Source organism: Micromonospora citrea (assembly GCF_900090315.1).
In the GTDB taxonomy this organism is placed as follows: Bacteria; Actinomycetota; Actinomycetes; order Mycobacteriales; family Micromonosporaceae; genus Micromonospora; species Micromonospora citrea.
In genome coordinates, this window is record NZ_FMHZ01000002.1 from 3866035 (window position 1) to 4090110 (window position 224076).

Genomic DNA, 224076 nt, shown 5'->3' on the forward strand with positions numbered 1-224076 from the left:
CCGCACATGCCGTAGTTGCCGGCGCCGTAGGAGGCGCCCAGGTTGACCGTCAGGTGCGGCACCGTCGAGTTCGACACCGCGTTGATCATGAGGGCGCCGTGCTTGATGATGCCGCGCTGCTCGTACTCGGTGCCGACCATGTAGCCGGTGGTGTTCTGGAGGAAGACCAGCGGGGTGTCGGCGGCGTTGGCGAGCTGGATGAACTGGGCCGCCTTCTGCGCCTCCTCGCTGAACAGCACGCCCCGCGCGTTGGCCAGCACCCCGACGGGATAGCCGTGCAGCTCGCCCCAGCCGGTCACCAGGGCGGTGCCGTAGGCCGGCTTGAACTCGTCGAAGTCGCTGCCGTCGAGCACCCGGGCCAGCACCTCGCGCGGGTCGAACGGTACCTTCAGGTCGGCGCTGGCGATGCCGAGCAGCTCCTCGGGGTCGTACTTCGGGGGCGCCGGGAACGGGTTGCGCGGCGCCGGGCCCTGCTTGCGCCAGTTCAGTCGGCGTACGCACTGCCGCGCCAGCCGGATGCCGTCGCGCTCGTCGGAGGCGAGGAAGTCGGCCAGGCCCGAGGTCGTGGCGTGCATGGCCGCCCCGCCGAGGGACTCGTCGTCGGTGACCTCGCCGGTGGCCATCCGCACCAGCGGCGGCCCGGCCAGGTAGACCTGCGACCGGTCCCGGATCATGATCACGTGGTCGGACATCCCCGGCACGTACGCGCCCCCGGCGGTGGCGTTGCCGAAGACCACGCTGACCGTGGGGATCTTCGCGGCCGAGAGCCGGGTCAGGTCGCGGAACACCCGCCCGCCCGGGATGAAGATCTCCGCCTGGGTGGGCAGGTCCGCGCCCGCCGACTCGACCAGGTTCACCATCGGCAGCCGGTTGGCCAGGGCGATCTCGCCCGCCCGGCGGGTCTTTGCCAGCGACCACGGGTTCACGGCGCCGCCGCGTACCGTCGGGTCGTTGGCGACGACCAGGCACTCGACGCCCTCGACGACGCCGATGCCGGTCACCACGCTCGCCCCGACGGGGAAGTCGGTGCCGTACGCCGCCACCGGCGACAGCTCCAGGAACGGGCTGTCCGGGTCGAGCAGCAGCTCGATCCGCTCCCGGGGCAGCAGCTTGCCCCGCCCGTGGTGGCGGGCCACGTACTTCTCGCCGCCGCCGGCCCTGGCCTGGTCGAGCGCCGCCTCCAGCTCGACGAGGCGTTCCAGCAGCGCCTCCCGGTTCGCCCGGTAAGCCGGTGCGGACGGGTCGATCGCGCTCCGCAGAGTCGTCACAGCCCGATGCCCTTCGCGATGATCTCGTTCATGATCTCGGTGGTGCCGCCGCCGATGCCGAGGATCCGCGCGTCCCGGTAGTGCCGTTCCACCTCGGCGTCGCGCAGGTAGCCGTAGCCGCCGTGCAGCTGGAGCGCCTGGTCGACCACCTCGGCGCAGGCGGCCACGGCGACGTTCTTCGCCATCGCCACCTCGGTCACCACCGGCTCGCCGGCCGCCACCCGCGCCGCCACCTGGTGCACGTACGCGCGGGCCGCCTCGGCGCGGGTGTGCATCTCGGCGAGCCGGTGCCGGACGAGCTGGCGGCTCGCCAGGGGACGGCCGAACGTGGACCGGTCCCGGCACCAGCGCATCGCCAGCTCCACGCAGCGCTGCGCGGTCGCGTACGCGCTCGTGGCGAGGGAGAGCCGTTCCGCGGCGAAGTTCTGCGTGATCGCCAGGAAGCCGGTGTCCTCGGGGCCGATCCGGTTGGCCACCGGCACCCGCACGTCCACGAAGGAGAGCTCGGCGGTGTCCGAGCAGTGCCAGCCGAGCTTCTCCAGCCGCCGCCCGACGGTGAACCCCGGCGTGCCCTTGTCGATCACCAGCAGGGTGAGCGAGCCGCTGCCCGGGAAGTCGGTGCAGACGGCGGTGGTCACGAAGTCCGCCCGGACGCCGCTGGTGATGTAGGTCTTCGACCCGTTGACGACGTAGTGGTCGCCGTCCCGGCGGGCGGTGGTGCGGATGCCGGCCACGTCCGAGCCGCCGTCGGGCTCGGTGATCGCCAGCGCGCCGATCATCGTGCCGGCCAGGGTCGGCCGGACGTACCGGTCGACCAGCTCCGCGTCGCCCGAGGCGACGATGTGCGGGAGCGCGATGCCGTGCGTGAAGAGCGCCGCGATCAGCCCGGACGAGCCGCCCGACCGGATGATCTCCTCGGTGACGACGATCGAGTCGAGCAGGTCGCCGCCGCTGCCGCCGACCGACTCCGGGAAGCCGATGCCCAGCAGGCCGAGCTTGGCGGCGGTGGCGTGCAGGTCGCGGGGGACCTCGCCGGCCCGCTCCCAGTCGTCCAGGTGCGGCAGCGCCTCGCGGGTGACGAAGGCCCGGGTCAGCTCCCGCAGCTGGCGCCGTTCCGGCGTGTCCACTATGGTCATCGGCCCTCCTCGGGCGTCGGGTGGCGGGCCGGGTCGGCCGGGCCGGGGGACAGCTCCGCCGGCAGGTCGACGATCCGGGAGCGGAGCAGCTCCCCGAGCGCCTTGGCCTGCGGGTCGAAGCGGGTGGAGGCGGCCACGCCCTGCCCGAGCAGCCCCCGGACGACGAAGTTGACCGCCCGCAGGTTCGGCAGCTCGTACCGCTCCACGGTCAGCGGGGCGGTCTCGGGCAGCAGCTCGCGCAGCCGGGCCACGGTGAGCCAGTCGCGCAGCCACGACCACGTCGCGTCGGTGCGGGCCCAGACGCCGAGGTTGGCGTCGCCGCCCTTGTCGCCGGAGCGGGCCCCGACCAGCTCGCCGAGCGGCGCGCGCCGGGTCGGGCGGTCGGGCGCCCCGGGCCGGGCCGGGCCGGCCCCGCCTCGGGCACCGGCAGCCGCGTCGGCGGCCCCGGCCGGGCCGGCGGCCCCGGGCGGTGTGTCGGGCGGGCCGGCTGCGGCCGAACCGTCGGGCGGGCCGACGGCCGGTGTGTCGGGCGGGCCGGCTGCGATCGATCCGTCGGTGCGGGCCGGCGGCGGGATCGGCACCCGCTTCCCGGATGGCAGCACCGCGACGTGCGGCACGGCGTCCTGCGGCACGGCGTCGGCGGTGAACACCCCGTAGGGCGTCGCGTCGCCGGGCAGGGTCGTCAGCGTGCAGCCCGGGTAGGAGGCCAGGGCCAGCTCCACCGCGGCCGCCGAGAAGGCCCGCCCGGCCCGCGCCCTGTCGCCGTCGCGCAGGTGTACGTGCAGCAGGGCGCTCGCCGCCTCGGTGTCGCCGGTGTCGGGGTGGTCGGTACGGGCCAGGGTGAACTCCAGCCCTTCCCCGCCGACCGCCTCCTCGATCTGGCCCCGCACCAGGGCCGCCTTGGCGGGGATGTCGAGCCCGCAGAGCACGAAGGTCATGGAGTTGCGGAAGCCGCCGAGGTTGTTGACGCCGACCTTGAGGGTGCCGGGCGGCGGGGTGCCCCGCACGCCGCTCACCCGTACCCGGTCGGGCCCGTCGGCGCTCAGCGCGACCGTGTCGAGCCGGGTCACCACGTCCGGCCCCAGGTAGGCAGGCCCGCCGACCTCGTAGAGGAGCTGGGCGGTGACCGTCTCGACCGTGACCGCGCCGCCGGTGCCGGGAGGCTTGGTGATCACGCAGGAGCCGTCCCGGTGCAGCTCGGCGATCGGGAACCCGGGGCGGTTGCCGCCGTCGGGCAGCTCCGTGAAGAAGCTGAAGTTGCCCCCGGTCACCTGCGCCCCGCACTCGACGAGGTGGCCGGCGACGGTCGCCCCGGCCAGCGCGTCCAGGTCGTCGCGTCCCCAGCCGAACCGCGCGACGGCCGGCCCGACCACCAGGGACGCGTCGGTGACCCGGCCGGTGACCACCACGTCCGCGCCGCCGTCCAGGCAGGCGGCGATGCCGTACGCGCCCAGGTAGGCGTTCGCGGTCAGCGCGTCCGGACGGGGCAGGGCGTCGCCCTCGACGTACCCGACGCGCACGGTCAGGCCGAGCCGCTCGGCGAGCGCCCCGATCGCGGCGGCCAGCCCGGCCGGGTTCAGCCCGCCGGCGTTGGTCACGATCCGCACGCCCCGGTCCAGCGCGGTGCCGAGGCAGCCCTCCAGTTGACGCAGGAACGTCCTGGCGTAGCCGAGGGAGGGGTCGCGCAGCCGGTCCCGGCCGAGGATCAGCATGGTCAGCTCGGCCAGGTAGTCCCCGGTCAGCACGTCGAGCTCGCCGCCGTCCAGCATCTCCTGCCAGGCGGTGTGGCGGTCGCCGTAGAAGCCGGAGGCGTTGCCCACCCGGAGCACGTCGCTCATGCCGGCACCCCGTTGGCGGCCGCGGGCGGGCGGCCGGTGCCGGGTGGGCCGGCGAAGGCCTGCGCGACGTCCAGCCACTCGTCGGCGACCGGGCCGGTGGCCGACAGGGCCAGGTCGGCGCGGTGCCGCCGCTGGGTTACCAGCAGGCAGAAGTCGAGCGCGGGGCCGGTGACCAGGTCGGTGGCGTCGGCCGGCCCGTACGCCCAGGTGCCGCCGCCGGGCGCGGCCAGCTCGACCCGCACGGGTGCCGTCGGCACCGGCCTGCCGTGGGCGGCGAAGCTGTGGCCGAGGGTACGGAAGCCCAGGTGCGCGACGTGCCGGAGCCGTGCCGTGGCGGGGCGGACGAGCCCGAGCGCGTCGGCCACGTCCGCGCCGTGCGCCCAGGTTTCCATGATCCGGGCGGTGGCCATCGACGCGGGCGACATCCGGGTGCCGAACCAGGGCAGCTTTTCGCCCTCGGGCACGTCCGCCAGGGCGGCGGCGAGCGCGGCCCGCCCGACACGCCAGCGGGGCAGCAGCTCGGCCGGCGGCGCGAGGAACTCCTCCGCACCCGCGTCGACGAGCCGGGCCGGATCGGGGGCGGCGACGACGGAGGCGAAGAACGCCTCGGGGTCGGTGGCGGCGAGCAGCGCCACCCGGTCGGTCCAGGCGAGGTGTGCGACCTGGTGCGCGACGCTCCAACCGGGTGCCGGGGTGGGGCGCGCCCAGTCGTCGGTCGGCAGGTCGCGCACGAGTCCGTCCAGGTGCTCGGACTCGTCGGCCAGATCCGCGAGCAGGTCCTTGAGGTCGACCATGGTGCCTCCGGTGCGGGTCGGGCCGGCCGGGCCGGTCAGGGGCGGCGGTCAGGGCGCGAGCAGGGTGGAGAGCTGGCGTTTCCAGGTGGTGAGCAGGGCGGCGCGGCGGGTCGAGTCGTCGTTGAGCAGGTTGGCCACGCCGAGGCCGCGCAGCAGGTCGAGGGTGGCCTGCACCGCCTCGCGTACGCCCGGCCGGCGCTCGTCCACGTCGAGCAGCGCGACGGTGAGCCGGTGCATCTCGCGGCCGACCCGGGCCTCCAGGGGCAGCAGGGCCTCGCGCAGCTCCCGGTCGGTCCGCGCGGCGACCCACAGCTCGAGGGCGGCGACGAAGAGCGGGCCGGTGAACGAGGTGGCGAGCAGGTCGATCACCCGGTCGAGCCGCTGCGGGCCGGGCGGCAGCGCCTCGGCCTCGGTGCGCAACTCCTCGGCCCGCCGTTCGGTGAGGTGCGTGACGGCGGCGGTGACCAGCGCGGCCTTGGTGGGGTAGTGGTGCAGCTGGGCGCCGCGCGAGACGCCGGCCCGGGCCGCGACGACGGTGGTGGTGGTGCCCGCCCAGCCGTGCTCGACCAGGCACTCGACGGTCGCCTCCAGCAGCCGGGCCTTGGTGGCGCGGCTGCGTTCCTGCTGAGGGACGCGGATCGATGCGGGCACGGGGACAGCGTGCCGCCCGGGAAACAAACAGTCAAGACTGACTTTTTCTGGGGTCGGCAGTGGATGGTCGCTGCCCGCGTGGACCCGCTGCCTTTCGGGGGGCCTGCCCGCGCGGACCCGCTGCCTTTCGAGGGCCTGCCCGCGCGGATCCGCTGCCTTCCGGCGCAGCTGGATGGCCTGTCGGCTGCTGTGGAACTGATGTCGTAAACGATTCACCCCCGACCGCGCCGGCCGCACGACCTCGACCTCGACCTCGACCAAGGGCTGGGCCGAAGAGCGAGACGGCTGTCGTCGTTCGACGGTGCCGCCGGATCAGGTGGGCGGCCAGGAGCTGCGCCGACCGCCCTCGCGTCGGCCGCGACCTCCCGGATCCGACCGTGACGCGGCGCGCTCGCCGGTGATGTCGTAGACGACTCAGCTCGACAGGGCGTGCGGGGTATCCCGCCCGGCCGTCCTCAGCGGCCGTCGCGCGGGGCGAACACCGCGAGCGCCGTGGCGTCGCTGTGCCGGGAGCGCAGGTATTCGTCCGCCCACTCGGCGGCGTCGGGGTAGCCCGACTCGGCGGCCACCCGGGCGCAGGCGGCGTCCACGTCGAAGTGGGTACGCCGCAGGTGCACCCCGGGCCCGAGGAGCGCCCAGTAGGCACCCGGCCCGCCGTAGGGCATCCCGACGCTGCCCGGGTTGACGACCAGCCGCCGGTCGGCCAACCGGGTGAACGGCATGTGGGTGTGCCCGCAGACCACGGTCCCGACATCGGCCGGCACCTCGGCGAGCACCTCCGCCCAGCGTTCCATCCGGGAGTCGACGAGCACGACCTCCTCGTCGTCGCGAGGAGTGGCGTGGCAGAACAGCACCGGACCGAGGCCGGCGACCTCCAGGGTCACCGTCAGCGGCAACGCCGCCAGCCGCTCCAGGTGGTCGACGCGGAGCCGCTCGGCGGCCCAGTTCGACACGTCGATCGGGGACTTACGGCCGGCGCGGGACTCCACCAGCTCGCGGTCGGCGTTGCCACGCACCCAGCAGACCCGGTCGCCGAGGCCGGCGAGCAGGTCCAGCACCTCGACCGGCTGCGGGCCGGCCGCGATGTCGCCGGTGAGCACGATCAGGTCGGCGGCGGCGACGTCCGGCTCGGCCAGCACGGCCTCCAGCGCGGGCAGCACCCCGTGGATGTCGGAGAGAACGGCGACGCGGTCCAGCATCGTTCCACCCTGACCGCCGGGCGGGGCCGGAGTCCAGCGATTCTGCCCCGGGCAGACGGCCCCGCGTCAGACGCAGCCCGCGACGGAGGGCCGCGTCAGACGCAGCCCGCGCTGGAGGGCCGCGTCAGACGCACACCGCGCTGGAGGACGGCGTCAGACGCAGCCCGCCCGAGGACCGCGTCAGACGCGGGCGCGGCGGGCCAGGCGCTCCGGGTCCAGGATGATGATGCTCTTGCCGTCCAGGCGCAGCCAGCCGCGCGAGGCGAAGTCGGCGAGCGCCTTGTTGACGGTCTCCCGGGAGGCGCCGACGAGCTGGGCGATCTCCTCCTGGGTGAGGTCGTGGGTCACTCGCAGCACGCCGCCGTCGCGGGTGCCGAAGCGGCCGGCCATCTGGAGCAGGTTCTTCGCGACGCGACCGGGCACGTCGGTGAAGATCAGGTCGGCCAGCGAGTCGTTCGTCCGGCGGAGCCTGCGGGCCAGCACCCGGAGCAGCTGCTCGGCGATCTCCGGCCGGTTGTTCAGCCACGGGCGGAGGGCCTGCTTGCGCAGCCGCACCAGGCGGGTGTCGGTGACCGCCGTGGCCGTCGCCGTGCGCGGGCCGGGGTCGAAGAGCGACAGCTCGCCCACCATGTCCGACGGGCCCATCACCGCGATCAGGTTCTGCCGGCCGTCGGCCGCCCGCCGGCCCACCTTGATCTTGCCGGACAGCAGGATGTAGAGACTGTCGCCGGGCTCGCCCTCGTTGAAGACGATCTCGCCCTTGCGGACCTCGAGCGTCTCCATCTCCTTGGCGAGCGCCTCGGCAGCCTCCGGGTCGACGCCCTGGAAGATCCCGCTGCGGGCCAGTACCTCGTCCATCGCGCACCTCCACCTGCGCGTGCCGTCTTCTCGGCCGGGTCCGCCGTCCGCTGATCCCTCGCGCGTCGCCAGTCTAGGCGCACGTGAGCTGGAATCAGAGGTGCACCCCTGGAATCTTGATCGTTGGGTGTAACCCCAGCGACGTGATCGAGCAGTAAGATCGCGCGCTCGCCGGGTGCCGGCGGGTCGGCGGACGACGGGTCGTAGGGTCACCCCTGTGCTGAGCGAACCCGTGCTGGCCGCCCGTCGGGAGGACGGTCGGGACGTCCCGCTGCTCGTCTGGCGCGCCGACCGGCCGCTGCGCGCGGTCAGTTCCGCGCCGCTGGGCGGCGGGCTCGGCGCCCGGCACTGGGTCGTCAACGCCACCGTACCCATGACGTACGACCGGGACGACCCCGCCGACCACCTGGCCGGGCTGGCCGACGGGCTCGACCTCGACGGGCCCGGGGTGGGCCTGCTGACCGGGGTCGACGTGGCCGAGGTGGTCGCGCGGGCGGACACCGGCGTGCGCGTCTGGGCCACCGTCGGCCTGGGCACCCCGATCCGGGCGGCGGAGCCCGGCCGGGCGGTGCTCGCCCAGCGGGTCGGCACGGTCAACATCGTCGTGTACGTCCCGGCGCGGCTCGGCGACGCCGCCCTGGTCAACGCGGTGGCCACCGCCACCGAGGCGAAGGCGCAGGCGATCGCCGAGCTGGGCCTGCCGGGCACCGGCACCCCGACGGACGCGGTCGCCGTGCTCTGCCCGGTCGACGGCCCGGAGTCGGCGTACGGCGGACCCCGCTCGACCTGGGGCGCTCCGCTGGCCCGGGCCGTGCACGCCGCGGTGACGGCCGGCGGGCGCGGCACCGTCGTTCCGTGGTCCGAACGACCGGCCGGCTGAACATTCGTCCGAATGGCCCTCGTTTCGTCGATGCGTACCCGATAGGGTCGCGCTCGATGTACGCTGCCGCCTTCCTTCCGCCCCGCCGCCTCGCGCTCGCCCTGGGCGCGTTGCTCGCCGTCCTGCTCGCCGCCGGCTGCGGCGACCCCGGCTCCGGGGGCGACCCGGTCTGGGAGACCGGCAAGGGCGGTGGCGGCACCGGCACCGGCGCCCCGGCCCGGTCCGGCGAGCCGAGCTCGCCCGCCGAGCAGGCGATCTCGCTCTCCGCCACCGGCGACATCATCATGGGCAACGCGCCGAACCGGCTGCCCGCCAAGGGCGGGAAGGGCTTCTTCGACTCCGTCGAGAAGGCGCTCGCCGCCGACCTGGTGATGGGCAACCTGGAGGAGCCGCTCACCGTCGACACCGGCACCGGCAAGTGCGGCCCGAACTCCACCCGCTGCTTCCAGTTCCGCGCCCCGCCGGACTACGCGGCGCACCTGCGCGACGCCGGCTTCGACCTGCTCAACCAGGCCAACAACCACGGCTACGACTTCGGCCCGAAGGGCTACGAGAACACCCAGAAGGCCCTGGAGAAGTACGACCTCGCGCACACCGGGGCGCCCGACCAGATCACCGTGGTCGACGTCAAGGGGGTCAAGGTCGCGGTGGCCGGCTTCTCGTCGTACGTCTGGTCCAACAGCCTCGTCGACATCGCCGCGGCGAAGAAGGTGATCACCAAGGCCGCCGGCATGGCCGACGTCGTCGTCGTGCAGGTGCACATGGGCGGCGAGGGGGCCGACAAGACGCGGGTGCGTCCCGGCACCGAGATGTTCCTCGGCGAGAACCGGGGCGACCCGGTCAAGTTCTCCAAGGCGATGATCGACGCCGGCGCCGACCTGATCGTCGGGCACGGCCCGCACGTGCTGCGCGGCATGGAGTTCTACAAGGGCCGGCTGATCGCGTACAGCCTGGGCAACTTCGCGGGCGGGGGCAACTCGCTGAGCAACGCCGGCCGGCTCGGCTGGGGCGGGGTGCTCAAGGTGTCGCTGAAGCCGGACGGCAGCTGGGCCGGGGGCTCGTTCGTCTCGACGTACATGAACTCCGCCGGCAAGCCGACCATGGACGGCGACGACCGCGGCCTGGGCCTCGTGAAGCAGCTCAGCAGGAGCGACTTCCCGGAGACCGGTGCCCGGTTCGACGACTCCGGCGCGATCAGCCCGCCGCAGGGCGGCTGACCGCACGGGGCGCGGCGCGTGGCCCCGGCGGACGGTCACCCCGGCGACGTAGGCTGGCCGGCGTGACCATCAGCTCCGCCCGCCCCGCCGAGACCGACCTCGGGCGTACGCGCCGTGCCCGACGGATCGGCCGGGTGCTCACCGAGACCCACCCCGACGCGCACTGTGAGCTCGATCACTCCAGCCCGCTGGAGCTGGCCGTCGCGACGATCCTCTCCGCGCAGTGCACGGACAAGAAGGTCAACGAGGTCACCCCGAAGCTCTTCGCCCGCTACCCGACCGCCGCCGACTACGCCGGGGCCGACCGGGCGGAGCTGGAGGAGCTGATCCGGCCCACCGGCTTCTACCGCAACAAGACCGACTCGCTGATCAAGCTCGGCCAGGCCCTCGTCGACCGGTACGACGGCCGGGTCCCCGGCAAGCTCGCCGACCTGGTGACGCTGCCCGGCATCGGCCGCAAGACCGCCAACGTCATCCTCGGCAACGCCTTCGACGTGCCCGGCATCACCGTCGACACTCACTTCGGGCGGCTGGTGCAGCGCTGGCAGCTGACCGCCGAGACCGACCCGGTGAAGGTCGAGCACGCGATCGGGGCGCTCTTCCCCCGGCGCGACTGGACGATGCTGTCGCACCGGGTCATCTTCCACGGCCGGCGGGTCTGCCACGCCCGCAAGCCCGCCTGCGGCGCGTGCACGCTGGCGAAGCTCTGCCCGTCGTACGGCACCGGGCCGACCGAGCCGGCGGCGGCTGCCAAGCTGCTCAAGGGCCCCCGGGCCCGGGACCTGGCGGTGGCGGCCGGCGTCGATCCCGAGCTGGTGCCGGTCCAGGCCATCGTGGCGGAGGCGCCGTGAACCGGCGCACCGCCCCGGCCCGCGCCGCCGGCCACCGCCCCCGTCGTCGCCGGGCCGGCCTCGCCGTCCTGCTCGTACCCGTGCTGCTCGCCGCCGCCGGGTGCACCGCCGCCGGCACCGAGGAGGAGAGCGGCCCGTCCGGCCGGCAGGAGGCCGCCGCCAACCGGCCGTCGCCCTTTCAGGACTGCGCGGCGCTCGGCACGCCGCCCGCCGCCGCGGCGCCGGTCGACCTGCCGGCCGCACCCGCGGGCGCGGCGGAGCTGCCCGAGCTGACCCTGGACTGCTTCACCGGCGGCACTCCCGTCGCCCTGCGGGACGTGCGCGGCCCGGCGGTGGTCAACGTCTGGGCCTCCTGGTGCCCGCCCTGCCGGGGGGAGCTGCCCGCCTTCCAGCGGCTCAGCGAGCGGGCCGCCGGCCAACTGCGGGTGGTCGGGGTGAACAGCGGGGACAGCCGCGAGGGCGCCCAGGCGATCGGGGAGGACTTCGGGGTCCGCTTCCCGGTGCTGGTCGACCGGGGTGAGCGGCTGAAGCAGGAGTTGCGGCGCAAGGCCATCCCACTGACGGTCTTCGTCGACGGGCAGGGCCGCGTCCGGCACATCGACTCCTCCGGCCAGCTCGACGACGCCCGCCTGGCGGCGCTGGTCCGGCAGCACCTCGGCCTGGCGGTGCCGGCGTGAGCCATCGGGCGGACGCGGTGGGGCGCGGGGGCGCCGACGTGAGCCGGAGCGCGCCGGGCTGGCTCGACCCGCTGCTGTCCCGGCTCGGCGACGCCCGCGCCGAGGACTTCACCCGGCTCAGGACGCCTGAGAGCGGCGGGCGGGAGAGCGCCGTGCTGGTGCTGCTCGGCGAGGAGCCCGGCGTCGGGCCGGACGTGTTGATCCTCCAGCGGGCCGCCGTCCTGCGCAACCACGCCGGTGAGCCGGCCTTCCCCGGCGGCGCGGCCGACCCGGAGGACGCCGACGCCCCGGCCACCGCGCTGCGCGAGGCCAACGAGGAGGTCGGGCTCGACCCGACCAGCGTCACCGTCCTCGCCGAGCTGCCGAAGCTCTGGATCCCGGTCAGCGACTTCGTGGTCACCCCCGTGCTCGGCTGGTGGCACACGCCGCACCCGGTGCACCCCCGGGAACCGGCCGAGGTGGCGCACGTGGTCCGGTTGCCGGTCACCGAGCTGGTCGACCCGGAGAACCGGCTGCGCGTACGCCATCCGAGCGGCTGGATCGGCCCGGCGTTCTCGGCGCGCGGGATGCTGGTCTGGGGCTTCACCGCCGGGGTCCTGGCCACCCTGCTGGAGCTGGGCGGATGGGCCCGGCCGTGGCCGCGCGACCGGGTCGTCGACCTGCCGCCGCGGGGGGCCAGCCCGGCACCGTCGGCCGGCACCGACGCGGTCGACGAGACCCCGGTGCGCTGAACGGGCGGTCACCTTCCGCACGCGATGGTCATCCCGCGGGCCCCGTGCCCGTACGCTTGACCCGTGTCCGCCGTGGATCTCGTACTGCTGCTGCTCATGCTCGTGTTCGCGATCAGCGGATACCGCCAGGGCTTCGTCATCGGGGTGCTGTCGTTCTCCGGCTTCTTCCTGGGCGCGCTGGTGGGTCTCCAGGTCGGGCCGCTGCTGGCGCAGCAGTTCGTCGAGAGCGGCACCCGGGTGCTGATCTCCCTGGTGGCGGTCTTCGGGCTGGCGGTGGTCGGCCAGGCGCTAGCCGGCTGGCTCGGCTCCCACCTGCGAAAGACGATCACCAGCGACGTGGGCCGGCGGGCCGACGACATCGGCGGGGCGTTCGTTTCGCTCTTCGCCGTGCTGCTGGTCGCCTGGCTCGTCGCGGTGCCGCTCGGCTCGTCGTCGCTGCCCTGGCTGGCCTCCTCGGTGCGCAACAGCGCCCTGCTCACGGTGGTCGACCGGGTCCTGCCGGACCAGGCCCAGCGGCTCTCCACGGCGCTGCGGGACACCGTCGACACCAACGGCTTCCCCGACGTCTTCGGTGACCTGGCGCCCACCCGGGCCCGCCAGGTGTCCCCGCCCGACCCGGCGCTGGCCGGCTCGCAGGTGGTGGTGAACAGCCAGCGCTCGGTGGTCAAGGTGCTCGGCTCCGCGCCGAGCTGCTCGCGCCGGATCGAGGGCTCCGGCTTCGTCTACGCCGACGACCGGGTGATGACCAACGCGCACGTCGTCGCCGGCACCCGCTCCACCGTCGTCGAACTCAACGGCGACCGGTACGAGAGCAAGGTGGTCGTGTACGACCCCGACCGGGACCTGGCCGTGCTGCACGTGCCCGGGCTGCCCGGCCCGTCGATGCGCTTCGCCGCCGGCAACGCGGGCAGCGGCGCGGACGCCATCGTGCTGGGCTTCCCGCTCGACGGGCCGTACAACGCCCAGTCGGCGCGGATCCGGGACGTCGACCGGATCACCGGCCCCGACATCTACTCCGCCGGCAACGTGACCCGGGAGATCTACACGATCCGGGCGCTCGTGCAGAGCGGCAACTCCGGCGGCCCGCTGGTGTCGTCCAACGGGTTGGTGCTCGGGGTGATCTTCGCGGCCGCGGCCGACGACCCGAACACCGGGTTCGCGGTGACCGCGGCCGAGGCCCGCCCGGTCGCCCTGGCGGGCGCCGAGCGCACCCGCGCCGTCGGCACCGGCGAGTGCACCTGAGGCGACGACGGGGCGCGGCAGGCACCCTGACGGACGACGACCGAATCACTCGGCCGGGTCGTGGGGCGGTGTCCCCGGTCGGCCGGCGTCCGCTGGTCTTGCCCGGTCGACGCCCGCGCCCTGGCCCCACCCGGCCTCGACGGCGGCCCGCTGCCCGTGGTGCTGCGCCGGCTCCGTCGAGGCCGTCGGTGGCGTGGGCCGGCCGGGCGGGGCGGCCCGCCAGACGGTGAGGGCGGCGGCCGTCGCGGCCACCACGGCCACGCCGAGCAGCCAGCCGGCCAGCACGTCACTGGTCCAGTGCACGCCCAGCGCGACCCGGCTGAAGCCGGTGACCAGGGCGAGCAGCAGCGCCGCCGCGGGCACCACGCGACGCGCGACCGGCCCCGCGTGCGGGAGGAACACCACCAGCAGCACCCCGGCGGCCAGGGCGGCGTTGAGCGCGTGCCCCGACGGGAAGGCCAGGCCGGGCGCCTGGGCCACCGGGTCGGGCAGGTCGGGGCGCTGCCGGCCGAAGAGCAGCTTGAGCAGCGGGCTCAGCAGGCCGCCCACCGCCATGGTGACGGCCACCCAGACCGCCAGCTGCCGGGCGCCCCGCCGGACCAGCCAGACGACCAGGAGCAGCGCGCCGACCCGTAGCGGCATCGGGGCGAACACGTCGGTCCAGAGGCTCATCAGGCGTACCCACGCCGGGTGGTCGGCGGCGTAGCCGACCAGCACCTCGGTCACCGCCAGGTCCAGCCGGCGCAGCGGGGGCCAGTCCCGCCCGACCAGGATCGCGAGCAGGGCGAACGGGACCACCAGGAACGCGGCACCCACGGCCAGGGTCAGCCGCAGGCCCCGGGAGTGGTCCGGGTGCAGGCGGCGGCTGCGCCAGGAGGCTGGTGGCGGCGGGGCGAGGCTACGCGGGCCGGGCGTGCTCATGACAGGAGTTCTACCCGGGACAGGGCCCGGTCAGACCCCGTTCGGCGTTCGGCGGCCCGGTCGGCGGTCGCCCGCCCCGGCGGCCGGGCGGCGCGCGGCGGCCAGCGGGGTCCACTGGCGGAACCTGCGCACCATCAGCGCCGCCCCGGTGAGCAGGGCGACGAAGAGCGCGGCCCCGGTCCAGAGCCGTTCCGGCGTGGTCTCCTCGTGGGCTCCGGCCGGCTGCGCCTCCCACCGGGTCTGCCGGCGCGGCGCGGCAAGGCCGAGCGGGTCGCCCCCGGCCCCCGCGACGTCGGCCTGCGCCGAGCCGGGCGCCGGGCCGAAGCCGACCACACCTGGCGAGGTCTGGTCGTCGAGCGGGTTGCGGCCCACCGGGCTCACCTCGGCGTCGAGCGCGGCGACCGGATCGACCATGCCGTACCCGAAGCGGTCGTCCCGGCCGGTCGGGCCGATGTCGCGGGCGGTGGTCAGCAGCCGGTTCACCACGTCGCCGGCGGACATCTGCGGGTAGCGGGCGCGCACCAGCGCGGCGGTGGCGGCGACCAGGGGCGCGGCGAAGCTGGTGCCCTGCACCCGCCAGTAGCCCCCGGGGCGGGCGCCGACCAGCCCGGTGGCGGGGGCGGTGAGCACCGTGGCCCGCCCGGTGATCGACCCCGACCAGAGGTCGTCGCCGTCGCGGTCCAGCCCGGCGACCGCGATCACGCCCGGCTCCCGGGCCGGGTACCAGACCTTGGAGCTGGTCGAGGCGGCCACGTTGCCGGTGCAGGCGACCACCACGACGTCCCGGGCGAAGGCGTAGTCGAGCGCGGCGGCCAGGGCGGCGCTGTCGCCGCTCCCGCCGAGGGACAGGTTGATCACGCGGGCGCCGTTGTCCACGGCCCAGCGGACCCCCTTGGCGACGATCATGGCGTCGTCGTAGCGGTTCTCGGCGTCGAGGACGCGGACCGGCAGGATCCGGGCGTCCGGGGCGAGGCCCACGGCACCGCGGTCGTCGTCGTTGCGGCCGGCGATCAGCCCCGCGACGGTCGTGCCGTGGCCGACCGGGTCGGCGGCGTCTGCGGACTCCCCGGGCGCCACCAGGTCGAGGCCGGGCAGCACCCGGCCGGCCAGGTCGGGATGGGTGGCGTCCACCCCCGAGTCGATCACCGCGACGGTGACCCCGCGGCCGGTCGAGCTGCGCCAGGCAGTCCTCGCCTGCAACAGGTCGAGCTGCCACTGCTCGTCGCGGACCTGGTCGGGGCGGCTCTTCGCGTCGGGCGCGAGCGGCACCGGCACGGCGGCGACCTGCGCGGCGTCGCCGTGCGCGGCGGTGCGGGCCTCGGCGGGGAGCGGCCCGGCGGCGTCGGCCGGGGCGACCGGACCGGCGACCTGCGCGGCGGTGCGGGCCTCGGCGGGGAGCGGCCCGGCGGCGTCGGCCGGGGCGACCGGACCGGCGACCGACGCGACGGTGGCCGCCAGGCCGAGCAACGCGCGCCCGGCGATCCGCCGACCCGCCGACGGGCAGCAGTGCCGCACCCTGGTCACATCCTCAGGCCGTTCTTCGCACACGCAAACATGACGATCGGAGATTACCGGTTCGCGGGCCCCTGGCGGGGCGATCCGGGGACACCCGTCACGGAGGCGGCAGATACGCCAGCTGGACCAGGCGTACGCCCTCGCGTCGGGTGACCAGCCGCCCGCGCCCCGGTGGCAGCGGTCCGGGCCGGACCGGGCCGACCAGCGCCCCCTCCTCCGGGCTGCCAGCCATCACCAGCCCGGCGGTGGACAGCTCGCGGAGACGCTGCACGATCGGCTCGTACTGGGCCCGGCCGGCGCCGCCGGAACGCCGGGCGAGCACCAGGTGCAGCCCGACGTCGCGGGCGTGCGGCAGGTGCTCCTCCAGGGCGCGCAACGGGTTGGACGGCCCGCTGGCGACCAGGTCGTAGTCGTCGACCAGCACGAACAGCTCCGGCCCGGACCACCACGACCGCTGCCGCAGTTGGCCGGGCGTGACGTCCGGCCCCGGTATCCGCCCCGCCATGTAGCCGGCGGCCGACTCGATCAGGTCGGTGGTGTGCGCCGCCGCGGAGCCGTACCCGATCAGGTGTGGCGACGCCGACTCGGTCAGGTCCACCAGGCTGCGGCGGTAGTCGACCAGGATGACCCGGGCCTGCTCGGGGGTGAACCGGGTCATGATCGAGGTGGCCAGCGCGCGCAGGAACGACGACTTCCCGCACTCGGCGTCGCCGAAGACCACGAAGTGCGGCTCGGTGGCGAAGTCGAGCACCACGGGGCGCAGGTCCGCCTCGGCGATCCCCACCGGGATGTGCAGGCCGGTGGCCGCCGTCAGGTCCAGTTCGGCGTACGGGAGCACCGGCGGCAGCAGCCGCACCGGGGGCGCGACCGGGCCGGTCCAGTTGCCGGCGACCTGCTTGACCAGGTCGGTCGGGTCCCCGCCGGCGAGCTGCGGCAGCGCGGTGAGGAAGTGCAGGCTCTCCGCCGTGACGCCCCGGCCGGGGGTCTTCTCCGGCACGTTCGTCGCCGCCCGGCGGGCCACCAGCGAGTCGGACGGGTCGCCGAGGCGCAGCTCCAGCCGGGAACCGAAGAGGTCCCGGATCGCCGGCCGGAAGTCCAGCCAGCGCACCGCCGTCGCCACCACGTGCACCCCGTACGACAGGCCACGGGTGGCGAGGTCGGTGATCAGCGGCTCCAGGTCGTCGTACTCGCCGCGCAGCGTGGCCCAGCCGTCCACCACCAGGAACACGTCGCCGAACGGGTCCGCGGCTGGCTGGTCCGTGCCGGCCAGCGCGGCCCGGCGCTGCCGCCAGGCGGCCATCGACTCCACGCCCAGCTCGGCGAAGCGGCGTTCCCGGTCGACCAGCAGCGTGGCGATCTCGCCGATCGTACGCCGGACGGCCGTCGGGTCGGCGCGGCCGGCGACCCCGCCGACGTGCGGCAGGTCGCGCAGCGCGGCCAGCCCGCCGCCGCCGAAGTCGAGGCAGTAGACCTGCACCTCGGCCGGGGTGTGGGTGAGCGCCAGGGCACAGATCAGCGTGCGCAGCGCCGTCGACTTGCCGCTCTGCGGGCCGCCGACCACCGCCACGTGCCCGGCGGCGCCGTCCAGCGCCAGCCAGAGCAGGTCGCGGCGCTGCTCGAAGGGCTTGTCGACCACCGCCACCGGCACCTGCAACGCGCCGTGCAGGTCGGGGTTGCCGAAGGCGAGGCCGCGCTTCGGGTCGGCGGCGACCGGCCCCAGCAGCTCGTCCAGCGCCGGCGGCCGGCCGAGCGGGGGGAGCCAGACCTGGTGCGCGGGCGGCCCCTGGCCGGCCAGCCGGTCCACCATCAGCTCCAGCAGGCTCTCCGTGCCGCCCTCGTCGGCCGCGGCGGGCAGGGCGGGCGGCCCGACCGGCTCCGGCTTGGGCACGAGGTGCGTGGAGAAGGCGAGCAGGCGCGGGGCCCCGACGCCCCCCGCGCCGGCCGCCGCGCCGCGCCGGCGCAGCGCCCCGGAGACGTACGCGGCCTTGAACCGCACCAGCGGTTCGGTGCCGAAGCGCAGGTATCCGTGGCCGGGGGAGCGGGGCAGCTCGTGGGCGTCCGGCACCCCGAGCACCGTCCGCGACTCCAGCGCCGAGAAGGTGCGCAACCCGATCCGGTACGACAGGTGGGTGTCGAGTCCGCGTAGCCGGCCCTCTTCCAACCGCTGGCTCGCCAGCAGCAGGTGCACGCCCAGCGACCGGCCCAGCCGGCCGATCTGCACGAAGAGGTCGATGAAGTCGGGCTTGGCCGAGAGCAGCTCGGAGAACTCGTCGCAGATCAGCAGCAGCGACGGCAGCGGGGCGAGGGGCGTGCCGGCGGCGCGGGCCCGCTCGTAGTCGCGCAGGCTGGCGAAGTTGCCGGCCCGGCGCAGCAGCTCCTGGCGGCGGACCAGCTCGCCGTTGATGGCGTCGACCATCCGGTCGACCAGCGGCAGCGCGTCGGCCAGGTTGGTGATCACCGCGGCGGTGTGCGGCAGCCGGTCGAAGGAGGCGAAGGTCGCGCCGCCCTTGAAGTCGATCAGTACGAAGTTGAGCTGCTCGGAGCTGTGCGTGGCGGCCAGCCCGAGCACCAGCGTGCGCAGCAGCTCCGACTTGCCGGAGCCGGTGGCCCCGATCAGCAGGCCGTGCGGCCCCATCCCGTCCTGCGCCGACTCCTTCAGGTCCAGCTCGATGGCGCCGCCGTCGGCGCCCACCCCGATCGGCACCCGCAGCCGGTCCCGCGCGGAGCGCGGCGCCCACCCCTGCTCGGCGGTGAAGCCCTCCGGGTCGCCGAGCCCGAGCAGCTCGGGCAGGCCAGGCTCGGCGCCGGGCGGGCCGTCCGGACCGCGTACGGCGGTGGCCAGCCGCAGCGGGGCCAGCCGCCGGGCGATCGCCTCGGCGTCGACCGGGTCGAGCTGGTCCGCCGTGCCGACCTCGGCGTGCCCCTCGGCCGAGTGGGAGTGCAGCCGGCCGTGGCGCAGCTCCAGCAGCAGCGCGAACCGGTCCAGCAGGCGCGGCGGCGGGGTGTCCAGGTCGATGACCGTCACGGCGTCGATGCCGCCGTCCCCGGTCAGGTCGGTGGCCCCGGTCAGGTCGCCCCCGTCGAGCACCACCACCACGTGGGGGCCGTCGGTCGCCGGCCCGGCCGGGCTGAACCGGGACCGGGTGGCCAGCACCTCGTCGAGGAGTTGTTCCAGCTCGGTCGCGGCGCTGGTGACCAGCCGGACGGGGCCGAGGGCGTCGGTGCGGGTGGGGTGGTGGGCGTGCGGCAGCCACTTGACCCACTCCCAGGCGGCCCGCCGCTCCGGCCCGGCGCAGACCGCGACGAGCAGCTCGTCCGGGGCGTGGAAGACCGCGAGCTGGGCGAGCATCGCCCGGGCCAGCGCCTGGCTGGCCGGTCCGTCGCCGATGGGGTCGCGCACGAAGACCCGGGCGAAGCTGCGCAGCGAGAGCGCCACCGGCAGGTCCGGCACCACGGAGTACGCGTCCAGGAACCGGCGCAGCGCGCCCGCCGTCATCGGCTCCAGCTCCTCCAGCGGACGGGTGACCGGGGGAACCAGCGGGGTCGCCAGGGTCTGCGGGCCGACGGCGACCCGGACCACCGCGAAGTCGGGATCGGTGGGGCGTCGCTCCCAGACCCGGTGGCTGTCGACTGTCGACCAGAGCCGGCCGGGATCCGGGTGCCGGTAGTAGAGCCCGGCGCGCTGCTGCCCGGCGGTGTGCCGGACGCGGCGCCGCAGCGCCGTCAGGTGCCGCAGATAGTCCCGCCGGGCGGCCATCATCTCGGACTTCTTCGGGGTGCCGGAGGCGCTGCCCCACGAGGTGACCAGCATGGCCAGCGAGGAGAGCCCGAACATCCCGCCGACCACGTACGAGTAGGCGCCGCCGCCCCGGCCGAACATCATCGCCATCGCCACCGTGCCGCCGAGCATGGGCAGCACCATGAGCAGCTGCTGCCAGCGCCCGCCGGTGACGGCGGGGGTCTCCGGGGGCGCGTCCACCGGCAGCTCCCCGACCGGGATCTCCGGCGCCGGGCGCCGAGGCGGCCGCTTGATGACGACAGTGGACACTCGACCCTCCTGACAGCGCTCGGTAACCCGAGCCTGGCTCATGGTAGGTAAAGTCCTGTCGTCCGCGCAGCCACCAACCCCGCGCGATATGGAGATCAGTCGATGACGATCGGGCTGGCCCGGGTCACCATCAGCGCCCCCCAGCGGCGGGTCGACGTCGCGCTGCCCGAGCAGGTGCCGCTGGCCGAGCTGCTGCCGGAGGTGCTGCGGCACGCCGGTGAGGGGCTCGCCGACGACGGCGAACGGCACGGCGGCTGGGTGCTGCGGCGCACCGACGGCGCGGTCCTGGCCACCGCCCAGGCGCTGCTGCCGCAGGGCGTCCGCGACGGGGAGGTGCTGCACCTGGTGCCGGCCCGCGCGCAGTGGCCCGAGCTGGAGTACGACGACGTGGTGGAGGCGATCGCGGACGGGGCGCGGCGGCGCGGCGGCGCGTGGTCGCCGACCGCCACCCGGGCCGCCGCCCTGGCCGGCGCCGCCGTGCCGCTGGCCGTCGGGCTGCTCGCCGTTACGGCCGGCGGGCCGGGGCAGCGGGCCGGCTGGCCGGCCGCCGCCGTGGTGGCGCTGCTGCTCACCCTCGCCGGGGTCGTGGCGTCCCGCGCCCACGGGGACGCCACGACCGGCGCGACGCTCGGCGGATACGCCCTGCCGTACGCGGCGGCGGCGGGCGCCCTGGCGGTCGGCTCCGGCGACCCGGTCGGGCCGGTGCCCGGGCTGCGCTGGGTGGGCGCCCCCGAGCTGCTGGCCGGCTCGGTGACGCTGCTGCTGGTGTCGGTGCTCGGGCTGGCCGGCGTCGCCACCCGGCTACGGGTCTTCGTGGCCGGCGCCACCGTCGGGGTGGTCGGCGCGCTCACGGCGCTCCTGGCGCTGCCGTTCGACCCGGCCGGCACGGCGGCGGTGCTGCTCTGCGTGCTGGTCTTCGCCGTGGGGGCGATCCCGCTGCTGGCGATCCGGCTCGGGAAGGTGCCGTTGCCCCCGATCACGCTGCCGACCGGCGAGCCGGGTGGCGCCGACCGCGCCCGGAACCTGCCCGACCGGGACCGCGTCTACGCGGCGGTGGCCCGCACCGAGGAGTCGCTCACCGGGATGCTGCTCGGGCACGCCGTGCTGGCGGTCGGCGCCGCGCTGGTGCTCGGCCTCGCCGGCGGGACCGCCGGCCGGCTGCTGGTGGCGGTCGCCGCGACCGTGCTGCTGCTGCGCTCCCGGCTGTTCGTGGCGCTGCGCCACCGGGTGCCGACGGTGGCCGCCGGCCTCGCCGGGTACGCCGTCCTCGGCGCGGTCCTCGTGGACGGCTCCGGCCCGGCCGGCCGGCTCACGCTGGTCGTCGGCGGGCTGGTGCTGGCCCTCGTGGCGGTGGTCGCCGGCACCATGTACGCCCGCCGGCCGGTCTCCCCGTACGTCGGCCGGGTCGCCGACCTGGCCGACACCGCCCTCGTGGTCTCCGTGGTGCCGGTCGCCTGCGCGGTGCTCGACCTGTACGAACGGGCCCGGGGGCTGCTCGGCTGAGCAGCCCCCGGGCCCGTTCGACGTCGGTGCCGGTTCAGTGCGTGGACTCGCCGCGCTCCTCGGCCTCCTTGGCGCGCCGGTACGACGCCGCGATCTCCGCCTCGGCCTCCTGCCGGCCGACCCAGGTGGCGCCCTCGACCGACTTGCCCGGCTCCAGGTCCTTGTAGACCTCGAAGAAGTGCTGGATCTCCAGCCGGTCGAACTCGCCGAGGTGGTGGATGTCGCGCAGGTGCTCCTGGCGCGGGTCCTCGTAGGGCACGCAGAGGACCTTGTCGTCGCCGCCCTTCTCGTCCGTCATCCGGAACATGCCGATGGTGCGGCACCGGATCAGGCAGCCGGGGAAGGTCGGCTCGGGGACCAGCACGAGCGCGTCCAGCGGGTCGCCGTCCTCGCCCAGGGTGCCCTCGATGAAGCCGTAGTCCGCCGGGTACTGCGTGGAGGTGAAGAGCGTGCGGTCCAGCCGGATCCGGCCGGTCGCGTGGTCGACCTCGTACTTGTTGCGGTGGCCCTTGGGGATCTCAACCGTCACGTCGAAATCCATCTGCACGCTCCCTCGTTTGCCCACGCTGGCTAACGGAACCAGCGGCACGCCGCTCCCGCAGGGGTGAATGGCCCCTCGCCGGCTCCGGCCGCCGCATAGTGTTCGGACCGAAGTAGTGTCACCCAAGCAGTTTTCACGGGGGGAGGAGGGGGTCGTGGGGAGGGAAGATTCACACTACCGCCCGGAGGCCGGCACTGGACGAGGTACCGGACGACCTGCTCCGGGCGGTGCCGCCGGGCGCTTCCGGGTGCCTGACGCCCACCCACCCCGCACGCCCGCGGCGGCCGGCGACCCCGGCCACGGGTACGGCTCGCCCCCCGACCGCTCCGCCGCCCACCGGGACGCCCCGCCGCCCTGGCGCCCGCCGACCGCCGCCGGCCACGCCGCGCCGCCCGGCAACGGCGGCCACCCCGGCTTCGGGCCCGGCCACGGGTCGGCGCCCGGCCACGGCGGCCACCCCGGCTTCGGGCCCGGCAGCGGCGGCGAACCCGGGTTCGGGCCCGGCGCCGGCGGCCACCCCGGGTACGGGCCCGGCGCCGGCGGCCACCCCGGGTACGGGCCCGGCCCCGGCGGTCCGGGCGTGCCGGGCCACGGCGGTCCGGCCCCCGCCGGCCAGGCGCCGCGCCCCGAGGCGACCGACCTCTGGGCCGCTGCCGCGGCGCGCCCCGCCGGCGGGCCGCCCGACCTGGGCGCTCCGCCCCCGGCCGCACCCCCCGAGCCCGGCCCGCGCCGCCGCCGCGTCCTGCCCATCGCGCTGGCCGCGGCGCTCGTGCTCGTACTGGCCCTCGTCGGGGTCGCCGTGGTCCGGCCGGGACCGGTCGCCGACTGGCTGGGCGACGAGCCGGCCGACCGGAAGACCGCGCAGGCGGCGGAGCCGGCGCCCGTGGCGGTGCTGGCGGGCGCGGACCCGAACGCCCCACGGCCCACCCCCGAGGGTGTACGCGCCGCGCTCGAACCGTTGTTGGGGCAGGAGATCCTCGGCAGCCGGGTGAACATCTCGGTGGTCGACGTCGACACCGGCGACCCCCTCTACACGCGGGGCGGAGACGACCCCACCGTGCCCGCCTCGGTGACCAAACTGGTGACCGCGGTGACGGTGCTGGCGGCGCGCGGCCCCACGTACCGCATCCCGACCCGGGCGGTCGCCGGCGCGAGTCCCGGTGAGGTGGTGATCGTCGGCGGCGGCGACCCGACCCTGGCGGTCGACAAGCAGGGCTTCTACCCGGGGGCCGCGCGCCTGGACGACCTGGCCGCCCAGGTGCGCAAGGCGCTCGGCGGCACGAAGCCGACGAAGGTGACCGTAGACGGCTCGCTCTACTCGGGGCCGGTCCACGAGCCGGGCTGGGACCCCGACATCCCCACCGGAGGCTACGGCAGCGCGATCACCGCGCTGATGACCGACGCCGCCCGCACCGACGTGCCGCGCGCCAAGCGCGACGACGCGAACGGCAACCACGCGGCCCAGCGGGCCCGGGAGCCGGACCTCGCGGCGGGCCGCTCGTTCGCCCGGCTGCTGGGCGTGCCGACCGACGCGGTGAAGCGCGGCAAGGCTCCCGCCGCGGCCGACGCCACGGGGGGCGCGCCCGGGCCGGGCGCCGAGCTGGGCAAGGTGGAGTCGCTGCCGCTGAACCGGATGGTCGACGTCATGATCAGCGACAGCGACAACATCGTCGCCGAGGCACTGGCCCGGCAGGTGGCGCTGGCCCGCAACCAGCCGGCCTCGTTCGAGGGCGGTGCCGCCGCCATGGACGCGGTGGTCGCCGAGCTCGGGCTGCCGGCCGACGAGATCGACCTCGCCGACGCCAGCGGGCTCTCCCGGGACAACCGGATCAGCCCGTCCCTGCTGACCGACCTGATCGTCCTCGCCGGCAACGGCAGCCGACCGGAACTCGCCGTCATGTTCGGCGGCCTGCCGGTGGCCGGCTGGTCCGGCACCCTGGCCGACCGGTACGACACCGCGGCGAAGGCCGGCGCCGGTGTGGTGCGCGCGAAGACGGGCACCCTGACCGGGGTGCACGCCCTCGCCGGCGTGGTCACCACCGCCGACGGCCGGCTGCTCAGCTTCGCCGTGCTCACCGACCGGGTGCCGCCCGTCGACAGCGACCTCCCCCGCCGGGCCCTCGACCGGGTCGTCGCCGCGCTGGCCGCCTGCGGCTGCCGCTGACCCGCTCGTCGCCCGGCCGGCCGGGCACCGACCGCTGCCGGAAAGGGCGGCTCGGCTGCCCCGCCAGCGGCCCGCCCCGCCGGGCGTCGACGGCTCCGGCCGGGAACGGGCCGCTCCCGCGCGCCCGGCCGGGGTGTCCCGGCGCGGGTACGGTGGGTGCATGGCGCAGTTCGTGGACTGGGATCTGGCCGCCGCTACCGCGGGGGCGCTGGGCAAGTCTGGCCCCCGGGTGTCGTACGCCGAGGCCACCGACGTGGTCAGTGACCTGCGGCGCTTGACCGACGAGGCGGCGGGGCACGTCGCGGACTACACGGGCCTGCGCTCGCAGGTGGCGCACCCGCCGGTGCGGGTGGTGGACCGGCGCGACTGGGCGGCCACCAACATCGCCGGGCTGCGCGAGGTGATCACCCCGCTGGTCGGCCGGCTCACCAGGGACAAGCAGCCCGGCCCGCTCACCGAGGCGATCGGCTCCCGGGTGACCGGCGTGCAGGCCGGCACCGTCCTGGCCTACCTCTCCGGCCGGGTGCTCGGCCAGTACGAGGTGTTCTCCGCCGACCCGGGGCAGTTGCTGCTGGTCGCGCCGAACATCGTCGAGGTGGAGCGGAAGCTGGAGGCCGATCCCCGCGACTTCCGGCTCTGGGTGTGCCTGCACGAGGTGACCCACCGCACCCAGTTCACCGCCGTGCCCTGGATGCGGGCCTACTTCCTCAGCGAGGTGCAGGCCTTCGTGGACGCGTCGTCGAGCGGCGGCGAGCACCTGCTGGAGCGGCTGCGGCGCGGCGTGGCCACCCTCTCCGACGCGATCAAGGACCCGGAGAGCCGCACCAGCGTGCTGGACATCGTGCAGACCCCGGCGCAGCGGGCCGTGCTGGACCGGCTCACCGCGCTGATGACCCTGCTGGAGGGGCACGCCGAGTTCGTGATGGACGGCGTCGGCCCCGACGTGATTCCCAGCGTCGAGCGGATCCGGGCCTCCTTCAACCGGCGCCGGGAGGCCGGCAACCCGCTGGAGAAGGCCATCCGCCGGCTGCTCGGCGTCGAGGTCAAGATGCGCCAGTACGCCGAGGGGCGCAAGTTCGTGCACGGGGTGGTGGACCGCGTCGGCATGGACGGCTTCAACAGGATCTTCGGTTCGCCGCTGACCCTGCCCCGCCTGGAGGAACTCGGCGACCCGGACGCCTGGGTGGCCCGGGTGCACGGGCCGGTCGGCCCGGCGCAGGCCGTCGGCTGACGGCAGGCCCGTGCCCGCGCTCGCTCCACCGGTGGCCGCGATCCGGGTGGCGGTCCGCCGCGCCCTGGCCGACCTGTCCCCCGGCGGCCCGGTGCTGGTCGCCTGCTCGGGCGGCGCGGACTCCCTCGCGCTGGCCGCCGCCACCGCGTTCGTGGCGCCCCGGCTGGGTCGCGCCGCCGGCCTGGTGACGGTCGACCACGGGCTCCAGGAGGGCTCGGCGCGGCGAGCCGCGGCGGTGGTGGCATGGGCCCGCGAGGCCGGTCTGGCGCCGGTCGAGTCGGTCCGGGTCGACGTGACCGGGCGGCCGGGCGGGCCCGAGGCGGCCGCCCGCGAGGCGCGCTACCGGGCGCTCGCCGACGTGGCCGGCCGGTGCGGGGCGGCGGCGCTGCTCACCGGGCACACCCGCGACGACCAGGCGGAGACCGTGCTGCTCGCCCTCGCCCGGGGCGCCGGCCCGCGTGGCCTGGCCGGCATGCCCGCCCGGCGGGACCTTGACGGGGTGCCGCTGCTGCGCCCGCTGCTGGAGATCGGCCGGGAGCAGACCCGCACGGCCTGCGCGGTGCTGGGGCTGAGTCCCTGGGACGACCCGCACAACACCGACGCCTCGTACGCCCGGGCCCGGGTCCGGTCCGACGTGCTGCCCGCGCTGGTCCGCGCGCTCGGGCCGGGTGTGCTGGACAACCTGGCCCGGACGGCCCGGCTGGTCGCGGCGGACAACGCCGTCCTCGACGAGCTGGCCGTCGCCGCGCTGGCCGACGTCCGGCATCCCGACGGCGGGCTGGCGGTGCCGGCGCTGGCCGCCCTGTCGCCCGCGGTGCGCGGCCGGGTGCTGCACGCCTGGGCCCGGGAGCTGGGCGCCCCGCCGGCCGCCCTGTCGCACCGGCACGTGACCGCGCTGGACACCCTGGTCACCGCCTGGCGGGGACAGGGGGCCGCGCACCTGCCCGGCGGGCTGCGGGTGGTCCGCCGCGACGGCCGCCTCGCCACCGTCGTTCCCCACTGACCGTCCCCGGGCCCGCCCGGTCCCCACTGACCGTCCCCGGGCCCGCCCGGTCCCCGACGTCGGAGCGCGGGGACGCGGCGGCCGCCTCCCGGCACCGGAGCGCGGGGCCGCGGCGGCCGCCTCCGGGGGCGCGGGAGCCGCCGGGAGGCGGTAGACATGGCGGATGGCGTACCCCCGACAGCCGCTCTTCGCGCCGCACGGCGCGGTGGCGACGAGCCAGCCGCTGGCCGCGGCGGCCGGCCTGGCGGTGCTGCGACGCGGCGGCAACGCCGTCGACGCCGCGCTGGCCACCGCGATCACCCTCACCGTGGTGCAGCCCCCGTCCAACGACATCGGCGGCGACCTGTTCGCGATCGTCTGGGACGGCGAGCGGCTGCACGGCCTCAACGCCTCCGGCCGGTCCCCGGCGGCGCTCACCCGCGAGCGGGTGCTCGCCGCGACCGGCGGGCGCGGCGCGGCCCCGGTCGAGGCGCTCGGCGGGGCGCAGTCGGCGGGGCCGGCGATGCCCGCGCGGGGTTGGCTGCCGGTGACCGTGCCCGGCGCGCCGGCCGGCTGGCGGGACCTGCACGACCGGTTCGGCTCGTTGCCCTTCGCGGAGCTCTTCGCCGACGCGGTCGGGTACGCCGAGCACGGCCATCCCGTCTCCACCGGCGTGGCGGCGACCTGGTCCCGCGCGATGGCCGGGCACGCCGGTCTGACCGGCGAGGAGTACGCCGAGTTCGGCCGGGTGTTCGCGCCCGGCGGCCGGGCGCCCCGGGCGGGGGAGCGGTGGCGCAACCCGGACGCGGCGCGGACCCTGCGGCGGATCGCGGAGACCGGCGCGGAGGACTTCTACTCCGGCGGCATCGCCGAGGCCCTCGACGCGCACTCGGCCCGCACCGGCGGCCTCCTCACCGGCGACGACCTGGCCCGGCACACCTCCACCTGGGTGACCCCGGTGTCCGCGCGCTACCGGGACCACGAGGTGTGGGAGCTGCCGCCCAACGGGCAGGGCCTGGCGGCGCTGCTGGCCCTGCACATCCTGGACGGGTCTGATCTGGCGGCGCTGCCCCTCGCCGAGCGGCTGCACCGGCAGATCGAGGCGGTGAAGCTCGGCTTCGCCGACGCGCACGCCCACGTCGCCGACCCGGAGCGGGTGCCGGTGCCGACGGAGGCGCTGCTCTCACCCGGGTACGCCGCGTCCCGGCGGGCGCTGATCACCGGCCGGGCCGGGGTGCCGACCGCCGGCGACCCGGAGCGCGGGGGCACCGTCTACCTGTGCACCGCCGACCCCGGCGGCATGATGGTCAGCCTGATCCAGTCGACCTACCTGGCCTTCGGCTCGCACGTGGTGCTGCCCGGGCACGGCTTCGCCCTGCAGAACCGGGGGCTGGGGTTCCGTCTCGACCCGGCGCACCCGAACGCCGTCGGGCCGGGGCGGCGGCCGTTCCACACGATCATCCCGGGCTTCCTGACCCGGGACGGCCGGCCCGTCGGGCCGTTCGGCGTGATGGGCGGCCACATGCAGCCGCAGGGGCACGTGCAGCTCGTCTCCGCGACCCTCGACGGCGGGCTCGACCCGCAGGCCGCGCTGGACGCGCCGCGCTGGTACTGGCACGCCGGGCGGTCGGTGCTGGTGGAGCCGGAACTGGTCGGCACCGCCGAGGGCCGGTCCGCGGTCGCCGAGCTGCGGGCCCGGGGTCACGAGGTCGCCGTCGCGGCGGAGCCGGCGGTCTTCGGGTACGGGCAGGCGATCTGGCGGCTGCCGGAGGGTGGATACGTCGGCGGCTCCGAGTCCCGGGTCGACGGCGGCATGGGCGGCTGGTGACCGGGCAGCGGTCCCGGCGGGGCCGTCGCCGGGACCGGCGGCGGCTCGTGGCGGCCGGGCGGCGGGCCGGCGGCCGGTATCGGCGGTCCTGGGCTGGCCGGGGGTGGTTGGTGGCGGGCCGGCGGCGGGTCCTGGATGGGCCGGCGGTGGGCCGGGCGGCGGCGGGGCGGGCCGGTGGTGGGCCGGTGACGGGCGTCAGGCCCCGACACGGTCGCGGAACGTGGTCCGGTAGGTCTGCGGCGTGGCGCCGACCCGGCGGACGAAGTGGTGCCGCAGCGCCGCCGCGTCGCCGAAGCCGGCCCGGTCGGCGACGGCCTCCACGCTGAGCCGGGTCTCCTCCAGCAGCCGGCGGGCCAGCAGCACCCGCTGGTTGGTCAGCCATTGGTGCGGCGTGGTGCCCGTCTCGGCCCGGAACCGCCGGGCGAAGGTGCGCGGGGCCATGCCGGCCCGCTCGGCCAGCTCGTCGACGGTCACCGGCCGGTCGAGGTGCCCCATCAGCCACTCCAGCACCGGCGTAAGGGTGGGCGCCTCGGGGGTCTCCGGGATGGGCGCCTCGACGTACTGGGACTGCCCGCCGTCGCGGTGTGGGGGGACGACCATCCGCCGGGCCAGCCGGGTGGCCGTCGCCGAGCCGTGCTCCTGGCGGACCAGGTGCAGGCAGGCGTCGATGCCGGCCGCCGTGCCGGCGCTGGTGAGCAGGCGGTCGTCCTGCACGTAGAGCGAGTTGCACCGGACCTTCGCGGTGGGGTGGCGGCGCTGCAGTTCGTCGGCGTACCGCCAGTGGGTGGTGCACTCCCGGCCGTCGAGCAGCCCGGCCTCGCCCAGCAGGAACGCCCCGGAGCAGACGCTCAACACGTACGCCCCCCGGTCGGCGGCCCGGCGCAGCGCATCGAGCACCCGGGCCGGGGTGGTGCCGCTCAGCCCGTGTGCCGGCACGGCGACCAGGTCCGCGTCCTCGATGTGGCCGAGGTCGCCGTGCGGGATCAGGTGGAAGCCCGACGTGGTGCGTACCGGACCGCCGTCGGGGCTGCACACGTGGAACTCGTAGCCCGGGAATCCGTCGGCGGTGCGGTCCAGGCCGAACACCTCGGCGACGACGCCCAGCTCGAACGTCGCGACCCCGTCCATGACGATGACCGCGACGGATCGGAGCATGTGACGAGGGTAACCGCACTGGTGGCAGAAAATCGAGGGGTGGTGGCATTTCTGCCACTGTCCGGTCAGGGGCACCCGGCGCAGACTGGTGTCAGTCCGGTGCGCACCGGCGGCGAAACCGACAGCAATCACGCGAAAGCGAGCGCCGCCATGGAGTTCTTGTTCGTCCTGCTTCTCGTCCTCGTCCTCGCCGTCGCCTCGGCCGCCGGGCTCACGGCCGACAGTCGTGACTCCGCCGACTGGAAGGCGACCGACGACGGCCACCGCTGGCGGTCACCTACCAGCTGAGGCGATTGGCCGACTTCGCGGAGTTCATCCCGGGCGGGACCGCTCCGAAAGGGGCGGCCCGGCCGACGGAGGCCATCGGGCGTACGGCAGGCTAGGAGTCATGGCTGACGGCTCCTGGTACGACGCCGACATCGACCACGTGATCATCTCCGAGGCGCAGATCCGCGAGAAGACCGCGGAACTCGCCAAGCAGGTCTCGGCGGACTACGCCGACGTCGATGACGGGCTCCTGCTGGTCTGCGTGCTCAAGGGCGCGGTGATGTTCATGGCCGACTTCGCCCGGGCGCTGGGCCGCAACGGGCCGCCCGCCGAACTGGAGTTCATGGCCGTCTCCTCCTACGGCCAGGGCACGACCTCCTCCGGCGTGGTCCGCATCCTCAAGGACCTGGACCGGGACATCGCCGGCCGGCACGTGGTCGTGGTCGAGGACATCGTCGACTCCGGCCTGACCCTCTCCTGGCTGCTGCGCTACCTGGAGTCCCGCTCGGCGGCCAGCGTCGAGGTCGTCGCGCTGTTCCGCAAGCCGGACGCCGTCAAGGTGCCGGTGCCGGTCAAGTACGTCGGCTTCGACATCCCCACCGAGTTCGTCGTCGGCTACGGCCTCGACTTCGGCGAGCGCTACCGCGAGCTGCCGTACGTCGGCGTGCTCAAGCCCGAGGTCTACGCCCGGGCCTGAGCAGCTCTCGCATCGGCGTCCATCGAGCGGACGTTCAGCGGGCTCTCAGTCAGTCGGACTACGGTATAGGCCGGTGGCGTGGAGGCACTCTCCACGCCCGACCCCTCGAACCGCGGGACCGGGCGGTCGGGTGGCCGGGCGCGGGGCTCCCGTCACGTCGGCTGGACCCGGTTCGCCCGACGCCGCAGGTGCCGGGCTCGCGAGCTCGCCGGGCGCGCACACGATGTTCCGTTCGTGCGCGGCTGCGGGGCTCGCAAGCTCACTCCTCGCGCGCACGGTGTACCGTCGAATGACCGCGGCGCGGCAGTTTCCGCGCCTCGGGGTCGAGCCGGCCCGCAAGGCGGCTCCGGCCGCCGCCACAGGCGGCGACACCATCAGACGGTCAGGACGTCGATCAGGAGGATGCGGGCGCCTCGGCGCTCGACAACAGCATGGAACGTACGCGTTTCTTCCGCCGACCGGTGGTCTGGATCATCCTGGTCATCCTCGGCGCCGTTGTGCTCAGTCAACTGTTCACCGCTGGTCCCAGCTACCACCGGGTGGACACTTCCGTTGCGCTCGACCAGCTCAACACCGCCAAGATCAAGAAGGTCATCTTCCAGGACAAGGAGCAGACGCTCCAGCTCGACCTGGCCGAGAAGACCAAGTTCGGTGACACCACCACCGACCGGATCGAGGCGCAGTTCCCCTACGAGGTCGGCGACGAGGTCTGGAACGAGGTCCTCGAGGCCAAGGCGAACAACCGGGTCACCGGCCCGGCCGACGCCAAGGTGTCGTCCGACAGCATCTGGGTGAGCCTGCTGGTCAACCTGCTTCCGATCGCCCTGCTGGTGCTCCTGCTGCTCTTCTTCATGTCGCAGATGCAGGGCGGCGGCTCCCGGGTGCTCAACTTCGGCAAGTCCAAGGCGAAGATGATCACCAAGGACACGCCGAAGACCACGTTCGCGGACGTGGCCGGCGCCGAGGAGGCCGTCGAGGAGCTGCACGAGATCAAGGACTTCCTGCAGAACCCGGCGAAGTACCAGGCGCTGGGCGCCAAGATCCCGAAGGGCGTACTGCTCTTCGGCCCGCCCGGAACCGGCAAGACGCTGCTGGCCCGCGCGGTCGCCGGCGAGGCCGGGGTGCCGTTCTACTCGATCTCCGGCTCGGACTTCGTCGAGATGTTCGTCGGTGTCGGCGCCAGCCGGGTCCGTGACCTCTTCGAGCAGGCCAAGGCGAACGCCCCGGCGATCGTCTTCGTCGACGAGATCGACGCCGTCGGCCGGCACCGTGGCGCCGGCATGGGCGGCGGCCACGACGAGCGCGAGCAGACCCTGAACCAGCTGCTCGTCGAGATGGACGGCTTCGACACCAAGGGCGGGGTCATCCTGATCGCCGCCACCAACCGGCCGGACATCCTCGACCCGGCGCTGCTGCGCCCGGGCCGCTTCGACCGGCAGATCCCGGTGGACGCCCCCGACATGGAGGGCCGCAAGGCGATCCTGCGGGTGCACGCCAAGGGCAAGCCGTTCACCCCCGACGTCGACCTCGACTCGGTGGCCCGGCGCACCCCGGGCTTCAGCGGCGCCGACCTGGCCAACGTGATCAACGAGGCCGCCCTGCTCACCGCCCGTAAGGACCAGCGGGCGATCACCAACGACTCCCTCGAGGAGTCGATCGACCGGGTGATCGCCGGCCCGCAGCGCCGCACCCGGGTGATGAGCGACCAGGAGAAGAAGATCACCGCGTACCACGAGGGTGGGCACGCGCTGGTCGCCTGGGCGCTGCCGCACGCCGCGCCGGTGCACAAGGTGACGATCCTGTCCCGCGGCCGCTCGCTGGGCCACACCCTGGTGCTCCCCACCGAAGACAAGTACACCCAGACCCGGGCCGAGATGGTCGACACCCTGGCGTACGCGCTGGGTGGGCGGGCCGCCGAGGAACTCGTCTTCCACGAGCCGACCACCGGGGCCGGCAACGACATCGAGAAGGCCACCCAGCTGGCCCGCGCGATGATCACCCAGTACGGCATGAGCTCCAAGCTCGGCGCGATCAAGTACGGCACCAGCGGCGACGAGCCGTTCCTCGGCCGCAACATGGGCCACGAGCGGGACTACTCCGACGCCGTCGCCGCCGAGATCGACGGCGAGATGCGGGCGCTGATCGAGCTGGCGCACGACGAGGCCTGGGAGATCCTGGTGGAATACCGGGACGTCCTGGACAACATCGTGCTGGAGCTGATGGAGAAGGAGACCCTCTCCACCGCCGACATGGCCCGGATCTGCGCCCGGGTGGCCAAGCGGCCGCCGATGGCGCCGTACAACGGCTTCGGCAAGCGTCAGCCCTCCACCGAACCGCCGGTGCTCACGCCGGCGGAGAAGGAGGCGCTGAAGGTGCAGGCGCAGGCCGACGGCGCCCAGGCGACGGTCGGCGGCACCACGTCGAGCAGCTCCTCGAACAACTCGGACGGTACGCACTGAGCACCGACGACGCGACGGCCAGCTCCCGGGACGACCGAGGGCTGGCCGTCTCCGCGACCGAGCCCGACGGCGACGACGCCCTCGACTACGTGGCCGCGCGCCTGATCAGCGGCAAGCTCACCGGTGGGCCCGTCGAGGAGACCGTGGACCTCGGGCGGATCGAGAAGGCGGTCCGCGAGATCCTCGTCGCCGTCGGGGAGGATCCCGACCGCGACGGTCTCCAGCAGACCCCGGCCCGGGTGGCCCGCGCCTACGCCGAGCTCTTCGCCGGCCTGCGGGTCGACCCGGCCCAGGTGCTCAGCACCACCTTCGAGGCCAACCACCAGGAGTTGGTGCTCGTCCGCGACATCGACGTGATGAGCCTGTGCGAGCACCACCTGCTGCCGTTCCGGGGCAGCGCCCACATCGGCTACATCCCCGGGCCGGACGGCCGGATCACCGGCCTGTCCAAGCTGGCCCGGCTGGTCGAGGTCTTCGCCCGCCGACCCCAGGTCCAGGAGCGGCTCACCTCGCAGATCGCCGACCTGCTGATGGAGCGGCTCGCGCCGCGCGGCGTGGTGGTGGTGCTCGAGTGCGAGCACATGTGCATGGCGATGCGCGGCATCCAGAAGTCGGGTGCCCAGACGATCACCTCTGCCGTGCGGGGCACCCTCCAGAACGACGCCAAGTCGCGCGCCGAGGCGATGGCGCTGATCATCCCCCGCTGACCGACGACCGACCGGCCGGTCGATCCGCACCCGGGTCGGCCGGCCGTCGCGTGTCGGGACACCGGCCCGCCGCCGCGGCCGTGCGAGCCAACGCGGCCGTTCCGGTCAGCCGGCGAGCATCGCGAGCAGCAGGCCCGCGCTGGCCAGCACCGCCGGGACCAGGCACACCAGCGCGCCGAGCCGGGCCGTGCGGTCCACGCGGCCACCCTCCGGCGGCGGAAAGAGCCGGCCGACGCCGAGCCAGCCCGCCGCGAACGCCACCGCCGGCATCGGCAGCCCGAGCAGCAGCGCCACCACGGTCGCCGCCCCGGAGCCGGTCGCCACGAACAGCGCCACCTGGACCAGCGGCACCAGCAGCGCCAGCGGCCCGTACACCAGCAGGTTGCGCGGGCGCGCCGGCCAGGCGGCCAGGCGGGGCAGGCCGCGCGCGGTCAGCGCGGCGTCGGCGGCGTCCGCGCGACCCCGGGCGGCGCGGAGCGCGGTCAGCACCGCGGCCGGCCCGCCCGCCATCGACCGGGCCGCCTCCGTCAGCTCCGGCGGCGTCGGGACCAGCGAGATCGGCGGTACGCCCCGCTCGCGCAGCCGGGTCTCCTGCGACGCCAGCCGGGCGCGGACGGCCGTCAGCTCCTCCCGGGCCGCCTGCACCGACCGGGCCTGCTCGCCGGCGGCGGTCGCCGCGTCCCGACGTACCCCGTCGAGCTGCCGGGCCGCGGCGAGGTACTCGGTCCACGCGGCGGCCACCGGATCCCCGCCAGCGACGGCGCCCGACGGCGTCGCGGTCCCGGGCCGGGTCGGCGCCGCCTCGGCGGCCGGACGCTGGCGTCCCGGGCCGGCCTGCACCGCCCTGCTCCGTGCCCCGCCGCGGGTCATGCCGGCTCTCCCTCGTCGGCGAAAGGAACCAGCACGACACCCCGCTCGCCGGGCGAGTCCCAGAGCACCGCCCGGCCGGGCCGGGGCCGCCACTCGACCGGCCGGCCGAAGACCGACGCGAGCTGCGCGCCGGGCAGATCCACCACGGCCACCGCCGCGAGCTTGTCCACCTCACCGTCGGGCTCCAGCAGCGCCGCGAACGACGGCGCCGTGCGCCAGCGGCCGAGCAGGTGCCGGCCGGCGGCCGGGCCCTCGCGCAGCAGCGCGCGCAGCCGTTCCGGGGGCAACTGCTCCGGTGACGGCACGTCCAGGCCGAAGACCACCAGGTAGGCGGGACCGGCGTCGTCCACGGCGGCGAGCAGGCCGGCGGCGTCCACCGTCTCGACCGGGTGCCGCCCGGCCAGCTCGGCGGCCAACGCGTCGACCAGCGGCCGGCAGTCGTCGTCCGGCGCGGCGAGCACGAAGCGGGCGCTCCCCGGCGGGTGGTGGGCGGCCGTGCTGCGCGCCGCAGTGGCCAGGAGCCGGGCCGCCTCCGGGCCGGGGCCGAGCACGGCCAGGTTGCGCCCCGGGGCCGGCCCCAGCGGCACCGCGACAGTGGTCCGGGGCACGTCCATCGCCCGGCCCAGCAGGGCGGCGGGACCGGGCGCCCGCCCGGCCAGCGCGGCCCGGTGCCGGGGGTCGTTGCGCAGCAGCGGACGGGCGTAGCCGGCGAAGACCACCGGCGGGACGGCCCCCTCCGGACGGGCCGACCAGAGCCGGTGCCGCAGCTCCGCCACGGTGTCCGGATGGTCCTGCGGGTCGGGGAAGCGCACCATCCGCTCGTGCCCCCGGATCGCGCCCCGGGGTCCGCCGAGCCCGCCCGCCGTGTTCACCACGGCACTGCCCACCGGCAGCCCGGCGGCCGAATCGTTCGTCGGCTCCAGCACCGCGCCCCCGCCGGGCAGCGCCACCCGCACCGGGAACTGCCCCAGCACCGAGTCGCGGTCCGTACGCGAACCCAACCCCAGGTCCCCCTCGCCGGCCAGCACCAGGTGCACCCCGTACGCGCGCCCGGTGCGGGCCAGCGCGTCCAGCCGGGCGGCGACGTCCGCGGCGAGCCGGTCGCGCTCGGCGAACAGCAGCGGGAGATTGTCCAGCACGCAGACGATCCGGGGCATGGCCCGGTGCTGCCGCAGCTCGGCGAAGCGCTGCCCGCCCGCCCGGCTGCCGGCCTCCTCCCGGCGGCGCACCTCCGCCGTCAGTTCGTCGAGCAGGCTCAGCACGTACTCCCGGTCGGCCGCCAGCGCGGCGGCCCGGACCTGCGGGATCCACGAGCGGTCCCGCTCGGTCTGCAGGAACTCCACGAAGGACTCGGCGTCGGCGAGGTCCACCAGGTAGAGGGCCAGCTCGTCGGGGCCGTACCGGGCCACCAGACCGAGCAGCGCCGTGGTGAGGAACGTGGACCGGCCCGCACCGGAGCGGCCGCTCACCAGCCAGTGCGGCGTCAGCTCCGTGAACCCCAGCGACACCGGCCGCCCGCCCGCGTCGCCGACGGTGGTCGCGAGCCCGTCGACGGCGGTCGCCGCCCACAGCTCCTCGCCGGGCGGCGGCAGCAGATCGGTCAGGGCAAGCCGGGAACCCGCCTCCACCTGCGCGGCCAACCGGCGACAGACCGCGTCGACGAGCTCGGCCGGCGGATCCGCCTCGATGAAGACCGGGGAGTTCAGCCCGCCCGGAGGCTCGGCCCCGGGGCCCGCGAACGACCCGCCCGGCGGATCACCCAGCAGCGCGTACGCGTTGCGGATCGCCAGCGTCGTCGCCTGCGGCAGCGGCGCCCGGTCGGCGTACGGGCCCGCCGGGGGCCAGCCGGCCACCACGAGGTGCAGCCCGGCGGAGCGGCCGTGCTCGGCCAGCGCCTCGACCCGGGCCAGGTCGGTGGGGCCCGTCTGCTCCGGCAGCGCGGCGAACACCAGCAGCAGCGTCCGGTCGTGCCGGCGGCGCCCGCTCGCCCCCGGGGCCACCCACTGCTCCGCCTCGGTGAGCACGGCCCGCAGGCCCGCGACGTCCACCGCCGGGGGCGGCAGCAGACCCGCGTCCGCCAGCGCCGCGAACGGCGCCAGCGCCTCACCCGTGGCGTCCACCGCGCGCACCAGCAGCGCCCCGGCCGGGGTCGCCGCCAACACCCGCAGCAGTACGGCCCGGAGCAGCCCCGCCACCCGCGGATCCCGGGCGTCGACATCCACCGCGAGATGCCCGGTGCCGACAAGCGGCACCAACGCGGGGAAGCGCGCGTCGTCCAGCGGCGCCGCCGTGCCGAGCCGGACGAACGGGGGCGGCCCCTCGCCGGCCGGTGCGGTCGCGGCGACCGTCTCCAGGTCGGCGCCAGCCCAGCCCGGGGCGAGCACCGCCGCCGCCGACCGGAGCCGGTCGGCCAGCTCGTACTGCCGGTGCTGGTCGGCGGGGACGGGACGGGTGTCGTCGAGGATGCCGGCGGCCGCGGACGCGGTGGCGGCGGCCCGCCGGTGCAGGGCGGCGGCGCGGTTCGTACGTGCCTTCGGACCCGTCACCGCGTCCACCCCCTCTGTCCGAGGCTGGCAACCCCTCCCCGCGCAGAGACGGTAACCCAGTCGGAGCAGCTCGTCCGGGATGTGCGGCGGCGCTGCGCCGGTGTTGTCGTGGATCTCACCAATGGGGAGTGGTCCGTCACGATCCGCTGCATCTGGGGCATTGGGTCTCCGGGCCCCAGCCGCTAGCCTCAGAGGGTGGAATCAGTGCAGCCCCCCGCCGGTTCCCAGGTCTCCCGCGTACCGGCGCAACGGCCCCCCTCCGACCACCTCGCGCCGCCCTCGGCGGTCCCGGCGCCGGAGCGGCCGAAGCGGCGCACGCGCACTGTCCTGACGGTCGTGGCGAGCGTCCTCGCCGCACTCGTCCTCGGCGGCGTCGCCGCCGGCTACGTCCTATACAACCGGGCCGCCGCACCCGATCGCAGTTCTCCTGACGTCGCCGTGGTCAGCTACCTGCAGGCCGCGCTCGTTTCGCGCGACCAGAATCGCGCGCTGCTCTACACATGCGACGGTCACCTTAGCGCGATCGACGAGCTGCGAGTTCAGATCGAACGGCGCGAGCAGGAACTGGGTTCCAGTTTCTCCGTCAACATCGAACGTGTCGTCGTTTCCATGAACGGTTCATCGGCAGCCACCGTTACGGCAGTAATCCGCCGTACCGCTTCGATCGATGGGGTACAGCAGAGCCTTACCGACCCCTGGCGCTTCGAGGTGCAGGACAGGGATGGCTGGCGAGTCTGTTCCGGAGTGCAAGCAACCTGAGCCCTGCGGTCACTCGACCCAGAGCAGGTGGACCGGAATCTCCAGGGTGGTCGGTGACTGGCCCCGCCAGGCCCAGCGGTACCACTCCACCTCGGGCGTCACCCGCACGCAGATGTCGCCGTCGGCGCCCGAGTAGGTCTCGGTGACCGCCCGCAGGTCCCGGTGCTCGACCGACTCCGAGACGTGCACCACCCTGCGGCCCGTCACGGCGTCCGCCTCGAAGACGGGGGTCGGCGCGCGGTGCGCCGGGGCGTCCAGGGAGACGAGGCGGATGCCCGCCTCCCGGTCGACCGGCCCGTCCGGCCGGCGGGCACCCACCGTCTCCACCCAGACCCGCTCGACCGGCACCAGCGGGGCGAAGACCTCCACCTGGTCGGACTCCGCCCGGTACCACTCGTGCTCGGGGATGACCGGCACGTAGGTGCGGCTGCCCTGCACCACCCGCTCGTCGGCCCGCAGGTCGCCGCGCCAGCCCAGCCCGGGCAGGCCGACCAGCACCCGCCTTCCGCGTAGCTCGACCCGGTCGGTGGCCGGCACGATCGCTATCGGCCGGGGTGGCCGGGGGGCCCAGTCGGGCTGGTCGGCGAACGGATCGGGAACCGGTTCGTTCATGACCCCGAGCGTCTCATTCGGAGCCCTTGAGCGGGGCGCCCCGCGACCGCATGAACGGCACCGGGTCGATCGCGCCCCGGCTGCTGCGATCCTCGTCCTCGTGCACCTCGAAGTGCAGGTGCGGGCCGGACGAGTTGCCGCTGCTGCCCACCTCGCCGATGACCTCTCCGGCTTTGACGGTCTGGCCGACGGAGACCCGGGGCTTGCTCACCATGTGGCAGTAGCGGGTGATGAAACCGCCGGCGTGCAGGACGTCGACGAACCAGCCGCAGCCGCCCTTGTCGGGCCAGCCGTCGGCGTTGCAGCTGAGCCGTCCGCGATTGTCGGGGTCGCAGCGGGCGACCAGGACGCGTCCGGTGGCCGCGACCCGGATCAGGGTGCCCTTCGGGGCGGCGATGTCGACCCCGTTGTGCCCAGGCCGGCTCGTCGTGCGGAAGCCCGACCCCACGCCGCCCGGTACGGGGGCCGTCCAACCCGAGGCGGCGATCTCACCGCCGGCGGCCCGGTCGCACGCCTGCTTCCCGGCGACCAGCACGGTCCGGGCCGCCCCGCCGGCCAGGGCGTTGACGATCTGCGAGGCGACTTCCTCGTGCTTGGCGTAGGCGTCCGGGAAGGCGCTGATCTGCACGGCCTGGGCCGCCCGCGTAAGGGGCCTCCGCTCCCAGCCGGGCACCTTGAGCAGCTTTTCGTAGAACTTCCGGGCCGCGTACTCGGGCGTCATGCGCTGCGCGACGGTGCCCCAGCTCGCCCGCTGTTGGAAGAGGCCGACGGAGTCGTGATCGGCTCCGACGCCCTCGTTGGGCAGGTCCCCCGACTCGGCGACGGTCCGGTTTGCAAGGTTGAGGAGACGGGACTCCTGCATCGCGGTCGCCACGGCGATCACCCAGCCGCGCGGCGGCACCTTCATCTCCTGCCCCACCTTGATGATCCGGGCGGCGTTGCGGAGTTGGCGCTCACCGTACTGGGACATTCGGGGCATGCTGCCCCGAATGTCGACCCGGAAGTCCTCCGTGCAGTCCAGGCTCGTCGACGTCACCCGCTCGTCGGCGTCGCCGCCCAACTCCGTCAGGAAGAAGGCGCCGGCGCCGCCGGTGCAGCACAACAGGGCGAACGTCGCGGTCAGCGCGGCGGCCAGCGCGCCGAGCCGGAGCTGTCGAGGGCGGGGTCGGGTCTCGTCGTTCACTGCTGCTCCCAGTCCACCGCGTCCACCAGCCACCGCCCGTCGGGCGCCACCAGTTCGAGGCGGAGCCGTCCCGTGTCGAGCGGGACCAGCACCTCGACGAAGTTCTCGGTCCGGGGTTGGAGCGTCGCCTCACCGGCCACCCGCGAGGCCGGCACTCCCGACGGGTCGGCGCCCGCCAACTTCTCGGTCAGCGCCGGGGTCGACAGCGGACGCAACCCCTCCTGCCACTGGTCCGCCGTGACACCCGGCCTGCCCAGCCACGCGGCGACGAAGCGCTCGGCGGTCTCCTGTGGGGTGGGTTCGCCCGGACGGGTGACCGGGGACGGGGGAGCGCCCGTCGAGAAGGCCCCGTCGTCACCGGCGGTCGGGGCGACGGTGGTGATGGGACGGCTCGGACGGTTGCTGAGGCCGTCCGTGGGGTCACCGGGGCCGGAGACCAGCCGGGCTGCCCCGATGACCCCGAACACCACGACGGCGAGGCCGAGCGCGATGCCCAGCCGGGACCGGAGCACCCGGGTAACGAGGAATTCGACCGCCCGACGCACCGCACTCACCGTGCCTCGGAGCGGATCCGCGGAGCGGGCCGTTCCGGCTCACGCTCGGCGGAGCCCGGACGGTAGATGACGAACGACGGGTTCTCGTCGGGCACGTCCGGCTCCGTCCAGGTGGCCGACTGTCGGCGGCGAGGGCGAGGCGCGACGGGACGCGAGGTCTCCCGCTCCGCGGTCTCCGGAGCGTCAGCGGCCTGCTCGCGGCCGTCGGGTCGCTGCCGTTCCTGGCCGTCGCCGGTGGGGGCGTGCGAGGGATCCTCCCGCCGGGCCTCGGGCCGCAGGGTGCTCCTCTCCGCCACGACCGCACGGCGCCGGCCCATCGCCGGCTCGGCCGTGCCGCCGGGTTCCGCGACGTCGAGCCGGGCGGCGGTGCGCATGTCCCGGAAGAAGCGCCGGTGCCACGAGCCGGCCGAGCTGACGGCCTCGCTGCTGTCCTTGCCGCCGAGTTGGGTGATCCGCCGGTAGGGGCGCAGGAGCAGCCAGCCGACCACGCCGCAGAGCCAGACCAGCACCACCTGGAGCCAGCCGGGAAGCGTCGGCGTGCTCATGATCAGGTCGACCGCGAAGAGGTAGATGGCGGCGCCCGTGCCGAAGATGGCGATGTTGAACACGGCGGCGACCACCGCGTTCCCCAGCCGGCGCAGCCCCGCGCTGGCCGGCCGCAGCAGGCCCACGGTGCCGAGGATCGGCGCGGCGATCACCGCCCAGCGGAAGATCAGGAAGCCCAGCAGCACCAACAGCGAGGCGGTCAGGTCGAACATCGCGAAGAGCACGGCGGCGAGCACCGCGATGAACCCGGCTCCGACCCGGTCCATGTCCCGGACACCCTGGAGGTACTCGTACGCCTCCGGATCCTCCTCCTTGATCTGCTCCGCAACCTTCATCCATTGCTGCTGCTTCGCCTCGATCGTGGTCTGACGCGTCGCCGGATTCGCGCGAATCGACTGTATTTCCCCCCACGTCAGCGATCGTGCGTCGTACAGCGCCGGACCGTACTTCTTCGCGGTCTCACTGTCGGCTGATCCCAGAATTCCTCGAAGCCAATTCCGGTACAGCATCGACTCAGTGGCGGTATCGCTGGCCCGGACGGCGGGGGGACGCTTGTCCTCGCAGCGACTGGGGTCGGGATCGATGCACCGACCCGGCGCAGGCTCCTTTGCCTGCGGACCGACGGCGTCGTGCACCACGCCGAGTGTCGTGACGAGGGTGCCGTCGGCGATGTTCGCCGACTTGACCGGCCACGCGGCCAGGGCGGTCACCGCCACCATCACCAGCAGCGCCCAGCCCGCCGTGGTCATCGCGTTGCTCATGTCCGACTGGCGGGATCGCCATAGCAGGTAGAGACCGACCACGCAGAGCGTGACGATGCCGAAGACGCTGAACACCTTCTGGTAGACAGCCTTGGTCGCCTGGTCCACCAGCGGGTCCGCCCAGCCCCACATCGACCGTGGATCCCATGCGCGCTCCCGCAGTGCATTCGACGCACCGATGACTGCAGTAGCCACCATGAATTCGCCGTTGGCGACAGTGGTGGTGAACTTGTAGTCCGGATGCAGCACTGTTGACGCGCAGCCGATGTCGTAGGTGGTGTAGCTGTAGCCGGCGTATCCGTAGAGGCTGTATCGGCCGGTGACGCCGCCGGACGCGGACTGCGGTGGTGAGCTGGCGAACCACCCTGCCAGACCTGCGTCAGGTGCGCCGGGTGTCGGCGGTTCAAGGCATTCCGCCCGTGCTGCCGACACGTCCTTGAGCTTGGCGACGCAGGCGCGGAAGTCGGCCTGCCACTCCTGCGTCGTGCAGAGGTCGGCTGCCGCCCGGGTCGTCAGCGGCGCCGCTGAGGCCGGCGCCGCGCCGAGGGCCGGCCAGCCGATCGTGGCCCCGGCGAGTACGCCGAGCGTGAGCAGGAACGCCGCCAGCCGTGCCCGGGCCCGCGCCATGTCACGCCTCCAGGTCCGGCAGGAGGGCCGGCAGCACCCCGGCGGCCGCGGCGATCGCGGCGGGGGTGGTGTCGAGGTGCTCCAGAAGCCCGTCGACGTACGAGACGTCGACCCTGACCTTCTGCACCCGACCGTCGACGTCCCGCATGACGAACTCGCGGAAGCCGAGCCGGGCGGCCGACGTCGCGTCCGCCGCCGACAGCGAGGCGAGGGTGGCCTCGTAGCCGTCGTTGACCGGGACCCGCAGCAGCCGCAGGGCCTCGGAGGCGATCTCGGCATCCTCGGCGATCCGGCCGACGAAGACCGTGGAGACCAGGTTCTGCACGTCGAGACCGAGGATGTCGCGCGGGTTCTGCGAGGCCACCAGCGCGGCGAGGTTCCACTTGCGGGAGTCGCGGGCGAGCCGGACCAGGAAGGATCGCCCGGAGCGCCAGCCCTCCATGAAGTGCGCCTCGTCCAGGCCGACGAGTTTGCGGGACGACATCGACCCGCCGTAGCAGCGGCGTACGGCCAGCCGGTGCGCGGTGTGCAGCATCGGCAGGGCGAGCGCCTCCTCGGCCGACCAGTACTCCCGCTCGATCTTCAGGTCGGGCAGCCGCAGCCCGGCCATGGTGATCACGGTGAGGGCCGCGTCCGCACCGAGCAGCCCTTCGGGCGGCCGGCCGAAGAAGAGCATCGCCAGCGGCATCTCGGCGGTGTCCAGCAGGAGGTTGGCCAGTTCCTTGCCGGCGTCGTCGTCGAGCTGGCTGAGGCAGGCGACCACGTCGTCCAGGGTGGAGGTCTCCTCCGCCGGCACCTGGCGTACGGCGTGCCGGAACAGGGTGGCGGTGGAGGCCTCGCGGGCCACCTGCGGCGGCACCAGCATCATGCAGATGTCCTGCACGAGCATTCGCCGCTCGGCGCGGGCGTTGGAGACGGCGATCTCGAACTCCCGGTCGCCCGCCGCCCCGCTGCCGAACTCGCTGCGCAGCGGCGTCGGGATCAGCGAGTACGGGGCCAGGGTGCCGTGCTCGGAGCCGGTCAGGTTCAGCACCCGCGCGTACGGCCGCAGCTCGGGCATGGCGCAGAGCCGGGCGAGCGGGCCGGACGGGTCGAGCAGTGTCACCTGGACACCGCGCCGGGCTGCCAGGTAGCCGAGGGCGCCGAGCAGGGTGGACTTGCCGCCGCCCGGTTCGGCGACGAAGACGGCGAGCCCGGAGCGTTCGCGTACTTCCATGGGGAAGTGCAGGTCGAGGAAGACCGGGCGGCGGCAGGTGCCCGCGGTGCGCCCGATCAGGTCGCCGCGCCGGTCGCCGACGGTGGAGGCCGCCTGCGGGAGCGCGGCGGCGAGCAGGTTGACCGGCATCCGCCGGACGTAGCCGGTGTTGGCGATCGGCTCCCCCGGGATGAACTCGCGGGCCAGCCAGTCCTGGTTCTTCGGGTGTTGCAGCGAGATGCGCAGCTCGCGGGAGTAGAGCTGGATGAGCCGCCGGGCTCGCTCCAGGCACTCCTCGCGGGTCCGGCCGCCGACGGCGATGCGGTGCCAGCCGTGCGCCCGGGCGGAGTCCACCGGCAGGCCGGTGGTCATCTCGTCGCCGATCACCAGGGCCCGCTTGGCCAGCCGCTCCAGCTCCGGCGGTGCGTCGATGCCGTGCTCGGCGTAGTCGAGCTGCTGGGAGCGGATCATCCGCAGCCGGTGCTCCAGGTTCCGGAAGGAGTCGCCGGAGCCGAGGATGTCGACCCGGGTCGAGATCTCCATCGGCCAGGGCAGCCGCTCGTGGAAGTGCAGCCAGGGCTCGTGCCGTTCGGGGATCTCCAGCGGTTCCATCCGGCCCACCGCCAGCACGGCGACGTGCCGCTCCTCGCCGGTCATCCGGTTGACCAGCTTGACCGTCGAGCCGTACGGGGTGCGGTAGCGCTCGACCTGCTCGGTGAGTGCGAGCAGGTCGCCGCGTTCCCACCGCCCGTCGGTGATCGGGGAGAGCCGGCCGGGCGGCGCCATGCAGAGCGCCACCGAGCGGTAGAGCAGCCACTCCAGCTCCTGCGCGGTGACCCGCCGCCCGCGCATGCCGAACGCCCCGAGCACCTCGTCGAACTGCTCGACGGTGCGCCCGAGCTTGCGGCGCTCGCCCTCGGCCACGCCGCGGCCGAAGGTGCGCAGCAGCCGCTCGGTCAGCGAGTCGCCGAGGGACCGGCGGGCGAACGTGACACCGAGGTAGGTCTGCCCCTCGGCGTGGTTGACCGAGAGCAGGTGCCGCTGCGCGGCCACCAGGTGATCGGCCCAGCCGGCGGTGCCCGGGACGTCGGGCAGCGGGGCGGGGGTGTGCGCGTCGATGGTGCGGGCCCACTCGTCGGCCGGGAAGGGCCGGGTGGTGCGCCGCAGGTGCAGCCGGAAGCCGGCCAGGCCGGCGTACTGCTCCGAGATCGCCGAGAGCAACGCCTCCCGTTCCGCGTCCGGCCGGAACGCCCAGCGCACCTCCGGGAGCCAGTACCAGGCGGTGACGGTGTTGGGGGTGAAGGTCAGGTGGCCCGCGATCTCGGTGATGGCCAGCTCGACCGACGGGTCGCGGTCGCCGAACTTGATCTTCGGTGGCTTGACCCGGACCGGCTTGGCCGGCTGGTTGCGCCGGCCGGCGGAGCGCTGCCGCGGCGGCGCCACCTCCCGGTCGGCGCGCTCCGGCAGCCGCTCGCCGGCCCGCCGGGACGGCTGTTCCGCCGGCGCCGGGGCGAGCGGCGCGGACGGGGGCGGCGCCGGTGGGGGCGGCGCGGCGGCCGTCTCCTCCGCCTGTGGGCGGAGCGTCGGCAGCCGGTCGCCGGCCTGCTGCGGCACCCGCGCCGATCGCGCCGGCGGCTCGTAGGCGACGGCGGGCGGCTCGTGCGCGAGGGTCGGCGGCTCGTACGGTCCGGTCGGCGGCTCGTACGCCTCCGACGGCGGCGGCTCGACGGCGGGCGCCCGGTCGACCGGGCCGGCGGGACGGCGGGCGGGCGGCGCGTCGGCGGGGCCCGACGGGGCCGGCTGCTGCGGGATGGCCCGCTGCTCCCGCCCGGCGATCCGCTGCGGCGTGGCCGGCCGGGTCGCGCCGGGTCGGGTGCCACCGAACAGGTCGAGGAAGGGCGAGTCGATGTCGGCGCTGTCCGTGGGCGGGGCGGGGTCGGCCGGTGGCGTGCGCCGTTGCGCCGGGCGGGGCGCCTGGAAGACCCCGACCCCACCGTGCCCGGGGGCGGTCACCAGGGCCGGGTCGAGGACGACCTCGTCCCGCTCCGGCTCGTCCGCGTAGTCGAACGAACGCGCACGGTTACCGTTCGGGGCGGCCGAACGCCCGGCCGGGGAGCCCGGCGTGGAAGAGCGACTCATGCGACCGCCTCACCCGCGTCGTTCGACTGCCTGATCGGCGTACGCCCGGTCATGCCAGTTCCTCCCGGATCCTGATCCGGCTGCCGACCAGGCGGGGATCCCGCTGCTCGGCGGCCGGCTCCCGGGTGCGTCGCCAGTCGGTCAGCGCGGTGCGGATCACCATGCGCGCCGGCCGGTCCGGATCGACGTACCGGAAGATGAACGAGGTGGTCACGATGGCGAGCGCGATCTCCCAGGCGGGGAAGAGCTCGACCTGGAACGTGAACAGCCAGTGGATGAACATGTAGAGGGGGACGAGCAGCATGAACAGCCCGTACTGGGCGTAGGGCAGGTGGACCGGAAGGGTGTAGCCGGGCGGCCCGAGGTAGACCAGGCGGGCCCGGTAGATGTCGTCGTCGGTGCGCAGCCGCATCTCGTGCCCGCGCCTATTCGAAGATCAGGTCGATCAGGTAGTCGCCGATGAAGAAGAGCGTGGCGGCTCCGGCGATGAAGGCGAGCCCGACGATCGCGATGGCCGAGCTGGTCAGCACCTTGGAGATCTCGCCCCGGCTGGCCCGGCCGATGAAGATGACGCCCAGCACGGCCAGCAGGATCGGGGCGATCTTGCTGGCGAAGAACGTGACGACGCCCTCGGTGTCGATGCCCTTCGGCGCCGGCTCGGCGAGTGGAGTCGACGCCAGGGTGGAGAGCGTGTGGGCGGCGGCAGACGTCACCGTCTCCATCAGCTCGATGGCGATCACTGGAACCTCCCCAAGTCGCGGCCGGCGGTGCCGCGGTGGTGCAGTAGGTGTGCCTTGCGGGAACGATGGTCACCGGGCGTAGCGTCGGCGACCCTGCGTTCGTTACTCACCACGGAGGGTGGTGAGCTTTGGGCGGATTTTCCCGCTTCGGCCCTCCCTCCGGGCTTCGCCATCTCGATGCCGGGCAATTCCAAAGCGTACGGGCACCCACTCTTTGCGACAAGCCGCGAAGAGTCTGCCCGATCCGGCCCGGACGCCCGATCGTACACCCGTTCGAATGCGCATGTCACCGCCCTCGACCCGGCCCGCCCGGGGCGCTCCGGCCGACCGGTACCGTCTAGTCGTGACCGATCTGGTACGGGCCGCGGCCCCGGTGGTGATGGGCGTCCTCAACGTCACGCCCGACTCCTTCTCCGACGGCGGACGGTACGCCGACCTCGACGCCGCCGTCGGACACGGCGTGCGCCTGCTGGCCGAGGGCGCGCACCTCGTGGACGTCGGGGGCGAGTCCACCCGGCCGGGTTCCGACCGGGTCGACGCGGAGACCGAGACGGCCCGGGTGCTGCCGGTCGTGCGGGAGCTGGCCGCCGCCGGGGTGCCGGTCAGCGTCGACACCACCCGCGCGCGGGTCGCCGAGGCGGCCCTCGCCGTCGGCGCGGGCGTGGTCAACGACGTCTCCGGTGGCCTCGCCGACCCTGACATGGCCCGGGTGGTCCGGGACGCCGGCTGCCCCTGGGTGCTCATGCACTGGCGCGGCCACGCCCGCGAGATGGGCGAGCTGGCCCGCTACGGCGACGTGGTCGCCGACGTCCGCGCCGAGCTGGGCCGGCGCGTCGACGACGCGCTGCGGGCCGGCGTCGCCGCCGACCGGATCGTCATCGACCCGGGGCTCGGCTTCGCCAAGACGGCCGCGCACAACTGGGAGCTGAGCGCCCGCCTGCCCGAGCTGCTGGACCTCGGTTTCCCGCTGCTCTTCGCGTCCAGCCGCAAGGCCTACCTGGGCCGGTTGCTGGCGGGGCCCGACGGCGACCCCCGGCCGACGGACGGCCGGGACGTGGCCACCGTCGCCACCAGCCTGCTCGCGGTGGCGGCCGGCGCCTGGGGCGTCCGCGTGCACGACGTCCGCGCCACCGTCGACGCCCTCGCCGTCTGGCGGGCCACCGGCGCGCCCCGCCTGGCGTACGCGAGCACCGGCGCGGCCCCGGCGGACCGCGCCGTCGACGACGGAGGAGACCGATGACCGACCGCATCGAGCTGACCGGCCTGCGGGCGCACGGCCGGCACGGGGTGTACGACTTCGAACGCGCCCAGGGGCAGGACTTCGTCGTCGACGCCGTGCTGGAGATGGACCTCGCCCCGGCGGCGCGCTCCGACGAGGTGGGCGACACCGTCCACTACGGCGAACTGGCCGAGCGGCTGGTGGCGGTGGTGACCGGCGAGCCGGTCAACCTGATCGAGACGCTCGCCGACCGGCTGCTGGCCGTCTGCCTGGCCGACCCCAGGGTGGCGGCCGCCACAGTCACCGTGCACAAGCCGGAGGCGCCCGTCCCGCACGCCTTCACCGACGTGGCCGTCACCATGACCCGGCGGCGGGACCGGTGACCCGCGCCGTCCTCTCCCTCGGCAGCAACCTCGGCGACCGGCTGGCCCACCTGCGCTCGGCCGTGTCGGGGTTCGGCGACGACGTGCTCCTGGTCTCCGGCGTCTACGAGACTCCACCGTGGGGGGACGCGGACCAGCCCGCGTACCTCAACGCGGTGCTGCTCGCCGAGGATCCGGCCGCGACGCCGCGCGACTGGCTGGAGCGGGCCCGGGCGGCGGAGCGGGCCGCCGGGCGGACCCGCGACCCGGGGCGGCGCTTCGGGCCGCGCACCCTGGACGTCGACGTCATCGCCGTCTGGGCCGACGACGAGCCGGTGCTCAGCGACGACCCGGAGCTGACGCTGCCGCACCCCCGCGCGCACCTGCGGGCCTTCGTGCTGCGGCCGTGGATCGACATCCAGCCGTACGGCCGGCTGCCCGGGCACGGCTGGCTGACCGACCTGCTCAACACCGGTCCCGCCGCCGCCGACGCGCTGGATCTGCGCCCCCGGCCGGATCTGACGATAGAGTCGACGGCATGACCCAGTGGAGCCGGCCGGCATGACGCAGGCGCGATCCCCACGCCCGGGCGGGACGGGTCCCGACCGGTCCCGGATGGGCCCCACCCGGATCTCCACCCTGGTGGTGGCCGGCCTCGCCGCCGCCGCGGTGGCCTGGCTGCTGATCAGCACCCTCTACTACGACTACCTGCCCGACCTGCCGTGGCTGCCGGTGGTCACGCTGGCGGCGCTCGCCGTGCTGGAGGCGTACGCCGCGGTCAACACCCGGGGGCGGATCGAGCGCCGGCCGGGCCGCGACCCGGTCAACCCGCTGCTGGTCGCCCGCTTCGTGGTGCTGGCCAAGGCGTCATCGCTGGCCGGTGCCATCTTCGCCGGCTTCTACGGCGGGCTGACCGGATGGCTCTTCGTCGAGCAGACGGAGGCCGCGATGGACGACCGGCCGATCGCCGGCGCCGGTCTGCTCGCCGGGCTGGCCCTGGTGGCGGCGGCGCTCTGGCTGGAGCGCTCCTGCCGGGTGCCCGAGCAGGAGGACGACGAGGACCGCGAGCCCGGCGACCGGGACAACCGCCCCGGCGCACGCTGACGCGGGGGGTTACGCCCGGCCCCGCACGCGGGTACGGTGCCTGCGACCGGAGAGCAACGGCCGCCCTCGGCCCGCCCGCGCGTCGGACCTGGACGAGCGGCCACGTGGGAGGCGGCCGTCATGGGGCACGACGAACCGGGGCGCGACCCGTCCGCCGAGCCCTCGTCCGGCATCCCCGCCTCCGTACTGGACAACGCCTTCGACGACCCGGCGCACGGGGAGCCCGGCCGGGACCGGTTCGCCGTGCACCTCGTCTGGGAGTCGCTGCTCCTCGTCGCCCTCGCCGCCGGGACGTTCCTGCTCTGGCGGGAGCACCCGGACGCGCTGCGCGGGGACGGGCTGCGCTCGCTGCTGCTCGACGCGGTCGTGCTCGGGCTGCTGGCGCTGGCCGCCGGGCTGAGCCTGCGCACCGCCGCGGTCAACCTCGCGGTCGGCCCGGTGGCGGTCGCCGCCGCCCTGCACGTGGCCGAGCAGGGCGACCGGGGCGTCACGGCGGCCGCCGGGCCGGCCCTCGCGGTCGCCGCGCTGGGCGGGCTCGCCCTGGCGCTGGTCGTGGTGGTGCTGCACGTTCCCGGCTGGGCCGCCAGCCTCGCCGGCGCGGCGGGGGTGATCGTGTACGTCGAGCAGCGCTCCGCGCCGGTCCTGCCGCAGGGCGACTACGACCCCGGGCGCGGCGCGCCGCACCTCTTCGCCGGGTTCGCGGCCGTCGCCGTGCTCGGCGGGATGTTCGCGGCGGTGCGGGCCGTACGCCGGCTGGTCGGCCGGTTCCGCCCGGTCGTCGACCCGGCCCGCCGCCGTGGTGTGGTCGCGGCGGTGGTCACCTCGGGCGCGCTCGTCGGCTCCACCGTGCTGGCCGCGCTCGCCGGCATGCTCGCCGCCTCCCGCGGCACCGGGCCGGTCGTTCCCGAGGCCGGGCTGGACTGGACGGTGCTGGCCGTGGGCGTGGCGCTGCTCGCCGGCACCAGCGCGTACGGCCGGCGGGGCGGGGTGTTCGGCACCCTGCTGGCGGTCTGCCTGGTCGCGGTCCTCGTCGAGTACGCGCAGGCGCGGGGCTGGACGGTGAGCCGCTGGGCGTTCGGCGCGGCGGCGTTCGGCGTGGGGCTGCTGGTGACCCGCCTGGTCGAGGCGTACGGCAGGCCGGCGGCCGGGGCGGCGGCGGAGCCGGTCCCGGTCGGGGACGGCCGGATCGGCACGAGCTGGACGGCGTCCCGGCCCGACCCGGTCGGCGACTGGCCGCCGGCCCTGCCGGCGCAGTCCACCGGGAACCCGGTCGACCCGTGGAGCGTGCCGCGGTGGGACGCGGAGCCCCGCCGGTGGGACAACGACGACCGGTGACCCGGCAGGGTCGGACGACCCGGCACGGCGGGTGATCCGGCGCGGTCGGACGACCCGGCGCGGCCGGTGATCCGGCGCGGCCGGTGGCCCGGCCCCTGGCCCCGCACGGCCGGTGATCCGGCGTGGCCCACGACCCCGCACGGCCGGTGACCCGGCCCGGCCCCCGGGCCCCGCACGGCCGGTGTCGGGTGACGGTGCGGTGCCGCGTCCACCCGGCCGGGAGTGATCTCGCCGGTTAGGCTCGGCGGCATGACCGACACACCATCGACCTCCGCGGGCCCCTCGTTCGAGGAACTCGACGCGCTGTCCACTGAGGAGCTGCGGGAGCGCGCCTTCGCGGTCGCCCGGGAGCGCCGCGACGTGGGCTTCTTCTGGTCGGTGCTGCGGCACCTGCCGAACGCGGACGAGGCCGCGGCCCTCGACGGCGCGCCCAACTCGGTCGGGCCGACCATCGACGAGGCCGCCGCGCTGTGGCGGGAGCTGACCGGCCACGGCTACGAGGAGTCCGCGCCGCTGCTGCGGGCAGCCTTCATCGACTACCTGATGAAGCACCCGCGGAAGTGACGGCGGCCGGCGGCCCCGGGCAGGTTTGCCCCCCGCGGTCCGCCGGGAACTGATCGGATCATGGCGCTCTCGAACCCGCCGCGTACCGGCGGCCGCTACGGAACTGCGGCGGGCACGGGAGCGCTCGCCGCGCTCCTGCTGGTCGCCGTCTGCGGCAGCCCGGCGTACGTCGGCTGGGCAGCGGGCACCGACCCCAACTCCGCCGGCGGTTGGTTCCTGCAGTTGCTCTCCTGGCCGGCCTGGCGCTTCGACGGCGACGGGGCGGCCGGCGGGCTGGTGGCCGGGAACCTGCGGGCCGTCCTGCTGGTGATCCTGGCGGTGGTCTTCCTCTACGTACTGCCGGCCTCGCAGGTGGCGCGGGTGCAGGGGTCGGCCAGCCAGTTCTTCTCCGGCTGGGCCGCTTACGTCCTGGCCAGCGGGTTCGCCTCGCTGATCGCCGCCTTCCTCGGCCCCGACCCCGCGCTGCTCGTGGCGCTCCAGTCGGCCGGCGCCGGCGCGACGTACGGCTTTCTGTCCGGCTGGATCATCGGCACGGCCAGCCTCGGCGGGCGCGCCTGACGATCCGCCCCGGCCTCAGAGGCCCGGCCGGCCGAGTTCGAGCAGCCGCGTCCGGCTGAGCACGCCCACCGGCCGCCCCTCGTCGGTCACCACCACCCGGTCCGCGGCCGAGGTCAGCAGCGCCCCCAGCGCGTCGTACGCCGAACCGCCCAGCGGCACCGTCGGCAGGTCGACCACGCCGCTCTCGGGCAACGGTTCGACGGCCGCGGCGGTGAGCGGGGTGACCGCCAGCCGGCGGATGCCCCGGTCGGCGCCGACGAACTCGCGGACGAAGGGCGTGGCCGGCGCGCCGAGCACGGCGGCCGGCGTGTCGTACTGCTCCAGGCGACCGCCCTCGGAGAGCACGGCGATCCGGTCGCCCAGCCGGACCGCCTCGTCGAGGTCGTGGGTGACCAGCACGATCGTCTTGCGCACCTCGGCCTGGAGCCGGAGGAACTCCTCCTGCAGCCGCGTCCGGGCGATCGGGTCGACGGCCGAGAACGGCTCGTCCATCAGCAGCACCACCGGGTCGGCGGCCAGCGCCCGGGCCACCCCGACCCGTTGCCGCTGCCCGCCGGAGAGCTCGTGCGGGTAGCGGCGGCCGAACGTGGCCGGGTCGAGCCCCACCAGCTCCAGCAGCTCGTCGACGCGGCGGCGGCTGCGCTCACGGGGCCAGCCGAGCAGCCGGGGCACGGTGGCGACGTTGGCGCTGACCGTCTGGTGCGGGAAGAGCCCGACGTTCTGGATCACGTAGCCGATCCGGCGGCGCAGCCGGACCGGGTCCACGCGGGTGACGTCCTCGCCGTCGAGCAGGATCCGCCCGCCGGTCGGCTCGATGAGCCGGTTGACCATCCGGAGCACCGTGGACTTGCCGCAGCCCGACGGCCCGATGAGCACCACCAGCTCGCCGGCGGCGATGTCCAGGCTCAGCTCGCGTACGGCCTCGGTGCCGTCGGGATAGCGCTTGTGGATCCCCTCCAGCGCGATCGACGCCGCGCGGGGCTCGTCGTGACCCGTGGTTGCCGGGGTAACGTCCACACATGTCCTTCCGCCTGAGCTACCGGGCCGACCCGGGTAACCCGTGGTTTTCCTGGCAGTACGTGCGGGACAACTCTGACACGATCCTCGCCGCCGTGCGGGAGCACACCTCGCTGACCGTGCGCGCGGTGCTGATCGCCGCCCTGATCGCCCTGCCGCTGGCCGTGGCCGCGTACTGGTTCCGCCCGCTGGCGGGGCCGGTGCTGGCCCTCACCGGGGTGCTCTACACGGTGCCGTCGCTGGCGCTGTTCGCGTTCATCGCGCCCTACCTGGGCATCGGCGCGGTGACGGTGCTCACCGTGGTGGTCCTCTACGCGCTGCTGGTGATCGTCCGCAACGCCGTCGCCGGGCTCAACCAGGTGCCTCCCGAGGTCCGCGAGGCGGCGGAGGGGATGGGGTACGGCCGCTGGGGCCGGCTGTTCCGGGTGGAGCTGCCGCTGGCGCTGCCGGGCATCCTCACCGGGCTGCGGCTGGCCACGGTGTCCACCGTGGCCCTGGTGACCGTGGGCGTCGTGATCGGGCGGGGCGGCCTCGGGCAGTTGATCTTCGCCGGCTTCCAGAACAACTTCTACAAGGCGCAGATCATGACGGGGACGCTGCTCTGCGTCCTGCTCGCGCTGGTGCTCGACCTGGTCCTGGCCGGCGTGGGCCGGCTGCTCACCCCCTGGCTGCGGAGAAGGTCGGCATGAGCGCGACGGCGGCGGTGCGGCGGAGCCGCGTGGTGGCGATCGTGGGGCGGGCCCGGTGAACCCGGTCGAGGCGGCGCTGGTCTGGCTCAACGATCCGCTGAACTGGACCAACCCGGGCGGGATCCTGGACCGGCTCGGCGAGCATCTGTCGATGTCGGCGCTGGCGGTGGCGCTGGGCTGCCTGGTCGCCTGGCCGGTCGGGCTCTGGCTCGGGCACACGGGTCGCGGCGGCGGCCTGGTGGTGCTGGTGTCGAACGTCACGCTCGCCGTGCCGACGTTGGCCCTGCTCACCATCCTGCCGCTGACCTTCCTCGGCTTCGGCCGGCCGTCGGTGGTGGTCGCGCTGGCCGTCTTCGCGGTGCCGCCGCTGCTGGCCAACGCGTACACGGGGGTGCGGCAGGTCGACCCCGAGGCGCGCGACGCGGCCCGCGGGATGGGTTTCTCCGGGTGGCAGCTGCTGCGCCGGGTCGAGCTGCCGCTGGCGGTGCCGTACCTGGCCGCCGGGCTGCGTACGGCCGCGGTGCAGGTGGTGGCGACCGCCGCGCTGGCCTCCTTCGTCAACGGCGGCGGCCTCGGCCAGATCATCCGTGCCGGCTTCGGGCTGGACATCGCCGCCGGCGGCGGTCAGATCCTCGCGGGCGGCGTGCTCGTGGCCGGGCTGGCCGTCCTGGTCGAGCTGGTGCTGGCGCTGGTCGAGCGGCTGGTCACCCCGCGCCCGCTGCGGGCCGACCGCCGTCGGGCCCGGCGGCGGGCGGCGGACGCCCTGGCCGGCGGCTGAGCGCGTCGACCACGGCGCCCGGCCCGGTGGCTGACCGCGTCCGACCCCGGCCCTGCCGGGGCGGAGGACGTCGCGTCGGATGAGCGCCGACGGCGGACGGCTGACCGCGGGTGACGATCCGGTGACAAAGCCCTCCTCGGGTTGTCGGACCCGCGTGGAGGATGTTGGGTGGGAGATCACGGGCGACCGGAATCGGCTTCGCCCCTCGGCCACAGCGGGCGACCGGAGAGCGGATCGCCCGTCGGACACGCGGCCGGCCCGTAGGGCCGCGCCGGGACACGGAAGGCGGGCACTGATGCGCGCACGTACACGCCTGGCGGTCGCTGCGGTGGGAGCCCTCGCCGCGGCGGGGATGCTGACCGGCTGCGGTGACGCCGGCTCCTCCGGCACGGACGCCCCGGAGTCGGCGGCCACGGGGGCCACGGGGGCCGGCTGCGCCCCGGTCGCCGGTGACCAGCTCGTCGTCCTCGACGACGACAAGAAGCTCCAGAACACCGACAACGTCATCCCGGCGGTCAACGCCAAGGCGGCCAACCCGCAGCTGATCGCGGCGCTCGACAAGGTGTCGGCGGTGCTCGACACGCCGAAGCTGATCCAGCTCAACAAGGCCGTCGACGTGGACCGCAAGACGGCGCGGAAGGCGGCCGAGGAGTTCGCCGCGGCCAACGACGTCACCGCCGGCATCGCCAAGGGGCCCGGCGGGCAGATCGTGATCGGCGCGGCCAACTTCACCGAGAACGAGATCCTCGCCGAGCTCTACCGGATCGCGCTGACCGCCGCCGGCTACGAGGCCAAGGTGCAGCAGATCGGCAACCGCGAGCTCTACGAGCCGGCCCTGGAGAAGGGCGACATCCAGGTGGTCCCGGAGTATGCGGCGACCCTGGCCGAGTTCCTCAACACCAAGGCCAACGGCAAGGACGCCGCGCCGGTGTCCTCGCCGGATCTGGACAAGACCGTCGCCGCGCTCAAGGCGGCCGGCGACAAGGCGGGCATCGTCTTCGGCGCGCCGGCCGCGGCGCAGGACCAGAACGCCTTCGCGGTGACCAGGGCGTTCGCCGACAAGTACGGCGTCCGCACGCTTTCCGAACTGGCCGCGAAGTGCTCGGGCCAGGCCACCGTGCTGGCCGGGCCGCCGGAGTGCCCGCAGCGGCCGAAGTGCCAGGCCGGGCTGATCCAGGTCTACAACTTCAAGGCCGGCTCGTTCAGCTCGCTCGACCAGGGCGGCCCGCAGACCAAGAACGCCCTGAAGACCGGCGCCGCGAGCGTGGGCCTGGTGTTCTCCTCGGACGGCGCGCTGGCCACCGGCTGACCTCTCGGACGGCGCTCCGGGCCCCCGGCTGACCTCGGGCCGGTCGCCCGGAGCCCGCCCTGTTCCGGCCAGCCTGGGAACGCTCCAGCCGTTCCCAGGCGCGGGAACTCTCGGTAGGCTGCGGACCCATGCCAGCCCCGGTCGCCCCCGCCGACAAGCGCAATCCGTCGCTACTCACCGTGCTCTTCTGGATCGGAGTCGCGCTGGCGCCGGTGGCGGCGCTGATCCTGCTCGTCGCCGACGGCAACGGTCCGCTGCGCTTCGCCGCGGTGCTCGCCATCCTGGCCGTGGTCCTGATCGGCCTGTCGATCGCGTTGCGCGCCGACGGCGCGCCGCCGGCCCGGACCGAGGAACTGCTGGAGGAGATCGCGCAGCTCCGCCGCGAGCTGCGCGGGGAGATCGTGGCGGCCGCCCAGCGCGGCAACCAGGCGCTCGACCAGGCCCAGCGGGCCCAGGAGGCGGTCGCGGCGCTGCGCCGGCGCCTGGACGCCACCAGCGCCGCGCTGGCCGGGGTCGACGACCAGGCCGGTGCCGGCCCGGCCCGGGCCGCCGCCGAGGACGGGTTCTCCCACCGGGAGCGGGCGCCGGGCCAGGACGAGGTGGCGCCCCACTGGGGGCGGGCCGACCGGGACGACGAGGAGCCCGCCCGCCGGCCCCAGCCCGTGCCGCGCGCCGATCGGCCGGCGGCCGCCCAGGCCGGCGGGTACGGCGGGGACCGGCCGGCCGCCGGGGCGCCGAGCGCGGACCGCCCCGCCGGCGGCTCGGCAGGCGTGTACGGGGCGGCCCGCCCGGCGGAGCCCGAGGGCCAGTCCGCCGCCCGCCCGCTGGGCGTGGTGCGGCACACCGAGACGGTGCACGTCACCACCCGGCACACCATCGTGGACGGTGCCGCGTCCGTGCCCGGCGACCCCGGCACGCGCTACGGGACCGGGTACGCGGGACGCTGGTCGCCGGCGCCGGAGGAACGGTCGTGGGCCGGCGGTTCGGACGAGCGTCCCGGCACCGGCCAGGCGGACGACCGGTCGTGGGCGGACCACGGCGACCCGGACGACCGGCCCCGCCGCGACGACGATCCCTCGTGGGCGGCGCCCGGCGCGCCCCGGGACGACCGGGACTGGTCGCGCGACGGGCGCGAGTGGTCCGGCCAGGGCGACGACCGCGGGTGGTCGGAGCGGCGGAACGGGGGCGGCCAGCGGCCGGGGCACGGGCAGCAGTGGGACGCCAGGAGCCGGGACGGCGTGGGCGCATCGGCGGCCTGGGCCCGACCGGCCGAGCAGCCCGGGCCGGGCCGTGGGCACCAGCCCGACGAGGCGGGGCCGGAGGGCGGTGAGTACTGGTCGGAGCTGCGCGCCGGCGACCGGTGGGCGGCCGTGCGGGACGACGACCGGGGCCGGGAACTGCGGGTCGGGGAGCGGCGTGCCGAGATGCACGCGGACGCCACCGGCACCGAGTACCGCGTCGCGGACCGGTGGGCGACGGTCCGCCGGGACGAGCCGCGCCGGGGCCGGGCGGACGACGGTTGGCGGGGCGGCTGGGCGGAGCCCGAGGCGGCGCCGGCCCTGCCGGCCGGCGGGGTGCCGGTGCCCGAGGAGTGGCGTCCGCCGCGCCAGCGGGGCCAGCAGCCCGAGCCGCACCGCGTCCACCAGCCGGAGCCCGAGCCGCAGCGGTACGGCCGCCGGCAGGAGGAGCGCTACGGCTATCCGCCGCAGGACGACGTGCCCCGCGCGGGCGGCGCCCGCTCAGCCGACCGCTGGCGCTGACCGACCCGACCCGGCGAGCGGCCGACCCGCGACAGGGGGTCGGCCGTCGGACCAGGGCGGCCGACCCGCGACCAGGGCCTGCCGCTCAGGCCGCCCGACCGACGACCAGCGCCCCGGGGGCCGGGTCACTTGTCGATGTCGCCGACCACGAAGAACATCGAGCCCAGGATGGCGATCAGATCCGACACCAGGCAGCCGGGGAGCAGGGTGGCCAGCGCCTGCACGTTCGCGTACGACGCGGTGCGCAGCTTGAGCCGCCAGGGTGTCTTCTCGCCCCGCGAGACCAGGTAGTAGCCGTTGATGCCGAGCGGGTTCTCGGTCCAGGCGTAGGTGTGTCCCTCGGGCGCCTTGAGCACCTTCGGCAGCCGGGTGTTGACCGGCCCGGTGAGCCGGTCCACCCGGTCCAGGCACTGCTCGGCGAGGTCGAGCGAGGCGTACACCTGGTCGAGCAGCACCTCGAAGCGGGCGTGGCAGTCCCCGGTGGAGCGGGTCACCACCGGCACGTCGAGCTGGTCGTAGGCCAGGTAGGGCTCGTCGCGGCGCAGGTCCAGGTCGAGGCCGGAGGCGCGGGCGACCGGACCGGACGCGCCGAACGCGGCGGCGTCCGCCGCGGAGAGCACCCCGACGCCGACCGTGCGGGCCAGGAAGATCTCGTTGCGCCGGATCAGGTTGTCCAGGTCCGGCATCCGCCGGCGTACCTCGGCGATGGCGGCCCGCGCCCGGCCGGTCCAGCCGGACGGCACCTCCTCCTTGAGCCCGCCGACCCGGTTGAACATGTAGTGGATCCGGCCGCCGGAGACCTCCTCCATGACGGCCTGGATGGTCTCCCGCTCGCGGAAGGCGTAGAACACCGGCGTGATCGCGCCGATCTCCAGCGGATAGGAGCCGAGGAACATCAGGTGGTTGAGCACCCGGTTCAGCTCGGCCAGCGCCATCCGCAGCCAGGTGGCGCGCTCCGGCACCTCCATGCCCATCAGCCGCTCCACGGCGAGCACCACGCCCAGCTCGTTGGAGAACGCCGAGAGCCAGTCGTGCCGGTTCGCCAGCACGATGATCTGCCGGTAGTCGCGGACCTCGAACAGCTTCTCCGCGCCCCGGTGCATGTAGCCGACGATCGGCTCGCAGGCCACCACCCGCTCGCCGTCGAGCACGAGCTTCAGCCGGAGCACGCCGTGGGTGGAGGGGTGCTGCGGCCCGATGTTGAGCACCATGTCGGTGCCGAGCTGCTCCCCGCCGGCCCCGGTGCCGACGGTCAGCTCGCGGAGGTCGCCGGCGTCCGTGGTCATGACCGTCATCGTGCCATGAACCGCTCGGGGTCGACGCCGACCGGTTGCCGCAGCCACCAGTGCCCGCCGAGCCCGGCCGGGTCGGTCAGCTCCGCCACCGCCGACGCGGCGGCGAGCGCCCGCACGTACCCGGCCGGGTCTCCGGCGGCCAGGCTCAGCGGCGGTCGCCCGCCGTCGGCCCCGAGCGCCCGCAGCGCCTCCCGCTGCGACCCCAGGTCGTACGCGCACCGGGCGACCCGCTCACCGGCGGAGGCGACCGAGTCGACGGCGACGTGCGCGGTGACGTCGCGGCTCCCGTCCGGCACCGGCGGCACCTGCCGCCCGCCCCGGTACCCGGTCAGGCTCCCGTCGACCGGCCGGTCGTCCCTCAGGTGCCCGTAGTCCACGGCCAACGCCAGCCCCCGGTCGACGTGGCCCACGGCGTCCGCCCACGCCTCGTCTCGGGTCCGGCCGATCTCTGCTCTGGCTGCTGTGGGGGGTTCCGGGCGGCCCGACCCGCTCCGGGCGGTCAGGATCGGTCCCTCCGCGGGTCGGGCCGCCCGAACCCCCGACCCGGTCGGGCCGATCCCGTCCGCGCCCGCACCCGGTGCCGGCCACCAGCGGGCCAGCCAGTCCGCGTCGGCGGGGTCGACCGGGTCACCGACGGTCTCGGCGCCGGTGGCCGGGTCGACCAGCAGGTAGCGCCAGCCTTCGGCGGTGTGCACCGCCACGTCGAGCGGCACGTTGTCCAGCCACTCGGTGGCCACCAGCAGTCCGGTGATGCCGTCGGGGATCTCGTCGAGCCAGTCGATCCCGTCGGGCAGGTCGGCGGGCCGGGGCGCCTTCTCGACGGCGGTGAGGCGTACCCGATGGGCGAGCGCGACCGGCGCGGGCGGGACGGGACCGGCGGACGACGGGCCGGACGGGGCCGGGGGCCGGGCGGCGGCCGGGGGAGTCGGGGTTGCCGGGGAGCCCGTCCGCGGAGGGATCAAACCTGACCGCCCGGAGCGGGCGGGCTCCCCGGCGACCCCCACCGCGGCGGAGAGCGCGCGCAGCAACTCACCCCGACCCGCTCCCACGTCCACCACGTCCAGCCGGGCCGGGTGGCCGAGCGCGGCGTCGACCTGCTCGACGAGCCGCAGCATCGCGGCGGCGAAGGCGGGGGACGCGTGCACGCTGGTGCGGAAGTGACCGGCCGGGCCGGGGCCGGAGACGAAGAACCCGCCGGGCCCGTAGAGCGCCCGGTCCATGGCGTCCCGCCAGGGCAGCAGGTCCCCCGGCCGGGCATCGTCGACCACGACCCGCTCCGTCACAGGCGGCACTGTAGCCGCGACCGGCCGCCCGTGCCGCCGGAGCGCCCCGGCGCACCGGCCGGTGAACGTTTTCACAGACCCTTGTTCCGGCTCCGTGACCCCGGCGCATACTTGCGATCGACCGGTACCCCCTTCCGAGGACTGGATCGTTGCCATGAGCGCACCGCTGCGCCCGCGCGCGGCCGCCCCGCGTGCGGCTGACGTACCGTCGAGCGGCGCCGCATCCGGCGCCCCGCTCTCCTTCCCCCGTACCCTGACCGTCGGTGTCGTCGGTGCCGGCCGGGTCGGTGCCGTGCTGGGCGCCGCGCTCGCCGCCGCCGGCCACCGGGTGGTCGCCACCACGGACGGCTCCGGCGCCTCGCGCGCCCGGACGGCGCTGCTGCTGCCCCGGGTGTCCCGCCGCTCCGCCGCCGACGTCGCCCGCGCGGCCACCGACCTGCTGCTGGTCGCCGTGCCGGACGACGCGCTCGCCGGGGTGGTCGCCGGCCTGGCCGACGGCGGCGCGCTGCGCCCCGGCCAGGTGGTCGCCCACGTCTCGGGCGCGCACGGGCTGGCCGTGCTCGCCCCCGCCGTCGCGGCGGGCGCCCGCCCGCTCGCCCTGCACCCCGCGATGACCTTCACCGGTACGCCGGACGACCTGGCCCGACTGGCCGGCATCTCGTACGGGGTGACGGCTCCGGCGGAGCTGCGCCCCCTGGCCGCCCGGCTGGTCGCCGACCTCGGCGGCGTGCCGGAGTGGATCGGCGAGGCGGACCGGCCGCTCTACCACGCGGCTCTGGCGCACGGCGCCAACCACCTGGTGACCCTGGTCAACGAGGCGGCCGACCGGCTGCGCGACGCCGGGGTGGCGCAGCCGGAGAAGGTGCTCGCCCCGCTGCTGCGGGCCGCCCTGGAGAACGCCCTGCGCCTGGGCGACGACGCGCTGACCGGCCCGGTGTCCCGGGGCGACGCGGGCACGGTGGAGCGCCACCTGGCCCGGCTCGCCGCGACCGCGCCCGAGTCGGTCGCGCCCTACCTGGCCCTGGCCCGCCGTACGGCCGACCGGGCCATCGCCGCGGGCCGGTTGCGGCCGGTCGACGCGGAGTCGCTGCTCGGCGTGCTGGCCGGGATCCGACGGGAGGTGGCGGCGTGACCGGGCCGACGGTGGACGGAGGGGGACAGGTGACGGAACTGGTGCACACCCGCGAGGAGTTGGCCGCGGCGCGCGACGGGCTCAAGGGCACCGTCGGCGTCGTGATGACCATGGGCGCGCTGCACTCGGGGCACGAGACGCTGCTGCGGGCGGCCCGGGAGCGGGCCGACCACGTGCTCGTCACGATCTTCGTCAACCCGCTCCAGTTCGGGCCGAACGAGGACTTCGACCGCTATCCGCGCACCCTCGACGCCGACCTGGAGATCTGCCGTCGGGCCGGCGCGGACGTGGTCTTCGCCCCGTCGGTGGCCGACATGTACCCGGACGGCCAGCCCCGGGTGCGGGTGAACCCGGGCCCGCTGGGGGAGGACCTGGAGGGGCAGAGCCGCCCCGGGTTCTTCCACGGGGTGCTGACGGTGGTGCTGAAGCTGCTCCAGCTCACCCGCCCCGACCTGACGTTCTTCGGCGAGAAGGACTACCAGCAGCTCACCCTCGTGCGGCGGATGGCCAGGGACCTCGACGTGCCGGTCGAGGTGGTCGGCGTGCCCACCGTGCGGGAGCCGGACGGGCTGGCCCTGTCCAGCCGCAACCGCTACCTCTCCCCGGTCGAGCGGGAGGCCGCGCTGAGCCTGTCCGCGGCGCTGCGGGCCGGCGCCGAGGCCGCCGACGCGGGCGCTGACGCGGGGGCCGTGCTCGCCGCCGCGCACGCCGCCTTCGGTGCCGGTACGCCGGGCGCGCGGCTCGACTACCTGGTGCTCACCGACCCCGACCTGGAGCCGGGGCCGGTGTCCGGCCCGGCGCGGCTGCTCGTCGCCGCCTGGGTGGGCGGCACCCGGCTGATCGACAACGCGGCGATCCGGCTCGCCCCCCGCTCCTGACCCGCCCCCCACCACGTTCCCGCGAAAGGGCACCCCGATGCTGCGCACCATGCTCAAGTCGAAGATCCACCGGGCCACGGTGACCCAGGCCGACCTGCACTACGTCGGCTCGGTGACCGTCGACGAGGACCTGCTCGACGCCGCCGACCTGATCCCGGGCGAGCAGGTGGCGATCGTCGACATCACCAACGGAGCCCGGCTGGAGACGTACGTGATCCCCGGCGAGCGGGGCAGCGGCGTGATCGGCATCAACGGTGCCGCCGCCCACCTCGTGCACCCGGGCGACCTGGTCATCCTCATCTCGTACGGGCAGATGGACGACGCCGAGGCCCGGGCGTACCGGCCGCGGGTGGTGCACGTCGACGCCGACAACCGGGTCGTCGAGCTGAACACCGACCCCACCACCGCCGCCCCCGGCACCGCCGGCGCCCCCGTCCCCAACCCCCTCGCCGCCGCCCTCTGACACACCCTTCCTCCCCGCCCCATCCCTCCGCGATCTTGCACTTTCGGCCCGCGTCTCGCGCCGACAGTCCCTTCTGTCGAGGCAGGAAGTGCAAGATCGCGGAGGGGAGGGCGGCGGTGGGGGTGTGCGCGGTCTGTCACAGCGCGGGGGCGGTGGGTAGTCTGGTGGCCCGTCGGAGAGACGCGGTGGCTGGGGGAGGCCGCGATGCGCCGTTCGATGACCACCCTTCTCGCGGCCGTCACCACGGCTGTTCTCCTGGCCGGCTGCGCCGGCTCCGCCGGGCTGGACGGTGACCTCGTCGACGACTGGGCCGCGATGCCCGCGCCCGGCCCGTTCACCCCGGCCGCCGGCGTCTGCCAGACCGCCGACTTCGCCGACGTGGTGACCCTCGCGGCGTACGCGCCGGTGGACTGCGCGGCGCCGCACCGGATCGAGACCGTGCACGTCGGCGCCTTCCCGGCCGGGCGGACCACCCCACCGGCGGGCGGCTCGGCGGAGCTGCGGGGCGCGTTCGCCGACTGCGACGCCCGCGCCACCGGGCACGTCGGCGACGACTGGCGGGCCGGCCGGCTCCGGCTGGCGGTGGCGCTGCCCTCCGGGGCCGGCTGGGCGGCGGGCTCCCGGTGGTACCGCTGCGACCTGGCCGAGGTGAGCACCGTCGAGGCCGCCGCCACGGTGGTGACCCGCTCCGGCAGCCTGCGGGACGCCCTGCGGGGGCCGTCGCCGCTGCGGCTGGGCTGCCAGCGGACGCGGGCCGACGGCGGGGCGGTGCGGGCCCTGCTCCCGGTCGACTGCGCCACCCGGCACGACGCCGAGTTCGTCGGGGTGTGGCGGGCGCCCGACCGTCCGTACCCCACCCGGGCCGCCGACTGGGCCCCGCTCTACGCCGGCTGCCGTTCGGTGCTCGGCCGCTACGTCGGGGTGCCGGACGACGCGGACCTGCGCTTCCGCAGCGGGGTGGTGGTGCGCCCGCCCGGCGCCGGGCGGTGGCGCGTCGGCGACCGCGGGGTCCGCTGCTACCTCTGGCTCGACGACCGTACGGTGACCGGGTCGCTCCGGGGCGCCGGCCCGGCCGCGCTCCCCGTCCGCACCGAATAGCCCGCCGGTCGGGACGCGATGGCCCAAACCACTCGTCCCGCCCCCGCCGCCCCCCGCGAGGGCCCTTCGGGTTGACTGTGGGCATGGACCTTCCGACCGTCGACCTGCCGGCCCTGCCCCGACTGCTGGCCGCTCCCGCGCCCGGCTGGGTGGAGACCACGGACGTGATCGTGGTGGGCTCCGGGGTGGCGGGGCTGACCGCCGCGCTGCACCTGCGCGAGACGGGCCTGCACGTCACGGTGGTCACGAAGGTCGACATCGACGAGGGCTCGACCCGCTGGGCACAGGGCGGCATCGCCGCCGTGCTCGACCCGCACGACACCCCGGCCGCGCACGCCTCGGACACCGAGATCGCCGGCGTCGGGCTCTGCGACCCGGCGGCGGTACGGGTACTGGTCGAGGAGGGGCCGACCCGGCTGCGCGAGCTGATGCGGATCGGTGCGGAGTTCGACCGCAACCCGGACGGCTCGCTGATGCTCACCCGCGAGGGCGGCCACCGGGCGGACCGGATCGTGCACGCCGGCGGCGACGCCACCGGGGCCGAGGTGCAGCGGGCCCTGCACGCCGCCGTCCGGCGCGACCCGTGGATCCGGCTGGTCGAGCACGCCCTGGTGCTGGACCTGCTGCGCGCCCCCGGGGACGGCCCGGACGGCCTCGGCCCGGCCTGCGGCATCACCCTGCACGTGCTCGGCGAGGGCAGCGAGGACGGCGTGGGCGCCATCCTGGCCCGGGCGGTCGTCCTGGCCACCGGCGGGATGGGCCAGATCTACGCGGCGACGACCAACCCGGCCGTGTCGACAGGCGACGGGGTGGCGCTGGCGATGCGGGCCGGCGCGGCGGTCACCGACGTGGAGTTCGTCCAGTTCCATCCGACCGCGCTGATCACCCCGGCCGGTGCCGGCGTCCCGGGCGCCGGGCACGCCCAGCAGCCGCTGGTCTCCGAGGCGCTGCGCGGCGAGGGCGCGCACCTGGTCGACGGCGACGGCAAGCGGTTCATGGTCGGGCAGCACGAGCTGGCCGAGCTGGCGCCCCGGGACGTGGTGGCCAAGGGCATCCACCGGGTGCTGCTGGCCACCGGCGCGGACCACGTCTTCCTCGACGCCCGGCACCTGGGCGGCGACTTCCTGGCCCGGCGGTTCCCGACCATCGTCGCGTCCTGCCTGGCCATCGGGGTGGACCCGGCGACCGACCTGATCCCGGTCGCGCCGGCCGCGCACTACGCCTCCGGCGGCGTCCGCACCGACCTGCGCGGCCGCACCTCCATCCCCGGGCTGTACGCGTGCGGCGAGGTCGCCTGCACCGGCGTGCACGGCGCGAACCGGCTGGCCAGCAACTCGCTGCTGGAGGGGCTGGTCTTCTCCCGGCGGATCGCCGAGGACGTCGCGGCCGGCCTGCCCGAACAGGCCCAGCCGGCGTCGACCGGTGCCTGGGTCGGCGGCGAGGGCTGGGTGGTGCCGGCCGAGGCGACGCCGACGCTGCAACGGGCGATGACCCGGGGCGCGGGCGTGCTCCGCTCGGCCGACACCCTCGCCGCGACCGCCGAGGTGCTCACCGGGCTCGGCGCGGGCCGGGGCCGGCCCCGGACGGCCGACTGGGAGGCCACGAACCTGATCACCGTGGCGTCGGCGCTGGTCGCCGCCGCGTACGCCCGCCGGGAGACCCGGGGCTGCCACTGGCGGGAGGACTTCCCGACGGCCGACGAGCGGTGGCACGGCCACCTCGTCGGCGCGGTCGGGGCGCAGGGCCGGTTGACGTCTCAGTGGGAGGAAGTCCGATGACGGAGTCGACGGAACGGGCGTTGCGGGACGCCGGCCTGGATCCGGCGCAGGTGCGGCGGGTGATCGAGGACGCGCTCGCGGAGGACCTGGGTCCCGACTTCCTGGACGTCACGAGCGTCGCCACCATCCCGGCCGGCCAGACCGACACCGCCGACCTGGTGGCCCGCGCCGACGGGGTGGTCGCCGGGCTGGCCGTGGCGGCGGCCGTCTTCGAGCTGGTCGGCGAGGCGACCGGCGCGGGCCGTACGGTCGAGGTGTCGGTGGTGGCCCACGACGGCGCGCGGGTGGCGCGCGGCGACGTGCTGGCCACGGTGACGGGCCCGACCCGGCTGCTGCTGACCGCCGAGCGGACCGCGCTCAACCTGCTCTGCCGGATGTCCGGGGTGGCCACCCACACCCGGGCCTGGGCGGACGCCCTGGCCGGCACGAAGGCGATGGTGCTCGACACCCGCAAGACCACCCCGGGCCTGCGCGCCCTGGAGAAGTACGCGGTCCGCGCCGGCGGTGGCACGAACAAGCGGATGGGCCTGCACGACGTCGCAATGATCAAGGACAACCACAAGCTGGCGGCGGGCGGCATCACGGCGGCCTTCCGCCGGGTCCGGGAGACCTTCCCCGACGTGCCGGTGCAGGTCGAGGTCGACACCGTCGCCGAGGCCGTGGAGGCGGTCGAGGCCGGGGCGGACTTCCTGCTGCTGGACAACATGACCCCGGAGATGCTGACCGAGGTGGTCGCCTCGGTGGGGGACCGGGCGGAGCTGGAGGCGACCGGCGGGCTGACCCTCGACGTCGCGGCACGGTACGCGGCGACGGGCGTCGACTTCCTGTCGGTGGGCGCGCTGACGCACTCCTCGCCGATCCTCGACATCGCCATGGACCTGCGCACCGAGTGAACCGGCGGCGCGTCGTTGTCTAGGCTGCGGGGCGTGCTGCTCTGCATCGACATCGGAAACACCAACACCGTGCTGGCGACCTTCGACGGCGACAAGCTGGTGCACTCCTGGCGGATCAAGACCGATGCGCGCTCGACGGCCGACGAGCTGGGCCTGAAGTTCCGGGGCCTGCTCGCCGGGGACGCGGTCGAGATCACCGGCGTGGCGGCCTGCTCCACGGTGCCGGCCGCCCTGCGTTCCCTGCGCACCATGCTGTCCCGCTACTACGCGGACCTGCCGAGCGTGATCGTCGAGCCGGGGGTGCGCACCGGCGTGCAGCTCGCCATCGACAACCCCAAGGAGGTGGGCGCCGACCGGGTGGTCAACACCCTGGCGGCGTACACCCTCTACGGCGGGCCGTCGATCGTGGTGGACTTCGGCACCACCACCAACTTCGACGTGATCAGCGGGCGGGGCGAGTTCCTCGGCGGCGCCTTCGCCCCCGGCATCGAGATCAGCTTCGACGCGCTCGCCGCCCGGGCCGCCCAGCTGCGCAAGGTGGAGGCGACCAGGCCCCGCTCGGTGATCGGCAAGAACACCGTCGAGTGCCTCCAGTCCGGCCTCTACTTCGGCTTCGCCGGCCAGGTGGACCGGATCGTCGAGCGGATGATCGAGGAGATCGGCGAGGTGCGGGCCGTCATCGCCACCGGCGGCCTCGCCGGCCTGGTGATCAACGAGTGCCGCACGATCACCCACCACGAGCCGATGATCACCCTGATCGGCCTGCGGATGGTCTACGACCGCAACGTCTGAGCGTGGGGTTCCGGGCGAGCCTGGCCGGCCCCGGGCGGTCGGGCTCGATCCCTCCACCGGCCGGTGCCCGGACGCCCTCCGTGGCTCAGTGCCGCCGGGCGCGGAAGACGAACGTGCGGTAGGGGAGTTCGACGGACTCCCGACCGGCCAGGTCGGGGTGGCTCGTGAAGAGCTCGCCGAGTTCCCGGTCGATCCGGTCCTGTTCGTCGACGGACGCGGTCAGCCAGTAGGAGCGGGTGTGCAGCATCGCGACCACCTCGTCGGGGGTGAGTGTCGTGGTGTGGGCGAATTCCCCCAGCTCCGTCGGCTCGAAGGCGGCGCCGAAGTCGCCGTACTTCTCCACCACGCTGCCGGCGTTGTCGCCGAGGTGGGCGATCCGGCTCAACTCGGCCACCCAGTCGACGCGCTCGTCCCGGGTGTTCCAGATCGGGGCGAACGTTCCGCCGGGCCGGAGCAGCCGGGCGATCTCGGCGTGCGCCCGCTCCCGGTCGAACCAGTGGTACGCCTGCCCGGCGAGCACCGCGTCGACCGTGCCGTCGGGCACCGGCACCGCCTCGGCGCTGCCGGCCTGGGCAGTCGTGCCCGGGGTGGCGACCTCCAGTTGGGCGCGCATCGCGGGGTCCGGCTCCACGGGCACCACCTGGTGGCCGAGGGCCAGCACACCCCGGGTGAGAATGCCGGTGCCGGCGCCCAGGTCGACGACGCGGGCGGGCGTCTCCAGCCCGGCGAGCGCCCACCGCAGGGCCGCCTCCGGATAGCGGGGTCGAAACCGGTCGTACTCGCGCGCCGCGGCCCCGAACGACAGGGCGGGAGTGGGGTCGGTCATGGCCGGCAGGTTATCCCGTAACGGCCTCCTGGCACCTTGAGTACGCTCGGGGCCTGACCCCGCCCGAAATCTCCTTCTGAGGAAGCGTGCCGTGACCGAGCAGACTCCCGTGCCAGTCGACCCCGCCGACGACCTTCCCGAGCAGATGAAGGTCCGCCGGGAGAAGCGGGACCGGATGCTCGCCGAGGGCGTCGAGGCGTACCCGGTCGGATTCCCGCGGACCAGCACGCTGGCCGAGATCCGCGAGAAGTACGCCGAGCTGCCCACCGACACCGCCACCGGCGACCGGGTCTCGGTCACCGGCCGGGTGATCTTCGTACGCAACACCGGCAAGCTCTGCTTCGCCACGCTCCGGGACGGCGACGGCACCGAACTGCAGGCCATGCTCTCCCTGGACCGCGTCGGCGCCGACCGGCTGGACGCCTGGAAGCGCCTGGTCGACCTCGGCGACCACGTCGGCGTGACCGGCGAGGTGATCACCAGCCGGCGCGGCGAGCTGTCCGTGCTGGCCGAGGAGTGGGCGGTCACCGCGAAGGCGCTGCGCCCGCTGCCGGTGGCGCACAAGCCGCTGAGCGAGGAGGCGCGGGTCCGCCAGCGGTACGTCGACCTGATCGTCCGGCCGCAGGCCCGCCAGATGGTGCGCACCCGGGCGGCGGCCGTCCGCAGCCTGCGCGACTCGCTGCACGAGCGGGACTTCGTCGAGGTGGAGACCCCGATGCTGCAGTTGCTGCACGGCGGCGCGGCGGCGCGGCCATTCGTGACCCACAGCAACGCGCTGAACACCGATCTGTATCTGCGAATCGCGCCGGAACTGTTTCTCAAGCGGGCCGTCGTCGGGGGCGTCGACCGGGTCTTCGAGATCAACCGCAACTTCCGTAATGAGGGCATCGACTCCTCGCACTCGCCCGAGTTCGCGATGCTGGAGGCATACCAGGCGTACGGCGACTACGACACGATGGCGGAGCTGACCCGTAATCTGGTGCAGCGGGCCGCGATCGCGGTCGGCGGGTCGACCGTGGTCACCCACGCCGACGGCCGGGAGTTCGATCTGGGCGGGGAGTGGCGCTCGGTGACCCTCTTCGGAGTGCTTTCCGAGGCGCTCGGCGAGGAAGTCACGGTACGCACCGAGCGCGCCCGCCTCGTCGAGTACGCCGACAAGGTCGGATTGGCTGTCGACCCGAAGTGGGGCGCGGGCAAGCTCGCCGAGGAACTGTTCGAGGAACTGGTCGTCCCCGGCCTCCAGGCGCCCACCTTCGTACGCGACTACCCGGAGGAGACCAGCCCGCTCACCCGGGCCCACCGCAGCGAGCCGGGGCTGGCCGAGAAGTGGGACCTCTACGTGCTCGGATTCGAGCTGGGGACCGCGTACTCCGAGCTGGTGGACCCGGTGGTGCAGCGGGAGCGGCTGCTGGCCCAGGCGCAGCTCGCGGCCCGGGGCGACGACGAGGCCATGCGGCTGGACGAGGACTTTCTCCGGGCGATGGAGTACGGAATGCCGCCGGCCGGGGGTATGGGAATGGGAATCGATCGGCTCTTGATGGCGCTGACGGGCCTCGGAATTCGGGAAACCATCCTCTTCCCCCTGGTGCGTCCCGAGTAGTCGGGCACTCGCGCGGGGTCGTTACCGCATCCTATTGACGCGACAAGCGTCGTACAGGTTATTGTGCTCTCAGTTTGCAGGAGGCACCCTGCTCGAAAGGAATGTGGGACGTGGCCAAGCAGATCATTCATAAGCTGGTCGATGACCTGGACGGCGGGGACGCTGACGAGACCGTCAAGTTCGCGCTCGACGGCGTTCAGTACGAGATCGACCTGTCGAGCTCGAACGCCGAGAAATTGCGTGACGTATTCGCTCCGTACATCGCCCACGGCACCAAGGTGGGTCGGGGCGGCGTTGTCGTGGGCGGGCGGGCCGCGCGCGGCCGGGGCGGCGCGACCGCCGACCGCGAGCAGAACAAGGCGATCCGGGCCTGGGCCAAGAAGGCCGGCAAGGACATCTCCGACCGCGGGCGGATTCCGCAGGAGATCGTCGACGAGTACCACTCCAAGGCCGGTCACTGACCCGACCGCCGACGGGCGACAGACGCCGGGCCGGAGCGCGACTCCGGGCCGGCGTCGCCGTATCCGCCGGTGCTCGGCCGCCGGGGCGGCGGGCCGTGTCCGCGCGGCGGTCGGCTCCTGGGGCCGGCGGGGCCCGTGTCCGTCGGTGCTCGGCTCCGGGTCGGCGGGGCCGTATCGGCCTGGTGGTGTGCCGGACCGGGAAGAATTCCGTGCCGGTGATGGTTGTCCACAGCCGGTGGAGAGTCTGTCCACAGCCTGTGGATGGCTGCACGGGCGGCCCGGATCGGGGCTGCTTCGACTCCGGCACCGGCCCGCGGACGCGGTCCGGGCGGTGGCGGAATTTCGCTCTGCGCGTACAGGCGGGGGTCGCGGAACACCCCCTGAGCGCGGACGGTTGAGTAAAACGACGCGTACGCGGCCTCCGGCGGGGACACACGACCTCAGCGGAGTCGGTCTGCGGCGATAGAGTAATGAGGCACGGACGCCCGTCCCGGACGTCCGCGCACCGGCCCCGCCGAGATCTGACATCAAGGCGCACGGCACGTGAGGAGCACGAGGGCATGTTCGAGCGGTTCACCGACCGAGCGCGACGGGTTGTCGTCCTGGCCCAGGAAGAGGCCCGGATGCTCAACCACAACTACATCGGTACGGAGCACATCCTGTTGGGCCTGATCCATGAGGGTGAGGGTGTCGCGGCGAAGGCTCTGGAGAGTCTCGGCATCTCGCTTGAGGGTGTGCGGCAGCAGGTCGAGGAGATCATCGGCCAGGGTCAGCAGGCGCCGAGCGGGCACATTCCGTTCACGCCGCGGGCGAAGAAGGTGTTGGAGCTGTCGCTGCGTGAGGCGTTGCAGCTCGGGCACAACTACATCGGCACGGAGCACATTCTGCTCGGTTTGATCCGTGAGGGTGAGGGCGTCGCCGCGCAGGTGCTGGTGAAGCTGGGGGCGGATCTGAATCGGGTCCGTCAGCAGGTGATCCAGTTGCTGTCGGGTTATCAGGGTAAGGAGCCGGCCGCGGCGGGTGCGGCGCCGGGTGAGGCCGCGCCGTCGACGAGTCTGGTGCTGGACCAGTTCGGCCGGAACCTGACCCAGGCCGCGCGTGAGGGCAAGCTCGACCCGGTGATCGGGCGGGAGAAGGAGATCGAGCGGGTCATGCAGGTGCTGTCCCGCCGTACGAAGAACAACCCGGTCCTGATCGGTGAGCCCGGTGTCGGTAAGACCGCCGTGGTGGAGGGGCTGTCTCAGAAGATCATCAAGGGTGAGGTGCCCGAGACGCTGAAGGACAAGCAGCTCTACACGCTTGACCTGGGTGCCCTGGTGGCTGGTTCGCGTTACCGCGGTGACTTCGAGGAGCGTCTGAAGAAGGTGCTCAAGGAGATCCGCACGCGGGGTGACATCATCTTGTTCATCGACGAGATCCACACCCTGGTGGGTGCGGGTGCGGCGGAGGGCGCGATCGACGCGGCGAGCATCCTCAAGCCGATGCTGGCCCGTGGTGAGCTGCAGACCATCGGCGCGACGACTCTGGATGAGTACCGCAAGCACCTGGAGAAGGACGCGGCGTTGGAGCGTCGGTTCCAGCCGATCCAGGTGGGTGAGCCGTCGCTGGCCCACACCATCGAGATTTTGAAGGGTCTGCGCGACCGCTACGAGGCGCACCACCGCGTCTCCATCACCGACGCCGCCCTGGTGGCGGCCGCGACGCTGGCCGACCGGTACATCTCCGACCGGTTCCTGCCGGACAAGGCGATCGACCTGATCGACGAGGCGGGTGCGCGGATGCGGATCCGTCGGATGACGGCGCCGCCGGACCTGCGGGACTTCGACGAGCGGATCGCGCAGGTGCGTCGGGACAAGGAGTCCGCGATCGACGCGCAGGACTTCGAGCGCGCCGCGCAGTTGCGTGACACGGAGAAGCAGTTGCTCGGTCAGAAGGCGCAGCGGGAGAAGGAGTGGAAGGCCGGCGACCTGGACGTCGTCAGTGAGGTCGACGACGAGCAGATCGCGGAGGTGCTCGGCAACTGGACCGGTATTCCGGTCTACAAGTTGACCGAGGAGGAGACCTCGCGTCTGCTGCGCATGGAGGACGAGCTGCACAAGCGCGTCATCGGGCAGGAGGACGCGGTCAAGGCGGTGTCGAAGGCGATCCGGCGTACGCGTGCGGGGTTGAAGGACCCGAAGCGTCCGTCGGGGTCGTTCATCTTCGCCGGCCCGTCGGGTGTCGGTAAGACCGAGCTGTCCAAGGCCCTGGCGGAGTTCCTGTTCGGGTCCGAGGACGCGCTGATCCAGTTGGACATGTCGGAGTTCCACGACCGGTACACGGTGTCCCGGCTGGTGGGTGCCCCTCCCGGCTACGTCGGCTATGACGAGGGTGGTCAGCTGACGGAGAAGGTGCGGCGTCGGCCGTTCTCGGTGGTGTTGTTCGACGAGATCGAGAAGGCTCACCCGGATGTGTTCAACACGTTGTTGCAGATCCTGGAGGACGGTCGGCTGACCGATGGTCAGGGTCGGATCGTGGACTTCAAGAACACGGTGATCATCCTGACCACGAACCTGGGCACCCGCGACGTGGCGAAGGCGGTGTCGCTGGGCTTCCAGGCCTCGGAGGACTCGGAGTCGAACTACGACCGGATGAAGCAGAAGGTCAACGACGAGCTCAAGCAGCACTTCCGGCCGGAGTTCCTGAACCGTATCGATGACACGATCGTGTTCCATCAGCTGCGGCAGAACGAGATCCTGTCGATCGTGGACATCATGATCGCGCGGATCGAGACGCAGTTGCGGAACAAGGACATGGGTCTGGAGCTGACCGACAACGCCAAGAAGTACCTGGCCACGAAGGGCTTCGACCCGGTCCTCGGTGCCCGTCCGCTGCGTCGCACGATCCAGCGTGACATCGAGGACAACCTGTCCGAGCGGATCCTGTTCAACGAACTGACCCCCGGCCAGATCGTCGTCGTCGACTGCGAAGGCGACCCCAACAACACCGACAAGTCCAAGCTCGTCTTCAAGGGCGCGGACCGTCCGGCCAGCGTGCCGGACGCCGTCCCGGCCGACCTCGGCGGCACCGCCGCCGCGGGGGCGGACGAGTAAGGCAGCACAGCACTGAACCGACGGCCCGGTGGCGAACAGCCACCGGGCCGTCGATTTGCGCCGGGCATGTGCGGCTTGCGTCGTCCGTCACGGACCGGCTGTCCTCCGCTTGATCGCCGGGCTGGCTGTCGGCTTTGCGCCGGGCTGCTGCTCCGCCTCGTGCTGGATCGTCGGCTTCCACGTCCATCTCCTCTCCTCGCACGACCGCGGAGTGCGCACGTGCCCACTGCAGCGGCGTGGGATCGTTGGTTGGTCGCACCCACCTGTCGAGCTGATGTCGTAGACGATTCACGCTCGGCAACGACTCGTTCGGGTACCACGTCATCGGATACGTCTTTGTCGCACACAGGGGCGAAACACCGGGTGATGTCGTAAACGACTCAGCTCGACAGGGCGCACAGCACGAACCCGTCCCCGCGGGCCTCGCCAGGCAGTTCAGCCGACGGGCCACCCTCCACGAGACAGCACTGATCCCCGGAGGCCCACCACGCAGGTCGACGACGGTGCGCCCTGCACGAGCCGGAGGCGTCCCAGGGACACCGCCAGCTGCGGCGGCCGCCGCAGAGGCGCGGTTGCACGCCCATGCCCCTCACGGCCCTCGTGCCCCTCACGGCTTTCATGAACCGATGTCGGCCGCCGAGACCGGCACCGTCCGTCGAACCGGTGCCCGCACTCACGCCGGCGCCCGGCCACCCGTGTGTCGGGGCCAAGGGCCACCTGGGCTGTCTGTCCGGTTTCGGCGGCGGTGAGGGCGGCCCGGAGCGGGGCAAGAGGCAGACCGGCGAGGCAAGGGCGGGACGGGCGGGGCGACAGGCCAGCCCGGCGAGGCGACAGGCCAGCCCGGCGGGGCGACAGGCCAGCCCGGCGGGGCGACAGGCCAGCCCGGCCGGGCGGGGCGACAGGCCAGCCCGGCGGGGCGACAGGCCAGCCCGGCGGGGCGACAGGCCAGCCCGGCGGGGCGAGGGCGGTGCCGGCCTTGGCCGGGTGTCCGGTTCGTGGCGTTCTGTGGTGGTGGGGGTCACCGGCCCGGCGGGCATCGCCCGCCGACGCGGGGCGTTGTAACCACCGCGAGCGCGTGACCCCCCGGCCCTCGGGCCGAGACGGCGGCCGGGCCGAGGCGGCGGCCGGAATGCCGGCCGGAGCCACGTCGTTACATCCCCCGGACCCAGGGACACCGCCGGCTGCGGCGGCCGCCGGAAACACCCGGCCCGCCCCCACCGGTTACCTCCCCCGGGAGCCCCGCGCCCCACCCCGCACCGCAAGGGGCGCACCCTGCATTTTCTGGCGTGACCTTTCCCGACCCGCGACACGACCCACCCCCCGGGCGTGTCACGTACCCCCGATCGAAAGGTGACCTCACCATGCGTACCGACATCCTGCGCAAGACCGCCCTGACCGCTGCCGGCCTCGCCTTCACCGGCGGCGCCATCGCCGGCCCCGTCACCGCCGCCCACGCCACCACCACCGAGAACAAGCCCGCCACCGTCAGCCAGGACCGCAACAACGGCGAGCGGGAACTCGGCGTCCGCTACGAGGCCCAGCCGAACTTCTACTACTGCGGCCCCGCCGCCGCCCGCAACGCCCTCAGCGTCCAGGGCAAGGACATCGACGTCGACGGCATGGCCAAACTGATGGGCACCACCGAAGCCGGCACCAACTCCATCAACGACATCACCCCCGTCCTGAACAAGGAAACCGGTAAGGACGCCTACCAGTCCGTCGAGATCCGCGAGGCCACCGCCGACGACAAGCAGACCCACAAGCTGCGCACCGACATCGTCACCGCCATCGACGAAGGCCACGCCGTCGTCGCCAACATCGCCGGCACCGCCACCGACACCGACGGCACCACCCACTCCTTCGAAGGCGGCCACTACATCAGCGTCGTCGGCTACCGCGACAACGGCAACACCGTCACCATCGCCGACTCCGCCGACCCCAACCAGGCCTCCTACCGGATGAGCATCGACAACCTCGCCGACTGGATCGCCACCCGCGGCTACACCGCCTGACACCAACACGATGCAAAGGGCCGGCCCCCACCCCGGGAGCCGGCCCTTTGCGTCGTGTCCGGCAGGCGCAGCCCGACAGGCGGTCAGGCGACCGTGACCGGGAAGCGGTGGCAGGCGCAGCCGGACAGGCGGGTCAGACGATCGGGACCGGCGGGCCGTCGCCGACGAGGCGGAACGACGACTCGCCCACCGGCTCCACGAGGCCGTCCCGCACCAGCCCGCCGAGCGCTCGGGCGCGCTGCACCTCGTCGGCCCACACCTGGTCGAGACGCTGGTGTGGCACCGGGCCGGTCGCCTCCCGCAGCACGCCGAGCAGCAGCCCGCGTACCTGGCGGTCGGTGCCCGCGTACCGCTGGGGGCGGCGGGACGGGCCGGCGGGCGCCTCCTTGCCGGACGCCCGCCACGCGCAGACCGACTCGACGGGGCAGCTTCCGCAGCGGGGTGACCGGGCGGTGCAGACAACCGCCCCCAGCTCCATGAAGGCGGCGCTGGCCAGCGCGGCGGCGGCCGGGTCGGCGGGGAGCAGTTCCTCGGTGGCGACCAGGTCGGCCGGGCGGGTCGCCGGGCCGGCGTCCGGTTCGCCGGCGACAGCCCGGCAGACCACCCGCCGTACGTTGGTGTCGACCACCGGGTGTCGCTGGCCGTACGCGAACGCGGCCACCGCCCTGGCCGTGTACGTCCCGACGCCCGGCAGGGCCAGCAGCTGGTCCAGCCGGGCCGGGACCCGGCCGCCGTGCCGCTCGACGATCGCGACGGCGCACTCCCGCAGCCGTACGGCCCGACGGGGGTAGCCGAGCCGTCCCCACATCCGGATCGCCTCCGCTGGGCTGTCCGCCGCCAGCGCGGCCGGATCGGGCCAGCGGGCCAGCCACGCCTCCCAGGCGGGCAGCACCCGCACGACGGGCGTCTGCTGCAGCATGACCTCGCTGACCAGGATCGCCCACGCGCCCACGTCGGGCTTCCGCCACGGCAGGTCGCGGGCGTTCTCCTCGTACCACCGGCTGACCACGGCGGCGAAAGTGGGTTCAGACATCGCGCCGCCGATGATGTCACGGGGCGGGGCGCCGACGCGGCGCGGGCGGCGGGCCTCCGGCGCTGCCGTACCCGTCCCGCTGGCTGGGCGACCTGGGCGGGGGCGCTGCGGCGGCGCTCGGCGGATCGGGCAGAATGCCCGGATGAACGAGCTCGCGATCACCGTCATCGGCCGGGACCGGCCGGGCATCGTGGCCGACGTCGCCGAGGTGCTCGCCCGGCTCGGCGCGAACCTCACCGACAGCACGATGACCCGGCTGCGGGGGCACTTCGCGATGACCCTGGTCTGCGTGGGCCCGGCGGCCGCCGACGTCGAGGCCGCGCTGGCGCCGCTCTCCGCCGGCGGCCAGCTCCTGGCGACCGTACGCGAGGTCACCGCGGACGGCGAGACGGCCCCGGCGGGCGAGCCGTACGTCATGGCGGTGCACGGCGCGGACCGGATGGGCATCGTGGCGGCGATGACCCGCGTGCTCGCCGACGCCGGCGGCAACGTCACCGACCTGAGCACCCGGCTCACCGGCTCGCTCTACGTGGTGGTCGCCGAGGTGGAGTTGCCGCCCGGCACGGCCGACGGGGTGGCCGGACGCCTCGCGTCGACCGCCGCCGACCTGGGCGTCGGGGTGAGTCTCCGGCCGGCCGATCCGGACGTGCTGTGACCGGCGACGAGCGGACACCGGAGGCCGGGGCGTACGCGGGCCTCGGCGACTGGACCCCGGAGTCGCTGGACGTGCCGGGGGTGGTGCGGCCGGTGGTGTCCGCCCCCGACCAGGTGCTCAGCCGGCCCGGTGGCGAGGTCGACCCGACCGCCGAGGAGACCGTACGCCTGGCGGCCGACCTGGTCGCCACCATGCAGGTGTCGCCGGGCTGCGTCGGGCTGGCCGCCCCGCAGGTCGGTGTGGGCGCGCAGGTCTTCGCGGTCGACGTGACCGGCCACCCGAAGGCGCTCACCGTGCACGGCACCTTCGTGCTGTGCAACGCGCGCGTCGTCGAGGCGAGCCGGTGGAAGGTGGCCCGGGAGGGCTGCATGTCGGTGCCCGACCTGACCGGCGACGTCAAGCGGGCGAGCCGGCTGGTGGTGGAGGGCGTACTGCCCGGCAGCGGCAGGCCCGTCCGGCTGGTGACCGACGGGTTCGAGGCGCGGGCGCTGCAACACGAGATCGACCACTGCGCCGGGCTGCTCTTCCTGGACCGGGTGGCCGGCGCCCACGCCATCTACCAGCGCAAGGTTTATCTCTGACCGGCGGCCCGGTGTCGCGGCCGACGGACGGCTGACCGTCGGTTGTGGAGGGAGGGGAGCGGTGAGCTGTCGCCGACTCGGCGCGTCGCGCCGGGCTGCCGCGTCCCGCGCCGCTACGGTGGGGGCATCATGCGTCTGACGGTCGGCCCCCTGCCACCCGCCGTTTACTGGCGGCGTCGCGCCGTCGTGCTCGGAGCGGGGCTTCTCTTCCTCATTGTCCTGCTCTATTCGTGCACCGGCACGGACCGGAACGCCGGCAGGAGCGGCGACGCGCAGCCCTCCGCGGGCGCGCAGTCGCCCGGCGCGACACCGGGGTCCACCGGTCCGGTGCTGAGCCCGCAGACCGGGGCGCCCTCGCCGGGCGCGTCGGGCGGACCGGGCGGCGCCGACGCCTCGGGCGGGCCGACCACCACCGACACGCCGCCGGCCGCGCCGGTCGTGCCGGCCGCCGACGACGGCGCCTGCACGGATGCCGAGATCACCGTGACCCCCGTGGCCCTGCCCGCGTCGGTGGTCCGCGGGGCCGTGGTCGACCTCCAGTTGAAGGTCAAGAACCGGTCGGAGCGGACGTGCAGCCGCGACGTCGGCGCCGACGCGCAGGAGCTGTTCATCAAGTCGGGGGCCGAAAAAATCTGGTCGTCGGACACCTGCGGCACGGGCAAGGGCTCCGACGTGCAGTCCTTCACCCCGGGCTTCGAGCGCTCCTACCAGGTGGGCTGGAACGGCCGCGACAGCAGCAAGTGCGCCAACGGCGTCGCGGCGGGCCCGAACCCGCCGCCCGGCAGCTACCAGGTCTTCGCCCGGGTGGGCACCAAGCTCAGCGAGCCGGTGAAGCTGACCGTCACCGACGGCTGAGCGGCCCACCGTCAGACGTAGCGCTCCAGGATGGAAGCCTCGGCGAGTCGGGACAGCCCCTCCCGGACGCCACGGGCCCGGGCGTCGCCCACTCCCTCGACGGCCTGGAGGTCCTCGACCGTGGCGCCGAGCAGGCGCTGGAGGCTGCCGAAGTGCACGACGAGGCGGTCGACCACCGTCACCGGCAGCCGGGGCACCTTGGCCAGCAGCCGGAAGCCGCGCGGGCTGACCGCCGCGTCCAGCGCGTCGGAGGCGGCCGGGTAGCCGATCGCCTTGGCGACGGAGACCAGGTCGATCAGCTCGGTCGCGCCGAGCAGGTCCAGCTCGACCAGCGCCTCGTCGAGGGTGCGGGACTTCCGGCCCGCCGGGAGGTAGTCCCGGATGACCAGGGTGCGGTCGGCGTCGACGCCGGCCATCAGCTCGTCGAGCTGGAGGGCCAGCAGGCGGCCGTCGGTGCCCAGCTCCACCACGTAGCCGGCGATCTCGTCGGCGATCCGGCGGACCATCTCCAGCCGCTGCACCACCGCGACCGCGTCCCGTACGGTGACCAGGTCCTCGATCTCCAGGGCGGAGAGGGTGCCGGAGACCTCGTCCAGCCGGAGCTTGTAGCGCTCCAGGGTGGCGAGCGCCTGGTTGGCGCGGGACAGGATCGCCGCCGAGTCGTCCAGGACGTGCCGCTGGCCGTTGACGTAGAGGCTGATGATCCGCATGGACTGGCTCACCGAGATCACCGGATAGCCGGTCTGCCGGGCGACCCGCTCGGCGGTGCGGTGGCGGGTGCCGGACTCCTCGGTCGGGATGCTCGGGTCGGGCATCAGGTGCACGGCCGCCCGGACGATCCGGGTGCCGTCGCTGGAGAGCACCACCGCACCGTCCATCTTGCACAGCTCGCGGACCCGGGTGGCGGAGAACTCGACGTCGAGCGGGAACCCGCCGGTGCAGAGCCCTTCGACGACCTTGTCGTAGCCGAGGACGATCAGGGCGCCCGTCCGGCCGCGCAGGATCCGCTCGAGGCCGTCGCGCAGGGCGGTGCCCGGGGCCATCAGAGCCAGGTTTGCCCGCAGCGGATCGCCGGCGCCCCCCGCGGCGCCGGTCACGTTCACGCTGATCGGGCGCGCGGGGGAGCCCACGGCGCCGGTGCGGGCGTGGGGTGTCGCGCCGGCGGGCTTGGTGGTGTCGCGGTCGATCGGCACGGGCACAGTCTACGGACTGCCCTGCGGTGGGTGCTGTCGTGGTTACTGTGATGTGTCGCGATGCCCCGGCTCGCCCGGAGCGTCGGCCGCCCGCCCGGCTGTCCGCTATCGCCCGGACGGTCCCGTCGGCGGCGCACCGTCGGTCACTCCGCGGACGCGCGGGCGACGGCCTGGAGCGCCGAGCGCACGTCCGTGACCTCGATCACCTGCATGCCGCCGGGGGTGACGCCGGTGCTGTCGGGGCCGCAGCCGGTCGGCACCAGCGCGAGCCGGAAGCCCAGCCGCGCCGCCTCGGCCAGCCGGCGGGGCACCGCGCCCACGCGGCGCACCTCGCCGGTCAGCCCGACCTCGCCGATCGCCACCAGGTGCGGCGCGATGGCCAGGTTGAGCCCGCCCGAGGCGACGGCGAGGGCCACGGCCAGGTCGGCCGCCGGCTCCACCACCCGGATGCCGCCGACGGTGGCCGCGAAGACCTCCCGGTCGTGCAGGGTCAGCCGCTCGGTGCGCCGCTGGAGCACGGCCAGCACCATCGCGAGGCGGGCCGAGTCGAGCCCGGAGACCGTGCGCCGGGGCGAGCCGGCGACCGTCGCGCCGATCAGCGCCTGCACCTCGGTGACCAGCGCCCGGCGGCCCTCCATCGCCACGGTGACGCACGTGCCGGGCACCGGCTCGGAATAGCGGGTCAGGAAGAGCCCGGACGGGTCGGCCAGGCTGCTGATGCCGCCCTCGTGCATCTCGAAGCAGCCCACCTCGTCGGCGGCGCCGAACCGGTTCTTGACGCCGCGCACCATGCGCAGCGAGGAGTGCTTGTCGCCCTCGAAGTGCAGCACCACGTCGACCAGGTGCTCCAGCACCCGGGGGCCGGCGACCTGGCCGTCCTTGGTGACGTGGCCGACCAGCACGGTGGCGATGCCGCGCTCCTTGGCGACCGCGACGAGCGCGGCGGTGACCGCCCGCACCTGGGTCACCCCGCCCGACACCCCCTCGGCGTTGGTGGTGGAGATGGTCTGCACCGAGTCGAGCACCAGCAGGCCGGGCTTGACCGCGTCGAGGTGGCCGAGCACCGCGGCGAGGTCGCTCTCGGCGGCGAGGTAGAGCTGGTCGTGCAGGGTGCCCATCCGCTCGGCGCGCAGCCGGACCTGGCTGACCGACTCCTCGCCGCTGACCACCAGCGAGGGGCTGCCGGCCCCGGCGGCCCACTGCTGGGCCACGTCGAGCAGCAGGGTGGACTTGCCGACGCCCGGCTCCCCGGCGAGCAGCACCACCGCGCCCGGGACCAGCCCACCGCCGAGGACCCGGTCGAGCTCGCTGACCCCGGTGGGCCGGGCCCGCGCCGGGGCGGCGCTGATGGTGGCGATCGGCCGGGCCGGCTCGGCCGGCATGCGGGAACTGACCACCTTTCCCGAGACGGTCGGGCCGGTCACGGTGCACTCGACCACCGAGCCCCACTCGCCGCACTCGGGGCAGCGCCCGACCCACTTCGGCGGCTGGTGCCCGCAGGCGTCGCACTCGTAGGCCGGCCGGGGCTCGCGGCTGGACGCCCGGCCGCGACCGCCGGCGGCGCCGGCGCGCGGGGACGTCGATCGGGAGGTGGTCACACGGGGACGTTAGTCCCCGGGTACGACGAAGACACCGCCGGCGTGGTGGTCGCCACGCCGGCGGTGTCGTCGAAGTCGGGAGCGGAGGTCAGTGGCCGCCGCCGTGGCCGCCCTCTTCCTCCTGGCCCTCGTAGCCGCCCAGGCGCTCGACGATCTGCGACGGGGGCGCGGCGGGGGTGAGCGGCACGGCGACCGGCGCCGGGCCGGTGACCGTGACGCCGTTGCCGAAGTCGAAGGTCAGGAAGACGTTCTGCCCGGAGCGCAGCGACTCGTTCAGGCCGATGAGCTGGAGGACGCGGTCCGCCTGGGTGTTGAGCTGCACGTAGCTCAGCGGCGCGATCTCGATCCGGGCCGGCTCGCCGGCCGGCGCCGCCGGGCTCTCCGTGGCCGACGGGCTGGCCGTGGCGCTCGGGCTGCCGGAGGCGTCGGGGCTCTCCGGGGCGTCCGGGCTGGGCGACTCCGACGCCGGGGCGGACGGGGTGGCCGACGGCGACCCGGTCGGCGACGCCGACGGGCTGGTCGCGGCGCCGGTTCCGGTGATCACGACCTCGCGGGCGCTGTCGGTGGTCACGGTCACGGTGACCGGCTGCTCCGAGTCGTTGTAGATCACGGCGTTGAGGATGGCGTTGGCGCCGGCCTTGTATCCCTCCGTGCCCGGGAACTCGACCAGCAGGCCGCGCACGGCGTAGTCGCCGTTGCGGGCCGACAGGTTGACGCCCTGGACCGACGGCTCCTTGTTGGCGGTCTCGGAGACCTGGCCGGCGCCGCAGCCGGACAGCAGCAGCCCGGTCGTCGCCGCCATCCCGGACAGCAGCAGGGCCGCCCGCCGGGAACCCCTGATCGAGCGCGTCACGTCGGTCCTCCTCGTCACGATCCCACCCGGTGCTCACGCCGGGCACGGTGGCCATGCCCGCGCAGACCGCGCTCCAGGGTAGTTGGGCCTGATCCGCCGCCGCACGCCGACCCGGGGATGCCACTCCCGGGGGTGGGTTCAGACCAGCCGGCCGCTCGTGACGAGCAGGACCACGTCGATGAGGGCGATCAGCATGACGGCCCGGAACGCGGCCACCGGCCGGCCCCCGGCCCGGGCGGTGGCGCGCCCGCCGTACCAGCTCAGGGGCGGCACCACGACGGCCGCCGCGACCGCGGCGACGCCGGCTCCCGACGGGCGCCCCGGCGGCCCGAGGACCAGCGTGGCGGTCGCCGCGAGCAGGAGGCCCGCGGCGGCGGCGCGGCTGCCGGTCGGGCCGAGCCGGTGCGGCAGCCCGCGCACCCCCGTCCGGGCGTCGTCGGCCAGGTCGGGCAGGACGTTGGCGAAGTGCGCACCGGCCCCGAGGCAGGCTGCGGCGGCGACCAGCCAGACCGGCGGGGCGGGCGCCCCGGGCAGCGCCAGCACGACGAAGGCGGGCAGCGACCCGAAGGAGACCGCGTAGGGCAGCACCGACACCGGGGTCGACTTCAGCGGCCAGTCGTAGAGCAGCGCGGAGACCAGCCCGAGGGTGGCGCAGAGCGCGGCCGTCGGGTTGGTGGCCAGCGCCAGCACGGGGGTGGCGAGCGCGGCCACCGCCGCGGCCAGGGCCGTGCCGCGCCGGCTCACCGCGCCGGTGGCGACCGGTTTGTCGGTACGCCCCACGGTGGCGTCCCGGTCGGCGTCGAGCGCGTCGTTGGCCCAGCCGACGGCGAGCTGGCTGGCCGCCACGGTGAGTGCCACGGCGAGGACGCCGGCGGGCCGGTGCCCGGCGCCCCACGCGAGCAGCGCCGCCACCGTGGTGACGGCGGCGGCCGGTTCCGGGTGACTCGCCCTGACCAGCCCTAGCACCGTTGACGACATGAGGGAAGTCTGGTCGTTACCGGGCAGTCGTGCCACGCTCGGTCCATGCGAGACGCGGGCCGCACCCTGCCGCGCAACGATCCGCGCCAGTACGACGACCTGGCCGGCGAGTGGTGGCGTCCGGACGGCGTCTTCGCGATGCTGCACTGGCTGGCCGAGGCCCGCGCGGCGCTGGTGCCGCCGGCGTCCCGCCCCGGCGCCCTCCTGGTCGACCTCGGCTGCGGCGCCGGGCTGCTCGCCCCGCACCTGGCCGGCAAGGGCTACCGGCACGTCGGCGTCGACCTCACCCGGTCGGCCCTGGCGCAGGCCGCCGCGCACGGGGTGACCCCCGTCAACGGCGACGCCACCGCCGTGCCGCTGGCGGACGGCTGCGCCGACGTGGTGGCCGCGGGCGAGATCCTGGAGCACGTGCCGGACTGGCGGCGCGCGGTGGCCGAGGCGTGCCGACTGCTCCGGCCCGGTGGCCTGCTCGTCCTGGACACGCTGAACGACACGGCGCTGAGCCGGTTGCTGGCCGTCCACGTCGCCGAGCGGCTGCCCACCGTGCCGAGGGGCATCCACGACCCACGGTTGTTCGTGGACGCCGGGGCGCTGGTCGCCGAGTGTGCCCGGCACGGGGTCGAGCTGCGCCTGCGGGGCGTCCGGCCGGGCGTGCCCGGCCTGCTCGGCTGGCTGGCCCGCCGGGCCCTGGCCGCCGCCCGCCCCCACCGCCCGACCGCCGTCCGTCCGCGTGCGACGAACGGCGACCGTCCCGGTGCGACGGACGTCGGCCGTCCCGGTGCGACGGAGGCCGACCGTCCCGGTGCGACGGACGCCGACCGTCCCCGCGCGACGGGCACCGGCTCTTTCGGTGCGGCGGGGGTCGACGGACGGCGCGCCCGCACCGACGGGCGTCGGGGCGCGACGGCGGGCCGGCGTCCGACGCCACGGATCGTGCCGACCTGGTCGACCGCAGTGCTCTACCAGGGGCGTGGCACGCGGAGCGGATAGCGAGGCCGGTCGCGGGGTAGGGACAGGCCGAGAAGGGGGCTGTATGACGCAGCACGCGCTGGAGGCGGCTCGCCGCCTGGCACCGAGGCTGGCCGCCCGGGCGGCCGAGCACGACCGGGACGGCTCGTTCCCGGTCGAGGACTTCCGGGACCTGCGGGAGGCCGGGCTCTTCGGCCTGATGGTCCCCACCGAGCTGGGCGGGACGGGCGCCACGTTCGCCGAGTACGCGGCGGTCGCCACCGAGCTGGCCCGGGGCAACGGGGCGACCGCCCTGGTGTTCAACATGCACGCCTCGGTCACCGGCGCGCTCGGCGCGGTCACCGAGGAGCTTGCCGAGGCGCTCGGCGTGCCCGAGGAGGCGCTGGCCGCCCGGGACCGGCTCCTGACCGCCGCCGCCCAGGGCTCCTGGTACGCGGTGGCGATGAGCGAGCGCGGCGCGGGTGCCCGACTGTCCCAGCTCAGCACCGTCTACGAGCCGGTGGACGGCGGTTGGCACCTCAAGGGCAGCAAGACGTTCTGCTCCGGGGCCGGGCACGCCGACGGCTACCTCGTGGCCGCCCGCAGCGCCGCCGACCAGTCGGTGGTCTCCCAGTTCCTGGTGCCGGCCGGGGCGGGCCTGACCGTGGAGCCCACCTGGGACTCGCTGGGCATGCGGGCGACCTCGTCGCACGACCTGCACCTGGACGTGACCGTCCCGGCCGACCGCCTGCTCGGCGGCGTGGAGGGGCTGGCCCTGGTGGTCGCCCAGCTCATGCCGCACTGGCTGGTCGCCAGCTACGCCGCCGTCTACGTGGGGGTGGCCCGGGCGGCGATCGACGCGGCGGCCGAGCACCTCAACGCCCGCAACCTCGCCGGCCTGCCGGCCGTCCGGTCCCGCCTCGGCCGGGCCGACGCGGCCGTGGCGGCGGCGCACCTGACGGTCGCGGAGGCCGCCCGACGGGTCGACGAGGCGCCGGGGGACGCGGAGACCAACCGCTGGGTGTGGCGGGCGAAGCTGCTGGCCGGCACGACCGCGGCGGAGGTCGCGGCGTCGGTGCTGGAGGCCGCCGGCACGTCAGCCACCCGGCGGGGCCATCCGTTGGAACGGCTCTACCGGGACGCCCGCTGCGGCTCGCTGCACCCGGCGACCTCGGACGTCTGCGCCGACTGGCTCGGCATCGCGGCGCTGGGCGGCGACCCGGACCGCGACGGATCGGTCCCTCGTTGGTGAACCTGAGGAGTTCGCCGGGGTCGTGGACGGGAGCACCCCCGGCGCGGGGGACGACGGCGGCCTCTCCGGGGGCGGGGTGGGCCGCCCGCTGCGTTGAGCCGAACGAGAGGTGGGCGTCGTGGCCGTACCGGTGATCGCGGGGCTGGGGACGGCGCACCCGCCGTCGGCCAGGCAGGACGAGTTGTGGGACGGCTTCTTCTCGAAGCACTTCACCGGCAGCACCCGGGCGCTCGCCGAGCGGATCTTCGCCCACTCGGGGGTGTCCCGCCGGCAGGCCGCGGTCAACCCGCTGCTGGAGGACGTCTCGGACTGGCCGACCGAGCGGCGGATGCGCCGCTACCTGGTCGAGGCGCTGCCGCTGGGCAAGGAGGCGGTGGGCCGGGCATTGACCGCCGCCGGCCTGTCCGCCGGGGACGTCGGGCTCTTCGTGGTCTGCTCGTGCACCGGGTACGCCACCCCGGGGCTGGACATCCTGCTCGCCCGGGACCTGGGCATGGCCCCGGACACCCAGCGCATGTTCGTCGGCCACATGGGCTGCTACGCGGCCCTGCCGGGGCTGGGCGCGGCGGGCGACTTCGTCACCGCCCGGGGGCGGCCGGCGCTGCTGCTCTGCGCGGAGCTGACCAGCCTGCACATCCAGCCCTCCGGGGCCCGGGTGGACACCCAGCAGATCGTCTCCCACGCGCTCTTCTCGGACGCCGCGGTCGCCGCCGTGCTCGTCCCCGGCGGCCGGGGGTACGCGCTGCGCGAGGTCGCCGCCGTCACGGACACCTCGACCGCCGACCACATGACCTGGGACGTCACCGACACCGGCTTCCGGATGGGGCTGTCGCCGAAGGTGCCGCAGGTGCTCTCCCGGCACGTCCGGACCCTGGTCGACGACCTGGTGGGCCGGCACGGCGCGACGCCGTCCGGGGTGGACGGCTGGGCGGTGCATCCGGGCGGCCCGCGCATCCTCAACGTGGTCGAACGGGAGCTGGCGCTGCCGCCGGAGGGGCTGGCGGCGTCCCGGGCGACGCTGGACGAGCACGGCAACTGCTCGTCGCCGACGGTGCTGCTGATCCTCGACCGGCTACGCCGGGCCGCGTCGCCGCCGGGGCGGGTGGTCATGCTGGCGTTCGGGCCCGGCCTCACCCTCTACGCCGCGCTGCTCGAACGGCGGGACTGACGGCGACACCACGGGCGCCCCGAGGTTACCCTCTGGTAATGGACGCCGAGGCGGCAGGCCGGCCGGGACGCGTGCCGGGCGCCGGTGAGCACGGGACTCCCGTCGGAGCCGACGACCGGTGGCGCACCGCTGTGCTGGCCGTGGCGGCGCTCGCCGCGCTCGCCGGCGGTGGCTGGTGGTGGCAGTCGGAGGCGCCGCCCGTCGGGCCGGTGGTGACCGGGCCGAGCGCCTCGCCGGGGCCCCGGTCGGGGCTCGCCGTGCCGGCCCAGTCCGAGCGGGGCGCCACCTTCCGGGTGGACCCGGGCACCGGCGCCGCGTTCCGGGTGGACGTGGTGCCGGGGGGACCGGATCCGCGCTCCCTGATGGAGGGTCGGCTCGACGAGGCGGCGCGGCGCGGCGGCCTGGGCAGCCTCCCCGGCGCCGTCTGGACGAGCCGCGCCCGGCTCGACGGCACGCAGGGGCACGTCCGGCAGGCGTTCGCCGAGGAGGGCGCCCGCCACCTGCTCCGGTACCGGTGCCTCGGCCCCGGCGAGCTGCTGCTGGTGGTGGACGGGGCGCGGGCGGCCGACCCGATCACGAGCGCCTGCGACGGTTCGGTCACCTCGACGGAGATCACCGGCTCCGGCGGGCCGTTCCGGGTCTCGCTGACCAGCGCCAACGCCGAGCCGCTCCGGGTCGAGGCGCAGCTCGTCGCCGCGCCCTGACGCCCCCGGAGGGCTGGCGAGGGGCCGGCGGCGTGGTGGAGCGGCTCAGGCGGCGAGGCCGGCCAGCTCGGTGCGGTAGTCCTCGGCGGAGCGGATCTCCGGCACCACCGTGACCAGCACGCCGGCCCGGTCCACCAGCAGCGCGGTGGCGGCGCCGGGCCGGGGCGGCAGGTGCAGGAACGCGCGCAGCCCGCCCGCCGGGTCGGCCAACGGGCGCAGGACGGTCCCGACGGGTGCGGGCGGGGCGGTCGCCGGCCGCTTTCCGGCGACCGTGACGACGGTGACCCCGGTCGGCGCCAGGGCGGCGGCGGTGGCCACGTCGTCCGGGCAGGGGCACCCGTCGACCAGGATGATCACCGCCGGCAGCAGCCCGCGCAGCGGCACGGGCGCCTGCCCCGCGTCGACGAGGTCCAGCGCGGGCAGCGGCCGACCGGCGAGCCCGGCCGGCGGGGTGGCCGGCGCGGGGGCGGGCTCCGGCGTGGTCCGGCCGGCGCGGGGCCAGGTCACCGTCACCAGGCTCGCGACCGTGGCCAGCACCGCCACCAGCAGGACCAGCAGGGGCAGGGCGAGCGGCGACCGGGCGGCCGGCCGGCGGCCACGGGGCGGGGTCGCCGCACGCAGCTCGCGGCGGATCTGCTCGGCCTCGGCCGCGAGGGCGGAGGCGTCGTCCGGCACGACCACCCGGCCCCACTCCGGCGGCAGGTCGGGCAGTCCGGGGCCGTCTGCGTCGGGCTTGCCCATCGGACCCCCAGGACGAACTCGGTGAGCGGACAGCGGCTCGACCTCCAGCGTCCCGCACGGGGCCGCGTACCGCTACACCTGGGCGCGCACGCGGGCGGCCGGCTACCATGGGAGGAGCGCATAGCCCTTGATCTCGACGTTCGCGTCACCCGCGCCGGGCCGTCATCCACTGGTCACGGAGCGTGTTCAAACCATTGGTTTGGCGGCCTGTCAAGCTGAAGAAATACCTCTCACAGGGCCCCTGAGCTGCGCCAACGGTCAGGACAGCGGTGAGACATCGGTGCCTGAGCGTGTTACCCTAGACACAGCGAAAGGGGTTTCGAACCTATGGTTTTCAGTGTCGGCGAGACCGTTGTTTACCCCCACCACGGGGCCGCACTCATCGAGGCAATCGAGACTCGGGTCATCAAGGGCGAGCCTAAGCAATACCTCGTCCTGAGGGTCGCGCAGGGTGACCTGACGGTCCGGGTGCCCGCCGAGAACGCCGAGATCGTGGGTGTGCGCGAGGTGGTCGGCGAAGAGGGCCTCGGCAAGGTCTTCGACGTGCTCCGTGCACCGCACACCGAGGAGCCGACCAACTGGTCGCGGCGTTACAAGGCGAATCTGGAGAAGCTGGCCTCGGGCAACCCGCTGAAGGTCGCCGAGGTCGTGCGCGACCTGTGGCGCCGGGAGCGGGAGCGGGGCCTTTCCGCGGGTGAGAAGCGCATGCTCGCCAAGGCCCGCGACATTCTCGTCGGCGAGGTCGCGCTGGCCGAGAAGAGCACCAAGGACGAGGCGGAGACGCTGCTCGACAAGGTCCTCACCGAGGCCTAGTCCCCACAGCATCGTCGTACCCGATTCGTAGCGAACAAACCACCGAGGACCGCGACGTGACCGCGCAGCTCAATCCGCGCGGTGACGTCGCGGTCCTCGTGCCTGCGGCCGGTGCCGGCGTACGGCTCGGCCCCGGTCGACCGAAGGCGTTGCGGCTGCTCGGCGGGGAGCCCCTGCTGGTGCACGCCGTTCGTCGGCTCGCCGCCGCGCCGTCGGTGCACACCATCGTCGTGGCGGCCCCGGCCGCCGAGGTCGAGGCGGTGCGGGACCTGCTCGCCCCGGTCGCCCCGGTGACCGTGGTGCCGGGCGGCGCGGAGCGGCAGGCGTCGGTGGCCGCGGCCCTCGCCGCGGTGCCCGCCGGCCCGGAGATCGTCCTCGTGCACGACGCCGCCCGGGCGCTGACCCCGCCCGAGCTGGTGGAGTCCGTCGCGGCGGCCGTCCGCGCCGGGCACGACGCGGTGATCCCGGTGCTGCCCGTGGTCGACACGATCAAGGAGGTCGGCGCCGACGAGGTCGTCCTCGGCACCGTCGACCGTTCCGCCCTGCGCGCGGTGCAGACCCCGCAGGGCTTCCGCCGGGCGGTGCTGACGGCCGCGCACGCCGCCGCCGGCGACCCGCTCACCGACGACGCGGGCCTGGTCGAGAAGCAGGGCGTCCCGGTGTCCTGCGTGCCCGGCTCGGAGTACGCGCTGAAGGTCACCCGCCCGTTCGACCTGGCGTTGGCCGAGCACCTGCTCGCCACCGGCGCCTGACGCGTACCCTCTTCGCATGATCGTTCCCCGGGTGGCCATCGGCACCGACGTGCACGCCTTCGAGGCGGGCCGGCCGTGCTGGGTGGCCGGCCTGCACTGGCCCGACCAGGACGGCCTGGCCGGGCACTCGGACGCCGACGTGGCGGCGCACGCCGCCTGCAACGCGCTGCTCTCGGCGGCCGGCCTCGGCGACCTGGGCGCCAACTTCGGCGTGGGCCAGCCCGAGTGGGCCGGGGCGTCGGGCGTCGCCCTGCTCACCGAGAGCGCCCGCCGGGTGCGGGCCGCCGGCTTCGCGATCGGCAACGTGTCCGTGCAGGTGATCGGCAACCGGCCCAAGATCGGCCCACGCCGCGAGGAGGCCCAGCGGGTGCTCTCCGAGGCGGTCGGCGCGCCGGTGACCGTCTCCGCGGCCACCACCGACGGCCTCGGCTTCCCCGGGCGCGGCGAGGGCCTCACCGGCATCGCGGTGGCCCTGGTCTACGAGGCTCCGGCCGCCTAGGCTCGCCGCGATGTCCAGCGACGCCACCTCCGACCGCTCCGCCTTCGACGGCTACGTGCAGCGTGCGCAGCTCCTCGCCGAACTTGGCCGCTACGACGAGGCCGCGGGGGAGCTGGCGTACGCCGTCGCGCTCGAACCGGCCAGCGCCGCGGCGCTGACCATGCTGTCCCGGGTGCACCTCGCGGCCGGCCGGCCGACGGAGGCGCGGACCGCCGCCGACGCCGCGGTCGCCGCCGCCCCGGATGCGGTGCCGGCGCTGCTCGCCCGCGCCCTCGCCCTGATCGACCTCGAGGAGTACGCCGAGGCGGCCCGCACCGCCGACCGGATCCTGACGCTGGGGCCCGACGACGCGTACGCCCAGCGCAGTGCCGCGGCGGTCCTGGCCAGCTCGCGCAACGGGCAGCCGGCGCTGAACGCGGCCTGGCGCGGGGTCGAGCTGGCGCCCGAGGAGCCGGAGGCGCATCTGGTGCTGGGCCTGGTCGCGGCCAACATGCGGCTTTTCGACCTGGCCGAGCGGGCCTACCGCGAGGCGCTGCGGCTGGATCCGCAGCTCGCCGAGGTCCGGCACGACATCGGGGTGCTGCGGCTGGAGCAGCGGCGCTGGAGCGAGGCGCTGGAGCACCTGGCCGAGGCCGCCGCGATGAGCCCGGGCCGGGTGGACTCCGGCCGGACCATCTCCGTCGGCGTACGCGAGCTCGTGCTCTACGGCGCGGGCTGGACGATGATCGCCGCCGTCGTGATCGCCTGCATGGCACCGGGGAGCGAGGGCCTGTCCCGAGTGGCGGCGGCGTTCGCGGCGCTCGGCGGCGCGCTGGTGGTCTGGCGGTTCGCTGCCAAGCTGCCCGGCCTGACCCGGACGATCCTGCCCAGCCTGCTCCGCTCCGACCGGATGCTCGCCCTCGCCGTCTACGCGGCCGCCGGCGCGCCCCTGCTGATCCTGCTCTACGCCCTGGTCGGCACGCCGTGGCCGCTGGTCCTCGCCATCGCCACCGCCGCCGCGGCCGAGTTCGCCGTCTTCACCCGTACCCGGTTCTGAGCCCCGTCGGGGCGGGGAGGCGGCGTGGTCGCCGTGGGAGGGCTCCGGCGCGTCGAAGGCGGTACCACCGTGTCGGGCGCCTCTTCGAGGGCCCGCAGTCCGGTCGTCTGTCCGCTGACGGCGGGGCCTCCATGTGCTGATCCTAAATTTATGCTTGACATGTTTATAGGTCGGTCATAAGTTTAGGTCATGCCGAGGCGCCGTCGCGCCGCTCCGGGCCGTCGAAGGGAGATCGCTCATGACCGTGACCGATTCGGTGGGTGCGTACCTCAGGGAGATCGGCCGGACCCCGCTGCTCACCGCCGAGCAGGAGGTGGAGCTGGGCGCGCGGATCGAGGCCGGGACGCTCGCCCAGCACCGCCTGGACGCCGATCCGGGCGGGCTGACCGTGGACGAGCGGATCGCCTGCGAGCGGCTGGCCGCCGACGGCCGGCGTGCCCGGCAGCACATGATCGAGGCCAACCTCCGCCTGGTCGTCTCGATCGCCCGGCGATACGTCCGCGAGGGCGGGCTGCCGCTGCCGGACCTGGTCCAGGAGGGCGTCATCGGAATGATGCGCGCGGTCGAGAAGTTCGACCACCGGCGCGGCCTGAAGTTCTCCACCTACGCCACCTGGTGGATCAAGCAGGCGCTCGGTCGCGCGCTGGCCGACCAGAGCCGCACGATTCGGGTGCCCGCGCACATGGTCGAGCTGATCAACCGGGTGCACCGGGTTCGCCGCACCCTGCTCCGGGACCTCGGCGAGGAGCCGACCGCCGCGCGGATCGCGGCCGAACTCGACCTGGCCCCCGAGAAGGTCGAGCAGGCGCTGCGGTACGACCGGAAGCCGGTCTCCCTGCACGCCCCCGTCGGCGAGGACGGTGCGCAACTCGGTGACTTCCTCACCGACGACGCACCGGATCCGGCCGCCCAGGTCGCCGCCGGTTTCCTGCCCTCCTATCTGGACACCGCGCTGTCCGCGCTCACCGAGCGGGAGGCGACGGTCATCGCCCAGCGGTACGGCCTCGCCGACGCGGAGCCGCGCACCCTGGACGAGATCGGCCGGGTGCTCGGCCTGACCCGGGAACGGATCCGCCAGATCGAGGCCAAGGCGATGTCCAAGCTCCGCCACCCGGCCCGCACCCGCGTCCTGGCCGACCTCCTGGCGGCTTGAGCAGGGGCAGGGCAGCCTGACCTCAGGCGCGACGCGCCCAGGTCCAGGCGTAGGCGTCGTCCTCGCACGCCTGGGCGGCGTCGCAGAGGTCGAGCGGGCGGAAGGTGTCGACCATGACCGCCAGCTCGTCGAAGAAGTCCGCGCCGATGGAACGCTCGGCGGCGCCCGGCTGGGGGCCGTGGGTGAACCCGGACGGGTGCAGCGAGATCGAGCCCTGCTCGATGCCCGAGCCGCGCCGCGCCTCGTAGTTGCCGCCGGTGTAGAAGAGCATCTCGTCGGAGTCGACGTTGTGGTGGTTGTAGGGCACCGGGATGGCGTCCGGATGGTAGTCGACCTTGCGTGGCACGAACGAGCAGATCACGAAGTTGGGGCCCTGGAAGGTCTGGTGCACGGGCGGCGGCTGGTGGATCCGGCCGGTGATCGGCTCGAAGTCGTGGATGGAGAACGCCCACGGGTACATGTGGCCGTCCCAGCCGACCACGTCGAACGGGTGGTGGGCGTACACGTACCGGGTCCATCCGCGACGGTGCCGGACCAGTACCTCGACGTCGGTGTCGTCCACCAGCAGCGGCGCGTCCGGCCCCCGGACGTCCCGCTCGCAGTAGGGCGAGTGCTCCAGGAACTGGCCGCGTACCGAGAGGTAGCGCTTGGGCGGGCCGATGTGCCCGGCGGCCTCGACCGCGAGCAGCCGGGTGGGCGCGTCGCCGGTGGGCACCAGCCGGTGGATCGTCGAGGTGGGGATGACGACGTAGTCGCCGGCCACCGCGTCGAGCACGCCGAACGTCGACTCCACCCGCAGGGTGCCCGACTCGACGTAGAGGCAGTGGTCGCCGGTGGCGTCGCGGAACAGCGGGGACGGCCGGTCCGCCAGCACGTACGCGATCCGCACGTCGTCGTTGGCGAGCAGGTACTGCCGGCCGAGCACCGGGTCGGCGCCGACGCCGTCGAGCTTGTGGGTGCGCAGGTGCCGGGGCTTGAGCGGCAGGTTGGGCACCCGGGTGAACGCCGGCGGGGTGAACTCCTCGGCCGCCACGATCGCGGTCGGCGCGTGCCGGTGGTAGAGCAGGGACGAGTCGGAGGAGAAGCCCTCCTGGCCCATCAGCTCCTCGGCGTAGAGGCTGCCGTCGGGCTGACGGAACTGGGTGTGGCGCTTGCGGGGCACCTCGCCGACGCTGCGGTAGTACGGCATCTCGCCTCCCGGTTCGTCCCGTTCACCGATCCAACGGCGTCCGATAATCGGACGCTGTTGTCCGTTCCTTGTAGCGTCCCGTACATTCTTGTCTCGTGTCAACGCAGGTGCCCGCGCTTCTCGACGGCCTCGTCGACGACGCCGCCGTCTTCCCGCCCGGCAGCGCGCCGCTGCCCGACGCCGTCGCCGCGCACCGGCGGCACCGCGCCTCCTGGTACGCGAACCTCGTCGGCCCCCTCCTGGTCCCCGCGACGCGGCTGGCCGAGCTGGCCGACCTGCTCGACGCCGGGGAACGGATCGAGGTCGGCGTCATCGGGGACGTGCCGGTCGCGCGGCTCGACGAGGCGCGGACGGTGGCCGACCCGCGCATCCGCGTCCGGCAGGTCGAGGCGGCCGTCGCCAAGCGCGGCGAGGACCCGCTGCCGGGCCTGACCGAGCTGGTCGGGCTGACGCGCCGCGCGAATCCGCCCGGGGCCGGCGGTGGGCTGACCGTCTACGCCGAGGTGCCGCTGACCTTCGGGCTGATGGGCGCGCTGGACGCGCTCGCCGCCGCGCGCGCCGAGGGGCTGCCGGTCGCGGCGAAGTTCCGCACCGGCGGGCTTGCCGCCGAGCTCTTCCCGACCCCGGCCGAGCTGGCCGCGGTGATCTGCGCCTGCCGGGACCGGGGCCTGCCCTTCAAGCTGACCGCCGGGCTGCACCAGGCGGTGCGGCACCTCGACCCGGAGACCGGCTTCACCCACCACGGCTTCGCCAACGTGCTGGCCGCGACGCTGGCCGCCGCCGAGGGTGCCGCGGTCCAGCCGGTCGCCGAGCTGCTCACCGCGACCGACCCGCGCCCGCTGGTGCAGCTCGTCGAGGGCCACCTGGCCGCGCCGCGCCCGCTGTGGGTCGGCTACGGCTCGTGCAGCATCCTGGAACCACTTACCGATCTGATCCGGCTGGGGCTGGTGAACGGGGGCTTCGACGCATGAGCGGGCGGCAGCGAACGAATGGTCTCCGCGGGCCGGTGGCGCCCCGGGGCGGCGCGGAACGCGACGGAGGGCAGGCATGAGCTGGGTGACGGGTGCCGACGGTTCGCCGTACGGGGTGACCAACCTGCCGTACGGGGTCTTCCGCCACGCCGAGGGCGAGCCGCGGGTCGGCGTACGCATCGCGGACTTCGTGCTCGACCTGGGCGGCGCGGAGGCGGCCGGCCTGGTGCTGGCCGCCGGAGCGCTGGGCCGGCCCACCCTGAACGACTTCATGGCCCTCGGCCGTCCGCAGTGGACGGCGGTGCGGCAGCGGGTGACCGAGCTGCTCACCGACGCCGCCCACCGGCCGGCGGTGGAGCCGCTGCTGGTGCCGCTGGCCGAGGCGCGGATGCAGTTGCCGTTCGAGGTCGCCGACTACGTCGACTTCTACTCGTCCGAGCACCACGCGGCCAACGTCGGGCAGATCTTCCGCCCCGGCCAGCCGCCGCTGCTGCCCAACTGGAAGCACCTGCCGATCGGCTACCACGGCCGCGCCGGCACGGTGGTCGTCTCCGGCACCCCCGTGGTGCGGCCCAGCGGGCAGCGGGCCACCCCGCAGGGTCCGGTGACCGGCCCGTCCGTACGCCTCGACATCGAGGCGGAGGTCGGCTTCGTGGTCGGCGTGCCCAGCGCGCTGGGCGACCGCGTCGTGGTCGACGACTTCGCCGACCACGTGTTCGGCGTGGTGCTGGTCAACGACTGGTCGGCGCGGGACATCCAGGCGTGGGAGTACCAGCCGCTCGGCCCGTTCCTGGGCAAGTCCTTCGCGACGTCGGTGTCCGCCTGGGTGACCCCGCTGGACGCGCTCGGCGACGCCTTCGTCCCCGCGCCCGAGCAGGACCCCCCGGTCGCCGACTACCTGCGCGACGTGCCGCACCTCGGGCTGGACCTGCGCCTGTCGGTGGAGTGGAACGGCGAGCGGGTCAGCGAGCCGCCGTTCGCCACCATGTACTGGACCCCGGCCCAGCAGCTGGCCCACCTCACCGTCAACGGCGCGTCGCTGCGCACCGGCGACCTCTACGCCTCGGGCACCGTCTCCGGGCCGGAGCGGGGGCAGGTCGGCTCGTTCCTGGAGCTCACCTGGGGCGGGTCCGAGCCGGTGAAGTTCGCCGGGGGCGAGACCCGCACGTTCCTGGAGGACGGCGACACGGTGACGATCACCGCCACCGCGCCCGGGCCGGACGGCACCACCATCGCCCTGGGCGAGGTGACGGGGACGATCCGCCCCGCGCGCTGACGCCGCCCGTCGGGTCCCGCCGGACCGTTCGTACGCGACGGACCCCGGTCGCACAGATGGTGCGACCGGGGTCCGTCGTTGCCCCGTTGATCGTCGCGGATTCCGTCGCCAGCCGCGCCGGGACCGAGCCGGACGCCCCCTTTCCGGCGTCGGTCCCGGTCGTCGGCCGGCGTCCCGACGACAGGAAGGGTGACGACGATGAACGATCTGCCGGGTGCGGTCTGGCGCACCAGCAGCCGCTCCAACGACCAGGGTCTCTGTGTGGAGGTGGCGGACAACCTGGTCGACGTCCTCGGCGTGGTGGGCGTACGCGACTCCAAGGACCAGGCGGGCCCCACGCTGGCGGTCAGCCCGCCGGGCTGGGCGGCCTTCGTCGGCGCGATCCGGGCCGGTCAGTTCGGCCGCTGACCGGGGCACGGCCCACGATTCGGGGCCTCCGGGCGGTGGAAATTCCGCTCCGGGGGCCCCGACGGGCGCTCACCCGGCGTACCGTCGACGCCACGGGAGGTGGCATGTCGACGGTGGCGGTCACGGAGTTCGTGGAGGCGCACGACGCCGACCTCTGGCGGCTGCTGACCGACCTGACCGCCCGCACCCGGCGCTCCACCGGCCCGGTGGAGGTGCTCACCCCCGGCGGCTTCGGTCCGGGCACCGCCTGGCGGGAGACCCGGTCCCAGCCCGACGGCACCGCGCTGGTCGAGGAGTTCGTCGTCGTCGAGGCCGAGGCGCCCCGGCGGCTGGTGCTCGCCTCTCGCGGCGCCGGGGTGGACTACCGGATCACCTGGACGTTGCGCCCCGTCGAGCGGCGTCGCCGCGGCTGCACGGCCGTCACCGTCGAGCAGGAGTCGGTGCCGACCGCACCCTACGGGCGGGTGGTCGCGCTGCTCTTCGGCGGGCTGGCCGCCCGCGCGGTCGAGCGCGCGCTGCGACAGGACCTCGCCGACCTGGCCGCCGCAGCCGTCACCGGCACCGCCGAGGCGGCCTGAGGCGCGACACCGAGCCCCGGCCGCGACGGCCACCGCCGGGCGGGCCGGAGGCGCGACGCCGGGTCAGCCGAGACGGCCGCCGCCCGGGCGGGCCGGAGGCGCGACTTCGCGGTGCCCGTCGTCGTCGTGGCGCAGGGGGGCCGGGTCTGCCGAGACGGCCGCCGCCCGGGCGGTGCCTGAGGGTGCGACGCCGAGCCCGGTCGAAACGGAGCCGACGGCAGCGCCGGGGCGGCCCGAGGGCCTGACAGGGCTCCGTGCGGCCCCGCTGGGTAGGGTGCCGGGCGGAGGTGCGCATGGGGTTCCCGAAGGGCCGGCGGCGGATCGTGGTGGCGGTCGCGGCGCTGATCGCCGCCGTCGCCGTCGCCGCGACGGTCTACCGGGTGCTCGCCCCCGCCGAGGTCAGCACGCCCGCGCGCGGGGCGTACCCGCCGGCCGCCGATCCCGCCCCCGGCGTCGTGGGCCGGCTCCCGGTCGCTCCGCTGATCGTGGACGGCCGGCTGCGGGTCTACGCCGCCCACCGTCAGGTCTACGCGGACCGGCCGGTCGACGGCCGGCACCGGACCACGCCCTACTGGTCGTACCGGCGGTGGCCGGCGGAACTGGACTCGGTGGTGGCGAGCGGGACGACGGTGGTCACCCGATGGTCGGACGGGCGGCTGGTGGCGCTGGACGCGCGTACCGGCCGGGTGGCCTGGGACGCGGACGGGCCGGAGCCGGCCGGCGACCGCGCGGTCCGGCGCACCGGGGCGGCCACGGTCTGGGAGCCCCGAGGGCTGTTCGTCGCCCGGGCACCCGACGGTCGGCAGGTCGTGGCGGCGGCCGGGGCGCAGTGGCTGCGTGCCGTGGATTTGGCCGACGGCCGTGAGCTGTGGCGGTCGGACACGACCCTGTCGGTGCCGCCCGGCGACGGCTCAGACCGGGCCGGCGGCTGCCGAGTCGTCGTCGGCACGACCGGCGAGGGCCGGTTCATGACCGTCGACTCCTGCGCGGGACCGGCGGTGGTGGAGTTCCGCGACGCCGTGACCGGCGAGGTGGGCCTCCGCTGGCGGCCGCCCGGTGCCGGCGACCGACTGGTGGCGACCCCCGTGGGCTGCGGAAACGGCCGGACCGGGTGCACCGGCCTGCGGACGGCCGCGCCGGGCGACGACGCGGGCCGGGGCTGGCTGCTCGGTGCCGGTGAGCCGGTCGCCGCGCCGGCCCTGGACCGGCCGGACGCCGAACTCGTCGGCGGGACGGCCGTGGCGGTGGTCGACGGGGTGCCGGTCGGCCGCTCGGCGCGTACGGGCGCGGAGCTGTGGCGCCGTCCCGACCTGCCGGGGGCGCGGCTGCTCGCCGTCCAGCCCGACCGGGTGCACCTGTTGACGGAGACGAACGACCTGGTGACGCTGGACCCGGCCACGGGCGCGCAGCGGTCCTTCTTCGCGCTCAACGCGGGCTCCGACGGGATCGGCTGGGCGCCCGGCGCGGCGTACGCGGCGGGCGGGTTCGTGGCCGTCGAGCGCCTGCGCAAGCCGGTCGACCCGACCGGCGACGACCAGCGCTACTACCTGACCTCGGAGCCGGTGATCCTGGCCGCGACCTGAAACGCCGACTCGTCGAGATGCTCGCAAATCGGACATAAGTTACTTATAGTCCCACTGTGCGTCTCCTGGCAGCCCTGTTGGGCGCGATCCTGATCCTCGTCACCGCGTCGCCGGCCGACGCCGCGCCGTCCCACCGGACGCTCCGGCCCGCCCCGACCGAGGGCCTTGCCGGGGCCGGCGCGGGGCTCACCGGCGGCACCCGGACCGGCTGACGGGACCGGGGCCGGAGCACGCCGACCGACCCGACGGATCGTCCGTCGGGTCCGGCAGCCGGCGACGGTCGGTTGAGGCGGCCGGTCCGGTCCGCGAGGGGATGGCGGACCGGACCGGCACCCGACCTCAGGCCAGGGCGGCCTCGGCGGCGGCGAGGAAGGCGTCGTTCTCGGCCGGGGTGCCGATGGTGACCCGGACCCCGTCGCCGGGGAACGGCCGGACGATCACACCCCGGGCCTCGCACGCCTTGCCGAACTCCACCGCCCGGTCGCCCAGCGGCAGCCAGACGAAGTTGGCCTGGCTGGTCGGCACGTCGGGGACGAGCTTGCGCAGCGCCTCGGTCACCCGGTCGCGCTCGGCGACGACGAGGGCGCACCGCCGCTCGACCTCGTCGGCCTGGGCGAGCGCGGCGAGCGCGCCCGCCTGCGCCGCCATGCTGGTGGAGAACGGCGTGACGACCTTGCGTACGGCCGCCGCCACCGCCGGCTGGGCGACCAGGAAGCCGATCCGCAGGCCGGCCAGGCCCCAGGCCTTGGAGAGCGTGCGCAGCACGACCACGTTCGGCCGGTCGAGGTAGGTGAGGCCGTCCGGCACCTCGGGGTCGGTCACGAACTCCCGGTAGGCCTCGTCGATCACCACGAGCACGTCCTCGCCGACCGCGTCGAGGAACCGGTCCAGCTCGGCCCGGCGTACGGAGGTGCCGGTGGGGTTGTTCGGGTTGCAGACCAGGATCATCCGGGTCCGGTCGGTCACCGCCGCGGCCATCGCCGCCAGGTCGTGCCCGTGCCCGGCGTCGTTGGGCACCCGCACGCTGGTCGCGCCGCTGGTCGCCGCGATGATCGGGTACGCCTCGAAGGAGCGCCACGAGTAGAGCAGCTCGTCGCCGGGCAGGCAGGTGGCCCGGACGAGGTGCTCGGCCAGCGCGACGGAGCCGCAGCCCGTGGCGATCCGGTCGGCGTCCACGCCGTACCGCTCGGCCAGCGCCTCGCGCAGCGCGACCACGCCCATGTCCGGGTAGCGGTGCACCCCGGCGACGGCCTCGGCGACGGCCTCCACCACGCCGGGCAGCGGGCCGTACGGGACCTCGTTGCTGGCGAGCTTGATCGCCTCGGGGAGCCCGAGCTCGCGGGCCAGGTCGGCCGGGCTGCGGCCGGGCACGTAGTTGGGCAGCGCGTCGAGGTCGGCGCGGGTCAGCCGCAGCGCCGGCTGGTGGCGTCCGGTGTCGGTCATGGGGTGTCTCCCGAGGGGTCGGTGCGGTCGTCCGGGGTGGTCCGCCGGGTGCGGGGAAGCTGGACCACCACGGTCTGCGCCCGCTTGTCGTGCAGGGCCTGACGCAGCGGGTGGTCGAAGAGCGGGGAGAGCGCGTCGACGAGTTGGAGCAGCAGGCCGAGGCCGCAGCAGTACCAGAGCAGGGTGGGCAGGCCGAGGGTGTTCCACCGGCGCAGCGCGCGGCCGAAGCCGAGGGGCTCGTCGGCGCTCGTCGGCAGCACCTTGACGCCCACCAGCCGCTTGCCGAAGGTCTGCCCGCCCGAGGCCATCGTCGGCACCTCGTACGCGAGCCACAGCGCCGTGGCGATCAGCAGGATGACGACCTGGAGGCCGCCGGCCTGCTCGCTGGGCTGCGGCAGCCCCTCGGTGGAGGTGTCGCCGGCCATCGCCCGCCGGAACACCTCCCGCCAGTACGGGGTGACCTCCTCGATGAGCCGCCACACGAACCAGCCGTTGACGACGGCGTTCAGCGCGAAGACGACGGCGAAGTCGATCAGTCGGGCGACGAGCCGGGCGCCGAAGCCGGCCAGCGGCAGCCCGTGCGGGCGGGGCTCCGGCGGCCGGCCGGCCCAGCCCCCGGCGGGCCAGCCGGGCGGCGGGCCCTGCGGGCGGCCGGGGGCCCCCGACGGCTGCCCGGGGTGGGGCTGGCCGGGCTGCGGCCACCCGGGGTGGGGTTGCCCGGGGTGGGGTTGCCCGGCCGTCGGCGTGGCCGGCGCGGGGGCCGCGGGCGGGGTGGGCGTGGGCGGGGTGGGCGCGGGCGGCGGCTCGGCCGGCGGCGGCCCCTCGGGCGGGGTGGCGTCGACGGGGATCGGCGCGCCGATCCAGCCCTCGCCGTCCCAGTAACGCCGGGTGTCCGGATCGGCCGGGTCGACGTACCAGCCCGGGTCGACGCTCACGGCCTGGCCTCGCTGCGCTCGCTCACGCAGACACCTTAACGACGACGGTGCCGGCGAACTTGTCGTGGAGGCACTGCTGCCAGGGCTTGTCCCACAGTTGCCAGAGCCCGTCGAGGTAGCTGAGGCCGGGCAGGAGGCCGGCCGCGAGGTACTGCACGGCGTACCGCCTGCCGGCCATCCGCCGGTCCAGCGTGCGCTCCGGGTCGAGCGGCACCACCCGCAGCTTCATCACCTTCTTGCCGAAGGTCTGCCCGGTGCGCTTCATGTATTCCACGTGGTAGAGCCAGTAGAGCCCGAGCAGCACCACCATCAGGCCCAGTTCGAGCAGCAGGATCGGCAGGAGGAAGTCCGTCAGGAGCGAGCCGGGGTCGGGCTCGACCAGCGTGCCGTCCGGGTTGGTCCGGGTCAGGTCGTCCATCATGTTCCAGAAGAAGAGCATGAACGCCGGCAGGAAGAGGACCATCGCCACCAGCATGCTCAGTGCCCCGTCGATCAGCGCGGCCAGCAGCCGGTCGCCGAACCCGGCGAGCGGCTGACCCCCGGGCGCGCGCGTCGGAACGGCCGGCCGGGGCGGCCCGGCCCAGCCCGGTGGCGGCGGAACCCAGCCCGGCGGCGGGTGCCCGGGCGGGGCGTACTGCGGCGGCGCCGCGTACCCCTGGCTGGTCGGAGCGGAGGGCGGCGCGAAGCCGCCGGCGGCGGGCGGGTGCCCACCGGCCGGCGGCGTCGGGTACGACGGAGGTTGCGTCACGCTCGACAGTGTTACAGGTTGCCGCGCTTCTCCTGCTCACGCTCGATGGCCTCGAAGAGCGCCTTGAAGTTGCCCTTGCCGAAGCCGAGCGAGCCGTGCCGCTCGATCAGCTCGAAGAAGACGGTCGGGCGGTCCTGCACCGGCTTGGTGAAGATCTGGAGCAGGTAGCCGTCCTCGTCCCGGTCAACCAGGATCTTGCGGGCCTTCAGCTCCTCGATCGGCACCCGCACCTGACCGATCCGGGCGCGCAGCTCCGGGTCGTCGTAGTACGAGTCCGGGGTGTCCAGGAACTCGACGCCGGCGGCGCGCATCGCGTCGACGCTGGCCAGGATGTCGTTGGTGGCCACGGCGATGTGCTGGGCGCCCGGGCCCTGGTAGAACTCCAGGTACTCGTCGATCTGCGACTTCTTGCGCGCGACGGCCGGCTCGTTGAGCGGGAACTTCACCTTGCGGGTGCCGTTGGCGACGACCTTGCTCATCAGCGCCGAGTAGTCGGTGGCGATGTCGTCGCCGATGAACTCGGCCATGTTCGAGAAGCCCATGACGCGCTTGTAGAACTCGACCCACTCGTCCATCCGGCCCAGCTCCACGTTGCCGACCACGTGGTCGACGGCCTGGAAGAAGCGCTTCGGCTGGAGGCCGGCGTCGATCATCGGCTGCCGGTCCACGATCGGCCCGCGCGCCACGAAGCCGGGCAGGAACGGGCCGGTGTAGCGGGAGCGGTCGACGAGGGTGTGCGCCGTGTCGCCGTACGCGGCGATGGCCGCCATCCGTACGGTGCCGTGCTCGTCGCTGACGTCGTGCGGCTCGGTCAGGCCGGTCGCGCCCTGCGCGACGGCGTGCGCGTACGCGGCGTCGACGTCCGGGACCTCCAGCGCGATGTCGGAGACGCCGTCGCTGTGCCTGGTCACGTGCTCGGCGCCCGGGGCGTCCGGGCGGACCGCGCCGGTGAGCACGAAGCGGGCCGACCCGCTGGTCAGCACGTACTGGGCGTGGTCGCGGTAGCCCTGCTCCGGCCCCCGGTACGCCACGCAGGTCATGCCGAACGCGGTGGAGTAGTAGTGCGCCGCCTGCTTGGCGTTGCCCACCAGGAAGTGCACGTGGTCGAGGCCCTTGACGGGGAACGGGTCGCGGCTGATGTCGTGGTCGACGGCACCGACGAGCGCGTCGACGTCGACTTCGTCGTTCGCCTGGGGTCGGTCGATCGCCTGGGTCATCGCGGTCTCCCTCAAGTACCGGTCGGCCTCGTGGCCGCCGCCGTGGTCGTGTGCGGGACTTCTGTGGCGAGGATCGCGGTGACCCGGCGCACTGGGCAACTGTCGGCGTCTGGGCTGGTCAGGTTGCGCATTCAGTAGGGTGTTCAGCCATGAATGCTGGTCAGGCTGTACAGCTCGACGTCCTCGACGCGCGGCTGATCGAGTTGCTCGCCGAGGAGCCGCGGATCGGGGTGCTGGAGTGCTCCCGGCGCCTGGGGGTCGCCCGCGGCACCGTGCAGGCCCGGCTCGACAAGCTGGTGGAGCGGGGCGTCGTCGGCGGGTTCGGCCCCGAGATCTCCCCGGCGGCGATCGGGTTCGGGGTGACCAGCTTCGTCACGCTGGAGATCAGCCAGCGGCACGGGCACGACCGGGTCGCCGCTCACCTGGGCGCCATCCCCGAGGTGCTGGAGGCGCACACCATCACCGGCTCCAGCGACCTGCTCTGCCGGATCGTGGCCCGCTCGAACACCGACCTCCAGCGGGTGATCGACCAGATCGTCTCGTACGAGGGCATCCGCCGGGCCTCGACGATCATCGCCCTCGCCGAGCAGATCCCGTACCGCACCCTGCCGCTCGTGCGGTCCGCCGCCCGCGGGTAGCGGAGCGCCCCGTCACGGGACCGGGCCCCTTCCCCGCCGATGCCCGCGCGGAGAAAGGGCGGCGACACGGCGGCGCGGGACCGCGGGAGCGTGGTGCTCGTCGCTACCGTGTCCGTGTGGCGAAGGCGGGCGGCCTCGGATGGCGTGGCGGGCTGCTGCTCGCGCTCGTCGTGGTCGTCGTCCTCGCCGCGACCGGGGTGTGGAACCCGTTCCCCGGCCTGTGGGACTGGGTCGACCGCAGCGAGCCGATCTCCGAGCCGGACGTGGTCTGGCAGCAGCGGGTCGGCGGCACCCCGCGCAGCGTCACCATCGCCGGCGACACCGTCGTGGTCGAGCAGCGCACCCGGGTGGAGGCGCGCAGCCTGGCCACCGGCACCCAGCTGTGGGAGCGCAAGGCCGACTGGTCCGCCGTTTCCGGGGGCGACCGGGACGCGGTCGTCGTCGTGGGCAAGCTCCTGGTCAAGGGTTACGAGGTGCTCGACCCGACCACGGGCGCCACGCGGCGGCGCGACGGCGACGCGGTGGCCGTGTGGACCTACCGCAACCTGCTGCTCGACGCCCGCTGCGTCGACGCCACCGACTGCACGATCAGCGCGTGGGAGCCGCGCGGCACCGCACCGCTCTGGACGGCCTTCGTGCCGGGGGTGCGCAGCGGGCTGCTCGGCGACAACCCGGGGCTGCTCGGCACCCGCCGGCTCGACGCCGTCCGGATCGACGAGGAGGTGGCGGGGCCGGAGGCCGTGCCGCCGCTGCTCGGGTTTCCCATCGACGGCCGGGTGCACGTGCTCGACACCGCCACGGGGCGCGTGCTGCAGAACGTCGAGCCGGGCCGGGACGAGCGGCTGTCGGTGGTCGGCGGCCGGCTGCTGCGGATCACCGCCCGGTCCCAGGATGGCACCTGCTACTTCGCCATCTCCGGCCGTGACCCGGCGACCGGCCAGGAGACCTGGCAGCGGGCGGGGATCAACCTGCGTACCGCCGACAACGCCGGCTGCGTGCAGCGGGAGGATCCGCAGGGCGCGCGGAACGTGCTGATCGGCGTCGCCCCGGACGCCCGCGAGGCGGTCCTCGACGGGTACGACGGGCGGCTGCTGCTCACCACCGCCGCCGGAGAACGGCTGCTCGCCGTCGACGACCGCTACGCCCTGGTCCGCGTGGCCGACAAGCGGGCGGTGGTCAGCCACGAGCTGGGCGCCGGGCGGGTGCGGTGGAGCCGTCCCGCCGGGGCGAAGGCGGGCGCCGCGCTCACCCCGTACGCGGCCGTGCTCGCCGACGAGAAGCCGTCCCGGCTGGTGGCGCTCGACCCGCGCACCGGCGCGGAGCTGGCGAGCCTGCGGACGGCGGCGAACGCCCTCGCGGTGGGTCCGAGAGGCATGATCATCGGCGAGGGGCGGGAGATCGGGTACGTCCGCTTCGGCGGCGCGGCCGTGGGCCCGGCGCCCCCGGGCGACGGCGGCGTCCCCGGTCCCGCCGGCACGGGCGGGGTGCCCGGGCCGCAGGACAGCTGCGGCCCGAAGCGGGAACTCTGCCCCGGGTGAGAGCGTCGTCCCAGGACCCACCCGGCGGGTGACACTGATCGACCCTTCTGCCCTAGGCTTTCCGCTCATGAGCAGTGCCGCCGCGTTCTCGTACGCTCCCTTGCTGCCGACCGGTCCCGACCAGACGGAATACCGCCTGGTCACCGACGAGGGCGTCGACGTCGTCAACGGTCCGGGGGGTCGCCGGTTCCTCACCGTGGAGCCGACGGCGCTCACCGCCCTGACCGCCGAGGCGATGCACGACATCGCGCACTTCCTGCGCCCCGCGCACCTGGCCCAGCTGCGGTCGATCATCGACGACCCGGCGGCCTCGCCGAACGATCGCTTCGTCGCGCTCGACCTGCTGCGCAACGCCAACATCGCCGCCGGCGGCGTCCTGCCCATGTGTCAGGACACGGGCACCGCCATCGTGATGGGCAAGCGCGGCCGGCACGTGCTCACCGACGGCAGCGACGCCGAGGCGGTCTCCCGCGGCGTCTACCAGGCCTACACCCGGCTCAACCTGCGCTACTCGCAGCTCGCCCCGCTGACGATGTGGGAGGAGCGCAACACCGGCAGCAACCTGCCGGCGCAGGTCGAGCTCTACGCGGAGGACCCGGACGGCCACCCCGACGCCTACAAGTTCCTCTTCATGGCCAAGGGCGGCGGCTCGGCCAACAAGTCCTACCTCTACCAGGAGACCAAGGCCCTGCTGAACCCGACGCGGATGATGCAGTTCCTGGAGGAGAAGCTGCGGCTGATCGGCACCTCGGCCTGCCCGCCCTACCACCTGGCCATCGTCATCGGCGGCACCTCCGCCGAGTACGCCCTGAAGACCGCCAAGTACGCCAGCGCCAAATACCTGGACGCGCTGCCCACCTCCGGTTCGATGACCGCGCACGGCTTCCGCGACCTGGAGCTGGAGGCGCAGGTGCTGGAGCTGACCCGCAACTTCGGCATCGGCGCGCAGTTCGGCGGGCGCTACTTCTGCCACGACGTGCGGGTGGTCCGGCTGCCCCGGCACGGCGCCTCCTGCCCGGTGGCGATCGCCGTCTCGTGCTCGGCCGACCGGCAGGCCGTCGCCAAGATCACCCCGTCGGGCGTGTGGCTGGAGCGGCTCGAGACCGACCCGGCGCGCTTCCTGCCGGACGTCACCGACGAGACGCTGGACGCCGAGACGGTCGTCAAGGTCGACCTCAACCGGCCCATGGACGAGATCCGCGCCGAGCTGTCGAAGTACCCGGTGAAGACCCGGCTGTCGCTGACCGGCCCGCTCGTGGTGGCCCGCGACATCGCCCACGCCAAGATCGCCGAGCGGCTGGACGCCGGCGAGCCGATGCCGCAGTATCTGCGCGACCACGCCGTCTACTACGCCGGCCCCGCGAAGACCCCAGAGGGCTACGCGTCCGGCTCGTTCGGCCCGACGACCGCCGGCCGGATGGACGCCTACGTGGAGAAGTTCCAGGCCGCCGGCGGCTCGCAGGTCATGCTCGCCAAGGGCAACCGGTCCGCCCAGGTCACCCGCTCCTGCCAGCAGCACGGCGGCTTCTACCTCGGCTCGATCGGCGGCCCGGCCGCCCGGCTCGCGCAGGACTGCATCAAGCACGTCGAGGTCCTGGAATACCCGGAGCTGGGCATGGAGGCCGTCTGGAAGATCGAGGTGGAGGACTTCCCGGCCTTCATCGTGGTCGACGACAAGGGCAACGACTTCTTCGCCGAGGTCACCAAGCCGGTGCTGACCGTCGGCCGCCGCTGATCGGACCACGCGATCATCTGCAGGCCGCCGCGCGGCGCGGCAGGATGGTAGGCGTGACGACTCCTGAGGCGACGGGCTACCGGATCGAACGCGACTCGATGGGCGAGGTGGAGGTGCCCGCCGAGGCGCTGTGGCGCGCCCAGACGCAGCGCGCGGTGCAGAACTTCCCGATCTCGGGCCGGGGGATCGAGCCGGCCCAGATCCGGGCGCTGGCCCAGATCAAGGGGGCGGCGGCCGAGGTCAACGGCGAGCTGGGCGTGATCGACGCGAACGTGGCCGCGGCCATCGCCGCCGCGGCGGCGCACGTGGCGGACGGCGGCTACGACGACCAGTTCCCGATCGACGTGTTCCAGACCGGCTCCGGCACGTCGTCGAACATGAACACCAACGAGGTCATCGCCACCCTGGCCAGCCGCGAGCTGGGCCGGGACGTGCACCCGAACGACGACGTGAACGCCTCGCAGTCCAGCAACGACGTCTTCCCGTCGTCGATCCACCTGGCGGCCACGGAGGCCGTGGCGCGGGACCTGCTGCCCGCGCTGGCCCACCTGGCGGAGGCGCTGGAGGGCAAGGCGGCGGAGTTCGAGACGGTGGTCAAGGCCGGGCGTACGCACCTGATGGACGCCACCCCGGTGACCCTCGGGCAGGAGTTCGGCGGGTACGCCGCCCAGGTCCGCTACGGCATCGAGCGGCTGGAGGGCGCGCTGCCCCGGCTCGCCGAGCTGCCGCTGGGCGGCACGGCCGTGGGCACGGGCATCAACACCCCGCTCGGTTTCGCCGCGAAGGTCATCGAGAAGCTGCGGGGCTCGACCGGGCTGCCGCTGACCGAGGCGCGCAACCACTTCGAGGCGCAGGGGGCCCGGGACGCCCTGGTCGAGACCTCGGGGCAGCTACGCACCGTCGCCGTCGGCCTCTACAAGATCGCCAACGACATCCGTTGGATGGGCTCGGGCCCGCGCGCGGGCCTGCGTGAGCTGCGCATTCCGGATCTCCAGCCCGGCTCGTCGATCATGCCGGGCAAGGTCAACCCGGTGGTCGCCGAGGCGATGCGGCAGGTGTGCGCCCAGGTGATCGGCAACGACGCCGCCGTCGGCTTCGCCGGCTCGCAGGGCGACTTCGAGCTGAACGTCATGTTGCCCGTGATGGGCCGCAACCTGCTGGAGTCGATCCGGCTGCTCGCCGCGTCGAGCCGGCTCTTCGCCGACCGCCTCGTGGTCGGCCTGGTCGCGGACGCCGAGGTCTGCCTGGCGTACGCGGAGGGCTCGCCGTCGATCGTCACCCCCCTCAACCGCCACCTGGGATACGACGAGGCCGCCTCGATCGCGAAGGAGGCGCTGGCCAGGCAGGTCTCGATCCGCGAGGTGGTCATCTCCCGGGGGCACGTCGACTCGGGCAAGCTGACCGAGACCCAGCTCGACGAGGCGCTCGACCTGCTCCGGATGACCCACCCCTGAGTCGTCCCGCCCCGCCTCGCCCGGGCCGTCCGGCCTTGGTCCGGGTCGATGCTCCCCTCGCCCGCAAGGAAGCGAGGGGAGGTGCTGTCGATCCTGCCTGCACCGGTCCGGCCCTGTCGTGCGTCCGGAGAGGGCCGTGAGCAGGGCGATCACGACGGCGTCCGGCGGGATCGTCGAGGAGTCCGACGCCACGCCGGTCGACGTGGTCCCGGACCGCCCCGGCCGCGAGCGCGTGGTGTGGCTGTGCACCCTGCGCCCGGACGTCTCGCCGCACGCCGTCAACCGCGCGAGGCGGACCTGCGGGCGCGGTAGGCGGTGACGGCGGCACGGTTGCCGCAGCCGGCGTCGCAGAACCGGCGGGAGCGGTTCTTCGACAGGTCGACGAGCACGTTCTCGCAGTCCGGGTGGTCGCAGATCCGCAGCCGGCGCAGCTCGCCGGCGCGTACGAGGTCCGCCAGCGCCATCGCGGCCTCGACGGCCATCCGGGTGGCCAGCGGCGCGTCGCGCGGCACGGCGTGGAAGTGGTACGGCTCGTCGTCGTGGGTGATGAGCTGGGGCAGCGCGTCGTTCTCGCGCAGCAGCCCGTTGACGATGGCGACGATCCCCTCGGTGTCGGCGTACCAGACGCGGCGCAGCCTGGGTCGGAGGTCGCGTACGGCCCGCAGTTCGTCCTCGCTGCGCTCGTGCCGCCCGCTGTAGGCGTGGGCGACGAAGAACGCGTCCAGGGCGGCGACGTCGGGCAGGCCCTCACCGGCGCGACCGTCGGTGTTGACCAGCGCGGCCACGGTGGTCAAGGCGCATTCCGTGTCATGGGTGAAGAGCAACTTGACTCCTGTCGTGGTGCCCGCCTAGCGTCATCAGCATAGTGGCTTTTTGCTTATGACAGTGGGAGTGGATCGATGCGTCAACCACCCGCCGCCGGGCTCGGTCTCGGCCTCGCCCTGCTCTCCGCCGTCACCTTCGCCACGTCCGGCACGTTCGCCCGGTCCCTCATCGACGCCGGCTGGTCGGCCGAATCCGCCGTGGCCGTCCGGGTCGGCGTCGCCGCGCTGGTCGTGGCGGTCCCGGCCGTGCTGTCGCTACGCGGCAGGTGGGACGTGCTGCGCCGCAACCTCGCCGCGATCGGCGTGTTCGGGCTGCTCGGGGTCGCCACGGCCCAGGTCTGCTTCTTCAACGCTGTCCGCTACCTGCCGGTCGGCGTCGCGCTGCTGCTGGAGTACCTCGGCATCGTCCTGGTGGTGGGCTGGATGTGGCTGGTCCACGGGCAGCGTCCCCGCCGGCTGACCGTCGCCGGCTCGGTGGCCGCCCTCGCCGGCCTGTTCTTCGTCCTGGACCTGACCGGTGCCGGCCGGCTCGACGCGGTGGGCGTGCTCTGGGGGCTCGGGGCGGCGGTCGGCCTCGCCGGCTACTTCGTGCTCGCGGGACGGGTCGACGAGGAACTGCCCTCGGTGGCCATGGCCAGCGGCGGCATGGCCGTCGGGGCCGCCGTCCTGCTGCTGCTCGGGGCGGTCGGTGCGCTGCCGCTGCGGGTGGCCTTCGGCGAGGTCACCTTCGCCGGGCAGCGCACCAGCTGGTTGGTGCCGGTGGTCGGGCTGTCGCTGATCGCCGCCGTCGTCGCGTACCTCGCCGGGATCGCCGGAACCCGGATCCTCGGCGCCCGGCTGTCGTCGTTCGTCGGGCTGACCGAGGTGATGTTCGCCGTCCTCATCGCCTGGCTGGTGCTGGGCGAACTGCCCACCGTGGTGCAACTGCTCGGCGGCGCCCTGATCGTCGCCGGCGTCGCCCTGGTGCGCGTCGACGAGCTGCGCGCTCCCCGTGCCGACGACCCGCAGCCGCAGGTGGCCGAGCCCGCCCTGCCGTGACCCGAACGGGTCGCCCGGCGGCGCCCGCACACCGGCGTCGACGCCAGCAACCCGGACATCGCGCCGAACTTCAACTGGGCGCTGTCCCGCAACTTCGCTCCCGACATCGTCGACGGCGAGTGCGAGGTGGCGAGCTGCCTCGACCCGGTCGGCACCGACGACGGCGGGCACGGCACCCACGTGGCCGGCACGATCGGCGCCGCGCGCGCTGGGCAACAACCACGAGGATCCGGGCGCCCCGCGCACCGACGTGTCGAGCCCGGACTACGGCGACACCGCGCCCTACCCGCGCGAGATCGACAACGACAGCTGCTGGGACCTGCCCACCGAGGGCCCCAACGTGATCAGCGTGTCGGCGGTCGGGCCGTCGGGCAAGAAGTCGGACTTCTCGAACTACGGCACCGAGCAGACCGCCGTGGCGGCGCCCGGCGGCTGGTTCCGTGACGGCTTCGGCACGGACACCTACCGCACCGACGCCAACATGATCCTCTCGACGTACCCGAAGAAGGTGCTCCAGGAGGAGGGCTCGGTCGACGCCGACGGCAACATCGTCGCCGGGTTCGAGGAGACGGTCTTCAAGGCGTGCAAGGCCAACGGTGAGTGCGGGTACTGCACCTATCTGCAGGGCACCTCGATGGCGGCCCCGCACGCCTCCGGCGTCGCCGCGCTGATCGTCAGCAGCACCTCTACCGCACGGCCGCCGAGCGCGCCTGCCCGGAGCCGCGCCTGCAGTCGTACACCAACGAGGGCCGGGACGCCGAGTTCGACGCCTACCGCGCCGGAGGGCTGGACTTCAACGGCTTCTACGGTTACGGCATCGTCGACGCGTACGCGGCGGTGAAGACCCCGCTCAAGCCCAACGCCCGCCCGTAACGACGCACCACCGGAGGGGCCCGGCCGACTTCGGCCGGGCCCCTCGCGCGTCAGGCGGCGGGCGGTCGATCCGGTGCCCGGCGCAGGCGCCCCGGTCACGGGCGCCAGCCCCGGGCACCGAGTGCGGCGCGAGCCTCGCGCAGGACACCCGGGAAGTCGTGGCGCAGCCGCCTGCCGGTGACCGGCAGTACGAGCCAGCCGGCGCCGACCAGCCGGGCGATCCGGTCGAGGTGCCCGCCGCCGGCCTCGGCGTGCCGCCCGTCCTGGACGACGGCCACGCGGTACGCCGACCACGCCAGGTCGGCGTGCACGACCAGCCCGGCGGCGACCCGGACCGGGTGCCGGACGGCGGGGCGCGGCAGCCCGGCCAGCACCAGCCGGACCCGCAGTTCGGACTCGGCCGGCGACCGGGCGCCCGGATCCGCCAGGCCGAACACCCAGCGGGCCCGGCGGCCGCCGGGCCGGTCGGCGTTGCGGGCGGCGACGTCGGCGAGGGCGGCACGGCTGGTCAGCCCCTGCCGTAGCAACGAGTCGACGATGCCGACGGCGCGCAGCGGCTCCAACCAGACCGCCGTCTCCCACGCCGCAGACGTCGGATCGGTGCTGACCGGCACGCCGGCGGTGCGCAGATCCGCCACCCGCAGGCCGGTTGGAACCGGCCGGACCGCGCTGCCCGGGCCGTCGGCCGGCGTGCGCAGCGCCGTGCGCAGGCCGCCAGCCGGCGGTACGGCCGTGACGTCCCCGCCGTCAGCGGATGCGGAGGCCGTCGTTTCCCTGCCCTCGGCCGGCGTGCGGTGTGTCGGGTGCGGACCGCCACCCGCCCCTGCGGGCTGCCGGTGCGGACCCGTGGAGTGCACGCGCAGGCCCCGTTGCGGGCCGAGCCGCATCGCCCTCGGGACGAGGACGTGCACGTCGTCGACGAACGAGGCGGCGTGCCCGACACCGTGCAGGTAGGCCGCCGAGGGGCCGGCGACGACCGCCTCGGGCGGCAACCGCAGGGCCGCGGCGCGGCAGGCCAGGGCGTGGTCCCGGTCCAGCCGGGCGTCGGCGTAGACGTCGTGACGCAGACGCAGCCAGGCGGAGCCGCGCAGTTGGTGCTCGGTGACCAGGCCCTGTCGGATCGCGTCCGAGCCGCGGAAGACCTGCCAGGCCAGGACACCTGGACGGTGCGGTGGAGGTGGCATGCGGCCAGCGTGCCCGCCGCCGGAGGCCGCCCGACACCCCTGTGGACGACCCGGGCCGCACCGGGAACCTTCGCCTGTGGACAACCGACACGACAGCCGCCGGATGTGTTAGAGGATCGCCGCTCGGGAGGCGGAGGACGTCCCGCGCGGGCGAGCGAGGTGAAGGACCGGGCGGCTCAGGAGAGGGCGGCGGCGATGGCGGTGGCGGCGGCGATGACCTGCGCGCCGACCACCTCGGCGTCCAGCGGCGCGAGCGCCACCACCCCGACGCTCGCCTCCAGGCCGGGCACGCCGAGCACCGGGGCGGCCACCCCGTACGCCCCGGACTGGAGCTCCCCGGCGGTGCTCACCGGGCCGGCGGCGCCCGCCCGGCCGGCAAGGATGGCCCGCCCGGCCGCCCCGCGCTCCAGCGGGTGCCGCGCCCCCGTCCGGTACGCGACGTGGAACGACGTCCAGCTCGGCTCCACGACGGCGAGCGCGACCCCCTCGCCCCCCTCGACCACGGTGAGGTGGGCGGTCGCGCCGGCCTGCTCGGCGAGCCGGCGCAGCGCGGGCAGCGCCCCCTCCGCGAGCAGCGGCTGGGCCCGCCGGGCCAGGTGCAGCACCCCCGCGCCGAGGCGGAGCCGGCCGCCGCCGTCGCGGCGCAGCATCCCGTGCGCGGTCAGCGCGCCCACCAGCCGGTAGACCGCCGCCCGGCCGATGCCCAGCCGGTTCGCCGCCTCGGTGACGGTGAGCCCGCCCGGCGCGTCGGCGACCAGGTGCAGCAGCCGCAGCCCCCGGTCCAGCGTCTGCGCCGTCTCCCCGCCCCGCGCCGTCGTGTCCACGACCAGCAGCGTACGACCCGGCTCCGGACAACCCCGGAACGCGTGGGACGGCTACCCTTGTACGGTGACGCTACGCCTGTATGACACCGCCACCCGATCGGTGCGGGACTTCGTCCCGCGGGAAGCCGGCAAGGTGGGGGTCTACCTGTGTGGTCTCACCCTCCAGGCCCCGCCGCACATCGGTCATCTTCGCTCCGGCGTCAACTACGACGTGCTGCGCCGCTGGCTGCTCGCCGCCGGCTACGAGGTCACCTTCATCCGCAACCTGACCGACATCGACGACAAGATCCTGGTCAAGGCCGTGGAGCGGGGGCGGCCGTTCTGGTCGATCGCGTACGCCAACGAGCTGGTCCTGGCCGAGTCCTACCGGGCGCTCAACGTGCTGCCGCCGACGTACGAGCCGCGGGCCACCGGGCACATCCCGGAGATGCACGAGCTGATCGCCAAGCTCATCGCCGACGGGCACGCCTACCCGGCCACCGACGGCTCCGGCGACGTCTACTTCGACGTCTGCTCGTGGCCGGCCTACGGGTCGCTGTCCAACCAGTCGGTGGACGCGATGCAGTCCGCCGGTGACGCGCCCGACCGGGGCAAGCGGGACCCGCGCGACTTCGCGCTCTGGAAGGGCGCCAAGCCCGACGAGCCGGCGGACGCCTACTGGCCGTCGCCGTGGGGGAGGGGCCGGCCGGGCTGGCACATCGAGTGCTCCGCGATGTGCTGGCGCTACCTCGGCGCCGAGTTCGACATCCACGGCGGCGGGTTGGACCTCACCTTCCCGCACCACGAGAACGAGATCGCCCAGTCGCAGGCGGCCGGGCTGCCGTTCGCCCGCTACTGGGTGCACCACGGGCTGCTCAGCATCGGCGGCGCCAAGATGGGCAAGTCGCTGGGCAACGCCCTCGACCTGACGTACGTCGACTCGCTCGGGGTGCGGCCGGTGGAGCTGCGCTACTACTACGCCGCCGCACACTACCGCTCGCGCATCGACTACTCGGAGGAGGCGCTGCGCGAGGCCGCCGTGGCGTACCGCCGGATCGAGGGCTTCGTGCAGCGGGCCGTCGAGCGCGTCGGCCCCGGCCACCTCGGCGAGCTGCCGGGCGCGTTCGCGGCGGCGATGGACGACGACCTGAACACCTCGGCCGCGCTCGCCGTCCTGCACGAGGTGGTCCGCGACGGCAACACCGCGCTGACCGGCGGCGACGATGTGACCGTCCGCACGGCGCTGGCCGCCGCCCGCGCCATGCTGGATATCCTCGGGGTCGACCCCCTCGACCCGGCGTGGACCGGTGGCGGCCGCGTGGACGACCTGCGCGGCGTGGTGGACTCCCTGATCGCGCTGGCCCTGGAGCAGCGCGCGCAGGCTCGCGGTCGCAAGGACTGGGCCGCCGCCGACGCCGTACGCGACCAGCTCAAGCAGGCCGGCGTGGTGGTCGAGGACACCCCCCAGGGCCCCCGTTGGACTATTGGAGAGCAGGACTGATGGCCGGCAACTCGCAGCGCCGTGGCCGGCGACTGGCGCCGAAGGCGGGAGCCCCGAAGGGCTCCGGCGGCAAGAACAAGGACGCCCTCGCCGGGCGGGGCAGGACCCTGCCCGCCGACGAGCGGCCCTGGCACAAGGCCTACTCGGGCACCGAGAAGCTGCCCCAGCGCACCGCCTGGAAGCAGGAGAAGGAGCGCCGGGCGGCGGCCGAGGAGGGGCGCGCGCCCAAGGTCGGCCAGCCGGGCAGCAAGGACACCACCTGGGGCAAGGGTGGCGGCCGGGGCGTGCCGGGAGGCGGGCGCGGGGCCGCCGGCCGGGGTGCTCGACCCGCCGGTCGGGGCGGCCCCCGGGTCGCGCCGGGCCGCAAGTCCAACCCGTCGAAGGACTCCCCGGAGCTGCTGGTCGGGCGTAACCCGGTGCTGGAGTCGCTGCGCGCCCAGGTGCCGGCGACCGCCCTCTACACGGCCCAGGGCATCGACATGGACGACCGGGTCAACGAGATCGTCCGCACCGCCGCCGACCGGGGCATCGCCATCCTGGAGATCAGCCGCGCCGAGCTGGACCGGATGACCGGCGGTGTGCTGCACCAGGGCGTCGGGCTCCAGGTGCCGCCGTTCGCGTACGAGCCCTTCGAGGATCTCGTCGCGGCGGCGCTGGAGCAGACCGCCCCGCTGCTGGTGGCGCTGGACGGGGTGACCGACCCGCGCAACCTCGGCGCGGTGATCCGGTCCGCCGCCGCCTTCGGCGCGCAGGGCGTCTTCGTACCGGAGCGGCGGGCCGCCGGGATCACCGCGACCGCCTGGCGCACCAGCGCCGGCGCGGCCGCCCGGGTGCCGGTCGCCCAGGTGACCAACCTGACCCGGTCGCTGAAGGCCTGCCAGGACGCCGGTTTCGTGGTGGTCGGCCTGGACGCCGACGGCGACACCGACCTCTACGACCTGGAGGCCGCGGTCGGCCCGCTGGTAGTCGTGGTCGGTTCCGAGGGCCGGGGGTTGTCCCGGCTGGTCGGCGAGACCTGCGACCTCACGGTGAGCATCCCGATGGTCTCCGAGGTCGAGTCGCTCAACGCCAGCGTGGCCGCCGCGGTGACCCTCGCCGAGGTGGCGCGCCGCCGGGCCGCCGACGGCTGACTCCGCAGACACGAAAAGGGGCGGTCCGCCGATGGCGGGCCGCCCCTTCGTCGTACGTCAGATGCGGTTGCCGGTGGCGGCGTTGAACACGTGGCTGCGGCCCTCGCGCGGCTTGACGAAGACGGTGTCGCCCATGTTCGGCATGGTGCGCCGGTCGGTGCGGACCACGAAGCGCTCGTTGTTGCCCTCGAGCGCGGCGTGGCCGTAGACGTTGGCGTCGGAGCCGAGGTCCTCGACCAGCTCGACGACGACGGGCATGCCGCCCTCGGTCGGGCTGACCAGGTCGCAGTCCTCGGGGCGGAAGCCGACGGTCACCTTGCCGTCGCCGCCGTCGGCGCGGGCGGCCTCGACCTGCTCCCGGGTCAGCGGGATGTGCATCTCGGCGAACGCGGCGCCCCGGTCGCTCAGCGGCACGGTCTTGATGTTCATGGCGGGGGAGCCCATGAAGCCCGCGACGAAGACGTTGGCCGGGGTGTCGTAGAGCGCCCGCGGGGTGTCCACCTGCTGGAGGACGCCGTCGAGCATGACCGCCACCCGGTGGCCCATGGTCATGGCCTCGACCTGGTCGTGGGTGACGTAGACGGTGGTGACGCCCAGCTTGGCCTGCAGCGACGCGATCTGGGTACGGGTCTGCACACGCAGCTTCGCGTCGAGGTTCGACAGCGGCTCGTCCATGAGGAAGACCTGCGGCTCGCGCACGATCGCCCGGCCCATCGCGACGCGCTGGCGCTGACCGCCGGAGAGCGCCTTCGGCTTACGGTTGAGGAACTCCTCCAGCTGGAGCAGCGCCGCCGCCTCCTTGACCCGCCGGTCGATCTCGGCCTTCGAGGTCTTGCGCAGCTTGAGCGCGAACGCCATGTTCTCGTACACCGTCATGTGCGGGTAGAGGGCGTAGTTCTGGAAGACCATCGCGATGTCGCGGGCCTTCGGCGGCAGGTGGGTGACGTCCCGGTCGTCGATGTGGATCGAACCCTGGTCGACGTCCTCCAGGCCGGCGAGCATCCGCAGGCTGGTGGACTTGCCGCAACCGGAGGGGCCGACCAGGACGAGGAACTCGCCGTCGCCGATCTCCAGGTCGAGCTGGTTGACGGCGGGGCGCTCGGTGCCCGGGTAGATCCGGGACGCCTTGGCGTAGGTGACCGTAGCCATGGTCAGGTGCTTCCTTTCACCGGCAGGAACGTGCCGGACGATCCGAGTGGAAGGAGCGGCCGGCACGTGCGTGCGCCGACCCACGGGCGACGCCCCGATGATCGAAGTGTCATCCGTGTCACTGCACGGTAAACGGCTTTCCGTAACCTGCCAAGACGGGGGGCATCGGGTGGGACGGATGGCATACGCATTCCGGGCACTCGGGCACGGGGAGACATCAATCGACCCCCGCCCTCCGGCCGCCGCGACGTTTCCGGTGCTCGCGGGCCCTGCCGAGGGGGAAATCCGGACGTCAGTCGCTATGCTGACGTCGACACCACGCGCCCCTGTAGCTCAGCTGGCCAGAGCACTCGCCTTGTAAGCGAGATGTCGCCGGTTCGATCCCGGCCGGGGGCTCCATTTCCGTCAGGCGTTCCGCGCTTCGGCGCGGTCGCGAGCCGGCCGGTCGACCGCAGCGCCGACAGCGCGCCCGTGCGGCTGACGCGTTCGCAGGTGCGCCACGGCAAGGACGAGCAGCACGGCCCCGCCGACCCGCGGCACGCCGTGCCTATGCTGGCCGTGTGAGCAGGGCCGCGGAGGAGTCGAACCGGGCCATGCTGCGCGCGCGGGACGCCATGGACCGCGCGTACGACGAGCCGCTGGACATCGCGGCGCTGGCCCGGATCGCGTACGTCTCCGAGGCCCACTTCATCCGCACCTTCCGGGCCACCTTCGGCGAGACCCCGCACCGCTACCTCCAGCGGCGGCGGGTGGAGCGGGCGATGTACCTGCTGCTGCACACGCGCCGGGACGTGACCGACATCTGCTACGCGGTCGGGTTCTCCAGCCTCGGCACGTTCAGCCGCACGTTCCGGCAGATCGTCGGCGAGCCGCCGTCGGAGTACCGCAGGCGCAGGGCCCCGCTCGCCGCGCCCGTTCCGGGCTGCTTCACCAAGGCCTGGACCCGGCCCAGCAGTTTTGGATAAGCAGCAGCTCAGGCCCGCCCCGTAGCGTCTCCGGCATGACGATGAACGCGATCACCCGCTCCCAGATCTACGTCCTCGACCAGGACGAGGCCCTCGACTTCTATGTCGGCAAGCTCGGCATGGAGGTCAACACCGACGCCGACCTCGGCTTCATGCGCTGGCTCACGGTCAACATCCCCGGCGACCCGGAGCGCGAGATCCTGCTGGAGAAGCCCGGTCCGCCGGCGCTGGACCCGGCGACCGCCGAGCAGGTCCGTGAGCTGCTCACCAAGGGGGCGCTGGGCGGCTTCCTCTTCATGACCACCGACGACGCGCAGAAGACGTACGAGGAGCTGGTCGCCAAGGGCGTCGAGATCACCGACGATCCGATGGAGCGCCCGTACGGGATCGACTTCGGCATCCGCGACCCGTTCGGCAACAAGATCCGCATCGGCCAGATGTTCCCTCGGGCCTGACCCGCGGCGGGGGCGACCCCTGGGGATCGGAGGGGGCGGGCGTCGCCGGCCGTGGCGGGGGCCGGCCACCTGGCCCGGCCGGCGGGATCGGCTACCCGGCCCGGCCGGCGGGGGCCGGCCACCCGGCCCGGCCGGCGGGATCGGCTACCTGGCCCGGCTGGCGGGGGCCGGCTACCCGGCCCGGCCGGTCGGCAGGCCGGCGAGCAGGGTGTCGACGAGGGCGTCGGCGTCGGCGGGTGGCAGCGGGCGGTGGGTGACCACGGCGCGCAGCCAGACCGGCCCGAGCAGCAGATCGGCCAGGAGCGTGTCGTCGACCGGCCCGGTCAGCTCGCCCCGCGCGCGGGCCCGCCCGGTCACCTCGGCGACGTGCGCGCAGTGCTGGCCGAGCAGCTCGTCGGCGAGCCGGGCCAGTTCCGCGTCCGCCCCGGTGTGGGCGAGCACGTCGGCGGCGAGCCGCCCCGGCCCGTCGGCGAAGAAGGCGGCCTTCGACCGGAGCAGGGCGGTCAGGTCGCCGCGCAGCGAGCCGGTGTCCGGCACCGGCAGGTCCCGGGCGATGGCGTGCCGGAACGTCGCCGCGACCAGGGCGGGCTTCGACGGCCACCAGCGGTAGAGGGTGGTCTTGTTGATCCCGGAGCGCCGGGCCACCCCCTCGACGGTCAGCGCGGCGTACCCCTCGGAGGCCAGCAGGTCCAGCACGGCCGCGTGGATCGCCGCCGCCCCGCGCGGGCCGCGTGCCGTGCTCACAGCCCCGTGCGGCGCAGCAGCCGCAGCGCCGTGGTCATCCGGCGGGTCCAGGCCGCGCTCCGCTCGCCCGGCCGGTGGTACGCGGGGGCCAGGTCCAGCCCGCGCTGCCGGGCGACGGTCTTGACCCGGGTGAACCGGAGCAGCCCGTCCGCGCCGTGCCGGCCGCCCAGCCCCGAGTCCTTCCAGCCGCCCATGGGGGCGTCGACGCTGCCCCAGACGGCGCTGTAGCCGTCGTTGACGTTGACGGACCCCGCGTCGATCCGGGCGGCGACCGCCTCGCCGCGCGCCCCGGAGCCGCTGAACACGCTGGCGTTCAGCCCGTACGCGGTGTCGTTGGCCAGGGCCACCGCCTCGTCGTCGGTGCGGAAGCGGTACACGGCGACGACCGGTCCGAAGGTCTCTTCGGCGTGCATCCGCATGCCGGGGGTGACGCCCGTGAGCACGGCCGGCTCGAAGACGTACGGCCCGATGTCGGGGCGGTGCCGGCCGCCGGTGTGCAGGGTGGCGCCACGCTCGACGGCGTCGGCGACGTGCGCGGTGACGGTGTCGAGCTGCCGCGCCGACGCCAGCGAGCCGAGGTCGGCGCCGAAGTCGCCGCCGACGCCCAGCCGAAGCGTCCCGGTGCGCGCCACGAACCGGCGCAGGAACTCGTCGTGCAGCGGGTCGGCGACGTAGACGCGTTCGATCGAGACGCAGAGCTGGCCGGCGCTGGCGAAGCAGGCCCGGATGGCACCCTCCACCGCCCGGTCCAGGTCGGCGTCGTCGAGCACGAGCAGCGGGTTCTTGCCGCCCAGCTCCAGCGACGCGGGCACCAGCCGGCGCGCGGCCCGGGCGGCGACCTCCCGGCCGACCCGCGTCGAGCCGGTGAAGCAGACCAGGTCGGCCCGGTCGGTGACCAGCGGGCCCACCTCCGCGCCCTCGCCGGCGACCACCTGCCAGAGCGCCGGGGGCAGCCCCGCCTCGACGGCGAGGGCCCGCAGCCACAGCGCGCTGAGCATGGTGGCCGGGTCGGGCCGGTGCACCACGGCGTTGCCGGCCGCCAGGGCGGGCAGCACCTCGGAGGCGGCCAGCGAGAGGGGATAGTTCCAGGGCGAGACGACGCCGACCACGCCGACCGGGAAGCGCAGCTCGCGTGTGCGGGTGAGCACCGGCAGGGCCCCGGCCCGGCGGCGGGGGCGCAGCAGCCGGGCGGCGGCGCGGGCGTGGTAGCGGGCGTTGATGGCGACGTCGAGGACCTCCTCGACCGCGTGCCGGCGGGCCTTGCCGGCCTCCAGCTGGACCAGGTCGAGCCCCTCGGCCTGTCGGTCCAGCACCAGGTCGTGCAGCCGGAGCAGGACGGCGGCCCGACGCCCGGCGGGCAGGGCGGCCCAGGAAAGCTGGGCGGCCCGCGCGTCGGCGAAGGCGGCGTCGACGTCGGCGGGGGTGCTGGACGGTACGTCCACCGTCGGCGCGCCGGTCAGCGGCGAGGTGGCGGTGAACGCCGGCCCGGTGCCGCGCACCTGGCCGGCGAGCGCGGTGGCGGCGGCGGGCAGCGCGGGTGGCGGCCCGTCGGCGACCGGGTTGCCGGCGGGGCGGTCCGCCGGCGCGGCGTGCGGGGGGAGGGCGGTGGCGGTCATGCCAGCCACGTTAGCGCAACGCAACGTCGCGTTGTAGATGCCGCTGCAAGGGCTGCCGTCGACGCCGGGAGGTGCTCAGCCGGTGACGCGGAGCAGCAGTTCCACCACCGCCCGGGTGGCCCCCGGCGGGGCGGCGTCGACCGCGCAGTCCTCGTAGCCGGTCTCGACGGCCCCGACGGTCAGCCGGTAGCGGAACGCGTCCCGGCAGGCGGTCCCGGCCGGCGACCGACCGGCCTCGGCCGCGAGCCGGGGGTCGGCGAGGAGTCGGCGCAGGTTCTGGAGGTCCTCGGCGGAGAGGCGGCCGGCGCGCCGGGCGCCGGCGCGGTCGACGGCGGTCCACCGGCCGTCGGGCTCCACGGTCACGGTGTCCCCGCGCCCGGCGATCCCGCCCGACCGGGTCAGCGCGACGCGGGCCGCCGCCCCGGTCGGGCCGAGGGCGGGCGGGACGGTCGGCGGCGCCGTCGGCCGGTCGGTGCCGGGCGGGGTCGCCTGGCCGGCACCGGCGGGGGTCGTCGGCCCGGTGCGCGAGGGGGTCGCCCGGTCGGGCGGCTCGCTCGCGGCGCAGCCGGACAGGACAGCCGCCGCCAGCGCGATCTTGATGCCGGCCATCGACGCTGATCTCATGCCGCTCGGACGTGTGGCGTGGCGTTCCGGTTCCCCGCCGACCCTGAGGTTCACCGGCGCCGAGGACTCGTCGCTCCAGACGTCGTTCGTCGTGGACGGCACCGCCCTCAACGTCTCCTGATCCGGCCGTAGCGTCGCCGGGCCCGGCGACCACCCGCCCGGGTGGTCGCCGGGCCCGCGCCGTTATGGTCGCCGCACCGGCGCCGCCGATCCGGCGGCCGGCGGCACAGGCCGGGGCGAAGGGGTGGTGACGGTGGCGGACGCGGAGCTTCTCGTCGAGGTCGCGGGTGCGGTGGCCACGGTGGTGATCCACAACCCGGCCCGGCGCAACGCGATGACCGCCGGGATGTGGCGGCGGCTGCCGGAGCTGCTCGACGGGCTGGAGGGCGATCCCGCCGTCCGGGCGCTGGTGCTCACCGGCGCCGAGGGCACCTTCTGCGCGGGCGCGGACCTCGGCGACCTGGACGACCTGTTCGACGGCGGGGACCTCACCCTCGCGGTCGCCGCCGAGGAGCGGCTGGCCGCGTTCGCCAAGCCGACCGTCGCCGCCGTCCGGGGCGCCTGCGTGGGCGGCGGCTGCCAGCTCGCGGTCGCCTGCGACCTGCGGGTCGCCGCCGCCGACGCGCGGTTCGGTGTGCCGCCGGCGCGGCTGGGCCTGGTGTACCCGGCACCCACCACCCGGCGGCTGGCCCGGCTGGTCGGCCCGGCCGCCGCCAAGCACCTGCTCTTCACGGCCGAGCTGATCGACACCGAGCGGGCGCTGCGGATCGGCCTGGTCGACGAGGTGCTGCCGCCCGACCGCCTCGCCGCCCGGGTGGACGAGCTGACCGCCGCCGTGGCCGCCCGGTCGCAGCTCAGCGTGGCGGCGGCCAAGGAGATCGTCGACGGCCGGGCCGACGAGGCCCGGATCGCCTGGTGGCACGGGCAGGTCCGGGCCAGTGGTGAGGCCCGCGAGGGCGTCGCGGCCGTCCGGGAGCGTCGCCCGCCCCGCTTCGGCTGGACGCCGGGCTGACGAGCGGGCTGACCGGGGTTCGGCCGACCGAGCGGGTCGACCGGGCTGACCGCCGGGTCAACCGACCGGGCTGACCGCCGGGTCAAGGGGCGCGCCGCCCCGCCCTCCGCGTCGGGGCTGTCGCCGTCGTCGGCCGCGCCGGGCGGGCCGCGCCCGACACGGTCCGCGCGTGGGTGGTGTCGGACGGTGCGGTGGGGCAGGCTGTCCGCTGTGCAGCGTGATCAGTTGCTCGCGGGCCGCTACCGGCTCGGCGAGCGCCTCGGCAAGGGCGGCATGTCCGTGGTCCACCGGGCACACGACGAGGTGCTGGAACGCGACGTCGCGGTGAAGGTGCTCGTCGCGGCCGACCAGTCGGCGCGGCGGCGGATCCAGGACGAGGCGAAGGCGGCGGCCCGGCTCTCGCACCCGAACGTCACCGGCGTCTACGACTACGGAGAGTCCCTCCTCCACGGCCGGTGGGTGCCCTTCGTCGTCATGGAGCTGCTCTCCGGCCGTACGCTCGCGCAGCGGCTGGCGGCCGGGCCGCTGCCGCCCCGGGAGGCCGTGCGGGTGTGCGCCGAGGTGGCCGCCGGCTTGGCCGCAGCCCACGCCCAGGGGCTGGTGCACCGCGACGTCAAGCCCGAGAACGTCGTGCTGGCCCCGACGGGCGCGAAGGTGGTCGACTTCGGCATCGCGGCCGTCGCCGGCGCACCCGAGATCGACTTCGAGGGGCGGCTGCTCGGCACCCCGGCGTACCTGGCTCCCGAGCGGCTCGCCGCCGGTGGGGTGTTGCCCGCCTCCGACGTCTACGCGCTCGGCCTGCTCGTGCACCAGGTGCTCACCGGGCGGCTGCCGTGGCACGGCGAGACGCAGACCGGGATGCTGCGCGCCCACGCGTACGCCGAGCCGGGCCCGCTGCCGGCGGTCGACGGCGTGCCCGCCGAGATCGGCCGGCTGTACCGGCGGTGCGTGGCGAAGGCGCCGGGTGACCGTCCCTCGGCCGCCGAGGTGGCGCGCGTGCTCACCGGCGCGCTCGCCCGGATGCCGGCGGCGGAGCCCGCGTCCGGGCCGGCGGACGGGCCGGTGCGGCCGCCGGGCGCCGCCGGGGTCGACGGCCGGCCGGCGCGCGGGGGCTGGGGGTCGCGGCGCGGTTCGCGGGTGGTGGCGGCGCTGGGCGCGGCGGTGGTCGGGGTGGTGGCGGTCGCCGGCACCCTCGGCGATGCCTCGGGCCGGCGGTCCGGCGCGGCCGACGAGCCGCGCACCGGCATCGGCACCGGCCCGGTGGGCTCCACCAGCGTCGCCCTGCCGGTCACCGCCGACGCGCCGAAGCGGCCGGCCGCCCCCGGCGCCGGCCCGCCGGTCGGGTCGGCGACGGCCGGCCGGTCCAGCCCGGGGCCGGTCGCGCCCAGCGCGGCGGCGCCCACCGGCGGCGGCCCGACCGCCCCGGCGCCCACCGGCGGCGCCGAGCCGACCCCCGCCCGGCCGTCCGAGGTGGACGTCGTCGCCCGGGGCGGGGTGGTGACGGTCCGCTGCGACGGGAAGCTCGCCGTGGTGGTCGATGTCGCGCCGGCCGCCGGTCACCACGCGGAGGCGTATGCGCCGGGCCCGGCGCGGGAGGTGCGGGTCGAACTGGTCTCCGCCGAGAGTCGCAGCCTGGTCACCGTGCGCTGCGCCAACGGCCGCCCGGTGCCCCGGGTCAAGGAGAAGGGCCGGTAGCCGCCGTCCGTGGCCCCGGCAGAGTGGGGCCGGCGGGCGCCGCGCCGGGAGTCGTACCCCCGACGCGGCCCCCCGTTCCCGCCGGCCGGCCCGTCACCGCCCGGCCAGCGCCGCCCAGCTCGGGGTCGCCGGCTCGCGCCGCAGCGGCATGCCCGCCTCGGCCGGCGTCCGGTCGCCCTTGCGCTGGTTGCACTCGTAGCAGGCGGCGGTCGTGTTCCGCCACGTGTTCCGGCCGCCGCGTGAGCGGGGCAGGATGTGGTCGATCGTGCCGGCCGGCCCCCCGCAGTACGCGCAGCACCGCCCGTCCCGCCGCAGCACCCCGGCCCGCGACCAGGCCGGTCCGGCGCTGAAGCGCCAGCGGGTCACCACGTAGCGGACGAGGCGGACCACCCGGGGAACGGGGAAGACCCCGATCAGCCGGTCCGGTTCGGCCTCGTGGATCTCGGCGACCCGGCGGCAGAGCATCCGGATCGCGTGCTGAACGGTGACCCGGTGCAGCGGGCCGAGGTCGGCGTTGACGACGAGGACGGCGTCCACCGGTGTCTCCCTTCGTGGCGGTGACGGTCTCGCCGGGCCGGACAGCGAAAAGCCGCCCGGTCCGGGTGGTGCGGACGGGCGGCTCGACGTCGTGCGGGCACGCGTCAGTCGGGCCGGCCGCCCCCGGGGCCTTCGGCGCGGCAACCACCGCCGGACGCCGGGCGCGCCCGGCCGGGCAGCCACGACGGCACGCGGCTGACGTGCGACATCGACATGACCGGCTCCCGGAACGGTGGTTGACCTTGCGGGATCACGGTAGGTCGGCGGGCGACAGACCGGCAACGGATTTCGATCGAGGGGCCGCCTCGTCGGGGCGGCGCTGCCGGCGTGCCCGGCCGGCGGCCCGCGCGGCGGCCAGCGGCCGGTCGATCCGCAGCGCCATCCGCACGGTCAGCTCGCTCTCCAGCAGCGGCCGGTTGACCTCCCCGGCGACCGTCAGCGCCGGCCCGGAGACCGTGCGCCAGATCGCGGCCAGCCCCGCGCCCAGCCCGAGCAGGGCCACGGCGGCCCGGGTCGCCGGCGAGCCGGCCGCCGCGAGCGCGCTCACCCCCACCACGGCGAACAGCACCGCCAGCAGCGGTACGAGCACCGGCCAGAAGATCCCCCGGGCGGCCTGCACGACCAGCCGCCGATCCCGGATGATCAGGTTGCGGGCGACGACCGCGTAGTCCTCCTCGTCCAGCAGGTCCCTGGGGTGCAGGCCGCCGGTGAGCACGCCCCGCCACAGTTCGCCCTGGTTGCGCAGCTCCCGGGCGAGGTCGGGCAGCCCCGCCTCGGTGGGGTCGCCGACGCCCGCCCGGGCGGCCGCCGACGCCCACGTGGCCAGCGACCGGCGGACCACCGCGGCCGAGTACGGGGGCAGCACGCTGGCCAGCTCGCCGAGCCACCGGCTGAGCTGGACCTGCCGGCCCCCGAAGCGGCGGGTGACCTGCTCGGCGTCGCCGTGCCGGACGGTGTCGGCCAGCGAACGCCCCAGCCGGTACGCCAGCCCCACCCGGTGGTTGGTCGCCATCGTCCAGCGCAGCACGTCCACGTTCAGGTCGTCGAGGGCGAGCAGCAGGTCGTCCCGGACGCCGCCGGTCACCCGGTCCCGCGCGTCGGCGGTGCACGGCGCGGGGCCGTCGCGGCGGGTCAGCTCGGCGATCTGGCCGAGCGCCACCTCGACCCCGTCGAGGTACATCTGCATGCGCCGCCGCCCCGACATCTCGGTCAGGTTGGACAGTTTCGCCGGGGCGCCCGCCGGGCGGTCGTCCCCGGCGTCGAGCGGCTCGGCGGTCTGCGCGTGGTGGTACGCGTCGGCCATCCACCAGCCCAGCCGCAGGGCGGTCACGATGCAGGCCCGCTCGTCCCGGATCAGCGGGTACGCGTCGTCCCGCGGCACGTCGGGGACGAGCGGCCCGTCGTCCCCGCGCGGCGACATCCCCGTGACCTCCCGGCTCACCCCAGAAGATCAGCCTAGGCGAGCCCGCTGACCTTTTTGCCCGGTTTGCTCATCCCCGTCGGGCGAGCAGGCCACGCGGGCGGATCGAGCGGACCGGCTCGGCCGCGCCGCCCTCCGCCCGCAGGATGTGGTTGGCCGCCAGGATCCCCGTCGCCGCCGACCGTTCCATCAGCGCGCTCGGGAACTCCGTCCGGACGCCGTCGCCGGCCAGGTAGAGCCCGTCCGCGTCGGTGCGCACCCCCGGCCGCCGGGCGTGGCCGCCGGGCGTGAAGGCGGGCGCCTGCGCCTCCACCCGGGCGCGCAGCTCCCGCACCCGCAGCCGGGCCGCCTCCGGCCAGAGCGCAATCAGCTCGGCCCGCATCCGCTCGGCCAGCTCCCCGGCGGGCACGCCCTCCTCGCAGGCGTACGCGTGCAGCTCCACCACCGAGCCGCCGGTGCGCTGCGCCCAGCGGCGGGACTCGTTCTCCAGCCGGTGGTAGAGGGTCACCGAGTCCAGGGTGGGCTGCCGGGACACGCCGCTGAACACCGCCCGGTCGGCGGCGACGTCCCCGTCGCACCAGTAGCGGGCCACCGCGTACGGCGGGCCGGGCCGGCCGAACGCGGGCATCCGCTCCACCAGCGCGGGCGCGTGGTCGGCCAGGTCGGGCGAGGCCGCGACCAGCGCGGCCAGGGCTGGCGGGTCGACGGCGAGCACGACGTGCCGGGCCGGGTACGACGTGCCGTCGGCGGTCGCCACCCGCCAGCCCTCGCCGTCGCGGGTCAGCGCGGTGGCGGCGGCGCCCGTGAACACCCGGCCGCCGTGCTTCTCGACGTGCCGGGTCAGCGGGTCCCAGATCGCGGTCGCGTAGTCCTCGTCGGGACAGTCGAAGGCCAGCCCCTCCGGATTGCCCAGCAGATAGAAGTGGAACTGGGCGATCATCTCGGCGGCCGACATCTCCGCCTCGTGGTTGAAGAACGAGTGGGAGAAGACCTCGAAGAGCATCGCGCGGGCCCGGTCGGGCAGCCGCAGCGAGGTGAGCAGCTCGTCGGCGGTGGTGTCGTCGAACTCGGCGTAGGTGCGCGCCGGGTCGTACGCGAGCAGCGGCAGCGCCGCGTCGCGGTCCATCCCGCGCAGGTCGCGCAGGCGCAGGCTGGGGCTGCGCAGCAGCAGTGCCAGCAGGTTCGCCGGCGGCGCGGGCGGCAGCCTGCCGAACTCCTCGGTCGGCCACCGTTCGCTGAGGATCGGGTAGCCCGGGACCGGCTTGAGGAACCCCAGCCCCGGGTCGGCGCGGCGCAGGATCGACCGCCAGTTGTAGTACTGCCGGAAGAACGCGTGGAAGCCGTGCTCGTTCATCTGCCGGCTGCCGTCGGCCAGCGTCTCCGGCCAGGCCCCGAGCCGGCCGCCGAGCGTCGGCGCGGCCTCCAGCACCGTCACCGCCACCCCGCGCTCGGCGAGCACCACCGCCGCCGACATGCCGGCGATCCCGCCGCCGACCACCACCGCCTCGACCCGGCCCGGCACGCGGGGGGCGCCACCACCGCCCGGGTCCACCTCGTGCTCGCGTACGCCGACGAGCCGACCGACCACTTGCGACAGCGCCATGTGCACCTTCCCGCCCGGGGTGGAACCCCAGTCTGCCCGCTCAGGCGTCGGGCGGCAGCAGACAGCGCCGTTCCCGATCCGAGGCGGGCCAGACGTACTCCAGGTCGGGCGGGACGTCGTCGCCGAAGATCGGGCCGTAGTGCCCCGGGTCCTTACGCAGCAGCGACGAGCGGTGGCTCAGGTGCAGGTCGTCGCGGCCCAGCCAGGGCGGCAGCTCCCCGGCCTCGGCCAGCTCCGCCTGGGTGCGCACCCGGGTCAGGCCGCAGGCGGCGGCGAGGTCGGCGGTCATCGTGGTCGCGCAGGTGTCGGCCCGGCCCGGCTCGGACCAGACCGCGCACATGTCCAGCCCGTACCGGGTCAGGGCCTCCTCGTACCCGGCCCACATCTTCACCGCCGGGTGGTTGCGCCAGCCGTACGTGGGGCGGGTGAGCCCGCGCAGCACCTGGATGGTCTCCACCCGCTGCTTGCCCAGCCGCTTCTGGTCCAGCGTCCGGGCGCTGGCCAGGAAGTCCGGGTACGGCAGGAACGTCTGCATGCCGCTGGTCTACCCGCCAACGGGCCGGGGAATCTGCCGGAACCGGCGGCGACCCGCCGGGCGACCAGCATTCGTGATCACGGGGCTGCGCGGCGTGCGATCGGCTGACTACCATGCGGCACATGGCGGAGCCCCTGCTGGATCGTGCGCGGCGGGCGGGGCGTCGGCTCCGGGTCAACGGGGACGCGCGGGCGCACTACGTGGTCTGCGGCCGCGACGCCCTGGCCTACTGGGTGGTGCGGGCGCTGCTCGCCACCGAGCTCCAGGCGACCGGCCGCGTCCGGATCACCCTGGTGGTGCCGGAGCGCCCGCGCTCCGACGAGCCGGACGGGCGGGACCTGCAGGGCGTCGAGGTGGTGCGGGCCGACCGGCTCGACGAGGTCACCTTCCGGCGGGCCGGCCTGGCCGGCGCCGACGGGCTGGCCCTGCTGTACCAGGACGACGTCGGCAACATGCACGCCGCGCTCTGCGCCCAGGAGGTCGAGCCCCGGCTGCGCCTGGTGGTGCGGATGTTCAACACCGGGCTCGCCAACGGGGTGCGGCAGATCTTCCCCGACTCGGCGGTGCTCTCCGACGCGTCGATGGCCGCCCCCGCCTTCGTGGCCGCCGCGCTCGGTGAGGTCGCCCCCACCCACTTCCGGCACGGCGGGCGCACCCTCTACGTGGCCCGCCGCGACGACGTACGCCAGAACGACGTGGTCTGCGGGGTGGCCGACACCCGCGACCCCCAGCAGGTCCGGGTGCTGCCCGCCGACGAGTCCGCCGCCGACGTGGTGCTCGCCGAGGCGACCGGGGCGCCGCCCGGCACCGAGGTGGCCGCGCGCCGGCTGGTCCGGGCCCGGCGGCGGCGCCGCCCGTTCACGGTGCTGCTCCGCGCCGTACGCAGCTTCGCCACCCGCAAGATCGGCATCGCGGTCATCACGCTGCTCGCGGTGATCGGGGTGCTCGGCTGGCTCAACGGCCACGCCACCCACGCCAGCTGGGGCGACTCGCTCTACCTCACCCTCGTGACGACGCTGAGCGGGCAGGATCCGGACCCGAACAAGCCGGTCGCCCAGCAGGTCATGCAGGTGGTGCTCAACCTCGCCGGGCTGGCGCTGATCCCGCTGATCACCGCCGTGGTGGTGGACGGCATCGTCAACGCCCGGCTGGCGCTGCACTCCGGCCGCATCCAGCCGGAACGCTCCCGGCACGTCGTGGTGGTCGGGCTGGGCAACGTCGGCACCCGGGTGATGGCCCAGCTCTGCGACTTCGGCGTCGAGGTGGTGGCCATCGACAAGGTGCCCGAGCCGCGCGGAGCCGCGCTGGCCCGGCGCCTCGGGGTGCCGCTGATCGTCGGCGACGCCGCACTGGAGGAGACCCTCCAGGCGGCCTCGGTGGGCAACTGTCAGGCGCTGGTGGTGGTCTCCACCGACGACGAGACCAACCTCCAGGCGGCGCTGAACGGCCGGGCCGTCAACCCGGAACTCCAGGTGGTGCTGCGCCTCTTCGACGGCCACTTCGCCGAGCGCGTCCAGCAGGCGTTCGGCATCGGCGTCTCGCGCAGCGTCTCCTACCTCGCCGCGCCGTCCTTCGCCGCCGCGCTGCTGGACCGGGCGGTGATCGCCACCATCCCCGTCGGCCGGCACGCGCTGCTGGTCACCCAGGTCTCCGTCGCCGCCGGCTCGTCGCTGGACGGGCGGCCGCTCGCCGCCGTCGGGCGCGCCGAGAGCGTGCGCCTGCTCGCGCACGCCCGGGCCGGGCAGCGCCTCGACTGGGCGCCCGACCCGCGCCTGGTGATCGTCGCGGGGGACCGGCTGACGGTGGTGGCCCGCCGGGCCGGCCTGAACGCCCTGCTCCGCGAGGCCGCGCCGCCCCCGCCGGAGGATCCGGTGACGCCGGCGCCCCGGCTGCCCGACGAGTGACGACCGCGCCGCGCCGCGACGCGGTCAGGCGCGCCGGGGGCGCAGGGCGTACCAGGCGGCGCCGACGGCCAGCACCGCGAAGCCCGCGAGGACGCTCGACAGCGGCAGGTTGACCGCGAGCAGCAGGCAGCCGGCCAGCCCCAGCACGGCGAGCGCCCGCACCGGCAGCCGCCGGGCCGGGTCGCGGCCCAGGGTCAGCGCGGCGGCGTTGGTGATCGCGTAGTAGACCAGCACCGTGCAACTGGAGAAGCCGATCGCGTCCCGCACGTCCCCGAGCAGCACGATCGTCACCACCACGGCGGCCACGGCCAGCTCGGCCCGGTGCGGCACCCGGCGCACCGGGTGGACGGCGGCGAGCGCCCCGGGCAGGTCACGGCGGCGGGCCATCGCCAGCGCGGTGCGCCCCACCCCGGCGAGCAGGGAGAGCAGCACCCCGGTCACCGCCACGGTCGCCCCGGCCCGGACGAGCCAGGCGAGGCCGGGCAGCCCGGCGGCCGTCACCACGTCGGCCAGGGGCGCGGCGGACGCGGCCAGCCGGTCGGCCCCGAGCACGCCGACGGCGACCACCGCCAGCACCAGGTAGACCGCCAGTACCACGCCCAGCGCCAGCGGCACCGCGCGGGGGATGGTCCGCTCCGGCTCGCGTACCTCCTCGCCGAGGGTGGCGACCCGCGCGTACCCGGCGAAGGCGAAGAAGAGCAGCCCGGCGGCGGTGAGCACGCCCCGCCCGGAGCCGTCGAGGTCGCCGAGCCGGTCCGGCGCCACGTCGCCGCTCGCCACGCCCGCCACCGCGACCAGGGCCAGCACCGCCAGCACCACGCCGACCAGCACCTTCGTCGCGGTCGCGGTCTTGCCGATGCCGCGCAGGTTCACGGCGGTCACCGCCAGCACCGCGCCGACGGCGACGAGCCGGGCCTGCCCCGGCCAGAGGTACGCCCCGATGGTCAGCGCCATCGCCGCGCAGCTCGCGGTCTTGCCGACCACGAAGCCCCAGCCGGCCAGGAAACCGGCGAACGGGCCGAGCCGCTCCCGGCCGTACACGTAGGTGCCGCCGGACTCCGGGTGGCGGGCCGCGAGCCGGGCCGAGCTGGTGGCGTTGCAGAATGCGATGAAGCCGGCCAGCACCAGGGCCGCCAGCAGCCCCGCCCCGCCGGCCGCCGCGGCGGCCGGCGCGAACACCACGAAGACGCCGGCGCCGAGCATCGAACCCAGCCCGATGACCACCGCGTCGGGTACGCCCAGCCGGCGCGCCAGTTGATCCACGTCGGGACCCTAGGGGGCGGAGATGAACGGACGGTTCCAGTCCCGCAGCATGCCCGGCAACGGCAGGTCGTCCCAGGGCACCCGGTGCAGCACCCGGTCGAGGAGGAGCCCGAGCAGCAGCCCGGCCACAGAGTCGGTCAGCCAGTGCCAGCCCAGATAGGTGGTGGTGCAGAGCACCACGACCGGCGGCACCACCCGGAGCACGGTGAGCAGCCGGGGTGGCGCGCTCCGGCCGTAGGTGCGCAGCAGCGGGGCGAGCAGCAGCGCGATGACGCCGTACCAGAGGATCGCGTTGGCGACATGGCCCGAGGGGTAGGACTGGGCGAACCTCAGCGGCAACTCGTCCTGGAAGAGCGGGAGGGTCTGCTCGGGCGGCAGGAACGGCTCCTTGACGCTCGCGCTGGGCGCGGGCCGGGCCGTCCACACCTTGAGCGGGCCGATGGTCAGGTAGCTGAGGGCGAAGGCGAGCACCGGCGGCAGCACCGGGAGCACGGATCTGAGCCGCACCGCGAGCAGCACCCCGAGCCCCAGAGCGATCAGCGTCAGCGGGGTGCCCTGACCGAGGTAGTTGAGGACCACGGCCGTCCAGTGCGCGGCCGTCGGCCGGTGCGCCTGCGACCAGTCGGCGACGGCGCGGTCGATGCCGAAGAGATGGTCGGCGGCGAGGGCCACGGTCAGTCCGACCAGGGCGGCGAGCAGGAGGGCGTCGAACCACCAGCCGGCCGGCCGGACAGGCCTCAGCCGCGCTCCGGACCGTACCGCCGTGGTCTCCCGCACGGCGACCACGCTACCGGCCCCGGACGGCGCGGGGCCGGGGCGGCTGTGTGCCGAGCCACGAAGGGAGGCGCTCGCCGGGGGAGAGCGTCAGACTTGTACCCGTGCGGATCACCTCGGCCCTCGTCGACCCTGCGCTGCTCGACCTGCCCTGGTCGACCCCGTTGGAGGAGTGGCCGGCGGAGCATCTGGTGGCGCTGCCCCAGGGCATCTCCCGGCACGTCGTCCGGTTCGTCCGCCTCGGCGGCTACGTCTACGCGGTCAAGGAGACCGGCGAGCGGGTTGCCGAGCGCGAGTACGACCTGCTGCGCGCCCTGGAGCGGATCGACTTCCCGTCGGTGGAGGCGGTGGCGATCGTCGCCGACCGGCAGACCGACGACGGCGAGCCGCTCGACCCGGTGCTGATCACCCGGCACCTCCAGTTCTCCCTGCCCTACCGGGCGCTCTTCTCGCACACCCTGCGACCGGAGACGATGGGCCGGTTGCTCGACGCGCTGGCGGCCCTGATCGTGCGGATGCACCTCACCGGCTTCTTCTGGGGCGACTGCTCGCTGTCCAACACGCTGTTCCGCCGGGACGCCGGCGCGTTCGCCGCCTACCTGGTGGACGCCGAGACCGGGGCGCTGCACCAGTCGCTCTCCAACGGGCAGCGTGGCGAGGACCTGGAGATCGCCCGGGTCAACATCTTCGGCGAGGCGCTCGACCTCCAGGCCGCCGGCCTGCTGCACGAGTCGATCGACCCGGAGGTGGTCTGCGAGGAGGTCGTGCAGCGCTACGAGCGGCTGTGGCACGAGATCACCTACGAGCAGCAGGTCGAGCGGGAGGCCCGGCACGACATCGAGGGGCGGATCCGCCGCCTCAACGAGCTGGGCTTCGACGTCGCCGAGGTGGCGATGTCGACGATCGACAACGGGCGCTACCTGATCCGCCCGAAGGTGGTCGACGCCGGCTACCACACCCGCCGGCTGCTCCGCCTCACCGGCCTGGACGCGGAGGAGAACCAGGCGCGTCGGCTGCTCAACGACCTGGACGCATACCGGGCCGAGAGCGACCTGACCGACGAGCAGCAGGCCGCCCACCGCTGGCTGACCGAGGTCTTCGAGCCGGTCGTCCGGGCGGTCCCCGCGCACCTGCGCCGCAAGCTGGAGCCGCAGGAGCTCTTCGCCCAGATCATCGAGCACAAGTGGCTGCTCTCCGAGCGGGCCGGCCGGGACGTCGGCATGGCCCCGGCGGTGCACTCCTACCTCTCCGACGTGCTCGTGCACCGCCCTGACGAGCAGGCCGTGCTGGGCGTCGAGATCCCCGCCCCCTGACGCGCCCTGACGCCCGCCCTCCGGGCGCTGCTCCTGACCCGTCCGACGCCGGGCGCTGCCCCTGACCCGTCCGACGCCGGGCGCGTGCTGCCCGTGCTGGTGGCCGGAGTGCGGGCCGGCGCTCCTCCTCGGACGGGTCGTCGCGGCCCTGTCGAACTGATGTCGTAGACGATTCAGGCGGGCGAGGGCGGCCGATGTCGCAACGGGCGAGGGTTGCTGATGTCGCAACCGGGCGAGGGCGGCTGATGTCGCAAACGACTCAGCTCGACAGCGCGCTGCGCGGCATGGACGTGGGTCTCGGCAGGGCGGGACGCGGGCCCTGGCCTGGACGTGGGTCTCGGCAGGCGGGACGCGGGCCCGGCCTGGACGTGGGTCTCGGCAGGGCGGGACGCGGGCCCTGGCCTGGACCTGGGTCTCGGCAGGCGGGACGCGGGCCCGGCCTGGACGTGGGTCCCGGCAGGGCGGGGGACGGGCCCGGCACGGACGGCAGGGCCGGGCGCGACCGCACCGGCGGGCCCGGCCGGTGTCACTCCACCCAGGAGCCGCCGCGCATGACCCGCACCACGTTCAGTTCGTCGTCGAGCACCACCAGGTCGGCCCGGAGCCCGACCTGGAGGGCGCCCAGCCGGTCGCCGAGGCCGATCGCGCGGGCCGGCGTGGTGGCCGCCATCCGCACGGCGTCCGCGATCGGGATGCCGGCAGCCACCGCGTGCCGCAGCGCCTCGTCCATGGTCAGGGTGCTGCCGGCGATCGCGCCGTCGCGGGCCAGCCGGGCCACGCCGCCCGCCACCGTGACGGCCTGGCCGCCCAGCTCGTAGTCGCCGTCGGGCATGCCGGCGGCGGCCATCGCGTCGGTAATCAGGGCGGCCCGCTCCGGGCCGGCCGTCGAGGTGGCGAAGGCCAGCATCCCGTCGTGCAGGTGCACGCCGTCGGCGACCAGTTCGCAGACCACGTTCGGGGCGTCGAGGAGGGCCACCACCGGGCCGGGCTCGCGGTGGTGCACCGGCCGCATCCCGTTGAACAGGTGGGTGCCGACGCTCGCACCCGCCGCGACGGCGGCGCGGGTCTGGTCGTACGTGGCGTCGGTGTGGCCGACCGCGGCGACCACCCGGTGCGCGGTGAGCAGCTTGACCGCCTCCAGCGCGCCGTCCCGCTCGGGGGCCAGGGTGACCATCCGGACCGCGCCGTCGCCCAGCTCGATCAGCTCGGCCAGCTCGTCGGTCGACGGGTCGCGGAGGAACTCGGGGTTCTGCGCGCCGCAGCGGGCGGCGGAGAGGTACGGCCCCTCGAAGTGGATGCCGGCCAGCACCCCCTCGGCGACCAGCGGGGCGAACGCCTCGGTGGCCGCGCGCATCAGCGCGAACGGCGAGCTGACCAGGCTGGCCAGCAGGGTCGTGGTGCCGTGCCGCAGGTGGAAGTCGGCGGCCCGGCGGGCCTGCTCGGCGTCCCCCGTGGTGAAGGTGTCCCCGCCCCCGCCGTGCGTGTGCATGTCGACGAAGCCGGGCACGATCCAGTGCCCGTCGCGCACCGACGGGTACTCGGCCACCGCCGTGATGCGACCCCCGTCCAGCTCCACGCAGCCCTGCCGGATCACGCCGGTCGGGGTCACCACCTTGCCGTTCACCCGAGTGGCCATCACTTCTCCAGACTGTCGAGGGCGAGCAGGGCGGCGCCGAGGCAGCCGGCCTCGTCGCCGAGGGCCGCCGCGACCAGGCGCGGCTCCCGGTGGAACGTCATCCGCTCGTGCAGCGCGGCCCGCAGCGGGTCCAGCAGCAGCGCGCCGGCCCGCGCCAGGCCGCCGCCGAGCACGACGGCCTCCACGTCGAAGAGGGCCTGCCCGGTGGCGAGGCCGTCGGCGAGCGCCTCGACGGCCTCCCGCCAGACGTCCGCCGCCAGCGGCTCACCGGCCGCCGCCCGTTCGGCCACGTCGGCGGCGGTCGCCGGGACCCCAGCCAGCGCCGCGTAGCGCCGGCCGATGGCGGCGGCGGAGGCGACGGCCTCCAGGCAGCCGGGACGGCCGCAGCCGCAGACCGGCCCGCCGGGGCGTACCAGGACGTGGCCGATCTCCCCGGCGGCGCCGTGCGCGCCGGTGGCGGCCGCGCCGTCGACCACGTGGGCGGCGGCGATCCCGGTGCCGATCGCGACGAAGAGGACGTGCCGGTCCTCGCGGCCGGCGCCGAGCCGGGCCTCGGCCAGGCCGCCGGCGCGCACGTCGTGGCCGAGCGCCGTCGGCAGCCCGAGCCGCGCCCGCGCCAGGTCCCGCAGCGGTACGTCCCGGAAGCCCACGTTCGCGGACCAGACCGCGACGCCGCGCGCCTCGTCGATCACGCCGGGCACGGCGACGCCGAGCGCGGCCGGGGTGAGCCCGTCGGCGCGGGCCTTGCCGGCCAGCCCGTCGGCGACCGCCAGGATCGTGTCGACCACGGCGTCCGGGCCGCGCCCGGCGTCGGTGGGGTGCCGCTCGGTGTGCAGCACGGCGCCGTCCGGCCGGACCAGGGCGCACTTCATTCCGGTGCCGCCGACGTCCAGCGCGACGACGACGTCGGTCGGGCTCACGCGAGTACCACGGACCGGCTCAGGTGCCGGGGCGCGTCGGGGTCGAGGCCCCGGCTGGTGGCGAGCGCGACCGCGAACCGCTGCGCCAGGATCAGGTCGGCCATCGGGTCGACCGGCGTACGGCCGGCGGCCCAGCTGCCGAGCACCGTGCGGCAGCCGTGGGTGCGGCTGTGCACGAACGCCGCGCCCGTCGCGGCCACGTCCTCCGGCAGCCCGTCGGGCAGCTCGCCGAACGCCCAGACCAGCCGCCCGGGGGCGGCGATCGAGATCGGGCCGTGCCGGTAGTCCATCGCCGGGTACGCCTCGGCCCAGAAGGTGGCCGCCTCGCGGCACTTGAGCGCCGCCTCCTGGGCCAGCCCGACCGTCCAGCCCCGACCGAGGAAGGTGGCCTGCTCGATCCGGGTCGGGTCGATCGGCAGCGGGGCGCGTACCGCCACCTCGGCGTCGGCGGCGAGCGCCGCGATGTTGTCGCCGAGGTGGGCGCGGAGCAGGGCCAGCGCGGTCGTCGCGAAGCGGGTCTGCACCACCGAGCGCTCGTCGGCGAAGGGCATGGGCACGGCCGCGTCGGCCAGCGGGACGGCGGGGGAGTCGGGATCGCCGACCAGGACGGTGGTCGGCACCCGCCCGCGCAGGGCGGCGAGCAGCTCGGTGACCTCGGTGGTGGTGCCGGAGCGGGTGATCGCGACCAGCCGGTCGTAGCGCCGTCCGGCGGGGAACTCGGAGGCCTGGAAGGCGTCGGTCTCGCCGTGGCCGGAGCGCTCGCGGCGGGCCGCGTACGCCATCGCCATGAACCACGACGTGCCGCAGCCGACGACGGCGACCCGCTCACCGGGGCGCGGGAGGTCGTCGGTGGCGGCGGCGAGCCGCGCCGCCTCCCGCCAGCAGTCGGGCTGGCTCGCGATCTCGGCGTCGACGTACGACATGAGAACTCCTACGCAAGGGGGCGGTGCGCAATACGGCTCGTTAGACCCGTCTTTCGAGCGTTATTCTGCGCGAACCCGGTTGGCCCTGGCAACCAGCCCCGTCATCGAGCAGAGCATGGTTTTGCGCCCTCGTAGTTTCGCGCACTACTGTGCACGCAATCAATCACCGACCGCGCAGTAGCTGGAGGGCCTGGGGTGGACCGGTACGCCAGATGGAACGCCCTGCTCGAAATGCTGACCGACAGCGGCCGGGTCAGCGTCGAGGAGGCCGCCGAGCGGCTGGACGTCTCCCAGGCCACCATCCGGCGCGACTTCGACCAGCTCGCCCAGCAGCAGATGATCACCCGGACCAGGGGTGGCGCGGTCGCCAACGGCGTCTCGTACGACCTGCCGCTGCGCTACAAGACCGCCAAGCACTCGGCCGAGAAGCAACGGATCGGCGCCGCCGCGGCGGCGCTGGTCTCGCCGGGCACCGTGGTGGGTCTCAACGGCGGCACCACCAGCACCGAGGTGGCCCGCGCCCTGGCCGTCCGGCCGGACCTGAACACCAGCGCCGAGGGCGCACAGCTCACCGTGGTCACCAACGCGCTCAACATCGCCAACGAGCTGCTCGTCCGTTCCCGGATGAAGGTCGTGGTGGCCGGCGGCGTGGTCCGGCCCAAGTCGTTCGAGCTGGTCGGCCCGCTGGGCGGGGCGCTGCTGCGCGAGGTCACCCTGGACGTCGCCCTGCTCGGTGTGGACGCGATCGACCCCCAGCTCGGCGCCGCCGCCCACCACGAGGGCGAGGCGGCGATGAACAACCTGATGGTGGCCCGGGCCAAGCGCGTGGTGATCATCGCCGACTCGTCCAAGCTGGGCGGGCACGCCTTCGCCCGGATCTGCCCCGTGGACCGGGTGGAGACGCTGGTCACCGACTCCGGCGCGAGTCCCGAGGTGGTCGAGGCGTTCCGCGCCGCCGGCGTCCACGTCGTCTGCGCCTGAGGCGACCGGAAGGGCGCCTTTCCTGACGCCGGGGGCGCCGGAACTGCCCCTCCTTTCCACCCGATCGGCGCGTCGGATGCATACCCGGTATTGCGTGCGCCTGCATACCACGTATGGTGTCGCGTGTCATATGCCCATCGGGGGAGGTGCAGCTTGTCGGCTGTCCTGGAGATCGAAGGTCTACGCAAGACCTACAAGAGCCGTCGGCGCGGCACCCGCAACGCGCTCGACGGGTTCGACATGCGGGTCGAAGAGGGGCAGGTGCACGGCTTCCTGGGCCCCAACGGATCGGGCAAGACCACCACGCTGCGTACGCTGCTCGGCCTGATCCGGCCCGACGGCGGCCGGATGACGATCCTCGGGCACGAGGTCCCGGCGGCGCTGCCCACTGTGGCGGGCCGGGTCGGCGCGATCGTGGAGAGTCCGCAGTTCTTCCCGCACTTCTCCGCCCGGGACACCCTGTCGCTGCTCGCCGGCGCGGGCGACGTGCCGGCGCAGCGGATCGACGAGGTGCTGGAGCTGGTCGGGCTGCGCGACCGGGCCGGCGAGCGGGTGAAGACGTACTCGCTGGGCATGAAGCAGCGGCTCGCGGTCGCCTCCGCGCTGCTCAAGAACCCGAAGCTGCTGATCCTCGACGAGCCGGCCAACGGGCTGGACCCGGGCGGCATCCGCGAGATGCGCACCCTGATGCGTACCCTCGCCGAGTCGGGGATGACCGTGGTGCTCTCCAGCCACATCCTCGGCGAGATCCAGCTGATCTGCGACTCGGTCACCATCATCTCGCTGGGCCGGCGGGTCGCCTTCGGCCCGGTCGAGCAGGTGCTCGCCCAGCACTCCTCCGGCGCGGTCCGGGTGCGGCTGGAGGCGGTCACCGACCTGCCGATCGCCGCCGAGGCGCTGACCCGCGCCGGGATCCGGGTGACCGGCCAGCCCGACCACCTGATGCTCGCCGACGTCGACAAGCCGGCCGCCGTGACCCGGCTCCTCGCCGAGCAGGGCCTCTACGTCAGCGAACTCGCCCCGGTCGCCGTCGACCTGGAGAGCGTCTTCCTCGAACTGACCGCCACCGCGCCGGTACCCGGCCAGCACCGGCAGGTCGACCAGTCCACGAAGGTCGGTGGCGCCGGGCAGCCCGGTGCCACCGCGGGAGGGTGGGGCGCGTGAGCCTCTACCGTACGGAGCTGCGCCGGCTGGCGAAGCGGCGCTTCACCCGCTGGATGAGCGTGCTGGGCCTGGTGGTGCTCGCGCTCGTGGTGGTCGGCGTCTTCCTGACCAACGAGAAGATCGACGCCGCCGCGCTGGCAAAGGCCGAGCGCGCCGCCGAGCAGCAGTGGCAGCAGGACGTCCGCCACAACGAGCAGTACCGCGCGGAGTGCGAGAAGGCGAAGGCGGCGGGGACGGGCGAGCCGGGGCGGTACCCCGAGGACTGCGCCATGATCCAGCCGCCGCCCCGCGAGGCGATCCAGGCGGACTGGTTCCTCCCCTCCACCTTCGACTTCCGGAACAACTTCGGGGCCACCCTGCTGCCGCTCGCGGCGATGCTCGCGCTGATCGGGTTCGTCGTCGGCGCCTCGTTCGTCGGGGCCGAGTGGAACACCGGCGGCATGATGAACCTGCTGCTCTGGCGGCCGAAGCGGCTGACCGTACTGCTGACCAAGCTGGCGGCGCTGCTCACCGGCCTGCTCGCCCTGGCGCTGCCCACGACGGCGCTGTGGTTCGGCAGCGTCTGGCTGGTCGCCACCCTGCGCGGCAGCACGGCGAAGATGACCGCCGGGGCCTGGCAGTCCTTCGCCCTCACCGGGCTGCGTGGGCTTGTGCTCGCCATGATCACCGCGACGATCGGTTTCGCGCTCGCCTCGCTGGGCCGGCACACCGCGATGGCGCTGGGCGGCGTGATCGCCCTGATGGTCGTCGGCCAGTTCGGCCTCGGCATCCTGCTGCAGATGGCCGGGGTGCGCTTCGCCGAGGCGTGGCTGCTGCCCACGTACGCGGTGGCGTGGATGGAGAAGAAGGTGACGCTGGAGAACTGGGACGCCTGCCAGGCCACCTACTTCGGCGAGTGTAAACCGGACACGATGGACATCACCTGGCAGCACTCGTCGGCGTTGCTGGTGGTCGGTCTGACGGTGATCCTCGGTGCGGCGCTCTGGGCGATGCGCCGGCGGGACATCTCCTGACCACGGCGGCGCGACCGGCGGCTCTCCCCGGCCCCCGGTCGCGCCGCCACGCCCCCCGCCCGGCGCGACGGGTTCCGTCGCCGACCGCCGCGCCTCCCGTCCGGCTGACGGGTGCCGACCGCCACGTCTCCCGTCCGGCTGACGGGTGCCGACCACCGTGGCTCCCGCCCGGTCCGGCGGGTCGCCGTCCGGCGCGCCTGCCGTCGGTCCGAGGGGGGCCAGGGTGGGCGGGCCCGGCGGCGGGACGGCCCGCAGCTGGGCCGAAATCGCCCAGGAGGGCGGACACGGGGCGAACCGGCACGGTCACGTTCCGGCACTCTCGTCCGATGCGGAGCGGGTGGGCCGTCGTTAGGCTGGGGTCCCCGGTCGGCGTCGTGGTGTGCCGCCCGCCTGCCCACGAGGAGCGCCATGCAGCCCGCCGACGCCGCCCCGGCCGCCCCCGAGCCGTCCACGGCGGACCGGGCGGCCGCGACCGGCGAGGCGCGTGACGCGGGAGGCGTCGTCCCCCAGCCCAGGACCGGCCCCGACGCCGCCGTCCCGACCGTGCCGCAGCCCCGCTCGGCTGCCGAGACGGCCGTCGGTCACGCCGGGGCGGCGACCCCCGAGGCGGCGGACACGGCCCTGGGTGGCGCCGGGGCGGCGACCCCCGAGACCGACCCGGCCACGGGTGACCGGCCGGACGGCGGGCTCACCGAGCGGGAGCGCGGCATCCTCGCCTTCGAGCAGCAGTGGTGGCGGCACGCCGGCGCCAAGGAGCAGGCCATCCGGGACAGCTTCGGCCTCTCCGCCACCCGCTACTACCAGTTGCTGAACGCGCTGCTCGACAACCCGGCGGCGCTCGCCGCCGATCCGGTGCTGGTCGGGCGGCTGCGCCGGCTGCGCTCCTCCCGGGCCCGCAACCGCCGCCGCTGAAGCGCCGCCCTCGCGTCGGTCACCGCCGCTCAAGGGCGCGTCGCGGCCGACGGATCGTCCCCTCGGGCGCCTGACCGTGGCCGTCGACCGTTCTCGCCCGCGTCGGCCGTCCCGGCCCGGGCAGTGGCCTCTGGTCCGGATCCCGATCCCGCCCCGGCCCCCGGGGCGGAATGCCGGCGAGCCGCGCGGGTAGGCGGGTGGCGTTCCGAGCCGCGTCCCGCGGCCGGTTCACGTTCCGGGTCGTGACCCTGCGGCCCGGGGCCGACGGAGGGAGCGGGCGATGACGGGAATCAACCCGAGCCGGCCACCGGACGGTGCGACCGGCACCGGGCAGCAGGCCCGGCACGAAGCGTCCCGGGTCGGGCACCAGGCGACCCAGGCCGGGGGCCAGATCGCGCACGCCGCAGCCGAACAGGGCGGACACGTGGCCTCGGAGGCCCGGCGGCAGGCGCGCAACCTCACCGGCGAGGCCACCACGCAGCTGCGCGATCAGGCCCAGGCCCAGCAGCACCGGGCGGCCGAGGGGCTGCGCGGCATCGGGCGGGAACTCGGCTCGATGGCGGAGCGGAGCGAGGACTCCGGGATGGCGGCCCAGCTCGTCCGCCGCGCGGCCGACGCCGCCCAGCAGGCGGCCGGCTGGCTCGACGAGCGCGAGCCCGGTGCGGTGTTCGACGAGGTGCGGTCGTACGCGCGCCGGCACCCGGGCACCTTCCTGACCGGCGCGGCCGTGGCCGGCATGCTGGTCGGGCGGCTCACCCGGAACCTCACCGCCTCCGGCGACGGGCGACGGGGCGGCGCGGGCCAGCAGACGCCGCCGCCGGCCGCCGCGCCGACCACGAGCGGGCCGCAGTCGTACGAGCGGACGGTCGGGGCGCCCTACCTGGCCGAGGAGACGCACCCGCGCGGCGAGGCGTACCCGCGCGAGGAGGCGTACACCGGGATGGCCCGGGTGCGTAACGCCTCGCCGCCCGACCGGCAGGGCCCGGACATCCCGGGCGGGGTGGCGCCGTGAGTGCCCCGGAGAAGGAACGGACCCAGGCGTCCGTCGGCGACCTGCTCGGCGACGTGACCCGGGACGTCTCCACGCTGGTCCGCAAGGAGATCGAGCTGGCCAAGGCGGAACTGCGCGAGGAGGCGACCCGGGCGGGCAAGGCCGGCGGCATGTTCGGCGGTGCCGCGCTGGCCGGCTTCCTGACGGTGCTGTTCGTGTCGTACGCGCTGTGGTGGGGGCTGTCGAACGTGATGGACCAGGGCTGGGCCGCGCTGATCGTGGCGGTCATCTGGGCCGCGGTCACCGGCGGCCTGCTCGCCAACGCGCGGACGAAGATGGCGGAGCTCCGCTCCGTGCTGCCCCGCACGAGACAGACCGCCCGGGAGATGCCGAACGCGATGCGAGGCCGGTGAACCAGCCGGGAGGGAGCAGATCATGTCCAACGATCCGGACCGGATCCGGTGGGAGATCGAGAACACCCGGAACGAACTGAGCAACGACGTCGACGCGCTGGCCGACAAGGTCAACCCGCGACGGATCGCCGGTGACCGCGTCGGGCAGGCCCGTGGCGCGTTCACCCGAGCCAGGGAGAAGGTGATGGGCGTGCAGTCGGACGGGCACGGCGTCGGTCAGCGGATGTCGCACGCGACGGGCTCGGCGCGGGCGTTCGGGGAGCAGTCCCGCGAACAGATGTCGCACGCCGCGATGTCGGTGCGGGACGAGGCGCGCTCGCTCGGGCAGCAGTCCCGGCAGCAGGCGCAGGGCAACCCCCTCGCCGCCGGCCTGATCGCCTTCGGCGCCGGGCTGCTGGTCTCGTCGCTGCTGCCGCCCAGCAGCCCGGAGCGACAGTTGGCCGGGCAGGCCAGGGGCAAGGTGGCCGAGCACTCCGACCAATTGCGCGCACAGGCCGGACACCTGCGCGAGCAGGCCGGCCAGCTGGGCCGTGAGGCAGGCCGCGAGATGGGCCACAACCTGCGCGAGCCGGCGCAGCACGCGGCCCGGGCGGTCGGCTCCACCGCCGTCAGTGGCGCTTCGGCCGTACGGGAACAGGGCCGCTCGGCCGCCCACCAGGTGCAGGGGCAGGCGCATGAGGCCGCCGACGACCTCCGTCGCCGCTGAGGCGACCCGGGTGGTCGGGGCGGCGCGGACGATGCGGGTACGCTCCGCGTCCGCGCCGCCCCCCGGCCGGCCGGTCAACGAGGACCTGGTCTTCCGGTTCGGGCCGCTGGTCGGCGTGCTGGACGGCGCCACCGTGCCGGAGGGCTTCGACACCGGCTGCGTGCACGGGCCGTCCTGGTACGTCCGGCACCTCGCGGCCCGGCTCGGGCTGGCGGAGGCGGCCCGCCCGACGGCGACGCTGATGAGCAACCTGGCGGCGGCGATCCTGGCCGTCCGCTCCGACCACGGCGACGTGTGCGACCTGGCGCATCCGGGCACCCCGTCGAGCACGGTCTGCCTGCTGCGCGACGGCGGCGACCACCTCGACTACCTGGTGCTCTGCGACAGTCCGCTGGTGCTGGACGCCGGTGGGCGGGTCGGCGTGGTCAGCGACGACCGGCTGGAGACCGCGACGGCGGAGTTGCGGGCCACGGTCGCGGCGGTGCCGGCCGGATCGGCCGACCGGACCACCCGGTTCCGGCAGGCGGTCGCCGTGCAGCGCGAGCGGATGAACCGGACCCACGGCTACTGGGTGGCGGCCGCCGACCCGGACGCGGCGTTCCACGCCGTGACCGGCACGCTGCCGCTGCGGGGGCCCGGTGCGGTACGCCGGGCGGCGCTGCTCAGCGACGGCGCGTCGGCGGTGGTGGAGCAGTTCGGCCTGCTCGACTGGGCGGGGCTGCTGGACGTGGCGACCGCCGAGGGGCCCGGCGCCGTGGTCGACCGGGTACGCGCCGCGGAGCGCGACCATCCGGACCGGCTGCGCCGGCACAAGCCCGCGGACGACGCCTCCGTGGTGCTCTGCGAGTTCGACGCCGGCGCGCCGTGACGCCGGCGCGCCGTGAGCGCGGAGCCGGGTGATGCCGGCGCGTCGTGACGCCGGGATCCGGGCGTGACGGCGGGGCGCCGTGACGCTGGGATCCGGGCGTGACGGCGGCGTGGCGGGTGCTCGACAGCGGAGCGTGAGGTGGAACACGATGCGGTCCGACCGGCCCGTACCTTCCGCCGGACCGCCAGTCGATGCCCGATGGGGTGGACTCGGGCCGGTGGGGGCGGCAGACTGCGGCACGTGGCGGGAACGGTCCGGTTGGAGCCGGTGGACGAGCGGAACCTGGAGCCGTTGCTCTCCGTAGCGGCTGCCGAGGCGGAGCCCGGCGACGTGATGCCGCCGGTGGAGGCGCCGGCCGGTTGGTCGCACGCCCGCCGGGAGGCGTTCCGCGAGTTCCACCGGGCGAGCTTCGCCGGCCTGGCCGGCCCCACCGGCACCCAGATGTACGCCATCCTGGCCGGCGGCGAGGTGGTCGGCATGATCCGGATGAGCCGCCGCGACGAGCCGGGCACCGTCGAGACCGGGATGTGGCTGGGCCGGTCCGCCCGGGGCCAGGGGATCGGCCCGGCGGCCCTGCGCGAGTTGTTGAACGAGGCGGCGGCGGCCGGAATGCGGCTCGTCGTGGCGGAGACGACGAGCCGCAACCACGGAGCGTTGTCGGTGCTCGAAAAGTGCGGGGCGAAATTGCGCGAGGATGCCGGCAGGGTGCACGCCGAGATCTGCCTGGATTCGACGCTGCCGGCATTGTGACGACCATTCGTCAATTCTTTACTTTCTGAGGTTCTCCCTGCTCGTTGCCGCACGACTGACCGGTTTGCGCGGTTGACGAGGTACGTGTGGCGGTCTCCGGGAATTGTCCCGGGGTGATGGCGGAAATGTTTCGCCGATAGGCCACCGGGTACTGCCCGCCGGGTCCGATTGAACGGGACACCTGATTGTGGTCCGGCACGTGCTGATCCCCGGCGGCCATTCTTTCGACCACTGCAGTCAGGTGTCCGTCGCTCCGGGGAGCGAAGGAGAACTGATGAACAGCGGAGCACGAATCGGGCTCGCGGTGGGCTTCGGCTATCTGCTCGGCCGCCGGCGCAAGCTGCGTACCGCCCTCACCCTGGCGGCGGCGGTCGCGGCCGGCCGCGCGAGCCGGGAGCCCGGCGGGCTGCTGAAGGCGGGCGGCAACCTGCTCCAGTCTTCCCCCCAGCTGACGAACCTCGGCCGCCTCGGCGGGCCGCTCGCCGCGGCCTCGAAGGCGGCCGCGACCGCCGCCGCCGGTAGCGGCATCGACGCGCTCAGCGGCAAGCTGCGCGGCTCGGCCGACGCGCTGCGCCGCAAGGGCGGTGCGGGCGGGCCCGACCGGTCGGACGACGACCGGTCGGACGACGGGGACCGGCCGAGCCGGGACCGGGACGCCGACGACGCCGAGACCGACACCGAGCAGCGGGGGCGGTGACCATGGCGGAGACGACGAACCCCGGCGGCCTCGGCGACAAGGTCCGGGGCCAGCTCGCAGGCGAGGCGCGCAACCTGGCGAGCGCCATCGGCGAGCGCGCCGTGCAGGTGGTGACCGAGCGGATCACCGGCGCGACCGGTCGACTCAGCGACTACGCGAAGCAGGGCGGCGGCCCCGGCCTGATCGCCGCCGCGACGGGCGCGCAGAAGCTGGCCGAGGGCGGCTCACCGGTGAAGGCGATGGTCCATGCCGGGCTGGCCGGCGGTAAGGAGAAGGTGATGTCGGCGCTCGGCAGGAGCGGCAAGGGTGGCAAGGGTGGCGGCAAGAAGCTCAAGGTCACCAACATTGTCGAGGCGATCGAGGTCGGTGTGCCCGTCCGGGTCGCGTACAACCAGTGGACGCAGTTCGGCGACTTCCCGAGCTTCATGAAGAAGGTCGAGAACGTCGGCACCGAGGCGGACGAGAAGCTGACCTGGAAGGCGCAGGTCTTCTGGTCGCACCGCACCTGGGAGTCGACGATCGTCCGGCAGATCCCGGACAAGCTGATCCACTGGCGCTCCAAGGGCGAGAAGGGCTACGTCGACGGCACCGTCAGCTTCCACGAGTTGTCGCCCGACCTGACCCGGATCCTGGTGGTGCTGGAGTACCACCCGCAGGGGCTCTTCGAGCACACCGGCAACCTGTGGCGCGCCCAGGGCCGCCGCGTCCGGCTGGAGCTGAAGCACTTCGTCCGGCACGTGATGACCCGGACGGTCCTCGACCCGGAGTCGGTGCAGGGCTGGCGCGGCGAGATCGAGGACTCGCAGGTGGTCCGGGACCACGACACCGCCCTGCGTGAGGAGCAGGAGGAACGCGAGCGCGAGGAGCAGGAGGAGCAGGAGGAGCGCGGGCGGCCGGAGCGCGAGCAGCGCGGCCGGCGGGAGCCCGAGCCGGAGGAGGAGGCCGAGGAGGGCGAGGAGGCCGAGGAGGCCGAGGAGGAGCCGCGCGGGGAGCGCCGGCCCGCCGAGCGCGGCCGCCGTCGCCCGCCCCGGCGTCGCCGCCCCGCCGAGGAGGAGTACGAGGACGAGTACGACGAGGGCGAGTACGACGAGTACGAGGAGGAGGAGCCGGAGGAGGAGCAGCCGGCGCCGCGTCGCCGCGCCCCGGAGCGGGCGCGTCGCCCGCAGCCCCGGGAGGAGTCCCGGCCCCGCGAGGAGCCCCGGCCACGGCGGTCCCCGGAGGCGCCCCGCCGACCTGTGGTCCGCCGTCGACGGGAGGAGCGCGAATGACCATCGCGACGACCGAGGGTCAGGCCGGCGGCGCCCTGGAGCGCGGCGGGTCGGGCGGCAGCCTGGCCGACGTCGTGGAGACGGTGCTGGACAAGGGCGTGGTGATCGACGCGCAGGTGTCGGTCGCCGTGGTCGGCATCCAGTTGTTGGAGATCAACGCCCGGATCGTCATCGCCAGCGTGGAGACGTACCTGCGCTTCGCCGAGGCGGTCGACCGGTTCGACATCACCCCGAAGGGCCAGAAGGGGCTGCCCGACCTGGTCGAGGGCGCCTCCGGCGCGGTCGGCGCCGGCAAGGCGGTGTCCGGGATCGGCCGGACCGTCGGCGCGATCAAGGACGCCGTGGGCGAGCTCGGCTCCGACTCCCGCGATCGTGACCGGGATCCCGACCGGGACCGCGACCGGGACCGACCCCGGCGGCGCCGGGACGAGGAGCGCTGAGATGGCCGAGGAGACCGGACTGTTCATCTACGGCATCGTGCCCTCCGACGTGGAGCCGACCCCGGACGCGGCCGGGGTCGGCGACCCGCCCGGAGAGGTGGCGGCGATCCGCCACGGGGAGCTGGCCGCGCTGGTCAGCGAGGTGAGCCTGACCGAGTCGATCGGCCGGCCGGCGGACCTGACCGCGTACCAGGAACTGGTGGACGGCACGGCGGCCGTGGCCCCCGTGCTGCCGGTGCGCTTCGGCACGGTGGTCACCGGCCCGGACGCGGTGGCCGACCTGCTGGAGGCGCACCACGACCGGTTCGCCGCCGCCCTCGACGAGTTCGAGGGCCGCATCCAGTACGTCGTGCACGGCCGCTACGACGAGCCGAACCTGATCGCGGGGGTGCTGGCGGACAACCCGGCGGCGGCCGAACTGGCCGACCAGGTGCGCGGGCAGCCGGAGGCGGCGACCCGCCCGCAGCGCATCCGGCTCGGCGAGATGATCAGCCAGGCGGTGGAGCTGCGCCGGGAGGCGGAGAACCGGCAGCTCGTCGACGCGCTCGGCCCGCTCGTCGTGGCGAGCGCGCCCCGGCCGCCGAGCAACGAGCTGGACGCGGCGAACGCCGCCTTCCTGGTCGAGCGGGACCGGGAGGAGGACTTCGTCGCGGCCGTCGAGGAGTACGCCGAGCAGCGCCGGGAGTTGATGCGGACGCGGCTGCTCGGCCCGCTCGCCCCGTACGACTTCGTCAGCGCCCACCAGTTGGTGAAGTGAGCGGTGGACATCCTCTGGACGCTGCTGACCCTGCCGTACGCGCCGGTGCGGGGGCTTACCGCGGTGGTCAAGGTGATCGCCCGGGAGGCGGAGTCGCGGCAGCGCAACCCGATCGACGTGCGGCGCGAGCTGGAGGCGCTGGACGCGGCGGAGGCGGCGGGGGAGATCAGCGCCGCGGAGCGGGACGCGGGGCAGCAGCAGGTGCTGGCGCGGCTGACCGGCGGGGCCGGTCAGCCGCCGCCGCCCCGGACCCGCGACCAGGGCTCGGTCCGCGACCAGGGCTCGGTCCGCGACCAGGGCTCGGTCCGCGACCAGGGCCGGGCCCGCGATCCGAGCGGGGTCGGGGCCCGGCGCGGTGCCGGCGGGCCCCGGCGGCGGGCCGGCACGGAACGGACGCGGCGGACGCCGCGCGACGGCGGTGAGGGAGGTGAGCGGCATGGCGGACCGGATCCGAGGCGACGGCGGCCGGGCGCGTAGGAACGAGCCGGACGACGACCGGTACGACGACGAGGAGGAGTACCTCGAACCGATCTCGGCAGCCGAGGCCGCCCGCGAGGGGCTGCGGCAGATCGTCGAGCTGACCGGCCGTACCCCCGTGGGGACCACCTCGCTGAAGTCGGTGCGGGACGGCTGGCTGGTCGGAGTGGAGGTCGTCGAGGATCGCCGGATCCCCGCCTCCACCGACCTGCTCGGCCTCTACGAGGTGGAGCTGGACCTGGAGGGCGGCCTGCTCGGCTACCGGCGGGTGCGGCGCTACCAGCGCGGGAAGGGCGAGGTGGGTTGAGATGACCGTGCAGCCTTCGGTGGTGCAGAACTCGGGCCAGGTCCTGCCCGCCGGGCACGAGCCGGCCAACCTGGGCGACATCCTCGAACGGGTGCTCGACCGGGGCATCGTGATCGCCGGCGACATCCGGGTCAGCCTGCTCGACATCGAGCTGCTGACGCTCAAGCTGCGGCTGGTCATCGCCTCCGTCGACACGGCACGGCAGATCGGCATCGACTGGTGGGAGCACGACCCGTGGCTCAGCTCGCGGGCGCGGCCGCCGGTCGAGCCCGGCCCCCGGGACCCGGAGCAGGTGGAGGCGGAGCGGCGCCCCCGGGTCGCCCGGCGGGCCGCCCGGAGGGAGGAGTGGGATGAGTTCGACGGCTGACCTCGCGCCCGCCGGTCCGACGACGACCCCGGGCAGTGGCGTGTGGCTGCACGGCGTCGTACGCGAGGCCGACGCGGCCCTGCTCGCCGCGACCGCCGGGATGGACGGCGCCCCGGTACGCGCGGTGCGGGCGGCCGGGCTGGTCGCCGTGGTCAGCGCCGCGCCCCTGTCCGAGTACGGCGAGGAGGCGCTGCGTCGCAACCTGGAGGACCTGGCCTGGCTGGAGCGTGCCGCCCGGGCGCACCACGCGGTGGTGGCGGCGCTGTCCCGGGCCGGCGCGGTGGTGCCCGCCCGGCTGGCCACCGTGCACCACGACGACGCGCGGGTGGCGGGGCAACTCGTCGCGCGCCGGGACGAGCTGGTCGCGATCCTGGACCGGCTCGCCGGCCGCGACGAGTGGGGCGTCAAGGGCTACGTCGTGCCGGGCGCGACGCCCCGCACGTCCGAGCCGGACGGATCGGGTGGCGGGGCCGGGGCGGCGTACCTGCGGCGGCGCCGGGCCCAGCTCACCGCCCGCGAGGAGGGGCAGCGGATCGCCGCCGACGCCGCCGCCGCCGTCCACGGGGAGCTGGCCGGGCACGCGGTCGCCGCCCGGCGGCACCCGCCGCAGGACCGCCGGCTCTCCGGCGCGCCCACCGCGATGGTGCTCAACGGGGCGTACCTCGTCGAGCAGGGCACGCTCGCCGACTTCCGCCGGCTGGTGGACGCGCTCGCCGACGGGCATCCGGAGATCCGGCTGGAGCTGACCGGCCCGTGGCCGCCGTACTCGTTCGCCGAGGAGCGGCCCGCCGAGCCGGCGTTGACGGTCCGGGAGCCGGCGTGCTGACCGCCGCCCCGGCGGCCGGGGCACCGGCCCTCGACTCGGGCGCCGGCGCGGTCACCGCCCGGGGGTCGGCGTGGTGACCACCTCGCTCGCGCCGAACAGCGCCGACGATCCGCTGGCCTACCGCCCGGTCGCCCTGGTGGACCTGCTGGACCGGGTGCTCGCCACCGGCGTGGTGATCAGCGGCGACATCACCCTCGCCATCGCCGACGTCGACCTGGTCCGGATCTCCCTGCGCGCGCTGGTCGCGTCCGTGGGCGCGCTCGCCCCGCCGGAGCTGCGGGACGCCGCTCCGGAGGGTGCCGTCTGGCCGTCGGGAGCGCCGACATGACCGCCCCGGGCGGCGGGAGCGGCGATCGGCGGGACGAGGCGGCCGAACTGGCCGCCGCGCTCGGCGACACCCGGTGGCAGCCGCCCCGGGTGACGCCGCTGGACCGCAGGTTGGCGGTCGACCGGGACTCCGTCGAGCGGGGGCTGGCCAGCCTCGTGCTCACCGTGATCGAGCTGCTGCGGCAACTCATGGAGCGGCAGGCGCTGCGCCGGGTGGACCTCGGCGACCTCACCGAGGAGCAGGTCGAGCGGATCGGCACGACGCTGATGGCGCTCGAGGAGCAGATGACCGGGCTGCGCGAGTACTTCGGCCTGGCGCCCGAGGACCTCAACCTCGACCTGGGGCCCCTCGGCCCGCTGCTGCCGACGGACTGATCCGTCGCCGGTGTGACCGCCTCGGCCCCGTCGGCCGCGAGGTCGAACGCTGGCCGTCGCACCTGCGCCCGTCGCGCGCGGCTCAGGCTCGCAGGGCCCGCACCGCGGTGGACGACGTCGTCGCCAGCTCCGGCCGGGCGGGCAGGAACAACGTCGTGACGCCCAGCGCCTCGTTCATCGCGGCGAGCTCGCACTCGTGCGAGAAATCGGTCGAGTTCCTGACCCCACGGATGATGATCCCGCATCCGTTCAGCCGGCAGTAGTCGGCGGTCAACCCGTGCCAGGCGGCCACCGCGACGTTCGCCCAGCCCGCCGGGAGCAGGCCCCGGATCCCTTCCGCCCGCGCGACTGTCGTTCCCGACGGCCGCTTGCCGCCGTTGACGGCAACGAGGACCGTGACCTGATCGAACATTCGGCGCGCCCGGTCGACGACGTCCAGATGGCCCGGCGTGAACGGATCGAACGTCCCCGGATAGACCGCTCGGGCCGACCCGGGGCTGGCATCGGTCGGGTGAGTCACCAGGCCAGACTAGGCGCGTGTCCCGGGTGGCGAGTGATTTGCGGTCCTGCGCCACCCGGGACACGCTCTTGGCGTTGTGTTTGTCCGGAGGCTACGGGCGGGCCCTCCTCCGGAACTCGATGACCGGCGGGATCCGTGAGCTCGCCGGAGATGAGCCCACGGGGTGGTCAGCCCTTGATGAAGCGTCGGGCCATGTAGCGGCGTACCGGTGGCAGGGCCGCCAGACGTAGTGGCAGTTGGCTCAGCCACAGGGCGACGGGGTTGGCGGGGGCGTAGACGCTCTTCACCCGCTGGCCGAGCTTCTGTTTGCGTTCCACCTCAGGGCGTAGTTCGGCCTCCCACCGGGTCAGGGCGGCGTCGAAGTCGCCGGGGTTGTCCCGCAGCGCCGTGCCGAGCAGGTCGGCGCCCCCGACGGCGAGCGCCGAGCCGTAGCCGGCGAAGAGGGTGACGCACCAGGCCGCGTCGCCGAGCAGGACGACGCGGCCCCGGCTCCACCGGTCGACCACCATCTGGCTGATGGTGTCGAAGTAGATCGACTCGGTGGTCTTCATGCCGGCGAGCACTTCGGGGACCACCCAGCCCATGCCGTCGTAGACCTGGGGCAGCACCTTGTGTGGGCCGTCGGCGAGGTTGCCGAGGTTGCGGTCGGTTCGGTAGCCGAAGAAGGCGACGTTTCGGCCGTCGCCGATGCTGATGACGGCGATGGTGCGGCCACCGGTGGAGAGGGTGCCGGTGGTGCCCTCCGCGATGGCGGCGGGCCGCTTGTCGAGCATGTAGACGGCGACCATGTGGTCGAGGTCCAGGCGGTAGTTGTCCTCGGGGCCGAAGACCAGTGTGCGGGTGGTGGAGTGCAGCCCGTCCGCGCCGATGAGCAGGTCGGCGTGTTCGACCGTTCCGTCGCTGAGGGTCGCGTGGACGCCAGTGTCGTTCTGGTTGACGGCGGTGACGGTGGTCCCGAAGCGGATCGGGGTGTTGTCGTGGACCTGCTCGTAGAGGACGGTTTCGATGTCGCCGCGTAGGATGTTCATGGAGCGGCTGCCCATGGTGGCGGCGATGGCCTCCCGGTTCAGGGAGAATCTCCGCTGGCCGTTGGGTTTGTGGTAGACCAGCTCGTTGGTGATGAAGGCCCGGGCCTGCAGCGCGGGCAGGATCCCCATCCGCTCGGCGGCGTCGTAGCCGATGCCGCCGAAGGTGACCGCGTAGCCGCCGCCGCGACGGTGGGGGGCGCGTTCGACGATGAGGCTTTCCCAGCCGATCTGGTGCAGCCGGAGAGCGGCGGCGAGGCCGGCGATGCCGGCTCCGATGATGATGGCACGCATGATCACTCCTTGTGCCTGGTGGTTGCCTACTGGGTCAGAGCCGATCGAGGAGGCGCTGTTCGGTGGCGGGATCGAGCCAGGTGTCCGGCGACGGGGCGTCGGGACGGGGGACCGGGTCGCCTTCGCTCTGGAGCCAGGCCCAGGTGTCGGCGAGTGTGTCGCGCAGTGGCCGGCAGGTCAGTCCGGCGTTGAAGGCTGCGGTGACGTCGGCGTCGTGCATGCCGGTCGGCGTGGGGTCGTGCGGGAACCGGATCCCGAACTCCATGCCCAGCGGCAAGCCTTCTGCGGCCAGCGCCTCCGCAGGCGCCCAGACCAGCTCAGCGTCGGATCCGATCACCTCACGGGCTGTCTCCAGAAGTTCCCCGATGGTCACGGCCCCGGGACGGCCGGTCACGGTGAAGGCGCCGCTGACACCGTGGTCGGCGGCCGACAGCATCCAGGCCGCCATGTCCCGGGCATCGATGTACTGCAGCGGCGTGTCGGCCGGTCCCGGGGCCAGGACCCGGCCGCCCCGCTCCAACCGGCGCATCCACCACGGGATACGGCCGACGTCCTCGTACGGGCCCAGGATCATCCCCGCCCGGGCGAGCAGGGCCCGCTGCCCGAACGCCTCGATGACGGCCAGTTCGCCGCCACGCTTGGCCGCGGCATAGTCGGTACTGTCCTCACTGGACGGATCGCCCTCGACCAGCGGCGCGTGTTCGTCGGCGCCGGTCGGCCACGGCCAACGGTGGACCCCACGGCTGGAGACGTAGCCGTAGTGGCGGGCGCGGCCGGCCAGCAGACGCGCGCTGTCCCGGACCACCCGGGGTGCCCAGGCCCAGGTGTCGATGACGGCATCCCATTCCTCATCCCCCAGCGCCGTCCGCACGGCCAGGGGGTCGGTGCGGTCCGCCAGCAACGATTGGGTGCCGGGCGTCGGAGGACGGCTGATGCCACGGTTGAGCGTGGTCACCTGGTCCCCCCGGTCGAGCGCGGTCTCCACGACAGCTCGCCCCACATGGTGGGTGCCGCCGAGTACGAGCAGTTTCATGATGCTCCCCAATGGCTGGATGGTGGTGGGATCACCGACGGTGGCCCCGGTGGGAGAACGGAAATCAGCGTGATCGGCACGCCGAGCGGATTGCCTGCGACAAGGGCAGCCGGCGATGTGACGGGCAACGGGACGCCTCGACCTGAATCGGCCTCGCTCCCCGAATCGCGGGTGGGACACGGGCATGTCGAGGCGGCGAGCTCACGGGAGCACGGATCGGTGCATCGCAGGCGTCCTCTCCTCATCGACGATTACCGAAATCGCTCGCCGACCAGGCTTCCCGGCACACCAAGGGCTCCATCGAGCCCCACAGGAAGCAATGTAGCGAATCTTCAGAAATTTTTGAAGACTCCTTGGGTTGGGTATCATCCGTCCGGGAGGTGACGGCTGGTGGACGATCGGCAGGAGCAGTGGCAGGCGGCGGAGCGGCTGGCGTTGGCGCTGACCGACGGGGGCCTGCAGCGCATGGCCGCGCGAGTGCTTGCCGTGTTCCTCTTCACCGAGCAGGAGACCGTCACCATGGGCGACATCGCCGACCGGCTCGGAGTCAGCGCCGGATCGGTCTCCGGCGCCGTCAAGTCGCTGCTCTCCGTCGGACTGATTCAGCGGCTGCCGGCTCCAGGTAGCCGTCGTGAGCACTACCGGATGCGCGACGACGCCTGGCCCACCCTCTTCTCCACCCAGAACACGATCATGGAGAGCATGCTCCACGCCGCCGAAAGCGGAATTACCACCCTGACTCCGGACGATCCTGCCCATCGGCGGCTGCAGGAGATGCGCAACTTCTACCAGTTCATGCTCGGCGAGATACCGGACCTGTTGCGTCGCTGGCGGGCGTTGCGCTCGTAGCGGGTGGTCAGCCGGCGGTAGCCGGTGAGCCAGGCGATGGTCCGCTCGATCACCCATCGGCGCTGGCCGAGGTGGTCCGGGAGGAGCCCTCCGCCGGTCAGCCGGCGCGCTTCTCGGCGTACGCGGCGAGCCAGGCGACCTGCGCCGGGTCCAGGGACGGGCGGACCCGGGACCGGGCCGTCGCCACGTGCGCCGCGGTGACCGTGGTGGCGGTCAGCGACTCCCGCATGGCGGCGAGCGCCGCCTCCCGGACCAGCGCGGCGCAGTCCGCCGCCGAGAAGCCGTCCAGCTCGGCGCCCAGCGCCGCGAGGTCCACCTCCGGCGCCAGCGGCACGTCGCGCGCCGCGGCCCGCAGGATCTCCGCCCGCGCCGGCCCGTCCGGCGGCGGCACGTAGACCAGCCGCTCCAGCCGCCCGGGACGCAGCAGCGCCGGGTCCACCAGGTCGGGCCGGTTGGTCGCGCCGACCACCACCACGTTGCGCAGCGTCTCCACCCCGTCCAGCTCGGTCAGCAGGGCGGCGACCACCCGGTCCGTCGTACCGCCGTCGGTGGCCTGCCCGCGTACCGGCGCGAGCGCGTCCACCTCGTCCAGGAAGACCAGCGTGGGTGCGGCCTCGCGGGCCCGGCGGAACAGCTCGCGGACCGCGCGCTCGCTCTCGCCGACCCACTTCGACAGCAGCTCCGCCCCCTTGACGGAGAGCACGTTGGCCCGCCCCGACCCGGCCAGCGCGGTGACCAGATAGGTCTTGCCGCAGCCGGGCGGGCCGTAGAGCAGCACCCCGCGCGGCGGCTGCACGCCGAGCCGGGCGAACGTGTCGGGGTAGGTCAGCGGCCACAGCACCGACTCGGTGAGCGTCTGCTTGACCTCCGTCAGGCCGCCCACGTCGTCGAGGGTCACCGCGGCCAGCTCCAGGGTGGACGCCGCCATCGTGGTCGGGCGGACCACCTCCAGCGCGGCGGCGAAGTCGGCCATCGCCACCGTCGGCGTCTCGGCCGCCTTCTGCCGCAGCGCCGCGCGCACCCCGGCCTCGCGCACCAGCGCGGCCAGGTCGGCGGCGACGAATCCGGGGGTACGCCCGGCGACCTCGTCGAGCCGCACGTCCTCGGCGAGCGGGACCTGCCGGGTCAGCACGGTCAACTGTTCGCGGCGCAGCGCCGCGTCCGGCAGCGGCACGCTGATCCGCAGCGAGAGCAGGTCCGGCCCGCTCAGCGCCGGGTCGAGGGCCTCGGGGCGGCCGGTCGTGCAGACCACCGCCAGCCCGGCCCGTAGAGCCTCGGCGACCACCTGGCGGAACACGGTGGCCACGGGCCCCGACTCGTCGGCGGGGGCGAGCGCCTCCACGTCGGTGACCAGCAGCACCGCCGGGCCGGTGCCCGCCTGCGCCTCGGTCGCGGCCGCGCGCAGCCGGTCGGCGGCGGCCTGGTTGGTCAGCGCGGCCACCTCGGGCGCCCAGAGCGGGCAGACCCGCGCGCCGACCTGGGCGGCCACCGCGCGCACCAGCGCCGCCTTGCCGGAGCCGGCCGGCCCGGCCACCAGCACGCCCAGCGAGACCGCCGTGCCCAGCCGGCCGAGCACCTCCCGGTGGTGGAAGCCGAGGTCGAGCAGTTCGGTGAGCTGTTCGGCCTGCGCCCGCAGCCCCGGCAGCTCGTCCACCGACGGCGCGGCCTCCGCCTCGGCCCGACCGCCGTCCTCGCGCGCGCCGGGCCGGCCCGGGGCCGTCACGTCCGTCGGGCCACCGGCGCGCGGGCCGCCGCCGTTTCCCGAACCGGCCCCAAATTCCGCCCGACCGAGGCCCGCCGGGCCGGAGGCGCCCGGACGCGCCCCGCCCGCCGTGCCGCCCGAGCCGTGGGTCGCCGGGCCGTGCTCCCAGCCGACCAGGGTGTCCATGGTGACCAGCGAGCTGCCGGGCTCGGCGTCGACCACGGTGAGCAGGCTGCTGGTCCAGGCGTACCCGACGCTGTTGGAGAGGCTGCGCCGGGCGGCCTCCACCAGGCTGCGCACCGAGGCGTCCGGCAGGACGTCCTGCGGCAGCAGCGACACGTCGTCCCCGGTCGTCACCACCTTGCCGAGCAGGGCCAGCCGGAGCATCTCGGGGGAGACCACCGCGGCGATCTGCGCCGGGCCGGCGAGGACCACCCGTCGGGCGGCGGTGACCGGAAGCGGGCTCACCGTCACCTGGCCGCCGTCGCGGACACCGAGGTTGCCCAGCATCAGGTCGTCCGCGTAGAGCAGGGCGGCGCTCGCGGTCGGCTCGGCCGGGACGGCGACGCCGGCGGTCACCCGCCGGCCGGCGAGCCGCACCGGGTCGCCGGGGCGCAGCGCCAGCGCGGTGAACGCCTCCGGATGCAGCCGGACGATGCCCCGTCGGGCGTCCAGCGCCGCCGGCCGCAGGCTCGCGGTCAGGGTCAGGTCGGGTTGCGCCACCGCCCGACCCTAGCCGCCGCCGTCACCCCCGTGCGTCGTCGGCCGGGTCCGCCGTCAACGGGGTGGGTCGTCGTCGCCGAGCACGGACGGGTCGCGGCGGATCAGCTCGGCCAGCCGGGCCGCCGGGTCGGGGCTCACCCCGTCCCGGCCGGGCGTCCAGGCCGGCACCGTCCGGGCCGACACCGGCCACTCCGGCGGCGGCCCGGCGGGGGCCGCCGCGTCGACCGTCACGCCCGTGCCGCTCCAGGCCACCCGCAGCGGGTACGCCTGCCCGTCGTGCTCGACGCGGACGGTGACCGCCACGCCGGGGTGACCCGCCACCACGCGCCGGACGGCCTCGGCGACCTCCGCCACGGGGTCGCGGGGCTCGCCGGCCCGCCGGGCGTCGGCCCAGCCGGGCCCGGCGTTGCGGGCCCCGCCCCGACCGTCGGCACGGCCCGGGTCGGCCCCGTCCGGCGCCGCGACGACCTCCGCGTCCGCCGCGCCGCCCGGCCCTACGGCCTCCGGCCCGCCCTGCCCCACGTCCTCCACCCCGCGCCGTTCCACGGCCTCCGCGTCCGCCGCGCCGCCCGGCCCTACGGCCTCCGCCCCGCCCCGCCCCACGGCCCCCGGGTCCCGCTGCTCGGCGGCCCGCCGGCGCAGCGCCTCCTCGCGCCGGGCCAACCGGGCCAGCGTCTCGTCCAGTCCACCTCTCATCACGACCACCCCTCCGAAGTGAAACGGGCCGAACCGCCGGCCGGTTCAGGCCTTCCTCTCCCGGGTGGCCCGGTCCAGCGCGCGGTCGAGGACGACCAGCAGGGCGTCCCGCACCGACAGCCGCTCCCGGGCGTCGAACCGCACCACGGGCACGTGGTCGCCGACGGCCAGCGCCCACCGGATCGCGTCCAGGTCGTGGGCCAGCCGCCCGTCGAACGCGTTCACCCCGACCACGAAGGGCAGGCCGGCCCGTTCGAAGAAGTCGATCGCCGGATAGCAGTCGTCCAGGCGGGCGCTGTCGACCACGACGAGGGCACCGAGCGCGCCCCGGGCCAGGTCGTCCCACATGAAGCCGAACCGGGCCTGCCCCGGGGTGCCGAACAGGTACAGCTTCAGGCTGCGGTCGATGGTGACGCAGCCGAAGTCCATCGCCACCGTGGTGGTGGTCTTCGCGGTGCGCGCGCCGGGGTCGTCGACGCCGATCCCGGCGCTGGTCATCTCCGCCTCGGTGGTCAGCGGGGCGATCTCGGAGATCGCGCCGACCGTGGTGGTCTTGCCGACCCCGAAGCCGCCGGCGACGAGGATCTTGACCGGGACCGGCGGCGCGGCGACCGGCGCGGGGTCCGCCCCCGGCGTGCCGGGCGGCGGGGGCACGGCCCTACCGACGGCGGGCGACGGGCCCGCCGGAGAGCCGTACCGGGCGGTGGCGCTGTTGGCGGCGACGCCGCCCAGCGGGGCGACCGGCCATTCAGGAGATCGCACGGAGTCCATCCATCACTCGCAGGATGATGTCGGGGTCGAGGGCGTCGGCGGCGTCGTGCACGTCGAGGTGGCCGGCGGCGCGGAGGTCACCGACCAGCACCCGCGTCACGCCGAAGTGCAGCCGCGTCCGGGCGGAGATCTCGGCGACCGAGATCGGCTGGTCGCAGAGCGCGACGATCGCCTGCAACTCGGGCGCCAGCCGGGTGAGCGGGGTGGCCCACTCGGCCGCCAGCCGGGCGGTCACCTGGGTCTCCAGCCCGATCGCCGGGTCGGCGCCGGCCACCCGCCCGGCGGTGAGCACGAACGGGCGGGGCCCCGCCGGCTCGTCCGGCTCGGGTTCCGGCCCGGCCGGCACCGCCGGCAGGCCGGGCCGGGCGGAATCCGGGGACGACCGCAGGTAGGGGCGGATCCGGACCGTCGGCTCCGGGTCCGGTTCCTCACCGGCGACCTCCGGGGTCATTGCTGGACGGCGTTCTTCAACTCGGCGATCAGCTTCGGCGTGAGCGCGCCCCCGGCCCGACCGGCGAAGAGCGTCATCTCGTACGCGACCGTGCCGAGGTTCGCGGACCGGTCGGCGACGACGCCGAGCACCGACCCGCTGCTGATCGCGCTGATCAGCAGGTACCCCTCGGCCATGTCCACGATCACCCGGTTCAGCCCGCCGAGGGCGTACCAGCTCGCGGCCCCGCCGGCGAGGCTCGTCATGCCGGAGACCACCGCCGCCAGCCGCTCCGCGTTGGACCGGTCCTTGATCGCCGACATGGCCATCAGCAGCCCGTCGGAGGAGACCGCGATCGCCTCCAGCACCCCGGCGGTGCTGGAGGTGAAGGAGTCCAGCAGCCAGTTGAAGGTGCGCGCCTCCGGGCTGAGGTCCCCCGGCACCGGGTGGTCGACGTCGTCGTGCGGGAAGGGGCTGGTCACCGTGATGATCCCTCTTCGTAGCGGCGGTCATGGACTTCACGCAGAGCACGGGCGACGCCCGCCTCGTACGCGGTGAGCAGGTCACGGACCTCGGCCGGGTCGCCCGGGTCCGGGCTGGTCGGCGGGCTGGCCGGGCACGCGGTCAGGTTCGCCCCGGGCACCCGCCGGGTCAGGGCGGTACGGGCCGGGCCGGCCGGGGGACGACTCAGCTCGGCCCGGCGTACGCCGGACTCGACGGCCTCGACCAGGGCGCGGGCCGCGGCCGGGTCGTCGGCCGCGGCGCCCGTCCGGGCGGGCGGCGGACCGCCCGGAGGCAGGTTGGCGCCCGGCACGCGCTGCCGGATGCCCGCCCCGGAGAGACCCGCCGGCGCGGCGGTCCGGGGCGCCCCGGCGACGCCGGCCGGCCCCGCGGCCTCCGGCGTCGCGAGGTCCGCCCCGGCGACCTGCGGCCCGTCGCCGGCGGGCCCGTCCGGGCCCACCGGGGTGCGGCGGTCGCGGGCGGGCACGGCTGCGCGGGCCTCGGCGGCCTGCGGCCCGGCGCCGAACGCGTTCCAGGGCTCGCCGGACTCCATCGTCCGGGTGGCGCGGCTGAGCAGCGCCGCGTCGAACCCGGGCACGGCGCCGTCCGGGGCCACCCCGACCGCCGTGCCGGCGGGGGCCGGCCGGCCGTCGAGCGCGCCGACCGGCCCGGCCGGAGTGGCCTGGGCGGTCGGCACCGCCGGAGCGGCCGGAGTGGCCTGGGCGGTCGGCACCGCCGGAGCGGCCGGAGCGGCCGGAGCGGTCGGCACCGCCGGAGCGGTCGGCACCGTCTGGGCGGTCGGTACCGTCTGGGCGGTCGGCACCGCCGGCGCGACGAGGGCGGTGGGTGCCGCCGGGGTGCGGCGGTCGCGGGCGGGCACGGTGGCGCGGGCCACGGCCGCCCCGGGCCGCTCGACGTGGTGGACGACCAGCGCCGCCCGCGGCACGTCCAGGTGCGCGGTGACCCCGCCGCCGGCGGTCGGGGCGAGCGCCACCGTCCAGCCGTGCCGGCGGGCGAGCCGGCCCACCACGAAGAGCCCCAGCACCTCGGTCGGGGCGAGGTCGAGCCGCTCCCGCCGGGTGAGTCGGGCGTTCTCCTCGGCCAGCCGCTCCCGGGTCATGCCGATGCCCCGGTCCACCACGCTGAGCCGGGCGCCGGAACCCGTCGGCTCCCCGCCCACGGTGACGCGGGTGTGCGGCGGGGAGAACACGGTGGCGTTCTCCATCAGCTCGGCCAGCGCCAGGACGAGATCGCCGACGACGCCGGGCGCCACCGAGAAGCCCGGCGGGACCTGCACGTCGACCCGGGTGTAGTCCTCGATCTCGCCGAGCGCCAGGCGGACCACGTCGCCGAGCGGCACCGGCGCCACGTGCGGGTCCGCGCCGGCCGAGCCGGAGAGCACGACCAGGCTGCCGGCGTTGCGGCGCAGCCGGCTGGAGATGTGGTCGAGCCGGTAGAGGTCCTCCAGCCGGCCGGCGTCGGTCTCCTGCTGCTCCAGCCGGTCGATCAGCGCGATCTGCCGGCCGACGAGGTTCTGCGTACGGCGGCCGACGTGGCCGAACATCTGCGCCACGTTGCGCCGGCCGGCCGCCTGCCGCTCGACCAGCCGGGCCGCGGTGCTCTGCACCCGGTCGAAGGCCCGGGCCAGGTCCCCGATCTCGTCGCGGGCCCGCACGTCCACCGGGTCGAGCCGGACCGGCGCGGGGCTCTCGGCCTCGTCGTCGACGACCCGGGTCAGCTCCGCCTCGGCGACCCGGGCGACCCGGTCGGCCGAGCGGGTGAGCCGGGTCAGCGGCCGGGCCACCGTGCGGGCGACGGCCGCGCCGAGCAGCACCACCCCGGCCAGGACCAGCAGGGCCGTCCAGCCGACGAGGTGCGCGGCGGTCAGCGCGCGCCGACGCTGGCTGGTCACCTCGGCGATGACGTCCGCGACGACCTTCTTCTCGATGAACTGCCCGAGCGTGATCATCGACCGGACCGACGGGAACAACGCGTCCAGCGACACGTTCCGGATCGCGCCGGCCGGGTCGAGCACGCTGGTGGTGAGGAAGTCGGCGCTGGTCCGGGCGGCCACCGCCGCGTCGGTGAGCGCCGCCAGTTCGAGCTGCTCGGCCGTGCCGAGGCTGCGGAACCGCTGGGTGTCCACCCGGAGCGCCGCCATGCAGGCGACGAACGAGGCGGTCGCCCGGGGGGCGCCGGTCGCCTTGACCAGCACGATCAGGGTGGCGCAGGCGCTGAGCCCCTCGTCGGCGCGGAGCAGCCCGTCCAGGGCCAGCACCTGCCGCCCGGCGGCCGTGTCGGTGTCCACGTCGAACGGCAGCCGCAGCGACTCGATCAGCGCCCGGTTGACCGGCCCGTACGCGTCCATGATCTGGTCGGGGGTGGCGGTCCCGGCGAGCACGGCGGCCCGCAGGTCGGTCAGGCCGCGTACGCCGTCCAGGGCGCCGGTGACCCGCGGCGGCAGCCGGTCGGCCCGCAGGTCGGCGACCCGGTCGTCCACGGTGGCGGTGCGCTGTACGAGTTCGGTGCGGGCGACCCGGCCGAGCAGCAGCCCCACGGAGAGGACGCGCTCCTGTTGCAGGTCCTGCACCAGGGTGCCGATCCGGCTGGCCACGCGGACCCGGTCGGCGATCTCCCCGGCCCGCTGCGCGGTGGTCACCCGGTCGAGCACCACCGGGACGGCGAGCACCACCGTGCTGAGCAGCGGAATGACGACGAGCAGCGCGAGCTTGCCCCGGATCCGCAGCCTACCGAGGAGCATCGTGGGGCCCCCAGTGCGCGCCGGGCTCCCGGACCGGCCCGACCGGCTGGAGCCGGCGCGGTTCCCCGTGCGACGGCGGCTGCCACGGGGCCTCCTCCGGCGGGGTGTCGGAGCCCTCCCGCTCGCGCCGGCTCTCCGCCGCCCGCCGCCGGGCCCGCCGGGCGGCGGCGAGCCACACCGCGCCGAGCGCCCCCCACAGCAGGACGGCCAGCGCGCCGGCGACGACCGTGAGCCAGCGGTCCCGGCCCAGGCCGCCGGCCCGCTCCGCGAGCAGGGCGTCGAGTTCGCCCAGGATGACCGGCTGGAGCTGCCGGGCGGCGGCCTGCGCGTCGAGCCGGGCGCCGGCCACCTGGGCCGGGTCGACCACGCCGCTGCGGCCGGCCGGCGCGGAGTGGGCCGCCAGCGCCTCGACGGCGCGCTGGTAGGTGTCGAGCGGGGTCAGCACGTTCGGGCCCAGGTCGGCGCTCTCCGAGCTGTCCACCGCCGCCCGCAGGTCGGTGACCAGGTCGCCGGCCGGGGCGAGGGCCGCCACCCGCAGGGCCGCCAGCTCGGCGGCGGTGCGGTCCCGCTCGGCGGCGGGGCGGCGGGCGGCGAGCACCGTCAGGTCGGCCAGCCGTCCGGTCGCCACCACCGCCTCGGGCAGGTCCCGCCCGGCGCCGTCCTGGAGGAAGAAGGAGTCCGACCGGGGGTCGCGGACCAGCCCGGAGGTCTCCCGGACCTTGCGATGCAGCTCCAGCAGCAGGTCGGTGACCTCGCCGTACGCGTCGAAGGCCGCCTCCGGGTCGGCCGGGACGCGGTCGCCCAGCGCCTCGATCTTGGCCCGCAGCCCGGCCCAGCGTTCCCGGCTGCGCAGCTCGTCGCCGATCCGCGCGTCGACCGAGGCGGCGGCCTCGACCGCGCGGGTCAGCGGCGCGCCGGCGACGGGCCGGGCGGCGACGGCGGCGGACTGGGCGTCCACCAGGGCGTCGGTGACCGGGGCGAGGGCCCGCAGGTACTCCACGCCGAGCCGTTCCCGGGCGGCCAGGTCCCGGTCGTCCGCCGTGAGCCGCCAGGACTGGGCGAACAGCAGGGCCAGCGGCGCGAGCAGGCCGACGAGGAGGAGCAGCGGCAGTACGCGGCCCGCCGCGGACGGCCGCCGTGCGCCCTGCGGCGCGGGGACTGTCATGGTCTGTCTCCTCCGGCGGGAGCGGGGGACTGCGGGGGTGTCGGGTATCGACGGTGAAGTCCCGTGCACCGGACCGGAAAACTAACCGACCCGCGAGTTGCTGTTCTTGCCGTGGAACAGTCAGCTTTGCGTCATGAAGCGCGATGTGACCGTACGTCCGGTCGGTGGCCACGCTACGTACCCCGGCGGGGAGCGACATGGATGGATCGGAGCGGATATCCGCGGAACATCGGAATTCACGTGATCCGAATTCATCTCTCCGGGACGGTCTGGACCCGCGGCGGTCGAACGGGTCCGGCCGCCGATCGGATCAGCCGGACGGACGTACGGAGGATCTCAGCCAACGCTCAGGGTCCGGGCCGTACCGTGTGCCGCATGAGATCGCCGTCGTCGGCCGCGTGGATCCGGCGTGCCCTGCCCACCCGCCGCCGCGCGGTCGCCGCGACGGCGGTCGTCGTGCTGCTCGCCGCCGCCGTGACCTGGGCGGTGGTGCCGCGGGAGCCGGCCGTGCGCACCGAGGCGGCGATCGTGAACGTCGCCTCCGGGCCGGCGGGGGACGAGCACGTCGACCTGGACACCACGCTCTACCTGCCCGAGGACGCCTCGGCGGCCGACCGGGTGCCGGCGGTGCTGCTGGCGCACGGGTTCGGCGGCACCAAGGAGTCCGTACGCGCCGACGCCGAGGAGTTCGCCGGGCGCGGGTACGCGGTGCTCACCTGGACCGCGCGGGGCTTCGGCCGCAGCGGCGGGCAGATCCACCTGGACCATCCCGACTACGAGGTGCGCGACGCCCAACGGTTGCTGGACTGGCTCGCCGACCGCCCCGAGATCCGCACCGACGCCGACGGTGACCCGAGGGTCGGCGTCGTCGGCGGCTCGTACGGCGGTGCCCTGGCGCTGCTGCTCGCCGCGCAGGACCAGCGCGTCGACGCGATCGTCCCGATGATCACCTGGAACGACCTGTCCCGCTCCTTCCTGCCGGAGAGCACCGGGAAGCAGCCCACCGACGGCGTGTTCAAGTCCGGCTGGGCCGGCCTGTTCTTCGGCGGCGGCGGCAACGTCGGCTCCGGGCCGGCCGGGCTCTCCGGGACCGGCGCCGCGCAGCCCGAGGGGGCGCCCGCCTCCGCCGGCCCGCCCAGCCCGGGGCCCGGCGCCGGCCCGGGCACCGGCCCCGGACCCGCCCCGGCCAGGGCCGCTGACCCGGCGTGCGGGCGGTTCGCTGCCGACATCTGCGCCGCGTACCTGCGGATCGCCACCACAGGCCGGGCCGACCAGGCCGCCGTGGACCTGCTGCGTCGCTCCAGCCCGGCCGGGGTGCTCGACCGGATCAAGGCGCCGACCCTGCTGGTGCAGGGCGCGGCGGACACCCTCTTCCCGCTCGGCGAGGCGGACGCCAACGCGCGCGGCATCGCCGCCGCCGGCACCCCCGTCCGGGTGGCCTGGTTCACCGGCGGGCACGACGGCGGCGAGGGCCCGAAGACCGACTCGGACCGGGTGAAGTTCCTGACCGTGCAGTGGCTCGACCACTACGTCAAGGGCGAGGGCGCGGCCCCGGGCGACGACTTCACCTTCTCGCGCATCGCCGGCTTCGACGCCCTCGACCGGGGCCTGGTGGCGACCGGCTACCGCACCGCCGACTACCCGGGCGTCGCCGGCACGGCCCGCCGGGACGTACCGGTCGCCGGGCCGGCCCAGCCGGTCGCCAACCCGCCGGCCGGCAACCCGGCCGCCATCTCCTCGGTGCCCTTCGCCGGTGAGCTGTCGGCGCTGCTCGGCGGCGTGGCGGGGGACATCCCCGGCCAGCACGCCCGGTTCGAGTCGGCGCCGCTGACCGAGGCGGTGGACGTGGTCGGCGCACCGACCGTCGACATCCGGGCGGCGTCGCCGACCGGCGAGGCGGTGCTCTTCGTCAAGCTCTACGACGTCGACCCACAGGGCGCGGCCACCCTGCCCAACGGCCTGGTCGCCCCGGTCCGGCTCACCGGCCTGCCGGCGACCGTCGACGCGGCGCGGCCGGTCACCGTCACCCTGCCGGCGATCGTCCGCCGGATCGAGACCGGGCACCGGCTGCGCGTGGTCGTGGCGACCTCCGACCAGGCGTACGCCACCCCGGTCGAACCGGCCGTGCACACCGTCGCGGCCACCGGCGCGGTGAGCCTGCCGACCGTCGCCGGCGACCCGATCCCCACCACCGCGACGGTGTGGCGCTGGGTGCTGGCCGGGCTGGTCGCCGCGATCGCCGTCGGGCTCGTGGTGGTCGTCGCCGTGGCCCGCCGCCGGCACCGCCGCCAGGACAGCTCCGTCCACCCGGCGTACGCGGGCGTCCCGCTGGCCGTGCGGCAGCTCCGCAAGGAGTACGCCGACGGCTTCGTCGCCGTCTCCAACGTGGACTTCGAGGTGCACCCCGGCCAGGTGGTCGGCCTGCTGGGCCCGAACGGCGCGGGCAAGACCACCACGCTGCGGGTGCTGATGGGGCTGACCCAGCCCACGGCCGGCGAGATCTACGTCTTCGGCCACCGGCTGGTGCCGGGCTCCCCGGTGCTGTCCCGGATCGGCGCGCTGGTCGAGGGGCCGGGCTTCCTGCCGCACCTGTCCGGCCTTGCGAACCTGAAGGCGTACTGGCGGGCCACCGGGCGGCGGGCCGAGGACGCGCACTTCGACGAGGCCCTGGAGATCGCCGGCCTGGGCGCCTCCGTGCACCGGAAGATCAAGAACTACAGCCACGGCATGCGGCAGCGCCTCGCCATCGCGCAGGCCATGCTGGGCCTGCCCGAGCTGCTGGTGCTCGACGAACCGACCGACGGGCTCGACCCGCCGCAGATCGCCGAGATGCGCCGGGTGCTCCAGCGCTACGCCACCGACGGCCGGGCGGTGCTGGTCTCCAGCCACCTGTTGGCCGAGGTGGAGCAGACCTGCACGCACGCGGTGGTGGTCAACAAGGGCCGCATCGTCGCCTCCGGCCCCGTCGAGGAGATCGTCGGCGAGTCGCCGAGCGTGCTCTTCGACGTGACCGACCCGGAGGCCGCCCGCGCGGTGCTGGACGGCCTGCACGGGGTGCGCGTGCTCCCCGACGGCGAGGGGCAGCTCGTGGTGGACACCAACGGCACCGCCCGCAGCGAGGTGGTCGCCGAGCTGGTCCGGGCCGGCATCGGGGTGGACCGGGTGGTGCCGCGGCGCCGCCTGGAGGACGCGTTCCTCGCCCTGGTGGGCGACAACTCTCGGGGAAGCGGGGACCGATGATGGCGGGCACGTCACCCACGGCGGGCGCGGCGGCCGGCTACCGGCCGTCGGCCACCCTGCCGTTCGGCGCCGAGTTCCGGCGGCAGGCCTCCCGGCGGCGTACGCAGCTCGCCCTCGGGTTCATGGTCCTGCTGCCGTTGATCATCCTGATCGCGTTCCAGTTCGACACGGGCGACGACGACGACAACGGGCGCGGGGAGTTCGGCAGCCTGGTCGAGTTCGCCACGTCGGGCGGGCTGAACTTCACCCTCTTCACCATCTTCGTCTCGGCGTCGTTCCTGCTGGTCGTGGTGGTGGCGCTGTTCTGCGGGGACACGGTGGCCAGCGAGGCGAGCTGGGGCAGCCTGCGCTACCTGCTGGCGATCCCGGTGCCCCGGGCCCGGCTGCTGACGGTGAAGCTGCTCGTCGCGCTCGTCTACTCGGGGCTCGCGCTGCTGCTGCTCGCCGGGACCGCCCTGCTGATCGGCACGCTGCGCTACGGCTGGGAGCCGCTGCGCAGCACCGTGGCGGCCCAGCTCGAACCGGGCGAGGGGCTGCTGCGGCTGCTGGGCGTGCTCGGCTACCTGGCCGTCGTACTCCTGGTGGTGGCCGGCCTGGCGTTCCTGCTGTCGGTGGTGACGGACGCCGCGCTCGGCGCGGTCGGCGGCGCGGTGCTGCTCTGGATCCTCTCCAGCATCCTCGACCAGATCACCGCCCTCGGCGCGCTGCGCGCGTTCCTGCCGACGCACTACAGCACCGCGTGGCTCGGGCTGTTGTCGACGCCCGTGCAGACCGACGACGTGGTACGCGGCGCGATCTCCGCGATCAGCTACGCGACGCTGTTCTGGGGGCTGGCGTTCTGGCGGTTCACCCGCAAGGACGTGACCAGCTGACGGCCGGGCGACTCACAGCAGCGGCGGCACCGGGCTGCTCGACCCCGGGCCGCCCGGCTGCGAGGTGTCCGGCCGCGGCCCGGTCGGCGTCGCCGGCGGGTCGGCCGACTTCGTCCAGGCGCTGACCCCGATCCGACCCGTGTTGCCGAGGTCGATCGGTCCGTCCAGGCCGACGACCTGCTCGGGCCGGCCGGCGGCGGGGGCGACCTCCAGGCGCTCGCCGTTGGTGGCGACGACCGTCGGATCGTCGACCAGATTGCGCCAGAGCACGGCGGCACCGGCCCGCTCGCCGGGCCGCAGGATCAGCGGCCGGGGCGGCGCGTCGAAGCCCGACGTGATCCCCTTGGCCCCGTTGATCACCCGGACCGGTATCGGGTTGCCGTCGCCGTCGTGCAGACGCAGCACGGGGTAACCGTTCAGCGGGTAGGGCTGCGTGCCGCAGTTGACCAGCTCCAGCCCGAGGGCGCGCAGACCCATCGCGGCGCTGGAGCCCGGCGAACTGATCCGGACGCCCGACTCCGGGCACCCGATGGGGGCGCTCCCGGAATCCGGCGTCGGCGCGCCCGCTCTCGGCACGGTGCCCGGTGCCGGATCCACCGGCGGCGGTTCGGTCGCGGAGCAGCCGCCGAGCAGGACGAGGCCGGTCATCGCGACGCCGACCGTCCGTGCCGGAACTCCGCCGCGCGGACGTGATGCGGGTCGGTGCGCGGGGGCTGCCATCGCCCGATCATCGCACCCACCGATGCCCCGCCGGCCCCCGGTCCGGCGGCAGGGCCGATGGTCGCTGCCCGCGCGCGCGGGCCGGCCGCTCGTCGGGCGCGGGCCCGGGAGACGCGGAAATTCCGTCTGTGAGGGCGTGGTGCCCGTGAGTGAGAATCGGGTATGGCCACTCCGTCCGCCGTGCCGCAGCCCGAGCCGCCCGCCGAGCCGTCGCCCGCGCCACCGGCTCGGCCGTCCCCGTCCGAGCCGCCACCCGCCTCGCAGGCCGTGCCCCCGCCGGTGTCGGAGGCCGCGCCGGGACCGTCGTCGCGACCGGCGTCGCAGGCCGGGCCGTCACCCGCGCCGCAGTCGGGGCGACGGTCCGAGCCGCGCGCCCTGGTCGTGCTGGCCGACGAACGCCTGCCCGGGTTTCGCGGGCTTCCGCCGGGGCAGCGTGCGGTGTACGTGACCGTCGCCGCCATCGTGGTCGTGCTCGGCGTCCTGTCGGCCTACCATGCCAACGCGCTGCTGGACCGGTCGACGGCCACCGATCGGGCCCGCTCGGACAGGCAGGCCCAGCAGGCGGTCGACCGTGAGCAGCCCGCGTTCGTGGCCACCGTAACCCCCCTCGACTACGACCGGGACCTGCCCGAGGCCTTCACCGTGCTGCTCGACCGGCCGCTGACCGAGGGCGAGCAGGCCACCCTCACCGCCCTGACCGGCGGCGGTTCGGACGTGTGGGAGTTCCTGAAGCCGCTCGGCGGCCGGATGGTCGAGCGCGCGTCCTACGTGGCCCCGCGGGAGGACGGCAACGAGAATCGCGGGCACGCCCAGACGTTCGACCTCAACCTCAACAGCGACCGCGCCGCCGGGCTCACGATCAACGACATGACCGCGGTCAAGGACTCGTGCCACGCGCCCACGGCGCAGACCGTCGTCACCATTCCTCCGGCGGGCGCGGAGCCTCGGCAGGGCCTGCTGTGGGACCTGACCGGCGGGCCGACGGACGAGCCGCACGGCCCGTACACCCTGGCCGACGGTGAGCCGGAGGAGGGCCAGCTGTACTTCCGTCGCAACGTCGTCGAGCTGGGCAACGGTCAGTCGAACATGGCGTTCCGCGTCCAGCCGGAGGTGTCCACCCACACGTGCGAGTGGCACATCGTCGCCTCCTACACCGACACGACCGGCTCGCACCAGCAACGCATCCCGAGCGGCACCGGCACGTTCACCACCGAGGCCATTCCGTCGCAGCCCGTCCAGTACTTCGAACGCCCTCCGGGCCCGGGGTGGGGCTGCCTCGGCGAGGTGGACCAGCGGAACTGCCCGGCCACCGGATCCGTACAGCTCCCGAGGCCGCCGGCCCACCGGCCGGTCCCGGGCTGAGCCGTGTGCTCCTTGCGGCGGGGCCGGGACGATCGACGGGCCCGGAGCCCGCGGAACGGCGGTGCGTCGGGTGCCCGGGTCAGTGCCGGCCGGCGGTGGCGCGCCGGACCGCCTCGGCGGCGGCCAGCCGCCCGGCCGCCCGGTTGATCGCCGCCGACGAGTCCACGTCGTGCACCAGGATGCGGCGCAGCACGACCCGGACCGGGGGCGGCTGCCCGCCGCAGAGGCGGGCCAGCTCGGTCCGCATCCCGTCGGCGAAGCCGTCGACGCACTCCTGGCGCAGGTCGGCCGGGCCGGGCGGTCGCCCGTCGAACCGGGTGGTGAAGGCGTACGCCGGATGCGGCTCGACGTCGGCGAGCACGATGGCGATCCCGCCGCAGGCCGTCTGGGTGCCGTGCCGCACGTGCAACGCCCGGATGGGCGTCGTCCAGTCCGGCCGGTCGCTCATCGTTTGATCATCGCACCGGCCGCCCGCTCGCGGGCCCTGCCCAGGCGACGGCGCTCACGTTCAGGAGCGGTACGGGGCGTCGGTGTGGCCGCGCTCGGTCAGCGACGTGCCCGAGAGCTGGTAGGAGGCGGTGCGCCGGATGTTCAGCTCGGCCATCGCGCTGTCCGGCGTCCGGGTCAGGTAGACGACCGTCGCCCTGCCGTCGCGCACGCTCACGCTCGTCACCGGGGTGCGGTCGCCGAGGTCGGTCTGCGCCTGGTAGGCCGGGTCGCCGCCGACGTTCCGCCAGACGGCGAGGGTGAAGAAGCTGCCGCTGCCGCCGCCGTTGAGCATGACCACGCCGACCGCGTCGTCCGCGCCGTCGCCGTCGAGGTCGCCGATCGCGCAGGGCTTCTGCAATTCGACGGTCGAGCCGTCCCCGCCCGCCCAGCGACCCCCGGCGAGCGGGATCGGGTCCGCGTACCCCCGGAAGCGGACCTGCCGGCTGCCGACCTCGGCGCTGCGCAGGTCGGCGCAGGTGAGCCGGTCTGCCGGCCGGGCCGTGCGGCGCGGGGTCGGGGTCGCCCGGGTGGCGTCGCCGTCGATGTCCTTCGCCGAGGTGGCGGGCCGGTCGGCGGACCGGTTGCGCTTCTTCCGGCTGCCGGAGGAGCAGGCGGAGGTGAAGACCAGCAGGCAGGCCATGGAGAGTGCCACCACCGGGACGAGCTTGCGGCGCATCGTGCGATCCCTTTCCGTCTATGTGCCAGCACCGTAACGGGTCGACGCCAATGGTCGCGGCGCGGTGTCGAAGGTGGAGTGTCAGAGCTGTGGGAGCGTTCCCACGAAGAGGGAATCGATCGACATGGTCGAATGGGTGCGGGCATTCTGGGAGCCCGTTCGTCGTCCTGATCGGAGGTGCCCGAATGCTCGCTGACCGTATCGGCGGCCCGGCCCTGTCCCTGTTCCGCGCCGTCGTCGGACTGCTCTTCCTCTGCCACGGCCTGGCCTCGCTCTTCGGGATCCTCGGTGGGAACCGGGGCACGGGCGAGGCGGTCCCGCTGGGCGAGTGGCCGGGCTGGTGGGCCGCGCTGATCCAGGCGGTCTGCGGCGGCCTCGTGCTCGTCGGCCTCCTGACCCGCCCGGCGGCCGTCCTGGCGTCCGGCTCGATGGCCTACGCGTACTTCGTGGTGCACCAACCCGACGCGCTGCTCCCGCTGCGCAACGGCGGCGAGCTGGCCGTCCTGTTCTGCTGGTCGTTCCTGCTGATCGCGGTGTTCGGGCCCGGCGCCTGGGCGGTCGACACCGCGCTGCGCGCCCGCCGCGCCGCCGAGCCGCGCTCGGTGACGGTCTAGGCGCGGAAGACCGGGCCCCGGGGCGGCCTCGCCGACGGCCGGGTCGCCCGACGGAGCCGCCGGCCGGGTTCACACCGTGGGAACCCGACTCGGCGGGCCCCGTGGTTGCGCTTAGACTCGACGGCACAACTGCATACCTCATCCAGAGGGGCTGAGGGATACGGCCCGACGACGCCCCGGCAACCACCCCGCGCGCTCACCGCAGAGCGACCGGCGGGGCAGGTGCCAATTCCGTCCCCGCCGCAGAGCGCGATGCGGGGAAAGATGAGAGGAATCTCGACATGACGTCGACGCTTGCCCCCTCCGGCATCGACACGACCGCCAGCCCCGCCCGCGCCCTCGTCTGCCGCGCCTGTTCGGCCCGCTACCCGCTGGCCGCCCAGCACGCCTGCCACGAGTGCTTCGGGCCGCTGGAGGTCGACTACGACTCCGCCGCGCTGGCGAAGGTCACCCGGGAGCAGATCGAGGCCGGCCCGCAGAACATCTGGCGGTACGCGGCGCTGCTGCCCGCCGGCCAGGACCCGGCCACCCGCGTCACCCTCGACCCGGGCCTCACCCCGCTGGTCGCCGCCCCGCACCTCGCGGCCGAGCTGGGCATCACCGCTCCGCTCTGGGTCAAGGACGACAGCGCCAACCCCACCCACTCGTTCAAGGACCGGGTGGTCTCGGTGGCGCTGACCGCCGCCCGGGCGCTCGGCTTCAGCCGCTACGCCTGCGCCTCCACCGGAAACCTCGCCAACTCGGTCGCCGCCCACGCCGCCCGGGCCGGGGTGCCGTCGGTGGTCTTCATCCCCAGCGACCTGGAGCAGGGCAAGGTCGTCACCACCGCCGTCTACGGCGGCGAGCTGGTCGCCATCGACGGCTCGTACGACGACGTGAACCGGCTCTGCGGCGAGCTGGTGGAGACGGACGAGTTCGAGGACACGGCGTTCGTGAACGTCAACGTGCGCCCCTACTACGCCGAGGGCTCCAAGACGCTCGGCTACGAGGTGGCCGAGCAGCTCGGCTGGCGGATCCCGGCCCAGGTGGTGATCCCGATGGCCTCCGGCGAGCTGCTCACCAAGATCGACAAGGCGTTCGCCGAGCTGGTCGAGATCGGCCTGGTGGAGGCGCCGGCCGGCGGCTGGAAGGTCTTCGGCGCGCAGTCGGCCGGCTGCAACCCGATCGCCGCCGCCCTGCACGCCGACACCGACACGATCACCCCGGTCAAGCCGACGGGCATCGCCAAGTCGCTGAACATCGGCGACCCGGCCGCCGGCCTCTACGCGCTGGAGGCGGTGCGCCGCACCGGGGGCTGGATGGAGTACGTCGACGACGACGAGATCCGCGCCGGCATCGGGCTGCTGGCCCGCACCACCGGCGTCTTCGCCGAGACGGCCGGCGGGGTGACCGTGGCGGTGCTGCGCAAGCTCGTCGAGTCCGGCCGGCTCGACCCGGCCGCCGAGACCGTCGTCTTCAACACCGGCGAGGGCCTCAAGACCCTCGACGCGGTCGCCGGTCGGGTCGGCCCGACCCACCGGATCAAGCCCTCCCTGCGCGCCGCCCGCGACGCCGGCCTCCTCGGCTGAGCCCCGCCACGGCGGCCGGGCCTGCCCGTCACGGCGGCCGGCCTGCCATGGCGGCCTGGGCCTGCCCGTCACGGCGGCCGGGCGCCGCTCTGGTCGACCCGGACGGGGGCCGTGCGCCACCGATCCGGCCGGTCATCCGGTGCGGGCAGGCCACCGGTCCGGCTCCGGCCGGCACCGCCCGGCGTGGCTCAGCCGTGGGCCCGGCCGGCTCCGGCACCGGTCACACGGCCCGGGCCGATGACGGCCGCCTCGCCCGGCCTGTCGCCGGCTGGCGTGGACACGTCGCGCAGGCGGCGCGCGACCGTCGACGCGACCTGACGGAAGGCGAGGACGGCGGCTCGGCGATCGTGACGTCGGGCGGCCACGACGAAGGGCACCGGGGGGATCTCGGACAGTTCCACGAAGCGCAGGTCGGCCAGGGGCGAGAGCCCGCGTGCCGTGCGGGGGCCGACGGCCACCACCGACGGGTCCTGGAGGATCAGGTACGCCATCTCCGCCGGTGAGGTGACAGTGACCCCGCGCTGCCGGGGCGGGCGGCCGCCGCGGTGTTCGTTGAGCAGCCAGTAGTCCCGGATCGTGGGCACGTCCTCGATCCGGGGCATGGCCAGCGTGAGCACCTCGGCGAGCGGCACCGCCGCCCCGGCGTCGGCCAGGGGGTGTCGGGCGCTCAACGCGAGCACGCGCGGCTCGGTGGTCAGCACCGTCCACTCGTGCCGTTCGGGATCCAGCGGCAACCGGGTGAGCGCCACGTCGATGCGGTCCTCCAGCAGGGCGGTGTACAGCCCGCCGACGGTCAGCTCGCGGAGGACCAGACGCACCTCGGAGGCGGCCCGCTGCCAGGCGGGCAGGATCGACGCGACGAGGTCGGCGGCCCCGCCGGTGCTGAAGCCGACGCGGAGCGTGCCACCGCCCGTGCCGATGGCGTCCCGGGCCGCCCGTACGCCGTCGGCGACCCCGACCACGGCCCGCTGGGCCGGCTCGAGCAGCGCGGTCCCGGCCTCGGTCAGCCGGACGCCCGCCGGCTCCCGGTGGAACAGCGGCGCGCGCACCGACCGCTCCAGGGCGCGGATCTGTTGGCTCAGCGTCGGCTGGCTGACGTGCAGCAGCGCGGCGGCGCGGGTGAAGGACCGCTCCTCGGCGACAGCGAGGAAGTACCGGAGCTGCCGTAGTTCCACCATGATCGTCCCCCCTGTCCGCCCTGCGGGCGATGACGATCAGAAGATCTACCACCACTCATAGGCGCGTCCTATGGCCCATCGTTGTCGCGTCTTGGACAGCCGTCCCGCCCCCGCCGAAGAATTTGCGGGCGGCCGCACCGGCACCCGCCGAGGATCCACGGGCCGCCTGCCACGTCGGCGACGAACGACGCCGGCCGCGACCACCGGCCGGCACGAAAGGGGTTTCCATGAACGCAGCACCGGCCCGCGTCACCCGGGCGGCCTTGACCGCCGTCACCATGCTGGCCGCCTCCCTCGGTGTGGTGGGCCTCGGCGCCACTCCGGCGGCGGCCGGGACGCAGGACAAGTACACCGTCACAAAGTGGTCGAACAGCTTCGACGGTGGCTGCGTCGCGGAGTCGACCGTGAGCTACTGGCCCGGCACCGACACCGCGTCGATCACCACCACTGTCAGCAACCCGTACCTGTTCGCGGCCTGCCGGGTGAACACCCGCCTGTACGTGCAGGGCACCTCGACCCAGTGGAACAGCGCCGTCCACTACACGATGGCGTGCGGGATCACCGACACGAGTTGCTCGTCGACCCGGACCGTGAGCGGCACCTACTACTCCGCCACGCCGAGCCTGACGGCGTACGTGGACAGCGTCAACGACGCGCTCGAGGCGATGGGTCAGGAGCGGTCGTTCACCCGGAAGAAGGCGGTCGAGTCGATCTCGATCGAGTTCAGCAAGGCGGCCTGACGCGGTGGGCGAACGGGGGAGGGCGACTCGCCCGGACGGGGGAGCGGGGCGATCCGCCGGGTAACTGGCTTTTCGCTGTGAGTGCGGAAAACGCGCCGACAAGGACTTGACGGCAGGAACCGGACGGCGCAAGATGCTCCGTGCGGGAGGGCGTTTCGCCGGAGACTTTGAGTTCTTGCGACCCAACGCCGGAGGCGTTGTGCGAGCGTCCCTCCCGACCAACGTCCGAACGGGCCAGCGGCAGATCCGCTGGCCCGTTCGTCGTTCTCGACGCGCCCCCCGAGAGTTCCTGACGCGCCCTCCGCGCGATGGCCGGCGCGATCGCGTCGATCCCGGCGGCGGCCGCACCGCCGGCCGACGACCAGCGACGACGGGCAGCCCGGCGTGCGTCCCGTCGTCGCCGACCGACCGGCGGCCGACGATCTGAGTTGTGACACGCCCCTACTGATCCTGATGCTTCCTGTTGCATGATGGCGGGCATGACGGAGACCCCGCACCCCCTGTACGCCAGGCACGCCGACACCCTCACCCGGGCGCTGACCGCCATCACGGAGCGCGGGTACTGGTCCGCCTACCCCGAGTCGCCCAGCCCTCGGGTCTACGGCGAGACCGCCGCCGCCGACGGCAAGGCCGCCTTCGAGGCCCACCTCGGCGGTGACTTCCCCCTCGACCAGCCGGGCTCCGGCGACCGGGTCGCCACCGAGTCCAGCCCGTTCGGCGTCGAGCTGGACGTCCGCTACCCGCACGCCGGCGCCGACGAACTGGTCGCCGCCGCGACCGCCGCCCTGCCCGGCTGGCGCGACGCCGGCCCGCAGGCCCGGGCGGGCGTCTGCCTGGAGATCCTGGACCGGCTGCACAAGCACATCTTCGAGCTGGCCAACGCGGTGCAGTTCACCAGCGGCCAGGCGTTCGTGATGGCCTTCCAGGCCGGTGGCGCGCACGCGCTGGACCGCGCGTTGGAGGCGATCGCCTACGCGTACGCGGAGATGACCCGGCACCCGGGGACGGCGGGCTGGGAGAAGGCGGCGGGCAAGGGCGACCCGCTGCGGATGACCAAGACCTTCCACGTGGTGCCCCGCGGGGTCGCGCTGGTGATCGGCTGCAACACGTTCCCGACCTGGAACTCGTACCCGGGCCTGTTCGCCTCGCTGGTCACCGGCAACCCGGTGGTGGTCAAGCCGCACCCGCGTGCCGTGCTGCCGCTGGCGATCACCGTGAAGTACGCCCGGGAGGTGCTCGCCGAGGCCGGCTTCGACCCGAACCTGGTGCTGCTCGCCCCCGAGGCCCCCGGCGAGAAGCTCGCCTCCACGCTGGCCCTGCACCCGGCCGTGAAGATCGTCGACTTCACCGGCTCCACCGAGTACGGCGACTGGCTGGAGGCCAACGCCCGGCAGGCGGCGGTCTACACCGAGAAGGCCGGCCTGAACACGGTGGTGATCGACTCCACCGACGACTTCGCCGGCATGTGCCGCAACCTCGGCTTCACACTGACCCTCTACAGCGGCCAGATGTGCACCACCTCGCAGAACATCCTGATCCCCCGCGACGGCATCGCCACCGACCAGGGGCACAAGAGCTTCGACGAGGTGGCCGGCGGGATCGCCGCCGCCGTCGGCAAGCTCACCGCCGACCCGGCGCGCGGGGTGGAGCTCACCGGCGCCATCGTCAACGACGGGGTGCTGGAGCGCCTCGACGAGGTCACCAAGGTCGGCGAGGCGGTGCTGGAGTCGCGTACGGTCGAGCACCCGGCCTTCCCCGGCGCGGTGGTCCGCACGCCGACGCTGGTGAAGCTGGCGGCCGACGACACGGCGACCTACTCGAAGGAGTGGTTCGGGCCGATCTCGTTCGCCATCGCCACCGACTCCACGGCCCACAGCCTGGAGATCCTGCGGTCCACGGTCGGCGAGAAGGGCGCGCTCACGGCGGCGGTCTACTCCACCGACGAGGCCGTCCTCGACGCGGCCGAGGGGGCGGCGATCGAGGTCGGGGTGCACCTGTCCTGCAACCTGACCGGCGGGGTCTTCGTCAACCAGTCGGCGGCCTTCTCGGACTTCCACGGCAGCGGCGCCAACGCGGCGGCCAACGCTGCGCTCACCGACGGCGCCTACGTGGCCAACCGGTTCCGCGTCGTGCAGTCCCGTCGGCACGCCTGAGTCTCTCCGGTCGGGTTTCCGGGCGGCCCGTCCCGCTCCGGGTTGTCCGGCTCGCCCTCACCCGGGGCGCGCCGCCCCGGAAACCCTCCGTGTCATCCGACGCTCCGACTCCGGCCCCGGGTGTGTGTCGATCCGGGGGCGCCGCCCCGGGTGGCGTTCGCGGCGAGCCGGGTCAGGCGGGGCGGCGCATCTGGAGTTCGGTGAGCGCCGGGACGGTGGGGTGCGGGACGCGCACCCCGGTGTCGACGAAGCCCAGCCGCTGATAGGCGCGGTAGGCCCGGTCGTTGCCGACGACCACCTCCAGCATCAGCTCGGGCCGGCCGTACGCCCGGGACCAGGCGGCCACCGCCTCGACGAGGTCGCCGAGCAGGCCGGTGCCTCGCCAGGACGGGGTGACGTAGACGGCGTAGACGACGGTCAGCCCGGGCTCGTCGGGGGTCACCGTGCCGCCGGCGTGCCCGACCAGCCGGCCGCCCGGGTCCGCCACGAACTGCGCCGTGCCCGCGCCGGTCGACACGTGCGCGATCCGGGCCGCGTAGTCGGCGTGCGGCCGGGCCGCCGCGTCGGCGAGGGTCTCCAGGAACGCCAGCGGCGCGTCGGCCAGCATCTCCAGCCGCAGCGCGCGCATCCGGGCCGCGTCGTCCGGCCGGATCCGCCGGACCTCCACCGGCCCGGCCCCGGCCCGCCGGAGGTCTGCCGGCCCCCGGCCCGGCGCGTCCGGCCTGCTCGTCATGCCGCATGCCTACCACAACGATGGTCACCGATGTCGTCGGATCGGAATATGCCCGATTTGTGGTCGTGCGCCGCCGTCACGCCTCGTGTAGCGTGCGATTTCGGTCACCGATTCAGCGGCCCTCGCGATCGCCGATTCGGTGGTCCTCCGGTGCCGGTCCGCCGGTACTCCGGGGTCGTGGAACGCCGCGCAGAGTGAGGAAGTGCACCGTGGCACAGGGCACCGTGAAGTGGTTCAACGCCGAGAAGGGCTACGGCTTCATCGCCGTCGACGGCGGTCAGGACGTGTTCGTCCACTTCTCCGCGATCGAGATGGACGGCTACAAGGCGCTGGACGACGGCCAGCGGGTGGAGTTCGAGATCGCCCAGGGCCAGAAGGGGCCCCAGGCCGAGCGCGTACGCGTCATCGCCTGACCCGCCGCCTGCCACGGGCCGGCCTGCCGGGCGGGGCGGACCGTCCCGCCGCGCCAGAGGCCGTCGGCCGCGGACGGGCCGCTGCCCGACGCCGACGGCTTCCCCGGCGACGGGCGGATCGGTCCGCGCGGGGCCGGGCTGCGCCCGGGGCGCGCGGGCAGGAAAGATCGTGGACCGTTCCAGCCGTCGCTGAGGAGGGTCCATGTCCGACCAGCCGCCCCAGGCCACCCCGCCCCCGGGAGCCCCCGATCCCGCCGCGGGGCAGGCCGGCGATCCGACCGCCCCGCCGCCGGTCGCGCCCACGCCGCCGTCGACCGACGGGCCGCAGTTCGCGCCCACGCCGCCATCGACAGTCGGGGATGCGCAGGTTGCGCCCACGCCGCCCTCGGCAGTCGGGGATGCGCCGGGTGCGCCCACGTCGCCGCCGTCCGACGGCTCGCCCGCCGCCGCCGCGCCGGCCGGGGACGCGTCCCCGTCGGTCGGTGCGGCGTCCCCGGCGGCCGGGATGCCGGGCTCGACGCCCACGGGGGACGCGGCGGGCGCGCAGCAGCCGCAGGGCTGGGTCCTCCCGCCCACCGGCGGATTTCCGGCTGGCGCCGGCCCCTACGGCGGGCAGCCGTGGTATCCGGGCGCGCCGGTCGTGTATCCCGGGGCTCAGTTCGCCTATCCCGGGCAGCAGCCGGGCCACGGGTGGTACCCGCCGGGCATCGACCCGGCCGACCCGCTGGTGACCCCGCCCGGGGGCGGCGTGAGCGGCTGGTTCGACCGGTGCGTCGGCGCGGTGCGCCGGGGCTGGCGGCTGCTGCTGCCCATCCTGCTGCTCACCCAGGTGCTGCCGGCGGTGGTGGTCTCGGTGGTCACGCTGGTCCTCGACCCGACCGCGAAGTGGGAGGAGTCGACGGCCGACGACCCCACCGCGCTGCCCGACACCTTCCTGGCCGACACGGGCCTCCTGCTCGCCGTGGTGCTCGGCAGCGCCCTCGTCTTCGGCCTGGTGCAGAGCCTCGGCTGGGCGGCCGGCACCTGGGTGGTCACCCGGCAGGCGGCCGGTGAGCCGGTGAGCCTGGGCGCCGCCCTGGCGTACGGGGCGCGCCGGGCGCTCGGCCTCTGGGGCTGGACCCTGGTGATGAGCCTGATCATCGGGCTCGGGATCTGTTTCTGCGTCATCCCCGGCATCTACTTCGCGTTCGCGCTGAGCATGGCCGGCCCGGTCTACCTCTTCGAGCGGCAGCACCCGATCGGCCGCTCGTACCGGATGTTCCACGACCGGCTGGGGATGCTGCTCGGCCGGGTGGCGCTCGTCGCGGCGGCCGTGATCGTCGGCAGCGGGGCGGCCGGCATGGTCGAGGGCGTCGGGTCGCTGCCGTTCGGCACCACCCCGCTGGAGTCGGCGGGCACGGCGGTGGGCGTGCTCGCGGTGACGCTGGTCGGCGGCGTGCTGGCCCTGCCGGCGCACCTCGCCCAACTCGTCGGGCTCGTCGTCACGTACGCGGAGCAGCGCGTCCAGGAGGGCCCGGTGGACAGCGCGCGGCTGGCCGGTGAACTCGGCTGACGGGGGCGGGCGTGCTTGCACTCGGCAGGGGAGAGTGCTAAACAAGTCATTGGCACTCGCATACCGTGAGTGCCAATGGTCGGGGCGGTAGGGCCACGGCCGCACGGGCGTCCACACGCCGGTGCGGCACATGGCCGGTCGTCGCGGGCTATCCGGCCCGGCCGAGGAGACGTCGCCGTCGCCAGGTGGCGACGTCCCAAGGTGCGTACACCAGGCGGCCCATCCGGGACACACACTCCGGGTGGCCCGTGAGTGTCCAGGAGGACAACGCCGTATGGCCAAGATGATCGCGTTCGACGAAGAGGCGCGCCGCGGCCTCGAGCGGGGCATGAACCAGCTCGCCGACGCCGTGAAGGTGACCCTCGGCCCCAAGGGCCGCAACGTCGTGCTGGAGAAGAAGTGGGGTGCCCCCACCATCACCAACGATGGTGTGAGCATCGCCAAGGAGATCGAGCTCGAGGACCCCTACGAGAAGATCGGCGCCGAGCTGGTCAAGGAGGTCGCCAAGAAGACCGACGACGTGGCCGGTGACGGCACGACGACGGCGACCGTCCTGGCCCAGGCCCTCGTCCGCGAGGGTCTGCGCAACGTGGCCGCCGGCGCCAACCCGATGGCCCTGAAGCGGGGCATCGAGGCTGCCGTGGCCAGCGTCTCGGAGGAGCTGTCCAAGCTCGCCAAGGACGTCGAGACCAAGGAGCAGATCGCCTCCACCGCCTCCATCTCCGCCGGTGACAGCACCGTCGGCGAGATCATCGCCGAGGCGATGGACAAGGTCGGCAAGGAAGGCGTCATCACCGTCGAGGAGAGCAACACCTTCGGGCTGGAGCTGGAGCTCACCGAGGGTATGCGCTTCGACAAGGGCTACATCTCGGCCTACTTCATGACCGACCCGGAGCGCATGGAGGCCGTCTTCGACGACCCCTACCTCCTGATCGTCAACAGCAAGATCTCGTCGGTCAAGGACCTGCTCCCGATCCTGGAGAAGGTCATGCAGTCGGGCAAGCCGCTGCTGATCATCGCCGAGGACATCGAGGGCGAGGCCCTGGCCACCCTGGTCGTCAACAAGGTCCGGGGCACCTTCAAGTCGGTCGCCGTCAAGGCGCCGGGCTTCGGTGACCGCCGCAAGGCCATGCTGGCCGACATCGCCATCCTCACCGGTGGCCAGGTCATCAGCGAGGAGGTCGGCCTCAAGCTGGACGCCGTCGGCCTCGACATGCTGGGCCGCGCCCGCAAGGTCGTGGTGACCAAGGACGAGACCACCATCGTCGACGGCGCCGGTGACGCCGAGCAGATCCAGGGCCGGGTCAACCAGATCCGGGCCGAGATCGACAAGAGCGACTCCGACTACGACCGCGAGAAGCTGCAGGAGCGGCTGGCCAAGCTGGCCGGCGGCGTCGCGGTGATCAAGGTCGGCGCGGCCACCGAGGTCGAGCTGAAGGAGCGCAAGCACCGCATCGAGGACGCCGTCCGCAACGCGAAGGCCGCCGTCGAGGAGGGCATCGTCCCGGGTGGTGGCGTCGCGCTGGTGCAGGCCGGCAAGACCGCCTTCGACAAGCTGGACCTGACCGGCGACGAGGCGACCGGCGCGCAGATCGTCAAGATCGCGCTGGACGCCCCGCTGCGGCAGATCGCCGTCAACGCCGGCCTCGAGGGTGGCGTGGTCGTCGAGCACGTCCGCAACCTCGACCCGGGTCACGGCCTCAACGCCGCCAACGGCGAGTACGTCGACCTGCTGGCCGCGGGCATCATCGACCCGGCCAAGGTGACCCGCTCGGCGCTGCAGAACGCCTCGTCGATCGCGGCGCTCTTCCTCACCACCGAGGCCGTCGTGGCGGACAAGCCGGAGAAGACCCCGGCCGCCCCGGCTGGTCCGGGTGGCGGGGACATGGACTTCTGAGTCCGGTTCCACCACGCCGAAAGGGGCGGGCCGCGTCAGCGGTCCGCCCCTTTCCGCGTCAGGTCGGCAGCGGCCGTTGGTTGCGCCTCTTCTGCGCCCGGCCGTACGGCTGCGGGATCTGGACCGGCTCGTCGACCAGGGCCACCGGCTCGTCGGCGGGCTCGTCGGCGCCGGTCATCTCGGCCTCCTGCTCGGCGTCGCCGTAGTCGAGCCGGTCGAACGGCAACGGGCCGGGGCGTTCGTCGTCCGTGGTCATGGCTGCCTCCTCTACCGAAACGGTAGGGGGCGTCGATCAGCGACGGGGGCGAATGGGGTTATCGACGTCCATATCCCCTTCGCCCTTCCGTGTCACCCTGCGAGCGTCCTGCGGTACAGGAAGAAGACCCGTTCGATCCGGGCACCGACGCTGCCCGAGTAGAACGGCACCGGCCCGACCCAGCCGATCTGCGCCGCCGTCACGCCCGCCGCCCGCTGGTCGCGCAGGCAGCGGCGCAGCAGCACGCCGCCGATCCCCGAGCCCTCCGCCGCCGGGGCGGTGCCCATCGGGCCGAACCAGCTCGGCCGCGACGACCCGTACGCGGCGAAGCCCAGCACCTCGCCGTCGCGTTCGGCCAGGTGGCAGCCCGCCCCCTCCCGGCCCACCGAGCCGGCCAGTTCGGCGTCCCAGGCGCCGCCGAAGGTGGCGCGGGCGAACTGCGTCAACGCCGGCAGGTCGGCCGGCTCCGCCCGCCGTACCGTCACGCCCCGCGCGGCCAGCCGCTCCTCCGCGGGGGCCGTCGCGCGCAGGGCGGGGCTTCCGTCGTACGACAGGTCGGCGGTCATGTTCCAGGCCGTCCGGTCCCGGGTGTACCCGAGCGCCGACGCCGCGCAGACGGCCGGGGTGTAGCGCACGTCGATGCCCGGCCACGCGTAGTACGGCGGATTGCCGGCCAGCAGCACCTCCACCGCGCCGAGCCCGGCGAGCCGCGCCTCGGCGACCCCCACCAGCGCGCGCCCGACGCCCTGCCGCCGCTGGTCCGGCGCCACCGCGATCAGGTCGACGTGTCCACGGGCGTCGCCGTCGCCGGCGGCGAGGGAGCCGACGAGCGTGCCGACGAGGCGCCCCTGCCGGTACGCGCCCCACGCGACCACCGGGCGGTGGGCGGCGGCCCGCGTCCAGAGGGTGTCCACGATGGCCGGCGCCTCGGCGGCGTCCTCCGGCAGGTCCAGCGCCCGCCCGCACAGTTCCACCACGGCGGGCCGCTGGTCCGGCCCCAGCTCGACGATCTCCAGGTCCATGGACGCCGACCCTAGATCACCGGGGCGTTTCTGTTAAGAATGGGACCTGTCGGCGCGGTCCGCCACGTTGACCCGCCACGACGCGCTCACCGCCGGTCCGCCAGCTCACCGCCGGTCCGCCAGCTCGGCTCCGGCGTCGGCCTCGGCTCCGGCGTCGGCCTTGGGCGCGGCGTCGGCCTCGACCTCGGCGTCGGGATCGGGATCGGGATCGGGATCGGGGAGGGTGGGCGCGTTCGTCGGGTAGAGGCCCGCGACGAACCCGTAGACCTGCTCGCCGGAGCGGGGGATCTGGGCGAAGCGACGGGCCAGCGCCTGCACCTCGGCCCAGAACGCCCGCACCTCCTCGACGGGGATGCGGGCGTGGACAAGAGTGCAGCGCAGCTCGTCGGCGGCGTGCGCCGCGGCGGACTCGGCGACGGCCTCCGCCAGCCCGTTGACGGCGGTCGCGACCCGCTTGTCCTCGGGGCGAGTGAGCGCGCCGATGTAGTACGTGCGGGCGACCCGGCCGTAGTAGCGCTCGTCGATCGCCCGCACCCGCCGGGTCCGCACCACCCGGAGGAGGCCAGCGTCGACGAGAGCGTTCACGTGGTAGGCGACGCTGCTCTTGGGCCGGTCGACCGCCCGCGCCAGCTCGGTCACCGTGGCGGCCCGCTCCAGCACCAGTTCCAGCAGCGTGGCGCGCAGGGGATCGGCCAGGGCGCGTAGCTGCGCGGGCTCGGTGACCACGAGCATCTCGTCGAGGTCGTAGTCGGGGATGCGCTCAATGCTCGACATTTTTCGACCGTTCTAGAATAATGGACCATTCGATCGTCGTCGTTCGTGGACCGGAGTGTAAGAGATGGCCGAAGTTGTCCTGTTCCATCACCTGCGTGGGCTCACCGACGGGGTGCGGGAGTTCGCCGAACGGCTGCGGGACGGCGGGCACACCGTGCACACGCCCGACCTGTTCGACGGCGCACGCCCGGCGACCCTCGAAGAGGGTCTCGCGCTGACCAAGAGCATCGGGGGCGAGGTGATCCGCGAGCGCGCCGACCGGGCCGTGGCGGACCTGCCCGACGGCCTGGTCCACGCGGGCATCTCCTGGGGCGCCGCCACCGCCCAGCGGCTCGCCCAGACCCGGCCCGGCGTTCGTGGCGCGCTGCTCTACGAGTCCTGCCTGCCCGTCACCGGCGAATGGGCCGTCGGCCCCTGGCCCGCCGGGGTCCCGGTGCAGGTCCACGGCATGGACGCCGACCCGTTCTTCGCCCTGGAGGGCGACCTCGACGCCGCCCGCGAGCTGGTCGGCATCGTCGGCCTCGACCTCGCCGAGCTGTTCGTCTACCCGGGTGACCGGCACCTGTTCACCGACAGCGTGCTGCCGTCGTACGACGCGGACGCGACGGCGCTGGTGGTGCGGCGGTCGCTGGAGTTCCTCGACCGGCTGGGCTGACTCACCCCCGCGCCGCGCGCACGGCGGCGTACGCGTCGACCAGGCCGGCGCCGGTGATGTTCGCGTCGCCGCCGCAGGTGTCCGCCCGGGAGGCGTACGTCGCCTCGGCCCGGGTCACGGTGTCCCGCAGGATCTGCCGGGTCCGGGGCAGGTCGCCCACCAGCGCCGGGTTGGCCGACCACATCAGCGCCACCACGCCGGCCACCTGGGGGGTCGCCATCGACGTGCCGCTGAGCGAGTCGTACCCGCCGCCGGGCATCGCCGACAGCACCTCGTCTCCGGGGGCGACCAGGTCCGGCTTGGCCGCCCCCGGCACCGGCCCCCGGGACGAGAAGCTGGTCACCCGGCGCTGCCGGTCGACCGCGCCGACCGTCAGCACGTCCTCGTACGGCGCGGGCGGGTCGTCGATCGAGCCGCAGTACGGGCCGGTGTTGCCGGCGGCGGCGACCATCAGGATGCCGGCGGCGTCCAGGGCGGCGGTGGCCGGGCGGAGCGCCCGCGGGTCGCAGCCCTCGATCGCCGGGCAGCCCCACGAGTTGGTCAGGATGTCGGGGGCGCGCGCCGGCCGCCCGTCGGTGAACGGGTCGCCGCCGGTCGGGAAGGGTGCCAGCATGAACTGCAGGCAGTCCAGGTAGTAGCCGGGGCTGCCCAGGTTGCGGTCCAGGTTGACGCAGCCCACCCACTGCGCGCCCGGGGCCACCCCGATCCCCCCTCGGCCCACCGCGCTGCCCACCGTGTGGGTGCCGTGCCCGCCCTGGTCGGTCGGCGACCGGGTGCCGTCCCACGGGTCGTACCAGGAGTCGTCGCCGCCCCGGAATCCGCCGGCCAGCGCCGGGTGCCCGCCGTCCACGCCGGAGTCCGAGCTGCCCACGACGACGCCGGAGCCGTCCACGCCGAGCTGCGACCAGACGCGGTCCGCGCCGATCATCCTGATGTTCCACTCCGGGCCGGCCGGCGCGGGCGCGGTGCCGCGACTGCGGCCGGCCGGCGCGGGCAGGGGCCGCACCCGCTGGCTGACCAGCACCCGGGCCACCTCCGGCCGGCGCGACAGCCAGGCCCGCACCGCCGGCCCGCCGTCCACCTCGACCGCGTTGACCAGGTAGTAGGGGGTGTGGTCCAGCCGCAGCCGGCGCAGGTCCCGGCGCAGGCCGGCCTGGGTCCGCTCGGCCGTGTCGACGAGCCGCCGGTAGACCTCGCCGGCCCGCGCGTCCCGGCCGGCCCGGCCGGTCGCCGCCGGGACGCCGCTCAGGTCGGCCTGCTCGCGCAGCACCACGAACAACCGCTCGCCGTGCAGGCCGGGCTGGCCGGCGCCGACGGCCACCACGCCGACCGCGACCAGCAGTGCGACGGCGGTCACCGCGGCCACCCGCCGGCTCGGTCGCCGGCTGCGCGGCCGGGCCAGCAGCACGCCGTACGCCACGGCGAGCACGGCCGCGACGGCGAGCCCGGCGCCGGCGGCGGCCGCCACCCAGAACGGCACGTCGCGGGTGGCGGCCAGGACGAGGGTGATCTCCTCGGGATCGGTGAAGGCCAGCGGGCCGAACACGGCGAGCCCGACCAGCCAGCGGGTCGCGGCGCGCCCGCCGCCCGGCCCGGCGGTGCCCGGCGCGCCGGCGTGGGTGGCGTCCGGCGGGCCGGCATGGGGGGTGCCCCACGGGGCGGCGTGGGTGGCGTCCGGCGGGCCTCCGTGGGCGGTGCCCGGCGCGCCGGCGTGTGGGGTGGCGTCCGGTGGGCCGGCGTGGGAGGTGCCCGGTGGGCCGGCGTGTGGGGTGGTGCCCGGCGGGCCTCCGTGGGCGGTGCCCGGTGGGCCGGCCGGAGTGGCGGCGGCCGGCCGGCGGGCCGCCGCGTGCAGGGCCGCCAGCGCGAAGCCGGCCGGCGGCAGCGTCAGCAGCAGGGGAAGCTGGGCGCCGGACTGCCCGACCCCGGCGGCGAGCAGCAGCAGAGCGACCCCGGCGACGAGCCCGCCGACCAGCACCAGCCGGGCCGGCCGGGGCGGCTCGCCCAGGGTGAAGCGGGTCCAGAAGGCGTCGTCCAGCAGCTCCCCGGCCAACGCCCCGAGGGCCGCGGCGGCGAGCCCGGCGAGCACCGTCTCCAGCAGGCCGCCCAGCGCCCCCAGCCAGACCCAGGGCAGCAGCAGAGCCAGCCCGCCGGCCGCCCCGAGCAGGGTGACGGTCGGGGCGGTCGCCCGGGCCGGCCGGCCGTCCTGCGAGCGGCGGGCGACCGCCCGCAGGACGAGGGCCGCCAGGGCCGCGGCGGCGGCCAGCGCGGCGAGGTACGCCTCGTGGTGCACCGGCGGGACCGCCCGGAGCAGCCCCAGCGCGCCGAGCACGAGCGCCGCCGCCAGCCAGGCCCGGCCGGTGGCGCGGACCGCCGCCGAGCGGGGCAGCAGGGCGAGCGCCAGCGCGGGCGCGCCGACCAGCAGCACGGTGAACAGCACCGTCGCCGGCCACAGCCACACCACGCGGTCCAGCCCGGAGGCCAGCATGATCTGGTCGGTCAGCCACCCGCCGAGCTGGCCGACCAGGACGAACCCGACCGCCCAGCAGCCGGCCGCCACCGCCGCCACCACCGCCCACGGACTCGACCGGGCCGGAGCGGCCAGCGGGAACGGGGCGGGCTGGCGAGCGGGAAACGGGGGGCCGACCTCCATGCCCCAGACAGTACGGCGCGGACGGCGTGTGGCCGGAGCGGCCACGACGGTTACCGTGGACGGGTGCGAGACCCCAACGTGTCCCGAACCGCGGCCAGCCAGCTCTCCCCGGAGCGGCGGGCCGCCGACCTGCGCCGCCTGCGGGCCGAACGCTTCGACGTGCTGGTCATCGGCGGCGGGGTGACCGGGGCCGGCGCCGCCCTGGACGCGGCCTCGCGCGGGCTGAAGGTGGCCCTGGTCGAGGCGCGCGACTTCGCCGCCGGCACCTCCAGCCGCTCCAGCAAGCTGATCCACGGCGGCCTGCGCTACCTGGAGCAGTTGGAGTTCCACCTGGTGCACGAGGCGCTCACCGAGCGCGGGCTGCTCGCCACCCGGCTCGCGCCCCACCTGGTGCGGCCGGTGCCGATCCTGGTCCCGCTGCCCGGCGGGCGGGGCGTACGCGACCTGCCCGCCCGGCTGTTCCGCCGCTCCTACTACGGCGCGGGCGTGGCCGCGTACGACGCCTTCGCCGGGCTCCTCGGCGGCGGGCGGGGCATGCCGCTGCACCGCCACCTGACGCGCGAGGGCGCCCGCCGGGTCTTCCCCAGCCTGCGCGCCGACGCGCTGGCCGGCGCGATCCGCTACTACGACGGGCAGGTCGACGACGCCCGGCTGGTGGTGACCCTGGCCCGCACCGCCGCCAGCCTCGGCGCGACCGTGGTGACCAGCGCCCGGGCGGTCGGGCTGATGCGGCAGGCCCGCGAGGTCACCGGCGTCCGCGTCCGCGACCTGGAGGCGCCCGCCGGCTCCCCGGACGCCGAGTTCGAGGTACGCGCCCGCACGGTCATCGCCGCCACCGGCGTGTGGAGCGACGACATGTCACGGATGCTGAACGACGTCGGGCTGCGCCCCGGCATCCGGGTGCGGGCCTCCAAGGGGGTCCACCTGGTGGTGCCCCGGTCGGCGATCACCGGCGAGGCCGGGCTCATCCTGCGTACGGCGACCAGCGTGCTCTTCGTCATCCCGTGGGGCGGCCACTGGATCATCGGCACCACCGACACCGACTGGCGGCTGGACCGGTCGCACCCGTCCGCCTCCGCCCGGGACATCGAATACCTGCTGGAACAGGTCAACACGGTGCTGGACCGGCCGCTCACCACGGCCGACATCGAGGGCGTCTACGCCGGGCTGCGGCCCCTGCTGGCCGGCGAGGCCGACTCCACCTCGAAGCTGTCCCGCGAGCACGCAGTCTTCGAGCCGATGCTCGGGCTGCTGCTGGTCGCCGGCGGCAAGTACACGACGTACCGGGTGATGGCCTCGGACGTGGTCGACCGGGCCGCCCACCGGCTCGGCGCCGTACGCCCCTCGCGGACCGCCGACCTGCCGCTGCTCGGCGCGGACGGCTACCCGGCGATGTGGCGGGACCGGGCGGACCTGGCCCGCCGCCACGGCGTGCCGGTCGGGGTGGTCGAGCACCTGCTGGAGCGCTACGGCACCCTCACCCTCGACCTGCTCGCGCTGATCGACGTCGACCCGCTGCTCGCCTCCCCGCTGGCCGGCGCCCCTGAATACCTGGCCGCCGAGGTGACGTACGCGGCCCGCGCCGAGGGGGCGCTGCACCTGGAGGACGTGCTCACCCGGCGGACCCGGATCTCCTTCGAGACCGCCCACCGGGGCCTGGAGTCGGTCGGGCACGCCGCCGAGCTGATGGGCGCCGTGCTCGGCTGGGACGAGGCCACCCGGGCCCGCGAGGTGGAGCACTACCGGGCGCGGGTGGAGGCGGAACGGCAGTCCCAGCTGATGCCCGACGACGCCACGGCGGACGCCGCCCGGCTCGGCGCGCCCGACGTCCGGGGTTTCGCGGCCGACCGGGGCTCGGACGACGATCCGGTCGAACTACCGTCCTCGTCCCGCTGACCGATCCCTCCACCCACCCTGCCGTCGACCCCCGACCGCTCAGCCGGTTACGACGCCGCCCGGGGCGGGGGTACGTTCCGGCTCGTGCCATCCGCTCCCCGGTCGCGTCCGGTTTCCCTGTCCGTCGCAGCCGCGCTGCTGGTCGCCGCCCTCGCCGGCTGCTCCCTGCCCGGGACCGCCGACGACGAGCCCGGGGCGCGCCCGGCCGGAGCAGGGCCGCAGCCGGGCCCGCTCGGCGCGGCGACCGCCGAGAAGGGCAAGGTCAGGCTGCTGCAGAGGGTCGGCGCGGAGGGCCGGCTGCGCGCCCTGAACGTGGACTCGGACGGCCGGTGGGAGTGCGTCGACTGCGCCGGCGACGGGGTGACGTCGACCGGCACGCTCGACCCGGAGCAGGTCTCCCGGCTCCAGGGGCTGCTGGCCGACCCGGGGCTGGCGAGAGAGACCGACCAGGCGCGGGCCTACCAGGTCACCTGCATCGGCTCGCTGACCTCCAGCCTGCTGACCTCCGCCGGCCTGATCACGTCGCAGGACTGCCCCGGCGAGGAGCGCCCGCCGATCGCCAACGAGATCCTGCTGCTGCTCACCCAGGCCACCCCGGCCGAGATCACCGACTGACCGGGGCGCAGGGGCCGGTCAGAGGACCTTGCCGGGGTTGAGCAGGCCGGTCGGGTCCAGCGCGGCCTTGATCGCCTGGTGCGTCCGGACGCCCACCGGGCCGATCTCGCGGGCCAGCCAGTCCCGCTTGAGCAGGCCCACGCCGTGCTCGCCGGTGCACGTCCCGCCCAGTTCCAGGCCGAGCCGCATGATCTCGTCGAAGGCGCGCCGGCCGCGTTCGAGGCTCGCCGGGTCGGCCCGGTCCACCACGATGTTCGGGTGCATGTTGCCGTCGCCGGCGTGGCCGACGACGCCGATGGGCACGTCGCACTCCGCCGCGATCCGCGCCACCCCGTCGAGCAGCGCCGCCAGCGCGCCCCGGGGCACGGCCACGTCGTCGATGACCAGGCCGCCGTTGCCGCCCGGCCAGGCGTCCGCGGCGAACTTCTCCATCGCCGGGTGGGCGAGCCGGCGGGCCTGCAACAGGGCCGCCGCCTCCACGGCGTCGGTGGCCGCGTAGACCTCGTCGGCGCCGGCCGCCTCGCAGACGGCGGCGAGCCCGGCCAGGTCGTCGGCCGCCCGCGAGCCGGTGTCGGCGGCCGCCAGCAGCAGCGCCTCGGCGTCCGTCCGCAGGCCCATCGGCCGGTACGCCTCGATCGCCCGCAGGTGGGTGCGGTCCAGCAGCTCCAGCAGGCTGGGGGAGAGGCCCCGGGCGGCGATCTCGGCGACGGCCGCGCCGGCCGCCGCGGTGAACGGGAAGACCGCCACCATGGTCAGCGACTCCGCCGGGGCGGGGCGCAGCGCGACGGTCACTTCGGTGATCACGCCGAGGGTGCCCTCGGAGCCGACGAAGAGGCTGGTGAGGTCGTAGCCCGCGACCCCCTTGGCCGTCCGCCGGCCGGTGCGCAGCACCTCGCCGGAGGCGAGCACCACCTCCAGGCCGAGCACGTACTCGGTGGTGACCCCGTACTTGACGCAGCACATGCCGCCGGCGTTGGTGGCGACGTTGCCGCCGATCGTGGAGGACTCCCACGACCCGGGGTCGGGCGGATACCAGAGCCCCTGCTTCGCCACGGCGGCGGCGAGCGTCGCGTTGACCACGCCGGGCTGCACCACGGCGATCCGGCTCACCGGGTCGATCTCCAGGATCGCGTCCATCGCCACGGTGCTCAGCACCACCGCGCCCTCGACGGCGTTGGCCGCCCCGGCCAGCCCCGTCCGCGCCCCCTGCGGCACCACGGGCACGCCGTGCCGGCTGGCCGCCCGCAGCACGGCGGACACCTGCCCGGTGTCGCGAGGGCGGACCACCACCAGGGGCGTGCCGGCGGCGCAGAGGTCGGCCTCGTCCCGCTCGTGCATCCGCAGCAGGTCCGGGTCGGTCAGCACGGCGTCGTCGCCGAGCGCCGCCCGCAGGTCGTCGAGGAGGGGGGATGTGGCCATGCCGCCGAGGCTACGGTCGGCCGCGCGCGGCCGACAACCGGCTCTCGCGCCGGGTAGCTTGGCCCGCATGCTCTATCTGGACCGGCCCGCCTGGCCGTGGCGGGGGCGGCTCTGGTCCCACCTGATCAGCGACGTCTCCCACGCCGAGCTGCACGTCTTCGCCGAGGCGCTGGGGGTGCCCCGCCGGGGCTTCGACCGGGACCACTACGACATCCCCGCCGACCGCTTCGCCATGGCGGTCTGGTTGGGCGCCCGGGTGGTGCCGAGCCGCGAACTGGTGCGCCTGCTCCGGCAGGCCGGCCTGCGCCGCCCCAAGCACCTCGCCCGTCCGCGCCCGCCACGAACCTCCACCCCCGCCGCGAGCAGTCCGGCCCGCGATCCTGTGCTGCCCGCGCGGTGATCCGCCGCCCCCGCCGGGGTCGTGACCGCGCGACCGCCGCACGCGCAGGGGCCGCGCGGTTCAGCGGAGGGCGGTGAGCTCGCGGGCGAGGTTGGCGCGGGCGGGTGCCTCCCAGCGCGCGGCCAGCGGCGGCAGCCGGAACAGCGCCGGCAGGGCGAGCAGACCTTCGAGCACCAGCGCGCGGCCGGCCCGGAAGGCCGCGTCCGGCACGTGCGCGTACTCCCGGCGGATCGCGGCGGCGTAGCGGTCGTACGCCTCGGGCGGCGCGGCCAGGACGGCGAGGTCGGCGTCGCAGAGCAGCGCCCCGTCGGCGTCGCCCGGCTCGACGGCGTGCCCGGCGGTGAGCAGCACCAGCCGGCGCACCTCGGCCACGGCGTCGGCCGGCAGCCCCGACCGGGTGAGCAGGGCGTCGGCGAGCGCCGCGCTGTCCCGCTCGTTGGCGTCGCCCGCGGCGCGCGGATCGTAGACCGCGTCGTGACACCAGGCCGCGAGCCGTACCAGGTCCGGTCGCGCGGCGGCCGGGGCGTGCGCGTCGACCACGTCGAGGACGGCGGTCAGGTGGGCGACGGTGTGGTGGTGCCGGTGGGGCTCCCGCCAGCGGGCCAGCAGCTCGGCGCCGACCCGGTCCCGCTCCGCCGCGTCGGTCGCCCCGGCGCCCCGGGCCGCGGCCCGCCACCGGTCGAGAAGGTCAGCCACGCGGTCGAGTCTGCCGCACCGCCGCCACCGGCGAGGATTCAGCCGGTGTGGCGCGGGTAGTCCCGGCCATGGCCGTGGCCCGGGACCGTCGTGACTCGCGGGTGCGGCGCGCCATCCGCCGCGACGGCGGGGTGGACGTCGACGGGGCCCGCATCGCCGACGCGATGGAGAAATTGCGGCACCGGGGCAGGGCGACCCTGCAGGACCGGCTGCACCGGGTGCGGATGGCGGGGGGCCTGGCGGTGCAGGCCGGTCTCGCGGCCGGGCTGTCCTGGCTGGCGGCGCACGAACTGCTCGGCAACCCGGAGCCGGTCTTCGCCCCGATCTCCGCGGTCGGCACCCTCGCCGCGTCGGTCGGGCAGCGGCTCCGGCGCACCGTCGAGCTGATCGCCGGGGTGGCCGTCGGCGTCGCCGTCGGCGACTTCCTCATCTACCTGGTCGGCACCGGTGCGTGGCAGCTCGGCCTCGTGGTGACCGCGGCGATCGTGCTGACCGTCTTCGCCGGCGCCAGCGTGTCCATCGTCATCCAGGCGGCGGCGACGGCCGTGCTGATCGTCACGCTGAGTCCGAAGACCGAGAACCTGGAGATTCCCCGGTTCGTCGACGCGTTCGTCGGCGGCGGGATCGCGTTGCTGGTCACCTCGATCCTGCTGCCGCTCAATCCGTTACGGGTGATCAACCGGGCCGCCCGGCCGGCGCTGGACCTGCTCGCCGGGCAGCTCGACACGGCCGCGGAGGCCCTGCGGGAGCGCGACCGGGACAAGGCGCAGCGGGCGCTGGACCGGCTGCGGAACAACCAGGAGGAGCTGACCGCGTTCTCCGAGGCGATCGAGGGCGCGAAGGAGACCGCCATCCTCTCGCCCGCCCGGTGGCACCGGCGCGACGAACTCACCCACTACGCCGAGGCCAGCGAGCCGATCGACCGGGCGATGCGCAACGCGGGCACGCTGATCCGGCGCGCCGTCACCCTGATCGAGGACGAGGAACCCGTCCCGGAGCCGATGCCGGACGCGGTGGCCCACCTCGCCGAGTCGGTACGCACGCTCAAGCACGAGTTCGCCGTCGGCGAGGAACCCGAGCAGGCGCGGGAGCGGGCGCTGCGCGCGGTCAGCGAGGCCGGTCGGGCGTACGCCGAGGGGGTCGGCTTCTCGGGGAGCGTGGTGATCGCGCAGGTGCGCACCACGGCCAGCGACCTGATGGTGGCCTCCGGGATCAGCCAGGAGGAGGCGAACCGCCTGGTCCGGCAGTCCTTCGGCGACCAGGAGCGGCCGAGCGGCCCCGCCGAGCCGGACACCGGCCCCAAGCAGCCCGCCACACCCCCGCTCGGCTGACCGTGGTGCTGCCGCCCTCGCCCTCCCGGGACGCTCAGGCCAGCGCGGCGAGGGCGGCGAGCAGCCGGTCCACGTGCTCCGTGGTGCTGCCCAGGCCGATGCTGGCACGCAGGGCGGTCGGCGGCAGGTCCCGCCGGCCGCTGCGGGCCGCCGCCTCGTCGAGCAGCCGGCGGGCCAGCGGATGGGCGCAGAAGAGGCCGTCGCGCACCCCGATGTCGTGGGCGCCGGCCAGCTCGGCCGCCACGTCGGCCGAGTCCCGTCCGGCGACCACGAACGACACGATGCCCACCCGGGGCGCCTCCGGCCCGAAGGTGCGCAGCTCCACCACGCGCGGCAGGGCCGCCATGCCGCGCCGCAGCCGGGCCAGCAGGGCCTGCTCGGCGTCGTGCAGCGCGGCCCGGTCGGCGGCGGCCAGGGCGGCGCAGACCGCCGCGAGGGCGACCGCGCCGAGCAGGTTGGGCGTGCCCGCCTCGTGCCGGGCCGGCCCGGTCGCCCACCGCACGTCGTGGGTGGCCGCGCCGACGTGGCTGGTGGCGCCCCCGCCGGCGAGGTACGGCGGGGCGGCGTCCAGCCAGTCGCCCCGCCCGACGAGCACGCCCGCGCCGAACGGGGCGTACAGCTTGTGGCCGGAGACCGCGAGGTAGTCGACGTCGAGGGCTGCCACGTCCACCGGGGCGTGCGGGGCGAGCTGCGCGGCGTCCAGCACGATCCGGGCCCCGTGCCGCCGGGCCACCCGGGCCAGCTCCGCCACCGGCCAGCGCTCGCCGGTCACGTTGCTCGCCCCGGTCACCGCGACCAGCACGGGCGGGAGACGGTCGCCGCCGGGGCCCGCGCCCGGCCTGCGCAGCTCGGCGAGGGCGGCGGCCAGCGCGCGGACCGCCTCGGCCGGCTCGCGCGGCACCGGCAGCCGGACCGAGGCGCGCGGCCAGGGCAGCAGGTTGGCGTGGTGCTCCCCGCCGAAGGTCACCACGGTGGTGCCGGCGGGCAGCGCCCGGGCCAGCAGGTTCAGCGCGTCGGTGGTGTTGCGGGTGAAGACCACGTGGTCGCCGGGCCGGGCGCCGAAGAAGTCGCCGACCGTCTGCCGGGCGCGCTCGTAGGCGAGGGTGCAGCGCCGCGACAGCGCTCCCGCGCCCCGGTGCACGCTGGCGTACCACGGGAGCAGCTCGGCCACCACGTCGGCCGCGGCCCGCGCGCACGGCGCGGTCGCCGCGTAGTCCAGGTTGACCTGGCCGGGTACGCCGAGCACGTCGAGCGGGCGCGCGTCGCGCGCCGGGTGCGGCGCCGGTGGGGGTACGAGGGTGACGGTCATCGGCCGACCTCCGGGTCCAGGGACCCCGGGTGGGCACACGGGCGGGGTCCGCGCTTGCCCGGCGCGCGGATCGGGCCGGGCCCGGTCATCACCCGGGGCACCCCACCGCGAACCTCGACGAGGGTTGCCGGCCAGCAAGCCGGGGCTTGACGCTGGCGCTCGTGACCTGCCGGCAGCATAGCGCGTGGATGCGACCGGCCCGGAAGAGCCGGGGTGACTACGCTGACCGCATGGCCGACACCCCGCCCGGCGCACCTCTGCCGCCGTCGCCGACCGCGCCCGCCTTCCCGCCGCCGGGCGCGGGCGCTTCCCGGATGCCGCTGCGCCGGGTGAGCCGGGGGCGGGCCCTGGTGCTGGCCGGGGTCATCCTGCTGATCGCCGCCTGCGCGGTGTTCATGGTCTTCACGCTGGGCGAGAGCCTCGGCGTCGAGGCGCTGCTGATCGGCGTGGTCGCCGCGATCCTGCCGGTTCCGGTGCTGGTCGGCTGCTTCCTCTGGCTCGACCGCTACGAACCGGAACCGCTGAAGTACCTGATCTTCTGTTTCGCGTGGGGCGCGTTCGTCTCCACCGCCGCCTCGCTGACGGTCAACGAGTTCTCCGCCGGCCTGTTCGAGGAAGCGGGGCTGCCGACCGCGCTGACCGCGGTGCTGGTCGCGCCGTTCATCGAGGAGCTGACCAAGGCGCTCGGGCCGATCCTGCTGCTGATCTTCCGCCGGCGGGAGATCTCCGGGATCACCGACGCCCTGGTCTACTGCGGGCTCTCCGCGGTCGGCTTCGCGATGGTGGAGAACATCCTCTACCTGGGCGGCTACGGCTACGCCACCGGCGTCGAGCGGTACGGGCCGGCGACCGGCACCCAGCAGGTCATCGCCATCTTCATCGTCCGGATCCTGCTCTTCGGCTTCGCCCACCCGCTGTTCACGTCGATGACCGGCGTCGGCCTGGGCATCGCCGCGCGCGCCGCCGACCGGCGGGTGCGGGTGCTCGCCCCGATCGCCGGTCTGCTGCTGGCGATGATGCTGCACGGCCTGTGGAACCTGCTGCCCACGCTCACCCAGGCCACCGGCGAGACGCTGATCATGCTGTACGGCTTCATCGGCGTGATGGTGCCCGTCTTCTTCGGCATGGTCGGGCTGGCCGTGTGGCTGCGGGCCTGGGAGGGGCGGCTCACCGAGCGCACCCTGCCGGACTACGTCCGGGCCGGCTGGCTCACCCCGCCCGAGGTGGCGGCGCTGAGCAGCCTGGGGCGGCGGCACGCGGCCCGGGTGTGGGCCAAGCGGGTCGCCGGCGACGCCGGCCTGCGGGCGATGCGCGGCTACCAGTACGCGGCCACCCGGCTGGCGCTGCTGCGCGACGGCGCCCTGCGCGGCCTGGACCGCAGGCCGGTGGACCGGGAACGGGCGGCGCGGGAGGAACGGGAGCTGCTGGAGTCGATCACCGCCTACCGGTCGTTCTTCGTGGGGAGGGACCCGCAGGCGCCGGCCGGGATCTGGGACGGGCACCGCTACCACCTGCGGTTCCCGGACGGGTCGCAGCGGGCGGTCGAGGCGCCGGACGAGCCGGTGGTGCCGATCCCGGTGGTGCTCGCCCCGCCGCCGGTCCTGCCCGCCGGCTACGGCCCGCCCGGCTGGCACGGCCCGGGGCCCGCGGCGCCCTGGCCGCCCGCTCACCGCTGACGCCGGCCCCGCCCGGTCGTGGCCGGCGGGGGTGCCCTCGCCCGCCCGGTCCGGCGCGGCTCGCCGCCCGGCGGCCCGGTCGTCAGGTCATCAGGCTGGTGAGGAAGTCACCGAGGCCCTGCGCCATCGCCATCAGCCCCGCCCCGATCGCCTTGAACATCTCGGCCGCGCCCTCCGGCCGGAACGCCATGAAGTAGATCAGGAACGCGACACTTCCCCAGATCAGCAGCTTCTTCACGAATACCGGCATCGTCCCTCCCCAGGGCCGGTGGTGCGGCTGGCTTCCCGGCCGGGAGCGGCGCAAACGACACCGGCGCCCGCAGCCGCGCGGAGCGGGACGGGCGGGGAGGAATCAGAGGTAGAGGCCGGTGGAGTCGGTCTCCACGCGTTCGGCGGCCACGGCGTGCACGTCCCGCTCGCGCAGCAGCACGTACCCACGGCCGTGCAGCTCGACCTCGGAGCGGTCGTCCGGGTCGAACAGGACCCGGTCCCCCGAGACGATGGCGCGGACGTTCGGCCCCACTCCGACGGCGGTGGCCCAGGCCAGGCGCTTGCCCACGGCGGCGGTCGCCGGGATCACGATGCCGGCGGTGGAGCGGCGCTCACCCTCGCTCCCCTCCATCCGTACCAGCACGCGGTCGTGCAGCAGACGGATCGGCAGGCCGGAGTCGAGATTCTTGTCGGCGGTCACGCCGGAAACGCTACCGTGTCCCGGTCGGCCGGCCATGAGCGGTTGGGCCTCGGGGGCGGGGGGCATTGGGTGGCGGAACTGCCATACGGTGGCGTGGTCGCACGTATCCTGTCCGCCCTCCGGGCGGGCAGCGTCGTTTCTCTTGCCAGGAGGTGCGCTTGAGCCGCTTCGAGCGGGTACGCGGACGGCTGCGTCGCGCGTACGAGTCGAGCCGTGAGTCGGTGCGCGCCCGCCGGACGGACCCGACAGACGCTCCCGGACCGGCCGGCGTGGCCTCGCCGACGTCCCCGGGCCCGGTGGCGCCGCCGTCCGCGACCGTGGTCGGCGCGGAGCCGCCCGCGGCGATGCACAACTCCACCTCCAGCCGCGACGACGCGGACGTGCCGCACGCGCTGCGGATCGCCGCCGCCTGGTCGTGGCGGCTGATCGTGATCGGCGTGGTCGCCTGGGCCCTGCTGAAGATCGTCGGCACGATCAAGATCGTGGTCATCCCGCTGGCGGTAGCGCTGCTGCTCTCGGCGCTGCTCGCGCCGGCGGTCGGCTGGCTGCTGCGGGCCCGCTTCCCCCGGTCGCTGGCGACCGCGGTGGTGCTGGTCGGCGGCCTGGCCGCGGTGGTCGGCACGCTGACCCTGGTGGTGAACGAGTTCATCCAGGGCGTGCCGGAGCTGAGCAAGAAGTCCTCGGAGGGCGTCCGCCAGATCCAGGACTGGCTCAAGACCGGCCCGCTGCACCTCTCCGACGGCCAGCTCGACCGCTACATCGAAGAGGGTCAGGACTGGATCAACAACAACACCGAGCGGTTCACCAGCGGCGCCCTGTCCACCGCCGCCACGTTGGCCGAGGTGCTGACCGGCACCCTGCTGGTGCTCTTCGCGACCTTCTTCTTCCTGCGGGACGGCAACAAGATCTGGCGTTTCCTGGTCCGGCTGCTGCCGGTGGCCGCCCGCTGGAAGGTCGACGACGCCGGCCGGGCGTCCTGGTCGACGCTCGTCGCCTACGTCCGGGCCACCGTGCTGGTCGCCTTCATCGACGCGGTCGGCATCGGCATCTTCCTCGTCGTCTTCGACATCCCGTTCGCCTTCCCGCTCGCGGCGCTGGTCTTCCTCGGGGCGTTCATCCCGATCGTCGGCGCCACCCTGTCGGGTGGCGTCGCGGTCCTGGTCGCCCTGGTCGACAGCGGCCCGGTGACCGCGCTGATCATCCTCGGCGTGGTGATCGGGGTGCAGCAGGTCGAGGGGCACCTCCTCCAGCCGCTGATCATGGGCCGCGCGGTGGCCATCCACCCGCTCGCGGTGATCATCGGGATCGCGGCCGGCGTGGTGCTCGCCGGGATCACCGGCGCGCTCGTCTCCGTGCCGCTGATCGCCGTGCTGAACACCGCCGTCCGCCGGCTGGCCGCCCGCACCGTCCCGGACACCCCGCCCGACGCGGTCGTCGTCGCCTCGCAGGCCCCCTAGGCTCTTGAGCATCGGTTCGCCGGAGCGCGCCTTCTAGCGGACGCGAAGCCCGGCGACGAGGAGGTCGACCAGGCGGCGTGCGTCGTAACGGGGATCGCTGCCCGCGCCGATGCAGAGATTGCCGACGCCGCGCAGCAGCCCGTAGGCGTCCACGTCGGGGCGGATCTCGTCGGCGGCGACGGCGGCGTCGAGAAGCTGGTCGCAGACCGGGACGAGCCGGTCGAGGAAGTAGGCGTGCAGGGTCTGGAAGGCGGCGTCGTCGGACTGTAGCGCTGCGGCGAGACCGTGCTTGGTGACCAGGAAGTCGACGAAGAGGTGGATCCACTTCGCCAGGGCGGCGTGCGGTGTGTCGCTGCCGGCCAGTAGGGCCGGCCCCGCCTCGGCGCACGCCTCGATCTGGTGCCGGTAGACGGCGACGATGAGGTCGGCTCGGGTGGGAAAGTGGCGGTAGATCGTGCCCACGCCGACGCCCGCCCTGACGGCGATGTCCCGCACGGGCACGTCGACGCCGGAGGTGACGAACGCCGCGGCGGCAGCGTCGAGCAGGGCCCTCTCGTTGCGCCGGGCGTCGGCCCGCTTGCGCGGGACCGGTTGCTCCGAGCCGCTGTCGATGTCGGCCAATCGGGTTACCTCCGTCACTCCAGTTGGCATCCGGAACGACGTTCCGTATGTTGGTTATCGGAACAACGTTCCGCTTGACCAGCGTACTGACCGGCCGGGCTACCACCAAACCGGGTACCGCCGGACGTCCCCAAGGAGAACAGTCATGCAGTACCGCACGTTGGGCCGCACTGGTGTGCAGGTCAGCACCCTCGTACTCGGCGCGATGAACTTCGGCAGGATCGGCAACACCACCCAGGAGGAAGCCACCGCCATCGTCGACGGCGCGCTAGAGGCGGGGATCAACCTCATCGACACCGCCGACGCCTACAGCGGCGGCCAGTCCGAGGAGATGGTCGGCAAGGCCATCGCCGGCCGCCGGGACGACGTGGTCCTGGCCACCAAGGCGACCCTGCCGATGGGCGACGAGCGCAACCAGCGGGGCGGCTCGCGCCGCTGGCTGGTCACCGCGCTGGAAAACAGCCTGCGCCGCCTCGGCGTCGACCACGTCGACCTGTACCAGATGCACCGCTGGGATCCGACGACCAGCGACGACGAGACGCTGTCGGCGCTGACGGACCTGCAGCGCGCGGGAAAGATCCGCTACTTCGGCTCCTCGACCTTCCCGGCCTACCGCATCGTGCAGGCGCAGTGGGCCGCCCGCGAGGGACGTCTGAGCCGTTACGTGACCGAGCAGCCGAACTACTCGATCCTGCAGCGCGGCATCGAGACCCACGTGCTGCCCGCGACGCAGGAGTACGGCATGGGCGTGCTCGCCTGGAGCCCGCTGGCGTCGGGCTGGCTGTCCGGCGCGATCCGTGCCGGCCAGGAGATCAGCACGAACCGCGCGCGCTTCATGCAGCAGCGCTACGACATCAGTGTCCCCGCCAACCGCGCCAAGCTCGACGCCGTCGAGCGGCTCGCCACAGTTGCCGACGAGGCTGGCCTCAGCTTGATCCAACTCGCGCTCGGCTTCGTCACCGCGCACCCGGGCGTGACCAGCGCGATCATCGGCCCCCGCACGATGGACCACCTCCGCTCGCAGCTCGCCGCGGCGGACACGGTGCTCTCGGCCGACGTGCTGGACGCGATCGACGCGATCGTGGCTCCCGGCGTCGACCTCGCCGCCCACGAGAAGAACGACACCCCGCCCGCTCTGCTCGAGCCGGCGCTGCGCCGCCGCTGATCACTCGGCACGTCGGTGACCGGGCGGCTGCGCCTTCATCGCCGCCAGCTCGTGCCGTGTCCACCAACGTTCACCGGTGTCCGGCGGGGTGTTGTGGATCCTCGCCGTGTGGGCGCCCCACCAACGGTTGGTGGGGCGGGCCACCGCGGGCCGAACTGACCCTCGCGCCGCTGGGTGGGCGGCGGGGGTCACGCCGGGACCGGCCGGCGCCGGGAAGGTGCCGGCCAGCTCGACGGTGCGTGACCATCCCGGGCACTGGCAGGGCCCGGACCCTCACCCGCCGCGTACACCGTGGTCGGATCCTCGGCGGTCACGGTCGAGGAACAGCCGGCCGCCCTCGCCCAGCAGGGTGACCGAGCGGACCGTGGACGCGCTCGCCCGGGCGGACATTCGTCGCGGGCGGGCGGGTCAGGTCCTGGCGAGGCGTTCGAGGGCGCCGCGGGCGACCTCCGGCCGGGTGGTGTACCAGAACGGCGGCAGCGAGCGGCGCAGGAACGCCCCGTAGCCGCGCGCCGTCTCCAGGCGTGAGTCGAGCACCGCTACCACGCCCTTGTCGCCGGTCGACCGGATCAGGCGACCCACCCCCTGGGCCAGCCGGACGGCCGCGATCGGCACGCTGACCGCGGCGAAACCGGACCCGCCGCCCGCGTCCACCGCCGCCGCCCGGGCCGCCGCGAGCGGCTCGTCGGGTCGGGGGAACGGCAGCCGGTCGATGACCACGAGCTGGCAGGAGTCGCCGGGCACGTCGACGCCCTGCCACAGCGACATCACGCCGAACAGGCAGCTCTCCCGCTCCTCCCGGAACCGGCGTACCAGCAGCGGCAGCGCCTCCTCGCCCTGCAGCAGGACGGGCAGGTCGGTCCGCGCGCGCAGCAGCTCCGCCGCCTGCTGCGCGGCCCGCCGGGAGGAGAAGAGGCCGAGCGTACGGCCGCCGAGCGCGGTCACCAGCGCGAGCAGCTCCTCGCCGGCCGCGTCGGGCAGCCCGGAGACGCTGGGCCGGGGCAGGTGCGCGGCGACGTAGAGGATGCCCTGCCGCGCGTAGTCGAACGGCGAGCCGACGTCGAGCGAACGCCACCCGGGCCCCGAGGTCGCCGGCGCCCCCGGTGTGCCGGTCGCCGGCCCGGCCTCGGCCGCCGGCGCGTCCCCCGTGCGGCCCGCCTGGTCGGTGCGGCCGGCGGAGCGGGCGGCCAGGGCGGCGGCGGCCGGTGACGGCGGGTCGGCCGGGGGCGCTTCGAGCCCGAGGGCGCGCGCCACCGTGTCGAACCGGCCGCCCAACGTCAGGGTCGCCGAGGTGGCGACCACGGTGCGCTCGTCGTACAGGTGGGTGGCGAGGGTGCCGGCGACCGACAGCGGCGCGACCACGAGCGCGCGACGGCCGGAGTTGTCGTTCTTCTCCACCCAGGCCACGTCGTGGTCGGCCTCCTCCAGCAGCCGCTGGGCGGTGGTGGAGAGCTCGTCGAGGACCGCCTTGGCCTGCTGCTTGCGCACCGGGTCGGGGTCGTCGGCCTTGATCTCGCCGATGCCGTCGAGCGCCGCCCGGGTGGCCGCGTCGAGCAGGGTGCACGCCTCGCGCAGCGCGGGCGGCAGGCCGGAGGTGATCCGCCCGGCCGGTGCCTCGGCCAGCCCGACCGCCAGGGCGTCGCCGGCCGCGGTGAGCGAATCGGCGGTCTCCGGGCGCAGCAGCGGGCGGGCCCGCTTCGCGGAGCGGTCGATCAGCTCCGGCACCAGCTCGGCCTGCGCGGCCGAGGAGACCCGGTCGGCCAGCTCGTGCGCCTCGTCAACGATGAGCAGCTTGTGCGGCGGCACGATGTGCCGGCCGGCGAGCATGTCCACGGCCAGCAGGCTGTGGTTGGTGACGACGATGTCCGCCTCGCGGGCCCGGGCGCGGGACGCCTCGGCGAAGCACTCCGCCCCGAACGGGCAGCGGGTCGCCCCGACGCACTCCCGCGCCGGCATGGAGACCAGCCGCCAGGCCTGGTCGTCGACGCCCGGGTCCAGCTCGTCGCGGTCGCCGGTGTCGGTCTTCTCCGCCCAGTCGCGCAGCCGCTGGATCTGCTTGCCGAGCCGGCCCGCCTCGCCGAGCCATCGGGTGCCGCCGCCCGGGCGCTGCGGCGGGGCGTCGAAGAGGGTGTCCTCCGGCTCGTCCTCCGTCGAGTTGTCCAGCCGGGCCAGGCAGAGGTAGTGGTGCCGTCCCTTGAGGACGGCGAAGGTGGGCCGGCGGCCGAGCACCGGCTCCACGGCGTCGGCGAGCCGCGGCAGGTCGTGGTCGACCAGTTGGGACTGCAACGCCAGGGTGGCCGTCGAGACCACCACCGGGCCGTCCACGGTCAGTGCCGGGGTGAGGTAGGCCAGCGACTTGCCGGTGCCCGTGCCGGCCTGCACGAGCAGGTGCTCGCGCGCCTGCACGCACTCCTCGATCGCGGTCGCCATCTGCTGCTGGCCGGGGCGCGCGGCACCGCCCGGCACCGCGCCGACCGCGGCGGCGAGCAGCTCGGCCCCGCTCGGCCGGGCGCCGCGCCGCCGGCTTCCGGTGCGGGGCGAGGGGGCGGCGGAACCGGTGGCGAGGCGCGGAGTCACCGTGCGACGGTACCCGTCGGCGCCGACACCGGCCGCGCGGATCCGGGCGTGGCGTCGTCACGGAACGGATTCCCGTGGCCCCGGTCCGGTTACCGCCGTGCGGCGACGGATGGGCGGAATCGGCTAGGGTGCGACTCATGCCGAGCGACGTGGTCCGCGTGATCTACCGCAAGTACGACGGCAGCGCCCACCGCGACTACCCGGCCCGCCGTCTCGCCGAGGACGACCTCGGCGTCTGGCTCGGCGTGACCGAGGGCACGAAGTCGGTCTACCACGGCAGGCCGTCGGTCGAGCAGATCCCGTTCGTGCTCCTGGTGCCGCACCAGGGCTGGTGGACCGGCATGTTCAACCCGCCGCCGCGGACCAGCGAGGTCTACTGCGACATCGCCAGCCCGGCCCGCTGGGAGAACGACGACACCGTCCACCTGATCGACCTGGACCTGGACGTGGTGCGCCGCCGGGCCACCGGTGCGGTGGAGCTGCGCGACGAGGACGAGTTCGCCGAGCACCGGGTCCGCTACGGCTACCCGGACGACGTGGTGGCCGAGGCCGAGGCCGCCGCGCGGTGGCTCCTCGGCGCGCTCGGCGACGGCACCGAGCCGTTCGCCACGTCGTACCGCAAGTGGCTGGCCCTGGTGCTCTGAGCCCGGCGGCGGGCGGCCCCGCGCCGGTGTTCGGCGCGAGGGCCCGCACCGGACCTCCCGCCGCCCGTACCCGCACCATTCTCCGCTCGACGGGCGGTGCCGGCGGGGGTGGGTGATGATCCGGGGATGGGAGCGACTGGCGAAGCGGGCGTTGTCGGGCCGGTCGGCGGGACCGTGCGGGAGTTGCTGCGGGTCGCGCCGGGTGGGACGGTGGATCTCGGGGCCGTGGACCCGGGGTCGACGCCCGGGCTGCCCGGGCCGGAGGTGACCGGCGAGCGGCGCAAGGACTGGGCCCGCCGCCAGGTCGAGCTGGTCGGCGCGGAGCTGGGCCGGCAGCAGGAGATGCTGTTCGCCGACGCGCAGGCGCGGGCGGCGGGCGGCCCCGCCGGCGGCGCCGGGCACCGCGTGCTGCTCGTGCTGCAGGCGATGGACTGCGGCGGCAAGGACGGCACGATCAAGCGGGTCGCGGGCGCCATGAACCCGCTCGGCCTGCACATCCGCTCGTTCGGCCCGCCCACCCCCGAGGAGCTGCGGCACGACTTCCTGTGGCGGATCCGGCGGGCGCTCCCGCCGCCTGGGTACGTGGGGGTCTTCAACCGCTCCCACTACGAGGACGTGCTGGTCGCGCGCGTAGACTCGCTGGTGCCGGAGCGGGTCTGGCAGGCCCGGTACGACGAGATCAACGCGTTCGAGCGGGAGCAGGCGGCCGCCGGGGTGACCCTGGTCAAGGTGATGCTGCACATCTCGTACGCGGAGCAGGGGCGGCGGCTGCTGGAGCGGCTGTCCGACCCCCGCAAGCACTGGAAGTACAACCCCTCCGACGTCGACGCCCGCGCCCGCTGGGCCGACTACCAGGCCGCGTACGCCGAGGCCATGGGCCGCTGCGGCACGGACGCCGCGCCCTGGCACGTGGTGCCGGCGGACCGCAAGTGGTACCGCGACTGGGCGGTCGCACACCTGCTCAGGGAGACGTTCGACACTCTCGATCTGGGGTATCCGCCTGCCGGTTTCGACGTTCGGCGGGAACGGGAGCGGCTGCTGGGAACCGAGGGAAACGCCGCAGGTGAACGGCAGGTGAACGACCGGTGAATGTGGCCCGACCAGGGGGAGGCCGCCGAATTCGCGGTTCTGCCGTTTCCTAGCATTCCCAGGCGGGCACCCCTCCGGGCGGCCGCCACCCTTCCACCGACACGACGAGGTCCGTGCTGTGAAGTTTTCCTTCCGCCCGAACGAGGGCGCCTTCTACGAGCTCTTCACCAGGGCCGCGCAGAACCTGGTGAAGGGCACCGAACTGCTCAACGAGCTGGCCCTCCCCGGAGTCGAGGTGCAGTCGGTCAGCGAGCGGCTCACCGAGGTGGAGCACGACAGCGACCAGATCACCCACGAGCTCTACAAGAAGATCAACTCCACCTTCATCACGCCGTTCGACCGCGAGGACATCTACCGCCTCGGCTCGCTGCTCGACGACGTGATGGACCACCTCGAAGCGGTCGGCAACCTGCTCTACCTCTACGGGCTGACGAAGATCCCGTCGCTGCCCCGGGAGATGCACGAGCTGATCAACGTCCTCGACGCGCAGGCGAAGCTGACGGCCGACGCGATGCCGCGGCTGAAGTCGATGAAGGACCTCGAGGACTACTGGATCGAGTGCAACCGCCTGGAGAACGAGGGCGACCAGGCGTACCGGATGCTGCTGGTCCGCCTCTTCTCCGGCGAGTACGACGCGCTGACCGTGCTCAAGATGAAGGAGGTCGCCGACGAGCTGGAGGCGGCCTGCGACTCCTTCGAGCACGTGGCCAACACCGTCGAGACCATCGCGGTCAAGGAGTCCTGATCCTGTGAGTCCCGAACTCATCGCCGTGCTGGCGGTGATCGCGGTGGCGTTGGCGTTCGACTACACCAACGGCTTCCACGACGCCGCCAACGCGATCGCGACCAGCATCTCCACCCGGGCGCTGACACCCCGGGTGGCCCTGGCCATGGCGGCCGTCGGCAACTTCATCGGCGCCCACTTCGGCGCCGAGGTGGCCAAGACCGTCGGCAGCGGCCTGGTGAAGCTACCCACCGGGCAGGCCAGCCTCGGCATCGTCTTCGCGGGCGTGATCGGCGCGATCGTGTGGAACCTGGTCACCTGGTACTTCGGCCTGCCGTCGTCCTCGTCGCACGCGCTGATCGGCGGCCTGGTCGGCTCGACCGTCGCCGCGTCCGGCACGGTCCTGTGGACCGGCATCGGGGAGAGCGTGATCATCCCGATGGTGCTCTCGCCGATGGTCGGCTTCGTGCTCGGGTACATCGTCATGATCGCCGTGCAGTGGATCTTCCGGAAGGGGCACCCGGGCAAGCTCAACCGGGGCTTCCGCTGGGCGCAGACCGCGTCGGCCGCCGCCATGTCCGTCGGCCACGGCATGCAGGACGCCGCGAAGACCATCGGCATCGTGGTGCTCGCCCTCTACGTCGGCGGCTACCAGGACGACCCGGGCTTCATCCCGGAGTGGGCGTTCTGGACCTCGGCGGCCGTGCTGGCCGCCGGCACGTACGCCGGTGGGTGGCGGATCATCCGGACGCTGGGCCGGAAGATCATCGACCTGAAGCCGCCGGAGGGCTTCGCCGCCGAGACCGTCGCCAGCGGCGTGCTCTACTTCAACGCGCTGGTCCTCGGTGCCCCGATCTCGACCACCCACACGATCACCTCGGCGATCATGGGTGTCGGCGCCACCAAGCGGCTCTCCGCCGTGCGGTGGGGCGTGGCCGGCAACATCGTCGGGGCGTGGATCCTCACCTTCCCGGCCGCCGGCTCGATCGGCGCCCTGATGTACTTCCTGGTCCGCCCGCTCTTCAGCTGAGCCGCGCGAGGAGGCTCCGCCGACGCCCCAGGCGTCGGCGGAGCCTCCTCGCGTGCCCGCCGTCAGGCGTAGGAGACGCCGATCCGGGCGCGGATGTCGTCGAGCAGCGCCATCACCTCCAGGGTGGCGGAGTGCGGCACCAGGGGGCTCTCCGCCAGGCCCTCGGCCAGGCAGCGCTGGACCTCGGCGGCCTCGTACTGGTAGCCGCCGCCGACCAGCTCGCCGGTGATCGTCTCCGGCTCCGCACCGGCCCGGTGCAGGGTCACCGCGCCGGGCCGGAAGAACGGCTCGGGCAGGTCGATCCGGCCGGACGTGCCGGTGACGGAGGCGACCAGCGGGGTCGCCCCGACCATGCCGCAGCTCAACGTGGCGACCGCGCCCGAGTCGTAGCCGAGGACGATCCCGGTGTTCTCGTCCACCCCCTCGGGGCTCAGCTTCGCCCAGGCCCGGACGTGGTCGGGCACCCCGAGCAGCAGGTGGGCCAGGCTGACCGGGTAGACGCCGAGGTCGAGCAGGGCGCCGCCGCCGAGGGCGCGGGCCCGCATCCGGTGCTCCGGCGGGAACGGCCCGGCCGCCCCGAAGTCGGCCCGGACGCCGGTCACCGCACCGATCGCGCCGTCGGCCACCAGCTCGCAGACCCGGCGTACGAGCGGGTTGGTCCGCATCCACATGGCCTCCATCAGGAAGACCCCGGCCGCGCGGGCGGCCTCGACCAGCTCGACGCTCGTCGCCAGGTCGAGCGTGAACGGCTTCTCCAGCAGCACCGCCCGGCCGGCCCGCAGGCAGGTCAGGGCCGCCTCGTGGTGGGCGGCGTGCGGGGTGGCGACGTAGACGACGTCCAGGTCGTCGTCCGCGGCCAGTTCCGCCCAGGAGGCGTACGCCCGTGGCACGCCGTGCCGGCGCGCGAACCGCTCCGCGCTCTCGGCGGTCCGCGAGCCGACGGCCGTGAGTTCGGCTCCCGGCACCAGCCGGAGGTCCTCGGCGAAGCGGGCGGCGATGTGGCCGGTGGCCAGGATGCCCCAACGAGTCATGGCGGCCACGCTAGCGAAGATCACCGGACGGCAGGGCGGGCGATCCACCCGTCGGGAACTAGGCTCGGCCCATGACGATCGACGCCGACGGCTTCCCCGCACCCCCGGCGCTGGTGGAGCACGCCCGCCGGTTCCGCGCCGAGGGCGGCACCCCGGCGTCGCCCCGGGTCGCGGCCACCGTGCTGCTGCTCCGCCCGGCCGGCGACGACTTCGAGGTCTACCTGATCCGCCGGGTCGCCGCGATGGCCTTCGGCGGGATGTACGCCTTCCCCGGCGGCGGCGTCGACCCCTCGGACTCGCAGGCGCACCTCGACTGGGCCGGCCCGTCGCCGGCCGGCTGGGGCGAGCGACTGGGGCTGACCGGCCAGGCCGCCCAGGCGGTCGTCTGCGCCGCCGCCCGGGAGGTGTTCGAGGAGGCGGGGGTGCTGCTCGCCGGCCCCGACGCCGACACCGTCGTGGGCGACGTCAGCGGGGACGACTGGGAGGCCGACCGGGTGGCGCTGGAACAGCGCCGGGGCGGCTTCGCCGAGCTGCTCGCCCGGCGCGGGCTCACCCTCCGGTCGGACCTGCTGCTGCCGTGGAGCCGATGGATCACCCCGGAGTTCGAGCCGCGCCGCTTCGACACGTACTTCTTCGTGGCCCTGCTGCCGGAGGGGCAGCGGACCCGGGACGTCTCCGGCGAGGCCGACCACACCCTCTGGGTGCGGCCGGCGGACGCGGTGGCCCGGGCGGAGGCGGGCGAGCTGACGATGCTGCCGCCGACCGTGGTCAACCTGGCCCAGGTGGCCGCCTGCGCCGACCTGGCCGGTGTCGCCCGCGCGGCGGCCGACCGGGACGCCGCCACCCCGGTCGCCCCGCGCCTCGACGAGCCCGACGGCGGCGAGCCCCGCTTCGTGCTGGCCTGACCGGGGAGCCGTTGCGGATCCTGGTGGCGGACGGCTCTCGCCGGGCCGGGACCCACCAGGATCCGCGCAGCGGGCCGGGGCGTCAGCCGAAGCGGCCGGTGATGTAGTCCTCGGTCTTCTTCACGCCCGGGTTGCTGAAGATCTTCTGCGTGTTGTCGTACTCGATGAGGCGGCCCGGGTCGCCGGTCTTCTCGATCGAGAAGAAGGCGGTCCGGTCCGAGACGCGGGCGGCCTGCTGCATGTTGTGCGTGACGATGATGATGGTGAACTTGTCCTTGAGCTGGAACATCAGGTCCTCGATGGCCAGCGTCGAGATCGGGTCGAGCGCCGAGCAGGGCTCGTCCATCAGCACCACCTGCGGCTCGACGGCGATCGTCCGGGCGATGCAGAGCCGCTGCTGCTGACCGCCGGAGAGGCCCGCGCCGGGCTTGCCGAGCCGGTCCTTCACCTCGTCCCAGAGGTTGGCCGAGCGGAGCGCCTTCTCGGCCGCCTCGTCCAGGATCGACTTCCTGCGGACCCCGTTGAGCCGCAGCCCGGCCACCACGTTCTCGAAGATGCTCATGGTGGGGAACGGGTTCGGCCGCTGGAAGACCATGCCGATCATGCGCCGGACGGCGGTGACGTCCACGTCCCGGTCGTAGATGTCCTGGTCGTCGATGGTCAGGCTGCCCTCGACGCGGGCGCCGGGGAGCACCTCGTGCATCCGGTTGATCGACCGGAGGAAGGTCGACTTGCCGCAGCCGGACGGGCCGATCAGGGCGGTCACCGTCTTCGGCTCGACGGTCAGGTTGATGTTCTCGATGGCCTTGAAGTTGCCGTAGTAGGCGGTGACGTTCGAGGCTTCGATGCGCTTGGCCATGGTGGTGGTACCTCCGGGGTTCATCGGCCGAGCCGGTTGCGACGGGCCAGCAGCTTCGCCGCGACGGTCAGGATCAGCACGAGGGCGACCAGGGTGAGTGCCGCGGTCCACGCCCGCGCCGGCGCGTACCGGGACGCGTCGCCGGCCTGCTGGTAGACGAAGAGGGCCAGCGACGACTGGTTGTTCTCGAACGGGTTGAAGTTGATCGCCGCGCCGCCGCCGGCCACGAGCAGCACCGGGGCGGTCTCGCCGGCCGCGCGGGCGATGGCGAGCATGACGCCGGTGACGATGCCCGGCAGCGCGGTCGGCAGCACGACCCGCAGGATGGTCTTCCACTTCGGCACGCCGAGGGCGTACGCCCCCTCGCGCAGCGGCGCCGGGACGAGACGCAGCATCTCCTCGGTGGAGCGGACCACGGTGGGCAGCATCAGCACGCTCAGGGCGAGCGCGGCGGCGAAGCCGGAGAAGCTCGGCCGGCCGTCGTTGAACCACGGCGAGACGATCAGCACCCAGAACGCCAGCACGAAAAGGCCGGCGACGATCGACGGGACGCCGGTCATCACGTCCACGAAGAACCGGATCGCGAAGGCGAACCGGCCCCGGCCGTACTCGACGACGTAGATGGCGCAGAGGATGCCGAGCGGGACGGTGATCAGGGCGGCGATGCCGACCTGCTGGAGCGTGCCGACGATCGCGTGGTACGCGCCGCCGTTCGGGTCCCGCGCGCCGATGTTGTTCATCGAGGTGAGGAAGAAGTCGCCGTCCAGGCGCTCGGCGCCCTTGCTGACCAGCGTCCAGACCACCGAGGCCAGCGGCAGGACGGCCAGCACGAACGCCGAGTGGATCAGCGCGCTCCAGGCGCGGTTGCGGGCCGAGCGCCGCCCCTCGACGCGGTTCGCCGCGACGAAGAGGCCGGCCAGGTAGAGCAGCGCGCCGAGTACCACGACCAGCACGGGACCGCCGGTGCCGGTGCCGTACACGAAGGCGGCGGCGACCAGCAGGGCGGCCGCCGCGACGGCCGGCGCCGCGTACCTCGGCAGCCGCCGGGCCTTGAGGGTGGGCGGTTGCGCGGGCGGACGGTTGCGGTGCGAGGTAACGGCGGTGGTCATGCGGCCGACTCCGTAAACTCCCGGCGGCGGTGGATGATCGCCCGCGCCGTGATGTTGACGATCAGCGTGATGGCGAAGAGCACCAGACCCGAGGCGATCAGCGCGCCCCGACCCGTGTCGTTCGCCTCGCCGAACGTGTTGGCGATGTTGGCGGCGATGGTGTTGCCGCCGCTCTCGATCAGGTTGAACGAGATGTTGAAGGTGATGCCGAGGGTCATCGCCAGGGCGATGGTCTCGCCGAGCGCCCGACCCAGGCCGAGCATCACCGCGGCGACGATGCCGGGGCGGCCGTACGGCAGCACCGCGGTGCGGATCATCTCCCAGCGGGTGGCGCCGAGGGCGAGGGCGGCCTCCTCGTTGGCGGTCGGGGTCTGCGTGAACACCTCGCGGGAGAGCGAGGTGATGATCGGCAGCACCATGATCGCCAGGACCAGGGCGCCCAGCATGATCGACTTACCGAACGGGCCGTCGTCGCCGAAGATCGGAATCCAGCCGAAGTACGTGTTCAGCCAGGCGGAGAAGTCGCGCACCGGATTGATGAAGACGTCCCGGCCCCAGAGGCCGAAGACGACACTCGGCACCGCGGCCAGCAGGTCGATCAGGAAGCCCAGCGTGGTGCCGAGCCGGCGCGGCGCGTAGTGGGACAGGTAGAGCGCGATCCCGAGGGCCACCGGCACCGCCATCAGCAGGGCCAGGGCGGAGCTGAGCACGGTGCCGAAGGCGAGCGCCCCGATGCCGAACTTCGGCTCCGCGTCGTTGGGGAACCAGCCCTCGAACGTCCAGAAGCTCTCGGTGTTGGCCCGCAGCGCCGGCACGGCCTTGGCGACCAGGAAGACCGCGATCGCGGCGATGATGGCCAGGACGGCGACGCCGGCGGCCAGGGTCAGGCCCCGGAAGGCCCGTTCGGCGCCGAAGGCCCGGGCCCGCGGCAGCGCGCCGCCGCCGCCCAGCCCGGTTCCGCCCGGGGTACGGGTGCGAAGTGGTGCCTCGGCCAGACGCGCCGAGGCACCGACGGGCCGGTCGTGACCTTCGGTCACGCGGGTCCCGCCGGTGCCGGCGTCGGCCGAGCGGTGAGGGGTTTCACCCATCTGCTCGCTCGCTTCGAGTTGAGGTGGTGGTGGTGTCGGTGTCGGCGGGTCAGGCGAGGTTCTTGACCGCGGCCTCGACCTTGGCGCGGACCGACTCGGGCAGCGGGGCGTAGCCCAGCTCGGTCAGGTCGGCCTGGCCCTCGGTGCTGGCGGCGTGGCCGAGGAAGCCCTTGACCAGCGGCAGCTTGTCGGCGGGCAGGCCCTTCGAGCAGACGATCTCGTAGGTCACCAGGACGATCGGGTAGGCCCCGGCCTCCTTGGTGTTGTAGTCGATCTTCATCTTGAGGTCGTCGCCCTGGCCGACCACCTCGGCGCCGGCGATGGTCTTACCGGCCGACTCGGCGGTCAGCGCGGCGAACTCGCCCGCGCCGTTGCCGACCTTGGCGGTCTTCAGGCCGCCGTTCTCGGCGTACGACCACTCGACGTAGCCGATGGTGCCGTCCTGGTTCTTGATGGCGCTGGCCACGCCGTCGGACTTGGCCGCACCGGTGCCGCCCGGGGCCTTCCACTCCTTGGCCTTGCCGAAGGTCCAGTCGGACGCGGCGGTCTTGGTCAGGAAGTCGGTGAAGTTGTCGGTGGTGCCGGAGGAGTCCGAGCGGTGCACCGCGTTGATGGCGGTCGACGGCAGCTTGGCGTCGGGGTTGTCGGCCTTGATGGCCGGGTCGTCCCACCTGGTCACCTTGCCGGCGAAGATCTTCGCCAGGGTGGCCGGCTTGAGCTGGAGGTTGTCCACGCCGTTGACGTTGTAGGCGATGGCGACCGGGCCGATCACCATCGGCAGGTTGATGGCCGCGCCGCCGACGCACTTGGCGTTGGCCTGCGGCTGCTCCTCCTCCTTGAGGGCGGAGTCCGAGCCGGCGAAGTCGGCGGTGCCGGCGATGAAGGCCTGGATGCCGGCGCCCGAACCGGACGGCTCGTAATTGATCTTCGCGCCGGAGCACTTCTGCTGGTACGCCTTGATCCACTCGTCCATGGCGTTCTTCTGCGCCGAGGAACCCTGGGCGTTCAGCGTGCCGGTGGCGCAGTCGGCGGCGGCCGACCCGGAGGCGCTGCTCGCGGGCTCGTTGTTGTCCGAGCCGCATGCGCTGAGAGCGAGCGTCGCGGTAAGAGCGAGGCAGGCGAGGGTGCCGTGCCGCTGGAGCTTCACCTGAGGGGTTCCCTTCACGTCTGACTTCGCACCCGGATTGGGGGCCCGGGGTGCCGGCGCTGACCGGCTGGCCCAAAAGCTAGGAGGGCCAGGTAGCCGGATCGCCGGTCGCACGTGAACGCGAGGTGAACAGGTGCGGCAGTGCGGGTGACCGCTCGCTGAGGGTGAGTTGTCCGTTGAGTGAACTCGGTCGCCCGTGTCGGAAGTATGGCTATATTTCCGGTTGGCCGTTATCCCGCCGACGCGTCGCCGTTATCCGGCGGTGATCGGCCGGCCGGAGGGCCGGACGGGACGGTTCCGGTCCGCCGCGCCGGCCGGAGGGCCGCACGGGACGGCTTCGGTCCGCCGCGCCGGCCGGAGGGCCGGACGGGGTGGCTCCGGTCCGCCGCGCCGGGCGGCGGACCGGAGCGGGGGTCGCGCGGTCAGGCCGACTGGTAGTTCACGTGCGCGGACCAGCGGGCGAAGCCGAGCCGCTCGTAGAGGGCCACCGCGGCCGTGTTCGACTCGTCGACGTAGAGCATCACGCGGTCCAGGCCCCGCCGGTCCCGCAGGTACGCCAGGCCGGCCGAGGTCAGCGCCCGGCCCAGCCCGCCGCCGTGTGCCGCCGGGTCGACCCCGAGCACGTAGACCTCGCCGATCCGGGCCGAGCCGGGCCGCTCGTGGACCTTCGTCCAGTGGAAGCCGCGCAGCCGCCCGGTGGCCTCCTCGACGGCGAGCAGGAAGCCGTCCGGGTCGAACCACGGCTCGGCGAGGCGTACCCGCAGGTCGGCGGGGGACCAGCGGCCCTGCTCCGGGTGCTCGGCGAAGGCCCGCGCGTTGAGCGCCAGCCAGGCGTCGTCGTCCTCGCCCGGCCGGAAGGCGCGCAGCGTCACCCCGTCCGGCAGCCGGGTCTCGGGGATCGGCGCGGTCAGCGGGCGGCGCAGTTGCCAGAGCACGCGTGCCCGGCGCAGGCCCAGGTCGACGCCGAGCGCGGCGGCGGAGGGGTGGTCGCCGTGCGCCCAGACCCGCAGCGGGCCGGTCGCCGCCGCCAGCACGCCCCGGGCCAGGGCCCGGCCCGTCCCGCGCCGCCGGTGCGCCGGATGCACCGCCAGTTCCACCCCCGTCCCGGCGTCGCCGTCGGTGGTGTCCAGGTGGGCGTAGCCGGTCAGCGTGCCGTCGGCGGCCCGGGTGGTCAGGTGCACCGCGGCCGCGTCCGGGTTCCGCAGCCGGAGCAGGACGTGCTCGTCGAAGGGGTCGGCGCCGTCGGCGTCACCGGCGGCCCGCGCGAGGGCGAGCACGTCGGTGACCTCCGCGGGGCTGAGGCGGTCGGTCCGGGTCACCTGGTGGCTGGGCGGTTCGGCGCTGCTCATGCCGTCACGGTAGCCCCGGCGATCGCCGGCGACGCCGGTGTCGGCCCGCTCCGCGCGACGCTGTAGCGGGCGTCACGCCGCCGGCCCCGGCGACGCGGGGCGTGGCGCCGCGCCGGATGCGCCGGTGCGGGCCGTGGCCGGTGCGGGGCCCGTGCGATGCTGCCGGGCCGTGCGCCGGTGCGGGGCCGTGCGATGCTGCCGGGCCGTGCGCCGGTGCGGGGCCGTGCGATGCTGCCGGGCCGTGCGCCGGTGCGGGGCCGTGCGATGCTGCCGGGCCGTGCGCCGGTGCGGGGCCGTGCGATGCTGCCGGACCGTGCGCCGGTGCGGGGCCGTGCGATGCTGCCGGACCGTGCGCCGGTGCGGGGCCGTGCGATGCTGCCGGGCCGTGCGCCGGTGCGGGGCCGTGCGACGCTGCTGGACCGTGCGCCGGCGCGCCTCACGTTCCGCCGTCGGGGAGCGCCTCCACCTCGAACCGGCTGGTCAGGCTCGGCAGGATCCGGTACAGCGCGTCCACTGTGCCCTGCCGGTCGCCGCCGGCGTCGTGCAGCAGCACGACCGAGCCGGGCACGACTCCGGCGAGGACGGTCGCGGCGATCCGCCCGGATCCCGGCGCCGACCAGTCCGACGGGTCCACCGTCCAGTGCAGCGGGGTCATGCCGAGTTCCCGGGCCACCGACACCACGGAGCCGGTCCACGCGCCGCCGGGCTGGCGGTAGTACGCGATCGTGGCGCCGGGCACCGCCGCGCGGATCGCCTCGCTGGTGCGCAGCAGGTCCGCCCGGATCACCTCCGGCGACCGCCGTCCGAGGGTGACGTCGTGGTTCCAGCTGTGGTTGCACAGGGTGTGCCCCTCGGCCACGATCGCCCGGATCAGGTCGGGGTGGTTCCGCGCGTTCTCACCGACCACGCAGAAGGTGGCCCGGACGTGGTGCTCGCGGAGCGCGGCGAGCACCTGCGGCGTGTACTGCGGGTCCGGGCCGTCGTCGAAGGTCAGCGCGACCAGCGAGGTGCCGCTGGTGGTCTGCGTGCCGAACGGGCCGTCGGCCCCGGGCGTCGCGGGTGCCTCGCTCGGGTCGGCGCCGCCGTCCTGGCCGGTCTCGGCCGGCGTGGAGGTGCGCTCCCCGCCCGGCGTACGCCGGGGAAGGTCGTCGGTCGGCGGCTGGTCGGCGTAGTGCGGGCCGGTGGCGCTCGTCGTCACGCCGGTGGCGGGTGGGTCGGGCACCAGGCTGCGCCCGAGCGCGTACGCCGTGCCGAGCAGGGCGGTCACCACCAGGGCGACGAGGCCGACGGTGCGGGCGGCGGAGGGCCCGCGCGCCAGTGTGCCCGACCGTGCCGAACCGCTGCCCCCGTGGTCGATGCGCACGCCGCCGCCTCCCTCTCTGCCCGGCAAACCCGGCAGTCAGAATAGAGCCGACAAGCCGAGCAAAAAGGGCATATGGGGAAGAGGCCCCGGAACGGATGCGGGTCAGGCCGGCAGCGGGGCGTGCTCCGCGTCCGGCAGCGACCGCGACGGCGGCACGACGAACTTGTAGCCCACCTGCCGCACCGTGCCGATCATCGACTCGTACTCGGAGCCGAGCTTCGCCCGCAGCCGCCGGACGTGGACGTCGACCGTGCGGGTGCCGCCGAAGTAGTCGTAGCCCCAGACCTCGCGCAGGAGCTGGTCCCGGGTGAACACCCGGCCGGGGTGCTGGGCCAGGAACTTCAGCAGCTCGAACTCCTTGTAGGTCAGGTCGAGCGGCCGGCCCTTGAGCTTGGCGGCGTAGGTGTCCGGGTCGATGGTCAGCTCGCCGGCGCGGATCGAGCCGCCGGCGCCGGAGGTCGCGTTGCTCAGCCGGCCGACCGCCAGCCGCAGCCGGGCCTCCACCTCGGCCGGACCGGCGGCGGCGAGGATGACGTCGTCGACGCCCCAGTCGGCGTTGAGCGCGATGAGACCCGCCTCGGTGACCACCGCGACCAACGGCACCCCGAGCCCGGTGGCGTGCAGCATCCGGCAGGTGGCCCTGGCCTCGCTCAGCTCGGAGCGGGCGTCGACCAGCACCGCGTCCGGGCTGGGCCCGGCGACCAGGGTGCGGACGTCGCGCGGCGCGGTGCGGACCGAGTGCGGCAACAGGTCGAGCGCCGGCAGTACAGCGGACGGTTCGCCTGCGCGCGCGGTCACCAGCAGCAGGATCTCCACGATCACCTCCGTCCCGGCGGCCGTCGGCCGCGCGCGACCAGCGCACTCCGCGGAGGGTGTGGCGCTGAGAAACTTGCGTGGGTCCCGGCGTCGCTGACGGGCGGGTAACGGCTTGAGCGTAACGGATGGCCCCGGCGTCACCTCCGCGTCATTTCCCGTTTGCCCGACTTGCCCGTGATCGCGCCGCAGGTTTTAACGTTGCCGAAACCGTGACCTCCGCGGCGGCCGGCCGGTCTGGCACGATCGGGGCGTGTTTCCCTCCAGCTCGCCCGAGACCGGCCGCGACCCGTGGTCCGACGGGCCCCGCCCGGGCCCGACGGACCCGTCCCGTGGCCAGCCGCCGGCGCCGCGCAGCGGGCCGGCCATCGACGACGACGGCGGTCGCCGGGAACGCGGCGGGCCGCGTCGCGCCCGGCGTGGTGGCGAGCCACCGCGCCGGCCCGACGACGAGGCGGACGCCGAGCCGGACGAGGAGGAGATGGAGCCCGTCGAGGTGCGCCGCCAGCTCGCGCTCTCCGTCGCCGGGTTCGCGCTCCTGCTCGGGGTCGGTCTGGTGCTCGGGGCGCAGACCTCCGGCCCGGGCCACCGGCTGCCGTTCGCGGGCATCATCCTCGGCGTGCAACTGCTCTTCGTGCTGGCCTGGACGATGGCCATGCGGCCGCCGGCGCTGCTGCTGGTCGCCCTGGTCAGCGCGGCGGCGGCGGTGGCGGCCGACGCGGCGGCGGTGCAGACCGACATCGCCGGCCTGGCCCCGCTGGGCTACGTCGCCGCGGGCGGCTTCCTCCTCGGGGTGCTCGGCCAGCTCGTCCGCCGGGTCGACCGCGTGCGGGTGACCGACTCGCTGGGCGGCACCCTGCTGATCGTGGTGGGCGTCGTCGCCTTCGCCACCCTGATCACGCTCAGCCGCATCCCGGCCGGCACCCAGGCCATCACCGTCTGCCTCACCGCCAGCGGGGTCGCGCTCACCGTCGCCCGGCTCACCGACGCGGTGGCGCCCTGGCCACGGCTGGCGCCGCAGGTGCCTCGGGGCGCGGCCGGCGTGGTCGGCGGTGCGATGGTCGGCACGCTGGTCAGCGCCGTCCTCGGCAGCTACCTGGTGACGCCCTTCACGCCGACGAAGGCCGCGATCATCGGGCTGGTCGCGGCGGTCGCCGCCGTGCTGGCCGACCTCGCCGTGGGGTACGCCGAGGCGGGCCGCCTGATGGCCGGGGAGCCGCCGACGATGTGGGTCGCCCGGCACATGCAGGGGCCGCTCGGCGGCTTCGCCCTCGCCGCGCCGGCCGCGTACGCCATGTGCAAGCTCGTTCTCTGACCGGCGGTTGAGGGTTTCCCCGTTCGGGTACCACCGGGGGGCCGCGGTGCGGCACCCGGAGCACTCACGACAGGAGGCGGCGTGGCGCAGGATCACACGTACGAGGAGCGGCCCCGTCGACGCGGGCGCAAGGTGCTCGTCACCCTCGTCGTCCTGCTCCTCGTGCTGGGCGGCCTGATCGTGGCGGCCGACCGGGTCGCGGCCGGCGTGGCCGAACGGGCCATCGCCGACCAGGTCCGGCAGGAGATCGCCAACCAGGGGGCGCAGTCCTCGGCGCCGGAGGTCGAGGTCGGCGGCTTCCCGTTCCTCACCCAGGTGCTCGACGGCCGGTACGAGCGCATCACCATCGGGCTGCGGGACGTGCAGGGCCCGGTGCAGGGCGACGTGGTCGCGCTGCCGAAGCTCGACGTGGACGCCCACAACGTCCGCGCCTCGCTGGACACGATCCGCTCCGGCCAGGGCGACGTGGTCGCCGAGACGGTCGACGGCACCGGCACGATCAGCTACGACAGCCTCGCCAAGCTGCTCGACCGCCCGGGGCTGACCCTCGGCGAGCAGGGCGGCCGGCTCGCCGTCACCGCCCCGGTCGACATCCTCGGCCAGCGGCTCACGGTGACCGGCACCGCCGACATCACGGTCGGCGACCAGGGGCAGGTGGCGCTGCGCTTCAACGACCTGAACGCCGAGGGCCTGCCGAACCTGCCGCTGGCCCGTACGCTGCTCAACAACTACGCCAAGAGCATCTCGATCGACGTGCCCCTGCCGGAGCTGCCGTTCCAGCTCGCCGTCCGGGAGGTCCGGCCGCTGCCCGAGGGGCTGGCCGTGACCGCGGACGCGAAGAACGTGCCGATCAACTCCGCCATGGGCTGAGACGGGCCGCCGACCGGCCGGCGGGTGTCCCGGATGCTGGTCGGCCCGGTGGCGTACCCCGCTGCGGCTGGTAGGCTCGCTGCTCATGGGGACGCTCCTCACCAAACGGCGCGCGGTCGACCTGTGCCGCGTGGCCACCTGCCTGTGTCGCCCCGTCATCTGACGGCGGGGCTGTCCTCGGCTGCCTGACGCAGCCAGTGGCACTCAGGGTCCGCGTACCCCCGGTGCTCTCCCACCGAACGCCCGGCAGCGGCGCCGTCGCACGAACCCGTGATCCGTTTCCTCGCTATGGGTCCCGCGCGTGGTGCGACAACCATCTTCATCGATCTCCGCGCGCAGGCTCACCATCCATCCTCACCAGGGAGTGATCTGATGAGTCGCGACACCGCACTCGTCTCGGCCGAGTGGGCCGAGAAGAACACCGACGCCCCGGGCGTCGTCTTCGTCGAGGTCGACGAGGACACCTCGGCCTACGACACCGGCCACATCGCCGGCGCGATCAAGCTGGACTGGAAGACCGACCTGCAGGACCCGGTGCGCCGGGACTTCGTCAACAAGGCACAGTTCGAGGCGCTGCTCTCCGAGCGCGGCATCGCCAACGACGACACCGTCATCCTCTACGGCGGCAACAACAACTGGTTCGCCGCGTACGCGTACTGGTACTTCAAGCTCTACGGCCACCGTGACGTCAAGCTGCTCGACGGCGGCCGCAAGAAGTGGGAGCTGGACGCCCGCCCGCTGGTGACCGACGCGGTGACCCGCCCGAAGACCCGGTACGTGGCGCAGGAGCCCGACACCTCCATCCGGGCCTTCCGCGACGAGGTCGTGGCCGCGATCGGCACCAAGAACCTGGTCGACGTGCGCAGCCCCGACGAGTTCGCCGGCCGGCTGCTCGCCCCCGCCCACCTGCCCCAGGAGCAGGCGCAGCGGGCCGGGCACATTCCCACCGCGATCAGCGTGCCGTGGTCGAAGGCCGCCAACGAGGACGGCACGTTCAAGTCCGACGACGAGCTGCGCAGGATCTACGCCGACGCCGGTCTCGACGACAGCCGCGAGACCATCGCCTACTGCCGGATCGGCGAGCGCTCCTCGCACACCTGGTTCGTGCTCCAGGAGCTGCTCGGGCACCGCAACGTGAAGAACTACGACGGATCCTGGACCGAGTACGGCTCGCTCGTCGGCGTGCCGGTCGCGCTCGGCGACGAGCCCGGGGAGGCCTGAGCCATGACCGCACCCACCGCTGCCGGCTGCGCCGCTCCCGACCAGGCCGCTCCGCTGCCCGCGAGTCTGGACCTGGAGAAGGAGACCGTGATCACCGGCGTCGTCCGGTCCGACGCGGGCGAGGCCGTTCCGGGCGCGTACGTCCGGCTGCTCGACTCGACCGGCGAGTTCACCGCCGAGGTGGTGACCTCGTCGGCCGGCCAGTTCCGGTTCTTCGCCGCGCCGGGCGACTGGACCCTGCGGGCGCTCTCCCGGCACGGCAACGGCGACACCGCCGTGACCGCCGGCCGGGGCGTCAACGAGGTCGCCGTCACGGTCGCCTCCTGATCCACGCTCTGCTCCGCCCGTGGCCCGCCCCTCCCCGAGGGGTGGGCCACGACCGTGTCCGGGCGGCCGTCACCGGCGTGACACGATGGCCCTGTGAACGGTGTCGTTGAGGCGGGGCAGGCCCCGTCGACCGGTCCCGGCCGGCCGGCGTCCCCCCGGCGGTGGCTGCCCTGGCTGCTCGCGGGCACGGTGGCCTGGGCGGTGCTGCTGGCGGCGCTCACCTGGACGTCGGTGCGCGACGATCCGCCGACGGTGCGGGAGCAGCGCACCCTGACCGAGGCCGGCCCGGTCGTCGACCGCGCCGTCGGCGAGCTGTTCGCGGCGGCCGGCGACACCGCCGTGCCGACGCCGCCCGAGGTCGAGCGTGGTTGCCGGGTCACCCCGTTCGCCGAGGGCGCCACCCTGACCCGGGGCGTGGACGTGTTCGTCCCCGTCGGCTCCGAGCGGGAGCTGCTGGAGCGGGTCGCCGACCGGCTCCCGGGCAGCTGGCGGGCCGGCGTCCGGGTGACCTCGGACGACGGGCCCCGGCTGCGCGCCGACGCGGGCGAGTTCGTCACCGTCTCCGGCAGGGTCGACGCGGACGGCCGGGTCCGGCTGACCGCCGACACGGGCTGCCGCCCGGTCGGCGACGGCTACGTCGCGCCGGCGGTCGGCGCCGACGGCGGGCAGGCCGAGGCACTGGCCGGGGCGCTGCGGGCGCTCGGCGCCCCGGCCGGTCCCGCGCCCGCGCTGCTCGGCGCGCCCTGCCCCGCGGGCGGCGCCGTCCGCACCGCCCGCGCCGCCGCCGTCGCGGCCCCGGCGTCCCCGGCCGCCGTGCTCGCCCCCGTCGCCGGCGTGCCGCTGCTGGACACCGCGCACGCGTACGCCTACCGGCGGGGCGACGTCGTGGTCGTCGCCGACCTCTCGGGCGACTCGGTCGTCGTCTCCGCCACCACCGGCTGCGCAGCCTGACCCGACGGTCAGTGGCGCGGGGCCTGGTCGCGCGGGGTGCGACTGCGCCCCAGGGCGTCGACGTGGCCCCAGCGGCCCGGGATGTCCAGCAGCTCCATCCGTCCCATCCCCTCCGGCACGGCCGGATCGATGATCAGGTGCTCGCCCTGCGGCTCCAGCCCCAGCATCACCCGGAGCAGCAGCAACGGCGTCCCCGCCGACCACGCCTGCGGGCTGCACGCGGTCGGATACTCCACCGGATACTCGGTGAGGTCGCGCTCGTAGCCGGCGAAGGCCTCCGGCAGCCGCCCGCCGAAGAACTGCGACGCCGCCAGCATCGCCTCGCAGATCTGGCCGGCCTCCCGGCGGAACCCGTAGCGCCACAGGCCCCAGGCGATCAGGGAGTTGTCGAACGGCCACACGGTACCCACGTGGTAGCCGACCGGGTTGTAGCGTCCCTGGTCGTCGGCGAGCGTCCGGACCCCCCAACCGGAGAAGAGCCGGGGGCCCAGCAGGTGCTCGGCGATCCGTCCGGCCCGCGACTCGTCCACGATGCCGCTCCAGAGCAGATGCCCGATGTTCGAGCTGAGCGCGTCCACGTGCCGGCCGTCGGCGTCGAGGGCCAGCGCGTAGTACTCGCCCTCCGGGATCCAGAAGTCCCGGTTGAACCGCATCTTCAGCTCGGCCGCCTCGCGCTCCAGCCGGTCGGCGTACGCGGGGTCGCCCCAGAACGTCCGGGCCAGCCGCGCGCCGCGGATCTTCGCGTCGTACGCGTACCCCTGGAGCTCGCAGGTGGCGCGGGGAAACCCCGGCAGGCGGCCGTCGCGGTACGAGATCGAGTCCCAGGAGTCCTTCCAGCACTGGTTCTGCAGCCCCGTGTCGGGGTTGCGGGTCCGGTACCAGAGGTATCCGTTGCCGAGCAGGTCGCCGTACGTGTCGATCCAGGCGAGCGCGGCGCGGGCGTGCGCCTCCAGTCGCCGCACCAGTTGGGCGTCGCCCGTCCACCGCTCGTACTCGTCGAGCAGGATGACGAACAGCGGGGTGGAGTCGGCCGACCCGTAGTACGGCGAGTGGGGCTGCTCCTCGAAGCCGGCCGTCTCGCCGTAGCGCAGCTCGTGCAGGATCTTTCCCGGCTCCTCGTCGCGGAAGTCGTCGACCCGGTGCCCCTGGAGGCCGGCCAGCATCGTGATGGTCGCCGGGATCAGCTCCGGCAGGAACGGCACCACCTGGAGCGAGGTGATGATGCTGTCCCGGCCGAACAGGGTCATGAACCACGGCAGGCCGGCGGCCATCAGGCGCGCGCCGAGGGTGATCGACTCGTAGCGCAGCGCCGCCAGGTCGTCAAGGCTCTGCCGGTACGCCCCGGCCAACGGCTGGCAGTCGCAGCCGAGCTTCGGCGCCCGCGCGATCAGCTCGTCCTGCTCGCGGCGGATCGCGGTCGGGTTGCGGCTGCCCCTGTAGAGCGGCAGGTTGGCCCGGACGTCCTCGCCGCGCGCCCCGTAGACGACCGTCGACACGTGCAGCCGGGTCGTCCACTCGCTGTGCGGGCCGACCCGGATCCGGAAGGCCATCCCGGTGACCCCGATGTCGGCGGGCGCGCTGGTGCTGATCACGGTCTCCCGGTGGAAGCCCTCGCGGCGGTAGGTGAGGCGCAGGTCGTTGTCGCCGGTGGTGGCGACGGTGCGGCCCTTCTTCTGCCGGACGTGCTTGATCTCGAACACGTCCGCGAAGTCGGCCCCCATGTCGAGGCGGACGGTGAACTCCATCTCCTTCCCGGCGTGGTTGAGCAGGGTCAGCTCCTCCTGGAAGCTGCCGCCGATGGCCCGGCTCCGGATCACCGAGACCTTCGCGTCCAGGTAGTGCGTCGGCTCGCCGGGGACCAGGAAGAAGCGGGTGCGGTAGGACTCCGCGTCGTCGACGGAGAGGGCGTGCAGCCGCTCGCCGTCGACGGTGAGGATCCAGGTGGAGAGGAACCGGGTGTCGAACGAGAAGAGCCCGGTCGGGAAGTCGACGGACGGCTCGATGTCCCCGTGCCGGTCGCTGACCAGGAAGGTGTTGCCGTCCAGGATGCTGACGAGGTCCTTCATCGCAGCCGCCCGGCCTGCTCGCGGGCGACGTCGCGTGGGTCCCGGGTGCCGGGCGGGTCGGGGAAGAACCGTCGGAAGGCCAGGAAGAGCCCGACGTGGCCGCTGAAGCTGCTCTCGTTGCGCAGCACCGTCGAGATCGCCTGGGCCTGCCCCGTCACGAGCCGGTCGAACAGTTCCTCGCTGGTGTACCAGATCGCGTCGGCCGGCCCCCGGTGCCGGCTCACCTCGATCACGCCGGGCGCCATCCGGACGACCCAGTGCAGCGTCTGGTTGCCGCGGGCGAGGTCGATCTGCAGGGTCCCGCTGACCGGACTGTGCAGCACGTCCGGGGCGCGCGCCGGCAGTGATTCGAAGAACCGCTCCGTCGCCTCGGTCACACCCGAATCGTAGGCACTGGCCCGAGTTGGCGGGCCGGTATCGGGGCGGCGGTCGTCAGTAGACCAGCGCCTGGGTGCCCTCGGCCATCGCCTCCTCGACGAAGACCGCCGCGCCGGCGATGCGCACCCCCGGCAGCACGTCGTCCGGGCCGATGTCCCGCCGGGCGGCGCACTGGGTGCACGCGGTCACCGTGCCGGTGGTGAGGATCACGTGCAGCAGCTCGGCCAGCGGCGCCGAGTGCGGCAGCTCGAACTCCTGCGCCCGGCCCGGCAGCGCGAACCAGGTCGACTCCCCGGTGAGCCAGAGCGACACGTGCACCCCGGCGGCGGCCGCGGTGGCGGCGACGGTGAAGGCCTGGGCGCACCGCTCGGGGGAGTCGGCCCCGGCGGTGGCCTTGACGACGAGAGTGCGGGCCATGGGGCCCAGCATAGGATGGTCGCGATGGTTACCGAGATCGGGTTCGTCAGCCTGCTGGTCGCCGGCCTGGGCGCGCTCGCCGGTGGCCTGGTCTACCTGGCCGTACGCATGTCGAGAGGACGCTGGTGAGCGCGAGGAGTGAGTCGGGTCTGCGAGCCCCGCGGTCGGGAACGAAGGTGGCTCGGTGAGCGACGAGAATCCCCTGCAGCCGCCGCCGTGGCTGAACGCGCCGCCGGTCGACCCGTACCCCTTCGAGGAGAGTCACGACCTGCGGGTGGGCCCGAAGCTGCACCCGTCGCTGGACGGCCTGCTGCCCTACGTCGGGGTGTGGCGCGGCCGTGGCCGGGGCGGCTTCCCCACCATCGAGGACTTCGACTACGCGCAGGAGATCCGGATCAGCCACGACGGCCGGCCGTTCCTGTTCTACGAGTCGCGCGCCTGGATCCTGGACGAGCAGAGCAAGCCGGTCCGTCCCGCGGGGCGTGAGGTCGGCTGGTGGCGGCCGGTGCTGGACGGCGACCGGGTCACCGACGAGCTGGAGGCGCTGATGACCACCCCGACCGGGGTGATGGAGCTGCACATCGGCAGGCGCAAGGGCACCCAGCTGGAGTTCGTGACCGACGCGGTGGTCCGCACGGCCACCGCCAAGGAGGTCACCGCCGGTCACCGCCTCTTCGGCATCGTCGAGGGTGCGCTGCTCTACGCCCAGGAGATGGCCGCCGTCGGCCACGGGCTCTCCCCGCACCTCTCCGCCCGCCTCACCCGCGTGGCCGGCTGACCCGCGCGCTCGCGCCGCCGCGCCCGGAGTGGCGTGACGGCGCCGGGGGCGGGCGGCGCCGCGCACGCCAGGTGCGCGGCGACCAGGGCCGGCCCGACCGGGCCCGGCGGGCGGCGGTCAGGGCAGGGGAAAGCCCAGCAGGTCCCGCAGGGCGGGCGTGCGCGGGCAGCGGCGCAGCGGGACCGCGTCCAGGGTGCGGACCTCCGCCAGGCCCCGGACTGACGAGGTGAGCCAGACCCCGTCGGCGGAGCGCAGCTCGGCCGGGGTGACCAGGCGCTCGTCGGCGCGCAGGCCCAGGGCGTCGGCGTGGGCGAGGAGCCAGGCGGCGGTCACGCCCGGCAGGACACCGGTCTCGGCGGCCGGCACGGTGCAGAGGGTGTCGCCGGCCAGCCAGACCAGGTTGGCCGTCGGCCCCTCCAGGGCGTACCCGTCGGTGGAGACCCAGAGCGCGTCGTCCACCCCGTTGCGGGCGGCCCAGCGGCGGGCGGCGGTGCTCACCGCGTACGAGGTGGACTTGATCCCGGCCGGCAGCCAGTCGAGGGCGGTGCGGGTTCGCGCCGCGACGCCGAGCGGCAGGGTCGCCACGGTGACGCCGTCCCGGCGGGCCGCCCGGGCCGCCGCCGGCACCTCGCCCAGCGTGGCGTAGACGCTCGGCGGGCCGCCGCCCTCCGGGCCCCGGGTGCAGACCAGCCGCAGCGCGCCCTCGACCCCGGCCGGCCAGCCGGCGCTCACGGTCTCCAGCAGGTCGGTCAGCGCGCCGGCCGGGGGCAGCGCGAGTTCGACGGCCGCCGCCGCCCGGGCCAGCCGGGCCAGGTGCGCGTCGCGCAGCCACGGCCGCCCGCCCCGCAGGTGCATCGTCTCGAAGAGCCCGTCGCCGTGCAGCACGCCCCGGTCGTCCCCGCGCAGCACCGGCTCGCCGGGCGGCACCAGCCCGCGCCCCGGCACGGCGATCCTCGACGCCACCATGACCGCCGAGCGTAGCGGCGGACCCGCCGCCGGGCGGCCGACGTGCTGGACGGGCGTCCGGCGCGGCGACCCCGCCGAGGGCGGCCGACCTCGTGGACGGGGCCCGGCGCGGCGGACGACGTGTCTGCGGGCCGTCGAGCCGGCGGCGGGCGCGCCCGGGCGAACTATGATCGGACGGTGTCCGAATCCTCCCTCGCGGAAATGCTCCGCGCCCGTGGGCTGCGGCTGACGGCGCAGCGGCAACTGGTCCTCCAGGCCGTGCTGGACCTGGGGCACGCCACCCCGGAGCAGGTGCACACAGCCGTCCGGGAGGTGGCCGCGGGGGTCAACATCACCACCATCTACCGCACGCTGGAGCTGCTGGAACGGCTCGGCCTGGTCACCCACACCCACCTCTCGCACGGCTCGCCGACCTACCACGCGGGCGGCGAGGACCAGCACGTCCACCTGGTCTGCCGGGAGTGCGGCGCGATCGACGAGATCGATCCGGAGCTGCTGCGCCCGCTGGTCGACCAGTTGGCGCAGCAGCGCGGGTTCCGGGTGGACGTCGGCCACGTCTCCCTCTTCGGCGTCTGCGACCGCTGCGAGAACGGGGACCCTAAATGATCGACATCGCGGGCGCGGTGAGCGTCGAGAGCATCGACGAGGCCAGCCGGGACCAGCCCGAGCCGGCGCACGCGGCGGCGGGCGTGCGGGGGGTGGCCGCGCACTACGGCGACCCGATGCGCGAGCAGCGCACCCTCGACACCGCCGTCGGCCTGGTCGACCGCTCGCACCGGGGCGTCGTCGCCGTGCCGGGCGAGGAGCGGATCGGCTGGCTGCACACGCTCACCACCCAGCACCTGGCGCGGCTCACCGCCGGCCAGGGCACCGAGCTGCTGGTGCTCTCGCCGCACGGGCACGTCGAGCAGCACGCCATGGTGGCCGAGGACGGCGTCACCACCTGGCTCGACA

Annotated in this window: 210 protein-coding genes, 1 tRNA gene, 4 pseudogenes and 2 riboswitches (2 of these 217 cut by a window edge); of the genes and pseudogenes, 125 read left to right on the top strand and 90 right to left on the bottom strand. The window is 74.8% G+C overall.

Annotated elements, in window-relative coordinates:
- From GA0070606_RS17705 to GA0070606_RS17735, 7 genes are all read right to left on the bottom strand, one after another.
- Positions 1-1268, bottom strand: partial view of an acyl-CoA carboxylase subunit beta gene (locus GA0070606_RS17705; RefSeq protein WP_091101356.1) — the 5' portion only. 334 nt of this gene lie to the left of the window's left edge; 1268 of the gene's 1602 nt are visible here — the first part of the coding sequence; its start codon is at positions 1266-1268; its stop codon lies beyond the left edge, outside the window.
- Positions 1265-2404, bottom strand: a complete 1140-nt coding sequence (locus tag GA0070606_RS17710) for an acyl-CoA dehydrogenase family protein (RefSeq protein ID WP_091101359.1) — start codon at positions 2402-2404, stop codon at positions 1265-1267. Before GA0070606_RS17710 ends, GA0070606_RS17705 begins: the two co-directional genes overlap by 4 nt.
- Positions 2401-4242 (bottom strand): acyclic terpene utilization AtuA family protein, encoded by a 1842-nt coding sequence (locus GA0070606_RS17715; RefSeq protein ID WP_091101364.1) that lies wholly within the window; start codon positions 4240-4242, stop codon positions 2401-2403. Before GA0070606_RS17715 ends, GA0070606_RS17710 begins: the two co-directional genes overlap by 4 nt.
- Positions 4239-5036 (bottom strand): TIGR03084 family metal-binding protein, encoded by a 798-nt coding sequence (locus GA0070606_RS17720; RefSeq protein ID WP_091101368.1) that lies wholly within the window; start codon positions 5034-5036, stop codon positions 4239-4241. The genes GA0070606_RS17715 and GA0070606_RS17720 overlap by 4 nt, the downstream gene beginning before the upstream one ends.
- Before the next feature lie 48 nt (positions 5037-5084).
- Entirely contained in the window at positions 5085-5687 is a 603-nt protein-coding gene (locus tag GA0070606_RS17725) for a TetR/AcrR family transcriptional regulator (protein ID WP_091101372.1), read from the bottom strand.
- Positions 5688-6142: 455 nt separating this feature from the next.
- A complete protein-coding gene (locus GA0070606_RS17730) occupies positions 6143-6886 on the bottom strand; it encodes a metallophosphoesterase family protein (RefSeq protein ID WP_091101375.1) in 744 nt (247 codons plus the stop codon).
- A gap of 180 nt (positions 6887-7066) precedes the next feature.
- Positions 7067-7744 carry a Crp/Fnr family transcriptional regulator gene (locus tag GA0070606_RS17735; protein WP_089003062.1) on the bottom strand — a complete coding sequence of 226 codons (678 nt, stop codon included), beginning with the start codon at positions 7742-7744 and terminating at the stop codon, positions 7067-7069.
- A 217-nt stretch (positions 7745-7961) separates the two neighbouring features.
- Here GA0070606_RS17735 and GA0070606_RS17740 point away from each other — a divergent pair, with 217 nt between their 5' ends.
- The 6 genes from GA0070606_RS17740 (at position 7962) to GA0070606_RS17765 (ending at position 13342) form a co-directional block, all read left to right on the top strand.
- Positions 7962-8624 (top strand): adenosylcobinamide amidohydrolase, encoded by a 663-nt coding sequence (locus tag GA0070606_RS17740; RefSeq protein WP_091101379.1) that lies wholly within the window; start codon positions 7962-7964, stop codon positions 8622-8624.
- 56 nt (positions 8625-8680) lie between these two features.
- Positions 8681-9841: a CapA family protein gene (locus GA0070606_RS17745; protein ID WP_091101383.1), complete on the top strand. Its 1161-nt coding sequence runs from the start codon at positions 8681-8683 to the stop codon at positions 9839-9841.
- Between the two features lie 62 nt (positions 9842-9903).
- A complete protein-coding gene (gene nth / locus GA0070606_RS17750; RefSeq protein WP_091101386.1) occupies positions 9904-10692 on the top strand; it encodes an endonuclease III in 789 nt (262 codons plus the stop codon).
- On the top strand, positions 10689-11369 hold the full coding sequence (locus tag GA0070606_RS17755) for a TlpA family protein disulfide reductase (RefSeq protein ID WP_091101389.1): 681 nt from the start codon (positions 10689-10691) through the stop codon (positions 11367-11369). The genes nth and GA0070606_RS17755 overlap by 4 nt, the downstream gene beginning before the upstream one ends.
- Before the next feature lie 38 nt (positions 11370-11407).
- Positions 11408-12100, top strand: a complete 693-nt coding sequence (locus GA0070606_RS17760; protein ID WP_091107852.1) for an NUDIX hydrolase — start codon at positions 11408-11410, stop codon at positions 12098-12100.
- 63 nt (positions 12101-12163) lie between these two features.
- The gene (locus tag GA0070606_RS17765) at positions 12164-13342 is read left to right on the top strand and encodes a MarP family serine protease (RefSeq protein ID WP_091101393.1); all 1179 of its coding nucleotides are present in this window, start codon (positions 12164-12166) and stop codon (positions 13340-13342) included.
- Positions 13343-13537: 195 nt separating this feature from the next.
- Here GA0070606_RS17765 and GA0070606_RS17770 read toward each other — a convergent pair.
- From GA0070606_RS17770 to eccCa, 3 genes and pseudogenes are all read right to left on the bottom strand, one after another.
- Positions 13538-14263 (bottom strand): annotated as a pseudogene (locus tag GA0070606_RS17770) (phosphatase PAP2 family protein); the annotation flags it as partial.
- Positions 14264-14377: 114 nt separating this feature from the next.
- A pseudogene (mycP, locus tag GA0070606_RS17775) lies at positions 14378-15787 on the bottom strand (type VII secretion-associated serine protease mycosin); the annotation flags it as partial.
- Positions 15788-15875: 88 nt separating this feature from the next.
- Positions 15876-19826, bottom strand: coding sequence for a type VII secretion protein EccCa (gene eccCa, locus GA0070606_RS17780; RefSeq protein WP_091101404.1), 3951 nt, complete (start codon positions 19824-19826; stop codon positions 15876-15878).
- A 102-nt stretch (positions 19827-19928) separates the two neighbouring features.
- Between eccCa and eccD the strand changes: the two genes are divergently transcribed.
- Positions 19929-21329, top strand: coding sequence for a type VII secretion integral membrane protein EccD (eccD, locus tag GA0070606_RS17785; protein WP_091101407.1), 1401 nt, complete (start codon positions 19929-19931; stop codon positions 21327-21329).
- Between the two features lie 34 nt (positions 21330-21363).
- Here eccD and GA0070606_RS17790 read toward each other — a convergent pair whose 3' ends face one another.
- Positions 21364-21870 (bottom strand): inorganic diphosphatase, encoded by a 507-nt coding sequence (locus GA0070606_RS17790; protein ID WP_091107853.1) that lies wholly within the window; start codon positions 21868-21870, stop codon positions 21364-21366.
- 685 nt (positions 21871-22555) lie between these two features.
- On the opposite strand from GA0070606_RS17790, the gene dacB reads away from it, so the two are divergent.
- The 4 genes from dacB to GA0070606_RS17810 all read left to right on the top strand — a co-directional run bounded on the left by dacB (position 22556) and on the right by GA0070606_RS17810 (position 28075).
- Complete coding sequence (gene dacB / locus GA0070606_RS17795) at positions 22556-24034, top strand: D-alanyl-D-alanine carboxypeptidase/D-alanyl-D-alanine endopeptidase (protein ID WP_245724963.1); 1479 nt, start codon at positions 22556-22558, stop codon at positions 24032-24034.
- A 160-nt stretch (positions 24035-24194) separates the two neighbouring features.
- A complete protein-coding gene (locus GA0070606_RS17800; protein ID WP_091101413.1) occupies positions 24195-25265 on the top strand; it encodes a zinc-dependent metalloprotease in 1071 nt (356 codons plus the stop codon).
- A gap of 10 nt (positions 25266-25275) precedes the next feature.
- The gene (tilS, locus tag GA0070606_RS17805) at positions 25276-26268 is read left to right on the top strand and encodes a tRNA lysidine(34) synthetase TilS (protein ID WP_091101417.1); all 993 of its coding nucleotides are present in this window, start codon (positions 25276-25278) and stop codon (positions 26266-26268) included.
- 163 nt (positions 26269-26431) lie between these two features.
- A complete protein-coding gene (locus GA0070606_RS17810) occupies positions 26432-28075 on the top strand; it encodes a gamma-glutamyltransferase family protein (RefSeq protein WP_091101421.1) in 1644 nt (547 codons plus the stop codon).
- Positions 28076-28270: 195 nt separating this feature from the next.
- On the opposite strand, the gene GA0070606_RS17815 is transcribed toward GA0070606_RS17810, so the two are convergent.
- Entirely contained in the window at positions 28271-29230 is a 960-nt protein-coding gene (locus tag GA0070606_RS17815; RefSeq protein ID WP_091101424.1) for a GlxA family transcriptional regulator, read from the bottom strand.
- 39 nt (positions 29231-29269) lie between these two features.
- Between GA0070606_RS17815 and GA0070606_RS17820 the strand changes: the two genes are divergently transcribed.
- From GA0070606_RS17820 to folE, 4 genes are all read left to right on the top strand, one after another.
- On the top strand, positions 29270-29518 hold the full coding sequence (locus GA0070606_RS17820) for a hypothetical protein (protein ID WP_091101428.1): 249 nt from the start codon (positions 29270-29272) through the stop codon (positions 29516-29518).
- Between the two features lie 100 nt (positions 29519-29618).
- The gene (gene hpt, locus GA0070606_RS17825) at positions 29619-30194 is read left to right on the top strand and encodes a hypoxanthine phosphoribosyltransferase (RefSeq protein WP_091101431.1); all 576 of its coding nucleotides are present in this window, start codon (positions 29619-29621) and stop codon (positions 30192-30194) included.
- Between the two features lie 431 nt (positions 30195-30625).
- Positions 30626-32653, top strand: coding sequence for an ATP-dependent zinc metalloprotease FtsH (ftsH, locus tag GA0070606_RS17830; protein ID WP_091101433.1), 2028 nt, complete (start codon positions 30626-30628; stop codon positions 32651-32653).
- Between the two features lie 41 nt (positions 32654-32694).
- Positions 32695-33360 carry a GTP cyclohydrolase I FolE gene (folE, locus tag GA0070606_RS17835; protein ID WP_091101436.1) on the top strand — a complete coding sequence of 222 codons (666 nt, stop codon included), beginning with the start codon at positions 32695-32697 and terminating at the stop codon, positions 33358-33360.
- A 105-nt stretch (positions 33361-33465) separates the two neighbouring features.
- Here folE and GA0070606_RS17840 read toward each other — a convergent pair whose 3' ends face one another.
- Positions 33466-34230, bottom strand: a complete 765-nt coding sequence (locus GA0070606_RS17840; RefSeq protein ID WP_091101439.1) for a hypothetical protein — start codon at positions 34228-34230, stop codon at positions 33466-33468.
- Complete coding sequence (locus tag GA0070606_RS17845) at positions 34227-36785, bottom strand: FtsK/SpoIIIE domain-containing protein (RefSeq protein ID WP_091101442.1); 2559 nt, start codon at positions 36783-36785, stop codon at positions 34227-34229. The genes GA0070606_RS17840 and GA0070606_RS17845 overlap by 4 nt, the downstream gene beginning before the upstream one ends.
- Positions 36786-36980: 195 nt before the next feature.
- Here GA0070606_RS17845 and GA0070606_RS17850 point away from each other — a divergent pair, with 195 nt between their 5' ends.
- Positions 36981-37535 (top strand): hypothetical protein, encoded by a 555-nt coding sequence (locus tag GA0070606_RS17850; RefSeq protein WP_091101447.1) that lies wholly within the window; start codon positions 36981-36983, stop codon positions 37533-37535.
- 9 nt (positions 37536-37544) lie between these two features.
- Here GA0070606_RS17850 and GA0070606_RS17855 read toward each other — a convergent pair whose 3' ends face one another.
- From GA0070606_RS17855 to GA0070606_RS17885, 7 genes are read right to left on the bottom strand one after another with little or no spacing between them, the layout of a single operon-like run.
- Positions 37545-38147 (bottom strand): hypothetical protein, encoded by a 603-nt coding sequence (locus tag GA0070606_RS17855; RefSeq protein WP_091101451.1) that lies wholly within the window; start codon positions 38145-38147, stop codon positions 37545-37547.
- A gap of 13 nt (positions 38148-38160) precedes the next feature.
- The gene (locus GA0070606_RS17860) at positions 38161-39330 is read right to left on the bottom strand and encodes a M23 family metallopeptidase (protein WP_091101454.1); all 1170 of its coding nucleotides are present in this window, start codon (positions 39328-39330) and stop codon (positions 38161-38163) included.
- Positions 39327-39884 carry a hypothetical protein gene (locus GA0070606_RS17865; RefSeq protein ID WP_091101457.1) on the bottom strand — a complete coding sequence of 186 codons (558 nt, stop codon included), beginning with the start codon at positions 39882-39884 and terminating at the stop codon, positions 39327-39329. The genes GA0070606_RS17860 and GA0070606_RS17865 overlap by 4 nt, the downstream gene beginning before the upstream one ends.
- Positions 39881-41818, bottom strand: coding sequence for an MFS transporter (locus tag GA0070606_RS17870; protein ID WP_091101461.1), 1938 nt, complete (start codon positions 41816-41818; stop codon positions 39881-39883). The genes GA0070606_RS17865 and GA0070606_RS17870 overlap by 4 nt, the downstream gene beginning before the upstream one ends.
- A 1-nt stretch (position 41819) precedes the next feature.
- A complete protein-coding gene (locus GA0070606_RS17875) occupies positions 41820-45152 on the bottom strand; it encodes an ATP-binding protein (protein WP_091101466.1) in 3333 nt (1110 codons plus the stop codon).
- Positions 45153-45201: 49 nt separating this feature from the next.
- Positions 45202-45564: a hypothetical protein gene (locus GA0070606_RS17880; RefSeq protein WP_091101471.1), complete on the bottom strand. Its 363-nt coding sequence runs from the start codon at positions 45562-45564 to the stop codon at positions 45202-45204.
- A 13-nt stretch (positions 45565-45577) separates the two neighbouring features.
- Positions 45578-45892 (bottom strand): hypothetical protein, encoded by a 315-nt coding sequence (locus GA0070606_RS17885; protein ID WP_091101477.1) that lies wholly within the window; start codon positions 45890-45892, stop codon positions 45578-45580.
- 343 nt (positions 45893-46235) lie between these two features.
- On the opposite strand from GA0070606_RS17885, the gene folP reads away from it, so the two are divergent.
- The 7 genes from folP (at position 46236) to GA0070606_RS17920 (ending at position 51034) form a co-directional block, all read left to right on the top strand.
- Positions 46236-47132 carry a dihydropteroate synthase gene (folP, locus tag GA0070606_RS17890; RefSeq protein WP_091101480.1) on the top strand — a complete coding sequence of 299 codons (897 nt, stop codon included), beginning with the start codon at positions 46236-46238 and terminating at the stop codon, positions 47130-47132.
- Positions 47129-47494 carry a dihydroneopterin aldolase gene (gene folB / locus GA0070606_RS17895; protein ID WP_091101483.1) on the top strand — a complete coding sequence of 122 codons (366 nt, stop codon included), beginning with the start codon at positions 47129-47131 and terminating at the stop codon, positions 47492-47494. The genes folP and folB overlap by 4 nt, the downstream gene beginning before the upstream one ends.
- Positions 47491-48015, top strand: coding sequence for a 2-amino-4-hydroxy-6-hydroxymethyldihydropteridine diphosphokinase (gene folK / locus GA0070606_RS17900; protein ID WP_091101487.1), 525 nt, complete (start codon positions 47491-47493; stop codon positions 48013-48015). Before folB ends, folK begins: the two co-directional genes overlap by 4 nt.
- A gap of 19 nt (positions 48016-48034) precedes the next feature.
- A complete protein-coding gene (locus GA0070606_RS17905; protein ID WP_091107855.1) occupies positions 48035-48577 on the top strand; it encodes a DUF3180 domain-containing protein in 543 nt (180 codons plus the stop codon).
- Between the two features lie 120 nt (positions 48578-48697).
- A complete protein-coding gene (locus GA0070606_RS17910; RefSeq protein ID WP_091101491.1) occupies positions 48698-49912 on the top strand; it encodes an ABC transporter permease in 1215 nt (404 codons plus the stop codon).
- Between the two features lie 249 nt (positions 49913-50161).
- A complete protein-coding gene (locus GA0070606_RS17915) occupies positions 50162-50476 on the top strand; it encodes a hypothetical protein (RefSeq protein WP_091101494.1) in 315 nt (104 codons plus the stop codon).
- Between the two features lie 60 nt (positions 50477-50536).
- Positions 50537-51034: a hypothetical protein gene (locus tag GA0070606_RS17920; protein WP_091101498.1), complete on the top strand. Its 498-nt coding sequence runs from the start codon at positions 50537-50539 to the stop codon at positions 51032-51034.
- A gap of 15 nt (positions 51035-51049) precedes the next feature.
- Here GA0070606_RS17920 and GA0070606_RS17925 read toward each other — a convergent pair whose 3' ends face one another.
- Positions 51050-52051 carry an ABC transporter ATP-binding protein gene (locus tag GA0070606_RS17925; RefSeq protein ID WP_091101501.1) on the bottom strand — a complete coding sequence of 334 codons (1002 nt, stop codon included), beginning with the start codon at positions 52049-52051 and terminating at the stop codon, positions 51050-51052.
- A 2-nt stretch (positions 52052-52053) separates the two neighbouring features.
- Between GA0070606_RS17925 and GA0070606_RS17930 the strand changes: the two genes are divergently transcribed.
- The 4 genes from GA0070606_RS17930 to GA0070606_RS17945 all read left to right on the top strand — a co-directional run bounded on the left by GA0070606_RS17930 (position 52054) and on the right by GA0070606_RS17945 (position 56587).
- Positions 52054-52740, top strand: a complete 687-nt coding sequence (locus GA0070606_RS17930) for an ABC transporter permease (RefSeq protein WP_091101504.1) — start codon at positions 52054-52056, stop codon at positions 52738-52740.
- 55 nt (positions 52741-52795) lie between these two features.
- The gene (locus GA0070606_RS17935) at positions 52796-53518 is read left to right on the top strand and encodes an ABC transporter permease (protein WP_091101508.1); all 723 of its coding nucleotides are present in this window, start codon (positions 52796-52798) and stop codon (positions 53516-53518) included.
- A gap of 295 nt (positions 53519-53813) precedes the next feature.
- Complete coding sequence (locus GA0070606_RS17940; RefSeq protein WP_091101512.1) at positions 53814-54827, top strand: glycine betaine ABC transporter substrate-binding protein; 1014 nt, start codon at positions 53814-53816, stop codon at positions 54825-54827.
- 128 nt (positions 54828-54955) lie between these two features.
- Positions 54956-56587, top strand: coding sequence for a hypothetical protein (locus tag GA0070606_RS17945; RefSeq protein WP_091101515.1), 1632 nt, complete (start codon positions 54956-54958; stop codon positions 56585-56587).
- A gap of 125 nt (positions 56588-56712) precedes the next feature.
- Here the strand turns inward: GA0070606_RS17945 and GA0070606_RS17950 are convergent, their stop codons facing one another.
- Together GA0070606_RS17950 and GA0070606_RS17955 are read right to left on the bottom strand one after the other, a co-directional pair.
- Positions 56713-57882, bottom strand: coding sequence for an NADH-quinone oxidoreductase subunit D (locus GA0070606_RS17950; RefSeq protein ID WP_176737354.1), 1170 nt, complete (start codon positions 57880-57882; stop codon positions 56713-56715).
- The gene (locus GA0070606_RS17955) at positions 57879-59102 is read right to left on the bottom strand and encodes an SAM-dependent methyltransferase (protein WP_245724964.1); all 1224 of its coding nucleotides are present in this window, start codon (positions 59100-59102) and stop codon (positions 57879-57881) included. The genes GA0070606_RS17950 and GA0070606_RS17955 overlap by 4 nt, the downstream gene beginning before the upstream one ends.
- 217 nt (positions 59103-59319) lie before the next feature.
- Between GA0070606_RS17955 and GA0070606_RS17960 the strand changes: the two genes are divergently transcribed.
- The 7 genes from GA0070606_RS17960 to GA0070606_RS17990 all read left to right on the top strand — a co-directional run bounded on the left by GA0070606_RS17960 (position 59320) and on the right by GA0070606_RS17990 (position 66199).
- A complete protein-coding gene (locus GA0070606_RS17960; protein WP_091101520.1) occupies positions 59320-60297 on the top strand; it encodes a Rossmann-like and DUF2520 domain-containing protein in 978 nt (325 codons plus the stop codon).
- A 29-nt stretch (positions 60298-60326) separates the two neighbouring features.
- On the top strand, positions 60327-61175 hold the full coding sequence (gene panC / locus GA0070606_RS17965; protein WP_091101523.1) for a pantoate--beta-alanine ligase: 849 nt from the start codon (positions 60327-60329) through the stop codon (positions 61173-61175).
- A gap of 37 nt (positions 61176-61212) precedes the next feature.
- Positions 61213-61638, top strand: a complete 426-nt coding sequence (gene panD, locus GA0070606_RS17970; RefSeq protein ID WP_091101528.1) for an aspartate 1-decarboxylase — start codon at positions 61213-61215, stop codon at positions 61636-61638.
- Between the two features lie 204 nt (positions 61639-61842).
- Positions 61843-62736 carry a septum formation family protein gene (locus GA0070606_RS17975; protein ID WP_091101531.1) on the top strand — a complete coding sequence of 298 codons (894 nt, stop codon included), beginning with the start codon at positions 61843-61845 and terminating at the stop codon, positions 62734-62736.
- Between the two features lie 83 nt (positions 62737-62819).
- Positions 62820-64514 (top strand): L-aspartate oxidase, encoded by a 1695-nt coding sequence (locus GA0070606_RS17980; protein ID WP_091101534.1) that lies wholly within the window; start codon positions 62820-62822, stop codon positions 64512-64514.
- Positions 64511-65407 (top strand): carboxylating nicotinate-nucleotide diphosphorylase, encoded by an 897-nt coding sequence (gene nadC / locus GA0070606_RS17985; protein WP_091101538.1) that lies wholly within the window; start codon positions 64511-64513, stop codon positions 65405-65407. Before GA0070606_RS17980 ends, nadC begins: the two co-directional genes overlap by 4 nt.
- Before the next feature lie 33 nt (positions 65408-65440).
- On the top strand, positions 65441-66199 hold the full coding sequence (locus GA0070606_RS17990) for a type III pantothenate kinase (RefSeq protein ID WP_091101542.1): 759 nt from the start codon (positions 65441-65443) through the stop codon (positions 66197-66199).
- Positions 66200-66284: 85 nt separating this feature from the next.
- On the opposite strand, the gene GA0070606_RS17995 is transcribed toward GA0070606_RS17990, so the two are convergent.
- On the bottom strand, positions 66285-67025 hold the full coding sequence (locus GA0070606_RS17995; RefSeq protein ID WP_091101546.1) for a class I SAM-dependent methyltransferase: 741 nt from the start codon (positions 67023-67025) through the stop codon (positions 66285-66287).
- A 91-nt stretch (positions 67026-67116) separates the two neighbouring features.
- Between GA0070606_RS17995 and lysS the strand changes: the two genes are divergently transcribed.
- The 4 genes from lysS to GA0070606_RS18015 all read left to right on the top strand — a co-directional run bounded on the left by lysS (position 67117) and on the right by GA0070606_RS18015 (position 74190).
- On the top strand, positions 67117-68625 hold the full coding sequence (gene lysS / locus GA0070606_RS18000; protein ID WP_091101551.1) for a lysine--tRNA ligase: 1509 nt from the start codon (positions 67117-67119) through the stop codon (positions 68623-68625).
- A gap of 110 nt (positions 68626-68735) precedes the next feature.
- Positions 68736-69086: a histone-like nucleoid-structuring protein Lsr2 gene (locus GA0070606_RS18005; RefSeq protein ID WP_342672168.1), complete on the top strand. Its 351-nt coding sequence runs from the start codon at positions 68736-68738 to the stop codon at positions 69084-69086.
- A 560-nt stretch (positions 69087-69646) separates the two neighbouring features.
- Positions 69647-72178 (top strand): ATP-dependent Clp protease ATP-binding subunit, encoded by a 2532-nt coding sequence (locus GA0070606_RS18010; RefSeq protein WP_091101557.1) that lies wholly within the window; start codon positions 69647-69649, stop codon positions 72176-72178.
- Positions 72179-73539: 1361 nt separating this feature from the next.
- Complete coding sequence (locus GA0070606_RS18015) at positions 73540-74190, top strand: C39 family peptidase (protein ID WP_091101560.1); 651 nt, start codon at positions 73540-73542, stop codon at positions 74188-74190.
- Positions 74191-74323: 133 nt separating this feature from the next.
- Here the strand turns inward: GA0070606_RS18015 and GA0070606_RS18020 are convergent, their stop codons facing one another.
- Positions 74324-75223 carry an HhH-GPD family protein gene (locus GA0070606_RS18020; protein ID WP_091101564.1) on the bottom strand — a complete coding sequence of 300 codons (900 nt, stop codon included), beginning with the start codon at positions 75221-75223 and terminating at the stop codon, positions 74324-74326.
- A 142-nt stretch (positions 75224-75365) separates the two neighbouring features.
- On the opposite strand from GA0070606_RS18020, the gene GA0070606_RS18025 reads away from it, so the two are divergent.
- The 3 genes from GA0070606_RS18025 (at position 75366) to GA0070606_RS18035 (ending at position 77314) form a co-directional block, all read left to right on the top strand.
- Positions 75366-75878, top strand: a complete 513-nt coding sequence (locus tag GA0070606_RS18025) for a glycine cleavage system transcriptional repressor (RefSeq protein WP_091101568.1) — start codon at positions 75366-75368, stop codon at positions 75876-75878.
- On the top strand, positions 75875-76459 hold the full coding sequence (locus GA0070606_RS18030) for a peptide deformylase (RefSeq protein ID WP_091101572.1): 585 nt from the start codon (positions 75875-75877) through the stop codon (positions 76457-76459). The genes GA0070606_RS18025 and GA0070606_RS18030 overlap by 4 nt, the downstream gene beginning before the upstream one ends.
- A 129-nt stretch (positions 76460-76588) precedes the next feature.
- Positions 76589-77314, top strand: a complete 726-nt coding sequence (locus tag GA0070606_RS18035) for a hypothetical protein (RefSeq protein WP_091101576.1) — start codon at positions 76589-76591, stop codon at positions 77312-77314.
- Positions 77315-77325: 11 nt separating this feature from the next.
- On the opposite strand, the gene disA is transcribed toward GA0070606_RS18035, so the two are convergent.
- From disA to GA0070606_RS18055, 4 genes are all read right to left on the bottom strand, one after another.
- Positions 77326-78507, bottom strand: a complete 1182-nt coding sequence (gene disA, locus GA0070606_RS18040; protein ID WP_091107859.1) for a DNA integrity scanning diadenylate cyclase DisA — start codon at positions 78505-78507, stop codon at positions 77326-77328.
- Between the two features lie 143 nt (positions 78508-78650).
- On the bottom strand, positions 78651-80105 hold the full coding sequence (gene radA / locus GA0070606_RS18045; protein WP_091101580.1) for a DNA repair protein RadA: 1455 nt from the start codon (positions 80103-80105) through the stop codon (positions 78651-78653).
- An 88-nt stretch (positions 80106-80193) separates the two neighbouring features.
- Positions 80194-80958: a hypothetical protein gene (locus tag GA0070606_RS18050; RefSeq protein WP_091101584.1), complete on the bottom strand. Its 765-nt coding sequence runs from the start codon at positions 80956-80958 to the stop codon at positions 80194-80196.
- A gap of 138 nt (positions 80959-81096) precedes the next feature.
- Positions 81097-81936, bottom strand: a complete 840-nt coding sequence (locus GA0070606_RS18055; RefSeq protein ID WP_091101588.1) for a UbiA family prenyltransferase — start codon at positions 81934-81936, stop codon at positions 81097-81099.
- Positions 81937-81981: 45 nt separating this feature from the next.
- Between GA0070606_RS18055 and GA0070606_RS18060 the strand changes: the two are divergent.
- The 4 genes and pseudogenes from GA0070606_RS18060 to GA0070606_RS18075 all read left to right on the top strand — a co-directional run.
- Positions 81982-82641, top strand: a pseudogene (locus tag GA0070606_RS18060) (methyltransferase domain-containing protein); the annotation flags it as partial.
- 328 nt (positions 82642-82969) lie between these two features.
- Positions 82970-84136, top strand: coding sequence for an acyl-CoA dehydrogenase family protein (locus GA0070606_RS18065; protein WP_091101591.1), 1167 nt, complete (start codon positions 82970-82972; stop codon positions 84134-84136).
- A 109-nt stretch (positions 84137-84245) separates the two neighbouring features.
- A complete protein-coding gene (locus tag GA0070606_RS18070; RefSeq protein ID WP_425413057.1) occupies positions 84246-85304 on the top strand; it encodes a type III polyketide synthase in 1059 nt (352 codons plus the stop codon).
- Between the two features lie 38 nt (positions 85305-85342).
- Positions 85343-86008, top strand: a complete 666-nt coding sequence (locus GA0070606_RS18075) for a hypothetical protein (RefSeq protein WP_091101595.1) — start codon at positions 85343-85345, stop codon at positions 86006-86008.
- A 45-nt stretch (positions 86009-86053) separates the two neighbouring features.
- Here GA0070606_RS18075 and GA0070606_RS18080 read toward each other — a convergent pair whose 3' ends face one another.
- Positions 86054-86749, bottom strand: a complete 696-nt coding sequence (locus GA0070606_RS18080) for a hypothetical protein (RefSeq protein ID WP_091101599.1) — start codon at positions 86747-86749, stop codon at positions 86054-86056.
- Between the two features lie 327 nt (positions 86750-87076).
- On the opposite strand from GA0070606_RS18080, the gene GA0070606_RS18085 reads away from it, so the two are divergent.
- The 5 genes from GA0070606_RS18085 (at position 87077) to GA0070606_RS18105 (ending at position 91002) form a co-directional block, all read left to right on the top strand.
- Positions 87077-87562 (top strand): CarD family transcriptional regulator, encoded by a 486-nt coding sequence (locus tag GA0070606_RS18085; protein WP_007073334.1) that lies wholly within the window; start codon positions 87077-87079, stop codon positions 87560-87562.
- A 56-nt stretch (positions 87563-87618) separates the two neighbouring features.
- Positions 87619-88314, top strand: a complete 696-nt coding sequence (gene ispD, locus GA0070606_RS18090) for a 2-C-methyl-D-erythritol 4-phosphate cytidylyltransferase (RefSeq protein WP_091101603.1) — start codon at positions 87619-87621, stop codon at positions 88312-88314.
- A gap of 16 nt (positions 88315-88330) precedes the next feature.
- Positions 88331-88813, top strand: coding sequence for a 2-C-methyl-D-erythritol 2,4-cyclodiphosphate synthase (ispF, locus tag GA0070606_RS18095; RefSeq protein WP_091101607.1), 483 nt, complete (start codon positions 88331-88333; stop codon positions 88811-88813).
- A gap of 10 nt (positions 88814-88823) precedes the next feature.
- Positions 88824-89849: a tetratricopeptide repeat protein gene (locus GA0070606_RS18100; RefSeq protein ID WP_091101611.1), complete on the top strand. Its 1026-nt coding sequence runs from the start codon at positions 88824-88826 to the stop codon at positions 89847-89849.
- Positions 89850-90087: 238 nt separating this feature from the next.
- Complete coding sequence (locus GA0070606_RS18105) at positions 90088-91002, top strand: sigma-70 family RNA polymerase sigma factor (protein WP_091101614.1); 915 nt, start codon at positions 90088-90090, stop codon at positions 91000-91002.
- A gap of 22 nt (positions 91003-91024) precedes the next feature.
- On the opposite strand, the gene GA0070606_RS18110 is transcribed toward GA0070606_RS18105, so the two are convergent.
- Positions 91025-92191 carry a homogentisate 1,2-dioxygenase gene (locus GA0070606_RS18110; RefSeq protein ID WP_091101618.1) on the bottom strand — a complete coding sequence of 389 codons (1167 nt, stop codon included), beginning with the start codon at positions 92189-92191 and terminating at the stop codon, positions 91025-91027.
- A 95-nt stretch (positions 92192-92286) separates the two neighbouring features.
- Here GA0070606_RS18110 and GA0070606_RS18115 point away from each other — a divergent pair, with 95 nt between their 5' ends.
- The 6 genes from GA0070606_RS18115 (at position 92287) to GA0070606_RS32595 (ending at position 97219) form a co-directional block, all read left to right on the top strand.
- Positions 92287-93162: a hypothetical protein gene (locus GA0070606_RS18115; RefSeq protein WP_091101622.1), complete on the top strand. Its 876-nt coding sequence runs from the start codon at positions 92287-92289 to the stop codon at positions 93160-93162.
- A gap of 76 nt (positions 93163-93238) precedes the next feature.
- A complete protein-coding gene (gene fahA / locus GA0070606_RS18120) occupies positions 93239-94438 on the top strand; it encodes a fumarylacetoacetase (protein ID WP_091101626.1) in 1200 nt (399 codons plus the stop codon).
- A gap of 198 nt (positions 94439-94636) precedes the next feature.
- Positions 94637-94846, top strand: coding sequence for a DUF397 domain-containing protein (locus GA0070606_RS18125; protein ID WP_091101629.1), 210 nt, complete (start codon positions 94637-94639; stop codon positions 94844-94846).
- Positions 94847-94950: 104 nt separating this feature from the next.
- On the top strand, positions 94951-95424 hold the full coding sequence (locus GA0070606_RS18130) for an SRPBCC family protein (protein WP_091101632.1): 474 nt from the start codon (positions 94951-94953) through the stop codon (positions 95422-95424).
- 293 nt (positions 95425-95717) lie between these two features.
- Positions 95718-97007 carry an outer membrane protein assembly factor BamB family protein gene (locus GA0070606_RS18135; protein WP_091101637.1) on the top strand — a complete coding sequence of 430 codons (1290 nt, stop codon included), beginning with the start codon at positions 95718-95720 and terminating at the stop codon, positions 97005-97007.
- Positions 97008-97063: 56 nt separating this feature from the next.
- Entirely contained in the window at positions 97064-97219 is a 156-nt protein-coding gene (locus GA0070606_RS32595) for a hypothetical protein (RefSeq protein ID WP_176737355.1), read from the top strand.
- A 127-nt stretch (positions 97220-97346) separates the two neighbouring features.
- Here GA0070606_RS32595 and hisC read toward each other — a convergent pair whose 3' ends face one another.
- The 4 genes from hisC to hppD are packed head-to-tail and all read right to left on the bottom strand — an operon-like array spanning position 97347 to position 101350.
- Positions 97347-98450 (bottom strand): histidinol-phosphate transaminase, encoded by a 1104-nt coding sequence (hisC, locus tag GA0070606_RS18140; RefSeq protein ID WP_091101641.1) that lies wholly within the window; start codon positions 98448-98450, stop codon positions 97347-97349.
- A complete protein-coding gene (locus tag GA0070606_RS18145; RefSeq protein ID WP_091101644.1) occupies positions 98447-99385 on the bottom strand; it encodes an RDD family protein in 939 nt (312 codons plus the stop codon). The genes hisC and GA0070606_RS18145 overlap by 4 nt, the downstream gene beginning before the upstream one ends.
- A gap of 22 nt (positions 99386-99407) precedes the next feature.
- Positions 99408-100133: an RDD family protein gene (locus GA0070606_RS33730; RefSeq protein WP_091101662.1), complete on the bottom strand. Its 726-nt coding sequence runs from the start codon at positions 100131-100133 to the stop codon at positions 99408-99410.
- Between the two features lie 11 nt (positions 100134-100144).
- A complete protein-coding gene (gene hppD / locus GA0070606_RS18155; RefSeq protein WP_091101665.1) occupies positions 100145-101350 on the bottom strand; it encodes a 4-hydroxyphenylpyruvate dioxygenase in 1206 nt (401 codons plus the stop codon).
- A 149-nt stretch (positions 101351-101499) separates the two neighbouring features.
- Between hppD and GA0070606_RS18160 the strand changes: the two genes are divergently transcribed.
- From GA0070606_RS18160 to GA0070606_RS18175, 4 genes are all read left to right on the top strand, one after another.
- Positions 101500-101988 (top strand): Lrp/AsnC family transcriptional regulator, encoded by a 489-nt coding sequence (locus tag GA0070606_RS18160; RefSeq protein ID WP_091101669.1) that lies wholly within the window; start codon positions 101500-101502, stop codon positions 101986-101988.
- A 116-nt stretch (positions 101989-102104) separates the two neighbouring features.
- On the top strand, positions 102105-103526 hold the full coding sequence (locus GA0070606_RS18165) for an outer membrane protein assembly factor BamB family protein (RefSeq protein WP_091101672.1): 1422 nt from the start codon (positions 102105-102107) through the stop codon (positions 103524-103526).
- A gap of 67 nt (positions 103527-103593) precedes the next feature.
- Positions 103594-105261: a fumarate hydratase gene (locus GA0070606_RS18170; protein WP_091101676.1), complete on the top strand. Its 1668-nt coding sequence runs from the start codon at positions 103594-103596 to the stop codon at positions 105259-105261.
- A 44-nt stretch (positions 105262-105305) separates the two neighbouring features.
- Positions 105306-106715 carry a class II fumarate hydratase gene (locus tag GA0070606_RS18175; protein ID WP_176737356.1) on the top strand — a complete coding sequence of 470 codons (1410 nt, stop codon included), beginning with the start codon at positions 105306-105308 and terminating at the stop codon, positions 106713-106715.
- A 278-nt stretch (positions 106716-106993) separates the two neighbouring features.
- Here GA0070606_RS18175 and GA0070606_RS18185 read toward each other — a convergent pair whose 3' ends face one another.
- A complete protein-coding gene (locus GA0070606_RS18185; protein ID WP_091101688.1) occupies positions 106994-107539 on the bottom strand; it encodes a CGNR zinc finger domain-containing protein in 546 nt (181 codons plus the stop codon).
- 75 nt (positions 107540-107614) lie between these two features.
- Between GA0070606_RS18185 and GA0070606_RS18190 the strand changes: the two genes are divergently transcribed.
- Both GA0070606_RS18190 and GA0070606_RS18195 read left to right on the top strand, forming a co-directional pair.
- On the top strand, positions 107615-108577 hold the full coding sequence (locus GA0070606_RS18190) for an EamA family transporter (RefSeq protein ID WP_091101691.1): 963 nt from the start codon (positions 107615-107617) through the stop codon (positions 108575-108577).
- Positions 108578-108607: 30 nt separating this feature from the next.
- Positions 108608-109450 (top strand): annotated as a pseudogene (locus GA0070606_RS18195) (S8 family serine peptidase); the annotation flags it as partial.
- Between the two features lie 95 nt (positions 109451-109545).
- Here GA0070606_RS18195 and GA0070606_RS18200 read toward each other — a convergent pair.
- Positions 109546-110634, bottom strand: a complete 1089-nt coding sequence (locus GA0070606_RS18200) for a hypothetical protein (RefSeq protein ID WP_091101693.1) — start codon at positions 110632-110634, stop codon at positions 109546-109548.
- A gap of 176 nt (positions 110635-110810) precedes the next feature.
- Entirely contained in the window at positions 110811-111458 is a 648-nt protein-coding gene (locus GA0070606_RS18205; protein WP_091101698.1) for a helix-turn-helix domain-containing protein, read from the bottom strand.
- A gap of 64 nt (positions 111459-111522) precedes the next feature.
- Here GA0070606_RS18205 and cysS point away from each other — a divergent pair, with 64 nt between their 5' ends.
- Both cysS and rlmB read left to right on the top strand, forming a co-directional pair.
- Positions 111523-112938: a cysteine--tRNA ligase gene (cysS, locus tag GA0070606_RS18210; RefSeq protein WP_091101702.1), complete on the top strand. Its 1416-nt coding sequence runs from the start codon at positions 111523-111525 to the stop codon at positions 112936-112938.
- The gene (gene rlmB, locus GA0070606_RS18215) at positions 112938-114068 is read left to right on the top strand and encodes a 23S rRNA (guanosine(2251)-2'-O)-methyltransferase RlmB (protein WP_091101706.1); all 1131 of its coding nucleotides are present in this window, start codon (positions 112938-112940) and stop codon (positions 114066-114068) included. Before cysS ends, rlmB begins: the two co-directional genes overlap by 1 nt.
- A 57-nt stretch (positions 114069-114125) precedes the next feature.
- Here the strand turns inward: rlmB and GA0070606_RS18220 are convergent, their stop codons facing one another.
- Entirely contained in the window at positions 114126-115217 is a 1092-nt protein-coding gene (locus GA0070606_RS18220; RefSeq protein ID WP_091101710.1) for an ABC transporter ATP-binding protein, read from the bottom strand.
- A gap of 322 nt (positions 115218-115539) precedes the next feature.
- On the opposite strand from GA0070606_RS18220, the gene GA0070606_RS18225 reads away from it, so the two are divergent.
- The 3 genes from GA0070606_RS18225 (at position 115540) to GA0070606_RS18235 (ending at position 116637) form a co-directional block, all read left to right on the top strand.
- A tRNA-Thr gene (locus GA0070606_RS18225) sits at positions 115540-115616 on the top strand.
- 161 nt (positions 115617-115777) lie between these two features.
- A complete protein-coding gene (locus GA0070606_RS18230; protein WP_091101715.1) occupies positions 115778-116182 on the top strand; it encodes a helix-turn-helix domain-containing protein in 405 nt (134 codons plus the stop codon).
- A gap of 35 nt (positions 116183-116217) precedes the next feature.
- On the top strand, positions 116218-116637 hold the full coding sequence (locus GA0070606_RS18235) for a VOC family protein (protein WP_091101717.1): 420 nt from the start codon (positions 116218-116220) through the stop codon (positions 116635-116637).
- Positions 116638-116808: 171 nt separating this feature from the next.
- Here GA0070606_RS18235 and GA0070606_RS18240 read toward each other — a convergent pair whose 3' ends face one another.
- The 3 genes from GA0070606_RS18240 to GA0070606_RS18250 all read right to left on the bottom strand — a co-directional run bounded on the left by GA0070606_RS18240 (position 116809) and on the right by GA0070606_RS18250 (position 119621).
- Positions 116809-117381, bottom strand: a complete 573-nt coding sequence (locus tag GA0070606_RS18240; protein ID WP_091101722.1) for a TetR/AcrR family transcriptional regulator — start codon at positions 117379-117381, stop codon at positions 116809-116811.
- Positions 117378-118997 carry a succinic semialdehyde dehydrogenase gene (locus tag GA0070606_RS18245; RefSeq protein ID WP_091101724.1) on the bottom strand — a complete coding sequence of 540 codons (1620 nt, stop codon included), beginning with the start codon at positions 118995-118997 and terminating at the stop codon, positions 117378-117380. The genes GA0070606_RS18240 and GA0070606_RS18245 overlap by 4 nt, the downstream gene beginning before the upstream one ends.
- Before the next feature lie 75 nt (positions 118998-119072).
- Positions 119073-119621 carry a hypothetical protein gene (locus GA0070606_RS18250; RefSeq protein ID WP_218106028.1) on the bottom strand — a complete coding sequence of 183 codons (549 nt, stop codon included), beginning with the start codon at positions 119619-119621 and terminating at the stop codon, positions 119073-119075.
- On the opposite strand from GA0070606_RS18250, the gene GA0070606_RS33735 reads away from it, so the two are divergent.
- From GA0070606_RS33735 to GA0070606_RS32935, 3 genes are all read left to right on the top strand, one after another.
- A complete protein-coding gene (locus GA0070606_RS33735) occupies positions 119620-119742 on the top strand; it encodes a hypothetical protein (RefSeq protein ID WP_281190708.1) in 123 nt (40 codons plus the stop codon). The two genes, GA0070606_RS18250 and GA0070606_RS33735, sit on opposite strands and share 2 nt — an antisense overlap.
- Positions 119743-119868: 126 nt before the next feature.
- Positions 119869-120633 (top strand): enoyl-CoA hydratase/isomerase family protein, encoded by a 765-nt coding sequence (locus GA0070606_RS18255; protein WP_091107862.1) that lies wholly within the window; start codon positions 119869-119871, stop codon positions 120631-120633.
- 210 nt (positions 120634-120843) lie between these two features.
- Positions 120844-122328, top strand: a complete 1485-nt coding sequence (locus tag GA0070606_RS32935; protein WP_245724729.1) for a serine/threonine-protein kinase — start codon at positions 120844-120846, stop codon at positions 122326-122328.
- 93 nt (positions 122329-122421) lie between these two features.
- On the opposite strand, the gene GA0070606_RS18265 is transcribed toward GA0070606_RS32935, so the two are convergent.
- The 4 genes from GA0070606_RS18265 to GA0070606_RS18280 form a co-directional block, all read right to left on the bottom strand.
- Positions 122422-122865, bottom strand: a complete 444-nt coding sequence (locus GA0070606_RS18265; protein WP_091101730.1) for an HNH endonuclease — start codon at positions 122863-122865, stop codon at positions 122422-122424.
- Between the two features lie 250 nt (positions 122866-123115).
- Positions 123116-124306: a hypothetical protein gene (locus GA0070606_RS18270; RefSeq protein ID WP_245724730.1), complete on the bottom strand. Its 1191-nt coding sequence runs from the start codon at positions 124304-124306 to the stop codon at positions 123116-123118.
- 49 nt (positions 124307-124355) lie between these two features.
- The gene (locus GA0070606_RS18275; RefSeq protein WP_091101738.1) at positions 124356-125888 is read right to left on the bottom strand and encodes an FAD-dependent oxidoreductase; all 1533 of its coding nucleotides are present in this window, start codon (positions 125886-125888) and stop codon (positions 124356-124358) included.
- A gap of 40 nt (positions 125889-125928) precedes the next feature.
- Complete coding sequence (locus GA0070606_RS18280) at positions 125929-126423, bottom strand: MSMEG_6728 family protein (RefSeq protein WP_091101741.1); 495 nt, start codon at positions 126421-126423, stop codon at positions 125929-125931.
- 113 nt (positions 126424-126536) lie between these two features.
- On the opposite strand from GA0070606_RS18280, the gene GA0070606_RS18285 reads away from it, so the two are divergent.
- On the top strand, positions 126537-128327 hold the full coding sequence (locus GA0070606_RS18285; RefSeq protein ID WP_091101744.1) for a potassium channel protein: 1791 nt from the start codon (positions 126537-126539) through the stop codon (positions 128325-128327).
- A gap of 24 nt (positions 128328-128351) precedes the next feature.
- Here the strand turns inward: GA0070606_RS18285 and GA0070606_RS18290 are convergent, their stop codons facing one another.
- Both GA0070606_RS18290 and GA0070606_RS18295 read right to left on the bottom strand, forming a co-directional pair.
- On the bottom strand, positions 128352-129590 hold the full coding sequence (locus GA0070606_RS18290) for an APC family permease (protein WP_091101748.1): 1239 nt from the start codon (positions 129588-129590) through the stop codon (positions 128352-128354).
- 9 nt (positions 129591-129599) lie between these two features.
- Complete coding sequence (locus tag GA0070606_RS18295) at positions 129600-130367, bottom strand: phosphatase PAP2 family protein (protein ID WP_091107866.1); 768 nt, start codon at positions 130365-130367, stop codon at positions 129600-129602.
- Positions 130368-130468: 101 nt separating this feature from the next.
- On the opposite strand from GA0070606_RS18295, the gene GA0070606_RS18300 reads away from it, so the two are divergent.
- Positions 130469-131677, top strand: coding sequence for a DUF4032 domain-containing protein (locus GA0070606_RS18300; protein WP_245724732.1), 1209 nt, complete (start codon positions 130469-130471; stop codon positions 131675-131677).
- 526 nt (positions 131678-132203) lie between these two features.
- Here GA0070606_RS18300 and nagA read toward each other — a convergent pair.
- Genes nagA through GA0070606_RS18315 form a run of 3 tightly spaced genes read right to left on the bottom strand, consistent with a single transcriptional unit; the run spans position 132204 to position 135156 of the window.
- Positions 132204-133313 (bottom strand): N-acetylglucosamine-6-phosphate deacetylase, encoded by a 1110-nt coding sequence (gene nagA, locus GA0070606_RS18305; protein WP_091101756.1) that lies wholly within the window; start codon positions 133311-133313, stop codon positions 132204-132206.
- A complete protein-coding gene (locus GA0070606_RS18310; RefSeq protein ID WP_091101760.1) occupies positions 133313-134233 on the bottom strand; it encodes an ROK family protein in 921 nt (306 codons plus the stop codon). Before GA0070606_RS18310 ends, nagA begins: the two co-directional genes overlap by 1 nt.
- Positions 134230-135156, bottom strand: a complete 927-nt coding sequence (locus GA0070606_RS18315) for an SIS domain-containing protein (protein WP_091101763.1) — start codon at positions 135154-135156, stop codon at positions 134230-134232. Before GA0070606_RS18315 ends, GA0070606_RS18310 begins: the two co-directional genes overlap by 4 nt.
- Before the next feature lie 195 nt (positions 135157-135351).
- Here GA0070606_RS18315 and GA0070606_RS18320 point away from each other — a divergent pair, with 195 nt between their 5' ends.
- From GA0070606_RS18320 to GA0070606_RS18410, 19 genes are all read left to right on the top strand, one after another.
- Positions 135352-136137: a DeoR/GlpR family DNA-binding transcription regulator gene (locus GA0070606_RS18320; protein WP_091101766.1), complete on the top strand. Its 786-nt coding sequence runs from the start codon at positions 135352-135354 to the stop codon at positions 136135-136137.
- Between the two features lie 153 nt (positions 136138-136290).
- Positions 136291-137301 carry an ATP-binding cassette domain-containing protein gene (locus GA0070606_RS18325; protein WP_091101772.1) on the top strand — a complete coding sequence of 337 codons (1011 nt, stop codon included), beginning with the start codon at positions 136291-136293 and terminating at the stop codon, positions 137299-137301.
- Positions 137298-138314, top strand: coding sequence for an ABC transporter permease subunit (locus GA0070606_RS18330; protein ID WP_091107868.1), 1017 nt, complete (start codon positions 137298-137300; stop codon positions 138312-138314). The genes GA0070606_RS18325 and GA0070606_RS18330 overlap by 4 nt, the downstream gene beginning before the upstream one ends.
- A 408-nt stretch (positions 138315-138722) precedes the next feature.
- Complete coding sequence (locus GA0070606_RS18335; RefSeq protein ID WP_091101774.1) at positions 138723-139226, top strand: DUF3263 domain-containing protein; 504 nt, start codon at positions 138723-138725, stop codon at positions 139224-139226.
- Positions 139227-139506: 280 nt separating this feature from the next.
- Positions 139507-140238, top strand: a complete 732-nt coding sequence (locus GA0070606_RS18340) for a hypothetical protein (RefSeq protein ID WP_091101779.1) — start codon at positions 139507-139509, stop codon at positions 140236-140238.
- The gene (locus tag GA0070606_RS18345) at positions 140235-140630 is read left to right on the top strand and encodes a phage holin family protein (protein ID WP_091101782.1); all 396 of its coding nucleotides are present in this window, start codon (positions 140235-140237) and stop codon (positions 140628-140630) included. The genes GA0070606_RS18340 and GA0070606_RS18345 overlap by 4 nt, the downstream gene beginning before the upstream one ends.
- A gap of 22 nt (positions 140631-140652) precedes the next feature.
- Positions 140653-141336, top strand: coding sequence for a DUF3618 domain-containing protein (locus tag GA0070606_RS18350; protein WP_091101786.1), 684 nt, complete (start codon positions 140653-140655; stop codon positions 141334-141336).
- The gene (locus GA0070606_RS18355; RefSeq protein ID WP_091101790.1) at positions 141305-142204 is read left to right on the top strand and encodes a hypothetical protein; all 900 of its coding nucleotides are present in this window, start codon (positions 141305-141307) and stop codon (positions 142202-142204) included. The genes GA0070606_RS18350 and GA0070606_RS18355 overlap by 32 nt, the downstream gene beginning before the upstream one ends.
- A gap of 240 nt (positions 142205-142444) precedes the next feature.
- Positions 142445-142954, top strand: coding sequence for a GNAT family N-acetyltransferase (locus GA0070606_RS18360; protein WP_091101793.1), 510 nt, complete (start codon positions 142445-142447; stop codon positions 142952-142954).
- A gap of 274 nt (positions 142955-143228) precedes the next feature.
- Positions 143229-143651 carry a hypothetical protein gene (locus GA0070606_RS18365; RefSeq protein WP_141721728.1) on the top strand — a complete coding sequence of 141 codons (423 nt, stop codon included), beginning with the start codon at positions 143229-143231 and terminating at the stop codon, positions 143649-143651.
- 2 nt (positions 143652-143653) lie between these two features.
- Positions 143654-144919: an SRPBCC family protein gene (locus tag GA0070606_RS18370; RefSeq protein ID WP_091107870.1), complete on the top strand. Its 1266-nt coding sequence runs from the start codon at positions 143654-143656 to the stop codon at positions 144917-144919.
- Positions 144916-145359, top strand: coding sequence for a gas vesicle protein GvpJ (gene gvpJ, locus GA0070606_RS34030; protein ID WP_091101800.1), 444 nt, complete (start codon positions 144916-144918; stop codon positions 145357-145359). The genes GA0070606_RS18370 and gvpJ (GA0070606_RS34030) overlap by 4 nt, the downstream gene beginning before the upstream one ends.
- 1 nt (position 145360) lies before the next feature.
- Positions 145361-146116 carry a GvpL/GvpF family gas vesicle protein gene (locus GA0070606_RS18380; protein WP_091107872.1) on the top strand — a complete coding sequence of 252 codons (756 nt, stop codon included), beginning with the start codon at positions 145361-145363 and terminating at the stop codon, positions 146114-146116.
- Positions 146117-146119: 3 nt separating this feature from the next.
- Positions 146120-146593, top strand: a complete 474-nt coding sequence (locus tag GA0070606_RS32940; RefSeq protein WP_141721729.1) for a gas vesicle protein GvpG — start codon at positions 146120-146122, stop codon at positions 146591-146593.
- On the top strand, positions 146553-146900 hold the full coding sequence (locus GA0070606_RS18390) for a gas vesicle protein GvpO (protein ID WP_091101804.1): 348 nt from the start codon (positions 146553-146555) through the stop codon (positions 146898-146900). Before GA0070606_RS32940 ends, GA0070606_RS18390 begins: the two co-directional genes overlap by 41 nt.
- Position 146901: 1 nt before the next feature.
- A complete protein-coding gene (gene gvpJ, locus GA0070606_RS18395) occupies positions 146902-147267 on the top strand; it encodes a gas vesicle protein GvpJ (protein ID WP_091101807.1) in 366 nt (121 codons plus the stop codon).
- Complete coding sequence (locus tag GA0070606_RS18400; RefSeq protein WP_091101811.1) at positions 147251-148093, top strand: GvpL/GvpF family gas vesicle protein; 843 nt, start codon at positions 147251-147253, stop codon at positions 148091-148093. The genes gvpJ (GA0070606_RS18395) and GA0070606_RS18400 overlap by 17 nt, the downstream gene beginning before the upstream one ends.
- Before the next feature lie 73 nt (positions 148094-148166).
- A complete protein-coding gene (locus GA0070606_RS18405) occupies positions 148167-148421 on the top strand; it encodes a gas vesicle protein (protein ID WP_091107873.1) in 255 nt (84 codons plus the stop codon).
- Positions 148418-148795, top strand: coding sequence for a gas vesicle protein K (locus tag GA0070606_RS18410; protein ID WP_091101814.1), 378 nt, complete (start codon positions 148418-148420; stop codon positions 148793-148795). Before GA0070606_RS18405 ends, GA0070606_RS18410 begins: the two co-directional genes overlap by 4 nt.
- Before the next feature lie 82 nt (positions 148796-148877).
- On the opposite strand, the gene coaD is transcribed toward GA0070606_RS18410, so the two are convergent.
- The 3 genes from coaD to GA0070606_RS18425 form a co-directional block, all read right to left on the bottom strand.
- Positions 148878-149315: a pantetheine-phosphate adenylyltransferase gene (gene coaD / locus GA0070606_RS18415; RefSeq protein WP_091101818.1), complete on the bottom strand. Its 438-nt coding sequence runs from the start codon at positions 149313-149315 to the stop codon at positions 148878-148880.
- Between the two features lie 167 nt (positions 149316-149482).
- Positions 149483-150634, bottom strand: a complete 1152-nt coding sequence (locus GA0070606_RS18420; protein ID WP_091101822.1) for an FAD-dependent monooxygenase — start codon at positions 150632-150634, stop codon at positions 149483-149485.
- Between the two features lie 34 nt (positions 150635-150668).
- On the bottom strand, positions 150669-151853 hold the full coding sequence (locus tag GA0070606_RS18425; protein ID WP_342672169.1) for an NAD-dependent epimerase/dehydratase family protein: 1185 nt from the start codon (positions 151851-151853) through the stop codon (positions 150669-150671).
- Positions 151854-152057: 204 nt separating this feature from the next.
- On the opposite strand from GA0070606_RS18425, the gene GA0070606_RS18430 reads away from it, so the two are divergent.
- Positions 152058-152516 carry a GbsR/MarR family transcriptional regulator gene (locus GA0070606_RS18430; RefSeq protein WP_245724733.1) on the top strand — a complete coding sequence of 153 codons (459 nt, stop codon included), beginning with the start codon at positions 152058-152060 and terminating at the stop codon, positions 152514-152516.
- Between the two features lie 97 nt (positions 152517-152613).
- On the opposite strand, the gene GA0070606_RS18435 is transcribed toward GA0070606_RS18430, so the two are convergent.
- Genes GA0070606_RS18435 through GA0070606_RS18465 form a run of 7 tightly spaced genes read right to left on the bottom strand, consistent with a single transcriptional unit; the run spans position 152614 to position 161265 of the window.
- Entirely contained in the window at positions 152614-154941 is a 2328-nt protein-coding gene (locus GA0070606_RS18435; RefSeq protein WP_091101829.1) for an AAA family ATPase, read from the bottom strand.
- A 54-nt stretch (positions 154942-154995) separates the two neighbouring features.
- Positions 154996-155637 (bottom strand): hypothetical protein, encoded by a 642-nt coding sequence (locus GA0070606_RS33390; protein WP_245724734.1) that lies wholly within the window; start codon positions 155635-155637, stop codon positions 154996-154998.
- A gap of 45 nt (positions 155638-155682) precedes the next feature.
- Complete coding sequence (locus GA0070606_RS18445; protein ID WP_091101833.1) at positions 155683-156408, bottom strand: GTP-binding protein; 726 nt, start codon at positions 156406-156408, stop codon at positions 155683-155685.
- Positions 156386-156859 carry a DUF742 domain-containing protein gene (locus GA0070606_RS18450; RefSeq protein ID WP_091101836.1) on the bottom strand — a complete coding sequence of 158 codons (474 nt, stop codon included), beginning with the start codon at positions 156857-156859 and terminating at the stop codon, positions 156386-156388. Before GA0070606_RS18450 ends, GA0070606_RS18445 begins: the two co-directional genes overlap by 23 nt.
- Positions 156856-157320: a roadblock/LC7 domain-containing protein gene (locus tag GA0070606_RS18455; RefSeq protein ID WP_091101840.1), complete on the bottom strand. Its 465-nt coding sequence runs from the start codon at positions 157318-157320 to the stop codon at positions 156856-156858. Before GA0070606_RS18455 ends, GA0070606_RS18450 begins: the two co-directional genes overlap by 4 nt.
- Entirely contained in the window at positions 157317-160100 is a 2784-nt protein-coding gene (locus GA0070606_RS18460; RefSeq protein ID WP_091101845.1) for a sensor histidine kinase, read from the bottom strand. The genes GA0070606_RS18455 and GA0070606_RS18460 overlap by 4 nt, the downstream gene beginning before the upstream one ends.
- The gene (locus tag GA0070606_RS18465; protein ID WP_091101849.1) at positions 160087-161265 is read right to left on the bottom strand and encodes a hypothetical protein; all 1179 of its coding nucleotides are present in this window, start codon (positions 161263-161265) and stop codon (positions 160087-160089) included. Before GA0070606_RS18465 ends, GA0070606_RS18460 begins: the two co-directional genes overlap by 14 nt.
- A 375-nt stretch (positions 161266-161640) precedes the next feature.
- Between GA0070606_RS18465 and GA0070606_RS18470 the strand changes: the two genes are divergently transcribed.
- Entirely contained in the window at positions 161641-164505 is a 2865-nt protein-coding gene (locus tag GA0070606_RS18470; RefSeq protein ID WP_091101853.1) for an alpha/beta fold hydrolase, read from the top strand.
- The gene (locus GA0070606_RS18475; RefSeq protein ID WP_091101857.1) at positions 164502-165377 is read left to right on the top strand and encodes an ABC transporter permease; all 876 of its coding nucleotides are present in this window, start codon (positions 164502-164504) and stop codon (positions 165375-165377) included. Before GA0070606_RS18470 ends, GA0070606_RS18475 begins: the two co-directional genes overlap by 4 nt.
- Before the next feature lie 12 nt (positions 165378-165389).
- Here the strand turns inward: GA0070606_RS18475 and GA0070606_RS18480 are convergent, their stop codons facing one another.
- Positions 165390-166025 (bottom strand): DUF4232 domain-containing protein, encoded by a 636-nt coding sequence (locus tag GA0070606_RS18480; protein ID WP_245724735.1) that lies wholly within the window; start codon positions 166023-166025, stop codon positions 165390-165392.
- 234 nt (positions 166026-166259) lie between these two features.
- Here GA0070606_RS18480 and GA0070606_RS18485 point away from each other — a divergent pair, with 234 nt between their 5' ends.
- The gene (locus tag GA0070606_RS18485; protein ID WP_091101863.1) at positions 166260-167459 is read left to right on the top strand and encodes a hypothetical protein; all 1200 of its coding nucleotides are present in this window, start codon (positions 166260-166262) and stop codon (positions 167457-167459) included.
- A 79-nt stretch (positions 167460-167538) separates the two neighbouring features.
- On the opposite strand, the gene GA0070606_RS18490 is transcribed toward GA0070606_RS18485, so the two are convergent.
- A complete protein-coding gene (locus tag GA0070606_RS18490) occupies positions 167539-167907 on the bottom strand; it encodes a hypothetical protein (protein ID WP_091101867.1) in 369 nt (122 codons plus the stop codon).
- A gap of 60 nt (positions 167908-167967) precedes the next feature.
- Complete coding sequence (locus GA0070606_RS18495; RefSeq protein ID WP_091101871.1) at positions 167968-168624, bottom strand: hypothetical protein; 657 nt, start codon at positions 168622-168624, stop codon at positions 167968-167970.
- Between the two features lie 185 nt (positions 168625-168809).
- Here GA0070606_RS18495 and GA0070606_RS18500 point away from each other — a divergent pair, with 185 nt between their 5' ends.
- Both GA0070606_RS18500 and thrC read left to right on the top strand, forming a co-directional pair.
- Positions 168810-169238, top strand: coding sequence for a DoxX family protein (locus GA0070606_RS18500; protein WP_091101875.1), 429 nt, complete (start codon positions 168810-168812; stop codon positions 169236-169238).
- A 135-nt stretch (positions 169239-169373) separates the two neighbouring features.
- A riboswitch (SAM riboswitch) is annotated at positions 169374-169509 on the top strand.
- 10 nt (positions 169510-169519) lie between these two features.
- On the top strand, positions 169520-170806 hold the full coding sequence (thrC, locus tag GA0070606_RS18505; RefSeq protein WP_091101878.1) for a threonine synthase: 1287 nt from the start codon (positions 169520-169522) through the stop codon (positions 170804-170806).
- 188 nt (positions 170807-170994) lie between these two features.
- On the opposite strand, the gene GA0070606_RS18510 is transcribed toward thrC, so the two are convergent.
- On the bottom strand, positions 170995-171984 hold the full coding sequence (locus tag GA0070606_RS18510; protein ID WP_091101883.1) for a LysR family transcriptional regulator: 990 nt from the start codon (positions 171982-171984) through the stop codon (positions 170995-170997).
- A 227-nt stretch (positions 171985-172211) separates the two neighbouring features.
- On the opposite strand from GA0070606_RS18510, the gene GA0070606_RS18515 reads away from it, so the two are divergent.
- The gene (locus GA0070606_RS18515) at positions 172212-172724 is read left to right on the top strand and encodes a hypothetical protein (RefSeq protein ID WP_091101887.1); all 513 of its coding nucleotides are present in this window, start codon (positions 172212-172214) and stop codon (positions 172722-172724) included.
- Between the two features lie 479 nt (positions 172725-173203).
- Positions 173204-174877, top strand: a complete 1674-nt coding sequence (paaN, locus tag GA0070606_RS18520) for a phenylacetic acid degradation protein PaaN (RefSeq protein WP_176737357.1) — start codon at positions 173204-173206, stop codon at positions 174875-174877.
- A gap of 172 nt (positions 174878-175049) precedes the next feature.
- On the opposite strand, the gene GA0070606_RS18525 is transcribed toward paaN, so the two are convergent.
- The gene (locus tag GA0070606_RS18525; RefSeq protein ID WP_091101892.1) at positions 175050-175610 is read right to left on the bottom strand and encodes a GNAT family N-acetyltransferase; all 561 of its coding nucleotides are present in this window, start codon (positions 175608-175610) and stop codon (positions 175050-175052) included.
- Positions 175611-175819: 209 nt separating this feature from the next.
- Between GA0070606_RS18525 and GA0070606_RS18530 the strand changes: the two genes are divergently transcribed.
- The 3 genes from GA0070606_RS18530 to groL all read left to right on the top strand — a co-directional run bounded on the left by GA0070606_RS18530 (position 175820) and on the right by groL (position 179472).
- Positions 175820-176023, top strand: coding sequence for a cold-shock protein (locus GA0070606_RS18530; protein ID WP_013288855.1), 204 nt, complete (start codon positions 175820-175822; stop codon positions 176021-176023).
- A 202-nt stretch (positions 176024-176225) separates the two neighbouring features.
- On the top strand, positions 176226-177575 hold the full coding sequence (locus GA0070606_RS18535; protein WP_091101896.1) for a hypothetical protein: 1350 nt from the start codon (positions 176226-176228) through the stop codon (positions 177573-177575).
- Between the two features lie 274 nt (positions 177576-177849).
- Positions 177850-179472, top strand: a complete 1623-nt coding sequence (groL, locus tag GA0070606_RS18540) for a chaperonin GroEL (protein WP_091101900.1) — start codon at positions 177850-177852, stop codon at positions 179470-179472.
- Between the two features lie 58 nt (positions 179473-179530).
- Here the strand turns inward: groL and GA0070606_RS18545 are convergent, their stop codons facing one another.
- From GA0070606_RS18545 to GA0070606_RS18555, 3 genes are all read right to left on the bottom strand, one after another.
- Positions 179531-179728 carry a hypothetical protein gene (locus tag GA0070606_RS18545; protein WP_091101903.1) on the bottom strand — a complete coding sequence of 66 codons (198 nt, stop codon included), beginning with the start codon at positions 179726-179728 and terminating at the stop codon, positions 179531-179533.
- Positions 179729-179820: 92 nt separating this feature from the next.
- Positions 179821-180750 carry a GNAT family N-acetyltransferase gene (locus GA0070606_RS18550; RefSeq protein WP_091101907.1) on the bottom strand — a complete coding sequence of 310 codons (930 nt, stop codon included), beginning with the start codon at positions 180748-180750 and terminating at the stop codon, positions 179821-179823.
- Positions 180751-180855: 105 nt separating this feature from the next.
- Entirely contained in the window at positions 180856-181524 is a 669-nt protein-coding gene (locus GA0070606_RS18555; RefSeq protein ID WP_091101910.1) for an ArsR/SmtB family transcription factor, read from the bottom strand.
- 64 nt (positions 181525-181588) lie between these two features.
- On the opposite strand from GA0070606_RS18555, the gene GA0070606_RS18560 reads away from it, so the two are divergent.
- A complete protein-coding gene (locus GA0070606_RS18560; protein ID WP_091101914.1) occupies positions 181589-182179 on the top strand; it encodes a dienelactone hydrolase family protein in 591 nt (196 codons plus the stop codon).
- A gap of 1 nt (position 182180) precedes the next feature.
- Here GA0070606_RS18560 and GA0070606_RS18565 read toward each other — a convergent pair whose 3' ends face one another.
- Complete coding sequence (locus GA0070606_RS18565; RefSeq protein ID WP_091101919.1) at positions 182181-184829, bottom strand: S8 family serine peptidase; 2649 nt, start codon at positions 184827-184829, stop codon at positions 182181-182183.
- A gap of 78 nt (positions 184830-184907) precedes the next feature.
- Between GA0070606_RS18565 and GA0070606_RS18570 the strand changes: the two genes are divergently transcribed.
- Both GA0070606_RS18570 and GA0070606_RS18575 read left to right on the top strand, forming a co-directional pair.
- On the top strand, positions 184908-186725 hold the full coding sequence (locus GA0070606_RS18570) for a glycerol-3-phosphate dehydrogenase/oxidase (RefSeq protein ID WP_091101922.1): 1818 nt from the start codon (positions 184908-184910) through the stop codon (positions 186723-186725).
- 84 nt (positions 186726-186809) lie between these two features.
- Positions 186810-187340, top strand: coding sequence for a hypothetical protein (locus GA0070606_RS18575; protein ID WP_091101926.1), 531 nt, complete (start codon positions 186810-186812; stop codon positions 187338-187340).
- Between the two features lie 18 nt (positions 187341-187358).
- Here the strand turns inward: GA0070606_RS18575 and GA0070606_RS18580 are convergent, their stop codons facing one another.
- Entirely contained in the window at positions 187359-188759 is a 1401-nt protein-coding gene (locus GA0070606_RS18580) for an FAD-binding oxidoreductase (protein ID WP_091101929.1), read from the bottom strand.
- A gap of 67 nt (positions 188760-188826) precedes the next feature.
- On the opposite strand from GA0070606_RS18580, the gene GA0070606_RS18585 reads away from it, so the two are divergent.
- Positions 188827-189159 (top strand): DUF4031 domain-containing protein, encoded by a 333-nt coding sequence (locus GA0070606_RS18585; RefSeq protein ID WP_091101932.1) that lies wholly within the window; start codon positions 188827-188829, stop codon positions 189157-189159.
- A gap of 60 nt (positions 189160-189219) precedes the next feature.
- Here the strand turns inward: GA0070606_RS18585 and GA0070606_RS18590 are convergent, their stop codons facing one another.
- Positions 189220-189855, bottom strand: coding sequence for an HD domain-containing protein (locus GA0070606_RS18590; RefSeq protein WP_091101936.1), 636 nt, complete (start codon positions 189853-189855; stop codon positions 189220-189222).
- A 131-nt stretch (positions 189856-189986) separates the two neighbouring features.
- Between GA0070606_RS18590 and GA0070606_RS18595 the strand changes: the two genes are divergently transcribed.
- The gene (locus GA0070606_RS18595; RefSeq protein ID WP_245724967.1) at positions 189987-191186 is read left to right on the top strand and encodes an FUSC family protein; all 1200 of its coding nucleotides are present in this window, start codon (positions 189987-189989) and stop codon (positions 191184-191186) included.
- 34 nt (positions 191187-191220) lie between these two features.
- On the opposite strand, the gene GA0070606_RS18600 is transcribed toward GA0070606_RS18595, so the two are convergent.
- Positions 191221-192495, bottom strand: coding sequence for an aminotransferase class V-fold PLP-dependent enzyme (locus tag GA0070606_RS18600; protein ID WP_091101942.1), 1275 nt, complete (start codon positions 192493-192495; stop codon positions 191221-191223).
- A 45-nt stretch (positions 192496-192540) separates the two neighbouring features.
- A riboswitch (SAM riboswitch) is annotated at positions 192541-192662 on the bottom strand.
- A 63-nt stretch (positions 192663-192725) separates the two neighbouring features.
- Between GA0070606_RS18600 and GA0070606_RS18605 the strand changes: the two genes are divergently transcribed.
- Positions 192726-194171 carry a PrsW family intramembrane metalloprotease gene (locus GA0070606_RS18605; RefSeq protein WP_176737358.1) on the top strand — a complete coding sequence of 482 codons (1446 nt, stop codon included), beginning with the start codon at positions 192726-192728 and terminating at the stop codon, positions 194169-194171.
- An 82-nt stretch (positions 194172-194253) separates the two neighbouring features.
- On the opposite strand, the gene GA0070606_RS32610 is transcribed toward GA0070606_RS18605, so the two are convergent.
- Together GA0070606_RS32610 and GA0070606_RS18610 are read right to left on the bottom strand one after the other, a co-directional pair.
- On the bottom strand, positions 194254-194421 hold the full coding sequence (locus GA0070606_RS32610) for a hypothetical protein (RefSeq protein ID WP_176737359.1): 168 nt from the start codon (positions 194419-194421) through the stop codon (positions 194254-194256).
- A gap of 102 nt (positions 194422-194523) precedes the next feature.
- Positions 194524-194862, bottom strand: a complete 339-nt coding sequence (locus tag GA0070606_RS18610) for a GroES family chaperonin (protein ID WP_091101945.1) — start codon at positions 194860-194862, stop codon at positions 194524-194526.
- 158 nt (positions 194863-195020) lie between these two features.
- On the opposite strand from GA0070606_RS18610, the gene GA0070606_RS18615 reads away from it, so the two are divergent.
- Positions 195021-196319 (top strand): AI-2E family transporter, encoded by a 1299-nt coding sequence (locus GA0070606_RS18615; RefSeq protein ID WP_245724736.1) that lies wholly within the window; start codon positions 195021-195023, stop codon positions 196317-196319.
- 33 nt (positions 196320-196352) lie between these two features.
- Here the strand turns inward: GA0070606_RS18615 and GA0070606_RS18620 are convergent, their stop codons facing one another.
- A complete protein-coding gene (locus GA0070606_RS18620) occupies positions 196353-196940 on the bottom strand; it encodes a TetR/AcrR family transcriptional regulator (RefSeq protein WP_425413058.1) in 588 nt (195 codons plus the stop codon).
- Between the two features lie 145 nt (positions 196941-197085).
- On the opposite strand from GA0070606_RS18620, the gene GA0070606_RS18625 reads away from it, so the two are divergent.
- Complete coding sequence (locus GA0070606_RS18625) at positions 197086-198105, top strand: aldo/keto reductase (RefSeq protein ID WP_091101955.1); 1020 nt, start codon at positions 197086-197088, stop codon at positions 198103-198105.
- A 408-nt stretch (positions 198106-198513) separates the two neighbouring features.
- On the opposite strand, the gene GA0070606_RS18630 is transcribed toward GA0070606_RS18625, so the two are convergent.
- A complete protein-coding gene (locus GA0070606_RS18630; RefSeq protein ID WP_091101958.1) occupies positions 198514-200682 on the bottom strand; it encodes an ATP-dependent DNA helicase in 2169 nt (722 codons plus the stop codon).
- A gap of 137 nt (positions 200683-200819) precedes the next feature.
- Here GA0070606_RS18630 and GA0070606_RS18635 point away from each other — a divergent pair, with 137 nt between their 5' ends.
- The 4 genes from GA0070606_RS18635 (at position 200820) to GA0070606_RS18650 (ending at position 204169) form a co-directional block, all read left to right on the top strand.
- Positions 200820-201326, top strand: coding sequence for a DUF402 domain-containing protein (locus GA0070606_RS18635; protein ID WP_091101962.1), 507 nt, complete (start codon positions 200820-200822; stop codon positions 201324-201326).
- Between the two features lie 126 nt (positions 201327-201452).
- Complete coding sequence (locus GA0070606_RS18640) at positions 201453-202415, top strand: PPK2 family polyphosphate kinase (RefSeq protein WP_091101965.1); 963 nt, start codon at positions 201453-201455, stop codon at positions 202413-202415.
- A 118-nt stretch (positions 202416-202533) separates the two neighbouring features.
- Positions 202534-203160, top strand: coding sequence for a DUF47 domain-containing protein (locus GA0070606_RS18645; protein WP_091101968.1), 627 nt, complete (start codon positions 202534-202536; stop codon positions 203158-203160).
- Between the two features lie 4 nt (positions 203161-203164).
- Positions 203165-204169 (top strand): inorganic phosphate transporter, encoded by a 1005-nt coding sequence (locus GA0070606_RS18650; RefSeq protein ID WP_091101973.1) that lies wholly within the window; start codon positions 203165-203167, stop codon positions 204167-204169.
- A gap of 62 nt (positions 204170-204231) precedes the next feature.
- Here the strand turns inward: GA0070606_RS18650 and GA0070606_RS18655 are convergent, their stop codons facing one another.
- Positions 204232-205200, bottom strand: coding sequence for a Gfo/Idh/MocA family protein (locus GA0070606_RS18655; protein WP_091107879.1), 969 nt, complete (start codon positions 205198-205200; stop codon positions 204232-204234).
- 71 nt (positions 205201-205271) lie between these two features.
- Here GA0070606_RS18655 and GA0070606_RS18660 point away from each other — a divergent pair, with 71 nt between their 5' ends.
- Positions 205272-206105 carry an NUDIX hydrolase gene (locus GA0070606_RS18660; protein ID WP_091101977.1) on the top strand — a complete coding sequence of 278 codons (834 nt, stop codon included), beginning with the start codon at positions 205272-205274 and terminating at the stop codon, positions 206103-206105.
- Between the two features lie 82 nt (positions 206106-206187).
- On the opposite strand, the gene pstB is transcribed toward GA0070606_RS18660, so the two are convergent.
- The 7 genes from pstB to GA0070606_RS18695 form a co-directional block, all read right to left on the bottom strand.
- A complete protein-coding gene (gene pstB / locus GA0070606_RS18665) occupies positions 206188-206964 on the bottom strand; it encodes a phosphate ABC transporter ATP-binding protein PstB (RefSeq protein ID WP_091101981.1) in 777 nt (258 codons plus the stop codon).
- 20 nt (positions 206965-206984) lie between these two features.
- The gene (gene pstA / locus GA0070606_RS18670; RefSeq protein WP_091101985.1) at positions 206985-208073 is read right to left on the bottom strand and encodes a phosphate ABC transporter permease PstA; all 1089 of its coding nucleotides are present in this window, start codon (positions 208071-208073) and stop codon (positions 206985-206987) included.
- On the bottom strand, positions 208070-209161 hold the full coding sequence (gene pstC, locus GA0070606_RS18675; RefSeq protein WP_091101989.1) for a phosphate ABC transporter permease subunit PstC: 1092 nt from the start codon (positions 209159-209161) through the stop codon (positions 208070-208072). Before pstC ends, pstA begins: the two co-directional genes overlap by 4 nt.
- Positions 209162-209210: 49 nt before the next feature.
- Positions 209211-210308: a phosphate ABC transporter substrate-binding protein PstS gene (pstS, locus tag GA0070606_RS18680; RefSeq protein WP_091101993.1), complete on the bottom strand. Its 1098-nt coding sequence runs from the start codon at positions 210306-210308 to the stop codon at positions 209211-209213.
- 422 nt (positions 210309-210730) lie between these two features.
- On the bottom strand, positions 210731-211657 hold the full coding sequence (mshD, locus tag GA0070606_RS18685) for a mycothiol synthase (RefSeq protein ID WP_091101997.1): 927 nt from the start codon (positions 211655-211657) through the stop codon (positions 210731-210733).
- 436 nt (positions 211658-212093) lie between these two features.
- Complete coding sequence (locus GA0070606_RS18690; protein WP_425413102.1) at positions 212094-213014, bottom strand: polysaccharide deacetylase family protein; 921 nt, start codon at positions 213012-213014, stop codon at positions 212094-212096.
- Between the two features lie 108 nt (positions 213015-213122).
- Positions 213123-213842 (bottom strand): winged helix-turn-helix transcriptional regulator, encoded by a 720-nt coding sequence (locus tag GA0070606_RS18695; protein ID WP_176737360.1) that lies wholly within the window; start codon positions 213840-213842, stop codon positions 213123-213125.
- A gap of 244 nt (positions 213843-214086) precedes the next feature.
- Between GA0070606_RS18695 and GA0070606_RS18700 the strand changes: the two genes are divergently transcribed.
- The 6 genes from GA0070606_RS18700 (at position 214087) to GA0070606_RS18720 (ending at position 218517) form a co-directional block, all read left to right on the top strand.
- The gene (locus GA0070606_RS18700) at positions 214087-215148 is read left to right on the top strand and encodes a hypothetical protein (RefSeq protein WP_091102001.1); all 1062 of its coding nucleotides are present in this window, start codon (positions 214087-214089) and stop codon (positions 215146-215148) included.
- 81 nt (positions 215149-215229) lie between these two features.
- Positions 215230-216018, top strand: a complete 789-nt coding sequence (locus GA0070606_RS18705) for an LmeA family phospholipid-binding protein (protein ID WP_091102004.1) — start codon at positions 215230-215232, stop codon at positions 216016-216018.
- Positions 216019-216103: 85 nt separating this feature from the next.
- Entirely contained in the window at positions 216104-216181 is a 78-nt protein-coding gene (locus tag GA0070606_RS33900) for an Ms5788A family Cys-rich leader peptide (RefSeq protein WP_311202345.1), read from the top strand.
- A 209-nt stretch (positions 216182-216390) separates the two neighbouring features.
- Positions 216391-217239 carry a sulfurtransferase gene (locus GA0070606_RS18710; protein ID WP_091102008.1) on the top strand — a complete coding sequence of 283 codons (849 nt, stop codon included), beginning with the start codon at positions 216391-216393 and terminating at the stop codon, positions 217237-217239.
- 3 nt (positions 217240-217242) lie between these two features.
- Positions 217243-217566: a DUF1416 domain-containing protein gene (locus GA0070606_RS18715; RefSeq protein ID WP_091102013.1), complete on the top strand. Its 324-nt coding sequence runs from the start codon at positions 217243-217245 to the stop codon at positions 217564-217566.
- Between the two features lie 93 nt (positions 217567-217659).
- Positions 217660-218517, top strand: a complete 858-nt coding sequence (locus tag GA0070606_RS18720) for a hypothetical protein (protein ID WP_091102017.1) — start codon at positions 217660-217662, stop codon at positions 218515-218517.
- 8 nt (positions 218518-218525) lie between these two features.
- On the opposite strand, the gene GA0070606_RS18725 is transcribed toward GA0070606_RS18720, so the two are convergent.
- From GA0070606_RS18725 to GA0070606_RS18735, 3 genes are read right to left on the bottom strand one after another with little or no spacing between them, the layout of a single operon-like run.
- Positions 218526-220583 carry an amylo-alpha-1,6-glucosidase gene (locus tag GA0070606_RS18725; protein ID WP_091102021.1) on the bottom strand — a complete coding sequence of 686 codons (2058 nt, stop codon included), beginning with the start codon at positions 220581-220583 and terminating at the stop codon, positions 218526-218528.
- Positions 220580-220960: an SCP2 sterol-binding domain-containing protein gene (locus tag GA0070606_RS18730; RefSeq protein ID WP_091102024.1), complete on the bottom strand. Its 381-nt coding sequence runs from the start codon at positions 220958-220960 to the stop codon at positions 220580-220582. The genes GA0070606_RS18725 and GA0070606_RS18730 overlap by 4 nt, the downstream gene beginning before the upstream one ends.
- A 55-nt stretch (positions 220961-221015) precedes the next feature.
- On the bottom strand, positions 221016-221390 hold the full coding sequence (locus GA0070606_RS18735) for a DsrE family protein (RefSeq protein ID WP_091102028.1): 375 nt from the start codon (positions 221388-221390) through the stop codon (positions 221016-221018).
- Between the two features lie 12 nt (positions 221391-221402).
- On the opposite strand from GA0070606_RS18735, the gene mtfM reads away from it, so the two are divergent.
- Together mtfM and GA0070606_RS18740 are read left to right on the top strand one after the other, a co-directional pair.
- Positions 221403-221507: a small membrane protein MtfM gene (mtfM, locus tag GA0070606_RS33740; protein WP_036376929.1), complete on the top strand. Its 105-nt coding sequence runs from the start codon at positions 221403-221405 to the stop codon at positions 221505-221507.
- A gap of 55 nt (positions 221508-221562) precedes the next feature.
- Positions 221563-222156: a heme-binding beta-barrel domain-containing protein gene (locus tag GA0070606_RS18740; protein WP_091102032.1), complete on the top strand. Its 594-nt coding sequence runs from the start codon at positions 221563-221565 to the stop codon at positions 222154-222156.
- Between the two features lie 117 nt (positions 222157-222273).
- Here the strand turns inward: GA0070606_RS18740 and GA0070606_RS18745 are convergent, their stop codons facing one another.
- Entirely contained in the window at positions 222274-223122 is an 849-nt protein-coding gene (locus GA0070606_RS18745) for an aminotransferase class IV (protein WP_091102036.1), read from the bottom strand.
- A gap of 177 nt (positions 223123-223299) precedes the next feature.
- Here GA0070606_RS18745 and GA0070606_RS18750 point away from each other — a divergent pair, with 177 nt between their 5' ends.
- A complete protein-coding gene (locus tag GA0070606_RS18750) occupies positions 223300-223728 on the top strand; it encodes a Fur family transcriptional regulator (protein ID WP_091102039.1) in 429 nt (142 codons plus the stop codon).
- Positions 223725-224076: the 5' end (the start) of a CAF17-like 4Fe-4S cluster assembly/insertion protein YgfZ gene (gene ygfZ, locus GA0070606_RS18755; protein WP_091102041.1), read on the top strand. Its footprint extends 761 nt past the window's final position; only the first 352 of its 1113 coding nucleotides appear in the window; its start codon is at positions 223725-223727; its stop codon lies beyond the right edge, outside the window. Before GA0070606_RS18750 ends, ygfZ begins: the two co-directional genes overlap by 4 nt.

Excerpts from the sequence above, each read along its gene's own strand:
- GA0070606_RS18735 (WP_091102028.1), bottom strand. The coding sequence starts at position 221,390 with ATGCTGGGCCCCATGGCCCGCACTCTCGTCGTCAAGGCCACCGCCGGG.
- GA0070606_RS18585 (WP_091101932.1), top strand. The coding sequence starts at position 188,827 with ATGCTCTATCTGGACCGGCCCGCCTGGCCGTGGCGGGGGCGGCTCTGG.
- GA0070606_RS18200 (WP_091101693.1), bottom strand. The coding sequence starts at position 110,634 with ATGCCACCTCCACCGCACCGTCCAGGTGTCCTGGCCTGGCAGGTCTTC.
- GA0070606_RS18475 (WP_091101857.1), top strand. The coding sequence starts at position 164,502 with ATGATGGCGGGCACGTCACCCACGGCGGGCGCGGCGGCCGGCTACCGG.
- GA0070606_RS18015 (WP_091101560.1), top strand. The coding sequence starts at position 73,540 with ATGCGTACCGACATCCTGCGCAAGACCGCCCTGACCGCTGCCGGCCTC.
- GA0070606_RS18065 (WP_091101591.1), top strand. The coding sequence starts at position 82,970 with ATGACGCAGCACGCGCTGGAGGCGGCTCGCCGCCTGGCACCGAGGCTG.
- GA0070606_RS32610 (WP_176737359.1), bottom strand. The coding sequence starts at position 194,421 with ATGCCGGTATTCGTGAAGAAGCTGCTGATCTGGGGAAGTGTCGCGTTC.
- GA0070606_RS17975 (WP_091101531.1), top strand. The coding sequence starts at position 61,843 with ATGCGCCGTTCGATGACCACCCTTCTCGCGGCCGTCACCACGGCTGTT.
- GA0070606_RS18525 (WP_091101892.1), bottom strand. The coding sequence starts at position 175,610 with ATGACGAGCAGGCCGGACGCGCCGGGCCGGGGGCCGGCAGACCTCCGG.
- GA0070606_RS18315 (WP_091101763.1), bottom strand. The coding sequence starts at position 135,156 with ATGTCGTACGTCGACGCCGAGATCGCGAGCCAGCCCGACTGCTGGCGG.
- GA0070606_RS18480 (WP_245724735.1), bottom strand. The coding sequence starts at position 166,025 with ATGACCGGCCTCGTCCTGCTCGGCGGCTGCTCCGCGACCGAACCGCCG.
- GA0070606_RS18035 (WP_091101576.1), top strand. The coding sequence starts at position 76,589 with ATGCGTCTGACGGTCGGCCCCCTGCCACCCGCCGTTTACTGGCGGCGT.
- GA0070606_RS18495 (WP_091101871.1), bottom strand. The coding sequence starts at position 168,624 with ATGCGCCGCAAGCTCGTCCCGGTGGTGGCACTCTCCATGGCCTGCCTG.
- GA0070606_RS18055 (WP_091101588.1), bottom strand. The coding sequence starts at position 81,936 with ATGTCGTCAACGGTGCTAGGGCTGGTCAGGGCGAGTCACCCGGAACCG.
- GA0070606_RS33735 (WP_281190708.1), top strand. The coding sequence starts at position 119,620 with ATGCCGCTCGGACGTGTGGCGTGGCGTTCCGGTTCCCCGCCGACCCTG.
- GA0070606_RS18280 (WP_091101741.1), bottom strand. The coding sequence starts at position 126,423 with ATGCAGACGTTCCTGCCGTACCCGGACTTCCTGGCCAGCGCCCGGACG.
- nadC (WP_091101538.1), top strand. The coding sequence starts at position 64,511 with ATGACGGAGTCGACGGAACGGGCGTTGCGGGACGCCGGCCTGGATCCG.
- GA0070606_RS18130 (WP_091101632.1), top strand. The coding sequence starts at position 94,951 with ATGTCGACGGTGGCGGTCACGGAGTTCGTGGAGGCGCACGACGCCGAC.
- GA0070606_RS18500 (WP_091101875.1), top strand. The coding sequence starts at position 168,810 with ATGCTCGCTGACCGTATCGGCGGCCCGGCCCTGTCCCTGTTCCGCGCC.
- mshD (WP_091101997.1), bottom strand. The coding sequence starts at position 211,657 with ATGAGCAGCGCCGAACCGCCCAGCCACCAGGTGACCCGGACCGACCGC.
- GA0070606_RS17790 (WP_091107853.1), bottom strand. The coding sequence starts at position 21,870 with ATGGATTTCGACGTGACGGTTGAGATCCCCAAGGGCCACCGCAACAAG.
- GA0070606_RS18600 (WP_091101942.1), bottom strand. The coding sequence starts at position 192,495 with ATGACCGTCACCCTCGTACCCCCACCGGCGCCGCACCCGGCGCGCGAC.
- GA0070606_RS17800 (WP_091101413.1), top strand. The coding sequence starts at position 24,195 with ATGGCGCAGTTCGTGGACTGGGATCTGGCCGCCGCTACCGCGGGGGCG.
- GA0070606_RS18640 (WP_091101965.1), top strand. The coding sequence starts at position 201,453 with ATGGGAGCGACTGGCGAAGCGGGCGTTGTCGGGCCGGTCGGCGGGACC.
- GA0070606_RS18420 (WP_091101822.1), bottom strand. The coding sequence starts at position 150,634 with ATGCGTGCCATCATCATCGGAGCCGGCATCGCCGGCCTCGCCGCCGCT.
- rlmB (WP_091101706.1), top strand. The coding sequence starts at position 112,938 with ATGGCCGGCAACTCGCAGCGCCGTGGCCGGCGACTGGCGCCGAAGGCG.
- GA0070606_RS18425 (WP_342672169.1), bottom strand. The coding sequence starts at position 151,853 with ATGCCCGTGTCCCACCCGCGATTCGGGGAGCGAGGCCGATTCAGGTCG.
- GA0070606_RS17905 (WP_091107855.1), top strand. The coding sequence starts at position 48,035 with ATGACGCAGGCGCGATCCCCACGCCCGGGCGGGACGGGTCCCGACCGG.
- GA0070606_RS18340 (WP_091101779.1), top strand. The coding sequence starts at position 139,507 with ATGACGGGAATCAACCCGAGCCGGCCACCGGACGGTGCGACCGGCACC.
- ftsH (WP_091101433.1), top strand. The coding sequence starts at position 30,626 with ATGGAACGTACGCGTTTCTTCCGCCGACCGGTGGTCTGGATCATCCTG.
- GA0070606_RS18490 (WP_091101867.1), bottom strand. The coding sequence starts at position 167,907 with ATGAGCGACCGGCCGGACTGGACGACGCCCATCCGGGCGTTGCACGTG.
- GA0070606_RS18625 (WP_091101955.1), top strand. The coding sequence starts at position 197,086 with ATGCAGTACCGCACGTTGGGCCGCACTGGTGTGCAGGTCAGCACCCTC.
- GA0070606_RS18635 (WP_091101962.1), top strand. The coding sequence starts at position 200,820 with ATGCCGAGCGACGTGGTCCGCGTGATCTACCGCAAGTACGACGGCAGC.
- groL (WP_091101900.1), top strand. The coding sequence starts at position 177,850 with ATGGCCAAGATGATCGCGTTCGACGAAGAGGCGCGCCGCGGCCTCGAG.
- GA0070606_RS17920 (WP_091101498.1), top strand. The coding sequence starts at position 50,537 with ATGGCGCTCTCGAACCCGCCGCGTACCGGCGGCCGCTACGGAACTGCG.
- GA0070606_RS18025 (WP_091101568.1), top strand. The coding sequence starts at position 75,366 with ATGAACGAGCTCGCGATCACCGTCATCGGCCGGGACCGGCCGGGCATC.
- panD (WP_091101528.1), top strand. The coding sequence starts at position 61,213 with ATGCTGCGCACCATGCTCAAGTCGAAGATCCACCGGGCCACGGTGACC.
- GA0070606_RS18710 (WP_091102008.1), top strand. The coding sequence starts at position 216,391 with ATGAGTCGCGACACCGCACTCGTCTCGGCCGAGTGGGCCGAGAAGAAC.
- GA0070606_RS33390 (WP_245724734.1), bottom strand. The coding sequence starts at position 155,637 with ATGAGAGGTGGACTGGACGAGACGCTGGCCCGGTTGGCCCGGCGCGAG.
- GA0070606_RS17870 (WP_091101461.1), bottom strand. The coding sequence starts at position 41,818 with ATGGCGCGGGCCCGGGCACGGCTGGCGGCGTTCCTGCTCACGCTCGGC.
- mtfM (WP_036376929.1), top strand. The coding sequence starts at position 221,403 with ATGGTTACCGAGATCGGGTTCGTCAGCCTGCTGGTCGCCGGCCTGGGC.
- GA0070606_RS17745 (WP_091101383.1), top strand. The coding sequence starts at position 8,681 with ATGTACGCTGCCGCCTTCCTTCCGCCCCGCCGCCTCGCGCTCGCCCTG.
- GA0070606_RS18390 (WP_091101804.1), top strand. The coding sequence starts at position 146,553 with ATGGCGGACCGGATCCGAGGCGACGGCGGCCGGGCGCGTAGGAACGAG.
- GA0070606_RS18510 (WP_091101883.1), bottom strand. The coding sequence starts at position 171,984 with ATGGTGGAACTACGGCAGCTCCGGTACTTCCTCGCTGTCGCCGAGGAG.
- hisC (WP_091101641.1), bottom strand. The coding sequence starts at position 98,450 with ATGACCGACACCGGACGCCACCAGCCGGCGCTGCGGCTGACCCGCGCC.
- GA0070606_RS17880 (WP_091101471.1), bottom strand. The coding sequence starts at position 45,564 with ATGCGGCTGCGCACCGACGACGACATCTACCGGGCCCGCCTGGTCTAC.
- GA0070606_RS18335 (WP_091101774.1), top strand. The coding sequence starts at position 138,723 with ATGCAGCCCGCCGACGCCGCCCCGGCCGCCCCCGAGCCGTCCACGGCG.
- GA0070606_RS17960 (WP_091101520.1), top strand. The coding sequence starts at position 59,320 with ATGAGCGCACCGCTGCGCCCGCGCGCGGCCGCCCCGCGTGCGGCTGAC.
- GA0070606_RS18355 (WP_091101790.1), top strand. The coding sequence starts at position 141,305 with ATGAGGCCGCCGACGACCTCCGTCGCCGCTGAGGCGACCCGGGTGGTC.
- GA0070606_RS18250 (WP_218106028.1), bottom strand. The coding sequence starts at position 119,621 with ATGAGATCAGCGTCGATGGCCGGCATCAAGATCGCGCTGGCGGCGGCT.
- GA0070606_RS18560 (WP_091101914.1), top strand. The coding sequence starts at position 181,589 with ATGGCCGAAGTTGTCCTGTTCCATCACCTGCGTGGGCTCACCGACGGG.
- GA0070606_RS18075 (WP_091101595.1), top strand. The coding sequence starts at position 85,343 with ATGGACGCCGAGGCGGCAGGCCGGCCGGGACGCGTGCCGGGCGCCGGT.
- GA0070606_RS18125 (WP_091101629.1), top strand. The coding sequence starts at position 94,637 with ATGAACGATCTGCCGGGTGCGGTCTGGCGCACCAGCAGCCGCTCCAAC.
- GA0070606_RS18655 (WP_091107879.1), bottom strand. The coding sequence starts at position 205,200 with ATGACTCGTTGGGGCATCCTGGCCACCGGCCACATCGCCGCCCGCTTC.
- hppD (WP_091101665.1), bottom strand. The coding sequence starts at position 101,350 with ATGACCCAGGCGATCGACCGACCCCAGGCGAACGACGAAGTCGACGTC.
- GA0070606_RS17875 (WP_091101466.1), bottom strand. The coding sequence starts at position 45,152 with ATGAGTCGCTCTTCCACGCCGGGCTCCCCGGCCGGGCGTTCGGCCGCC.
- GA0070606_RS18170 (WP_091101676.1), top strand. The coding sequence starts at position 103,594 with ATGAGCAGTGCCGCCGCGTTCTCGTACGCTCCCTTGCTGCCGACCGGT.
- GA0070606_RS18445 (WP_091101833.1), bottom strand. The coding sequence starts at position 156,408 with ATGGACTCCGTGCGATCTCCTGAATGGCCGGTCGCCCCGCTGGGCGGC.
- thrC (WP_091101878.1), top strand. The coding sequence starts at position 169,520 with ATGACGTCGACGCTTGCCCCCTCCGGCATCGACACGACCGCCAGCCCC.
- GA0070606_RS17940 (WP_091101512.1), top strand. The coding sequence starts at position 53,814 with ATGCGCGCACGTACACGCCTGGCGGTCGCTGCGGTGGGAGCCCTCGCC.
- pstB (WP_091101981.1), bottom strand. The coding sequence starts at position 206,964 with ATGGCCAAGCGCATCGAAGCCTCGAACGTCACCGCCTACTACGGCAAC.
- nagA (WP_091101756.1), bottom strand. The coding sequence starts at position 133,313 with ATGGCCACTCGGGTGAACGGCAAGGTGGTGACCCCGACCGGCGTGATC.
- GA0070606_RS18470 (WP_091101853.1), top strand. The coding sequence starts at position 161,641 with ATGAGATCGCCGTCGTCGGCCGCGTGGATCCGGCGTGCCCTGCCCACC.
- GA0070606_RS18370 (WP_091107870.1), top strand. The coding sequence starts at position 143,654 with ATGGCGGAGACGACGAACCCCGGCGGCCTCGGCGACAAGGTCCGGGGC.
- GA0070606_RS18365 (WP_141721728.1), top strand. The coding sequence starts at position 143,229 with ATGAACAGCGGAGCACGAATCGGGCTCGCGGTGGGCTTCGGCTATCTG.
- gvpJ (WP_091101800.1), top strand. The coding sequence starts at position 144,916 with ATGACCATCGCGACGACCGAGGGTCAGGCCGGCGGCGCCCTGGAGCGC.
- pstC (WP_091101989.1), bottom strand. The coding sequence starts at position 209,161 with ATGGGTGAAACCCCTCACCGCTCGGCCGACGCCGGCACCGGCGGGACC.
- GA0070606_RS17715 (WP_091101364.1), bottom strand. The coding sequence starts at position 4,242 with ATGAGCGACGTGCTCCGGGTGGGCAACGCCTCCGGCTTCTACGGCGAC.
- GA0070606_RS18020 (WP_091101564.1), bottom strand. The coding sequence starts at position 75,223 with ATGTCTGAACCCACTTTCGCCGCCGTGGTCAGCCGGTGGTACGAGGAG.
- GA0070606_RS18410 (WP_091101814.1), top strand. The coding sequence starts at position 148,418 with ATGACCGCCCCGGGCGGCGGGAGCGGCGATCGGCGGGACGAGGCGGCC.
- folB (WP_091101483.1), top strand. The coding sequence starts at position 47,129 with ATGACCGACCGCATCGAGCTGACCGGCCTGCGGGCGCACGGCCGGCAC.
- GA0070606_RS17950 (WP_176737354.1), bottom strand. The coding sequence starts at position 57,882 with ATGACGGTCATGACCACGGACGCCGGCGACCTCCGCGAGCTGACCGTC.
- GA0070606_RS18135 (WP_091101637.1), top strand. The coding sequence starts at position 95,718 with ATGGGGTTCCCGAAGGGCCGGCGGCGGATCGTGGTGGCGGTCGCGGCG.
- GA0070606_RS18660 (WP_091101977.1), top strand. The coding sequence starts at position 205,272 with ATGACGATCGACGCCGACGGCTTCCCCGCACCCCCGGCGCTGGTGGAG.
- eccD (WP_091101407.1), top strand. The coding sequence starts at position 19,929 with ATGACGATCGGGCTGGCCCGGGTCACCATCAGCGCCCCCCAGCGGCGG.
- GA0070606_RS18565 (WP_091101919.1), bottom strand. The coding sequence starts at position 184,829 with ATGGAGGTCGGCCCCCCGTTTCCCGCTCGCCAGCCCGCCCCGTTCCCG.
- GA0070606_RS18175 (WP_176737356.1), top strand. The coding sequence starts at position 105,306 with ATGGTAGGCGTGACGACTCCTGAGGCGACGGGCTACCGGATCGAACGC.
- GA0070606_RS17910 (WP_091101491.1), top strand. The coding sequence starts at position 48,698 with ATGGGGCACGACGAACCGGGGCGCGACCCGTCCGCCGAGCCCTCGTCC.
- GA0070606_RS17735 (WP_089003062.1), bottom strand. The coding sequence starts at position 7,744 with ATGGACGAGGTACTGGCCCGCAGCGGGATCTTCCAGGGCGTCGACCCG.
- GA0070606_RS17915 (WP_091101494.1), top strand. The coding sequence starts at position 50,162 with ATGACCGACACACCATCGACCTCCGCGGGCCCCTCGTTCGAGGAACTC.
- GA0070606_RS18080 (WP_091101599.1), bottom strand. The coding sequence starts at position 86,749 with ATGGGCAAGCCCGACGCAGACGGCCCCGGACTGCCCGACCTGCCGCCG.
- GA0070606_RS18285 (WP_091101744.1), top strand. The coding sequence starts at position 126,537 with ATGCGGCACATGGCGGAGCCCCTGCTGGATCGTGCGCGGCGGGCGGGG.
- GA0070606_RS18085 (WP_007073334.1), top strand. The coding sequence starts at position 87,077 with ATGGTTTTCAGTGTCGGCGAGACCGTTGTTTACCCCCACCACGGGGCC.
- GA0070606_RS18160 (WP_091101669.1), top strand. The coding sequence starts at position 101,500 with ATGAATGCTGGTCAGGCTGTACAGCTCGACGTCCTCGACGCGCGGCTG.
- GA0070606_RS18715 (WP_091102013.1), top strand. The coding sequence starts at position 217,243 with ATGACCGCACCCACCGCTGCCGGCTGCGCCGCTCCCGACCAGGCCGCT.
- pstA (WP_091101985.1), bottom strand. The coding sequence starts at position 208,073 with ATGACCACCGCCGTTACCTCGCACCGCAACCGTCCGCCCGCGCAACCG.
- GA0070606_RS18605 (WP_176737358.1), top strand. The coding sequence starts at position 192,726 with ATGGCCGACACCCCGCCCGGCGCACCTCTGCCGCCGTCGCCGACCGCG.
- gvpJ (WP_091101807.1), top strand. The coding sequence starts at position 146,902 with ATGACCGTGCAGCCTTCGGTGGTGCAGAACTCGGGCCAGGTCCTGCCC.
- GA0070606_RS33900 (WP_311202345.1), top strand. The coding sequence starts at position 216,104 with ATGGGGACGCTCCTCACCAAACGGCGCGCGGTCGACCTGTGCCGCGTG.
- GA0070606_RS17720 (WP_091101368.1), bottom strand. The coding sequence starts at position 5,036 with ATGGTCGACCTCAAGGACCTGCTCGCGGATCTGGCCGACGAGTCCGAG.
- GA0070606_RS18190 (WP_091101691.1), top strand. The coding sequence starts at position 107,615 with ATGCGTCAACCACCCGCCGCCGGGCTCGGTCTCGGCCTCGCCCTGCTC.
- GA0070606_RS17710 (WP_091101359.1), bottom strand. The coding sequence starts at position 2,404 with ATGACCATAGTGGACACGCCGGAACGGCGCCAGCTGCGGGAGCTGACC.
- GA0070606_RS18485 (WP_091101863.1), top strand. The coding sequence starts at position 166,260 with ATGGCCACTCCGTCCGCCGTGCCGCAGCCCGAGCCGCCCGCCGAGCCG.
- GA0070606_RS18515 (WP_091101887.1), top strand. The coding sequence starts at position 172,212 with ATGAACGCAGCACCGGCCCGCGTCACCCGGGCGGCCTTGACCGCCGTC.
- GA0070606_RS17995 (WP_091101546.1), bottom strand. The coding sequence starts at position 67,025 with ATGACCGACCCCACTCCCGCCCTGTCGTTCGGGGCCGCGGCGCGCGAG.
- fahA (WP_091101626.1), top strand. The coding sequence starts at position 93,239 with ATGAGCTGGGTGACGGGTGCCGACGGTTCGCCGTACGGGGTGACCAAC.
- GA0070606_RS18465 (WP_091101849.1), bottom strand. The coding sequence starts at position 161,265 with ATGACAGTCCCCGCGCCGCAGGGCGCACGGCGGCCGTCCGCGGCGGGC.
- GA0070606_RS17980 (WP_091101534.1), top strand. The coding sequence starts at position 62,820 with ATGGACCTTCCGACCGTCGACCTGCCGGCCCTGCCCCGACTGCTGGCC.
- GA0070606_RS17945 (WP_091101515.1), top strand. The coding sequence starts at position 54,956 with ATGCCAGCCCCGGTCGCCCCCGCCGACAAGCGCAATCCGTCGCTACTC.
- GA0070606_RS18400 (WP_091101811.1), top strand. The coding sequence starts at position 147,251 with ATGAGTTCGACGGCTGACCTCGCGCCCGCCGGTCCGACGACGACCCCG.
- GA0070606_RS18275 (WP_091101738.1), bottom strand. The coding sequence starts at position 125,888 with ATGGCGCTGTCGCAAGTGGTCGGTCGGCTCGTCGGCGTACGCGAGCAC.
- GA0070606_RS18555 (WP_091101910.1), bottom strand. The coding sequence starts at position 181,524 with ATGTCGAGCATTGAGCGCATCCCCGACTACGACCTCGACGAGATGCTC.
- GA0070606_RS18380 (WP_091107872.1), top strand. The coding sequence starts at position 145,361 with ATGGCCGAGGAGACCGGACTGTTCATCTACGGCATCGTGCCCTCCGAC.
- GA0070606_RS17730 (WP_091101375.1), bottom strand. The coding sequence starts at position 6,886 with ATGCTGGACCGCGTCGCCGTTCTCTCCGACATCCACGGGGTGCTGCCC.
- GA0070606_RS17840 (WP_091101439.1), bottom strand. The coding sequence starts at position 34,230 with ATGACCCGCGGCGGGGCACGGAGCAGGGCGGTGCAGGCCGGCCCGGGA.
- GA0070606_RS18010 (WP_091101557.1), top strand. The coding sequence starts at position 69,647 with ATGTTCGAGCGGTTCACCGACCGAGCGCGACGGGTTGTCGTCCTGGCC.
- GA0070606_RS17815 (WP_091101424.1), bottom strand. The coding sequence starts at position 29,230 with ATGCTCCGATCCGTCGCGGTCATCGTCATGGACGGGGTCGCGACGTTC.
- GA0070606_RS18725 (WP_091102021.1), bottom strand. The coding sequence starts at position 220,583 with ATGAAGGACCTCGTCAGCATCCTGGACGGCAACACCTTCCTGGTCAGC.
- GA0070606_RS18100 (WP_091101611.1), top strand. The coding sequence starts at position 88,824 with ATGTCCAGCGACGCCACCTCCGACCGCTCCGCCTTCGACGGCTACGTG.
- paaN (WP_176737357.1), top strand. The coding sequence starts at position 173,204 with ATGACGGAGACCCCGCACCCCCTGTACGCCAGGCACGCCGACACCCTC.
- GA0070606_RS18460 (WP_091101845.1), bottom strand. The coding sequence starts at position 160,100 with ATGCTCCTCGGTAGGCTGCGGATCCGGGGCAAGCTCGCGCTGCTCGTC.
- GA0070606_RS17810 (WP_091101421.1), top strand. The coding sequence starts at position 26,432 with ATGGCGTACCCCCGACAGCCGCTCTTCGCGCCGCACGGCGCGGTGGCG.
- GA0070606_RS18220 (WP_091101710.1), bottom strand. The coding sequence starts at position 115,217 with ATGGCTACGGTCACCTACGCCAAGGCGTCCCGGATCTACCCGGGCACC.
- GA0070606_RS18350 (WP_091101786.1), top strand. The coding sequence starts at position 140,653 with ATGTCCAACGATCCGGACCGGATCCGGTGGGAGATCGAGAACACCCGG.
- GA0070606_RS17930 (WP_091101504.1), top strand. The coding sequence starts at position 52,054 with ATGTCCTTCCGCCTGAGCTACCGGGCCGACCCGGGTAACCCGTGGTTT.
- GA0070606_RS18545 (WP_091101903.1), bottom strand. The coding sequence starts at position 179,728 with ATGACCACGGACGACGAACGCCCCGGCCCGTTGCCGTTCGACCGGCTC.
- GA0070606_RS18550 (WP_091101907.1), bottom strand. The coding sequence starts at position 180,750 with ATGGACCTGGAGATCGTCGAGCTGGGGCCGGACCAGCGGCCCGCCGTG.
- GA0070606_RS17955 (WP_245724964.1), bottom strand. The coding sequence starts at position 59,102 with ATGGACCGGGCGCTCTACGGGCCCGGCGGGTTCTTCGTCTCCGGCCCC.
- GA0070606_RS18450 (WP_091101836.1), bottom strand. The coding sequence starts at position 156,859 with ATGACCCCGGAGGTCGCCGGTGAGGAACCGGACCCGGAGCCGACGGTC.
- GA0070606_RS17855 (WP_091101451.1), bottom strand. The coding sequence starts at position 38,147 with ATGAACGAACCGGTTCCCGATCCGTTCGCCGACCAGCCCGACTGGGCC.
- ispF (WP_091101607.1), top strand. The coding sequence starts at position 88,331 with ATGATCGTTCCCCGGGTGGCCATCGGCACCGACGTGCACGCCTTCGAG.
- GA0070606_RS18110 (WP_091101618.1), bottom strand. The coding sequence starts at position 92,191 with ATGCCGTACTACCGCAGCGTCGGCGAGGTGCCCCGCAAGCGCCACACC.
- GA0070606_RS18580 (WP_091101929.1), bottom strand. The coding sequence starts at position 188,759 with ATGGCCACATCCCCCCTCCTCGACGACCTGCGGGCGGCGCTCGGCGAC.
- GA0070606_RS18245 (WP_091101724.1), bottom strand. The coding sequence starts at position 118,997 with ATGACCGCCACCGCCCTCCCCCCGCACGCCGCGCCGGCGGACCGCCCC.
- GA0070606_RS18535 (WP_091101896.1), top strand. The coding sequence starts at position 176,226 with ATGTCCGACCAGCCGCCCCAGGCCACCCCGCCCCCGGGAGCCCCCGAT.
- GA0070606_RS18105 (WP_091101614.1), top strand. The coding sequence starts at position 90,088 with ATGACCGTGACCGATTCGGTGGGTGCGTACCTCAGGGAGATCGGCCGG.
- GA0070606_RS18745 (WP_091102036.1), bottom strand. The coding sequence starts at position 223,122 with ATGGTGGCGTCGAGGATCGCCGTGCCGGGGCGCGGGCTGGTGCCGCCC.
- GA0070606_RS18235 (WP_091101717.1), top strand. The coding sequence starts at position 116,218 with ATGACGATGAACGCGATCACCCGCTCCCAGATCTACGTCCTCGACCAG.
- hpt (WP_091101431.1), top strand. The coding sequence starts at position 29,619 with ATGGCTGACGGCTCCTGGTACGACGCCGACATCGACCACGTGATCATC.